At 34.3% G+C, this 220821-nt stretch carries 166 protein-coding genes, 1 tRNA gene and 2 pseudogenes (1 of these 169 cut by a window edge); 88 read left to right on the top strand and 81 right to left on the bottom strand.

Going from position 1 to position 220821, the window contains the following annotated elements:
- The first annotated feature begins 223 nt into the window (after positions 1–223).
- The 5 genes from ACFQ0R_RS11810 (at position 224) to ACFQ0R_RS11790 (ending at position 6917) form a co-directional block, all read left to right on the top strand.
- Positions 224–679, top strand: coding sequence for a MarR family winged helix-turn-helix transcriptional regulator (locus ACFQ0R_RS11810; RefSeq protein WP_379658586.1), 456 nt, complete (start codon positions 224–226; stop codon positions 677–679).
- Between the two features lie 4 nt (positions 680–683).
- Positions 684–3089 carry a 3-hydroxyacyl-CoA dehydrogenase/enoyl-CoA hydratase family protein gene (locus ACFQ0R_RS11805; protein ID WP_379658585.1) on the top strand — a complete coding sequence of 802 codons (2406 nt, stop codon included), beginning with the start codon at positions 684–686 and terminating at the stop codon, positions 3087–3089.
- Between the two features lie 43 nt (positions 3090–3132).
- Positions 3133–4320, top strand: a complete 1188-nt coding sequence (locus ACFQ0R_RS11800; RefSeq protein ID WP_379658584.1) for an acetyl-CoA C-acyltransferase — start codon at positions 3133–3135, stop codon at positions 4318–4320.
- A gap of 11 nt (positions 4321–4331) precedes the next feature.
- The gene (locus tag ACFQ0R_RS11795; RefSeq protein WP_379658583.1) at positions 4332–6140 is read left to right on the top strand and encodes an acyl-CoA dehydrogenase family protein; all 1809 of its coding nucleotides are present in this window, start codon (positions 4332–4334) and stop codon (positions 6138–6140) included.
- 66 nt (positions 6141–6206) lie between these two features.
- Positions 6207–6917: a hypothetical protein gene (locus ACFQ0R_RS11790; RefSeq protein ID WP_379658582.1), complete on the top strand. Its 711-nt coding sequence runs from the start codon at positions 6207–6209 to the stop codon at positions 6915–6917.
- A gap of 44 nt (positions 6918–6961) precedes the next feature.
- Here ACFQ0R_RS11790 and ribB read toward each other — a convergent pair whose 3' ends face one another.
- The 9 genes from ribB to ACFQ0R_RS11745 all read right to left on the bottom strand — a co-directional run bounded on the left by ribB (position 6962) and on the right by ACFQ0R_RS11745 (position 15748).
- Entirely contained in the window at positions 6962–8095 is a 1134-nt protein-coding gene (gene ribB, locus ACFQ0R_RS11785) for a 3,4-dihydroxy-2-butanone-4-phosphate synthase (protein ID WP_379658581.1), read from the bottom strand.
- Entirely contained in the window at positions 8092–9648 is a 1557-nt protein-coding gene (locus ACFQ0R_RS11780) for an LptF/LptG family permease (RefSeq protein ID WP_379658580.1), read from the bottom strand. The genes ribB and ACFQ0R_RS11780 overlap by 4 nt, the downstream gene beginning before the upstream one ends.
- A gap of 10 nt (positions 9649–9658) precedes the next feature.
- Entirely contained in the window at positions 9659–10312 is a 654-nt protein-coding gene (locus ACFQ0R_RS11775) for a LolA family protein (protein WP_379658579.1), read from the bottom strand.
- 11 nt (positions 10313–10323) lie between these two features.
- A complete protein-coding gene (locus ACFQ0R_RS11770; RefSeq protein WP_379658578.1) occupies positions 10324–12735 on the bottom strand; it encodes a DNA translocase FtsK in 2412 nt (803 codons plus the stop codon).
- A gap of 51 nt (positions 12736–12786) precedes the next feature.
- Entirely contained in the window at positions 12787–13161 is a 375-nt protein-coding gene (locus ACFQ0R_RS11765; RefSeq protein ID WP_379658577.1) for a diacylglycerol kinase family protein, read from the bottom strand.
- 96 nt (positions 13162–13257) lie between these two features.
- The gene (locus ACFQ0R_RS11760; protein WP_379658576.1) at positions 13258–13506 is read right to left on the bottom strand and encodes a DUF6952 family protein; all 249 of its coding nucleotides are present in this window, start codon (positions 13504–13506) and stop codon (positions 13258–13260) included.
- Positions 13487–13801: a thioredoxin family protein gene (locus tag ACFQ0R_RS11755; RefSeq protein WP_379658575.1), complete on the bottom strand. Its 315-nt coding sequence runs from the start codon at positions 13799–13801 to the stop codon at positions 13487–13489. The genes ACFQ0R_RS11760 and ACFQ0R_RS11755 overlap by 20 nt, the downstream gene beginning before the upstream one ends.
- A gap of 43 nt (positions 13802–13844) precedes the next feature.
- Positions 13845–14483: a peroxiredoxin gene (locus ACFQ0R_RS11750; RefSeq protein ID WP_379658574.1), complete on the bottom strand. Its 639-nt coding sequence runs from the start codon at positions 14481–14483 to the stop codon at positions 13845–13847.
- A 113-nt stretch (positions 14484–14596) separates the two neighbouring features.
- Positions 14597–15748: a trans-sulfuration enzyme family protein gene (locus ACFQ0R_RS11745; protein WP_379658573.1), complete on the bottom strand. Its 1152-nt coding sequence runs from the start codon at positions 15746–15748 to the stop codon at positions 14597–14599.
- Positions 15749–15858: 110 nt separating this feature from the next.
- On the opposite strand from ACFQ0R_RS11745, the gene ACFQ0R_RS11740 reads away from it, so the two are divergent.
- Positions 15859–16842: a hypothetical protein gene (locus tag ACFQ0R_RS11740; protein WP_379658572.1), complete on the top strand. Its 984-nt coding sequence runs from the start codon at positions 15859–15861 to the stop codon at positions 16840–16842.
- Here the strand turns inward: ACFQ0R_RS11740 and porQ are convergent, their stop codons facing one another.
- Both porQ and lon read right to left on the bottom strand, forming a co-directional pair.
- A complete protein-coding gene (gene porQ, locus ACFQ0R_RS11735) occupies positions 16843–17865 on the bottom strand; it encodes a type IX secretion system protein PorQ (RefSeq protein WP_379658571.1) in 1023 nt (340 codons plus the stop codon).
- Positions 17866–17987: 122 nt separating this feature from the next.
- Positions 17988–20435, bottom strand: coding sequence for an endopeptidase La (gene lon / locus ACFQ0R_RS11730; RefSeq protein ID WP_379658570.1), 2448 nt, complete (start codon positions 20433–20435; stop codon positions 17988–17990).
- 203 nt (positions 20436–20638) lie between these two features.
- Between lon and ACFQ0R_RS11725 the strand changes: the two genes are divergently transcribed.
- Genes ACFQ0R_RS11725 through ACFQ0R_RS11700 form a run of 6 tightly spaced genes read left to right on the top strand, consistent with a single transcriptional unit; the run spans position 20639 to position 25313 of the window.
- Complete coding sequence (locus ACFQ0R_RS11725; protein ID WP_379658569.1) at positions 20639–21181, top strand: DUF1599 domain-containing protein; 543 nt, start codon at positions 20639–20641, stop codon at positions 21179–21181.
- A gap of 45 nt (positions 21182–21226) precedes the next feature.
- Positions 21227–22321, top strand: a complete 1095-nt coding sequence (locus ACFQ0R_RS11720; protein WP_379658568.1) for a BT_3928 family protein — start codon at positions 21227–21229, stop codon at positions 22319–22321.
- 6 nt (positions 22322–22327) lie between these two features.
- Positions 22328–23395, top strand: a complete 1068-nt coding sequence (locus ACFQ0R_RS11715; RefSeq protein ID WP_379658567.1) for an ABC transporter permease — start codon at positions 22328–22330, stop codon at positions 23393–23395.
- Positions 23396–23413: 18 nt separating this feature from the next.
- Positions 23414–24166, top strand: coding sequence for a triose-phosphate isomerase (gene tpiA, locus ACFQ0R_RS11710; RefSeq protein ID WP_379658566.1), 753 nt, complete (start codon positions 23414–23416; stop codon positions 24164–24166).
- 1 nt (position 24167) lies between these two features.
- Entirely contained in the window at positions 24168–24992 is an 825-nt protein-coding gene (prmA, locus tag ACFQ0R_RS11705) for a 50S ribosomal protein L11 methyltransferase (RefSeq protein WP_379658565.1), read from the top strand.
- 45 nt (positions 24993–25037) lie between these two features.
- Positions 25038–25313: an ATP-dependent Clp protease adaptor ClpS gene (locus ACFQ0R_RS11700; protein ID WP_379658564.1), complete on the top strand. Its 276-nt coding sequence runs from the start codon at positions 25038–25040 to the stop codon at positions 25311–25313.
- A gap of 50 nt (positions 25314–25363) precedes the next feature.
- On the opposite strand, the gene ACFQ0R_RS11695 is transcribed toward ACFQ0R_RS11700, so the two are convergent.
- Positions 25364–26530 carry a DegT/DnrJ/EryC1/StrS family aminotransferase gene (locus ACFQ0R_RS11695; RefSeq protein WP_379658563.1) on the bottom strand — a complete coding sequence of 389 codons (1167 nt, stop codon included), beginning with the start codon at positions 26528–26530 and terminating at the stop codon, positions 25364–25366.
- Between the two features lie 89 nt (positions 26531–26619).
- On the opposite strand from ACFQ0R_RS11695, the gene ACFQ0R_RS11690 reads away from it, so the two are divergent.
- Positions 26620–27855, top strand: a complete 1236-nt coding sequence (locus ACFQ0R_RS11690) for a 3-deoxy-D-manno-octulosonic acid transferase (RefSeq protein ID WP_379658562.1) — start codon at positions 26620–26622, stop codon at positions 27853–27855.
- An 8-nt stretch (positions 27856–27863) separates the two neighbouring features.
- Here the strand turns inward: ACFQ0R_RS11690 and ACFQ0R_RS11685 are convergent, their stop codons facing one another.
- From ACFQ0R_RS11685 to ACFQ0R_RS11675, 3 genes are read right to left on the bottom strand one after another with little or no spacing between them, the layout of a single operon-like run.
- Positions 27864–29348 carry a BCCT family transporter gene (locus tag ACFQ0R_RS11685; RefSeq protein WP_379658561.1) on the bottom strand — a complete coding sequence of 495 codons (1485 nt, stop codon included), beginning with the start codon at positions 29346–29348 and terminating at the stop codon, positions 27864–27866.
- Between the two features lie 9 nt (positions 29349–29357).
- A complete protein-coding gene (locus ACFQ0R_RS11680) occupies positions 29358–30014 on the bottom strand; it encodes a DUF2461 domain-containing protein (RefSeq protein ID WP_379658560.1) in 657 nt (218 codons plus the stop codon).
- On the bottom strand, positions 30015–30788 hold the full coding sequence (locus ACFQ0R_RS11675; protein ID WP_379658559.1) for a LexA family transcriptional regulator: 774 nt from the start codon (positions 30786–30788) through the stop codon (positions 30015–30017).
- 112 nt (positions 30789–30900) lie between these two features.
- On the opposite strand from ACFQ0R_RS11675, the gene aroQ reads away from it, so the two are divergent.
- The 7 genes from aroQ to ACFQ0R_RS11640 all read left to right on the top strand — a co-directional run bounded on the left by aroQ (position 30901) and on the right by ACFQ0R_RS11640 (position 40067).
- A complete protein-coding gene (gene aroQ / locus ACFQ0R_RS11670; RefSeq protein WP_379658558.1) occupies positions 30901–31317 on the top strand; it encodes a type II 3-dehydroquinate dehydratase in 417 nt (138 codons plus the stop codon).
- An 11-nt stretch (positions 31318–31328) separates the two neighbouring features.
- Positions 31329–31901, top strand: a complete 573-nt coding sequence (locus ACFQ0R_RS11665) for a hypothetical protein (protein WP_379658557.1) — start codon at positions 31329–31331, stop codon at positions 31899–31901.
- Position 31902: 1 nt separating this feature from the next.
- Positions 31903–32583, top strand: coding sequence for a DUF2490 domain-containing protein (locus ACFQ0R_RS11660; RefSeq protein ID WP_379658556.1), 681 nt, complete (start codon positions 31903–31905; stop codon positions 32581–32583).
- Between the two features lie 8 nt (positions 32584–32591).
- Positions 32592–33803 carry an exonuclease subunit SbcD gene (gene sbcD / locus ACFQ0R_RS11655; protein ID WP_379658555.1) on the top strand — a complete coding sequence of 404 codons (1212 nt, stop codon included), beginning with the start codon at positions 32592–32594 and terminating at the stop codon, positions 33801–33803.
- Positions 33800–36823, top strand: coding sequence for an AAA family ATPase (locus ACFQ0R_RS11650; RefSeq protein ID WP_379658554.1), 3024 nt, complete (start codon positions 33800–33802; stop codon positions 36821–36823). Before sbcD ends, ACFQ0R_RS11650 begins: the two co-directional genes overlap by 4 nt.
- Before the next feature lie 212 nt (positions 36824–37035).
- Positions 37036–39447 carry an alpha-ketoacid dehydrogenase subunit alpha/beta gene (locus ACFQ0R_RS11645; protein ID WP_379658553.1) on the top strand — a complete coding sequence of 804 codons (2412 nt, stop codon included), beginning with the start codon at positions 37036–37038 and terminating at the stop codon, positions 39445–39447.
- Positions 39448–39590: 143 nt separating this feature from the next.
- Positions 39591–40067 carry a PAS domain-containing protein gene (locus tag ACFQ0R_RS11640; protein ID WP_379658552.1) on the top strand — a complete coding sequence of 159 codons (477 nt, stop codon included), beginning with the start codon at positions 39591–39593 and terminating at the stop codon, positions 40065–40067.
- Positions 40068–40080: 13 nt separating this feature from the next.
- Here ACFQ0R_RS11640 and ACFQ0R_RS11635 read toward each other — a convergent pair whose 3' ends face one another.
- Genes ACFQ0R_RS11635 through ACFQ0R_RS11615 form a run of 5 tightly spaced genes read right to left on the bottom strand, consistent with a single transcriptional unit; the run spans position 40081 to position 44128 of the window.
- The gene (locus ACFQ0R_RS11635) at positions 40081–41619 is read right to left on the bottom strand and encodes a PH domain-containing protein (RefSeq protein WP_379658551.1); all 1539 of its coding nucleotides are present in this window, start codon (positions 41617–41619) and stop codon (positions 40081–40083) included.
- Positions 41606–42127 carry a PH domain-containing protein gene (locus ACFQ0R_RS11630; RefSeq protein ID WP_379658550.1) on the bottom strand — a complete coding sequence of 174 codons (522 nt, stop codon included), beginning with the start codon at positions 42125–42127 and terminating at the stop codon, positions 41606–41608. Before ACFQ0R_RS11630 ends, ACFQ0R_RS11635 begins: the two co-directional genes overlap by 14 nt.
- Position 42128: 1 nt before the next feature.
- On the bottom strand, positions 42129–42710 hold the full coding sequence (locus ACFQ0R_RS11625) for an SPOR domain-containing protein (RefSeq protein WP_379658549.1): 582 nt from the start codon (positions 42708–42710) through the stop codon (positions 42129–42131).
- Positions 42711–42746: 36 nt separating this feature from the next.
- Positions 42747–43580, bottom strand: coding sequence for a 1,4-dihydroxy-2-naphthoyl-CoA synthase (locus ACFQ0R_RS11620; RefSeq protein ID WP_379658548.1), 834 nt, complete (start codon positions 43578–43580; stop codon positions 42747–42749).
- Positions 43581–43591: 11 nt separating this feature from the next.
- Entirely contained in the window at positions 43592–44128 is a 537-nt protein-coding gene (locus ACFQ0R_RS11615; RefSeq protein WP_379658547.1) for a cysteine dioxygenase, read from the bottom strand.
- Between the two features lie 69 nt (positions 44129–44197).
- On the opposite strand from ACFQ0R_RS11615, the gene ACFQ0R_RS11610 reads away from it, so the two are divergent.
- Entirely contained in the window at positions 44198–45577 is a 1380-nt protein-coding gene (locus tag ACFQ0R_RS11610) for a pyridoxal phosphate-dependent decarboxylase family protein (RefSeq protein WP_379658546.1), read from the top strand.
- Here ACFQ0R_RS11610 and ACFQ0R_RS11605 read toward each other — a convergent pair.
- Complete coding sequence (locus tag ACFQ0R_RS11605; RefSeq protein ID WP_379658545.1) at positions 45567–46061, bottom strand: YkgJ family cysteine cluster protein; 495 nt, start codon at positions 46059–46061, stop codon at positions 45567–45569. The two genes, ACFQ0R_RS11610 and ACFQ0R_RS11605, sit on opposite strands and share 11 nt — an antisense overlap.
- Before the next feature lie 23 nt (positions 46062–46084).
- On the opposite strand from ACFQ0R_RS11605, the gene ACFQ0R_RS11600 reads away from it, so the two are divergent.
- Complete coding sequence (locus ACFQ0R_RS11600; RefSeq protein ID WP_379658544.1) at positions 46085–46792, top strand: class I SAM-dependent methyltransferase; 708 nt, start codon at positions 46085–46087, stop codon at positions 46790–46792.
- Here the strand turns inward: ACFQ0R_RS11600 and ACFQ0R_RS11595 are convergent.
- From ACFQ0R_RS11595 to ACFQ0R_RS11585, 3 genes are all read right to left on the bottom strand, one after another.
- Entirely contained in the window at positions 46785–48428 is a 1644-nt protein-coding gene (locus tag ACFQ0R_RS11595) for an amidohydrolase (RefSeq protein WP_379658543.1), read from the bottom strand. The two genes, ACFQ0R_RS11600 and ACFQ0R_RS11595, sit on opposite strands and share 8 nt — an antisense overlap.
- Positions 48425–49558: a hypothetical protein gene (locus tag ACFQ0R_RS11590; RefSeq protein ID WP_379658542.1), complete on the bottom strand. Its 1134-nt coding sequence runs from the start codon at positions 49556–49558 to the stop codon at positions 48425–48427. The genes ACFQ0R_RS11595 and ACFQ0R_RS11590 overlap by 4 nt, the downstream gene beginning before the upstream one ends.
- A gap of 92 nt (positions 49559–49650) precedes the next feature.
- Complete coding sequence (locus ACFQ0R_RS11585; protein WP_379658541.1) at positions 49651–51414, bottom strand: TonB-dependent receptor; 1764 nt, start codon at positions 51412–51414, stop codon at positions 49651–49653.
- Between the two features lie 105 nt (positions 51415–51519).
- Here ACFQ0R_RS11585 and ACFQ0R_RS11580 point away from each other — a divergent pair, with 105 nt between their 5' ends.
- Positions 51520–52896 (top strand): aldehyde dehydrogenase, encoded by a 1377-nt coding sequence (locus tag ACFQ0R_RS11580; protein ID WP_379658589.1) that lies wholly within the window; start codon positions 51520–51522, stop codon positions 52894–52896.
- On the opposite strand, the gene ACFQ0R_RS11575 is transcribed toward ACFQ0R_RS11580, so the two are convergent.
- From ACFQ0R_RS11575 to ACFQ0R_RS11505, 15 genes are all read right to left on the bottom strand, one after another.
- Complete coding sequence (locus ACFQ0R_RS11575; RefSeq protein WP_379658540.1) at positions 52868–53728, bottom strand: allophanate hydrolase; 861 nt, start codon at positions 53726–53728, stop codon at positions 52868–52870. The genes ACFQ0R_RS11580 and ACFQ0R_RS11575 overlap by 29 nt on opposite strands.
- A gap of 1 nt (position 53729) precedes the next feature.
- Positions 53730–54437, bottom strand: coding sequence for a 5-oxoprolinase subunit PxpB (pxpB, locus tag ACFQ0R_RS11570; protein WP_379658539.1), 708 nt, complete (start codon positions 54435–54437; stop codon positions 53730–53732).
- Positions 54427–55176 carry a 5-oxoprolinase subunit PxpA gene (pxpA, locus tag ACFQ0R_RS11565; RefSeq protein WP_379658538.1) on the bottom strand — a complete coding sequence of 250 codons (750 nt, stop codon included), beginning with the start codon at positions 55174–55176 and terminating at the stop codon, positions 54427–54429. Before pxpA ends, pxpB begins: the two co-directional genes overlap by 11 nt.
- Positions 55177–55236: 60 nt before the next feature.
- Entirely contained in the window at positions 55237–56775 is a 1539-nt protein-coding gene (locus ACFQ0R_RS11560) for a YifB family Mg chelatase-like AAA ATPase (protein WP_379658537.1), read from the bottom strand.
- Between the two features lie 150 nt (positions 56776–56925).
- Positions 56926–58560 carry a glucose-6-phosphate isomerase gene (gene pgi, locus ACFQ0R_RS11555; protein WP_379658536.1) on the bottom strand — a complete coding sequence of 545 codons (1635 nt, stop codon included), beginning with the start codon at positions 58558–58560 and terminating at the stop codon, positions 56926–56928.
- Positions 58561–59421: an N-acetylglucosamine kinase gene (locus ACFQ0R_RS11550; RefSeq protein ID WP_379658535.1), complete on the bottom strand. Its 861-nt coding sequence runs from the start codon at positions 59419–59421 to the stop codon at positions 58561–58563. It lies immediately after the preceding gene.
- A 73-nt stretch (positions 59422–59494) separates the two neighbouring features.
- Positions 59495–60490, bottom strand: a complete 996-nt coding sequence (gap, locus tag ACFQ0R_RS11545) for a type I glyceraldehyde-3-phosphate dehydrogenase (protein WP_379658534.1) — start codon at positions 60488–60490, stop codon at positions 59495–59497.
- 28 nt (positions 60491–60518) lie between these two features.
- A complete protein-coding gene (gene pfkA, locus ACFQ0R_RS11540) occupies positions 60519–61505 on the bottom strand; it encodes a 6-phosphofructokinase (protein WP_379658533.1) in 987 nt (328 codons plus the stop codon).
- A gap of 105 nt (positions 61506–61610) precedes the next feature.
- Positions 61611–63050 (bottom strand): alpha-amylase family glycosyl hydrolase, encoded by a 1440-nt coding sequence (locus ACFQ0R_RS11535; protein WP_379658532.1) that lies wholly within the window; start codon positions 63048–63050, stop codon positions 61611–61613.
- 65 nt (positions 63051–63115) lie between these two features.
- Positions 63116–65011 (bottom strand): glycoside hydrolase family 13 protein, encoded by a 1896-nt coding sequence (locus ACFQ0R_RS11530; protein WP_379658531.1) that lies wholly within the window; start codon positions 65009–65011, stop codon positions 63116–63118.
- A 9-nt stretch (positions 65012–65020) separates the two neighbouring features.
- Entirely contained in the window at positions 65021–67129 is a 2109-nt protein-coding gene (locus ACFQ0R_RS11525; protein ID WP_379658530.1) for a glycoside hydrolase family 97 protein, read from the bottom strand.
- Positions 67130–67142: 13 nt separating this feature from the next.
- A complete protein-coding gene (locus tag ACFQ0R_RS11520; protein WP_379658529.1) occupies positions 67143–69428 on the bottom strand; it encodes a glycoside hydrolase family 65 protein in 2286 nt (761 codons plus the stop codon).
- A 15-nt stretch (positions 69429–69443) separates the two neighbouring features.
- Positions 69444–70115: a beta-phosphoglucomutase gene (gene pgmB, locus ACFQ0R_RS11515; RefSeq protein ID WP_379658528.1), complete on the bottom strand. Its 672-nt coding sequence runs from the start codon at positions 70113–70115 to the stop codon at positions 69444–69446.
- Entirely contained in the window at positions 70099–71475 is a 1377-nt protein-coding gene (locus ACFQ0R_RS11510; protein ID WP_379658527.1) for an MFS transporter, read from the bottom strand. Before ACFQ0R_RS11510 ends, pgmB begins: the two co-directional genes overlap by 17 nt.
- Before the next feature lie 108 nt (positions 71476–71583).
- The gene (locus ACFQ0R_RS11505) at positions 71584–72627 is read right to left on the bottom strand and encodes a LacI family DNA-binding transcriptional regulator (RefSeq protein ID WP_379658526.1); all 1044 of its coding nucleotides are present in this window, start codon (positions 72625–72627) and stop codon (positions 71584–71586) included.
- A 195-nt stretch (positions 72628–72822) separates the two neighbouring features.
- Between ACFQ0R_RS11505 and ACFQ0R_RS11500 the strand changes: the two genes are divergently transcribed.
- From ACFQ0R_RS11500 to ACFQ0R_RS11485, 4 genes are read left to right on the top strand one after another with little or no spacing between them, the layout of a single operon-like run.
- Positions 72823–75738, top strand: coding sequence for a SusC/RagA family TonB-linked outer membrane protein (locus ACFQ0R_RS11500; protein ID WP_379658525.1), 2916 nt, complete (start codon positions 72823–72825; stop codon positions 75736–75738).
- An 11-nt stretch (positions 75739–75749) separates the two neighbouring features.
- Positions 75750–77642 (top strand): RagB/SusD family nutrient uptake outer membrane protein, encoded by a 1893-nt coding sequence (locus tag ACFQ0R_RS11495; protein WP_379658524.1) that lies wholly within the window; start codon positions 75750–75752, stop codon positions 77640–77642.
- Positions 77629–78969, top strand: coding sequence for a SusE domain-containing protein (locus ACFQ0R_RS11490; RefSeq protein ID WP_379658523.1), 1341 nt, complete (start codon positions 77629–77631; stop codon positions 78967–78969). Before ACFQ0R_RS11495 ends, ACFQ0R_RS11490 begins: the two co-directional genes overlap by 14 nt.
- 58 nt (positions 78970–79027) lie before the next feature.
- On the top strand, positions 79028–81817 hold the full coding sequence (locus ACFQ0R_RS11485; RefSeq protein ID WP_379658522.1) for an alpha-amylase family glycosyl hydrolase: 2790 nt from the start codon (positions 79028–79030) through the stop codon (positions 81815–81817).
- Positions 81818–81931: 114 nt separating this feature from the next.
- Here the strand turns inward: ACFQ0R_RS11485 and ACFQ0R_RS11480 are convergent, their stop codons facing one another.
- The 8 genes from ACFQ0R_RS11480 to ACFQ0R_RS11445 all read right to left on the bottom strand — a co-directional run bounded on the left by ACFQ0R_RS11480 (position 81932) and on the right by ACFQ0R_RS11445 (position 95308).
- A complete protein-coding gene (locus ACFQ0R_RS11480) occupies positions 81932–83767 on the bottom strand; it encodes a CocE/NonD family hydrolase (protein ID WP_379658521.1) in 1836 nt (611 codons plus the stop codon).
- Positions 83768–84121: 354 nt separating this feature from the next.
- On the bottom strand, positions 84122–85018 hold the full coding sequence (locus tag ACFQ0R_RS11475; protein ID WP_379658520.1) for a tetratricopeptide repeat protein: 897 nt from the start codon (positions 85016–85018) through the stop codon (positions 84122–84124).
- A gap of 14 nt (positions 85019–85032) precedes the next feature.
- On the bottom strand, positions 85033–86145 hold the full coding sequence (locus tag ACFQ0R_RS11470) for a hypothetical protein (RefSeq protein ID WP_379658519.1): 1113 nt from the start codon (positions 86143–86145) through the stop codon (positions 85033–85035).
- Between the two features lie 200 nt (positions 86146–86345).
- Complete coding sequence (locus ACFQ0R_RS11465; protein ID WP_379658518.1) at positions 86346–86996, bottom strand: hypothetical protein; 651 nt, start codon at positions 86994–86996, stop codon at positions 86346–86348.
- Positions 86997–87269: 273 nt separating this feature from the next.
- On the bottom strand, positions 87270–89372 hold the full coding sequence (gene recG / locus ACFQ0R_RS11460) for an ATP-dependent DNA helicase RecG (RefSeq protein ID WP_379658517.1): 2103 nt from the start codon (positions 89370–89372) through the stop codon (positions 87270–87272).
- Positions 89373–89938: 566 nt separating this feature from the next.
- The gene (locus ACFQ0R_RS11455) at positions 89939–91231 is read right to left on the bottom strand and encodes an amidohydrolase family protein (protein WP_379658516.1); all 1293 of its coding nucleotides are present in this window, start codon (positions 91229–91231) and stop codon (positions 89939–89941) included.
- A gap of 1 nt (position 91232) precedes the next feature.
- A complete protein-coding gene (locus ACFQ0R_RS11450; RefSeq protein WP_379658515.1) occupies positions 91233–94220 on the bottom strand; it encodes an amidohydrolase family protein in 2988 nt (995 codons plus the stop codon).
- 11 nt (positions 94221–94231) lie between these two features.
- Positions 94232–95308, bottom strand: a complete 1077-nt coding sequence (locus ACFQ0R_RS11445; protein WP_379658514.1) for a DUF3810 domain-containing protein — start codon at positions 95306–95308, stop codon at positions 94232–94234.
- Positions 95309–95447: 139 nt separating this feature from the next.
- Here ACFQ0R_RS11445 and purL point away from each other — a divergent pair, with 139 nt between their 5' ends.
- The 9 genes from purL to ACFQ0R_RS11400 all read left to right on the top strand — a co-directional run bounded on the left by purL (position 95448) and on the right by ACFQ0R_RS11400 (position 108525).
- Positions 95448–99104, top strand: a complete 3657-nt coding sequence (gene purL / locus ACFQ0R_RS11440; RefSeq protein WP_379658513.1) for a phosphoribosylformylglycinamidine synthase — start codon at positions 95448–95450, stop codon at positions 99102–99104.
- 3 nt (positions 99105–99107) lie between these two features.
- Complete coding sequence (locus ACFQ0R_RS11435) at positions 99108–99608, top strand: cupin domain-containing protein (protein WP_379658512.1); 501 nt, start codon at positions 99108–99110, stop codon at positions 99606–99608.
- 10 nt (positions 99609–99618) lie between these two features.
- Positions 99619–99786 (top strand): hypothetical protein, encoded by a 168-nt coding sequence (locus tag ACFQ0R_RS11430; RefSeq protein WP_379658511.1) that lies wholly within the window; start codon positions 99619–99621, stop codon positions 99784–99786.
- A gap of 191 nt (positions 99787–99977) precedes the next feature.
- Positions 99978–101111, top strand: a complete 1134-nt coding sequence (locus ACFQ0R_RS11425; protein ID WP_379658510.1) for a hypothetical protein — start codon at positions 99978–99980, stop codon at positions 101109–101111.
- Positions 101112–101135: 24 nt separating this feature from the next.
- A complete protein-coding gene (locus tag ACFQ0R_RS11420; protein ID WP_379658509.1) occupies positions 101136–102743 on the top strand; it encodes a BCCT family transporter in 1608 nt (535 codons plus the stop codon).
- 5 nt (positions 102744–102748) lie between these two features.
- Positions 102749–103609 (top strand): universal stress protein, encoded by an 861-nt coding sequence (locus tag ACFQ0R_RS11415; protein ID WP_379658508.1) that lies wholly within the window; start codon positions 102749–102751, stop codon positions 103607–103609.
- Positions 103610–103612: 3 nt separating this feature from the next.
- Positions 103613–105325 carry a gamma-glutamyltransferase gene (ggt, locus tag ACFQ0R_RS11410; protein WP_379658507.1) on the top strand — a complete coding sequence of 571 codons (1713 nt, stop codon included), beginning with the start codon at positions 103613–103615 and terminating at the stop codon, positions 105323–105325.
- Positions 105326–105465: 140 nt separating this feature from the next.
- On the top strand, positions 105466–107241 hold the full coding sequence (locus ACFQ0R_RS11405; protein ID WP_379658506.1) for an AMP-dependent synthetase/ligase: 1776 nt from the start codon (positions 105466–105468) through the stop codon (positions 107239–107241).
- 90 nt (positions 107242–107331) lie between these two features.
- Positions 107332–108525, top strand: coding sequence for an LETM1-related biofilm-associated protein (locus ACFQ0R_RS11400; protein ID WP_379658505.1), 1194 nt, complete (start codon positions 107332–107334; stop codon positions 108523–108525).
- Positions 108526–108603: 78 nt separating this feature from the next.
- Here the strand turns inward: ACFQ0R_RS11400 and ACFQ0R_RS11395 are convergent, their stop codons facing one another.
- Genes ACFQ0R_RS11395 through ACFQ0R_RS11385 form a run of 3 tightly spaced genes read right to left on the bottom strand, consistent with a single transcriptional unit; the run spans position 108604 to position 111362 of the window.
- Positions 108604–109449 (bottom strand): GIN domain-containing protein, encoded by an 846-nt coding sequence (locus tag ACFQ0R_RS11395; protein WP_379658504.1) that lies wholly within the window; start codon positions 109447–109449, stop codon positions 108604–108606.
- Positions 109450–109453: 4 nt separating this feature from the next.
- Positions 109454–111025, bottom strand: a complete 1572-nt coding sequence (locus ACFQ0R_RS11390) for a PspC domain-containing protein (protein WP_379658503.1) — start codon at positions 111023–111025, stop codon at positions 109454–109456.
- Positions 111018–111362 (bottom strand): PadR family transcriptional regulator, encoded by a 345-nt coding sequence (locus tag ACFQ0R_RS11385; RefSeq protein ID WP_379658502.1) that lies wholly within the window; start codon positions 111360–111362, stop codon positions 111018–111020. The genes ACFQ0R_RS11390 and ACFQ0R_RS11385 overlap by 8 nt, the downstream gene beginning before the upstream one ends.
- 258 nt (positions 111363–111620) lie before the next feature.
- Between ACFQ0R_RS11385 and ACFQ0R_RS11380 the strand changes: the two genes are divergently transcribed.
- From ACFQ0R_RS11380 to ACFQ0R_RS11355, 6 genes are all read left to right on the top strand, one after another.
- Entirely contained in the window at positions 111621–112073 is a 453-nt protein-coding gene (locus ACFQ0R_RS11380; RefSeq protein ID WP_379658501.1) for a DUF4442 domain-containing protein, read from the top strand.
- Positions 112074–112191: 118 nt separating this feature from the next.
- Positions 112192–112386, top strand: coding sequence for a hypothetical protein (locus tag ACFQ0R_RS11375; RefSeq protein WP_379658500.1), 195 nt, complete (start codon positions 112192–112194; stop codon positions 112384–112386).
- 87 nt (positions 112387–112473) lie between these two features.
- A complete protein-coding gene (locus ACFQ0R_RS11370) occupies positions 112474–113001 on the top strand; it encodes an NADPH-dependent FMN reductase (RefSeq protein WP_379658499.1) in 528 nt (175 codons plus the stop codon).
- Positions 113002–113006: 5 nt separating this feature from the next.
- Positions 113007–114314 carry an anthranilate synthase component I family protein gene (locus ACFQ0R_RS11365; protein WP_379658498.1) on the top strand — a complete coding sequence of 436 codons (1308 nt, stop codon included), beginning with the start codon at positions 113007–113009 and terminating at the stop codon, positions 114312–114314.
- 32 nt (positions 114315–114346) lie between these two features.
- Positions 114347–115663: a tRNA lysidine(34) synthetase TilS gene (gene tilS / locus ACFQ0R_RS11360; RefSeq protein WP_379658497.1), complete on the top strand. Its 1317-nt coding sequence runs from the start codon at positions 114347–114349 to the stop codon at positions 115661–115663.
- Complete coding sequence (locus tag ACFQ0R_RS11355) at positions 115656–117683, top strand: protein-disulfide reductase DsbD family protein (protein ID WP_379658496.1); 2028 nt, start codon at positions 115656–115658, stop codon at positions 117681–117683. Before tilS ends, ACFQ0R_RS11355 begins: the two co-directional genes overlap by 8 nt.
- A 30-nt stretch (positions 117684–117713) precedes the next feature.
- On the opposite strand, the gene lysA is transcribed toward ACFQ0R_RS11355, so the two are convergent.
- The 4 genes from lysA to pheT form a co-directional block, all read right to left on the bottom strand.
- Positions 117714–118919: a diaminopimelate decarboxylase gene (gene lysA, locus ACFQ0R_RS11350; RefSeq protein WP_379658495.1), complete on the bottom strand. Its 1206-nt coding sequence runs from the start codon at positions 118917–118919 to the stop codon at positions 117714–117716.
- A gap of 262 nt (positions 118920–119181) precedes the next feature.
- Positions 119182–119904 (bottom strand): hypothetical protein, encoded by a 723-nt coding sequence (locus ACFQ0R_RS11345; RefSeq protein ID WP_379658494.1) that lies wholly within the window; start codon positions 119902–119904, stop codon positions 119182–119184.
- A gap of 98 nt (positions 119905–120002) precedes the next feature.
- Complete coding sequence (locus ACFQ0R_RS11340) at positions 120003–120443, bottom strand: hotdog fold thioesterase (RefSeq protein ID WP_379658493.1); 441 nt, start codon at positions 120441–120443, stop codon at positions 120003–120005.
- A gap of 69 nt (positions 120444–120512) precedes the next feature.
- Positions 120513–122939: a phenylalanine--tRNA ligase subunit beta gene (gene pheT, locus ACFQ0R_RS11335; protein ID WP_379658492.1), complete on the bottom strand. Its 2427-nt coding sequence runs from the start codon at positions 122937–122939 to the stop codon at positions 120513–120515.
- A 100-nt stretch (positions 122940–123039) separates the two neighbouring features.
- On the opposite strand from pheT, the gene ACFQ0R_RS11330 reads away from it, so the two are divergent.
- Positions 123040–124377 (top strand): M28 family peptidase, encoded by a 1338-nt coding sequence (locus ACFQ0R_RS11330; RefSeq protein ID WP_379658491.1) that lies wholly within the window; start codon positions 123040–123042, stop codon positions 124375–124377.
- A gap of 56 nt (positions 124378–124433) precedes the next feature.
- Here ACFQ0R_RS11330 and ACFQ0R_RS11325 read toward each other — a convergent pair.
- From ACFQ0R_RS11325 to nhaC, 4 genes are all read right to left on the bottom strand, one after another.
- Positions 124434–124509 (bottom strand) — tRNA-His (locus ACFQ0R_RS11325).
- 163 nt (positions 124510–124672) lie between these two features.
- A complete protein-coding gene (gene acs / locus ACFQ0R_RS11320; protein WP_379658490.1) occupies positions 124673–126676 on the bottom strand; it encodes an acetate--CoA ligase in 2004 nt (667 codons plus the stop codon).
- Between the two features lie 202 nt (positions 126677–126878).
- Entirely contained in the window at positions 126879–127595 is a 717-nt protein-coding gene (gene bshB1, locus ACFQ0R_RS11315) for a bacillithiol biosynthesis deacetylase BshB1 (RefSeq protein ID WP_379658489.1), read from the bottom strand.
- Positions 127596–127598: 3 nt separating this feature from the next.
- Positions 127599–129071, bottom strand: a complete 1473-nt coding sequence (nhaC, locus tag ACFQ0R_RS11310) for a Na+/H+ antiporter NhaC (protein WP_379658488.1) — start codon at positions 129069–129071, stop codon at positions 127599–127601.
- A 295-nt stretch (positions 129072–129366) separates the two neighbouring features.
- Between nhaC and lpdA the strand changes: the two genes are divergently transcribed.
- Together lpdA and ACFQ0R_RS11300 are read left to right on the top strand one after the other, a co-directional pair.
- Entirely contained in the window at positions 129367–130773 is a 1407-nt protein-coding gene (gene lpdA, locus ACFQ0R_RS11305; protein WP_379658487.1) for a dihydrolipoyl dehydrogenase, read from the top strand.
- 225 nt (positions 130774–130998) lie between these two features.
- A complete protein-coding gene (locus ACFQ0R_RS11300) occupies positions 130999–131700 on the top strand; it encodes a DUF429 domain-containing protein (RefSeq protein ID WP_379658486.1) in 702 nt (233 codons plus the stop codon).
- 94 nt (positions 131701–131794) lie between these two features.
- Here the strand turns inward: ACFQ0R_RS11300 and ACFQ0R_RS11295 are convergent, their stop codons facing one another.
- Positions 131795–132433, bottom strand: a complete 639-nt coding sequence (locus ACFQ0R_RS11295; protein WP_379658485.1) for a MarC family protein — start codon at positions 132431–132433, stop codon at positions 131795–131797.
- Between the two features lie 222 nt (positions 132434–132655).
- Between ACFQ0R_RS11295 and ACFQ0R_RS11290 the strand changes: the two genes are divergently transcribed.
- From ACFQ0R_RS11290 to ACFQ0R_RS11265, 6 genes are all read left to right on the top strand, one after another.
- Entirely contained in the window at positions 132656–134104 is a 1449-nt protein-coding gene (locus ACFQ0R_RS11290) for a glyceraldehyde-3-phosphate dehydrogenase (protein ID WP_379658484.1), read from the top strand.
- Between the two features lie 97 nt (positions 134105–134201).
- On the top strand, positions 134202–134816 hold the full coding sequence (locus ACFQ0R_RS11285; protein WP_379658483.1) for a hypothetical protein: 615 nt from the start codon (positions 134202–134204) through the stop codon (positions 134814–134816).
- Positions 134816–136114, top strand: coding sequence for an MFS transporter (locus ACFQ0R_RS11280; protein ID WP_379658482.1), 1299 nt, complete (start codon positions 134816–134818; stop codon positions 136112–136114). The genes ACFQ0R_RS11285 and ACFQ0R_RS11280 overlap by 1 nt, the downstream gene beginning before the upstream one ends.
- A gap of 2 nt (positions 136115–136116) precedes the next feature.
- Positions 136117–136794 (top strand): tRNA (guanosine(37)-N1)-methyltransferase TrmD, encoded by a 678-nt coding sequence (gene trmD, locus ACFQ0R_RS11275; RefSeq protein ID WP_379658481.1) that lies wholly within the window; start codon positions 136117–136119, stop codon positions 136792–136794.
- A 108-nt stretch (positions 136795–136902) separates the two neighbouring features.
- The gene (gene rplS, locus ACFQ0R_RS11270; protein WP_379658480.1) at positions 136903–137253 is read left to right on the top strand and encodes a 50S ribosomal protein L19; all 351 of its coding nucleotides are present in this window, start codon (positions 136903–136905) and stop codon (positions 137251–137253) included.
- 162 nt (positions 137254–137415) lie between these two features.
- On the top strand, positions 137416–139644 hold the full coding sequence (locus ACFQ0R_RS11265) for an NADP-dependent isocitrate dehydrogenase (protein ID WP_379658479.1): 2229 nt from the start codon (positions 137416–137418) through the stop codon (positions 139642–139644).
- A gap of 139 nt (positions 139645–139783) precedes the next feature.
- On the opposite strand, the gene ACFQ0R_RS11260 is transcribed toward ACFQ0R_RS11265, so the two are convergent.
- Positions 139784–140044, bottom strand: a complete 261-nt coding sequence (locus ACFQ0R_RS11260; RefSeq protein ID WP_379658478.1) for a type B 50S ribosomal protein L31 — start codon at positions 140042–140044, stop codon at positions 139784–139786.
- 98 nt (positions 140045–140142) lie between these two features.
- Positions 140143–141141: a tetraacyldisaccharide 4'-kinase gene (gene lpxK / locus ACFQ0R_RS11255; RefSeq protein WP_379658477.1), complete on the bottom strand. Its 999-nt coding sequence runs from the start codon at positions 141139–141141 to the stop codon at positions 140143–140145.
- 48 nt (positions 141142–141189) lie between these two features.
- Between lpxK and ACFQ0R_RS11250 the strand changes: the two genes are divergently transcribed.
- The 3 genes from ACFQ0R_RS11250 (at position 141190) to msrA (ending at position 143844) form a co-directional block, all read left to right on the top strand.
- Positions 141190–142284 (top strand): Nif3-like dinuclear metal center hexameric protein, encoded by a 1095-nt coding sequence (locus ACFQ0R_RS11250; RefSeq protein ID WP_379658476.1) that lies wholly within the window; start codon positions 141190–141192, stop codon positions 142282–142284.
- A gap of 2 nt (positions 142285–142286) precedes the next feature.
- A complete protein-coding gene (locus ACFQ0R_RS11245; protein WP_379658475.1) occupies positions 142287–143069 on the top strand; it encodes a zinc ribbon domain-containing protein in 783 nt (260 codons plus the stop codon).
- Between the two features lie 124 nt (positions 143070–143193).
- Positions 143194–143844 (top strand): peptide-methionine (S)-S-oxide reductase MsrA, encoded by a 651-nt coding sequence (gene msrA, locus ACFQ0R_RS11240; RefSeq protein ID WP_379658474.1) that lies wholly within the window; start codon positions 143194–143196, stop codon positions 143842–143844.
- A 54-nt stretch (positions 143845–143898) separates the two neighbouring features.
- Here msrA and ACFQ0R_RS11235 read toward each other — a convergent pair whose 3' ends face one another.
- From ACFQ0R_RS11235 to ACFQ0R_RS11215, 5 genes are all read right to left on the bottom strand, one after another.
- The gene (locus ACFQ0R_RS11235) at positions 143899–144732 is read right to left on the bottom strand and encodes an alpha/beta fold hydrolase (protein ID WP_379658473.1); all 834 of its coding nucleotides are present in this window, start codon (positions 144730–144732) and stop codon (positions 143899–143901) included.
- Positions 144733–144862: 130 nt separating this feature from the next.
- Positions 144863–146692: a 30S ribosomal protein S1 gene (rpsA, locus tag ACFQ0R_RS11230; RefSeq protein ID WP_379658472.1), complete on the bottom strand. Its 1830-nt coding sequence runs from the start codon at positions 146690–146692 to the stop codon at positions 144863–144865.
- A gap of 172 nt (positions 146693–146864) precedes the next feature.
- Positions 146865–147782, bottom strand: a complete 918-nt coding sequence (locus tag ACFQ0R_RS11225) for a YihY/virulence factor BrkB family protein (RefSeq protein ID WP_379658471.1) — start codon at positions 147780–147782, stop codon at positions 146865–146867.
- Between the two features lie 85 nt (positions 147783–147867).
- A complete protein-coding gene (locus tag ACFQ0R_RS11220) occupies positions 147868–148851 on the bottom strand; it encodes a hypothetical protein (protein WP_379658470.1) in 984 nt (327 codons plus the stop codon).
- A 20-nt stretch (positions 148852–148871) separates the two neighbouring features.
- Positions 148872–150044, bottom strand: a complete 1173-nt coding sequence (locus tag ACFQ0R_RS11215; protein WP_379658469.1) for a GlmU family protein — start codon at positions 150042–150044, stop codon at positions 148872–148874.
- Positions 150045–150133: 89 nt separating this feature from the next.
- On the opposite strand from ACFQ0R_RS11215, the gene panB reads away from it, so the two are divergent.
- Positions 150134–150952, top strand: coding sequence for a 3-methyl-2-oxobutanoate hydroxymethyltransferase (gene panB, locus ACFQ0R_RS11210; protein WP_379658468.1), 819 nt, complete (start codon positions 150134–150136; stop codon positions 150950–150952).
- A gap of 14 nt (positions 150953–150966) precedes the next feature.
- On the opposite strand, the gene tamL is transcribed toward panB, so the two are convergent.
- Together tamL and ACFQ0R_RS11200 are read right to left on the bottom strand one after the other, a co-directional pair.
- The gene (gene tamL / locus ACFQ0R_RS11205; RefSeq protein WP_379658467.1) at positions 150967–153240 is read right to left on the bottom strand and encodes a translocation and assembly module lipoprotein TamL; all 2274 of its coding nucleotides are present in this window, start codon (positions 153238–153240) and stop codon (positions 150967–150969) included.
- Positions 153233–158158 (bottom strand): translocation/assembly module TamB domain-containing protein, encoded by a 4926-nt coding sequence (locus ACFQ0R_RS11200; RefSeq protein ID WP_379658466.1) that lies wholly within the window; start codon positions 158156–158158, stop codon positions 153233–153235. The genes tamL and ACFQ0R_RS11200 overlap by 8 nt, the downstream gene beginning before the upstream one ends.
- Positions 158159–158524: 366 nt before the next feature.
- On the opposite strand from ACFQ0R_RS11200, the gene ACFQ0R_RS11195 reads away from it, so the two are divergent.
- On the top strand, positions 158525–160153 hold the full coding sequence (locus ACFQ0R_RS11195) for an acyl-CoA carboxylase subunit beta (protein WP_379658465.1): 1629 nt from the start codon (positions 158525–158527) through the stop codon (positions 160151–160153).
- 83 nt (positions 160154–160236) lie between these two features.
- Here ACFQ0R_RS11195 and ACFQ0R_RS11190 read toward each other — a convergent pair whose 3' ends face one another.
- Positions 160237–163047, bottom strand: coding sequence for a M16 family metallopeptidase (locus ACFQ0R_RS11190; RefSeq protein ID WP_379658464.1), 2811 nt, complete (start codon positions 163045–163047; stop codon positions 160237–160239).
- 214 nt (positions 163048–163261) lie between these two features.
- On the opposite strand from ACFQ0R_RS11190, the gene ACFQ0R_RS11185 reads away from it, so the two are divergent.
- From ACFQ0R_RS11185 to ACFQ0R_RS11150, 8 genes and pseudogenes are all read left to right on the top strand, one after another.
- Positions 163262–163936: a succinate dehydrogenase cytochrome b subunit gene (locus ACFQ0R_RS11185; protein WP_379658463.1), complete on the top strand. Its 675-nt coding sequence runs from the start codon at positions 163262–163264 to the stop codon at positions 163934–163936.
- Positions 163937–163939: 3 nt separating this feature from the next.
- Positions 163940–165859, top strand: coding sequence for a fumarate reductase/succinate dehydrogenase flavoprotein subunit (locus ACFQ0R_RS11180; RefSeq protein WP_379658462.1), 1920 nt, complete (start codon positions 163940–163942; stop codon positions 165857–165859).
- A 13-nt stretch (positions 165860–165872) separates the two neighbouring features.
- Complete coding sequence (locus tag ACFQ0R_RS11175; protein ID WP_379658461.1) at positions 165873–166616, top strand: succinate dehydrogenase/fumarate reductase iron-sulfur subunit; 744 nt, start codon at positions 165873–165875, stop codon at positions 166614–166616.
- Positions 166617–166769: 153 nt separating this feature from the next.
- Positions 166770–167459, top strand: coding sequence for an RluA family pseudouridine synthase (locus ACFQ0R_RS11170; protein ID WP_379658460.1), 690 nt, complete (start codon positions 166770–166772; stop codon positions 167457–167459).
- 39 nt (positions 167460–167498) lie between these two features.
- Positions 167499–168488 carry a D-alanine--D-alanine ligase gene (locus ACFQ0R_RS11165; protein WP_379658459.1) on the top strand — a complete coding sequence of 330 codons (990 nt, stop codon included), beginning with the start codon at positions 167499–167501 and terminating at the stop codon, positions 168486–168488.
- Between the two features lie 35 nt (positions 168489–168523).
- Positions 168524–168982 (top strand): pantetheine-phosphate adenylyltransferase, encoded by a 459-nt coding sequence (coaD, locus tag ACFQ0R_RS11160; protein ID WP_379658458.1) that lies wholly within the window; start codon positions 168524–168526, stop codon positions 168980–168982.
- A 4-nt stretch (positions 168983–168986) separates the two neighbouring features.
- Positions 168987–169520 (top strand): DsrE family protein, encoded by a 534-nt coding sequence (locus ACFQ0R_RS11155; protein WP_379658457.1) that lies wholly within the window; start codon positions 168987–168989, stop codon positions 169518–169520.
- 67 nt (positions 169521–169587) lie between these two features.
- Positions 169588–170810 (top strand): annotated as a pseudogene (locus ACFQ0R_RS11150) (amidohydrolase).
- Positions 170811–170817: 7 nt separating this feature from the next.
- Here ACFQ0R_RS11150 and ACFQ0R_RS11145 read toward each other — a convergent pair.
- Positions 170818–172881 (bottom strand): TonB-dependent receptor, encoded by a 2064-nt coding sequence (locus tag ACFQ0R_RS11145; RefSeq protein WP_379658456.1) that lies wholly within the window; start codon positions 172879–172881, stop codon positions 170818–170820.
- Between the two features lie 63 nt (positions 172882–172944).
- Here ACFQ0R_RS11145 and ACFQ0R_RS11140 point away from each other — a divergent pair, with 63 nt between their 5' ends.
- Positions 172945–174687 (top strand): M14 family metallopeptidase, encoded by a 1743-nt coding sequence (locus ACFQ0R_RS11140; RefSeq protein ID WP_379658455.1) that lies wholly within the window; start codon positions 172945–172947, stop codon positions 174685–174687.
- Here ACFQ0R_RS11140 and ACFQ0R_RS11135 read toward each other — a convergent pair.
- Positions 174655–175278: an NUDIX hydrolase gene (locus ACFQ0R_RS11135; protein WP_379658454.1), complete on the bottom strand. Its 624-nt coding sequence runs from the start codon at positions 175276–175278 to the stop codon at positions 174655–174657. The two genes, ACFQ0R_RS11140 and ACFQ0R_RS11135, sit on opposite strands and share 33 nt — an antisense overlap.
- Positions 175279–175286: 8 nt before the next feature.
- Here ACFQ0R_RS11135 and pyrE point away from each other — a divergent pair, with 8 nt between their 5' ends.
- The 5 genes from pyrE to ACFQ0R_RS11110 all read left to right on the top strand — a co-directional run bounded on the left by pyrE (position 175287) and on the right by ACFQ0R_RS11110 (position 184003).
- Positions 175287–175931 (top strand): orotate phosphoribosyltransferase, encoded by a 645-nt coding sequence (gene pyrE, locus ACFQ0R_RS11130; protein ID WP_379658453.1) that lies wholly within the window; start codon positions 175287–175289, stop codon positions 175929–175931.
- Positions 175932–175933: 2 nt separating this feature from the next.
- The gene (locus ACFQ0R_RS11125) at positions 175934–176326 is read left to right on the top strand and encodes an SRPBCC family protein (protein WP_379658452.1); all 393 of its coding nucleotides are present in this window, start codon (positions 175934–175936) and stop codon (positions 176324–176326) included.
- 115 nt (positions 176327–176441) lie between these two features.
- On the top strand, positions 176442–180416 hold the full coding sequence (locus ACFQ0R_RS11120; protein WP_379658451.1) for a PAS domain S-box protein: 3975 nt from the start codon (positions 176442–176444) through the stop codon (positions 180414–180416).
- A 137-nt stretch (positions 180417–180553) separates the two neighbouring features.
- Positions 180554–181456, top strand: a complete 903-nt coding sequence (locus ACFQ0R_RS11115; protein WP_379658450.1) for a sterol desaturase family protein — start codon at positions 180554–180556, stop codon at positions 181454–181456.
- A gap of 72 nt (positions 181457–181528) precedes the next feature.
- Entirely contained in the window at positions 181529–184003 is a 2475-nt protein-coding gene (locus ACFQ0R_RS11110) for a M14 metallopeptidase family protein (protein ID WP_379658449.1), read from the top strand.
- Between the two features lie 146 nt (positions 184004–184149).
- On the opposite strand, the gene ACFQ0R_RS11105 is transcribed toward ACFQ0R_RS11110, so the two are convergent.
- Positions 184150–184698 (bottom strand): type 1 glutamine amidotransferase domain-containing protein, encoded by a 549-nt coding sequence (locus ACFQ0R_RS11105; RefSeq protein WP_379658448.1) that lies wholly within the window; start codon positions 184696–184698, stop codon positions 184150–184152.
- A gap of 280 nt (positions 184699–184978) precedes the next feature.
- On the opposite strand from ACFQ0R_RS11105, the gene ACFQ0R_RS11100 reads away from it, so the two are divergent.
- The 8 genes from ACFQ0R_RS11100 (at position 184979) to gap (ACFQ0R_RS11065) (ending at position 197942) form a co-directional block, all read left to right on the top strand.
- Positions 184979–185620 (top strand): SDR family oxidoreductase, encoded by a 642-nt coding sequence (locus ACFQ0R_RS11100; RefSeq protein WP_379658447.1) that lies wholly within the window; start codon positions 184979–184981, stop codon positions 185618–185620.
- A 42-nt stretch (positions 185621–185662) separates the two neighbouring features.
- Positions 185663–186265: a class I SAM-dependent methyltransferase gene (locus tag ACFQ0R_RS11095; RefSeq protein ID WP_379658446.1), complete on the top strand. Its 603-nt coding sequence runs from the start codon at positions 185663–185665 to the stop codon at positions 186263–186265.
- 73 nt (positions 186266–186338) lie between these two features.
- Positions 186339–186854 carry a DUF4468 domain-containing protein gene (locus ACFQ0R_RS11090; protein WP_379658445.1) on the top strand — a complete coding sequence of 172 codons (516 nt, stop codon included), beginning with the start codon at positions 186339–186341 and terminating at the stop codon, positions 186852–186854.
- 308 nt (positions 186855–187162) lie between these two features.
- Entirely contained in the window at positions 187163–194191 is a 7029-nt protein-coding gene (locus ACFQ0R_RS11085) for a PKD-like domain-containing protein (protein ID WP_379658444.1), read from the top strand.
- The gene (locus ACFQ0R_RS11080; RefSeq protein WP_379658443.1) at positions 194188–195114 is read left to right on the top strand and encodes a PorP/SprF family type IX secretion system membrane protein; all 927 of its coding nucleotides are present in this window, start codon (positions 194188–194190) and stop codon (positions 195112–195114) included. The genes ACFQ0R_RS11085 and ACFQ0R_RS11080 overlap by 4 nt, the downstream gene beginning before the upstream one ends.
- A gap of 105 nt (positions 195115–195219) precedes the next feature.
- Complete coding sequence (gene trhA, locus ACFQ0R_RS11075; protein ID WP_379658588.1) at positions 195220–195864, top strand: PAQR family membrane homeostasis protein TrhA; 645 nt, start codon at positions 195220–195222, stop codon at positions 195862–195864.
- A gap of 177 nt (positions 195865–196041) precedes the next feature.
- Complete coding sequence (lipA, locus tag ACFQ0R_RS11070; protein WP_379658442.1) at positions 196042–196938, top strand: lipoyl synthase; 897 nt, start codon at positions 196042–196044, stop codon at positions 196936–196938.
- Between the two features lie 2 nt (positions 196939–196940).
- Entirely contained in the window at positions 196941–197942 is a 1002-nt protein-coding gene (gene gap, locus ACFQ0R_RS11065; RefSeq protein WP_379658441.1) for a type I glyceraldehyde-3-phosphate dehydrogenase, read from the top strand.
- Here the strand turns inward: gap (ACFQ0R_RS11065) and cmk are convergent.
- Positions 197939–198631, bottom strand: coding sequence for a (d)CMP kinase (gene cmk, locus ACFQ0R_RS11060; RefSeq protein ID WP_379658440.1), 693 nt, complete (start codon positions 198629–198631; stop codon positions 197939–197941). The genes gap (ACFQ0R_RS11065) and cmk overlap by 4 nt on opposite strands.
- 1 nt (position 198632) lies before the next feature.
- Positions 198633–200678 (bottom strand): HD family phosphohydrolase, encoded by a 2046-nt coding sequence (locus ACFQ0R_RS11055; protein WP_379658439.1) that lies wholly within the window; start codon positions 200676–200678, stop codon positions 198633–198635.
- A gap of 190 nt (positions 200679–200868) precedes the next feature.
- Between ACFQ0R_RS11055 and ACFQ0R_RS11050 the strand changes: the two genes are divergently transcribed.
- Both ACFQ0R_RS11050 and ACFQ0R_RS11045 read left to right on the top strand, forming a co-directional pair.
- Positions 200869–202044, top strand: a complete 1176-nt coding sequence (locus ACFQ0R_RS11050) for an acetyl-CoA C-acyltransferase (RefSeq protein ID WP_379658438.1) — start codon at positions 200869–200871, stop codon at positions 202042–202044.
- A gap of 18 nt (positions 202045–202062) precedes the next feature.
- The gene (locus tag ACFQ0R_RS11045) at positions 202063–202806 is read left to right on the top strand and encodes a C40 family peptidase (protein ID WP_379658437.1); all 744 of its coding nucleotides are present in this window, start codon (positions 202063–202065) and stop codon (positions 202804–202806) included.
- On the opposite strand, the gene ACFQ0R_RS11040 is transcribed toward ACFQ0R_RS11045, so the two are convergent.
- Complete coding sequence (locus tag ACFQ0R_RS11040) at positions 202803–206531, bottom strand: metallophosphoesterase (protein WP_379658436.1); 3729 nt, start codon at positions 206529–206531, stop codon at positions 202803–202805. The genes ACFQ0R_RS11045 and ACFQ0R_RS11040 overlap by 4 nt on opposite strands.
- Before the next feature lie 39 nt (positions 206532–206570).
- Here ACFQ0R_RS11040 and ACFQ0R_RS11035 point away from each other — a divergent pair, with 39 nt between their 5' ends.
- The 3 genes and pseudogenes from ACFQ0R_RS11035 to ACFQ0R_RS11025 all read left to right on the top strand — a co-directional run.
- Positions 206571–207752: a Pycsar system effector family protein gene (locus tag ACFQ0R_RS11035; RefSeq protein ID WP_379658435.1), complete on the top strand. Its 1182-nt coding sequence runs from the start codon at positions 206571–206573 to the stop codon at positions 207750–207752.
- A gap of 37 nt (positions 207753–207789) precedes the next feature.
- Positions 207790–208110 (top strand): DUF1523 family protein, encoded by a 321-nt coding sequence (locus ACFQ0R_RS11030; RefSeq protein ID WP_379658434.1) that lies wholly within the window; start codon positions 207790–207792, stop codon positions 208108–208110.
- A gap of 326 nt (positions 208111–208436) precedes the next feature.
- Positions 208437–208607: pseudogene (locus ACFQ0R_RS11025) on the top strand (outer membrane beta-barrel protein); the annotation flags it as partial.
- A 212-nt stretch (positions 208608–208819) separates the two neighbouring features.
- Here ACFQ0R_RS11025 and ACFQ0R_RS11020 read toward each other — a convergent pair.
- Positions 208820–211192, bottom strand: coding sequence for a GAF domain-containing protein (locus tag ACFQ0R_RS11020; RefSeq protein ID WP_379658433.1), 2373 nt, complete (start codon positions 211190–211192; stop codon positions 208820–208822).
- 147 nt (positions 211193–211339) lie between these two features.
- On the opposite strand from ACFQ0R_RS11020, the gene ACFQ0R_RS11015 reads away from it, so the two are divergent.
- The gene (locus ACFQ0R_RS11015; RefSeq protein WP_379658432.1) at positions 211340–212446 is read left to right on the top strand and encodes a redoxin domain-containing protein; all 1107 of its coding nucleotides are present in this window, start codon (positions 211340–211342) and stop codon (positions 212444–212446) included.
- A gap of 76 nt (positions 212447–212522) precedes the next feature.
- Here ACFQ0R_RS11015 and ACFQ0R_RS11010 read toward each other — a convergent pair whose 3' ends face one another.
- The gene (locus ACFQ0R_RS11010) at positions 212523–213818 is read right to left on the bottom strand and encodes an NAD(P)/FAD-dependent oxidoreductase (RefSeq protein ID WP_379658431.1); all 1296 of its coding nucleotides are present in this window, start codon (positions 213816–213818) and stop codon (positions 212523–212525) included.
- A 91-nt stretch (positions 213819–213909) separates the two neighbouring features.
- Between ACFQ0R_RS11010 and ACFQ0R_RS11005 the strand changes: the two genes are divergently transcribed.
- On the top strand, positions 213910–214404 hold the full coding sequence (locus ACFQ0R_RS11005) for an RNA polymerase sigma factor (RefSeq protein WP_379658430.1): 495 nt from the start codon (positions 213910–213912) through the stop codon (positions 214402–214404).
- 2 nt (positions 214405–214406) lie between these two features.
- On the top strand, positions 214407–215012 hold the full coding sequence (locus ACFQ0R_RS11000) for a hypothetical protein (protein ID WP_379658429.1): 606 nt from the start codon (positions 214407–214409) through the stop codon (positions 215010–215012).
- Between the two features lies 1 nt (position 215013).
- Here ACFQ0R_RS11000 and xerD read toward each other — a convergent pair whose 3' ends face one another.
- Together xerD and bcp are read right to left on the bottom strand one after the other, a co-directional pair.
- A complete protein-coding gene (gene xerD / locus ACFQ0R_RS10995; protein ID WP_379658428.1) occupies positions 215014–215910 on the bottom strand; it encodes a site-specific tyrosine recombinase XerD in 897 nt (298 codons plus the stop codon).
- Positions 215911–216033: 123 nt separating this feature from the next.
- Positions 216034–216483 carry a thioredoxin-dependent thiol peroxidase gene (gene bcp / locus ACFQ0R_RS10990; RefSeq protein ID WP_379658427.1) on the bottom strand — a complete coding sequence of 150 codons (450 nt, stop codon included), beginning with the start codon at positions 216481–216483 and terminating at the stop codon, positions 216034–216036.
- Positions 216484–216513: 30 nt separating this feature from the next.
- Between bcp and ACFQ0R_RS10985 the strand changes: the two genes are divergently transcribed.
- Positions 216514–217182, top strand: a complete 669-nt coding sequence (locus ACFQ0R_RS10985; protein WP_379658426.1) for an endonuclease III domain-containing protein — start codon at positions 216514–216516, stop codon at positions 217180–217182.
- 33 nt (positions 217183–217215) lie between these two features.
- Here the strand turns inward: ACFQ0R_RS10985 and ACFQ0R_RS10980 are convergent, their stop codons facing one another.
- Both ACFQ0R_RS10980 and ACFQ0R_RS10975 read right to left on the bottom strand, forming a co-directional pair.
- Entirely contained in the window at positions 217216–217365 is a 150-nt protein-coding gene (locus ACFQ0R_RS10980) for a hypothetical protein (RefSeq protein ID WP_379658425.1), read from the bottom strand.
- Positions 217366–217420: 55 nt separating this feature from the next.
- Entirely contained in the window at positions 217421–218008 is a 588-nt protein-coding gene (locus ACFQ0R_RS10975; RefSeq protein ID WP_379658424.1) for an RNA polymerase sigma factor, read from the bottom strand.
- Between the two features lie 214 nt (positions 218009–218222).
- On the opposite strand from ACFQ0R_RS10975, the gene uvrA reads away from it, so the two are divergent.
- Positions 218223–220821, top strand: the 5' portion of a protein-coding gene (uvrA, locus tag ACFQ0R_RS10970) for an excinuclease ABC subunit UvrA (RefSeq protein ID WP_379658423.1). The gene runs 194 nt beyond the window's last position; only the first 2599 of its 2793 coding nucleotides appear in the window; the start codon lies at positions 218223–218225; its stop codon lies off the right edge, out of view.

Here is a 220821-nt window from a genome sequence, read left to right as displayed (position 1 = left end):
GTTAACTTCCTCAATACCTCAATTAGCGGGGCGCAAAACTACAACTCTTTTCCTATTCAAACCAAACCTTTTGTCAGGTTTTTTATATCTTTTTTACCACAAAAACATAACACGCTCTCCTACTTTAGTTTAAATAGAAAAACATTTAAATTAGTTTAAATAAAATTCAATTTTACTATGCATGCATAATAAAAAATAGCTATATTTGTTACAATAGATAATTATGAAAGAGAAAACCATTGATTACGTTTTAAGATCTACCTGGATTGCTGTTGCTAAAATGTATAATGAGGAAGCGAATAAAAAAGGCAGTAGTATGGCCACTGGATTTGCCTTATTAAGTATAGATCCTGAAAAAGGCACACCTTCAACGGCTTTAGGTCCAAAAATGGGGGTCGAGTCTACAAGTCTATCAAGAACTTTAAAGGCTATGGAGGAAAAAGGATTGATTAAGAGGGAAAAAAATCCCAAAGATGGCAGAAGCGTACTTATATATCTTACTGATTTTGGTATTGAAATGAGAAAATTCTCAAAGTATGTAGTATTATCTTTTGATGAAGCTGTAAAAAACAATATTTCCAAAGAAGATTTAGATATATTTTTAAAGGTAACAGATCAAATAAATCGATTAATTTCAGAAAAAATGATTTTTAAAAGAGAACAAACTAAAATTCAATAATCATATGAAAAGAAGAATCAAAAAAGTAGCTGTAGTTGGTTCGGGTATAATGGGAAGTGGCATAGCTTGTCACTTTGCTAATATAGGAGTGGAAGTATTACTTCTTGATATAGTGCCAAAAGAACTTACAGAAGCTGAAGAAAAGCAAGGCAAAAATTTAAAAGATAGTTCAGTAAGAAATAGGATAGTGAATGAAGCTTTACAATCTTCTTTAAAATCTAACCCTTCTCCTATTTATCATAAAGATTTTGCTAAGAGAATTGAAACAGGAAATCTAGAAGATGACATTTTAAAAGTAAAAGGTGTTGATTGGATTATAGAGGTAGTCGTTGAAAGACTTGATATTAAAAAACAAGTATTTGAAAATTTAGAGAAGCATAGAACTCCAGGAACTTTAATATCATCTAATACATCAGGAATTCCTATCAAATTTATGAATGAAGGAAGATCTGAAGACTTCAGAAAACACTTCTGTGGAACGCATTTTTTCAATCCACCTAGATATTTAAAGTTGTTAGAAATCATTCCAGGACCTGACACATCTGATGAAGTCTTAGATTTTCTTAATGATTATGGAGAAAAATTCTTAGGAAAAACTACAGTTGTTGCTAAGGATACTCCTGCGTTTATTGGTAACAGAATTGGTATCTTCAGTATAATGAGTTTATTCCATATGGTTAAAGATATGGATATGACAATTGAAGAAGTTGATAAATTAACTGGGCCTGTGATAGGAAGACCTAAGTCTGCAACTTTCAGGACTGTAGATGTAGTAGGTCTTGACACGTTAGTTCATGTTGCAAATGGTCTTTATGATAATGTTCCTAAGGATGAAAGACATGAGCTATTTAAATTACCTGACTTCATCGAACACATGATGGACAAAAAATGGTTAGGAAGTAAAACTGGTCAAGGCTTCTATAAAAAAGTGAAGAAAGATGATGGTTCTAGTGAAATCAAGTCTTTGGATTTAGATTCTTTAGAATACAGAGATAAAAAATCAGCAAAATTTGATACACTTGAGAAAACCAAATCCATAGATGTCGTTGCTGATAGATTTCCAGTCTTAATAGAAGGAAAAGACAAAGCAGGTGAGTTTTATAGAAAAAACTTTGCTGCATTGTTTGCTTACGTTCAAAATAGAATTCCAGAAATTACAGACGCAATCTATAAGATAGACGATGCAATGAAAGCTGGTTTTGGTTGGCAACACGGACCATTTCAAATTTGGGACGCTATTGGTCTTGAAAAAGGTATCCAATTAATGAAAGATGAGGGATTTGAAGTTGCAGATTGGATTAAAACTTTATCAGAATCAAAAGATAAATCATTTTATAATGTGAAATCTGGTAAAACTTATTTTTATGATGTTGATAAAAAATCTCACCAAAAAATACCTGGTCAGGATGCATTTATCATTCTAGACAATATTAGAGAAAGCCATGAAGTTTTTAGTAACAAAGATTTAATTGCTGAAGATCTTGGGGATGGAATTCTAAATATTGAATTCCGAAGTAAAATGAATTCAATAGGTGGTGATGTGCTTAATGGCATAAATGCAGCCATGGATATTGCTGAAAAAGAATATGACGGTGTAGTAATTTCTAATACTGGTGATAATTTTTCCGTTGGTGCTAATATAAGTATGATTTTCATGTTTGCTGTAGAGCAGGAGTATGAAGAATTGAATGGAGCAATCAAGTATTTTCAAGATACTATGATGCGTATGCGCTATTCTTCAATTCCTACTGTAGCAGCTCCACACCAGATGGCGCTTGGAGGTGGCTGTGAATTATCAATGCATGCTGATAAAGTTGTAGCTCACGCCGAAACTTACATAGGTTTGGTTGAATTTGGTGTTGGCGTTATCCCTGGTGGTGGTGGTTCTAAAGAAATGACTCGCCGTGCTGCTATGACATTTCAAAAAGATGATGTTGAGTTGAATAGATTGAGAGAAAACTTTTTAGCTATAGGTATGGCGAAAGTTGCAAAATCCGCTCACGAAGCATATGATCTAAATATATTGGAAAGAGGTAAAGACATTGTAGTTGTAAGTAGAGATAGACAGCTTGCAATTGCTAAAGAACAAGCTAAATTGATGGCTCAAAATGGTTATAGCCAGCCTGTTAAAACAAACGACGTAAAAGTTTTAGGAAGACAAGCATTGGGTGCCTTTTTAGTAGGAACTGATCAAATGAGAGCAGGGAAATACATAAGTGAGCATGATCAAAAAATTGCTAATAAACTTGCTTACGTCATGTCTGGTGGAGATTTAACTGATGCAAATTATGTTTCTGAACAATATCTTTTAGACCTAGAACGAGAGGCATTTTTATCTCTTTGCGGAGAAAAGAAAACGCTTGAGCGCTTACAAAACATGATCAAAAAAGGTAAACCACTGAGAAATTAAGATTCAATATCGTAAGATTTAGAATTAAATAAAATTTGATAAAATGAAAACAGCATATATAGTAAAAGGATATAGAACCGCAGTAGGAAAAGCTCCTAAAGGGGTATTCCGTTTCAAGAGACCCGATGATTTGGCAGCTGAAACCATTGATTATATGATGAAGCAATTACCAGACTTTGATAAATCTAGGATTGATGATGTAATAGTTGGTAATGCTATGCCTGAGGCAGAACAAGGTTTAAACATGGGAAGATTAGTTTCTCTTATGGGGCTGAAAACTGAAGAAGTTCCTGGAGTAACAGTCAATAGATATTGCGCTTCTGGTATTGAAACCATTGCCATGGCTTCTGCTAAAATTCAAAGTGGAATGGCCGACTGTATTATTGCAGGTGGTGCTGAAAGTATGAGCTACATTCCAATGGGTGGATACAAACCAGTTCCAAATTATAAAACTGCAAAAGCCGGTAATGAAAGCTATTACTGGGGAATGGGGCTAACAGCAGAAGCTGTTGCTGAAAAATATAAGATCAACGCAAAAGATCAAAATGAGTTTGCTTATCAGTCACATCAAAAAGCTATAAAAGCACAAAATGAAAACAGGTTCCAAGATCAAATAGTTCCTATAGAAGTAGAAGATATTTTTGTTGATTCCAATGGAAAAAAACAATCAAAAACTTACACTGTAGATAAAGATCAAGGTCCAAGAGCAGATACTTCTGAAAAAGTATTAAACAAGCTTAGACCTGTGTTTGCTGAAGGTGGTAGTGTTACAGCCGGAAACTCATCACAAATGAGTGATGGTGCCGCATTTGTGATGATAATGAGTGAAGAGATGGTTAAAGAACTTAATCTTGAACCTGTAGCAAGATTGGTATCTTATGCAACCGTAGGTGTTGAGCCTAGAATTATGGGTATTGGTCCAGTAAAAGCTATACCTAAAGCCTTGAAACAGGCTAATTTGAAGTTGAATGATATTGAGCTTATTGAATTAAATGAGGCATTTGCTTCTCAATCTTTAGCTGTAGCCAGAGAACTAGATATCAATCAGGATATTCTGAATGTCAATGGTGGCGCTATAGCTCTTGGTCATCCACTTGGATGCACAGGTGCAAAACTTTCAGTTCAAATTTTTGATGAAATGAAAAAAAGGGAATTAAAAAATAAATATTCTATGGTGACTATGTGTGTTGGAACTGGACAAGGTGCCGCAGGAATTTATGAAGTATATTAAAACAGAAAAAAATGGAAACAAAAGAAAAATTAGATGACATGATCCGTGGTGGTCAATTCATCGTAAAAGAGACTAAAGCAGAAGAAGTCTTCACTCCTGAAGATTTTTCTGATGAACAAAAAATGATGAGGGACTCTGTAAAGGAGTTTGTCGATAGAGAAATATGGCCTAGAAAAGAAGAGTTCGAGAAAAAGAATTACGATTTGACTGAAGAAGTAATGCGTAAGGCTGGTCAACTTGGATTTTTAGGAGTTGCTGTACCGGAAGAGTATGATGGTTTAGGAATGGATTTCGTATCTACTATGTTGGTGTGTGATTACATCTCTGGAGCTACAGGTTCTATAGCAACAGCTTTTGGAGCTCATACAGGTATTGGCACATTACCTATCACATTATATGGTACAGAAGAACAAAAGAAAAAATACGTTCCAAAACTTGCTACAGGTGAATGGTTTGGCGCTTATTGTTTAACGGAACCTGGAGCTGGGTCGGATGCAAATTCTGGTAAAACTAAAGCTGTCCTATCAGAAGATGGATCGCATTATAAGATCACAGGACAAAAAATGTGGATCTCAAACGCAGGGTTCTGTGATATATTTATTGTATTCGCTCGTATTGAAGACGATAAAAATATCACTGGATTTATCGTTGAAAAAGACCTTGAAAATGGTATTTCTCTGGGTGATGAAGAGAAAAAGTTGGGTATTCATTCCTCTTCAACTCGACAGGTTTTCTTTAACGAAACTAAAGTTCCTGTTGAAAACTTACTAGGAGAAAGAAATGGTGGTTTCAAAATCGCCATGAATGCATTAAATGTAGGTAGAATAAAATTAGCTGCTGCTTGTCTTGATGCTCAACGTAGAGTTTTAGGATCTGCTGTGAGTTATGCTAATGACAGAGTTCAATTCGATACTCCTATTTCAAAATTTGGTGCCATCAGATCAAAACTTGCCGAAATGGCAGCGTCTGTTTATGCTGGTGAGGCCGCATCTTACAGAGCTTCAAAAAACATAGAAGACAGAATTAATTTAAGAAAAGAAAGTGGTAGCTCTCACCAGGAAGCAGAACTAAAAGGTGTTGAGGAATTTGCGATAGAATGTTCTATTCTAAAAGTTGCCGTTTCCGAAGACATTCAGAAATGTACAGACGAAGGAATTCAAATCTATGGTGGTATGGGCTTCTCAGCCGATGCACCGATGGAATCTGCCTGGAGAGATGCACGTATTTCTAGAATTTATGAAGGCACGAACGAGATAAACAGAATGCTCTCTGTTGGAATGTTAGTTAAAAAAGCGATGAAAGGGCATGTAGACTTGCTAGGACCAGCGAAAGCTGTAGCAGATGAACTTACAGGAATACCTTCGTTCGAAACTCCAGATTACACAAAGCTTCTTGCAGAAGAAAAAGCAATGCTGAAAAAACTTAAAAAAGTTTTCCTAATGGTTGCAGGAAGTGCTGCTCAGAAATATGGTGAAGAATTAGAAGATCAACAACAGCTCTTGTTAGCTTCTGCTGATATTTTAATTGAAACTTATATGGCTGAATCCGCAATTTTGAGAGCAGAAAAAAATGCTGATCGTTTTGGGGAAGAGTCTCAAAAAGTTCAAATCGCAATGGCAAAATTAAGATTATATAAAGCAGTAGATAAAATCAACGAAAAGGCTAAAGAAGGGATCATTTCTTTTGCCGAAGGTGATGAGCAAAAAATGATGTTGATGGGATTAAAGCGTTTTACTAAATATGAAAACTATCCAAACATCGTTGAATTAAGAAATATAATTGCAGACAAAATTGTTGAAGACAATAAATATGCAGTTTAATTGACTTTAAATTCATTAAATTTAAACCTGCCTTAATGGTGGGTTTTTTTTATAAATATTCTATACATGAAGTTACTTTACATATTTATAATATCATTTTTGAGTATAAATCTAGTTCACTCTCAAGAATTAAATGGAGCTTGGAAAAAAATGAGTAAAGAATCAAAAGATCAAAAAAGTATTAAGCTTTATAGTGATGCTTACTTTACAAGTTCTACATACCTTGAATCCACAGGTGAATTTATTTCAGCAAGTGGAGGCACTTATTCTCTTTCTGACTCAGATTATATAGAAAATTATGAGATTGACTCCAGATCTAGATCTGTTACAGGAACTTATTTGAATTTCGATTATGAATTAAAAAATGATACTTTAAAAATCTATGATAAAAATTCAAGAAACGAGGAAACATGGACTAGGATAGACAAAGCTGAAAAGGAGAATATAACTTGTTGGAAAATTCATCAGGCCTTTAGAGGTTCGAAATGGCTTACCATTGAAGACAAACCTAGGAAAACTCTTAAGATGCTGACCGATAATTATTATCAAATTTTAGCACTAAATAGTCAAACAGGAGAATTTTTCGGGTCTAGCGGTGGAAAATGGGAGTTTAAAGATGATAAACACCATGAGATGGTTCACTTTTTTTCTAAAAATCAAGATATAGTTGGAGACACACTTTCGTTTAAAAAAGAAACTAATAAAGGAATTTGGTATCACAATGGTAAAAATTCTAAAGGGGACTATATTCAAGAAAGGTGGAAAAAATTTAAATAATAAAAAAGCTCTTCTTTCGAAGAGCTTTTTTATTAAAAATTAAATTAATAATTGACGTAATCAATTATTTCTAATCCATATCCAATCATACCTACCCTTTTCTTTTGTTGCGAATTGGACATAAGTTTTATTTTATGTACACCTAAATCATGAAGAATTTGTGCTCCAATTCCAAAATCCTTATCATCCATAACAACTCTTGGTGCTTTTGTTATTCCTTCGCTTTGACTTTGCTTTAATTCTTTCAACCTTGAAATTAAATTGAGCCCTTGAATATCTTGATTTATAAAAACGATAGCACCTTTACCTTCAACATTTAATTGTTTGAACATATTATCTAACTTTTGATCTGCATTGGATGTTAATGTTCCTAAGATGTCATTATTGACCAAAGTTGAATTCATTCTTACTAAAACAGGCTCCTCTGTTTTCCATGTACCTTTTGTCAAAGCAATATGAACCTGATCATTTGTTGTTTGGTGATAAGCTCTTAATCTAAATTGACCAAATCTTGTATTAAGCTCAAAGTCTTCAGACTTTTCTATAAGTGAATCGTGTTGCATTCTGTATGCCACTAAATCTTCAATAGAAACTAGTTTGAGATCATGTGCTTTTGCGACTTCTACAAGCTGCGGAAGCCTAGCCATTGTTCCATCCTCATTCATGATTTCACAAATCACTCCTGCAGGTTTTAAACCTGCTAACCTAGCAAAATCAATAGAAGCTTCTGTATGTCCTGTTCTTCTCAATACACCACCTTCTTTTGCAATAAGTGGAAAAATGTGGCCAGGACGATTGAGATCATGAGGTTTAGTTTCCTCATTACATAGTGCTTCAATAGTTTTAGCACGATCGGAAGCTGAAATACCTGTTGTAACCCCATTACCTCTTAAGTCAACAGAAATGGTAAAAGCAGTTTCTAAAGGGTCCGTATTGTTACCTACCATAGTAGTAAGGTTTAAATTTTTACAGCGACCTTCTGTAAGTGGAGAACAGATTAAACCTCTCCCGTATTTAGCCATAAAATTGATCATTTCTGGAGTAACCTTTTCTGCCGCAGCCAAAAAGTCACCTTCGTTTTCTCTATCCTCATCATCCACTACTATAATTACTTTTCCAGCTCTTACATCGTCAATAGCTTCCTGTATGGAGTCTAGTTTAATCTTTCCTTCTGTCATTTTTTATTATTTCTGATATTAAAAACATTCGATTTTATCTTTTTAATCAAATTCTCAATAGGGGTCGTGATGAAATCTAAATTAACAAAACCCTGATCTGTTGTAGCTCTATAAGTAAGATACGCACTTAGTGGAAATAAAACGATCGTTGACAACCATGAACCCAGAAAAGGTGGTATGCTTCCCCCTTCAGCACTATTTCCTGCAAATAGACCAATGAAATGATAAGTTAGAAATAGAGTTATTGCAACTACCATTGGTAATCCTAGTCCTCCTTTTCTAATGATAGCACCCAGCGGAGCACCAACAAAAAACAATATCACACAAGCAAATGGTAGAGCATATTTATCATGCATTGCCATTTCAATTTTATTCAGTAAAACTTTTTTCTGTTTTAGCTGATTTTTTTTTGAGCTTATTTGAGGTATTATGCTATTTACAGAATTGGTAGCCACGTTAAAAAGCTGTTTTCTTTGTCTAAAATCGTACTCCCAGAATAAGCTATCAATTGATGAATTTGAATACAATTTCATTAATTTTTCATTATCAGTATAGGATATCTTGCTTTCGCTTTTTATCTTTTTTTCTGTGCTTTGATTAATTTTTCTTTTATCATCTTTTGTTTTTACTTCTTTACTCGAATTCAAAGTTCTCTGTGCACCACTTCTTTGTTTAATTATTCTATCGTAGCTTGATATTGTTCTATTAAAATCATTAGAAAACGAATCTAATTGAATTTTAAGCTCACTAGTATTCAACATTTTGTAAGGATGCTTTAAACTTTCATCATCAAGGTCCACGTTGTTGAATTCTGATAAATCCATATTCAATACATATTTATCAAAAGCAGATTTAACAAACGGAGACTTTAATTTTTCTTGATATGTTTTGGTAGGAACTTCATCATAATAATTACCGTCATATAAAATGAGAGATAAAACATTTGAATTTTCACCAGATTCTAGCTCACCATGGTCTGCTTTTATAACGGTATAGTTCCCTACTCTACTTTCTGATTTTTTGTGAATAATGATGTCATCTAAATTTCTACCATCGGGACCACTTTTCTTTCTAACTTTTATATTTATGTTACCCATTTCATTAAAAGCTCCTTCAACAATGGCCATAGAGGGTTTTACTTGTGCAATATTTTTACGCATGTTTAGAACTTTCCCCTCAGCGTATGGTATAACAGTATCTGCAAAATAAAATGTAACAGCTCCAAGTATCAATATAAATACTATTAAACTTCGCATTGCTCTTTGCAATGAAATCCCTGCTGATTTCATTGCAGCAAATTCATACTGCTCAGCAAAACTCCCAAATGTCATGATTGATGACAATAAAATTGTCAATGGCAATACCATTGGAATAAGATTGGGAAGTAAAAAAAATAAAAACTTCGAGATTATTTCTAAATCAATATCTTTTCCAGCAAATTCTTCAATAAATCTCCAGACAGATTGAAGAATAAAAATAAACATCAAAATAGTAAAAACCGAGATGAAGGTTTTTACAAAAGAAGATAAAATATAACGATCTAGAATTTTCAATTCAAAAAATTTAGTCTAATTCATTAATGTAATAATCTGCATATTTCGATTTCTGAAATTGAAAGTGATTTGCAGATAAAGGCTCATTGGTTTTAAATTTTGTGACTCTAAATTCTATTCTTGTATCATCTGGTTGAATTTGAATCAAATTGAAAATATGTTTAGTTTGTTTATCTATACCAAGTAAGATTTGTTTCATTTCATTATTAGAATCCATTGGTATCAACTCCACATACTGAATTTTTCTTCCTTTTACATCTTGTAATACATCCATTTTAAAACGATATCCATCCTGATAAAATGTAAGCATCTTGGAAGGTGTTATTTGTTCAGTATCGGTTTCATCATAAGAAGATATGGTAACTTCATCATCTTCTGGTACGATGGTATATATTTTTTTTCCGTCAAAAATTTGTGTTGTCCCCATAAGGTTCAACACATATTTTTCATCTTTGATGCTAACATCCCCTCGAGTTTCTTGCTGCATGTTTTGCTCTTTATTTTCGAGAGTGTAAGTGAAATCAATGACAAAGTTATTATAGGATTGAACTTTGTCCAGTACTTGTCCTACTAAGGCTTTGGCTTCATTATCATTTTGAGCATAAGAGATCTTAGTAGCCAGTATGGTTAAAAAAACCAAGCTTATGATTTTTATTGTTTTCATGATGTAGTGTTTTATGATTTTTGTTCGTTTTTTAGTAATTCTTCTAGAGCTATAAAATCTGGAACAAGAACTTGTCTTGCTTTACTTCCTTCGAAAGGGCCTACAATTCCAGCAGCTTCTAATTGATCTATAATCCTTCCAGCTCGATTGTAACCAAGCTTTAATTTTCTTTGGAGAAGAGAGGCTGAACCTTGTTGTGCTGTAATTATTACTTCTGCAGCATCTTTAAAAAGTTTATCCCTGTCTTCGATGTCATTATCAACACCTATGCCAGATTCCTCTCCAGAATACTCTGGTAGTAAGTGAGCATCTGAATAGGCTTTTTGAGAACCTATAAAATCAGTTATTTTTTCAACTTCAGGAGTATCCACAAAAGCACATTGCAACCTGATTAAATCGTTACCTTGGGTAAATAACATATCACCTCTACCTATTAGTTGGTCTGCGCCACCAGCATCTAAAATTGTTCTAGAATCAATTTTTGAAGTTACCCTAAAGGCTATTCTAGCTGGAAAGTTGGCCTTAATCATACCGGTAATCACATTTACAGAGGGTCTTTGTGTTGCAATTATCAAATGAATCCCAATAGCTCGGGCAAGCTGAGCAAGTCTAGCTATAGGAGTTTCGACTTCCTTACCAGCTGTCATGATAAGATCTGCAAATTCATCAACAACCAAAATGATATAAGGAAGGAACTTATGTCCATTTTCTGGATTTAGTTTTCTTGCCTTAAATTTTACATTATATTCTTTAATATTTCGAACCATTGCATCTTTCAACAAATCATAGCGATTATCCATCTCGATGCAAAGTGAATTCAAAGTATTTATAACTTTAGTATTATCGGTAATAATAGCCTCTTCAGTATCTGGAAGTTTAGCTAAATAATGTCTTTCAATTTTATTGAAAAGCGTCAATTCTACTTTTTTAGGATCGACTAAAACGAACTTAACTTCAGCTGGGTGCTTTTGATATAAAAGCGACGTAAGAATAACATTAAGACCAACAGACTTACCTTGTCCAGTAGCTCCTGCCATAAGTAAGTGAGGCATTTTTGCAAGGTCGACTGTGAACGTTTCATTGGATATAGTTTTACCCATAGCTATAGGAAGTTCCATTTCTGCATTTTGAAACTTATTTGAAGCCACTACAGACCTCATCGGAACTATAGAAGGATTTTGGTTTGGAACTTCAATTCCTATTGTCCCTTTACCAGGGATTGGAGCTATAATCCTTATACCTAATGCAGAAAGAGACAGTGCTATATCATCCTCAAGGTTTTTAATTTTAGAAATTCTTATTCCTGCTTCTGGAACAATTTCATAAAGAGTAACCGTTGGACCAACAGTTGCTTTTATTTGTGCGATTTCTATTTTGTAATTCTTGAGTGTATCAACAATTTTATTTTTATTTTGTTCTAACTCTTTTTGATCTATCGTAATACCGCGACCAGAATTGTAGTCTTTTAGCAACTCAATACTTGGAAATTGATAATTAGCTAGTTCTAGAGTTGGATCAAATTCACCAAAGTCTTCAACTAACTTTTTACTGAGCTGATCGGATTCTTCCTCATCTTCAGCAGTTTCAACTTCCATTTCTACATCGTCCTTATCTTCAGACTTAATGACAATCTTTTCTTTTTCAACAGTCTTTTCTTCAGAAGATTTTTCACTAAAAGAATTTTCTAACTGGACGTCTTTATCTTGATTTTTATTTTCTGTAGTAGTTGAATTATCTGAAGTCACCAGCTCAATTTCTTCATCAATTTCAGGTTCTGCTGAATTTGTTTTACGTTCAAATTTCACTTCAGACACTTCATCTTTAACATCTTGTTTCTCATTTGAAAAGGATTTAGATAAAGTATCTGGTGTTATATTCAATCTAGATACTAAATAAATGATCAACATAAAAATGAGAAGAAGTACTACTCCTAGTTTACCTATATAATCTTGTAGAAAATCATTTATTTCATAACCAACTACGCCACCCAAAATTGGATTTGAAGTCACAAAAAAACCTAAAGTTAAAGACAACCAAAGAATAATATAAAACCCCCAGAACCAAAGAGATCTCAATTTAAAGAGTTTTAAATTTAGAAATAGATAAATACCTGTTATAAAAAGCATTGCAGGAAGGCTTATCATCGCAATTCCAAAACCTTTATAAATTAGTCCATGACTTATATAAGCTCCAAATTTATTAAGCCAATTATTTGCCTGCTCGCCCCTATCCATAACATTACCCATCATGGATTGGTCTGCCTGCCAATTGAAAAAATAAGATAGAAATGATATAAAAAGACCTATAGCAAAAAGCATCAAGAAACTACCGAAAATTATTTTGGTTCGCTTAGAAGCCTTCAGGTTGAAGCTAGTCGTTTCTTGCTTTGGTTTAGTTTTATTACTTCGTTTAGTCTTGGCCATATAGATTGTAAACTGCGGAACAAAAATACAAATATTAACCGCTTTAGCTAATCAAATTATGGCAAGTAAATAAGGAATATAAATAAGGAGCAGAACTACTAATGCGAAGATACCAGAGACCAATACAGCGCCAGCAGCAATATCTTTTACTTTTCCTATATTTTCATCGTAATCCGGCTGAATATAATTTGCTAATTGTTCTATGGCAGAATTAAGTCCTTCTATACTCAACACTATAGTAATTACAATCAATTGAGCAAACCATTCTGAAGTTTTGATTTCAAAATAAAAGCCAGCGATGATGAAAATAATAGAGAACAGAGACTGAAACTTAAAACTGTCTTCGTTTTTAAGTAAATAAATTAAACCTCTCCAGGCATAAACAAGAGATTTTAAGCGCTCTTTGATAGTTTTTAGTCTAAACATTTAATGAATTCAAAGTTGAAATTTACGCTTTTTATTATTCCATAAAAAAAGGAAACTGTTTTCACAGTTTCCTTTTACAATACTAGTTGATTTTCTTTACTTATCGATAGAACCTAAAACTCGTTTAGCAAAAGTATTAGCAGCATCTTTTTCAGACATACCATCTTTTACCATTTTATCCATTTCAATAGCCCCTGCGATATTAGTAATTAGTTCTCCTACCACATCCATCTCTTCTTCTTTCACAGATCTATGTTCTGTGAAAGATTCTAAAACTTCTATGGTATGTTCAAGTTTTTGAACATCGTTATTCTTTTGAAAATGCTTAATTACTGGTAACTTCATTGACTAATTCTTTTAAAGAGTCAAACTTATTAGTTTGAACTTGGTTTTTAAATTCTCCATTTACAAAAGTTGCAAATGTTGGAAGATTGTCTACGTTCGCTAATTTTCTAGATTCAGGAAATTTTTCCGCATCTACCATTATAAACGGAATATCTTCATTCTCGCTTGCTAACTTTTTAAATTTTGGCTTCATCAATCTGCAATTTCCGCACCATGTAGCCGAATATTGAACTACAACAGTGTCGTTTTCTTTAACTGATTCTGCTAAATTATCTTGTTCTAATTCTTTAAACATAATTTTGATTTTATTGATTCAGTTTTAAATTGAAACTGAAAGTTTAATTGTTAGATAAATAAGAAGAAACTCCTTCTCTATCTGCTTTCATGCTTTCTTTTCCTTCCTCCCAGTTTGCTGGACAAACTTCACCATGTTTTTGAACATGTGTATACGCATCTATCATTCTGATAAATTCGTTTACGTTTCTTCCTAATGGCATGTGGTTAATACTTTCTTGGAATACTGTACCTTCTTCATCAATTAAATAAGTAGCTCTGTAAGATACATTATCACCATCTACAGTTAAATGGCCATCTTCATCATCATAACGTTCATTTGTGATGTCTAAAATTCCAAGTCTACTACTCAGGTTTCTATTGGAATCCGCAAGAATTGGGTAGGTTACACCTTCAATTCCACCGTTATCTTTAGAGGTATTTAACCATGCAAAATGAACTTCTGCAGTATCACAAGATGCGCCTATAACTATTGTATTTCTCTTTTCAAATTCTGGTAAAGCTTCTTGAAATGCATGTAATTCTGTTGGACATACATATGTGAAGTCTTTTGGATACCAAAATAAAACTACTTTCTTATTTTCTTTTTTTGCTTTTTCTAAAATATTGATTTGAAAAGTGTCCCCCATTTCATCCATGGCGTTTACTTTTAAATCTGGAAATTTTTTTCCTACTATTGACATATTATAATTTTTTGTTGATTAATAATTACTGTGCAAAAATACAGATAAATTTCACTTTATAATTATGAATTTTAACATCTATTCTTATACTTGGATAAGTTCTGTTTATAGTCTTATTTACTCTCAAGACTTGAAGCAAAAGCCATCTGTAAATCTCTCTTAAGATCTTTAGAATCTTCTATACCCACAGAGAATCTCACTAGATTTGACTTTATACCTTGGGATTCTCTCTCTTCTGGTGTTAATAGAGAATGAGATGTTTTTTCTGGTGAGAGAACTGTACTTTCTACTCCACCTAGACTCAAAACATTTTTTATAAGTTTCAAACTTTTGAAAAACTTTGATATATCACATTTGTCTTTTAAATCGAAAGAAAGCATCCCCCCAAAACCAGACATTTGAGATTTTGCCAATTCATGCTGTGGATGAGATTTTAGGCCAGGATAATACACTCTTTCAACATATTCTGAATCTTCTAAAAATTCAGCTAAATCTAAAGCATTTATAGACTGTTGCTTGACTCGTAGGTTGAGAGTTTTCATACTTCGTTCTAGTAACCAAACAGTTTGATCTGCTAGGCTACCGCCAAAGTTTTTGGCTTTAGAAAAAACTTTTTTCATAATCTCATGAGAAGAAGCTACTGCACCTGCTGTTATATCACTATGTCCACCAAGATATTTTGTGGCGCTATGTATGACTATATCAATACCAAGGTCTATTGGAGTTTGATTAATAGGACTTGCAAATGTATTGTCTGCCATTGTTAAAATATTATTCTCTTTAGCAAATTTAGTAACTGAAGCTATATCTGTAATTTCTAATAGAGGATTAGATGGAGTTTCGATATATATTAATTTGGTTTCTGATTTCAAATTAGATTTCAATTCGGACCAGTTATTTACATCAACAAAATCGTATTTAATTCCGTATTGTTCACACTCTTCAATAATAAAATTACGCGTTCCTCCATAAATTTGATTTTGAAGAATGACATGGTCTCCAGATTTTAAAACGCTCAACATTGCAGTTGTTATGGCTGCCATACCACTGCCAAATATTAAAGCTGACTCAGCATGTTCTAATTCCGAAATTTTTTCTGAAAGTTTTTTTTGATTCGGACTATTAAAATACCTCGGATAAATAGAAGTTTCTAAACCATCGTAAGCATAAGCTGTAGATAGATACATCGGAGAAACTGCTCCCCTATATACTTCATCTTCCACTTCTCCACTATGAACACATACTGTATTAATTCCTTTTTGCATTTCTTTTTTTATCAAATTTAATTTATTGGCATCGACTTCTAGATTCTAATGTATAAATTTTTACATGATAGATTTTTTCTATAATTTCAGAAATCATAAATTCTACTTCTATGGACTATTTTAAATTTTGCAAGGCTTCAAGTTTATTCAAAAATATTGAAGTAAACGATTTTGGTGAAAAATTTGGTGAAAATATTGTAACTATTCCAGATCTAGATTATCTTGAAACTTCAAATGCTAAATATGTGATTTTTGGAGTTCCTACGGTTAGTCATACTAAGTACAGTTTCAGTTTGAAACCTATTAAATTTGAAGCCTTATTGAAAGATTTATTGAACACTCAAAATAATCAATTTAATAAAGCTGAAGATCTAATTATTTTAGGTGAAATAAACATAAGGCCTATAGATTCAGAAATTGATATTAACAAGCAAATTTTAGAATCCAGCGAAAGAGAAATCACTGAAATTTATAATAAATTAGAAAACATCATTTTTGAATTGACCACAGCAATTTTTAAATCTGGAAAAATTCCAATAATGCTCGGAGGTAATTTGAGAAACTCCATAAGTATGGCAAAAAGCTTAAGATCATTTCTAGATAAAACAATTAATTTATTTGACTTTTCTCCAAACTCTAACTTCAATTTATCTAAAAAACACTTAACATTAAGTCCTACTAATTATTTTGATACTGACTTATTTAGAAAATATTTTGCATTTGGTCTTCACAAGAATTATATACCACAAAAAAACCTTGATCAAATGTCGACTTCTAAACAAATAGATTTCAATTTTTATGAAGATTGCTTACATCTTACCACTTTAGACAAATGTGTTAAATTCAAAAATTCTATCGATTTTTTGAATGGAAGTTTAGGATTTCGGTTAGACCTAAAATCTATTCAAGGACTTTCGTTATCATGTGAGTCATCTTCAGGATTCAGTGAAAGAGACATCAGGACATTCATAAAAGTGATAAAAAAAGAAAGGGTTGAATTTATTCACCTTTGTGGATTTGAAACCTGTAAAAAAGAAAATGTTGGAGGGATTTTAAGTTATTTAATATCAGATTTTATGAGACATGAAGAATAACTACTGAAGATCTATATTTAGTCCAAAAAAGCTTGAGCTTGCTGCTCTATTAAATTGAGCATACGAATAGCTAAACTTCAGCTTGTTAAATCTAATGCTTACACCTCCAGTAAGTCCAGAAAAAGCTCTTTGGTCTTGAATCCTCAATTCCTCACCACGCCTAAAATTGTATCCTATCTGTATACTAAAACCTCCATCTGGAAAAAGTTCTGCGCCTAAAATAGTATGTCTTAAAGTATTATTTATAAAGCCTGGATCGTCTGGAGTAATATTACCACTTAAATCTTCTTCATCTCTAGCGGTATTTCTAAATGCAATATTCCATTGCTGTAAATTTTCTAAGGTTAAGTGCCAACGAATTGGCGCCTTTTTCAATTTTTGAGAAACACCTAAAACCACTTCTAAAGGCATTGACTCTTTTATATCGTTAAAAGGTTTGAATTGAGTTCCTATATTTCTAATAACTCCAGAAACAATCAAGTCCCACTCAGGATAAATATAACTTACACCTATGTCCAATGCTCCAGCAAAAGAAGAGTATTGCTCTAGTTTGGAAGAGATCAATTTTAAATTTGCTCCTACATAAAAATCTGTCCGTTCTATTCGTCTAGCATATCCAACAGACAATGCAGCTTCTTGTCCACCAAATTCTGCCATTGAATTTCCAGATTCATCATAACCATCAAAACTTCCATAATCTATATATGTAACACCTGCTTGTATCATCTGTGTCCTTCTCCCCACGTCATAGGCATAAGAAGCTGTTCCATAATTAACATCAGAAAAGTAATTCATATAGTTTGCAGACATCTGATTGTGCATTTCAAAATTTATCAGCGCAGGATTAGACAATGCATTTGAAGGATCTGAAGAATAAGTTGTGATATTTTTTCCTCCTAAAGCTGAGATTTTTGGAGATATAGGTAAATTCAAAAATTGATAAGTATTTTGACCGCCAATTTGAGAAAAGGCTGGACAAACCATTCCCAAAATTAAAATTAGAAAAATTAATCTATGTTTCATGAAGCGTCTGTAGCAATATAAATGGAAACGTTATGCAATGTAATTTATTTTGAAAAAAAAAATCAAAAAAAAACCAGATGAATTGCTCATCTGGTTTAAAACAAAATTTAAAAATCTATACACTAAAGGATTTTTGCGTCTTTCACTTTTTGTTTTAAAAGTGCTAGTTCTAAAACCTCATGCATATCGTTTACGTAATTTATAGTAAGTCCTTTAAGATATTCTTCTTTTATTTCATCAATATCTTTTCTGTTTTCTTCACAAAGAATAAGTTCTTTTATTTTAGCACGCTTAGCAGCAAGGATTTTCTCTTTGATCCCACCTACCGGAAGTACTTTACCTCTTAAGGTAATTTCTCCAGTCATTGCTAGATTCTTTTTCACTTTACGTTGTGTAAAAAGTGATACTAAAGAAGTTAACATCGTTATTCCTGCACTTGGACCGTCTTTTGGAGTCGCTCCTTCTGGAACGTGAACATGAACATTGTATTCTGTAAAAATATCTGGATTCAGATTGAACTTTTCTGCATTGGACTTGATGTATTCCATCGCAATAGTAGCAGACTCTTTCATCACTTTACCCAAATTCCCGGTAATGCTTAGATTACCTTTCCCTTTGGATAGAATAGATTCTATAAATAAGATCTCACCGCCAACACTCGTCCAAGCTAAGCCTGTAACTACACCTGCCACTTCATTATTTTCATAAGAATTTTTAGGTCTGAATGGGCCTAAAATTTTCTCAATCTGTTCATTGGTCACCTTCACGTTATAATCTTCTTCCATAGCAATGCTTTTTGCTATGTTTCTTACCACTTTAGCGATTTTCTTTTCTAGATTACGAACTCCAGATTCTCTTGTATAACCGTCAATTATTTTTTCAAATTGTTGTTTACCTATTTTGATGTCTTCTTTCTTGATACCATGCTCTCTTATTTGTTTTGGAAGTAAATGGCGTTTGGCTATTTCTATCTTCTCTTCAACAGTATATCCATTCACTTGTATAATCTCCATTCTATCCCTAAGCGCTGGATGAATAGAAGATAGATCATTGGAAGTGGCTACAAACATCACTTTTGACAAATCATAACCTACTTCCAGAAAGTTATCGTGGAAATCATTGTTTTGTTCTGGATCCAAAACTTCTAGCAAAGCTGAAGATGGATCGCCCTGGTGACTATTACCTAGTTTATCGATTTCATCCAAAACAAAAACTGGATTATTGGTGCCTGCTTTCTTCAAACTTTGAATTATTCTACCTGGCATCGCTCCTATATAGGTTTTTCTATGGCCACGTATTTCAGCTTCATCACGCAAACCTCCTAAAGAAACTCTAGCATATTTTCTACCCAAAGCTTCAGCAATAGACTTACCTAACGATGTTTTACCAACTCCTGGAGGGCCATAAAGACAAAGAATTGGAGATTTCATGTCTTTTCTCAGCTTAAGAACTGCCAGATATTCAATTATTCTTCTTTTAACGTCCTCTAAGCCATAGTGATCTCGGTCAAGAACTTTTTGAGCTCTTTTTAAATCAAAATTATCTTCACTTGTTTTATCCCAAGGTAAATCCAAAAATAAATCCAAATAATTACGCTGAATTGAGTATTCAGCAACTTGCGAATTCATTTTCTGCAATTTGGCCAATTCTTTTTTAAAATGAGACTTTACAGAATCGTTCCAAGTTTTGGATTTAGCACGCTCACGCATTTCTTCAATTTCACCTTCAGAAGAACCACCTCCTAATTCTTCTTGGATAGTTTTCATCTGCTGATGAAGAAAATATTCTCGCTGTTGCTGGCTCATGTCGCTTTGAACCTTAGATTGAATATCATTCTTAAGCTCTAATTTTTGAAACTCAACATTCATATATTTCAAAGTAGAAAGTGCTCTATCTTTAAGGTCGCTTGTTTCTAGAAGCTTTTGCTTATCTTCTACCTCCACACTCATATTGGAGGACACAAAATTGATTAAGAATGAAGAACTCTCAATGTTCTTGATTGCAAACGAAGCTTCCGAAGGAATATTAGGACTGTCCTTAATAATTCGAAGTGATAAATCCTTTACAGAATCTATAATAGTTTTGAATTCTTCATCATCTGGTAGAGGCTTTAACTCTTCAAATTCTTCAATTTTGCATCTTAGGTAAGGTTCACTACTTACAGGCTCAGTGATCTTGAAACGCTTTTTACCTTGAATAATGACAGTAGTGTTACCATCTGGCATTTTTAATACTCTTAAAATTCTCGCAACTACTCCAACTTTATGAATATCATCATAAGCAGGATGCTCCTCATCATCGTTCTTTTGAGCTACAACACCTATTGTTTTACTGCCATTATTAGCATCATTTATTAATTTGATGGATTTATCTCTACCTGCAGTAATCGGAATAACCACACCAGGAAATAGTACAGTGTTTTTCAAAGGAAGAATTGGTAAATCGTCTGGTAGTAATTCACGATTTATCTCTTCTTCATCTTCGGAAGTCATAAGAGGTATTAGCTCTGCATCTTCATCGATATTCTCTGTTGATAAATTATCTAGATTAAATAGTCCGGATTTTGCCATAATTATTTTTTTGTCAAAATGTCAGTAATTACTGACTCAACTTTTCATTTTTTATTAAATTTCTCGAAATATCCTGATTTACAATTGAAATCAAAATTCATTTTATATAGGTTCAATTCCTATGCCACGCTAAATTACTATTATTATGTCTTTTGTTTTTGTATTCTATTATAATTAGTCGAAATTTACCCTTTTGTTAAGCTATGAACACAAACGAACAATTCGATCTTATTATAAAGGACAGTAGAGAACTTTTTCTCAAGAAAACTAAAGATTATGGCACAGCCTGGAGAATCTTAAGACTCACTTCATTAACCGATCAAATCTTTATAAAGGCCAGTAGAATTAGAAGCCTGCAGGAAAATAAGACTCAAAAAGTCGAAGAAAACGAGGATTCTGAATTTATTGGAATTATCAATTACTCGATTATGGCTTTAATTCAAATTGAACTGGGCATTTCTGAAAAAGCTGATCTTAATGCTGAAGAAGCTCTAGTTCATTACAATCTTCAAGTTGAAAAAGCTAAAACCTTGATGATGGACAAGAATCATGACTATGGTGAAGTATGGAGAAAGATGAGAGTCAGTTCGCTCACCGACCTTATTCTACAAAAACTTCTTCGCATTAAACAAATTGAAGATAATGCGGGGCAAACCTTAGTGAGCGAAGGAATCGAAGCAGGTTATCTAGATATTATTAATTACTCAGTATTTGCATTAATTCATTTAAATTTCAAAAAAGAATGAACCTGGTATTATTAAAGGTCACATGTAAACATTAAAAATAAACATATGAAATATATCGTAGGCTTTTCAAGAATATTTGTTGGTGTTTTATTCATATTCAGCGGATTTGTAAAACTAAATGACCCGATTGGGTTTTCTTATAAACTTGAAGAATATTTTGGAGAAGGCGTTCTAAATCTGGAATTTCTGGCACCTTATGCTTTAGTATTAGCTATATTCATTGTGATTTATGAATTGCTTTTAGGTTTAACCCTACTTATTGGTTATGCCCCAAAATTTACCAGATGGAGTCTACTGCTCATGATTTTGTTTTTCACATTCCTTACATTTTACTCCGCTTATTTCAATAAAGTTACCGATTGTGGATGCTTTGGAGATGCCATTCCATTAACCCCTTGGCAATCATTTGGAAAAGATATCATACTCCTTATATTGATTTTAATATTATTTTTTAATGAAAAATATCTCAAACCCATTTTTTTTAAAGCATCTTTAAAATGGATCGTTTTTGCTTCGACAATTATTTGTTTATACTTTGCGTATCATGTATTGATGCATCTCCCTACTATAGATTTTAGAGCTTATAAAATTGGAACAAATATTCCAGAAGCTATGTCTTATCCAGAAGATGCTCAAGAAGCCGTGTATAAATATGAATGGACATTTGATGTCAATGGAAGTAAAGAAATTCATGTCACTAATGGAAGTTATCCAGATGTAGCTGGAGAATTTATTGGGGTTGAAACAAAATTGATAAATGAAGGTTACATGCCACCAATACATGACTTTTCTTTTATAAAAAACGGTGAAGATTATATTGAAGAATTAATGCAGGAAGATAAACTGCTTGTTGTCGTTGCTTATAATCTTTCCAAATCTGAACGCGAAGGTTGGTCTGAAATTAAGTCGGCACTTCAAAAAGCATCAAAACAAAATTTCAAAATCATTGGACTAACAGCGTCAGGTGAAGACGCTATTTCTAAATTCAAAGAAGATTTTAATCTTGATTTTGATTTCTACTTTGCTGATGAAACTGCGATTAAAACAATTATTAGAGCAAGTCCGGGATTGGTTGTTCTTAAAAATGGTACGATTACAAATAAGCTTCATTGGAATGATACAGATGAGTTTCAAAACTAATATCAATTGCTAAAAAAAGTCTTACAAAAAACTACTTATGCCCTCTTTACCGTTCTTGGTGTTGTTACTGTAATTTTTTTTCTATTTAATGTATTGCCAGGTGATCCAGCTCAAATGATGCTTGGACAAAACGAAACTCAGGAACAACTCAAGCGACAAAAAGAGAAATACGGATTCGATAAAAGCATTGGTCAGCAGTATTTGTATTATGTCAACGATTTGTTACCAATTTCTTGGCACAGTTCAGATCAAAGAGACTTTACATATTTCGAAGAAGATAAATACAATGGAAACCAAATTTTTCCTTTATTTGAAGGTGATATTTATTTAAAAACGCCTTACCTCAGAACTTCTTTTCAGCGGCAAGATCAAAAAGTGCTTGACATCATCAAACAAACTTTGCCAAACACAGCCATTCTGGCAGTTTCGTCTATTGTGATTGCTCTTATTATTGGAATTATATTGGGAATTATTTCAGCATTACAAAAAGACACTTGGATAGATAAAAGCATTCAGGTATTAAGCACTTTTGGCATGAGTCTGCCTTCTTTTTTCTCTGCTATATTAGCTGCTTGGCTTTTTGGGTATGTTCTTAAAGAATATACAGGACTAAATATGACAGGCAATCTCTATGAGTTAGATGATTTTGGAGAAGAGAAAATATTTCACTTTAAAAATTTAATTTTACCAGCATTTGTGTTAGGAATTCGACCATTAGCAGTAGTTGTTCAGCTCATGAGAAGCTCTTTATTGGAAGTATTTCAACAGGACTACATCAGAACAGCCAGAGCAAAAGGATTAAACTCCTATTCAGTCATTATAAATCATAGTTTAAAAAACGCTTTAAACCCTGTAGTCACTGCTATATCAGGCTGGTTCGCTTCTATGCTGGCAGGAGCGGTTTTTGTAGAATACATTTTTGGTTGGAATGGTATTGGAAAAGAAATTGTAGATGCATTAAATACCTTAGATTTACCAATTATCATGGGAGCCGTGTTAACGATTGCCATTATTTTTATCATTATTAATATCTTAGTTGATATTATTTATAAATTATTAGATCCAAGAATATAAACTAAAAAAAACTAAATTATGAGAACTCAAATTGTAGCTGGAAACTGGAAAATGAATTGTAGCTTGGATGAATCTCTTCATTTGCTTAACGAATTAAAATTAAAAGATTTTTCTAAATCTAATGCTGAAGTAATTATAGCTCCTCCTTATACCAACTTGTATCCTATTCATCAAAATTTAAAAAACTCTTCAATAAAAATTTCATCTCAAAACATCAATGAGAATGAAAGTGGCGCTTTTACAGGTGAAATTTCTCCAAAAATGCTTAAAAGTGTTGGTGTTGAGTACGTTATTATTGGTCATAGTGAGCGTAGAGCTATTTATAATGAATCTGATGCTTTACTAGCTAAAAAGGTAACTGCAGCCTTGAAGCACGATTTGAAAATCATGTTTTGTGTTGGTGAGGTTTTAGAACAAAGAAAAGCTGAAAAACATTTTGATGTTGTTAAAGAACAATTGGAAAAAGGACTTTTTCACATTAGTGCATCAGAGATGAAGAATGTAGTAATCGCTTACGAACCTGTTTGGGCTATCGGAACTGGCGAAACTGCTTCACCAGAGCAAGCTCAGGAAATTCATGAACACATTCGTAAAGTTTTAGCTGAAAAATACAATCAGGATATGGCTAACCAAACTTCTATCCTTTATGGAGGAAGTGTAAAGCCTAATAATGCAAAAGAAATATTTGCTAAAAAAGACGTTGACGGTGGACTCATCGGCGGTGCTTCTTTGGATGCAGATAGCTTTGCTGAAATTGTGATGTCTTTCTAGTATGACTTATATAGAGTATAAATTTACAATTCTACCACTTCAACCTGGCAGAGATATTCTACTGGCTGAATTGAGTGAATTGCCTTTTGAAAGTTTTGAAGATTTCGACAAAGGACTTCTAGCCTATATCGATGAATCGGAAGATAGTCAAACACTAATAGAAGATATACACATTTTAAATTCAGATGAATTTGAGATTTCTTATGTCAAATCAACAATTGAACAGGTCAACTGGAATGAAGAATGGGAGAAAAACTTTCACCCCATTTATATCGATGACAGATGCACTGTTCGAGCACCTTTTCATCCTAAAACGAATTCTGAAATCGACATCATCATAGAGCCGAAAATGTCATTTGGTACGGGTCATCATGCTACGACTTATCAAATTTCTGAAATGCTTTTAAATGAAGATTGCACAGGAAAGCGGGTTTTAGACATGGGTTGTGGTACTGGAGTCCTGGGAATTCTAGCCGATATTCGCGGAGCCAAATCTGTTGATTATATAGATATTGACACCTGGTGTGTAGAAAATACCGAAGAAAATCTAAACCGCAATTATTGTAAAGGGAAAGTTATCCTTGGTGGTGCTGAAAAAATAAAGACTGAATATGACTTAATTTTAGCTAACATCAATAGAAATATTTTATTGGAAGACATGACAACTTATGCTGCTCATCTTGGTTCTGGGGGTGTGATTTACTTCAGTGGGTTTTATAAAGAAGATCTAGAACTGATTCAAAAAGAAGCACTTCGTAATGAATTGACATTTGTTAAGAATCAAATAAAAGAAAATTGGGTAGCTGCCAAATTCACAAAAAATTAGAAGTTGCTTTTAGTTTTCTCTATATATTTGTAGTAAAATTGGATTATGGGTGTTAAGGAAGAAGTCTTAGAAGAAGTAGATGTAAAGGAAAAACTGACAGATTCTCACGAAATTATTGTTTATAACGATGAAGTCAACACTTTTGACCATGTCATTGAAACGTTGATTAAAACTTGTGATCACGATGCGTTACAAGCAGAGCAATGTACATTGCTCATTCATTATAAAGGTAAATGCTCTGTCAAATCTGGAGATTTTAACGATTTAAAACCAAGATGTACCGAAATCTTAAGAGCTGGTATCAGCGCTGAAATAGTATAAAAAAAGCTCCAAATTGGAGCTTTTTCTTTTTCATTTAGTTCTTTTATTAACTAGCCTACTATTTTAATAATTTCGGAAGTAATATAGTCGATTTGTTCTTTATCCAATTCGGTGTGCATAGGCAAAGAAATCACTTCATCAACCAACTGATTGGTCACTGTAAATTCTTTTTCATCATACCGTTCGTCCTTATAAGCCTTTTGAGAGTGCAAAGGAATTGGATAATAAATGCCGTGAGGAATATTGTTTTTCTTAAAATGCTCTGCTAACTCATCACGCTTACCATTTGTAATTTTGATAGTATATTGATGAAACACATGACAATCGCAGGTATCACAAATACCATTAGAATTATCACATTTTTTGTGAGTTTCAGTTTGTGGAGTTTCAATGTGTTCAGATTTGCTTAAGGCTTCAGTGTAATGTCTGGCTGCATTTTGTCTTCTTGAACTGTAATCATCTAAATGCTTAAGTTTGATGTCTAGAACAGCAGCTTGCACACTATCTAATCTGGAATTTACACCTACCACATCATGATGGTAACGCTCGTACATGCCATGATTCACAATTCCTCTTATAGTGTGAGCTAACTTATCATCATTAGTGAAAATAGCACCGCCGTCTCCATAAGCTCCTAAATTTTTAGAAGGGAAAAATGAAGTTGCTCCTACATGTCCAATCGTTCCAGCTTTTTGTTGAGAACCATCTTTAAAAGTGTAATTAGCTCCTATCGCTTGCGCATTATCTTCGATCACAAATAAATTATGCTTTTTAGCAATTTCCATGATTTCTTCCATCTGTGCTACATGTCCAAACAAATGAACAGGCACAATTGCCTTGGTTTTAGGTGTAATTGCCTCTTCTAGTTTTTTTAAATCTATGTTGAAGGTGTCTTTGTCTACATCTATAAGTACAGGTGTCAAATTGAGAAGTGCAATCACTTCCACTGTGGCAGCAAATGTAAAATCTACAGTAATGACTTCATCCCCGGGCTGCAGACCCAACCCCATCATAGAGATCTGTAAAGCATCTGTTCCGTTGGCGCAAGGAATAGCATGCTTTACGCCCATGTATTTTTCTAAATTCTCTTGGAATTTTTTTACTGCTGGCCCATTTATGTACGAAGTTGTATTCAGAACTTCAAAAATGGACTTATCGACATCATCTTTTATCTTCTCATATTGACCCTTCAGATCAACCATTTGTAATTTTCTCATAGTCTCTTTTTTTTCTCTTGCGAAAATAAGAATATTAAGTATCTAAAGAGACAATTCATCTAAAAGCTTATTTTTGAAAAAAATACAATTTGAAATCTTTATACCAGCTAATCATAAGTAGTTTCCAGGTTCTTTTGCCAGTATTGAAGTATGCGAGTCCTAAGATGAGATTATTTGTGGAAGGGAGAACGAATTGGATAACCCAATTGAAATCTCAAGTTTCTGAAAATGATAAAGTTATCTGGTTTCATGCCGCTTCTCTTGGCGAATATGAACAAGCAGTTCCTATAATTGAGACTTTAAAACAGACACATCCTGATCATAAAATTGCGGTGAGTTTCTTCTCACCTTCAGGTTATGAGGTAAAAAAGAAAGATCCTAAATTTGATATAATCACTTATTTACCACTGGATACTAAAAAAAATGCTCAGCAGTTTCTTGACATCTTATCCCCAGAAATTGCCTTTTTTGTTAAATATGAAATCTGGCCTAATCTGATGGATGTAATACAAGATCGACAACTCAAGACTTATCTTATCTCAGGTATATTTCGTCCAGAGCAGCTTTATTTTAAGCCAATGGGGAAATTTATGGCTGAGGCTTTAAGTAAGTTTGATCATCTTTTTGTTCAAAATGAAGACTCATTGAATTTATTGACGTCTCATGGTTTTAAGAGGGCTAGCATTTCCGGAGATACACGCTACGATCGTGTCATTTCACAGTTAGCCATGAAAAATCAGTTGGATTTTATGGATGACTTTACAGCTTCAGGAGAACTTACCATGGTATTTGGAAGTACATGGCCTGAAGACTTATCGATAGCTTTGGACGCTATTAATAAAGCTCCAACTCACATTAAGTTGGTTATCGCTCCACATCAAATCAACACTACACAAATTCAGAAATTGAAAAAAAACATCACCAAGAAAGTGATTTGTTATTCTGAAATAAAGGATCAAAACCTTCAAGATTGCGAGGTTCTTATTATTGATACAATTGGTTTGCTAACAAAAATCTATAGTTATGCCAATTTGGCTTATGTTGGCGGAGGAATGGGCTTGAGCGGCCTTCATAACATCTTGGAGCCAGCGGCCTTTGGAATACCAATTATAATAGGTAAAAATTATGACAAATTTCCCGAAGCAAAGATGTTGAGACGTTTGGGAGGATTGTTTAGCGTGAATTCTAAAGAAGGATTTGAAGAATTATTCAATAAACTAGCTTCAGATGCTTCTTTTAGAGAGAAAAGTGGACAAATTTGTGGACATTTTGTAAATTCTGAAGCTGGAGCAACCCAAAAGATTTTGACATCCATTGACTTCTGAATTTAACTCTACTTGAATTTATGATTTCGAAATAAGCTCAGTGTAAATCCTATAATAAATAGGATACTAAGCAAAGCTAAGGCTAGTGAGCTAACAATGAGTAGCTTTTGAACCGCCTCTAACACATCACTGGCATCACTAAATTTTCCAATCATCAAAAAGCCTAGCGTAATTAGAAATAGCAAAATACCCCAAATCCATTTATGGTGCGATGAAGGCTTTATTTTTGTAAGGTCTGAAAACATACTCAAGACATATATGGCTGAATCGACGGAGGTGATGAGAAATCCTATCAACAAAAAAATGGCTAAAATCACTGCATAAAAACCAAGCGGAAAGTGTTTCAGGAGTACAAATGTTGCTGTAAATACATCAGTAAAAGCGGTATTTGAAACAGCTTCAGAATTGATTAACTCTATAGCCGATGTCCCAAAACTTGTAAACCATAAAAATGAGCCTAAGCTAGGAACGATAAGCACTCCTAAAATAAGTTGTCTTATACTTCTTCCTTTAGAAATTCTAGCGATAAAAATTCCAGTAAATGGTGCCCAGGCTAGCCAAAACGCCCAGTAGTAATAAGTCCAGTCTGATAAAAACGCTTCACTAAAATTGAAGTCACCCATCGCTAAACTCAGTGGGATGAAATCCTGCACTAAATTCGAAGTAGCTCGTATCAAATAAGTAAAAATCAAGGAAACATCAGTGTTAAACATTACATAAGCCAACAATAGCAGCGTAAGAAAAATATTGATGTTGGATAAATGCCTTATGCCTTTACTTAAACCTTTTATAGAAGAAAAAAGAGCCAATGAAAAGATAAATACACACAGAACCACACTCAAAATAATACCAAAATTTGAATCTGAAACGAAATTAATTCCCCCTTCCACTTGTCGAATTCCTAGTGCCACAGCGCTTACGACTCCAAAAACTGTGGTCAGGATCACCAGTAAATCTATGAGCTGAGTAACTATGGGATTTGATAGTTTTGGAATTAAATGACTCAACTGAATATTTTTATTTTTGATAAAAAGCAAGTAAGCAATGAACAATGCAAAAAGTCCGTAAAAAGCCCATGCTGTGAATCCCCAGTGATAAAAAGTCATTTCTAAACCATGAATTTCCTTTGGTCTTAAAACTTCAACCCCAGGTTGTTGCATCATGAAAATAGGTTCTTGTACAGCTCTCAAAATAATTCCTGCACCCATTCCAGTGGAATACATCATGGCAAGCCATGACAAAGTTTTATACTCTGGTTTTCCAGAACCTAACCTTTTTTTTCCAAATGTAGAGAAAGCGATCACTAATAGATAAATACAAATGAATAACCCGAGTACCAAGTAAAACTTACCAAAAATGGAGATAACCCAAATTGATGACTTATTGATAACTTGAAAAGAAACTTCAGGAAGAACAACAAAACACAATCCAATAAGCCCTAAAATAAAGAGGGAGGCTGTGATTAACTGGTTTTTGTTACGGAAAAAATTCAAGAAAAATGATTAAACAGTTACTGCTTTATTAAGGTATCTCCTAAATGGTAGCATAACTTTATAAGTTTCGATGACTTTGTCTTTAAAATCTTCAGCCAAAACGTCCTTCCTTTCAAATGACTTCATAGCGGCAAAACTTTTTAATCTCAATAATTCAATGTGCTTATGATCTTGAGAAAAGCCTTTTGGTGATGTTTTCAATTTGTCTTCATCTTCCATCAATCCTCCAAAATGCTTTTGAAAAGTTTTTGAATTGATAATTTCTTTGAATTCATCACCATTGTAATCTATGGCTTCCCGAATACTTTTGAGCAATTCAGATTTGGGCTTGTAGAACCCTCCAGCCACAAAAATTTCTTGTATTCCTAAATGGATATAAAAATCCCCTGTTTTTGGGCGTTTATCCAATCCTGCACCAAAATGATCTTTGTAGGTGGGTTTGTTGGGATGGTAAAGCAAATTGTTATTGATGCGGTTGATAGCTTTTTTGCCCGAGGATGAATAATAATTTTCATCAATTTTAGAAAGCTTGAGATCCAGATCTTCCAACCATTCCACATAATCTGCTTTTACGGTTTCGTACTGATTTCTATGTTCATCCATCCACTCTTTACTATTGTTTTTATTGAGAGTTTCAAGAAAATCAAATAAACGTTCAAAATTCATTTAATTCGGTTTTATTGAGTTGAGTTGAGTTTTCAATTCTTCCATAGACTGCTCCAATTTTTTGAGCATACTATTTTCAGAATTCTCATTGATAGAGAAAGTCAGTTTACTGGTTACTTCCCAAATTTCCTGTACTTCAGAAGCTTCTACTTCATAAGGAGGGTAGTATGAATTAGTAGAAATCAATGAAATTTTATGCGAATTTGGATGCTTATGCAATTTTTTAACCATCACAGAATCTTGTAAAACGAACACATAAACCTTATGATTCAAAGCCTGCTGAAGACTTTCCACTGATTTTCCAAGCACCCAGTCTTCAGAATGAAAGTTGGGCTCCATACTATCGCCTTCCACTTGAAAACCTCTGTAAGAGGCATTTCTAAATTGCGGGATAGGCATTTCGAAAGCTGGTAACTGATGATACCATTCAGCATCACCGATGTTTTGTGGATAACCTGCAGCTGCTTTTTGGTTGACCAGCAACATATTTTCCCTTGAATTGGTTTCGTCGACAGAGATCACCTTTGGCATAGAATTGATGTGATGTACATCCAGTTTCTTCTGAAAGCTTTCGCTATACAGCCAAAGGGGATTGACTTCAAAAATCTTTAAAAGCATCATAACCACCTGACCAGAAAGCTTTGTTTTACCTCTTTCAATATCAGAAGTAGAGGTTTTGATATTTAAAATTTCAGCAAATTCAGATTGAGTGAAATTATTTTCTTCTCGAATTTGCTTAAAACGCTGAATTTCTAGTGGTAGTTCTGATTTCATAACCATTTAAACTTAATTAGGAATAATTCCATGAAATTAAGGAAAAAATCCTAATCAAATAAAATTTATGGCATTATTTATTTTAATAAATTTGATAACTAAGATAAGCTCTATGAAAATACATGTCATCAATGGTCCTAATTTAAATATATTAGGAAAAAGAGAACCTGAAATTTACGGAAAATCAACCTTTAAAGATTATTTTACTGAACTTCAATTTGAGTTTAAAGACGTTGAATTGTCTTACTTTCAATCCAATATTGAAGGCGAATTAATTTCAGAATTGCAGGAAGCAGATGATAATGTGGATGGTATTATACTGAACGCAGCTGCTTACACCCATACATCTGTTGCGATTGGAGACGCGATCAAGGCCATATCCACACCTGTGATTGAAGTACATATTTCCAATACTCACGCCAGGGAAGACTTTAGGAAAACATCTTACGTCTCCCCCAACGCATTTGGAATTATCATAGGCTTTGGGTTGAGAAGTTACGAACTGGCTATCAGAAGTTTTTTGGATTAAAATTTTTTAAGATGAATAGACTCAAGTTATTAGTATTTACATTTTTCTTTGCGGCTGTTGGTTTTGCTCAAGAAAAAAATGAAGTTGAAAAAAGAATAAAAAAGAGTGAAGTTCACGAAGATGCGGTAGATTGGCTGAAAGATGCCTATGAAAATAAACGGAAAACCAAATGGTATTTCCAAACCGATGGAGATGAGGAAGTTTATGAAGCCAAGTTGAAGCATAAAAAACATCTCCATAGTGTAGAGTTTAATCTTGAAGGTGAAGTTCAAAATGTGGAAGTCCTTATTAAGGAAAAGGAAATAGATAAGGAAGTGCACCAAAACATAATTAATTATTTAAAGAATAATTATAACAAGTATTCATTTTTAAAAATTCAAAAAAAGTATACAGGAGAAGGAGACGATCTTGAAGATATGATTGATGAAAATGAGTTTGAAGATATTACCATCAATTATGAAATTGAGTACTACGGAAAATCGGATTCTGATGATGAATTATGGGAAGGCATATTTGACGAAAACGGTATCTTCCTGAGTAAACGAGTCGTTAAAATAAAAGCCACCGATAATTTAGATTATTAATATGAAATATTTTTTTTTCATTGCATTTGCCTTTTCAACCATAATAGCTGAAGCTCAAAACAATCGATTTATTTTTGGATTCTTCCCTGAAGCCTCCTTAAAATATAATATTTCCGAAAAATACTCCATCACTCACAAAATTGAATCTCAACATGGGGTATTTGATTCTAACCGACTCAATGATGAGCTTGAATACGAACACAGCTTAACCGATTTACAAAGTTTTTTAGGCAGAAGACTCTCCCCATTTGTAAAAGTGGATATTGGCTATCAATACAGGTTGGAAGAAGGAGAAAACACACACAGATCTATCCAGCAAGTATCTATTTTACAGAGGGAATCCTATTTTAGAATAGGACATCGTATCAGAATTGATCAGACTTTTTTTAAAGAAGAACCTCTTTTATTTAGAGCACGCTATCGGTTAAAAGGACAAATTCCACTTCAAGGTCAGGAATTAGATCCAGGTGAAAATTATTTGGCGATTTCCAACGAACTCATCTATATGATTCAAAGCAGCGAAGATGATTTGGAAAACAGATTTGCAGTTGCTTACGGATTCTACTTTGATGATAAAAACAAGTTTGAAGTCGGTCTCGATTACAGAACTGATGATTATCTAGTCGAAGACAGATTTCGACACCGCTTGTGGTTTAAATTCGGATATTATAAATCACTTTAAAATAATTCATGAAAATACTACATACGGCAGACTGGCACATAGGTAAACGCTTGCATAAAACAGATTTATCTCAAGATTTTGACTTATTTGTGAACTGGTTATGTAATTATTTAAGGGAAAACCCTGTAGATGTACTTTTGATTTCTGGTGATGTTTTTGATTTTTCAAACCCCTCCAGCGAGTCAAGAAGTCAGTACTACAAGACGCTTATTAAACTAAAGAACTTCAATCTAAAAATCATCATAACTGGGGGAAATCACGACTCTCCTAGTGTTTTGGAAGCTCCAAAGGAAATTCTGAATCAGTTGGATATTCATGTCATCGGACAAATGCCAGACCAGTTTGAAGACTGTTTGATTCCTGTTTCTTCTGAAAATGAAATCGAACTGATTATTGCAGCCATTCCTTATCTAAGAAGCAGAAATTTACAGCGACAATTTGATGCTGAAAGTTACGAAAACAAGCAGGAAGCCGTCAAAGAAAGCATCGCTTTCCATTTTCAGGAAACCGCCAAACTTGCCAAAGAAAACTATCCGAATTTACCACTGATTGCTATGGGGCATTTATTTGCCACTGGTGCCAGCCTTTCAGAAAGCGAGAGAGATATTCAAATTGGGAATTTGGCTGGTCTGGAGGCTACGCATTTTGGGAATGATTACAATTATATCGCTTTAGGACATATTCATAAGCCTCAACGTTTACAGGCGGAGACTCCGATTTTTTATAGCGGCTCCCCTATTCCACTTTCGTTTAGTGAACGCAAAAATGATAAACGCATTTTAGTTCTGGATACTGAAGCGTCTTTTGAGCCAGAGAGCATTTCGATTCCAAAATTTAGAGATTTGATTTTGATAAAAGGAACTCTGGATGAAATCAAAGTAAAATTAGAAAACATCGAAAACAAGTATCCGTTAAAAACTTTAATTGAAATTGAACTGTATGAAGCTGAATTTTCTGCGACTAAAACTTATGAACTGGAACAAGTCATTGAAGCTTTCGACAAGCAAAATTGCGACATCGTAAAGCATAAAGTCACCTTTAAAAACATGACTGAAGTTGAGCGAGGCGTTTCTACAGTAGAAAGTCAGGTTTCAGATTTCACACCAAAAGAAGTGTTTCAAAAGAAGTTGGAAGGGATAGATGAAACTGAAAATACTAAGCTGGAACTCATGTCCGCTTTTGAAGAAATTCTAGACGAATTGAATAGACCTGAAGAATGAAAATAGAACGTTTGCATTTTAAAAATATCAATTCTCTTAAAGGAGAACACGAAATCAATTTTGATGCATCACCCTTAAATTCTGGTGGATTATTTGCGATTATCGGTCCAACAGGAAGCGGAAAAAGTACACTTTTGGATGCTATTTGTTTGGCACTTTATGCACGAACACCACGAATTTCCAGTGTTACTAAAAGTAAAATTGAACAGGACGGCAGCATCCTGACCAAATACCAAACCGAAGCTTTTGCGAAAGTAAAGTTCTCATGCAATTCGGGAAGCTTTGTGGCTACCTGGTCTATTTCGTCAAAGAAAAAAGGAGGATTAAGAGAATACGACATGGATCTATGGGATGCACAAATTGAAAAATCCTTTAGTGAAAAGAAATCTGAAAATAAAGATGAAATCGAGCGACTAATCGGTTTGTCCTACGATCAATTTGTGAAGTCTGTTTTATTGTCTCAGGGTGAATTTGCCACCCTACTAAAATCTAACGAAAAAGAGCGAAGTGAGCTTTTAGAAAAAATAACCAATACTTCTATTTACAGACAAATTGGAAGAAAAGTTTTTGAAAAATATAATGCACTAAAGTCTAAAATCTCTAGTCAGAAAACCTTGATGGAAGATTTAAGGCTGAAGCTTTTAAGCGAAGAAGACCTTCATCAAAAGCAGAAAAACAAAGTCGAGCTTGAAAAACTTGAGCAAGCACAACAGCTTAAGCTTTCTCGCTATGAAAAAAACTTTGACCAACTCAAAACCAAGGAAAAGCGAGACCTGGAACTCCAAGCTGAATCCAAAAAACTTGAGCAGTACCAACGTGAATTTGAGGATTTTCAAAGGAAAAATGTTGAGAAATTAAGCAAGCACTCTAAAACTTTAGCTTTTGAAGAAGAACTGCTGGAATACAATACCCTAGCAGAAAAAAAGGAAAGTCAGGTTGAAAAAATTGGAAGTTTAGAACAAGAGCAGGCTCAACTTCAGACTCAAATTAAAGATGTGATTAGTAAAGTTCAGGAACTGCTTAAGACTGAAATCGAAGAAAATGAAATTGAGAAAGGCTTAGATGAATTGCTTGCCACCTATCAAAACCTTGAGAGCCAAAAGCAAATAAAGCTCAGTGACTATAAGTCCAAACTCGAAATTCTGAACAGAGAACTGGAAGTTTTGGATTTGAAATTCAAAACACAAACGATACCTGATTTTAGAAGTGAACTTCAGGACAAATTGAAAGTTTCACAAGAGAAAGTTGAAGGTTTTGCCATTCAGCTTGAAGACGATACAAGTTTAGATGAGAGTATCAAGGCTAAAAATCAGTTGTTGAATCAAATCAAGGACGCTAAACATGAGAAAAAATCATTAACTGAATTAGAAGAAAGGTCTGCCAAGCTGAACGATCAAATCAAGTTGGATAAAGAAGCGCTGGCTAAATTTCCAAAACTGATTTCAGAAAAAGAAACAGCTTTCGAAATCCTTGAAAAAGAGGTAAGCCATCTGGAAACTGAAAAGGAAAATCAAAACCTAAAACTAGAGGTTGAAGACCTTAGAAAGCAACTCTTAGAAAACGAGCCTTGCCCGGTTTGTGGATCCAAAAGCCATCCTTATGCGGAACATAAACCAGCACTGGATTCTGAACTGGACAAAACGCTGAAAACTAAGAAAGATGAACTTCAGATGCTTTCCAAAGCTATTGAAACTCTAAAAGCACAGCAAAATCTTAAAACAGAACGAGTTGAAGAACAGGAAGCTGAGTCTGAAAGTTTAAAGCTTAATCTTGCCCAAAGAAAAGAGGCTTTCGCTAAACACTTTGAATTTGTTCTTTCTCAACTCCAAGGAAAAACACTTGCAGATATAGAACTTTCCACAAATCGAGAGATTGAAAACCTTGAAACAACCAAACAGCTTCAGGCAGAAATTCAGGCTTTAAAAAATGCTATAAGTGTGTTGGATGAACTTCATCAGATCAAGGAAGAGGGACGCCAGTTGAAGGCTGAAATGACGGCTTTGTATGCTGGAGAAAATTTGAATGATTTGGTTTCAGAATTGAAGAAAAACTGGATCACTTTAAATTCGAATTTATCCTCAACTAGGAAATCACTAAGCAACGAGAAAGAAAACTTAAGTCGTGTTGAAAGCAAACGGCTACAACTTCAGGCGAACTTAGAGCCTAAAATAAAAGCCAGTGCATTTTCAAGTATTTCTGAAGCCTATTCATCTCGCATGAAGTCGGCAGACTACCAGGCACTAAGCCAACAGCTTAATGAATTAAGCGAACGAATACAAATTCAGAAGGAAAAACTAAAGGGAATCAAAGCTCAGATTGAAGACTTAAAATTTGAATTTTTCACCAACAAAAATGAAGCTGAGCTGGCTATAGCAGACTTATCCAAAACTTTTGAAAACACGAAAAAAGACCTGGAGGAAGTCAAAAGGCAATTGAAGAATAACAGCGACTTGCTCTCGGAACTCAAAAGGATTGAAGAAAGTATTGCAGAGGAACAACAAGCCAACAGAAAATGGGAGATCTTGAATAAATTGATTGGTGATGCTACTGGAACTGAGTTTAATAAATTTGCTCAAGACCTGAGTTTGCAGCGCTTAATCTACCTGGGAAACAAGCGTTTAAAGCACCTGAATGACCGCTACGAGCTGGATCGCTACCTTCCAAATGAAGATAAAGATCAGCTTTATGTGATCGATCATCATATGGGTGGCATGCGCCGATCTGTAAAGACCTTGTCTGGAGGAGAAACCTTTTTGATGAGTTTGGCTTTGGCACTTGGACTGTCTGACTTAGCTTCCAGAAATGTAGAAATCAATAGTTTATTTATCGACGAAGGCTTTGGAACTCTAGATCCTGAAACCCTGGATGTAACTCTGGATACACTAGAAAAACTGCAAGCTGAAAGCAATAAAACCATTGGTATCATAAGCCATGTTAGTACATTGAAAGAGCGGATACAAACTCAGATTGTTCTAGACAGAAACGCTCAAGGATACAGTCAGTTGAAAGTTATTGGCTAAAGTTTAACGCTGAAAAAATTTAAACGAATTTGATAAATTTTGAAGCTCAATCATTAATGTATCGTCAATATAAGTCCATTAAAATTGATATATATTCACAAAAATTAAATAAAACTATATTTTATTGCGAATAATTCATCCTAAGAGCTAATAACAAATTCAATTTCTCATTGAAATTTAGTATATTCGCAAGAGACCTATAAATTGATATAATGCAAGATAAAGTTCAAAAAAAAGAAGATCTTTCTTTTGATGAGTTCAAAAAGCAAGTTCTAGAAGATTATAAAATAGCAGTAACTAGTAGAGAATGTAGTTTACTAGGAAGACGTGAAGTACTTACAGGAAAAGCTAAGTTTGGAATATTTGGTGATGGAAAAGAAGTGCCACAATTGGCATGGGCTAAATCATTTAGAAATGGTGATTTCCGTTCTGGTTACTACAGAGACCAAACATTTATGATGGCAATTGGGAAGCTTACAATTGAACAATTTTTTGCTGGCCTTTATGCAAATACCAATCTTGAAGACGAACCTATGTCTGGGGGTCGCCAAATGGGCGGACATTTTATGACCCACAGTTTGAATGAGGATGGTAGTTGGAAAAATCTAACAGAACAAAAAAATTCTAGTGCAGACATCTCTCCTACTGCTGGACAGATGCCACGTTTATTAGGTCTTGCTCAAGCTTCCAAAATATATAGAAATGTTGATGGTATTGATTCTGAAAAGTTTTCTAAAAATGGAAATGAAATAGCTTGGGGAACAATTGGTAATGCAAGTACAAGTGAAGGCTTATTCTGGGAAACTTTTAATGCAGCTGGTGTTATGCAAGTTCCTATGGTCATAAACGTATGGGATGATGACTATGGTATTTCTGTTCACGCGAGACATCAAACAACAAAAGAGAATATCTCTGAAATTTTAAAAGGTTTTCAAAAAGAAAATAATACAAATGGATATGAAATTCTAGTTGTAAAAGGCTGGGATTATCCTGCACTTATTGAAACTTATGAAAAAGCAGAGAAAATCGCTAGAGAGAAGCATATTCCAGTTATGATACATGTTGTTGAAGTCACTCAGCCTCAAGGTCACTCTACATCTGGTTCTCATGAACGCTATAAAAGCGAAGATAGATTGCAATGGGAAAAAGAACACGATTGCAACACCAAGATGCGAGAGTGGATGATTTCTAATGGTTTCTCTACGGATGAAGAACTTGAGGAATTAGAAAAAAGCATTAAAAAAGAGGTTAGAGATGGAAAGAAAGCTGCGTGGACAGCTTTTGGTAAAACAGCAAAAACTGAGAATAAAACAGTAGTAAAATTACTTACGGATTTAGCAAATTCTTCTGAAAATAAAAATTTCATCTCCTCTTTGGTCAATGAATTAAAAGAAAATGATGAGCCAATTAAATCTGTTATTCTTGCCACCGCAAGAAAAGCTTTGAGATATGTAAGAGGTGAAGAATCTGATGCTAAAGCCAACTTGATCCAGTGGATTAAGAATTTCAGCCAACGCACACAACCTGATTATAGCAGCCATTTGTGGAGTGAATATGATGGTAAAGCCACCAATATAGAAGCCATAGAACCTTCTTATGCTGATGATGCTGAAAACGTAGACGCCAGAGTAATTTTGAGAGATAACTTCGATAAAATCTTTGAAACTCGTCCAGAGACGTTAATTTTTGGTGAAGATGCAGGAGAAATTGGCGATGTAAACCAAGGGCTTGAAGGTCTTCAAGAAAAATATGGCAAATTGAGAGTTGCAGATACTGGAATTCGTGAAGCTACAATTCTTGGTCAAGGTATTGGCATGTCTCTAAGAGGTTTAAGACCAATTGCAGAAATTCAATATTTAGATTATGTATTATATGCTTTGCAAATAATGAGTGATGATCTTGCTACTACAGCTTACAGAACGAAAGGAAAACAAAAATCACCGCTTATAGTAAGAACTCGTGGTCATAGACTTGAAGGTATATGGCATTCCGGTTCACCAATGGGTGGAATTTTGAATTTAATTCGTGGTGTTAATGTTTTGGTTCCTAGAAATATGACAAAGGCCGCAGGTTTTTATAACACAATGCTGGAGAGTGATGAACCTGCCTTGATTGTAGAGTGCTTAAACGGTTACAGACTAAAAGAGAAAAAGCCGAATAATCTAGGAGAGTTTAAAACACCTGTAGGTAAAGTAGAAACAATTAGAGAGGGCAACGACTTAACAATAGTTTCCTACGGTTCTACATTAAGAATTATAGAACAGGCTGCTAAAGATTTATTAGAAGTAGGCATTGATGTGGAAATAATTGATTGTCAATCATTATTACCATTTGATATTCATCATGACATTGTAAAGAGTCTAGAAAAGACAAATAGATTATTAGTTGTTGATGAAGATGTGCCAGGGGGAGCTTCAGCATTCATCTTACAACAAATATTAGATGAACAAAATGGTTATAAATATTTAGACAGCAAACCGCAAACTTTGACAGCTAAAGCTCACCGACCTGCTTATGGTACAGATGGTGATTATTTTTCAAAACCTTCAGCTGAAGATATTTACGAAAAAGCTTACAGTATTTTACGCGAATTCAAACCAGAAGATTATCCAGAATTGATGTAAACACTATCTTAATACAGATCATAAAAAACCTTAGTTGATAAAAAAGCTAAGGTTTTTTTATGTTTTATATAACGATTATAAAACCAAGCAGCTATATTATAAAATATATATTTGAAGATTAACATTCAATTAATCAACAAGTTATGAAAAGAGGACCTTTATTATCGTGGGATATTTATTCTGAATACTTTTTTAAGTTAATTAAAACCCTTAGGAAGAAGCAAGAGGTTGAAAGATTGAACAAATTTCAATCAAAATATCATTGGGATTTCCAAATTGAAGAGACCTTATTTAAAAATGAATATAAGGCCATAGTTATCACTGATAAAAATCAAAACATAATTTGGGTGAATGATGGGTTTAAGGATATGACTGGCTATAGTTTATCTTTTTTAAAAAATAAAAGCCCTAGAATACTTCAGGGAGAAAAAACTTCAAAAGAAGCACTTCAGTATATTAGGACACAAATAAGCCAAGAATGTGTCTGCGAAACTTCTATGGTCAATTATAGAAAAGATGGAAGTGAATATATGTGTGAAATAAAAATATTCCCAATTCAAAATAAAAATAATAGTGTTGAACATTATATTGCTCTAGAGAATGAATCTCTTTTAAACTAGCCTATCGTTTATATTAAATCCAACCTTTGTTAATAGATTCAACTTTAAAAATCAAATAATTGAGTAGCTGAGTAGCATCGTTGATTCTGAGGTATTCAATATTAATAGTTCCCGAAGCAGTTTCTAAGACAATGTCTGCATGCCCATTGTATTGTTGAAATATATTTCTACAGAGTCTAACGGATTGAAGTTTATGTATTTCAATTATTTTATACTTAGTATCCAAAGACCCTTTCCTAACGGAAATAAGATCTGAATTAAATCCTACATTACTCTTTTTAACTTTTAGATAGGAAAGCCAAGATAAGCCCATAAAAACCATAATTAACAACACACCACTTACCAAATTGAAATAAAGAAAATAGGCGACTGCAAAAAGTCCAATCATTATAGCTAGATTTTTATAAAAGTATCTGAAAAAAAGACGGTTTTGAGAATTTACAATCTCATAATTCTGATCGTGAAGTTCTAATTGAAATAACGATTTAAAAAGAGTTTTTAAATTCTCTTTGGACAATCCAACTAAATTAATTTTTTGTTTTTCTGTAACTTGATTCGACGCTGCTTGACTTACGTGAACACTTCGTATTTTAAATAAACTTTTCAGAGGATTGGTCCTGATTTCAAAAATCTGAGTTTTAGTCTTTTTAATGACCTTATTCATTCGCTTGAAGAGACCGTATTCAACTTCATAATTTTGTTGATTTTTAACTATCTTGAGATTAAAGTATTTAAAGACGGTGGTTAAAACCGTAATAAAAAAACCAATGATGAGAATTCCTAAAATTAAGAATGTTGCAAAAGTTATTGTCTCCGGAATCCTGTTTTTAAAATCTTCTTCTAAGTTGAGATCATAGATATTGGTGAGGAAATCCATCACAAAATTATACAAATAGGCAAAAAATGCCAATAACAATCCTACTCCTTTGAACAAATTAGAGCTTACACCTACCTTAAGAAGTGTAATAAAATCTAATTGAAATAATCTTTTTGAATCTTTTGATTCCGTGTTTACGTGATTTGAGGAGTTGATAGAAGAAACTTTTTCCTTTTCATCTATCAACTCTTCATCTCCTTCTACTTTTTTCTTTTCTTCTATAAGCTTGGCTTTGAGTGCATTTGCAAAATCCTTATCAAGAGCTTTTATTTTAATTTCTGCTAGTCCCTCCCCTGCAGTTTCAATCTCAAAACCAACAACATTTAATATTTGTTGAAAAATATTTTGTTGAAGATTGATATTTTGAATTCTTTCGAACGGAATTTCAATGTGACTTAATTTTATTACTCCTTTATCTAGATGAAATGCATCTTCTTGAATTGAGAATTTAAATTTCTTATAAGACAAATAAGAAAAAACAAATTGAAGAATAACTAATAAAGCAAGGCCTATGTAAATGTAGGTTCCATAACTTTCAAATATATTTTTTTGAAAAAATGGTATTGCTAAAAGGTAAATGTTCTGTCGAATTCGTTTAACTAAATCAGTAAAAAAGATAAGAAAAATCCCGTTGATGGATTGTAACCTTGGTATTGAGAAATCAATCTGTGTCATCCTCTACGGTTGTTTTATCAAGAACTTTGGCCTTTAGTTTTTGAGCAGTTAACTTATCTAGACCATTAATTATAAGATCTCCAGACGATGCACCAGCTGTGTAAAGTCTTAGTGTGTAAAGAGAAAATAATCTAGATAATGGACCTTGCTTGATTTCTACGTGTTGTATTCTTTTATAGGGAACAACAGTTTCTGTAAAATAAAAAAAACCTGACTGATAAATCATATCATATTGCCTTACTCCAAACTTTTTTAGAGGAAATCCTTTTTCAATTTCTATTGCCCTTATAATGAAAACAATACTCAATATTCCAAGAATAATGTAAGGTATCCATGAAGGAAACTTATCAAAGAAAAATCCTGAAATTGAAAGAGCGAACAATATTATAAATACAGAAGACTCATTGAGCCAGATAAGTTTTTTGTATCGGTGCTGAATGGGCTCTAATTCTACAGATTTAAAATTAGGCAAATCTGAAATTGGTATTTCTAAGTTTTCAAAATTCATACTAGTAATTAGATTCTACACGCTCACCGTCTTTATATTTACCTACAAAAGCATCCTTAAAGTTAAGTTGTTTTACAACATTCCGAAGCTTTTCTGCCTCTTCTTCTGTCTTAAACACTCCTAAAGTATATAGGTTGAAATCTTTGAAATTTGCATTGTCAACAACACTGTAACTGTCTGAAGATAATTTTGTATTAAATTTCTTAAATGCTCCCAGTTGAACTGCATAAAATTCATTTAATTCTAAAGGATTTGTATACTTAGAAGCCCGTGCTTCTAAATCTAAACCTTGATCTCTATAATTTTCTAAAGTAGATTTTTTTATAACTACTTCGTCATCGGAGATTTTAATTCCTTCATTAAGTCCCAAAAGACCAGGCTGAAATAAAACTGTAAAAAGAAGAGTTAAAAATAACATGCCTAAAATGACAGTTGAAGCTACAAAACTCTTTCTTTGTGATTTTAGATGCTCCTCTGTTTTATAAAGTTTTAAGAGTTCTTGATTTTTTGTTTCAAGTTTGGACTTAGCTTCAGTCTCCTTATTCACGATATCTTGAAGCTCTTTTTCAGTTAGGATTGGCATAGTTTTTTGTTATTTGTTATAATTTGAAAATCTAATTTAGGAAATCCATTTAATATTTTTGAAATTAGGTTTCCTTTTTTCTAAAAATGCATTTCTACCCTCTTTAGCTTCTTCAGTCATGTATGCTAATCGAGTAGCTTCCCCTGCAAAAACCTGTTGACCTACCATACCATCATCGGTTGCATTAAATGCAAACTTTAGCATTTTTATAGAAGTTGGAGATTTTTCTAATATTTCTTGTGCCCATTCATAAGCAGTATCCTCTAACTCATCATGAGTGATAACTGCATTTACCATTCCCATATCAAAAGCGTCTTGCGCACTATAATTTCTACCTAAAAAGAAAATTTCTCTAGCTTTTTTCTGTCCTACCATTTTAGCTAAATACGCAGAGCCATAACCTCCATCAAAACTAGTGACATCTGCATCTGTTTGCTTAAAAATCGCATGTTCTTTACTCGCTAAAGTCAGATCACAAACAACATGTAAAGAGTGCCCGCCACCAACGGCCCATCCAGGAACAACAGCGATGACAACTTTAGGCATAAATCTTATTAATCTTTGCACTTCAAGTATATTAAGTCTTGGAGTGCCATCATCATCTACATACCCTTGGTGACCCCTAGCATTTTGATCTCCTCCACTACAAAAAGCATACTTATCATCTTTTGGAGATGGACCTTCTCCGGAAAATAAAACCACTCCAATATTAGGGTCTTCTCTCGCATCCAAAAATGCTTCGAAAAGTTCGCCTACTGTTTTAGGTCGAAATGCATTTCTTACTTCTGGTCTGTTGAAAGCTATTCTTGCCACTCCTCCACTTTTCTTGTAAGTAATATCAGTATACTCTTTTACCGTTTTCCAGTTCATCTGTAGTTTTTTTAATTTGAAAGTATTTTTTTATTCTCTGAATGGTATTCTAAATCTTTAAAGACAAATTTATCCTTTTCTTCCTTATAAACCGAACATTCGTCAATTGGTCCTACGTACAAATGCAAACTCAAAGATCTACCATCATTCAAGTTATGTAAAGAGTGGTAACCAAGTGCATCATTCATATAAGACAATTTATCCTGAGTCATTTTTACATCTGCAGTTAGTTTGAGATCTCCGCTTTCCTCTATATATCTTTTTTCCCTAAGCTTTCCTTTCGCGAGGTAAACCCAACATTCTTCTCCATTATGACAATGTATAGGAGTTTGTTGACCTTCTTCCCAACACAAAAGTAAAAGCTCAAAATCGTCAGTTCTATGTACGCAGTTTCTCGTGTAGTTCTCTTCAGACCAAAATGCAAAAGGAAGCAATTCTTCATCTGATATGGATAAATTTCTTGCTATGTCAAAATAATCCTGACCTTCACATTCTGGCAAAACTTCTAAAAGTTTCTTTAAAGATTTTATGTTTTCTTTAGAGTCCATTGTTTTTAATTATTTTTATCAAATACATTTCTATCGAAGAATAGTAAATATAAATTTCAAATAAGGCTTATGCAAGCAGACCTTGAACTATTTCAGAAACTTTCTAAAAAACTTATAGCTCATGAGGAAAAAACCGGCGTCGTAAAACCTATAAAAGCTGAAAAGTTATTAAACATACTTGACCTTGATGTAAGTAATAATGGATTAAAAAGAGAAGAACTGGAATCTCTTCTAGAAGAGGTTGTATTAAGTACACCAAGAACGTCTACCAAATTATTTTTCAACCAGTTATTCGGTGGAAGGAATAACAAAGGTACACTTGGAGAATTACTTGCTGTAATGCTTAATAATAGCATGTATACTTATAAAGTTGGTGGACCACAAGTGGGTATCGAAAAAGTCATAATTTCAAAAGTTTGCCAAATGCTAAACTTTGGAAAAAATGCTGACGGTACATTCCCTCCAGGTGGATCCATGAGTAACTTTATGGCAATGCTAATGGCAAGGGATGCTTATGATAGAGATATAAAATTTAATGGTGTTTCTGAAAAGATGATCATTTACACATCTTCAGCATCTCATTATTCTATCACTAAAAATGCGATGTTTGGAGGAATAGGGATAAACCAAATTAGAAAAATTGAAGTTGACCAATTTGGTAAAATGATCCCTGAAGCTCTTCAAAATCAAATTGAAACTGATTTAAAAGCAGGCTTAAAACCTTTCTTTGTGAATGCCACTGCAGGAACAACAGTTTTGGGGTCTTTTGACGATATAAACAAAATCCATAATGTCACCAAAAATTACAGGGGTTTGTGGTTACATGTTGATGGAGCATATTGTGGCTCAGTTATTTTCAGCAAATCCTACAAACATCTTGTTGATGGTGTTGAAAAAGCTGACTCTTTTAGCTTTAATGCCCACAAAATGCTGAATGTACCTTTAAGTTGTTCAATCATAATTACAAAAGAAAAACATAATCTGAAACATAGTTTTGCTTGTGAAGCAGATTATTTATATCAAACTGATGGTGATGAGTACAATCTTGGAAAAACTTCACTACAGTGTGGAAGACGTAATGATGCTCTTAAATTTTGGACCTTATGGAAATCTGTTGGAACCGAAGGTCTTGAGCGTATGGTGGATCGTCAATTTCAATTAGCTGAAACTGCTCGCAATTATGTAAATAATCATCCAGATTACGAACTTTATTCTTATGGAGACTCTATTTCTATTTGTTTCAACTATAAAAATGTTGATCCAAAAGATTTATGTAATTCTTTATATGAAGACGGAAAATTAATGGTTGGGTATGGTGAATTTCAAGGAAAAATATTTGTTAGATTAGTAACCATCAATTCAAATAATGAAGCAGATGATATATTAAACTTTTTTAAAGTTCTTGAGGCCTATGTTGAAGAGAAAGAATCTGAACTAGTTACAATTTAATCTGTTCCATCATTTTTTCTACAATTTTGTAAGTAGCTGGACAGATTTCAACATTTTTTAAAGTAAGATTTGAAATTTGTTGAAATTTCTTGCGGTCTGTATGTGGAAATTCGGAACAAGCCTTGGGTCTTACTTTATAAATTGAACAGTAATTATCAGCACCTAAAAATGGGCAGGGAACACTTTTTAAAACATAATCATTTTCCTCATCAATTCTAAGGTAGTTATCGATAAATACGGAAGGCTTCATCCTGAAGTGCTTTGCAATTCTTTCGATATCTCTATTGGTAAACAATGGTCCAGTAGTTTTACAACAATTGGCACAGGTTAAACAGTCTATTTCTTCAAAAGTTTCATCATGCAATTTCTGCATGGTCTGATCAAGGTGTTTTGGAGGTCGTTTTTTGAGGCGCTTAAAGAAATCTTTGTGTGTTTTATGTTTATCTTTGGCAAGACTCGGCAAGTCATTTAAAAATTCTTCCATTTTACAAATATAAAATCTACAATTTGAATCCTAAGTCTTCCTCCAAAGATATATTTGGTTTAGCTTTAGAAAGCTATTACACAAATAAAGACAAAACGCCCATCAAAGTTCATAATAAAGATTTTTATGATGATGAAATTCCTGTTGAATATCTTTTCAGAAATTATGAAGAAATGCCGTTACTGGAGCAAATAGCAATTGATTTATGTGAAGGTAAAGTTTTGGATGTAGGCTGTTGCGCAGGAAGTCATAGCATAGAATTAACAGCAAGAGGACTTGAAGTTCAACCTATTGACATTTCTCCTAGAAGTATTAAAATTTGTAATAAAAGAGGTTTGAAAGAAGCTATATCATTGGATTTCTTTGAATTGGATAACAAAAAATTCGATACTATATTACTGTTGATGAATGGCATTGGTATCGCTCAATCTATCGATAATTTACCTGTCTTTTTCAAAAAATTAAAAGATTTAATGCATCAAAATAGTCAGGTTTTACTTGACTCGTCAGATTTAATTTTTTTATACGAGGATGAATTAACTGAAGAAGATAATTATTACGGTGAATTGACTTATGAAATCAGTTATAAGCAATCAATTTCAGATGCATTTCCTTGGTTATATCTTGATTTTGATTTATTAAAAAAAGAAGCCTCTAAAAGAGGCTTCTTGTGTGAGCTTATGTACAGTGATGAACATTATGGCTTTTTAGCAAAGCTTCAGCTTAGTTAAGTTGAAACACTTTTTCTCCATCAATATATGTGAATAATACCTTAGTTTTAGGAATCTTTGACTCCTCAACTTCCATAGGATCTTGATTCAAAATAACAAAATCAGCAAATTTTCCAACTTCTAAACTTCCTTTTTCGTCGTCTTCAAAATTGGAATATGCAGCCCAGATTGTCATCCCTCTCAAAGTTTCTTCTCTAGATAATTTTTCATCAGGATTAAAACCATCCTTAGGATAATTTTCAAGGTCTTTTCTAGCTACAGCAGCATAAAAAGTTAAAAATGGATTTACTTTTTCTATCGGAAAATCTGTCCCTAAAGCAACTTTACCAGCCCTTTGAAGCAAAGTTTGATAAGCGTAGGCATATTGGACTCTTTCAGCTCCTAATCTATCCTCCGCCCAGTACATGTCACTAGTTGCATGAGTTGGCTGCACAGACGGTATAATGTTCTCACCGTCATAATAGTTGAAGTCAGAATCATCCATTACTTGCGCGTGCTCTACTCTCCAGCGTCTATTTGAATCTTCTTTTAATAGCTTATCATAAGTTTTCAAAACAACATAGTTTGCAGAATCCCCAATTGCATGGGTATTCATTTGAAATTCTGAATCATGGAGACGTTCAGCAAGTGTTTGAAAATCATCAAGATCTATAATCATGCTTCCAAAATGATTTTCCAAATCTGAATAAGGTTCTTTTAAAGCTGCACCTCTAGAACCTAAAGCTCCATCTGCATAAACTTTCACAGACCTTACATTTAATCTATCTGTTTTCAAGATTCCTGACTTGAGGAATTCATTAATATTTTCTTCATTATTACTTAACATGGCATAAATTCTCATTTTGAGCTCACCACTTTTTTGCAATTCGTCTATAAGGTGAATTACATCAGAATTAAGTCCTGCATCAACCAAGCTTGTCAATCCAAGAGAAATTGCTATTTCTTCTGCAGATTGTAAAGCTTTTGTTTGAGCTTCTTTATCGATATCAGGGAAAGTTGCTCTTACAGTCGCCATAGGATTATCAATTAATATACCTGTAAGCTTTCCATTTTTCTTCTGAATTTCTCCACCAAAAATTTCAGTCGACTCGTTTATTTCTGCAATGTCAAGAGCAGATTGATTAACAATCATAGCATGGCCATCAACTCTAGTTAAAGCTACCGGAACGTCTGGAAATAATATGTCTAGTGTATCTTTTGTAGGAAACTCTTTAGTTTTCCAGTCGTTTTGATCCCAACCTCTTCCTATTATATATTTAGTTTCTGGATATTTTTTTTGAAACTCTTGAAGTCTTACGATTACTTCAGCATAACTTTGAGTACCATCAAGATCTACTCTACTCAATTTCAATCCTAAATTGTAAAGATGAGCATGAGCATCGATAAGTCCAGGAAGAACTGTTTTTCCATCAACATCTAGAACTTCTTCTGCAGAATACTTATTAGTTAATTCTGAAGAAGTCCCTACTTCGATAATTTTCCCATCAGAAATAGCAAAAGCTTCTGCGATAGAAAATTCATCGTCTACTGTGTATGCTTTTGCATTGGTGACAAGCAAGTCTGCTTGTTCTTTGGTGTTACAACTAACAACAATTAAATTCAGAATAAAAAAAAGAACTACAACTAAATATTTCATGTAAATAAATTTGCAATGGATTGATAAATTTCTTCTCTAATAGCTGCATTACCACTAGCAGCAAGTATTATGGAAACTAGTAGACCTATCATGGCATAAAGAAAATCTTTTCCAATCATAAATGTCGCTTTCTTTTTGTGCTTGTTTCCTTTTTTCTTTCGAGATAAACTTATAGCGATCTCTCTTCCTCCAATAATTCCTAAGAAGACCCAAGTGGTACTCATAGGAACCGTTGAAATAAACAGTTTATATATAAGTAAAATAACGTAAGATAAATCGATTAGTGTTGCAGCACGAATATCAGATACTCGAGTTTTTTCACTTACTACTCCTTGAATTCTATCCCCTCTTAAGTAAAAGAGTAAGCCTAATCCGAAAAAAATAGTCAATGCAAATATAGAAAACTGCATGACACTTTGTTCTCTAGGTAAGTAAACTGCGATGTTTGCTCCATCTTGCATCACCCAAGTGGCCCAAAGTGATCCACTGACAATCCATTGTACTGCAACCCAGTAATTGCTATGTTTTCTACTTTTAAAATATTTTCTAATAGTATTGTAAGATAAATACCAAACTAAAAAGGATATAACAAAAGCAAGTAAGTAACCAGACCAACTTTTGAGTATAACCGAGGTGATTCCTGAAGTATCAGCACTAAATACACTAAGTAAAAGAAATGTCGTTGATACAGGCATTTTCAATCTAGTCAGTATAAGTAGGACTAGCGGTGCAATAACTTGAAAAAAAGTGAATTTATCCGGATGTGGATAATCTGTCGAGCCGTCTGGGTTTGTAAGTCTTTGGTAGGTGACATCTCCATCAAAATAAATAAAACTAAAAGTGACTGTAGCTAAAAATATACCTCCAATAAATAGCCATAAAATCCACCATTTATTTGCTTTATTACTTTCTATAAATGTACCAAGAGATTGGATACTATCATTGGCAACGGCTGCATATGCAGCAAAAAAGAAGCCAATCCACATAGCGAGATTGGCGTTTGTTGTTGAGGTAGCGGCTATAATTATTCCAACTACTACTATTATTAAAAATGTCTTTTCCTCAGAAAGAAAATCAAGTATATTTAAGTAAGGACGATCCCGGTCGTAGCGCTTAAATTTTTTAGCCATTTGAAAGTGTTATTTCTGCATTCATTTGTCGCAAATCTACTTAAATAATGTTTTCTAATGTTTCCTTTTCGTTAAGATAATTAAGAAAATGTTTACCAGTCAAATTGATAAATCAAACCTCCTAAAATCTGTAAACCTTGTACCTCATAATTTTGCCAGCGATTATACGAATTGTTTAAAAGATTATTCGCATTAACAAATGCAGAAAGTCTTGGAATTATTTTATATTCTACGGATGCGTTCAAATCCAAATATCCATCTACAGTATTTACGCTCATATCATTAGGAACTGGCACACCATCTAGTCGAATAGCTGTACTTTCTACAGCATCTTTCCGTTCTCCAACATAAAACAGCGATGCAGAAAAACTCCAGTTTTTTGTGAAGTTGTAATTGGCATATGATTCTAATTCAACCTCAGGTAAGTTCCATGCTTCTTGACCTTGTTCTGTTGAAAAGTTAGAATACTTACCAAAAAAACCTAAAGTTAAATCACTTTCAATTTGATAAGATAAGTCGGCAGAAATAGAAAATATATCTAAATCATTATAAGTTACATCAAAAGAATTTAGATAATCAAAGTTTCTTTTGGTAGGGGCAACAGAGTTGTTTTCTAAATCTGGATTTGCTCTAAAAAAAGCAAAATCATTCGTACTAGAGTACCTTGCCTTTGCTGAAAGAGACAAGTTATCTAGCAATTTTGAAGAAAAACCTGCATAAGCATTATATTTATTATCACTGGGTTTAATTAACAGCGTTGGAGAGACAAAAGGGTTATTATTACTAAAGTTTTCAAAAGAGTTCATTTCTAAATCTCCACCAAGTCCAACATTTATTTTGATCGAATTATTGTTTAAGAAAAATTCAGCATCTACATCTGGATAAAAGAAAACTTCGCTTGAGCTTTCTTCAAAATCATTAAAGAATACTGCTTTTGCACCAAGTTTTAGACTCAAATTTTCATAATCTAAATCTATAAAAGGATTTAAGCCAGCCTGAAACTGTTGAAAATTAACTTCATTCAAATCATAGAAGGACGTATCAAAAACTCCATTCAAAATACTAAAATCGCCTTTAAGAGATAAAGTCTGGTATCTTACAGGGATCTCCAATAAGGACTCAATATTCAAAAATTGCTCAGAACTATTATAATCATCAGAAAAGTTTTGAACATTAAGCTTTGCTTCTTTAAGGATATTATCGTAAAATAAAATCTCTCCAAAAGCTTCTAACTTAGTGTAGGTTTGTAACGGTTCAATAGAATTAACCTCCTCTTGAGTCAAGCTAGATGTATAAGTTTCTGGAAGACCGTAGTAGTTAATTTCTCTATGATTCAAGTCAATTCCAGTGTTCCATTCGAAATAACGGTCTTTGGATGTCAGTTTTATATCCAGAGAAGTGTCGGAAAAATCATCATCCAAAACTACATCATCAATTCCTCCTTGAGAAGATAAATGTAAAAATCCAATATCAATGCTTCTTACATTATTTAACTCGAAATTACTGTAAAAGTCTGCTTGTATAGTAGAATAATTTCCTGCTCCAAAACGTGCATAATTTTCATAGAGCTTTTGAGGTGCAGACATTCTCACCCCAGAAGCAGTTCCTTTTGCTGGAGTAAATGTTGAAGCAACAGGAACATCAATAAATGAATAGGATACTGGTTGTCTTGTTTGTTTTATTGTATCTTTTTCACTTGGTTTTTGTTTGATTTTAAACGCATCATTAACAGTAGGTGAATACTGTTTAATAATAATCAATTTATCTGTGCTGATTGTATCTCTCTGTGCAGTCCCATTAAAACTCATGGAAATACCAAACAAAAGAAGAATAAAATACTTTTGGCTTTGATTCATTTTAATTATAATTAGTCAATACAAATAACGGTATCTTTAGAACATTAATAACTGTTTAGGAATGAATTTTATTTCATTGCTTGTCCAAATTTAATAAACATGAACATGAAGGAAAATGATATTATAGAATTACTTAAGTCACAAGACGAATTTTTGAAAACTACATCTAAAACTTCAGTTGAAAATCGCATTTCAATTTTGAAAAAATTGAAAGCTAGTATTAAAGCTCACGAACAAGGTATAGTTGATGCGATTTATAAAGATTTTCAAAAGCCAGAGTTTGAAGTGTTAACAACCGAGCTGTTTGTTGTTTACAAAGAATTAAACTTGTTTATCAAGAATTTAAAAAAATGGTCCAAGCCAAAATCAGTTTCATCTGCCTGGCTCAATTTCCCTTCTTCAGATAAAATCCACTACGTGCCCTGGGGGAAAGTTTTGGTAATCGCTCCCTGGAATTATCCATTTCAACTCGCCATAACACCAGCAATTGGTGCAATAGCCACTGGAAATACAGTTGTTCTAAAGCCTTCTGAGCACGCATCTTACACAGCAGGTGTTCTCGTTAAGATTTTTAATGAAGTTTTTGAAGATCAACAAGCAAAGATTATAACGGGTGCTGTTGAAACTGCAAAAATACTTCTTGAACAGAAATGGGATTACGTCTTTTTTACGGGTAGCGTACCTGTGGGAAGAATTGTTTCTGAGCAGATTGCGAAACATATGACACCTCATACATTAGAGCTTGGTGGTAAAAACCCGTGTATTGTTGATTCTACTGCAAAAATTGACGTAACCGCTAAAAGAATATGCTGGGGGAAATTTTTAAATGCTGGCCAGACTTGCATAGCTCCAGATTATCTTATAATTGACTCAAAAATTAAAGATGAGTTTCAGAAAAAACTTATCTCATCTCTGAAGGAGTTTTACTCTGAAACTTCATATAAAGATTACACCAGGTTGATTCATGACTCCCATTTCGAAAAACTTACAGGATTTCTCAAGGATCAAAACATTATTTATGGAGGAGAATCTGATGCTGAAACAAATTTCTTAGCACCAACTTTGGTTGATTCTCCAGATTTATCATCACCACTTATGAATGAAGAGATCTTCGGGCCTATTCTACCTCTTTACTCCTACTCCACTTTTGATGAGCTGGAAGAGATGATAACGTCTTTTGAAAAACCTTTATCGCTTTATGTCTTCAGTGAAAGAAAAGATTTTGTTAAACAAGTCAACGAAAAATTTGATTTTGGAGGCGGTGTTATAAACGACACTATTGTACATTTCGTGAATGACAAACTGCCTTTTGGAGGCGTTGGAGCAAGCGGTGTGGGCAACTATCACGGAAGAGCATCTTTTAACACATTTACAAGACAAAAACCAATTGTGAATCGTAAAACTTGGCTGGATATACCAATAAAATATCCACCATACAACCGAGTAAATTCTTTTAAATCTTTTCTGAATTTATTTCGATAAGGTTAAATTTGAATTTTGATTTTACTTTCATCTGAGATATTAAGTTTATGGCTTTTTCGGATAACTGAAGAATACGAGGATAACCTCCAGTTACTTGAGCATCTCTCATGAGAACCAACATTTTACCTTCGGGTGTATATTGAATAGTACCAGGCAAAACTGGGCCTGTTACAATCTCCTCTAGCTTATTTTCTAAACGTTCCTGGATCTCATAAGCCATTCGATTAAGTGAAGTTGAAAGTGAAAACTCAGCATTCAGTAATTGATACTGTAGAGTTTGACTTAGCTTATGAAATTCTGGACCTTTAAAAACATCTAAGAATAGATTTTTATAATAATCGATATTTAGTTTTGGACAGTCTCCCCCACTTTCTCCATCAAAAGTTTTATAGTCAATTTTGTCGTTTTTTTGAAGTTGATACTGAGTCAAAGCCTTATAAAAACTTTTACTTCCCAAAAAAGTACTCGACTCAAAGCCATCTTTTACCGAAATATATCCCCAATTTCCTTCAGTTAATTGTTTGATGGTTAATTGATCACCGCTATTAATCTTTATAATAGATTTCGTTTCAATTTTTTTATCATTCAAAAGTATTACTCCTCCCAAGACAGCTACGCAAATAAAAATAGGAGAGTCAAATTCGAGCTTCAATCCTTGTTGATAAAACTCTATACAAGCAGAATTTTCTTTATTTTCCAAAACCTGATTAGCAAATCTATAGAGATGTAAATCCATAGCTCCAGAGATAGGAATACCCTGAGGCATTCCTTCACTGCGTCCTTCATCTTGAATTGTGGCATAAAGCCCAGATTGCTTAACAATTACACTCATATTACCACTTGTTATAATTTGTTTGGGATTGAATATACTCAAATTCATCTTTTGAAATACGCTCAAATTGAATTCTATCTCCTGCTTGCAAAAAACATAATTGCTCTGAATGATTTTTATTAAATAATTGAATTGGACTCCTTCCAATAATTTGCCAGCCACCGGGAGAATCTATTGGATAAATTCCAGTTTGCTTGTCGGCAATTCCAACAGATCCAGCTAGAATTTGTCTTCGTGGTTTTGATTTTCTTCTATAAAAAAGTAAAGAATCCAAGCCTCCTAAATATGGAAATCCAGGAAGAAAACCAATAAAAAAAACAGTATAAATTACTTCTGAGTGTTTCTTGATTATTTGATCAATTGATAAGTCCAAATTTTCTGAAAGTAATTCTAAGTCCCATCCATAATCCAGATCATAACAGACTGGTATTTTTTTAATTTGTAATTTCAAATTATTACCTATATTAACATCTGAGATTTTCTCTAAAATTCTTTTTTTAACGTCATAGAAATTATTTATAGTAAATTTGTAAATAATTAATAATGAGTTATATGTATTGATTATTTGAAGTACTTGTTCATGACTATCCGTTGATAATTCTTTTTTTAAATTAAGAAGATAACTTAAAAGGTTTTGATCATTTTTTTCATCAAATTCAACAAGAATTGATGTCTCATTAATTTGAAAAATACGTGATTTATGAGTCATAATTCTCTCCTATTTTAATTCTATTTTCAATGAGTTTTGCTTTCAGAACTTCAAGAATTTTTAGTGCATTAGCTGTATCACTATGTACACAAATAGTATCAAATTCATGCTTAATTATTTCACCAGATAAAGACAAAACTTCTTGATTATGAACCATCGATAAAACTCTTTTGGAAATTAAATCTGGATCATTTAATACTGCTCCGTTTTCATCTCTAGAGACCAAACTCAAATCATTTTGATATGCTCGATCTGCAAAACCTTCCAGCCATAGTGTAATAGATTCTGGAATTTTGGAAGAGAATTTCACAAAAGGAGGAGTAAATAAAATCAGATCTAAATTTCTTTCAGCAACTACCTCTAAAATTAAATTAGTGATTGTTTGACTTTTACGCATGTCATTGTAAAGCGCTCCATGAGGTTTAATATGGTGAAGCTTCACTTCATTGGCTTTACAAGTCATCTCAACCAAGTCAATTTGTTGATGCAAGTGATTTTTTAAGTCATTCTCAGTTATGTCAATTGACTTTCGTCCAAAGTTTTCAAAATCTGGATAAGATGGATGAGCACCAATATTAACGTTATGTGTTTTAGCCAAATTTACGGCGTTTTCAACAGATTTCTTATCTCCAAAATGACCACCACAAGCAATGTTACAAGATGAAATAAGAGGCATAATATCAGCATCAAACTTACCACCTTCTCCGAGATCACAATTTATATCGATAGTTTTATTCATATCGAAATATATGGAATGATGAGAACTTTGGAAACTTTATAGACTTAATCTTAAGTGAAATCAACCTAACCAGCCATCTCGATCCAGACTTCTATACTGAATGGCTTCAGAGATATGAGCTCCCTGAATTTCTGGTGAAGCTTCAAGATCAGCAATAGTTCGTGATACTTTTAAGATTCTATCATAAGCTCTAGCAGACAAATTGAGCCGTTCCATTGCTGTTTTCAAAAGTGTTTTAGAAGATTCTTCTAGCTTACAGAATTGTTTGATATGCTTTACATTCATCTGAGCATTGTAATGTACATTTTCAAAATTTTTAAATCTATCTGTTTGAAACTCTCTCGCTTTAGTAACGCGTTTTCTAATTTCTACACTACTTTCTCCTTTACGTTCATCACTCAGTTTATCAAAAGGAACTGGGGTTACTTCTATATGGATATCTATTCTATCCAATAAAGGACCACTTATTTTTCCTAAATAGCGTTGCATTTCGGCTGGAGAAGAGGTTACAGGAGCGTCGGGATCGTTAAAATATCCTCCAGGACTTGGATTCATACTCGCAACTAACATAAAACTCGATGGATAAGTTACAGTAAATTTCGCCCTTGAAATAGTAACTTCTCTATCTTCTAGAGGCTGACGCATAACCTCTAGCACCGTACGTTTAAACTCTGGCAACTCATCCAAAAATAATATGCCATTATGGGCTAAAGAGATTTCACCTGGCTGTGGATAAGCTCCTCCACCCACTAAAGCCACATCCGAAATCGTATGATGTGGACTTCTAAACGGCCGCTCTGCCATCAGACCGACATTTTCTTTTACTCTACCCACCACCGAATGGATTTTGGTAGTCTCTAAAGCTTCATGCAAACTCATAGGCGGCAAAATACTTGGAAGACGTTTTGCCAACATGGTTTTACCTGAGCCTGGAGGACCCACCATTATAATATTATGTCCACCTGCAGCAGCAATTTCCATACATCGCTTGATGGATTCCTGACCCTTAACATCTGCAAAATCGAATTCTGGATGAGCTAAATTGTTATAAAATATTTCTCTTGTATTTATTTTGGTAGGTTCTAGAGGTTCATCTTTATCAAAAAAACTGATGACTTCACTTATACTTTCGATTCCATAAACATCAAGATTATCAACAATTGCAGCCTCCTTTGCATTTTGTTTTGGCAGAATGAATCCTTTAAAACCTTCTTGCCTGGCCTTTATAGCTATTGGCAAGGCTCCCTTTATAGGTTGTAAACTACCATCGAGAGACAATTCTCCCATGATAATGTATTTATCGATTTCATCGGATTTTATTTGATTGGAAGCTGAAAGAATACCAAGAGCTAAAGTTAAATCGTACGCAGAACCCTCTTTTCGCATATCTGCTGGAGCCATATTGACAATGATTTTCTTTCCTGGAAATTTAAAACCATTGTTTTTTAAAGCTGCCTGAATTCTAAAACTACTTTCTCGAATGGCATTATCTGGTAAGCCTACTAGATGGTAGCCAATACCTTTTTCCATATTGATTTCAATAGTAATAATTTCAGCATCAACACCAAAAACTGAACTTCCAAAAACTTTTACAAGCATAATAAATTGATTAGTGGTTAGTTAATCTAAAAATATACTTTTTCCTTTAAAGTTGATGAAAATCAAAACTTAATTCAATTGTTTGAGCATTTTAAACTAAAAACCCCGAAATAAATTCGAGGTTTTTAGTTTAAAATAATAAAATCAATGTTAAGACTTGTAATATTTCAATAATTCTGTGGTTGAAGAATCATGCTGATTCTCTATTTGGCTAGACTCGATGTCCTTCAATGTATTTTTCGCCAGTTGCTTTCCTAGCTCCACACCCCATTGATCATAACTAAATATATTCCAAATCACTCCTTGCACAAAAATTTTATGCTCATACATAGAAACCAATTTACCTAAGGATCTAGGAGTTAATTCATCTATCAAAATCGAAGTTGTAGGTTTATTTCCATCGAAGACTTTGAAAGGTAGCAATTTTTGAATCTCTTCAACACTTAAGCCATTGTTTTCAAGCTCTTTATGAACTTCCTCTTTAGATTTACCTTTCATCAAGGCTTCAGTTTGGGCAAAATAATTAGCCATCAAGATATCGTGATGTTTAGAATTGCCGTGCAGCGAATTTTTAAAACCGATAAAATCTGAAGGAATTAATTTGGTTCCCTGATGAATCAATTGAAAAAAGGCATGCTGAGAATTGGTCCCCGGCTCACCCCAAACAATAGTTCCTGTCTGATAATTCACTTTTACACCAGCTCTGTCTACACTTTTCCCGTTACTCTCCATAGAGGCTTGCTGAAGATAAGGTGCTAATTTTTGAAGATATTGAGTATAAGGAATAATAGCTTCGCTTTCTGCTCCTAGAAAATTGTTATACCAAATTCCAAGTAAAGCTAGTACAACAGGTATATTATTATCAAATTCAGAAGTTTTGAAATGTGTGTCCATGTCTTCCGCCCCATCCAATAAGTCTTGAAATTTTTTAGAGCCCAAACTCACAGCTATAGAAAGTCCAGCAGCACTCCATAATGAAAAACGACCTCCAACCCAATCGTACATTGGGAAAATATTTTCTTTAGCGATACCAAAATCTTCAACTGCAGAAATGTTTGTAGAAACAGCTACAAAATTATGTTTTACATCAGCTTTGGTAGCTGATTTCAAGAACCAATCTCTAACAGTATTTGCATTGGTCAAAGTTTCTTGAGTGGTAAACGATTTAGAAACAATCAGAAACAAAGTGGTTTCTGGATTGAGATGTTTTAAGGTTTCAGAAACGTGGTCACCATCAACATTTGAAATAAAGTGAGGTGTAATATCTTCTTGATAGTACGCTAAAGCATCTACAATCATCTGAGGCCCTAAATCTGAACCTCCTATACCAATGTTGACAACATCTGTAAATTTCTTTCCAGTATATGATTTTCGCTCACCAGAATTAACCTGATCTGAAAAAGATTTAATTTTAGTCAGCACGGACTGAACATCTTCAAAAACCTCTTTACCTTCAACTTTTGCAGAATTAGTTTTAGAAGTTCTTAAAGCGGTATGTAAAACTGATCTTCCTTCAGTTTCATTGATTTTATCACCGGCAAAATAACTTTTGATAGCATTTTTTAAATCTGCTTCACCGGCAAGATTTATCAATTGTTCGAAAACTTCTTCGTTAAGTAAGTTTTTAGAAAAATCAACTAAAAAGTCTTTATTTTGGATTGAAAACTCTTGAAAACGTTTTGAATTCGATTCAAATAAAGCGTTTAGCTTAAATTCATTTTTGGAAAGAGATTCAAGTTCTTTCCAAGATTTAAAATTAACAGGTGAAAGGGTTTGTAAAGACATCTAGTTTACTTTTAAAACGTTTTTTTTATAATGTTCTATAAGACCATCAATAGGTCTTCTTATGATGTTACCAATATCTAGGTGGTAGCGTTTAGCAACATCTCTTATGATATCTTCAGAAAAGAAGGCTATTGAACCAATAAAGTGAATAGGAACATTTTGAGCTTGCTTAAAACACATGACCCGACGTTCAATAAACTTCTCTATACCTTCATATATCAGTTTATAAAAATATCCATTTCGCTCTTCAGATGTAAAAATAAATTCAGCAAAAGAAGCTAAATACGTATTGGGATTATCTTCTTTGTAGACGTTCCTTTTGATTGTGTCGGCGTCTAAATTGTAGCGTTTAGAAAATTCACGACTCATATCATCACCCATAAATTTATAGTAATAATCTCTTATCAGCCGTTTTCCAAAGTAATTTCCACTGGCTTCATCCATTAGCACATAGCCAAGAGACTCTATTTCCATATGAACTTTTTTACCATCAAAAAAACAAGAATTAGATCCAGTTCCCAAAATGCAAACAATTCCAGGTTCTGTTGTAGCGGCAAGAGCTGCTGCCACCATATCTTCTTCCACATTAATTTCTGCATCCTTGAAAAAATCCTTCAAAATGAGTTCAAGATTTTTTACAGGTGTTGGTGTTCCACATCCTGCTCCAAAAAAGTCAACCCGAGTTACTTTCGAAATTATCTTCTTAAGATCTTCATTCTCCTCTATACGAGATTTTAAAGTTTCCGGTTTAAAAACTGCAGGATTCAAACCTTTAGTCCTCGTTTTCAACTCTACTTCTCCTTTGTCGTTTAATAGAATCCAATCGCATTTTGTCGAACCACCATCTGCTATGATAATCATATAAATAAGTTTAGATTAAAATAAAAAAAGCTTATTCCATCAGTTGAAATAAGCTTTTAAAATAGATTTGTATTTATAATTTAGCTACATGTAAAGCTAAATCTACAAGTTTAGCAGAGTAACCGTATTCGTTATCATACCAAGCTACTAACTTGAAGAAATTATCATTTAAGGCTATTCCAGCATTAGCATCAAAATTTGATGTAGCTGCTTCTGAAACAAAGTCTTGAGAAACAACCTCATCTTCATAATAAGCTAAAACACCTTTCATTGGACCATCAGCAGCAGCTTTCATAGCAGCTTTAACTTCCTCATATGTAGCAGATTTTTCAGTTCTTACAGTTAAATCTACTACAGATACGTTAGCTGTTGGCACTCTAAAAGCCATACCTGTTAATTTACCTTCTACTTCTTTGATCACCTTACCTACAGCTACAGCTGCACCAGTACTCGTTGGAATAATGTTATTGATAGCACTTCTGCCGATTCTGTAATTTTTTGCAGAAGGAGAATCTACTGTAAATTGAGTTGAAGTTGCTGCGTGAATTGTAGTCATAAGACCTTCAACAATTCCAAAGTTATCGTTGATAACTTTTGTCATGGGAGCAAGACAGTTTGTTGTACAGGATGCATTAGAAACAACCGTATCTTCTGCTTTAACATCATTTTCATTTACTCCCATCACAAACATTGGAGCAGTTTTAGATGGTGCAGAAATCACTACTTTCTTAGCACCTGCGTCTATATGTGCAGATGCATTATCTTTTTCTTTAAAGATACCTGTACAATCCATTATAACCTCAGCTCCTACTTCGTTCCATTTTAGTTGTTTAGGATCTTTCTCAGCAGTAATTCTGATTGATTTTCCGTCAACTACCAGGTTTCCATCTTTTACTTCAACAGATTTATTGAATCTTCCGTGAACTGAATCATATTTTAACATGTAAGCCAAATGATCTACGTCAAGTAAATCGTTAACACCTACTATTTCTACGTCTTTATTGTCCATTGCTATTCTAAAAGCAATTCTACCAATACGGCCAAAACCGTTAATACCTATCTTTGTCATAATTATTAAATTTTAAAATTATTCGTATTTATGTGGATACAATATCTGCAACTCTTATTAGATCTGTATCCAATATTTTTTTAATGTTGATTGCTATTTCAAATGGGACATGAACAATTTTTTTATGTTCTATACCAACCATAATATTAGATTTTCCTTCGATTAAAGCATCTACAGCACCGACACCAAGGCGACTTGCTAATACTCTATCAAAACAACTAGGAGATCCTCCTCTTTGTATATGTCCAAGAACAGTGACTTTAACTTCGTAATCAGGCAGATTTTCCTGAATAGATTCAGCAACCTTAGTAATGTTTTTGCCAATTTGATCTCCTTCAGATACCACTACGATACTTGAAGATTTTCCTGTTTTTCTACTTTTTTCTAAAGATTCTATAAGTCTATCTATACCTAGATTTTCTTCAGGAATCAAAATTTCCTCAGCTCCTGCCCCAATACCACTATTTAATGCAATATCCCCAGCATCTCTTCCCATAACTTCAATCAAAAAGAGTCTATCGTGGGAACTTGCTGTGTCTCTAATTTTATCTATAGCCTCTACAACTGTATTTAAAGCTGTATCGTAACCTATGGTATAATCAGTACCATTAATGTCATTGTCTATGGTTCCAGGTATTCCTATTATTGGTATGTCAAATTCTTTACTGAAAACGGAAGCGCCTGTGAATGTGCCATCACCACCAATGACTATTAAAGCATCAATATGTCTGGCTCGTAAATTTTTGTAAGCTTTTTCACGACCTTTTTTGTCCATAAAATCTTTAGATCGAGCCGATTTTAGAAAGGTTCCTCCCCTATTAATAGTATTTTTAACATCACGAGGGCCAAGTTCAATGAATTCATTTTCTATTAAACCTTGATAGCCTCTATATATACCATCACATTTGAGACCAGAATATGCTGCATTTCTTACTACAGCTCTTATGGCAGCATTCATTCCAGGAGAATCTCCCCCAGATGTTAATACTGCAATTTTCTTAATATCTTTTTTCATTGTTTCAAATATATTTTAAATATAAGATAATCACTAATATAGTTATGGACTAAAACGATTTCGACTGATAAACATTATTAAAATTTTATAAAAAATAGTAAAAAATTACTCACTTATCAAAATTTTATATTCCCAGGGCTTGAAATTGTGAATTTGATCGGTTTTCAATTCTAAAGGTTCTGAAGTCATATAATCTTTATATCTACCATAAAACGAAGTTTGAAATTCTTGACTTTCATCAGTAAAATTGGCTAGATAGATTAGAGTTTCTCCATTTTTTGACCTCTCAAAAGCAATAACTTTTTCATCATTGGATGTCGAGAGACGCTTATAAGAAGCTGCTTTTTTTGCTCCATGCAATGTTTTGTTAGTATTTTTAAGCTCACCTAATTTTACATGCACATCCCATAATTTACCCTTTACTTTTGGAATACTATCCTTTTCAAAAAACTTAAGTCTTTTATCCATTCCGTATTCTTGTCCGCTATAGATCAAAGGCATACCTGGTAAAGCGTAAGTGAAAGCTAACATAGTTTCAGACGCATCTCCCATTCTCTCCTCTACTGTTCCATTCCAGGAGTTTTCATCATGATTAGTAATGAAGTTCATCAAATAATCATCTTTTTGATAGGTGGTATCGATTTTTGCCATATAAGCATCCCAATCCTTTACACTCATTTCCCCTTTGGCAATTTCATTCATAAGATGATGACCTTCCCAGTTATAGCCCATATCAAAAGCTTCATAAAACAAATCTTTATCCTCACTTTCGGCTAACATAAATACTGGTTTTTCTTCTTTCAGTTTGGGTACGACATAGTTCCAAAATTCTGTAGTGACATTTCCGGCTACATCAGCTCTAAAGCCATCTATATTTTTTTCTTTCACCCAATACACCATCTCATCTTTCATGGCCGTCCAAAGAGAATCATTCTCATAATTGAGATGTGCCACATCTGTCCATCCCCAAGACTCACCAGTATCTGGATTTATCGGATCTGTTACATTGCCTTCATTATCCTTATGGTAATATTCCGGATGCTCCTCAATCCATTTATGATCCCAGCCTGTATGGTTGGCTACCCAGTCTAAAATGACATACATTCCGTTATCATGAGCGGTTTTAACCAGCTCATCAAAATCATCCATACTCCCAAATTCTGGATTGATAGCCGTGTAATCTGAAATTGCATAATAACTACCTAAGTACTTCTTCTTCTCTTCAGGATCTTCGATATCTTCTATAGATAAATCTGGAGTTGCTTTTCTATTTTTCATAGAAATTGGGTAAACTGGCATCAACCAAATCACCTTTACGCCAAGTTCTTTTAGCTCAGGAATGTCTTTTGTAAATTCATCAAAAGTTCCTTCTGGTGAATACTGTCGAATGTTCGCTTCGTAAATCACAGAAGATTCTAAGACCTCATTTGTAATAGGTTCAAAATCATCCGTAGAGTCCTTTTTATCTTCTTTTGATTTTTGATTACAAGCAGCAACCAAAAAGGATAAGCTGATTACAAGGCTTAAAAATTTAATATGTCTCATGATATTTTTAATTTATATTTAATTATTTATTGAATAAATATTACTACGAATGAGTTAGCGTTCAATTACTCTTTGGAACTATACATAGTAAATCCAGGTTTTAATTGAAGATTATTTTCCCAGCTAATATTTGAATCCTCTACTACATTATTAAATTGTTTACCACTTAAATTTAATTCTTCAAATTTGGATAAATCTACATTTTTAGATGTATCATTAGTGTTGAGAAAAACAGCAACAATTTCGTTCTCATGAATTCTGAAAACAGGATAAATACCATCAAAAGGAGCAAAATGAACCATTTCTCCTTCCAAAATAGCTTCAGACGTCTTTCTGAAGTTTAAAATCTTTTTCAAAAACGATTGAAAATCTAGCTGTTTATCAGTTAAGTTTTCTCCTGTAAAAGCATTTTGAGCATCTCCTTCCCAGCCACCAGGAAAATCAGTCCGTATCAAACCATGATCCCCGCGCTTGTCTGAATTCTCCATCAAAATTTCAGTTCCATAATAAATTTGTGGTGTTCTTGGCAGACTTAAGATAAGCCCTAAGGCCATTTTAGTTTTTCCAATATCTTTATTCAACTGAGTGAAAATTCTATCCATGTCATGGTTGTCTGGGAAGATCATAACATCCTTAGGTCTCGGATAATAAAAATCATTGGCCAAACCTTCGTAAATTTTAGTTAATCCATTTCCCCAGCCTTCGTTGCCTTCATTAAGAGCCTGCACAATTTTCATTTGCATTGGAAAATCCATGACAGAGCGTAAATTGGAATTATAACCATCGCTGTTGTTTTGGCCTTGCTGCCAATAACCTACCAACAATTGATCTGTAGTCCACTCCTCACCTACTATATTGAAATTCGGATATTCTTTCATGATTGCTCCAGCCCAGTCAGACATGAATGCTTTATTAGGATAGGGGTAGGTATCTTGACGAATACCGTGTAATCCCAGAGTTTCCACCCACCAAATGCTATTCTGAATAATATACTTGGCCAAATATGGATTTTCTTGATTCAGATCTGGCATGGTAGGTACAAACCAGCCTTTGTGCATAATTTTAGAATCCAGCTCCGATCCATACGGATCCTGATTTGTAGATCGTTTGTGATTGGAATTAGGAATATCTTTTCCTTCTTCATATAAATCTTGATAATTGAGCCAATTAGAAAATGGTAAATCATCCATCCACCAATGTCCACTACCACTATGATTGGCTATCATGTCCATAATCAAACCAATTCCTTTTTCTGAAGCTTTCTGAGAAAGTTCTTTATATAATTCTAAATCTCCAAAGCGTGGATCAACTTCATAAAAATCTGTAATCGCATAGCCGTGATAAGAAGAAGACTCCATATCATTTGTAAGCAATGGACTTGACCAGATACTGGTAAACCCCATGTCTGAGATATAATCTAAATGGTCTATGATACCTTGAATATCTCCTCCGTGTCTAGCATAATTATTATTGCGATCAACTTTGGTTTCTCTCAAGGTTTCAACCACATCATTTTTTGTGTTACCATTTGCAAAACGGTCGGGTGTGATCAAATACACCACATCTTCATGATTAAAACTAACATAATCTTTTGCTGATTTTTCTCTGGAATTTAATGAGAAGTCAAAGCTTAAATTTTTAGCTCCTTTTTTTTTGAATTTAATTTCAAAAGTTCCCGCTTTGGCTTCTTCTGAAATACTTAAGTCAATAAATAAGTAATTAGGACTGTCGGCTTGGTGGACTTCAGCTATTTGAACACCATCGTATTTCAATTTTGGCTGATACGTTGAAATATCCTCAGCATGGACCATGAGTTGAATGTTATTCATCTCCATACCAACCCACCAATTGGGTGGTTCAACTCTAAGGTCTTGAGCATTTAAGTCAACTGAAAACAAATTCAGAAGAAAAAAACAGCCAAAGACAAATTTTAAAAACGATAATTGAGGCTTAAATTTCATAATTTGATTTTATTTTTCAATAATACTTATTGCAAAACCACCACCTGCTGCAGATTTCAATTTCAAAGCTGAGTTGCTGGTTACTTTCTTGGTAGAAATTTTATAAGCCTGTGGATTTGTTTTGTAGTGAGCGTCTTTAGCATCAGCATAAATCGTGGCTTGGTAAGTTTTGCCTTTTTCCAAGAAGTCGAGATCTAGTTTGGTCTTTCTAGGGGTAGTACCATTAACATTACCCACAAACCAGCTAGAAGAATCTTTGGCTTTTCTAGCTACAGTGATATATTCTCCAGGTTCTGCTTCCAGGTAATGACTTTCATCCCAATCTAAAGCAACATCTTTTATGAATTGGAAAGCATCCATATAGCGTTTGTAATTCTCTGGTAAATCAGCAGCCATTTGTAACGGACTGTACATCGTAACATATAGTGCTAATTGATTAGCAATGGTCGAATTCACATGAGAATTGTTGTCTGGATTCAATTTACTGATGTCCATTTCAAAAATTCCAGGAGTATAATCCATAGGTCCGCCAATTAACCTTGTAAATGGTAAGATAGTCACGTGATTGGGTTTTGATCCTCCAAAAGCTTGAAACTCTGTTCCCCTTGCCGATTCATTTCCAATCAAATTAGGGTAAGTCCTACGTAGCCCTGTGGGTCTGACAGCTTCGTGTGCATTCACCATGATTTTATAATCTGCGGCCTTTTTGACTGCATATAAATAATGATTAATCGCCCACTGACCATAATGGTGTTCACCTCGTGGAATAATATCTCCCACATAACCACTTTTTACAGAAGTATAGCCGTATTTGTTCATAAATTGATATGCTGTATCCAAATGACGCTCATAATTTCTTATTGCTCCAGAAGTTTCATGATGCATCATCATTTCAATATCTTTTGACGCAGCATACTCTTGAATTTCCTTCACATCAAAATCTGGATAAGGCGTTACGAAATCAAATACGTAATCTTTAGAATGTCCAAACCAGTCTTCCCAGCCTTCGTTCCAACCTTCAACTAGCAGTGCATCAAAACCATGCTTAGAAGCAAAATCAATATATTCTTTTACGTGTTCTGTGTTGGCTGCATGTTTTTCGTTGGGTTTGGTTTTGGAATAATCAGTCTCTCCAAGTTTTACAGAAGGAAGTTCATCGGTGTAATTCCAGCTACTCTTTCCTGTAATCATTTCCCACCAAACTCCCATATATTTGATAGGTTTTATCCAAGATGTGTCTTCGATTTCATTGGGTTCATTTAAATTCAAGGTCATATTAGAAGCTAAAATATCTCTAGCATCATCGGTTACCATGATAGTTCTCCAGGGAGAAACGGCTGGCGCTTGTAAATAGCCTTTGTTTCCAATAGCATCTGGCGTTAACCAGGACTTAAAAGTCAGAGTTGATTCATCTAGATTCAAATTCATCAATGAATATTCCTTTAGCGCTGCTTCATGTAAATTGATATACAAATCATCATCGGTTTTCATCATTAAAGAGGTTTGAACTCCCGTTTTAGAAAATTGCTCCTGTGAAGCATTATCCGTTAAAGCTATATCAAATAAATCTTTAATTTCTGATAACTTAGAGGTTGTATAATCGTACTCCTGAGAATCGTAATCACCTGGAATCCAAAAAGCAGTATGATCTCCTGTCATAGCGAATTCGGTGTGTTCCTCTTTAATAACAAAATAGACCAAATTATCTTGCTGTGGAAACTCATATCTGAATCCAAGACCTTCATCGAAAAGACGAAAGCGTATGATAATATGCCTGTCTTTCTCAGGTTGATTAAGTGTCAAAGCGAGTTCGTTGTAATGATTTCTGATACTAGATTGCTCACCCCATACTGGTGACCATGTATCATCAAAAGAAGAATTTGATACATCTTTTACCTCAAATCCGTTTAATAAGGATTTATCATCATTTACCAATTCCAGGCCTAGTTTACTTTGAGCTATGACTTCCTTTCCCTTATAGCTTAAAGTATAAGTCGGAGTTCCATTTTCTGCAAGTTCAAAATTAAGCTCTAGTTTAGAATTAGGTGAGCTTAAGCTTTGACCATATGAGCTTACTGTTATTAAAATTAGCCCAACAAAGGCTAGTATATTTTTCATATCACTTCTATTTTTATTTAACTTCAACAGATTCTCCGTTGACAATAATTTGTAGTTTTTCCCCTGCCTCTAAGCTGAAATTAGTAGCCTCGTGACTAATTTTAACTTTCAAAATATGATTTCTAAAATTCACTTTGAAAGAGTAAGAAGTCCATTCTTTAGGTATTTTTGGAGCAAAGTGCAATTGGTCATTCTTCACTCTCATTCCGCCAAAACCTTCTACAATACTCATCCAGGTTCCAGCCATACTGGTAATATGACAGCCTTCTTTCACTTCTTTATTGTAATCGTCGAGATCCAATCTTGAAGTTCTTAAGTAAAATTCATAGGCCTGCTCCATTCTATCCAATAAAGCAGCTTGAATACTGTGAACACAAGGAGAAAGCGAAGATTCATGAACTGTGAATGGCTCGTAGAAATCAAAATGCTTTTCAATATCTTCTTTTTTGAAATGATGTTCAAAAAAGTAAAACCCTTGCAGCGTATCAGCTTGCTTAATATAAGGTGAGCGCAATATTCTATCCCAAGACCAATGTTGGTTGATAGGACGTAACTTTTGATCCAAATCTCCCACTTTCACCATTTCTTTATCCAAAAATCCATCTTGTTGAAGATAAACTCCGTACTCTTCAGAATAAGGGAAGTAAAGATGGTCTGCGACCTTTACCATTTTATCAATCTCAGTATTTGTCAGTTTTGTTTTTTGGATAATTCGCGCATAGTCATCTGAATATTCCTTTTCAACCTTTTTGAGGTTTTCTACAGCAAAATCGATACACCATTTGGCGATATAATTGGTATACCAGTTATTATTGACATTATTTTCATATTCGTTGGGACCAGTAACTCCAAGAATCACATACTTGTCTTTTTGCTTTGAAAATGTAGCGCGCTGCTGCCAGAATCTGGCAATAGCAATCAAGACTTCAAGTCCCATTTCCGGAATGTAAGAATAATCTCCTGTATACCGGTGATAGTTGAAAATAGCGTAAGCTATAGCTCCATTTCTGTGAATTTCTTCGAAGGTGATTTCCCATTCGTTATGAGATTCTTCACCATTCATCGTTACCATAGGATACAAAGCTGCTCCACCTGTAAATCCAAGCTTTTCAGCATTTTCAATAGCTTTGCCTAAGTGATTGTAACGATATTTCAAAAGGTTCCTAGCTACATCTTGGTCTTTGGTCGCCATATAAAAGGGAATGCAATAAGCTTCAGTATCCCAATAGGTGCTTCCGCCGTATTTTTCGCCAGTAAATCCTTTTGGACCAATGTTTAAACGATGATCCGTTCCTGTATAGGTCTGATTCAATTGAAAAATATTAAAACGTATGCCCTGTTGAGCTTTTATATCACCTTCAATGGAAATATCACTCATTTTCCAAATCTCACTCCAGGCCTGTTTTTGTGTATTCAATAGATTTTTGAAGCCTTCTGAAGTTGCTTTTTTCAAAACTGATTTCGCTGCTGAAATCAACTCAGACTTATCGTGATTTAAAGATGTTGTATAGCCTGCATATTTCTGAAGGCTTAAGGTGCTTCCTTTTGCAACATGTTCTTCAAATGAGATTGATACTTCCATCTCTTTCTGAAGTGGCTTTCCTTTGGTTTCTGATTTATTCCCATTTAGAAATAAATGTGCCTCCATATAAGTACACACGTGATACAGTGTTTTCAACGTATGGCATTCAATAAATCCTTGTTTATCGTTTACTTCTTTATGAGTGGTTTTCCAAAACTGATCCTCCCAATTAGTATCTTGGTTTGTAATACCTGAATCTAGATAGGGTATATAAGTGATTTTAGCATCTGAATTTACAGGCGTGATTTTATAATCAATCACTCCTAATTCTTCATGCACTAAGCTTAAAAATCGTTTTACTTCAACCTTAATGGTTATATCATTTTGTAAAGTGGCTTCAAAACTTCTTCCAAGCCAGCCTTCTTTCATATTGAGTTCACGCTTAAAGTTTTCAACTTTTTTACAACTAAATAAATCAAGCATTTCATCATTGATAATTACATTGATCCCAATCCAGTTGGGTGCATTAAGTACTTTAGCAAAATATTCTGGATAGCCATTTTTCCACCAACCTACTCTGGTTTTATCTGGATAATAAACACCTCCTATGTAACTTCCCTGAAAGGTTGGACCTGTATAGGTTTCTTCAAAATTGGCACGCTGACCCATTGAGCCATTTCCAATACTGAATAAGCTTTCTGAGGATTGAACGCGATCCACTTCAAAGCCATCTTCTATAATTGACCATGAGTCTGGTGTGATATAATCTTGATTCATTGCTTCTTTATTTTTTTATTTCTTGAAATTGATAAGAGTTTGTATGGTTTCTTGATTAATTTCTGAGAACCCCTCAAAATTAAAATCAGCTTCTTTTAAATTAGATTCTTCTCCTATTCCAACACTTGTCATCTCTGCAGTATTTGCAGCTTTGATTCCAGCCTGAGAATCTTCAAAAACTATGGCATCTTTCGGTTCTACTCCTAAAAGATCACAACCTTTAAGAAAGACTTCAGGATCAGGTTTAGCTTTAGAAACTTCGTTACCATCAACTATATGATCAAAGTAAGAATTAAGACCTACTTTGTTTAAGATACGTCTTGCATTTTTACTTGCTGAGCCTAATGCTACTTGATAATTATTTTCTTTTAAATACTCTAGAGTATTCAACACGCCAGGTAAAATATCCTCTTTGGACATATTATCAACATAAGACAAGTATTCTTCGTTTTTCTTAGCCATAAGGCTATTAAATTTTTCTTCTGAAATAGTTTTATTCCCCCATTTCAATATCTTCTCAAGAGAATTTATTCTTGACACCCCTTTAAGCTGTTCATTCTCTTCTTCAGAAAAAGAAATATTCAAAGATTCAGCTAGATTTTTCCAGGCTAAAAAGTGAAATTTTGCCGTATCGACGATAACTCCATCGAGATCGAATATAAAAGCCTTTTTAAATTGTGATTTCATTGTTTTCTAAATTTTTATCGTCTTCATCTTTAACTTTTACAACTAATATCGCAGCCAACAGAAAGCTAACACCTGCTGTGACCAAAGCAAAAATCGCTTGGTTTCCATAAAGATATTTTACTAATGGTCCTCCTATTAAAGCATTGATAATTTGAGGAATAACTATGAAAAAATTGAATATCCCCATATATACTCCCATTTTTTTAGGATTTATTGCTCCTGCCAAAATTGCGTAAGGCATAGCCAGTATACTAGCCCAAGCAACACCTATACCTATCATAGATAGAATAAGCCAATCTTGATTAGGCATGAAATAAACTGAAACTAAACTTACTCCTCCAATAGCTAATGCAAAAGCATGTGTGCGTTTTCTACCAATATGTTGAGCGATTTTAGGTAATGATAATGCTACAAATACGGATACAAAATTGTAAATACCAAATAAAACCCCTACCCAATCACCAGCTTCATTGTAAGCTATACTACTAGAGTCAGAAGGTGGTAAACTATAAAAATGTTGAGCGATTGCTGGAGTTGTAAATACCCACATACCAAACAAGCCAAACCATGAGAAAAATTGAACCCAACTTAACTGTTTCATGGTTTCTGGCATTTTTGCAAAATCAGAAAATATATCAATCAATTTTGATTCTTTTTCTTCAATTTGAATTTGATCAATTTTCTTGGATTTTGTTGCTTCAATAGCTTTCATTTCTTCGGGAGAATACTCCTCTGTTGTGAAAACAGTGACCAAAATAGAACCTATAAGAATTAAAGCTCCAATAATGAAGGAATAAACCAAATGATCTGGAACAGATCCCTCTGGCGCTTTGTTTGAGACTTCAAAAAAGTTACTCAAAATGTAAGGTAAAAAAGAGCCAATAACAGCACCGATTCCAATAATGACAGTTTGAACGCTAAAGCCTAAGGTTCTTTGCTCTGAAGGCAGATTATCTGCAACTAAAGCTCTGAATGGCTCCATGGCTATATTGAATGATGCGTCCATTATCATCAACATTCCTGCTCCTACCCAAAGTGCGGGTAAAAAAGCAATAAAAATATCAGCTTGAGGCATTAATATTAAACCTACTGAAGCTAAAAGAGCACCTATCAAAAAATATGGCCTCCTTCTGCCCAGCTTAGTCCATGTTTTATCACTGTAGTGACCTACAATGGGCTGTACAATAAGTCCCATAAGTGGGGCTATAATCCAGAACCAAGAGAGTTGATGTACATCTGCACCAAAATTCTGCAGAATTCGGCTTGCATTAGCATTTTGTAAAGCGAAGCCCATTTGGATACCAAGAAACCCGAAACTGAGGTTCCAAATTTCTATAATACCTAGTTTTCTTTTTTGCATATCGTTCTATTGAATATTAAAACGATAAACTTTATGTATAACAAAGCCTATCTATTGGAAGTAAAAATATAGCCTTGTTAGTTGCAAATATATTTAAATTTTTATGTTCTACAATTTTGTAGTCTCTCTATCAATGATATCAGTTTTTACTACAGTAGTTTTAAAAGGTTCTTCTTCATCGTTTGTGTTTTCCAAGCGTTCTATAAGAAGTTTTGCAGCCTCCTCACCCATTTCAAAGCCGTGTTGGCTTATTGTAGTAAGGGGTGGAAAAGCATGCTTGGAGAGAACACCATCTGTAAACCCTATAATTTGAAGATCTTCAGGAATTTTTAATCCTTTTTGACGAGCTACTTTCATAGCTGTAATTGCGTAAAGTTCATTCACAGCAAAAAGACCATCAACTTTATTATTTTCGAAATAATTATAAATCTGTTTTTCTAGAAATTCTAAATTATCATCAGAATTAAATTTATCATCAATTTTAAGAATCATATCTGTGTTGACTTCAATTCCATTTGACTTTAACGCGTTGGAATAGCCTTCTGTTCTCAATCTACCAACACTTACATAATCTTTAGTACTAATTATACCTATGTGTTTACAGCCGCTATTAATTAATTTTTGAACAGCTTTATCGGAGGTTTTGACATCATCGACTATTACTTTGTCACATTCAATTTCATCAATAACTCTGTCAAACATGACTATAGGAATACCTTGATCAATTGTTTCTGACAAGTGATGATAATCTTTCTGAGATAGAGTTTCTTTAGCTACAGAAATTATAAAGCCATCAATACTTCCATTAGCCAACATTTCTAAGTTTATTACTTCTTTTTTGAAAGACTCATTAGATAAACCTACAATTACGTTGTAACCTTTATCATTAGCGTAGTGTTCTATGCCAGATATTACGGTTGTAAAAAAATGATGAACTATTTCTGGTATTATTACACCTAGTGTTTTGGTTTTTTTGTTTTTGAGACTCAAAGCTATGTTGTTGGGTCTGTAATTGTACAGTTTTGCAAATGCTTTTACTTTCTGTTTTGTCTCTTCTCCTATTTCTTTACTATCCCTTAAAGCTTTTGAAACTGTTGATACAGATACATCAAGTTCTTTTGCAATAACTTTTAGTGTTGGTTTTTGTTTCATTATTTAAGTCTAGGTTATTTTATTTATCAAAATAAGCAATAATTGTAGAATTGGCTGTTTAATTTCTTAAAAATAAAAAGTTATCAACACGAAAACGTTATAGCTGCGAATCATTTAAGGTAGTTGGGATTTGTTTATATAATTTTAACATCGGAAGTAAAAATATAACTCATTAATAACACAAAACAATACTTTATGCGAACAATTAAACTTTTAGGTCTGTTGCTTATGCTTTTGCCTATTAGTATTTTTGCCCAAACCACTGTAAGTGGAACTGTAGTTGACAATTTAGGTATGCCAGTACCAGGTGTAAACATTGCAGTAAAAAATACTACAAAAGGAACAACAACCGATTTTGACGGGAATTACTCAATCGTTCTAGAAAACGGTGAAACCTTAACCTTCAGCTATGTGGGCTACAGGACAAAGGAGGTGATATTCAATGGTGATAATACAATCATTGATGTTTCTTTGGTTGAAGATGCTCAAGCTTTAAATGAGGTCGTTGTAATAGGTTACGGTACTGCTAGAAAAGAAGATTTAACTGGTGCCGTAGATTTAGTTACATCGGAAGACTTTAATAAAGGACCGATTAACTCTGCTCAAGAATTAATTACTGGTAAAATTGCTGGTGTTAACGTAACCTCTGCTTCTGGTTCTCCTGGTGACGGTCAGAATATCACAATTAGAGGGTTAGGCTCATTGTCATTAACGAGTGATCCTTTGTATGTAATTGATGGTGTACCAATAGATAATGGCGGTGTTGGCGGTTCTCGTAACCCACTTAATATTATTAATCCAAACGATATTGCTAGTATAACTGTCCTCAAAGATGCATCAGCTACTGCTATTTATGGATCACGTGCTGCAAATGGTGTCATTCAAATAACAACCAAAAAAGGTAAAGACACTAGTGAGTTCCGTTTTAATACATCCTTTAATAGAACAATAAGAAATACAATTAAAACCATTGATGTATTAAATGCTTCAGAATTCAGAAGTTTAGTTAGATCTGTTGGAACAGAAAATCAAATAGCAAGATTAGGAGAAGCTAATACAGACTGGCAGGATCAAATTTATTCTGACCGAGCTGTTGGTGGGGAATTAAACACGAGTGCTTTAGGTAACGCATATGGTGTACCAATGCGAGTTTCTTTAGGTTATTCTGATCAAAATGGTATTTTGAAAGGAGATAATTTTGCCAGAATAACAGGTGCTTTAAACCTAACACCTACATTTTTGGATGATAAATTAACTTTGAATTTTAATGCTAGAGGTTCTTATGTAGAAAACACATTTGCAGATCGAGGTGCTATTGGTGCAGCAGTTGCATTTGACCCAACACAACCTGTGTATGATGAAAATTCACCTTTTGGAGGTTATTATACTTGGCTGGATGGTGATCGTCAACGTGGTCTTGCAACAACAAACCCTGTTGCTTTATTAAATTTAATTGATGACACTTCTGAAGTAAGACGAATAATTACTAATTTAAAATCAGACTATAGCTTAACAGATGAGTTAACGGCTACCATAAACGTAGCTTACGATGAATCTAATAGTAATGGTAGACGTATTACATCAAGCGATATTCCTACATCAGACGCACCTGGAAGTGGACTTCAAACTGGAGCAAGAACTGAGTTTAGTCAAACTCAAACCAATAAATTGTTTGATGCTTACCTAAATTACAAAGCAACATTTGATGAAAAACATAGTGTAGATGCAACAGCTGGTTATTCTTACCAGGAATTTGAATTTGACAACTTCAGTTATGATAGTGAGAGAGAAGAACAAGGCTTAGAGTCAGAGTTTATAGATAAATCCAGAAGTGTTCTATTATCATATTTTGGTCGTTTCAATTATAATTTTAATAAAAAATATTTATTAACAGCCACTTTAAGAGCTGATGCTTCATCAAAACTAAACCCAGACGATCGTTGGGGCTATTTCCCATCATTCTCAGCAGCATGGAATTTACACAATGAAGACTTCTTAAATGAGTCTTTATTTAGTGAATTAAAGCTAAGAGCTGGTTATGGTGAGGTTGGTAACGTAAATGGACTAGGTGATTATCGCTTTTTAACGCGTTATGTTTCGAGTCAGCAAACCGCTAACTATCAGATTGGAAATAACTTTTTACAGACTTTCAGACCTGAACCTGTAAATCCAAATTTAAAATGGGAAGTGGGAACAACAATAAATGTAGGTCTTGATTATGCTATTTTAGATAACAGAATTTCTGGTTCGGTTAATGCCTACAGGCGTGAAACCAAAGATTTAATTGCATTTACTCTTGTAGATCCATTTACAAATTTCGGTAACCGAATCGATGCTAATATTGGTGATATGGTAAATAAAGGTTTAGAATTTACTTTAAATCTAAAACCAATAGATACAGATGATTTTCAATGGGATATCAACTACAATATATCGCTAAATGATAATGAAATTACGAGACTTCCAGATTTACAAAATGTTGGAGGTATAAGTGGCGGTACTGGTAACACAATTCAAATTCACCAAGAAGGTGAAACACCATTTAGCTTTTACGTTTATGAGCAAGTCTATGATGCTAATGGAAGTCCTATCGAAGGTGTTTTCGTAGATAGAAACGATGATGGAATCATCAATAATGATGATAGATATATTAAAGAAGATCCATATGCAGATGTATTCATGGGACTCAACACTAACTTAAGTTATAAGAATTGGGATTTATCTGTTCAATCTAGAGCAAGTCTTGGAAATTATGCATACGATAACGTAGCTTCGGCAAATGGTTATCAAAGACGTGCTACAGACAACCAAATTCTATCTAACTTACATTCTGATTATTTTAATACTGGTTTTGAGAATATTACAGAGCAAAACTTATTGAGCGATTACTATATTCAAGAAGCTTCATTTTTCAGAATTGATAATATAACTTTAGGTTATAGTTTTGAAACCCCATCGAAAAATACTAACTTTAGGGTATATGGATCTTTACAGAACGCTTTAATAGTTACTGATTATGACGGTATAGATCCTGAAATTTCTGGAGGAATTGATAATAATTTCTATCCAAGGCCAAGAACATTAGTGATTGGTGTTAATGTAGACTTTTAAAAAAAAAGAAAATGAAAAGAACGATTTTAAAATTTAGTTTCATTGCATTATCTGTATTGATGGTGATGTCTTGTCATGATGATCTAGACCAATTACCAATAGATCCAGATTCTGTAACAGAACAAGATGTATTTGCAAATGCAAATCAAGCAAAAGGGGCTCTTGCAAAATTATATGCAAGTTTAGCTTTAACAGGACAACAAGGTCCTGCAGGACAGCCAGATATATCTGGAATAGATGAAGGTTTTTCTCAGTACACGAGAATGTTGTATAACCTCAATGAATTAACAACAGATCATGCTGTTGTTGGCTGGGGCGATCCAGGTCTGCCAGACTTACACGGTATGTCTTGGTCTTCTAATAATGATTTTACTGAAGCCATGTATTATCGTCTAGCACAAGAAGTTTCATTTACAAATTCATTTATTAGTAATGCTACCTTACTTACAGATCCAGTTGTAGAACAGTACATTGCTGAAGCAAGATTTTTAAGAGCTTTTGCTTATTATAATTTGATGGATTTGTACGGTAGTGTACCGCTTTCAACTGAAATTTCAACTGATTTACCTGAGCAGGCAACAAGATCTGAAATATTTGATTTTGTAGAACAGGAATTACTTGATATTCAAAATACTCTTGGTAACGATGGTTCTGTAGAATACGGTCGTGTTGATGAAGTTGCTGCATGGGCATTATTGTCAAAACTATATCTAAATGCTGAAGTTTTTAAAGGTGAAGCACGTTACAATGAAGCGGTTGAATTTTCTGAGAAAGTAATTAACTCTACTTACTCAATTAATACAAATGATGCCAACGGAAACGGATCAGCTTATGATGAACTATTTTTAGCAGATAATAATGTAAATGGAGCTCAAAATGAATTTATTTTTACACTAAATTTTGATGGTTTACAATCTCAGACATTTGGAGGAACAACTTTTTTAACTCATGCATCTATTGGTGGTAATATGGATGCCCTAGAGTATGGAGTAAACTCAGGTTGGGCTGGTCTTAGAACTACTAAATCACTAGTCAATAAATTTGATAATTCTGATGAAGAATTAAATGAATCTTTCACCACATTATCAGATTGGGCAATTATTGGAGATGCTACTCCAAATGAGTGGAGTGCTCCCGATACTGACATGTATGAAGTAGAGGCTAATATTTATCAATTGTTTGTAACATTGACAGATGGCCAGATGAAATTTAGAAAAGACAATAGTTGGGATGTGAACTATGGAGGTACTGATGGTGTTCTCGAACTAAATAGTAGTACCAATATTAACGTTGATGCAGGTAGATATTTGGTAACATTAGATTTAACAAACGATACTTATTCTCTAGAATCAATTTATAATTATTTACCTGATGCAAGAGCTATGTTTTATACGGATGGTCAATCTTTAGAAATTGAAGATATTCCACCATTTGAGCAAGGATTTGCAGTTACAAAGTTTAAAAATATTGATTCTAACGGCAACCAGGGAAGTGATAATACTGGTAATTTCGTTGATACGGACTATCCAGTAATAAGACTTCCTGAAATTTATCTAAATTATGCTGAAGCGACACTTCGTGGAGGTAATGGAAATCAAGCTACTGCTATAAGTCTAATCAACGAAATTAGAGAAAGAGCTTACGGCAATACCAATGCTAATATTACAGGCTCAGATTTGACACTAGAATTTATTTTAGACGAACGATCTAGAGAACTTTATTGGGAGGGTCAGCGCAGAACTGACTTAATTAGATATAACCTTTTTACAACAGATGGCTATTTATGGCCATTTAAAGGAGATGTTCAGAATGGAGTTTCAGTACCTGAATACAGAACTTTATTTCCAATTCCTAACGATTTACTTTCAATTAATCCAAATTTAAGACAAAATGAAGGCTATTAATAAATTATCTTTTTTGAAGTTATTTTCTTTTGTCATCGCATTAAGTTTTTTAAGCTGTGATGATGAAGAATTTGTTCAAATCAATGAAAATGCAAGCACGTCTTTAGCACTTTCAACTGAATCAGTTGTGATGAGTGAAGATAATGCTAGTGAAGACATATTAACATTGTCTTGGACAGAACCAAATTATGGGTTTCAGTCTGCTCCAGATTACTCATTAGAGGTTGATCTAATGGGTAATGATTTTAGTAATGCTAGAGTTGTTGCTGTAGGTGGAAACACTTCAAAGGTTTTTACATCTGAAGAACTTAACAGCATTTTACTAAACTTAGGTGCTACACCACTTCAAGTAAACGAAGTTGAAATGAGACTACTAGTTAGTTTAAGTGATGCTCAAAAAAGCTATACTCAACCTATAGTTGTTGATGCTACACCATTTTCTTCAATATTGGATTTATCAACAAATCTTGGTATTGTAGGTAGTGCAACTCCAGGAGGTTGGGGTTCAACAAGTGAAACTCCTATTCAGGATATTCCTTTTTATTCTACTTCCGAAAATAATGTAGTCGTTGCCTACGCAACATTAAGAGAAGGTGAAATGAAATTCAGAGAGAATAACGACTGGGCTGTAAACTATGGTGATGACGGTAACGATGGTACGTTAGAGCTAAATGGCGCTAATATTCCTGTAACTGCTGGTACTTACAAAATCACCGTAAACAGAGAGACCTTAGAATGGTCTGTCGAAGAATATTCATGGGGAATTGTTGGAGGCGCAACAGTTTTCGGATGGGAAGCACCAGATGTGAAATTTGAATACAACCCTTACCAAGACAACTGGAAAGCTGCAGCAACTTTTACTGAAGGTGAAATTAAGTTTAGACAAAATGAAGAGTGGACTACTGAGTATGGCGACACAGGCCTGGATGGTACTTTAGAGTCTGGAGGAAACAATATTCCTGTTGAAGCTGGACATTATATTGTAACACTTGACTTAAACAATTTAACTTACGAATTGGAACAAACTGATTTGTGGGGGCTCGTTGGAGACGCAACTACATTTGGTTGGGATGCGCCAGATCCTGATAAGTTTTTACCAGATTTCGGTATCAATGAGGGGATGTTTTACTTAAAAGGAGTTGAGTTGAGTGCTGGTGAATTAAAAATTAGACAGAATGAAGACTGGAGTGTTAATTATGGCGATGATGGCAATGATGGTACTTTAGAGTTAGGAGGAGCTAATATTCCGATAACACCAGGAATTTATAATGTAGAGATGAACTTTACAGTTAATCCACCAACGATTGATTTTTATCCTTGGCAATAAATTTTACTAACATAAAGGTCTACTTAATTTAAGTAGGCCTTTTTTATATCCACAAACTATGAAGAAAATTTTACTTTTGGCAGTGCTCCTATTCACAACATTAGGTTTTGCACAGCAACAGAATGGAGTATTTACAGTATCTCCATCTACGTTTGAACAAAATGAAGAAATCACCATCACGGTTTCTAATGTAGATCCTGGTTTATGGGGAGTAACCGATGTCTATTTATGGGCTTGGTATAAAAATTCTAATGGTGATGAAGATATCTCTCCAACAAATGGAACCTGGGAAAATTCTGACGAAGCTCAGAAAATGACAGACAATGGCGATGGCACTTATTCTATCACCTTCACCCCTACTCAATTATATAATTCAACAGATATAGTAGAGATTGGTATGCTTATTAAGGCTAAGGATGGCACTGGAGACAAGAAAACTCAAGATCAGCTTTTTCCAGTTGGAAGTTTTCAAGTCACCTTAGATAATCCTGCAGAAACTACTACCATACTCAATTCTGGAGATATATTGACAATAAAAGCTACTGCAAGCCTTAATGCTAATTTTGAATTAATTCAAAATGGCAGTCTTATTGACACTCAAAATGGAATTACTTCGTATTCCAACAATCTTACTATTACTCAAGATTCAAATTTTGTACTGACAGCGACCGAGCCTAATTCAGGTGAAGTTTTTGAATTCAATATAAATGCAGTTCTTACACCAGATGTGACTATCGCACCAGTTCCAGCTGGAGCAAAAAATGGTATTAACTATGACAACAGTAATCCTAATGAGATTACATTAGTTTTATTTGCCCCTGAAAAAGAATTTGTCCACGTCATTGGTAATTTCAACAATAATAATTGGACCATAGACAATACTTATTTGATGAATTTTGATGATGCTACCAATCAACATTGGATCACCTTAACTGATTTTACAGTTCCCGATGATAATTTCCTATTTCAATATAGTATCGAAGCTGATATTGAAGTAGCAGACCCTTATTCTGAAGTGGTTTTAGATCCTTTTAACGACCAGTATATTGAAAATTCAACTTTTCCAAATATTCCAAGTTACCCTGAAGTAAAAACGTCTGAATTAGTAAGTTGGGTAAAAGTCAATCAAACAGATTACCAATGGCAAATTGAGAATTTCACACGTCCAGCTCAAGAGGATTTAGTGATTTACGAAATGCTAATTAGAGATTTTGATGAAAATCACAGCTTCCAAGCGGTCATCGATCGTTTAGACTATCTTGAAGATTTAGGGATCAATGCTATTGAATTAATGCCCGTAAACGAATTTGATGGTAATCTAAGTTGGGGGTATAATCCAGCTTTACACATGGCTCTAGATAAATATTACGGTTCTCCAGATGATTTTAAAGCCTTTGTAGATGCGTGTCATCAAAGGGGAATTGCAGTTATTCTAGACGTTGTTTTCAATCATGCTACAGGTCAGCATCCTTACTATAGAATGTACAATGATTGTGGTGGATGCTACAATGGACAAGCAACTGCTGAAAATCCAATATTCAATATTAGTGATCCAAATACAACTTTTAGTTTTTTCAATGATATCAATCACGAATCTCAAGCAACTGAGGATTATATGGACCAAATAAATAAATTTTGGTTAGAAGAATATAAAATCGATGGTTACAGATTTGACTTCACTAAAGGTTTTACCAATACCTCTGGTGACGGTAGTTCTTATGATCAATCTAGAATAAATAATATTACCCGAATGTATGATGACATCAGAAGTTATGATGAAAATGCATACGTCATATTAGAGCACTTCGCACCAGATTCTGAAGAAGGAGTACTTATAAATCATAGAGCTACGGGAAATGCAAATGAGCCTGGTATGCTAGTGTGGGGAAATGTTAATTTCAACTACAATCAAGCCACAATGGGTTACGATAATTCAAATTTCAACAGAGTTACAGCTAAATCGAGAGGATGGAATACACCTTCAGTCGTAGGTTATATGGAAAGTCATGATGAGGAGCGATTGATGTACAAAAATTTAGAATTTGGTAATAGTAACGGAACTTATGACATTACTGAATTAGGTACAGCACTTGACCGGTTAGAGCTTGCTGGTGCTTTTTACTTCACAGTTCCTGGTCCTAAGATGATCTGGCAGTTTGGTGAATTAGGCTATGAGTTTAGTATCAATTATTGCGAAGATGGCACTATTGATGATGGGTGTAGAACCTCATCAAAACCAATTCGTTGGGATTATCTAAATGATCAAGATAGAAAAGATCTTTACAATTTTTGGTCAAAACTAATAAGCCTTAGACAAAATAATTCAATTTTTCAGACTAGTAATTATACACTTGAAGTAGCTAACGATTATGAAAAGAAAATCTACCTAGTAGATGATAATGCTACAGGAAGCGAAACTCAATATGTCATCATCGTCGGAAACTTTGGAATCACTGATTTAACAACTCAGCCGTTTTTTCAGGAAACAGGAACCTGGTATGATGCAGTGTCAGAAACTAACATTAATGTAACTGACATTAATATGAACGTCACTTTAGATCCTGGTGAGTTTAGGATTTATTTCAATAACCAACCTTCTTTGAATACCAACGAGGTTTCTAAACTCAATTACAGTGTTTATCCTAACCCTGCAGAGAACTATTTCTCTATATCAAATAAAGTCGACACAGTTCAAATATTTGATATCAATGGAAGGTTACTGAAAGAATATAAAGGAAATTTCAATGCTAATCACCGCTTTGAGACAAACGACCTTAACACGGGATTGTATTTTATTAGATATACTAATCAAGAGCAGTCTCAAACGCAGAAGTTGTTAATCAATTAGGTTTAGTTTTTTGAATTAGTTTTAACCAAAAAGACCTCGAGCTATCGCTCGAGGTCTTTTTTTTCTTTAAAATCAGTTTGATTCTAGTCTTAAAAAAACCTATTTATAACCCTTTTATTTCTTCACCACAGGAAGTACGATTTTGGAGTCTCCATAAATCGTATGGGTGTGGGTTTCGAAATCATCTTCAGTAGCTTCAAAAATATTATCTACATACTTCTGTGGATTTCTGTCGATATAAGGAAAGAAGGTGCTCTGAACCTGTATCTGTAATTTATGCCCTTTCTCAAAAGTGTGGTTTACATCCTGTAAGGTGATATCAACGCTGGTTTTCTTACCTGGAACAAAAGGTTTTGGCTCAGAAAAACTTTCTCTGTAGCGACCTCTAAACACCTCACTTCTTACCATCATATGGTAATTACTCATCTTTAAGTGATCTTGCATCTCCTCGGAATCCTCAGCATCTGCGGGATATACGTCAATAATTTTAACGATCCAGTCGGCTGCTGTACCTGTAGTGGCTACTTCTAAGGCGGCTAGGACCTCACCAGACAACTTCATGTCTTCCTGGAGTACCTGAGTTTCATAAACCATCACATCAGGGCGACGTGCTGCAAAACGCTGATCATCTGTCATAAATTTTCTTGGGGTAAAAGTGACTTTAATGTCCTCAGTAAATGGAACTGGTTTGGTGATATCACTCACAAATTTATTTTGAAAATCTGCATTAGGCTCCATATTCAAATTCTGATTTTCACCAAGATAAAAATCAGTAGCTGTTGCATTTTCTGGTGGCCACATTTCGTATTCGTTCCACTCCATCGCTCCAGTATCATATACAGTAGCCTCAGCGGCATCAAACTCTCCTTCTCCTTTTAAAAAGTGATTGAAAAATTTTGTTTCATAATTCACTTGGAAGTTTTCAGATAAATTATCTCCAAAATAAACATTTCCAACAGCTTGTCTTTCTTTTAATCTCGCCCAGTCACCATGACTCCAGGGACCAAAAACTAAAGCATTGAAGTTATCGCTATTCTTCTCCAGACTTTTGTAAATTTCAAACGGCCCATAAAGATCTTCAGCATCAAATAATCCACCAACGGTCAATACTGCAGGCTTCACATCTTTCATATGTTGTACCAATCCACGTTCCTGCCAAAATTCATCATAATCTGGATGATCTTTCAGCTGTTGCCAAAACAGATTGTCTTCGCCATAATATTTATCCAAATTTTTCAACGGACCTACATCCAAAAAGAATTGATACGCATCCTTAGTTCCAATATCTGGCACTTCATACCAAGCTTCTGGTGTTGGACCTTCTTTATCATAACCAAACACGGCAGTTGCAATCCAATAACTCAACAAATAAGCTCCATTGTGATGAAAATCATCAAAATAAAAGTCACCAATCGGTGCCTGCGGAGAAGCCGCTTTTAAAGCGGGATGATCAGATAAAACAGACATAGCAGCATAGTGACCAGGATATGAAATCCCCCAGGTTCCTACATTTCCATTGTTGTTATCCACATTTTTCACAAGCCAGTCTATCGTATCATAAGTATCGGTCGCTTCATCAGTTTGCTTGCGTTTTTTGTTGGGAATATATCCACGCATATTCTCGTATTTACCTTCACTCATCCAGCGTCCTCGTACATCCTGATACACAATAATATTCCCCTGCTCCATCAAGAATTTATTTGGACCAATCTGTCTTCTAAACTGATCTTTACCATAAGGTCTGGAACTGTAAGGCGTCCGTTGCATGAGGATAGGGTAAGATTCTGAAGTATCTTTTGGTGTATAAATCGTCGTGTGTAATTTTACACCATCGCGCATTTCGATGTCCACTTCCTGTTTGTTGTAATTGGCTTTGACGTCATATTGAGCCATCACGCTAGAAACCACGCACAGCATAAATAAGAGCAAACCAAACTTTAAATGTCTCATATGTTTTTTTGATTTAATTCTAAGACTTAAAAATACGGTTTTGGTTTAAAACCTACTGCAATTTCTATAACTGACTTTATATTGAATTTGGTAGCGTTTATTTAAACGCCTTCAGATACATTTCTTAACGCTATACGTTTACTTAAACATCCAGCTTGGCAATAGGTCACACTAAAGTCGGCGTGGAAATGTGCGTTCTTAAAGATACCCTGTCTGCCCGACGAAGTCATTCAGAAAGAGTCAATAGACGACTGAAGAATCTCTTTTATCATGAATCATAGATTCCCTGCCTGTCCTCTGGAGAGAAAGAATCAAAGAATACATAAGTAGTCGAGATCAAGCTATGATTCAAACCTATTTTAAATCAAATTTTCTTTTTAAATCCTCAATTTGATGTTGAAAAACTTTATCAAATCTTTCAAAATAAGGTTCCTTAAATGTATAACCGCTGGCTAAAGCCTTTTCAGCTTCATGAAGTTGATTTTTAGAATTTTCTAAATCTGATTTTGAATAGTATAATTTGGCAAGCTGGTAGGAAACCTCAGCACTCGGGTATCTTTCTATTAGTTGAGAAAGATTAAAGATTGCAGCCTCATGATTCTGAAGTTCGGCCAAGCAAATAGCTTTATAAAAAACTATATAAAAATTATCCAAGGGATCAAATCCTTGTTCAATTTCGTTTTGCTGATAGGATTCAAAGACATCAATGGCCTGCTTATATTTTCCTAAACGGTATAATGCTTGACCCTTTAATAAAAGGCAAGACTCACCATGACAGCTTATGCTCAAATCATTTTGAGTTAACTCCAATATTTCATTTACAGTTTTAATTGTGTTATCATAGTCTCTATAGAAATACAAGTAATTCCAAGCGGCATAGTCTAAATTTTTTAGATGAGTTGAAGAATCATTATCAGTTTCTAAAGCAAGATTGAGCATTTTCATTGCTTTTTCGTGTTCACCAGCTTTTTTATAGGAATAAGAAAAACGTCTGATGTATTCAGAATTATCAGGATTTATCATTAACCCCAAAGTATTCAAATGCCTTTTAAAAAGAGAGGTTTGTTCAAAATTATAAGAGAAATCAACATACTCTTTTCCATAGCTTTTATCCTTTTTCATTTTTTTATAAACAGCAGAATTGGTTTTTACATGCTCAATGTTTAACTTTTGAACCATTTCTCTTTCATTATTAGCTGATTCATCGCTATCAGCTTTTGAACACGAGAAACTAATACAAATGAATATCATTAATACCCAATTTTTTAAGGACATACCTCTGTAAGTTTGTTATTTTTGATTTTTAATAAAAAAAACATTTTGGCATCTTTTGCTCCTCTGTAAGAAATCTTATCAATATTATCCCATTCTTTTAAATTGCTTACCTTATCAACAATATGTTTAATTACGAGGGGATCAAAATCAGTTGATGAATAATTTTCATCGAGTAATTCTAACCCAAAACGACCGACATGTCCATTACAATTGATTGTAAAATGTAAATTAATATAACCTTGCCCTGAAATTTTTGGCATCCCAGATTGCAAATAACCTTTTAATCGCTCTAGACCTTTACTATATCTTATATCATCTCCTACATAGTACATGCTTTGATAGTGATCGTTGCATAAACTATAACTTCGAGCATCTGAAACTAAAGGCTTAGATTCAATTTTCGAATAGATTTTAGTTTTAGTTTCAAAATCGGTGAAATAGGACAATTCCAGTTTATCCTTGTTTATATGCTTAATGTGATAAATCGGATAGGGATTGACTATTGTTGAAGGAATGATAAATAACTGGTCTTCAACTTCGTGTAATTCAAAGGAAACGGACTCTGTTTCAGAATAGATAAGTTCATCAGAATAAAAATAATCCCATCTTAAATTGAGTTTTTCATTTTGAAAAGAAATAATTTCTTCAATCTCAAATGCAGAATTAGGGGTTTTTAGGTTGCTGATTTTTGTAACGAAGTATTCCCCATTAACTCTATTTATAAAATCTATACCATCAATTTCTTCACCTTTATCAGTTTTAATATAAGAAAAGAGGTTAGAATCATTATAAAACATTATCAAATCTTCATAGAGCGTGTAAGGCTCTAAATAAATCAACTGTTCCTTATTTTCGAATAGTAAAGTGTCACCTTTACCAAGTTGACTGATGTCAAATTTAGTAAATGTTGAATCTTTTTCCCAATAGTCGTATTTATACAGTCCTTCAGAGTTTTGTAACATTACCTGATAAAAAGGTTTCTGAGTATTTAGATCACTAACAGCTGATACATAAAGCGTATCTTGCCCCGAATCTTTACTTTGAATATTGCAGGATGAAAGAAATCCTAAGTTAAGGATTAGGAATAATTTAAATTTTTTCAATACATAGGGAATTTAAAGTTTTTACCTTTTTGGATTGGTCTAAAAATGCAATAAATATAACTTAACAGAATAAAAATAAAATTTAAAATTGATTTTTTTAAAATTGTATATAACAAGCTGGTCTCCCTGAATACTATTCGAAAATCTAATTTAAATAATTTATCGTCGAATCAAAAAAGCTTCTCTGTCGGAATGATAGTTCAATCCAATTGATACAGCACCCCAAATATAGGAAAGTCAATAAAGTTTTTTAACGGATTACTCACTCCAAAACTATCTCTATTTTCAAAATTGAAATCGTCTGAATAATAATAAATGAGATTGGGTAAACGTAAATACAAACACATATTTGGTTTTACCTTCAGATTTAAACCCAAATCTGTATAAGCATTAACGTAAGAATTGGAGGCATTTTGATTGGAATCGATAAAATTTTGATTCACTCCTATCTCAATAAACACTGAAAATATGGATGTTATGTTTAAATAATGCCTTAAATAAGGCCCAATTTCAAAATGAGTAAACCTATTGGTTGTTCCACTAGCTTCGTTATCAAAACTTAAATATCCAAACCCTGCTGAAACCCCGGCAAAAAGGTTGGTAGTAAGACTGTAGTTAACCCCCAAAAGTAACTGTACTTTTATGGCGTTTTCAAACGTAGCCTCTTGCTCCAAAGTCAATGAATTATCTACTATCGCTAAATCTGCCCATGAATAGGAAAGTCCAACTTGCCCTTCCACCAACCATTTGTGTTTCCCGACTACACCTTGATATTGAGCTTGTAATGGTACAATATTTATCAAGAAAATAAGAGAAGCCCATATTAATAGAAAAAGGCTTCCACAGTTCATGTTTATGAGTTTAGTAACCAATTGGCAAATTTTGATTATCACTTATAAAATTCGATATAATTTAAGAACTTATTAAAATCAGATTATATTGTTTTAAATATAGTAACATAATAAAGTATAATTCAAAAAATAGCTAAGTCTTATAATATTTTCATAAGAGGACTCAAAACATCTCTATCAATTTCAAGCATCTGTCTTACCGCTAAGCGGATGAAAAAATAAGCTAACTTAGAAGCTGGATAACGAAAAGCTTTTAAAGAAACATGAGTAAAATCAACTAATATAATTCCAAATCGTCTGGTCCTTAAACATCGCTCTGTAAGTCACGTTGATCATTTTGTGCTCGTCCATCTGGAAGTTGGGATCGGCTTTGATGACATGGTGTGCATAGCTCCTGGCGGTTTTCAAAATCTGATTGTCTTTCACCAAATCCGCGATTTTTAAATCTAAAATACCACTTTGTTGCGTGCCCATCAGGTTACCAGGACCACGTAGTTTTAAATCCACCTCAGCGATTTCAAACCCATCGTTGGTAGCTGTCATGGTTTCCATTCTGGTTTTGCCATCGGAGCTTAATTTCTTGCCCGTGATGAGCACACAGTAGCTTTGCTCTGCCCCTCGTCCTACTCGGCCTCTCAACTGATGAAGTTGAGATAAGCCAAATCGCTCGGCGCTTTCAATAATCATCAAACTTGCATTCGGCACATTAACGCCCACTTCTATCACTGTGGTGGCCACCATGATTTGAGTTTTGCCCTGGACGAAGCGTTCCATCTCGTACGCCTTGTCTTCGGGTTTCATCTTCCCGTGAACAATGGAAATCTGATACTTTGGTTTAGGAAACTCCCGCTCTATGCTGGCGTAACCGTCCATCAAATCTTTATAATCAAAATTTGCCGACTCTTCTATCAACGGATAGACAATATACACCTGACGCCCTTTATTAATTTCATCTTTGATGAATTTAAAAACCTTTAATCGGTTGTTATCATAGCGATGAACCGTTTTAATCGACTTTCTGCCAGGAGGCAATTCGTCGATCACCGACACATCCAAATCTCCATAAAGGCTCATCGCCAAAGTTCTGGGGATAGGCGTTGCTGTCATCACCAAGACATGTGGTGGTAGCGAATTCTTTTTCCACAACTTAGCACGTTGAGCCACACCAAATCGGTGCTGCTCATCAATCACTGCCAGACCCAAATTTTTAAACTGAACCGTATCTTCTATCAAGGCGTGCGTGCCTATAAGTATATGAAGTTCGCCACTTTGAAGTCGTTCGTGCAGGATTTTTCGATCTTTCTTTTTGGTGGAACCCGTCAGCAGTTCTACCTCAACACCAATGGGTTCGCAAAGCTCAGATAAACTTTCAAAATGTTGAGTAGCCAATATTTCAGTAGGAGCCATTAAGCAAGCCTGGAAGCCATTATCAACAGCCATAAGCATTGTCATAAGCGCCACGATGGTTTTTCCAGAACCCACATCCCCTTGCAGCAATCGGTTCATTTGGGCATTGCTGCCTAAATCTTTTCGTATTTCTTTCAGGACTCGCTTTTGCGCATTGGTAAGCTCAAAGGGCAATACATTTTTGTAGAACGAATTGAAATAGTCTCCGACTTGCTCAAAAGTAAAGCCTTTGATTTTGACTTTATGAATCGCATTTTTCCTCAACAACTGCAACTGAATGTAATAGAACTCTTCAAATTTCAGTCTAAACTGAGCTTTGGACAACAACTCTGCAGATTGAGGAAAATGTATATTCCGCATGGCTTCCGTTTTGGAAAGCATTTTCAAATCGGATAAGACATTATTGGGTAAAGTTTCCTGAAAGATTTTATCCTGTTCCAACAAACTAAAAATCAACGTACTGATGACTCGATTGGAAATGCCACGCTTACTCAACTTTTCGGTGGAAGGATAAACCGGCTGAAGTTTGATTTGAGATTTAGTTTTGGCCTTCTCCAATTCTTCAATCTCAGGATGCGGCATAGAAAAACTCCCACTGAAATAATTCAGCTTACCAAAAATTACATAAGCTGTATTGATTTTCAAATTTTCAAGAATCCACTTGTGACCACGAAACCAAACCAATTCCATAGATCCTGTATCATCTTCAAATTCAGCCACCAGGCGCTTCCCTTTTTTCATTGGAACCGTTCTTACATTGGTGATTTTACCGATGATTTGAACTTCAGCAGACGTATCCTGCAGCTCAGAAATTTTATAAAATCGAGACTTATCGATATAGCGAAAAGGAAAGAACTGAAGCAGATCCTGAAACCTGTGAATACCCAACTCCGTTTTGAGCAAATCGGCCCGGCCCGGACCGACGCCTTTAAGATATTCTATAGGAGTTTGTAGGGTTTTCGTATCCATAAAACGAAAATACTATAATTTCACAGATGGAGATTTTAAAGCATGAAAAAATACCCCGAAGCAAATCCATCGGGGTATCTATTTATTAATTTATATATGCTACGTTCTTTGCGACTCTACATTTAAAAATAAGAATAAACTAAATAAATTCATTTGTCAGCTCGAGTGAACACATTTGGGTTTTGGTAAAAAATCAAATGTGTTTGTATCGAGAGCCTTATTACTAGTTTTCGATACATTTCATAATATCTGTCTTATGATTCAAAACCAAAAGGAATGTCACCTTGAGCGCAGTCGAAAGGTAGTGCAAAAACGTCTCGACTTGGCTCGACATGTCATCTGAATCGCAATGAGCTTAAGATGAAAGCATAAAAAAAGCTACTCGAAATGAGCAGCTTTTTTTAAATCGAAATATTCATTTATCAACTCGAGCCCTCTAAAATTTTGCGAATTTTATTTAATACAAAGTGACAATTTTCAGCATTGTTTTAGCATCGAGCGGAGTCGAGATGTAGGCTGTTCTCAACGCAGTTTATACTGAAGTAGTGAAGTGCTCGAACAGACAATTAGTCCTGATATTTGTTAGAATAGCGCTCATATAATTCAGTTTGATGCGTTTCCAAACTCACATCTCTTCCCTGAATATAAACTTTTGTCATTTTATTTCCTCTCATATCCAGAGCATCACCTTCACTTATAAACAGTGTAGCATCTTTACCCACTTCCAGTGAGCCAATTTGATCGTCCATGCCCAGAATTTTAGCTGTATTCAAGGTAATCATTTGTACAGCCAGTTCTTTTTCGACTCCAAAAGCAGCCGCAGTACCTGCATAAAAAGGAAGGTTTCTGGAATTCATTCGTTCCATTCGTCCACTTCCTTCAAGCGCAACCAAAACTCCGGCATCACTCAATAATTTTGGTAATTTATAAGGCAAATCGTAGTCATCATCTTCAAAATTTGGGTTGAGATGCGTACGCTGAACTAAAACGGAAATATCATTAGCGGCAAGATCCTCTGCAGCTTTATAGGAATGATATCCTCCTACAATAGTGACTCTGTCCAAATTCATTTGACGTTTAAAGCTTATGATATCTTTTATTTCTTTTTCACCATCAGAATGGATAAATAAAGCCTTCGAACCATCAAACAGTCCAGCCATAGCTTCATACTCTAAATCTCTGTCACTGGATCCTGGAACATAAGCTTTGGCATTGTTGAAGTAAGCAACTACTTCATCAATCTCGCTCGTGTAATCTTTATTCTTCTCCCAGACTCTGTCAGCATCGTACCAGTTTCCGCTTCTGCTGAAGGCCCCCGGCCAGTTCATATGAATGGCATCATCCTCTTTGATGACAGCATCTTCCCAGTTCCAGGCATCAAACTGAACAACCGATGAAGTCCCAGAAATACGACCGCCTTGTGGGGTGATTTGCCCCATCAATACACCATTAGGTCGCATGCTTTCCACAACTTTACTTTCTGCATTATAGGCAATTAAACTTCTGATATGAGGCAGCATTTTACCCAATTCATCTTCATCAACTGTTGCCGCTACAGCATCGATCTCAACCAAACCTAAAGTGGCATTAGGAGCTATAAACCCAGGATAAACGTGTTTCCCTGAGGCGTTGATTTGTTGACCTTTAGCTTCGGAAGCATCGGTGCCAACGTATGTGATTTTTCCATCTTCAAAAACGACGACAGAATTCTCAATAACTTCAGTATTTCCAATGTGAGCCGTGGCTCCAACTATAGAAATAGCTTCGGTTTGTTTTGGGGCTGGTGTTTGTTGTGCCTGGCTAGAAAAAACCAAAGCTAAAGCAACAAAACAGCTAGTTAATATTTGTTTATAATTCATCTTATTCGTGTATGTGGTTAATATCATCTAAACTGTCACAGTGTAGAAATTCTTTTTCTTTTTTCTTAATCGGCTGGGTTTTCAAACCTTTGTTTTTGACTTTCATCATTTTGTTGATTAAGAATTGTCTTTCTTTCTGAATTTGCTCTCTCATGGCTAAATCCTTTTCAATATCAAAGTAAACAACACCTTCAATAATAGTTTTCTCTGGTTTTGCATAAATCGACAATGGATCTGCATTCCAAAGTACTACGTCGGCATCCTTTCCTTCTTTGATACTTCCTACTCTATCGTCTATATGGAGCAACTTTGCAGGATTCAAGGTTACAAATTTCCAAGCCTCTTCTGCTGGAACTCCGCCGTACTTCATAGACTTAGCCGCTTCTTGGTTGAGACGTCTTATCATCTCACCGTCATCACTGTTGATAGCTACAGTAACTCCTTGATTGTGCATAATCGCAGCATTAAAAGGAATAGCATCATTCACTTCATATTTGTAAGCCCACCAGTCACTAAAGGTAGAACCACCTGCTCCATGCTCTTTCATGATGTCAGCTACTTTGTAACCTTCTAAAATATGTGTAAATGTATTTACTGTAAAGTCAAACTCTTCAGCAACTTTCATCAACATATTGATTTCGCTTTGCACATAAGAGTGACAGCTTATATAGCGCTCTCCATTAATTATCTCTAATAAAGTTTCCATTTCGTCATCATGACGATAAGGCTTACCAGATGCTTTTTTCTCTCCGTAAGCTTTAGCTTGTGAGAAATAATCTCTAAAGACCTGCTCAACCCCCATTCTGGTTTGTGGAAATCTTGAGTTTCCACCCCAGTTAGATTGTTTCACATTTTCACCTAAGGCAAATTTGATATGCTTTGGCGTATTGTCATAAATCAAATCTTCTGCATTTTCTCCCCATTTTAGTTTTAAGACTGCAGATCGCCCACCTATAGGATTGGCAGAGCCGTGTAATAATTGAATACTCGTTACACCACCTGCTAGTGATCTGTAAATACTGATGTCATCTGGATCTACAGCATCTTCCATAGTAACTTCAGCAGAAGAATTGTGTCCACCTTCATTAATCGAAGTTCCTGCAATGTGAGAGTGCTCATCGATAATACCAGCGGTTAAAAACTTACCTGTTCCGTCGATAACTTCAGCTCGTCTGTCGCTTAAGTCTTTTCCAATCTTATCTATCTTCCCATCTTTAAGTAATACATCGGTATTTTTTAAAGTGCCTTCAGCTTCTCCAGTAATAACCGTTGCATTTTTAATTAAAATACGTTCAGGTTGCGTTTGTGCAGATTCTCTTCCATAAGCTGAATTTGGATACGTCATGGAAAGCATTTCCATAGCTTTTTCCTCCTCTTTTTCATCTTCTTCTTGATCTGAAGTAGACTCAGTTTGTTTTTTAGTGGCCTTAAAAGTCGACGTGTTTCCATCTCCTAAAATGGCTTTACCACTAAAACTTGATTGAAAAGGTTCTATTTTAGACGTTAGAATCGCATACTCTTCTTTAGATTTATCAGCATCACTTAAAACCAAAGTCATCCATTCATCTTCGTAAGTTAGCTTGCTTCCCAGCTTTAAGGTGTCTTGTTTGACTTCTGCAGAAAATTTACCTGACTTATTTTTGATAGTCAGTTCGTGAGAATTTCCATTTAAGACCAAATCATATGAACCTGAGATATCAATAACATCCAAAGGCTCCAAACGGTGACGCTGACCCTGAACCCAGTTTTCGTAAATTTTAAATTCGTCTTCAAAAAGTTCTTTAGAAGTAATGATGAAGTTAGCCACTTTACCTTTTTCCAAAGTTCCAAGAAGTTCAGAAGCTCCAATGGCTTTAGCAGGTTGAGTGGTTAACCCAGCAAAAGCAGTTTGTTTATCCAATCCGCGCTCTACAGCTTTCTTTAAATTCTTTAATAATTCGTCAGGAGATTTTAACCCTTTAGAAGTGAAAGAAATATCAACGTCGTTTTCAGCAAGAATTTTAGCATTTGATGGGGCATATTGCCAATGCTTCATTTCGCCTAAAGAAAGATATTCTCTCAAAAATGGATCTTCAACATCGTATGCATCAGGAAATTTAAGCGGTAAAACGAAATGTGCGTTTATTTCCTTAAGGTCTTCTATTCTTTTGTATTCATCTCCGGAACCGATGATGGTGTATTGAACACCAAATTGATCTCCTATTTTGTCAGCTCTAAAAGCATCCAAATAATTATCTACAGAAAATAATTGTGGAAGACTCTTTTTAGCTAAATAAGCTTCAATAGCTAAATCTTTTTCTTCAATAATACCGGTTTCATAAGCTTCGGCATCATGATAAAATTGTCTCAGCAATGCTGTATATCCCATGATAGAACTTGGATATGCTTGGCGAGATTGTTTGCTTTTGCTAAATTCATAGTAAAGACCAGATTCATCTTTTAACAAGTTTTTGTTGAAATTGTCACTTTCTGCTAAAGCAAATAAAGCAGCATTTCCTCTCAAGAAACCATCAGCTATATGAGTGTTCACAGCTCCGAAGCCAGCTTTACGCATAGTTTCAGCTTTTTTCTCATCAAATTCAAAATGAGACTTAGCAGATTGCTCTGGTCTCACGTGATCATTCCAGTAATAACCTTTTCTGTTGGGGTCATATTGTGGTTGAGAAGCTCTTGGCGCACTTGAGATATCTTTAATTCCAAAATCTGAATAGACTTCTACGAAAGATGGATAAATGTGTTTGCCTTTAGCATCTACTATAACAGTGTTTTCTGGAAGCTTTACATTTTTACCAACTTCTACAATCTTTCCATCTTTAAAAAGCAAAGTCGCATTTTCAATAGTTTGAGACGGTGAGACGTGAATGATGGCAGATTTTACTGCGGAGTAATTGCTAGTCCTTGTTTTGACTCCTTTGTTTTCAGGAAAATAATCCTGAGCAAAAAGACCAAAACTCAACATGCAAAATAAAAGAAAGACTTTTTGTTTCATTGAAATTTGAATTAGTGATTAATAATTTGTTTTTGTTGGTAATAATTAACTAACAAGGCCACCACATAGCTGTAGCTTTCCATGCCTTGCGGCTGATTATTTGCTTTTAGGTAATTGCCATAAACGGTTTCCATGATTAATTCTACTGGACCAGTGTAGGCTTGCCAAAATTCTTGAACTTCTTTATAATTTTTTAAAACTCCAGAATTGAGTTCTGCGATAAGAGCTTCTGATAAAAGAGGATCTTTTTTGTACATGTCATTGAGACTATACTTCAAAGCAAAAGTTAAACCCGAATAGCGTAAAAATCGATTTTCATCTTCCATAGTGATGATTGAGGCTATAAAATTGGCTTCATTTTCCTTTGAATAACCTAGCTGATGACCAATCTCATGTGCCATTGTTGTTGGGAGTTTGTACTTCGGAATTTTATAATTGTACTGACCCTCGTTGGTAAATGGATTTACATATCCACTAAAACCACCATAAGAAAGCGGTAAGGAAAACAGTGATTTTTTAAGATTTTCAACTCGATATGGAATTTTTATATCCTGATTTACTGAATTCCTGTAGGCTTCGAAAACTAATTTCTGAAGTTGAATTTGCCTGAATTCATAATCCACTTTTAAACTATCATTACTTACTAGTTCTGAATGTAAAGAATTAGTTTTCTGTATTAAATCACAGGTGAATTCTTGTAATTCTTCTTTGGTATAATCTGTTGAAATGCCTAAAGATTGATGCAATGGAAGTCGGTAATAATTGAATCCCCAAAACAAATGAAACAAAAAGTAAATTAAGGACACAAATGCCAGAGCCTCCAAAAGTCGGGTCCGCATTCTTCTGAATTTGGTTTTAAATAGCCTAAAGACCCACATCAGCATAATAATGACAAGGATAGAATAAAATAAGTCTCCAAGCGAAAAAGGGATCCATGAGGTCAAGTAATGCTGAAGTTGTGAAATGAATAAGAAAAAACTAGTACTGTAGTAGTCTTCCACCCATGTTGGATTTTGTTTCAAAACATAGATCAGTAGCAACTGAAGGGGAAAAAATAAAGCAAGAAATTTTAATGTGATATTTTTCAAAAAGGGTTTGAATTATTTAGTAATTTCTTTACTTATAAATTTAAGAAAGATGAAATTCAAACTTAACTAATTTTTAAAAATACTCACATATTTATCGTAATTTTGAAGGCGTCAAAATACAACACAAATCCAATAAAGAATGATCATTTTCTTCAAAGCTGATTCGACGCATTACTTCGCAGTTTCCATCGATAAACTACCAGACTACGAGACCATAAAAAAATTCAAATGGGTATTTGGCGACGCCCAATTCATAGATGAAAAACAGATAGACGGTCAATTCATCGGTCCGCGACAAGTTATGATTACACCTTGGAGTACCAATGCTGTAGAGATTACTCAAAATATGGACATTGAAGGCGTTAGAAGAATTGAAGAGTTTTTTGAAGTCACTTCAGAAAAAAAGGATTTCGACAGAATGCTTTTTCAAAGCTATGATGGATTAGATCAGGAAATTTTTACCATCAATATCCAGCCGGATCCTGTTCTTGAAATCGATAACATTTCAGAATACAATCAAAAGGAAGGCCTGGCTCTTAATGAGGAGGAAGTCAGTTATTTAGAAAATCTTTCCAAAAAATTAGGTCGAAAATTAACCGATGCTGAAGTCTTTGGTTTTTCACAAGTTAACTCAGAACATTGCAGACATAAAATCTTTAATGGAACTTTCGTCATTAACGGCGAAGAGCAACCTGAATCACTTTTCAAGCTGATCCGAAAAACATCTGAAACGCATCCCAACAGCATAGTTTCTGCTTATAAAGACAATGTCGCTTTTATAAAAGGGCCTAAAGTGGAGCAGTTCGCTCCTACCCGTCCTGAAATAGCTTCAGAATATAAAAATTCAAGATTCGATTCTGTAATTTCCTTAAAAGCAGAAACGCATAACTTCCCCACCACAGTAGAACCCTTTAATGGTGCTGCAACTGGAAGTGGTGGTGAGATAAGAGACAGACTTGCTGGTGGAAAAGGCTCTTTACCTCTTGCAGGTTCTGCGGTTTATATGACATCTTACCCAAGACTTACCGATAATAAACCCTGGGAAAAAGCAGTTTCAAAACGGGAATGGCTCTACCAAAGTCCACTCGACATCCTGATCAAAGCATCTAATGGAGCTTCAGATTTTGGAAATAAATTTGGTCAACCACTTATCAACGGCTCTCTGTTCACTTTTGAGCATAAAGAGCATGACCGACTGATGGCTTACGATAAAGTCATTATGCTTGCTGGTGGCGTTGGCTACGGAAAAGCCAATCAGGCACTAAAAGACGTTCCTAAAAAAGACGATGATATCGTCATTCTTGGTGGCGATAACTACAGAATTGGTATGGGAGGGGCTGCGGTTTCTTCTGCAGATACTGGTGAATTTGAAAGCGGTATTGAACTTAATGCCGTTCAAAGGTCTAATCCTGAAATGCAAAAAAGAGCTGCTAATGCTATTCGGGCAATGGTAGAACTTGATGAAAACCCGATACGCTCAATCCACGACCACGGTGCTGGAGGCCATTTAAACTGCTTAAGCGAGCTAGTTGAAGATACTGGTGGTCATATTGATATTGATAAACTTCCTGTTGGAGATTCTACACTTTCTGCCAAAGAAATCATTGGCAACGAATCTCAAGAACGTATGGGACTTGTGATTGGAAAAAAAGACTCTGCATTTTTAGAAAAAGTAGCTTTACGGGAGCGTTCCCCTATGTATCGCGTAGGAACGGTGACTAATGATCACCAATTTATATTTAAAAATTCCAGAACACAGGAAAAACCTTTGGATCTGAAGTTAGATGATATGTTTGGAAGTTCACCAAAAACCATCATGACTGACCAAAGAGTTGAGAGAACTTATTCAAATGCTGAATATGATTCAGAAAAAATATATGATTACGTAGAACAATTACTTCAACTTGAGTCAATTGCCTGCAAAGATTGGCTTGTAAATAAAGTCGATAGATGCGTCTCCGGACGTGTGGCTGTACAACAAACTGTCGGCCCGTTGCAAGTTCCGCTAAATAATTGCGGTGTGGTTGCCTTAGACTACAACGGTAAAGAAGGTGTTGCTAATTCTATTGGCCACTCGCCTATTTCAGGCTTGATCGACCCTGTGGCTGGGGCTAAAAATTCAATTGCTGAGGCTTTAACCAACATCATTTGGGCACCTCTAGAGCAAGAACTGACATCTGTATCGCTTTCAGCAAACTGGATGTGGCCTTGTAATAATGAAGGCGAGGATGCCAGATTATATGATGCGGTGAAAGCTGTTTCAGAATTTGCTATTAATCTGGGAATCAACGTACCTACTGGTAAAGACTCCTTGTCGATGAAGCAACGTTACAAAGACCAGGAAGTGCTATCACCAGGTACGGTCATCATTTCGGCTGCTGGACATTGCAACGACATTAAAAATGTGGTTGAGCCAATGTTCCAAAAGGACGCAGGCTCCATTTATTATTTAGATTTTTCACAAGATGACTTAGAACTTGGCGGCTCAGCCTTTCTTCAGTTATTGAATAAAGTTGGAAATAAAGCTCCATCAATAAATGACGATGCTAAATTCAAAACGAAATTCAACGCCATTCAAAAGCTGATCAAGGAGCATAAAATTGCAAGCGGACATGATATTTCTTCCGGTGGATTGATAACAACTCTATTAGAATTATGCTTTGCTCATAATGATTTAGGTGCAGAATTAAATTTCAATGAATTTGAAGAGAAAGACTTGGTTAAACTCTTATTTGCAGAAAATTCTGGACTAGTTTTCCAGGCTAATGGAGATCTGACTTCAGATTTTGAAGAGCTAGACATTGAGCCATTATATCTTGGAGAAGTTAATTCAACTGGAGAATTATCTATTGCTCATGAGAGTCAAAATCTGAATTTCAACGTAGAAGCTTATAGAGAATATTGGCTCAAGACTTCTTATGAATTTGACAAGCACCAGAGTGGAGAACAAAAGGCAAAAGAACGTCACGATAACTTCAAGCATAACGGTTTAAGCTTTAAGTTTCCAGATCATTTTGATGGAAAATTAAAATCAGTAGAAGGGAAACGTATCAAAGGAGCCATCATCAGAGAAAAAGGTTCAAATTCTGAACGTGAAATGGCTAGAGCCATGCATTTAGCTGGATTTGATGTGAAAGACATCCACATGACCGACTTGATGTCTGGAGCAGAGAATCTGGAAGATGTTCAATTTATTGCTGCAGTTGGAGGCTTCTCCAATTCTGACGTTTTAGGCAGTGCTAAAGGCTGGGCCGGTGCTTTCAAATACAATGAAAACGCAAATTTAGCTTTGCGCAATTTCTTCAACAGGAAAGATACGTTGTCACTTGGAGTTTGTAATGGATGTCAACTTTTTGTTGAGTTGGGTCTAATTACACCAACACATGTAGATACACCAAAAATGCTACATAACGATTCCGGCAAGTTTGAATGCCGCTTCACAGCAGTAACAATTTCTGAAAGTAATAGCGTAATGCTTAAAAGTCTTGAAGGTTCTACTCTAGGAATATGGGCTGCACATGGTGAAGGTAAATTCCACTTGCCTATGGAAGAGAGTCAATATTTTATTCCTGGTAAATATTTTAGAGAAGAATTCCCTGTGAATCCGAATGGCTCAGATTACAATGCGGCCATGCTTTGCGATGAAACTGGAAGACATCTGGTGATGATGCCTCACCTGGAGCGATCTACCTTTTCTTGGAACTGGGCGCATTATCCTAAAGACAGAAAAACAGACGAGGTTTCCCCTTGGATTGAAGCTTTTCAAAACGCTAAGAACTGGCTAGAAAACGCATAAGTTATGTATTCAAAAGAACAACTAATTGAAAAGTTAAACTTAGAAAAACACCCAGAAGGCGGATATTTCAAAGAAACCTATAGAAGTGAGATGTCGATACCTAAATACAGTTTACCTGCTGAATTTGATTCGTATAGAAATGTAAGCACCTGCATTTACTTTATGCTGACGTCGGATGAATTTTCAGCGTTTCACAAAGTCAATCAGGATGAAGCCTGGCATTTTTATATGGGTGAAAGCATTCTACTCCATATGATTTCTCCTGGAGGTGAGTATTCCAAAATTAAAATCGGAAGTGATTTTTCTTCAGGTGAAACCCCTCAATTTGTAGTTCCTGCTCAGCACTGGTTTGCTGCTGAAGTTGAAAAAGAAAACGGATTTGCACTTGTAGGTTGTACTGTTGCTCCAGGATTCGAATATGAAGATTTTGAATTAGCTGAACGCAAACAACTTCAGAAGAAATTTCCAAATCACAGTAAAATAATTTCAAAGCTCACCAGATAAAATTTCTCCTTTGAAAACTAAGATCTGTATGGTTTGTCTTCAAGAATTTGAGATTCTCTATCGTATTCAAATTGAAAAAGGCAAAAAATGGATTTTCGCCTGCAAGTCCTGTGTTGAAAAGCATCAAAATCAACCGAATTACAAATACGGCGGAACCTGGAAAGGCAAAAGACATTAAATTTTAAGCTGAAAACTGAATTGAGCTTCAAATCAAAAAAACTATTATAAAATTTAAATTATAACTATTTATTTCATTTTGAATCAATAACTTGGAAATCTATTTATAATTGTTAGATTATAATCAGGTGATTTTTCTTAATTATTATAGGTTTGCAAACTTTCAAATAAAAATTACTAACTACTTTACAAATGAAAAGATGCTTTTTTTTAATCTTGATCCCATTTTTTGCATATACACAGGACAAACCGATTGTTGACATAGGTGGTGCATTGCGTTACAATTATCTAGTTAGTTCATGGGATTCTGACCAAAAAAATATTGGAGGAGATTTTGTCTATGATTTTATTAGAATAAATACAGAAGCTTCTTATAAAGATATCTATTTAAATGCCGAATACAGATTTTATGCTCCTGGTTTTGGAGGTGGTTTTATGAAACAAGGTTGGATTGGTTATAAAATTAATGAAAAGGAAGACATTCACCTAGGTTTAACTCAAGTCCCATTTGGAATTCAAACTTATAATTCCCATAATTGGTTTTTTAATTTGACCTATTATGTGGGTTTAGAAGACGATCATGATTTGGGTTTAAAATATATGAATATTGGGGATAAATTTGAATATCAATTGGCATTTTTTAAAGGGTCTGAGCTATACAGTCTGGGCGGTTCTAGAGAAGTAACTTCAGAACGTTACGCCTATGATATCGTCGGTAGAAATAAAGAAATAAACCAATTCAATGGTAAATTTGTTTATAAAACTGGTGAAGATTTCAAACAACGTATTGGCTTATCAGCTCAATATGGCGGACTTTATAATATAGATACTAAAGAAGTTGGTGATCATTACTCGATTGCACTTCATCATGAGGCCTTTTATAAAAGATGGAATTTAAAAACATCATTAATTACTACCAGACATAACCCAATAAATGCCGTAGGCGAAAGCAGAGAGATTGTAAAAATGGGAGCTTATGGTTTTCCCTATGATATTGCTTCAAATTTTGAAATGTATACAGCTGCTATATCATATGATTTACCTGTAGATATTGGTCCAATAAGTAATCTTCAGTTTTACAACGATTTTGGATATATGGATAAAAAAGCTGAGGGATTCAAAAATTCTGCAATGAATGTCACTGGCATGTTAGTTTCGGCTGGAGATGTTTACATTTATGTGGATTATGCTTTAGGATACAATCACTCTTGGTTTGGAGGTGATTTCACTAATGAACTCGGGGCTGGTAAACCAAATTTAGGCTGGGAAGCAAGATTCAATATCAATTTTGGATATTATTTCTTAACAGATAATTCGTCAAGGTAAATTATAAATTAAAATTAAAATTTTATGTCTCAAAAAATAACCAGAAGCGATGAGAAGAAATCAATCTTTGGTTTAGAAATCAATGGACCTGTTTTCTTTTCATCGACCATCTTAATTATTATTGGCATCGCTCTTACTCTCATATACGGTGATGCAGCTGAAGAATTTTTCAATAAAACTCAAACCCAAGTCGCTGAATTTGGAGGTTGGATCTTTGTATTGAGTGTAAATATTTTCTTGATTTTTGTTTTGTACTTAGCCTTTAGCAAGTATGGTAAAATAAGACTTGGCGGAAAAGATGCTGAGCCAGAATTCAAAACTATATCGTGGTTTTCCATGCTGTTTAGTGCTGGAATGGGTATTGGTTTACTTTTCTGGAGTGTCGCGGAGCCTGTAACTCACTTTGGCAATCCACCTACCGCCGATCCTAACTCAGCTGCCGCAGCTAAGGAAGCTATGAATTACACCTTCTTGCACTGGGGTTTCCATGCTTGGGCAATCTATGCATTAGTAGGTTTGGCGCTTGCATTTTTTACCTACTCCCGAGGTTTGCCTCTTACCATAAGAAGTGTTTTTTATCCTTTTTTAGGTGATAAAATCTACGGGGTTATCGGAGATATTATCGATATTTTTGCAGTACTAGCTACGCTTTTTGGACTTGCAACTTCATTAGGCTTTGGTGTGCAACAAGTTGCTGCTGGGCTAGAGCAGGTATTTGGTTTAAGCTCTGGAATTACAACTCAAGTTTTACTTATAGCAGGAATTACTGGTGTTGCAACTATTTCAGTTGTTTTGGGAGTAGATAAAGGAGTAAAAGTACTGAGTGAGTGGAACATCAGAATAGCTGTTATCTTACTACTTTTAGTGGTTATTTTAGGTCCAACGCTTTTTATTTTTGAAAGCTATCTGGAAAATCTTGGTAATTACTTTAGTAGCGTTGTTGAAATTTCATTGTGGAATGAAAGCTTTACAGGTGGAGACTGGCAAAATAACTGGACTTTGTTTTACTGGGGCTGGTGGATTGCTTGGTCTCCTTTTGTTGGAACTTTTATCGCCAGAGTTTCCAAAGGACGAACTATCAAAGAATTTATCCTTGGCGTACTTATAGTTCCAAGTTTACTTACATTCTTCTGGATAACTGCCTTTGGGACTTCTGCACTGGATATGATTTTGAACGGAAACGAAACCATAGCTACTGCTGTAGATAATGACGTGGCAACTGCCTTGTTCATCTTTTTTGAAGATTTTCCATTCACCGCAGTTTTAAATGTTGTAGGTATAATCCTAATAATGGGTTTCTTCATCACCTCTTCAGATTCAGGATCCTTAGTTATTGATAGCTTAACTTCTGGTGGAAAAATAGAAGCTCCTGTGGGTCAACGTATATTCTGGGCCATTACTGAAGGCACTGTAGCAGCAGTTTTACTTATTGGAGGTGGGCTTGGAGCCTTGCAAACTGCATCCATAGCCACGGGTTTACCCTTTGCTATAATTCTCCTTATAATGTGTTTTTCATTATATAGAGGTCTAAAAGATGAAGTTTTAAGACGAGAAAAATCCAAAGAAGATGACCAGAAGAAAGACTATGAGAATATTGTAAGTAATATTATCAAAAAAAGAAATAAAAAATAATCATTATGAAACCAATAAAAAAAATACTTGTAGGCTTAGATTTATCAAATATCGATCAACAGCTTATTAAATACAGCTCTTTTTTTGCAGATATTGTTGGTGTTGACAAAGTTTATTTTGTTCATAACATAAAACGCTACGAGATATCTGAAATGCTTGAAAAAGAGCTTGAAGATATCGATTTGGAAGAACTAATTACTGAGGAACTTAAGGAAACAATAGAGGATAATTTTACTTCTGAAGTTGAATGGGAAGTACTTATTTCTGATGATCCATATACTGAATCTCTTATAAGCTACATTGTCAATAAATATAGCATTGATTTATTGATCATGGGAAATAAAAATAATGAAGAAGGTTCTGGTATTCTTGCATTTAAGATGCTAAGAACAACAAGATGTCAGTTTTTATGGGTGCCAGAAAATGCTACTCACGAGATGAAAAAAGTTTGGGTAGGTACAGATTTTTCAAATTCATCTAAAAAATGCTTTGCATTTGCTGACTTTCTAAGATCCAAACATGACTTTGAACTTGAAGCTGTAAATGTGTATAGCTTGCCTATTCATTTTTCACCTTATATCAATAATTCAAAAATCAATCCTAAAATGGAAGATTATATCGATAAAAGATTTGATAATTTTCTTAGAAAAGTTGATTACTCTGGTGAATTAAAACAAAGAAAAATATTAGGTCGCGAAGCGAACGTAGCCAGTAGGCTCAAGAAAGAAGCTTACAAAAATGATGTCAATCTTTTAATGGTCGCAGACAAAGGTTCCAATACAATTTCAAACCTTACACTAGGAAGTATTACTGAAGATTTATTTAATCGAGAATTAAAAATACCATTGCTCATTATTAAGGATTGATAAATGAATCCATCCATAATTAAATTTTTAAGTCTTCTTCTAATTATTGTTGTTAGCTTTAGCTGTCAAAAAAAAGTAAGTCAAAACGACAATAAACAAACTGAAACCACCATAACAGATTCTGCGATGGTGGTTTCTGCACGTGAAGAAGCCTCCATAATTGGTCTTGACATTCTTAAAAAAGGTGGAAATGCCTTTGACGCTATGGTAGCAACAGAAATGGCATTGGCGGTTTGTTATCCTTTTGCAGGAAACCTGGGAGGAGGTGGTTTTATGGTTTACAGAACTAATGATGGAAAAACAGGAGCTTTGGACTATCGTGAAAAAGCACCGTTATCGGCTACGAAAACCATGTATCTTGACGAATCTGGTCAGCCAATTCCTCAACTAAGCAGATTAGGGAGTTTGGCCATAGGAGTTCCAGGAACGGTCGCAGGAATGTTTAAAGTCAATGAAAAATTTGGGACTTTACCTATGACAGATTTGCTTCAACCGAGTATTGATTTAGCAAAAAAAGGTTTTGTAGTGACATCAGATCAAGCAGATATGCTAAATACTCTTCAATCAACATTTTTGGAAGTGAATAAGGATTCTATTCTGTTTTCTAAACAATTTCAAAATGGTGATACCTTAAGAAATATTGCCTTGGCTGAAACTTTGGAAAGAATTGCTAATAATGGAGCTACTGAATTTTACGGAGGAAATACTGGAGAAATTTTGGTCGACTTTATTTCCAGTTATGGCGGAATCATTAGCCTAGAAGATCTGAAGCAATATGAAGCTGTATGGAGAACACCTATTGAAATCTCATACAAAGACTTAAAGGTGATTTCCATGCCTCCACCGTCTAGTGGTGGTATTGTATTAGGTCAGATTTTAAAAATGATAGAAAATTATAATTTGAAAAACTTAGGTCATAATTCTTCAAAATACATTCAATTACTTACCGAAGCTGAGCGCAGAGCTTATGCTGATAGGAGTTTTTATCTTGGTGATCCAGATTTTGTTGAAATTCCTCAAGACAGCCTTCTAAGTGACCGCTATTTAAAACAACGAATGCAGGATTTCAGTTTTGAGTCTGCGACAAATTCAGAAGAAATTGAACACGGAAAAATTATTGGTTTTGAAAGTAAAGAAACCACTCACTACTCTATTGTTGATCAATTTGGAAATGCTATTGCAGCTACAACAACTTTGAATGGTGCTTATGGTTCTAAATTATTTAGTAATGAACTCGGGATTTTCCTGAATAATGAAATGGATGATTTTAGTGCGAAACCAGGGTTTCCCAACATGTTTGGACTTATAGGAGCTGAAGCTAATTCTATTGCACCTGAAAAACGAATGTTAAGCTCTATGACTCCAACTATTGTAGAAAAAAACGGTAAATTATGGATGAGTGTTGGCACTCCTGGTGGCTCTACTATTATTACTTCTGTGTTACAAACCATTTTAAATGTTTATGAATTTGAGATGTCCATGCAAGAAGCTGTTAATGCGCCAAGGTTTCATCACCAGTGGTTGCCAGATGAAATTACATTTGAAACTGTAGGCTTTGAATCTGCTATACTAGATTCATTAAGAACAAAGAATTATAAGGTCATTCAACAAGAATCTAAGATTTTAGGAAAAGTAGATGCTATTTTGAAATTACCAAATGGTAAATTAGAAGGTGGAGCAGATTATCGGGGTGATGACGCTGCTGTAGGATTTTAAAATAAGCTTTCTAGTGCTTGATTTTTATATGTTTACAATATATTTATATTTATTAGTAATTTTTTGATGCTTTAAAAAGCGTTTTAATAGAATTTAAAAGAAATATTTTCTATTTTTCACTATTCAAAATTTAAAAAAATATGTCATCACTTAAACGCCTATTTGATTTTCCATATTATCAATTAGAAAAATACAACCTTGAAGACGCATTAGTAACCAAATATAATGGTGTCTGGAAGTCTACTTCAACCAAAGAATATATTGACCAAGTAAATAAAATAAGTAGAGGTCTGTTAAGATTGGGGGTGAAACCAAATGATAAAGTTGCTATTATTTCTACAAATAATAGAACTGAATGGAATATTATGGATATTGGTATAATGCAACTTGGAGCTCAAGATGTACCTATTTATCCGACTATTTCTGAAGAAGATTACGCTTATGTCCTAAATCACAGTGAGTCTGTGTATTGTTTTGTTTCAGACAAAGAAGTCTACGATAAAGTAATGGCCATAAAAGATGAAGTTGAATCCTTAAAAGAAGTTTTCTCTTTTGATCAAATTGATGGGGCAAAAAATTGGGCTGAAATACTAGATCTAGGTACCGATGACAGTAATCAAAGTGAAGTGCAATCTTTAATGGATCAAGTTTCCGAAAACGATCTAGCAACTTTAATTTATACTTCGGGTACAACAGGCCGGCCTAAAGGAGTTATGCTATCACATAAAAACATCGCTAGTAATGCAATCAATAGTTCTACGCGTTTACCGTTGGACAAAGGAAATGCTAAAGCTCTCAGCTTTCTTCCTGTTTGCCACGTTTATGAACGTATGCTTCAGTATATGTATCAATTTAGCGGAGTGAGCATTTATTTTGCAGAATCTATTGAAAAAATAAGTGATAATCTTAAAGAGGTTAAACCAGAAGTAATGTCTGCTGTTCCAAGACTTCTTGAAAAGGTTTACGATAAAATTATTGCAAAAGGAACTGATCTTACTGGTATTAAAAAGAAATTATTTTATTGGGCAGTAGAACTCGGCTTACAGTATGAACCTTATCAAAAAAATGGATGGTGGTATGAAACTCGCTTAAAGCTTGCTAGAAAATTAATCTTCAGTAAATGGCAGGAAGCATTAGGTGGAAATCTGCGAGTTATTGCATCAGGAAGTGCTGCATTACAGCCTAGGCTAGCCAGAGTTTTTAATGCAGCTGATATGGGAGTAATGGAAGGGTATGGTCTTACTGAAACTTCACCTGTTGTTGCCGTAAATGATATGCGTGATGGAGGTTTTAAAATTGGTACAGTTGGAAAACCTATACCCGACACTGAAGTTAAAATAGCTGATGATGGAGAAATCCTAGTAAAAGGACCTCAAGTAATGATGGGTTATTATAAGGACAAAGAAAAAACAGATGAAGTCCTTAAAGACGGTTACTTTCATACTGGTGACATTGGTGAAATTGATAATGATGGCTTTTTAAAAATAACAGACCGCAAAAAAGAAATGTTTAAAACTTCTGGAGGAAAATACATTTCTCCTCAAATCATAGAAAACGTTATGAAGCAATCTCGCTTTATAGAACAAATTATGGTTGTAGGTGAAGGTCAAAAAATGCCAGCTGCACTTATACAGTTAAATGAAGAATTTGTTAAAGAATGGGGTGAAAGAAAAAATTTGAGCCTTGGTGCTAGACTTTCTGAAATGGTGAAAAACCAAGAATTGATAGATCGGGTTCAAGAAGAAATTGATTTCTACAATCAGAAATTTGGTCAGTGGGAGAAAATTAAAAAATTTGAATTAACCCCAGACGTTTGGAGTATTGAAGACGAACAGCTTACTCCTACTATGAAGTTAAAAAGAAGAGTTATAAAAGATAAATATAAAGACCTTTACGATAAGATCTACTCAAACTAAAAGAGGAATATTTTTGAAAAGGAGTCTAATATTAGGCTCCTTTTTTATTTAATACATGTTGGAAAAATAAAATTTGATTTTCTTTGTCTTATGAATCCATCAGCTTCAGGTTGGTTATTGAAATGTTTACATAAAATCAGTGAGAGTGAATTACTTTCATTAGATGATGAACAGTTTTATAATTTATTGAGATCTACAGGTTTTATATATGGATCTAGCCAAAGTTCATTGATTCCTCTCAACAAAAACCTTAAGTACACTCAGCAAGAATTAGCAAAAATTAATTTACTAGTCGCACTGGTTTATATAGATCATAGATGTTATGGAGACCAGCCTGATCATGAAATTATAAATAGACTTATTGGATTTTATAAATCACTTCATTCTCAAAAAGAGTCTATGAAGTCGATTTTCGCGTTCAAAACTAAAGTTCTACAGGAGCTGGAAAAACTGATTCATAAGCGTGTCCAGACCAATGAAGGACTTATTCAGAAAAATTTTAGTCACCTAATCACCAATGCCTTGTTATTTACAGATGTGGTGACATACAGAAAAACCTTGATGACTTCCAAAAAACCAAGTGATTATGCCAAAAATTTGGAAGGTTTGATTATGCAAACGGTTTACTTAGCACTAAATCAAAAAACCAACAAAACAACTTATGATTCACTTATTCTGAAGCTTTTGAAAAGCTCTTTACGCTATAATTTCACTGTTTCAGAAAATGGATTAAAAGCTGAAGATATTGAGTATACCAGTATTTTGGATGCGATGGGAAGTTTATATGTTTTTGACCTGGCCTGTATGGCAGTTTACAGCGACGAAGAAATTGAAATCAATGAATTGAAGTTCATGAACAACTTGGGATCTGACTTAAAACTTTCAGTAACTCAAATCAATAGAAGCATTGAATTTCTCTTCAAATTTGTATTTGAGCACAGGCAACATATTGCCTACTTTCACTTTAGTAATCCACTAAATCATTTCTATAAAAAAAATCAAAGAGCAGTTAAACTTTTACTTACAAGAAATAAAAATCGACTTTATAAAGAAATCATCCAGAGTAAAGAGTTGGTATATCTTTTATCACAATCTACAAAGCGTGAACTGAATGCAGACGAGAAATCCAAAGTCAAAACTCAACTTTACGACATTTTCAAAAGCATTCCCTCACTAGCAATTTTCGTGCTGCCAGGCGGCAGTGTTTTGCTTCCCATCATTATAAAATTTATCCCTCAGCTCTTACCTTCTGCCTTCAATGAAAATTATGAGAAAGATGAATAATATTCCAAATACTGAGTTAGAAAAATAACAATTAATTTAACAAGCGTAATCATAAGAAATACATTTAATAGTCAGGTTTTATTTCAGTTTTATGGATCCACCAGATTTTGATTTATTCAAATCTAAACTTCCTAAAGGCTTATTATAGTAATAAACAGCTCCGCCACTACTCGTTTCTGCTTTGAGATCTTCAATTGGGTAAACAGAAATTGAAGATCCAGAAGAAGCTTTTGCAGTAACTTTTTCAGATTCAAATGCTTTTGAATTTACACTAGACCCACTTGAAGTTCTGACTTCAAATTGACGACTACTTCCCTTCAGAAAAACATCAGAGCCTGAAGATGATTCAACTTGAGTTGAAATACCATTCACATCTAAATTGGCAGAAGAACCACTCGAACTATCTACAAATAAATCATCTACATTTAGAACTAAAGTAACCTCAGAGCCGCTTGATGTTTCTAAATCTAAAGACCTTACGTTCAAATCTAAAGTTACTTCGCTCCCGCTTGAAAGATCTAAATTGATATCATCGAAATTTAATTGCTCCGGAGAACTTACTTTGGTTCCGCTAGATACTTTTAAAGACTCCAGCTTGTCAGTAAAATACAGTGTAATCTGTTTTGAATCTGCACTTGAAATTTGTTTAGATGATCCTATCACTAGGTTTCCAGCTTTATTTTCATGTTCAAGAACTTCAAAAAGATTTTCATTGGCTGACACAACCATATAGTTTGAAGAAGCAGGTTTTAGGATGATTTTCCAACCTCTTTTGAGTTCAACGTTTTTAAAAGATTCCAATACAATTTGTTCTGTGATGATTTCGCCTTTACCCTTTATTTTTTCAGGATAATCAATATTGAAAGTACAGCTATATAACAAGAAACAAAGACTAAATAATAATGAGTAAGTAATAGTTTTCATAATTTTAGTTTTGAATTGATAAAGAGTCGATTTTAATAATGCTATCCATAGGTTTCCAAGTATTTTGATCATAACCTAAATACGTGTTGTAATCTGAACGTTTAAAGTTCCTAACTCTACTAAAATCCATGAGATTTTTATCTAAATAAATAACCTGGTTCTCAGGAATATAAACTGTGACTTCTACTTTTAGATTTTGTTTCTTAAATTCTGGTTTAGTCAGAAAATAGTTGTCGAGTTTTAAAATTGAATTATCCATTTCATAGTCATAATCGATTAAAGAAGCCCTTTCTCTAGCTTTTCTTTCACTTGAACCATAACTCTTTTTTGTAACTCTTATCTTCAACTCCTCGTCATTTGATGTTCTAAAATTCACATAAACATTTGAACTATACAACTTTGAAGAATCGGAATCATCGTTTACAATTTTCTGTTGCCTGCTTTGTTTGAAATTATCATCATACAGAAGGTTTGCATTCATATTGATTTTCAAAGTATCTCCAGAGTCAAGAGCCAATGAATTCACCTCTACTACATCTGCGTCAAAACTTACTTCAAGTTCTCTTTTTATACTTAAAGTGGTAATAACGATGACGCAAAGGATCCAAATCCCTATCAAAGTGATATGAGTCAGTTTTCCAATCGATTTTAGATTTGAAAAAAGAAGTTTCAAGCTTAAAACAAGCAGATAGAAAAATGGAATTGCTCCAACCAGAAAAAATAAAACTACTTGAATCCAGTAAGGAATTCCAAGGGAGAATAATTCCATTTGATTGAAATCGCCAAGTTCGAAAATGGAAATAGTTCCAAAACTAAACAGAAAAATCATAGATCCAATCAAAACCGTTCCAGAGATAATCAACAGAATGATTCCTAAGAACTTAGATATAAAAACACCTAAAGCCCTCAGAACTTCTCCCAAACCATCAAAAAACTTCGTCACTCCAGACTTGGTTTGTTGTCCATACTTATCGTAATCTATATCTCCAACTTTATCTGCAAATTTGGAATAACTTTCTTTGACCTTACGCTCTATATTTGTCAAATTCACTGGTTCACCTTGCATGTCAAGCTTTTGAGAAGTTGTTCTTGCTGCAGGAATTACTGCCCAAAGAATAGCATAAATAGCAACCGTAGCTCCGAATGAAAATAAAGCTGAAAAAACCCAAATAAATCTGATCACAAGAAGATTGAGTCCTAAATAATGATTAAGACCCGCTGAGACCCCGCCGATATAATTTCGCTCAATATCTCTGTAAAGCTTTTTGGAAGGTCTGAATTTAGACGAAGTTGATGTAGAGTCATCCTCATCATCGATCTTATACGCCTCTGGTTCTCCCATTATGGCAACCATTTGATTTACTTGAGAAAGATTAATGACCTGCTTTTCATGTACCATTGATTCTGTAAAAAGCTCAGCAATTCTAGCTTCAATATCTTGAAGTATTTCGTCTTTGCTTTCTTCTTTAGCTAGATAACTTTCTATAGTTTTAAGATATCTATCTAGTTTAATAAACGCATCTTCATCGATGTGAAAAAATACGTTTGCTAGGTTAATGTTGATTGTCTTATTCATCGTTAGTTTGTTTTTTTGAAGTAATTTTTGTCACAGCATAACTGAGTTCTATCCATGTTTCTGAAAGTTCGCTTAAGAAATCCTTACCTTCTTCAGTAAGTCCATAGTATTTTCTTGGCGGACCTCCAGTAGACTCTTCCCATCTATAAGATAGTAGCTTTGCATTTTTAAGCCTAGTCAATAAAGGGTAAATGGTTCCCTCTACCACAAGTAACTTTGCAGACTTCAATGTGTCAAGGATTTCAGCAACATAGGCATCGTCGTGGCTAAGCACCGACAAAATGCAGTACTCTAGGACTCCCTTACGCATTTGAGCTTTAGTGTTTTCAATTTTCATAATCGCCTTTTAAATAATACATAGCAAAGATATATCTTTTAGACACTACTTTGCAATGCATAGTAATATAATTTAATATATAATTAACAACAAAGCCAATTGAAATGAAAGAGGAAAAAACACAAATCACCACTAAAAACAGAGGATTTAAGTTGCTTTTGAATGAAATAATTAAACCTTATTGATATTCAAAAATTATTTAAATATGTGAATTGAATTAAATAAATGACTAACTTTAAATTTGAAAAAAATGCTTAAATGAAGCTTACACCCTCAAAAATTAATCTTTTTTTACTTACAAAATTACCTTCTGCATGGTTATGTGGTGTTAGATTAAATACCATAGATGAAAAAAATTGTATCACGACTGTAACTCACAAATGGATCAACCAAAACCCTTTCAATAGTATGTATTTCGCAGTACAAGCAATGGCAGCAGAGTTAAGCACTGGAGCTATTGTAATGAAAGAAATAAACGAAAGTGGAGAAAAGATTTCTATGCTGGTACAGGAAAATTCTTCATCATTTCACAAGAAAGCTAAAGGAAAAATCACCTTTACTTGTGAAGATATGGATTTAGTAAAAAATAATATCAAAGAATGCCTAATTGATTCTGAAGGTAAAAAATTCTGGATGACTTCTACTGCAAGAAACGAAAAGGGTGATGTAGTTTCAGAATTTAAATTCCAATGGACAGTAAGAAAAAAATAAATTAATTATAAATATTGAATAATTAAATGATAAATATCATAAAATATACACCTAAAGATTATTATATTCACAAAAATTTTGAATGATACATTTCTACTTAATTTTAAAACTTTAAATCATGCCTAGAGCAATGTTTGAGTACACTAAAGAAATTTTGAAAAAAGTAAGTTTTGATGTTAACTTATTTTGCAAGGAATTGAAGAAAGCAACAGAACGTTTGCTTCCTTATGAACTTGATGAGCTTAAAAGCTTTATCATTAGTCTTATGCGAAAAAATCCTTCATTGAAACAATGTTTGATTTATCTAGATTAATATTAAAAATAGACTTAAAATAAATCCAGTATTTCCACTTAGAAATAGTGGATTTTTTATTTTATGTATTTTTACTAAAAAATAAAAATGTCGAAAATTATTGCCTTTACAGGATCAAATTCAGAAACATCTATAAATGACAAACTATTAAAATATGCCTTAAATTTTTTTAAAAAAAACGAAGTAAATTATATAGATCTTAAAGCTTTTGAGATTCCTATCTACTCTGAAACGCTTGAAAATTCAAAAGGGATACCGAAAGATATTCAGGAATTAAAATTGAAAATTGAAAAAGCTGATACGCTAATAGTAGCTGTAAATGAACACAATGGGGCTATGTCGGCATTTTTTAAAAATATCACAGATTGGTTGTCAAGGGCAAGTAGTAATTACCTGAAAGATAAGTCTATTTTTCTTATGTCAACCTCACCTGGTGAAGGTGGCGCTCAGTCCAGTCTGGAATATACTACAGAGAACTTTCATAAATTTGGCGGACAAGTTGTCCACCAATTTAGCTTGCCGCTTTTCAATAAAAATTTCTCTGAAGATGGATTAACTGACACATATAAAGCTCATCTACAATCCTTGATTACTAATTTAGAAAACGATTTATAACAGAATTGAGAACCATAAAACTTTTTCATAAATCTTTAGCAGGAAAAAATTTTGAGCAAAAACTTTTAGCCTGGGGACAAAAGTCTAATGAAATTATTTACCTAGATTCCAATCAAAGTGAGCACTTGTATCAAAACTATGAAGCCATTCTCGCTGTTGACGCCTTTACAGCTTTAAAATCTGATGATCTCTATGCTTTTGAAAAACTAAATGAATATCAAAGCAAGACTAAAGACTGGTTGTTTGGATATCTCAGCTATGATTTAAAAAATGATATTGAATCTATCACTTCCAAAAATGAAGATCATCTTTTATTCCCTGAGCTCTATTTTATCCAGCCAAAAAAAATATGGCTTCTTAAAGATGATATTATTGAAGCCCATTACCTTAAGATGGTAGATGACGAGATAGAAGATGATTTTAATTCTATTTTAAAAGCTGAAATTCCTAAATCTAAGTCTCAGCTACTGGAATTCTCACCAAGGTGGCAGAAGGAAGAGTACGTCTCCAAAGCAAAGCAAGTTCTCAGCCACATACAAAGAGGTGATATTTATGAAGTCAACTTTTGCCAAGAATTCTTTAGGGAACATGCCGAAATAGATCCTTATGCAACTTTCAGCAATTTAAATTTGGCTTCAAAAGCTCCATTTTCTTCTTTTTTAAAACTGGAAAATTTTTATGCGCTTTGTGCCAGTCCAGAGCGATTTCTTAGAAAAGAAAATGATAAGTTAATATCTCAGCCTATAAAAGGGACTTCAAAACGCGGAAAAGAGATAAGCGAAGATGAAAAGCTCAAGTCTGATTTAAAGAACGACCCGAAAGAAATTTCAGAAAATATCATGATTGTAGACCTAGTGAGAAATGATTTATCTAAAACCGCAACCAAAAGTACTGTAAACGTTGAGGAGCTTTGCGAAATCTATTCTTTTGAGCAAGTACATCAGATGATATCTACAATTACTTCTTTAGTAAAATCAAGCTATTCAGTTACAGAAATACTTGAATCATTATTCCCAATGGGAAGTATGACTGGAGCTCCCAAACATTCGGCTATAAAAATTGCAGAAAAATATGAGTCAACAAAACGTGGACTTTATAGTGGCGCAATTGGATATATCACACCTGAAAATGATTTTGATTTTAATGTTGTTATCCGCACCTTACTTTATAATTCCGAGACAAAGTATCTATCTTACATGGTTGGAAGCGCTCTTACATCGCTTGCCGATCCTGAACGTGAATATGAAGAGTGTCTAGTGAAAGGGAAAGCATTACAATATGTTGTTAATGCGACTACAGTTACAGAAGATTAGAGCAATAAAGAGTAATTTTGTGTTTTCTAAGTATGCTAAACTATTTTCAACAACATATAGAATCTGAGTTTCCTGAATTGGTGGAGAATCCTTTCATCATCGCCATAAGTGGTGGTGTGGATTCTGTGGTTTTGGCTCACTTGTGCTCAAATTTGAAATTAGATTTCGCTCTGGCGCATTGTAATTTTAAACTGAGAGCAGATGAAAGTGATAAAGATGCTCACTTTATTGAAGATCTTGCTAATTCGTTGGAGTGTAAGTTTTTTATCAAAGAATTCAATACTGAAGAAATTGCAGAAAATCACAAAGATTCAATCCAAGTAACCGCTAGAAACTTACGATACGAATGGTTTAGTAAATTAATAAATACTACGGATTACAACTATTTGATCACTGCTCATCACCTTAACGACAGTCTCGAAACTTTTATAATCAATCTAAGCCGATCTACTGGGATCAAAGGACTCATAGGTATTCCAAGTAAAAATAAATATATAAGAAGACCGCTTCTCAAGTTTACAAGAGATGAAATTAAAAACTTTGCTATTGAACATAATATTGAATGGAGAGAAGATCAAAGCAATAAATCATCGAAGTATCTAAGAAATAAAATCAGACATCAAGTTGTCCCTGAATTGACAAACTTAAATCCTCAATTTTTGTCCAATTTTGAATCTAGTCTCCAGAAATTACAAGATTCCAAACTTCTCATTGAAGATTATACTAATTTACTTTTTAAAAAATTAGTCGAAGAAAAAGAAGCTAGTTATGAAATTGATATTGAAAAGCTAAACAGCTTCCCAAATCAAAAAGCTATTTTATATCAATTGTTAGAGAGTTTTGGTTTTGCAGAATGGGACGATGTGTATCATTTGCTTGAAGCCCAAACCGGGAAACAAGTTAAATCTTCTACTCACTTATTAGTGAAAAATCGACAAAAATTAGTCTTGACTTCAAACTCCGGTAAGAGATTAGAACCAATTGAAATTGAAAAGGACCAAATCGATGTTGACTTAGGTGATTTTAAATTAGAATTTAATGATGTAAAAAAAATTGGAGTTTTAAATCCAAGTGTGGCTTACATAGATAAATCAAAACTTAAGTTTCCCTTAAGTCTAAGATCTGTACAAAATGGTGATTATTTTTACCCGTTTGGCATGAAGGGCAAAAAGAAGTTGAGTGATTTTTTGAAAGATGAAAAAATCAGCCCACATCTTAAATCCTCCCAACTCTTACTATGTAATGGAAATGAAGATATTATCTGGGTTTTAAATTTAAGAATAGATGAAAGATATAAAGTAGAACCTACAACTGAGGATATCCTCAAAATTGAAATTTTAAATGATTAAAACATATCTATTATTAGTTTTTTCGCTGCTTATTTCAGCTCAATCTTGGGCTCAATTTGGTTTTGAACAACAGGATAATTCAATAAACCCTTCTAGCTGGGAATCTTCAGTAGAAAAAAAATCAGATAGTATTTATACAGTCTTTATTACCGCTCAGGTAGACGAAGGCTGGCATCTCCCCTCTCAAAGAAAATTAAAAGAAGATGAAAACGGACCAATTCCTACAGAATTCAATTTTGAATATAATACTTTAGTTTTAGAAAAAATAGGTTCTACCAAAGAACCCGAAGGCATTACTAAGTTTGATGAAATCTTCAAAACAGATTTAACCTATTTTGAGAATGAAGTGATTTTTGAACAGGATTTTAAAATTAAAGCAAATGAAGGTTCACTAGATCTTGAAATCCTTTTCATGATTTGTAATGATGAAATGTGCCTACCTCAAGATCAAAAGCGGTTCAACTTTAGTATTGACAATTTTAATTTGAAAGTCTCTGAAACTGAAGCTATCGAAATAAAAAGCAAGGATAAAACTAAAACTGAAGCGTTAAAACTGAATCTAAAAGGAGAAAGTGAATTCCAAATAAACTCAGAAGAAGAGCAGGACAGTAACTTTACCATATTCCTTTTGGGCTTTGTAGGAGGACTTATTGCTTTGCTGACTCCGTGTGTTTTTCCAATGATTCCTTTAACAGTTTCATTTTTTACAAAAGGAGCAAGAACTAAGAAACTAGGACTGATTAATGCCATCATGTATGGCGTATTTATTTTTCTGATTTACTTGTTGCTAAGTGTTCCATTTCATTTACTAGACTCTGTTAATCCTGAAATTCTAAACAGCATTTCTACAAACCCAATCTTGAATGTTATCTTTTTTGTCATCTTCATTGTGTTTGCATTTTCCTTTTTCGGCTATTATGAGATAACCTTACCAAATTCCTGGAGTAGTCGACTTGATCAAAAAGCTACAAGCGTGGGAGGAATTATAGGTATCTTTTTTATGGCAATTACGCTTGCTTTGGTTTCTTTTTCATGTACTGGTCCGATTTTAGGTTCATTGCTTGGAGGTTCACTCACAGCAGATGGTGGGGCAACGATGTTGACTTTCGGGATGGGAGGATTTGGCTTGGCTTTGGCTTTGCCTTTTGCATTGTTTGCATTATTTCCAAACTGGCTCAATTCTTTGCCAAAAAGTGGTGGCTGGCTAAATACAGTGAAAGTTGTATTAGGATTTTTAGAATTGGGACTTGCTTTCAAGTTTTTATCAAATGCAGATTTAGTAGAACACTGGGGGATTTTAAAAAGAGAAGTGTTTATTGGAATTTGGATTTTAATTGGAATTGCCATGGTTTTATACCTTTTCGGAAAACTAAAATTCCCTCATGATGGGCCACTTCAGAAATTGAGCAAAGGAAGAATCTTTGTAGGAATACTCACTCTGGGTTTTGTCATTTATTTAATTCCTGGACTCACGAATAGTCCTAATGCAAACCTGAAATTTTTGAGTGGCTTTCCTCCTCCTCTGTTTTACAGTATTTATGATAAGGAAACTGAAGGGCCGCTTGGATTGAAAGCCTATAAAGACTTTGATAAAGGTTTACAAGCTGCAAAAGCTCAAAATAAACCTATTCTATTAGATTTTACTGGTTGGGCATGTGTAAACTGTAGAAAAATGGAAGAACAGGTATGGAGTGTTCCAGAAGTTTTTGAAATCATCAAAAACGATTATATACTTATCTCTCTCTACGTAGACGATAAAGCTAAACTGGAAGAAGAAAACCGATTTAATTTTGAAAGAAGTAATGGTTCTGTAAAGAAAATTAGAACCATTGGAGATAAGTGGGCAACTTTCCAAACATTGAATTTTAGAAATAACTCACAACCCTATTACGTTTTATTATCACCTGATTTAGAGATTTTAAATGAAACCATAGGTTATGAGCCATCTTCAAAAGCATATCTGGCTTGGTTGAAAAAAGGATCACAAAGCTTTGAAAACAAAAAAGATAAAACTGAATAGTTCTATCTTTTTTGTTACTGTGTTTTTATTTTATAAGACTACTTCAATCTGATTTCTTACAATATCTTCAAAAGTTTCTCTTTGTCTTATCAAGTGTACTTTACCTTTATGCCATAGAACTTCTGGAGGTCTAAATCTTGAATTATAGTTACTAGACATTGAATAACAATAAGCTCCAGCATTTTTGAAAGCTAAAATATCGCCTTCGCTTATTTCAGATATCATCTTGTTATTTGCAAACGTATCTGTTTCACAGATATAACCAACAACTGAATAAAATCTCTTATTTCGCTTGGGGTGTGAAATGTTTATTATTTCATGATTTGATCCGTAGAACATTGGACGAACCAAATGATTGAAGCCTGAATCAATTTGAGCAAACACGGTGGAAGTTGTTTGCTTTACAACATTTACTTTAGCTAAAAAGAATCCAGCTTCACTTACCAGAAATTTCCCAGGCTCAAAAGCCAGCGTTAATTCTTTTCCGTAAGATTTACAGAACTCGTTGAAACGTTTGGTAAGTTTTGTTCCCAGTTCTTCAACATTTGTTTCGATATCACCTTCATGGTAAGGAACTTTGAAGCCACTACCAAAGTCTAGAAATTCAAGGTTTTTAAATTGAGCGGCAACGTCAAATAATATTTCTGCTGCGTGAAGAAAAACACCAATGTCCAAAATATCACTTCCTGTATGCATGTGAATACCATTTATGGTCATGCCAGTATTTTCTACAATTCTAAGAACATGAGGCATCTGATGAATAGAAATACCAAATTTTGAGTCAATATGACCTACCGAAATATTGGTATTTCCCCCCGCCATAACATGTGGATTTATACGGATACAAACAGGAACTTTAGGATGTTTCGCACCAAATTGTTCAAGAATAAGTAAATTATCAATATTGATTTGTACCCCAAGTTCAACAGCTTCTTCCAATTCTTCCATTGAAACGCCATTGGGTGTAAAGATGATTTTAGCAGGATCAAATCCAGCTGTAATTCCCAACCTAACTTCTTGAATAGACACAGTATCCAACGCACTACCTAACTGGTTGAATAATCTAAGTACACTTAAGTTTGATAACGCCTTTACGGCATAGTGAAGACGCAAGTGTTTGACCTTTTTGAAAGCATCGGTAAGACGTTTATATTGATTTGTAATCTTTTCTGAATCATAAACATAAACTGGGCTACCAAATTCTTGAGTAACCTTTAAAAGGTCTGCGTGTGTCATTATTTTTTAAATTTAAAAATAGAGTGAATATCGGTTTAAGATTTTAATCCGGCTAAAATAGTAAACATAAATGAATATGGAATTATGCTATACACTTAGATTTTAAAGCACATCTCTTTGAAACCTTAGCATGTTTTCGGTGTATATACTTTTTAACTAAAGACTTTTTAAAATTGGCTTTAAAGGATTTAAAAAGAAATCCACAGAATATATTGGGAGATAATTGGCGAAGTATAAATTGAATAATAATCATGTCTATCTTTTAAGCATTGTAATATTTACTTCTCCAAATAGCAGTATTGAAATTTTTCCCTTTGGCAAATCCGTAATAAAGGGCAACACCACCTATCCATTTGAACATAAATAAAAAAAGCAAAATGAATTCTGTTCTTAGATTATCTTCGCTCATGAAAAAACCGCTTGGGACTAGAGAAGTGCAAATTAATGCACATATAAACACAAAGAACATAAAATTTTCGAAGGTTTTGAAAGGCCACATCATGATCCTACGAAAAGGACTCAAATCATTACCCCACTTGTGAATCAAGTAATAGTATTCATTTCCAATAGGAGCAAATAAAAGAGGGTCATCTGCATTCTCCAATTTAAATAATTTAGATGGAGCCATAATTTTAAATCCTTTTAAATTCGTTTCATGCTCCTCTTCTAAGGTTTTTATCTTGGAAATTGCTTCGTAAGGTAATTTACCTTTGAAATACTTTGAATCCAAAAATCTCAATCTGTAGTTGACGCAAATTTGTTCTATTTGATCAATATGAAATATTTCGCTAGATTCTAGCTTATCAAAATCAAAATCATTGGAATCTATAGAATCTCCAGAAGTTATCTTATCTAAAATCTCATCATTTTTATCATCAACATCTTTTAGAACTTCATAAACCTGTTTCAAAATATCTTCATTAGAAGTTGTTTTGAATTTAGCTTTATTCAATTGGGTTTTAAGGTTTGTTCTTGGAAACATCATATATCTTTTTCAACATTCGATATAAAAGTAACAAGTAAGTTAAGTTCAGACAATTAGAGATTGAAATTTTAACACCTATTAAGTATTAATTCAATCTCTTAAGCTTTTTGATTAAGACGAATAAAGTTGTAAACTGCGCGTCCTTCAGCAACAAGCTCATGTTCTGGATCATCTTCCAAATAACATTTCATACTCGCTACAAAAATTCTTGAACCCAGCCTTAGTGTTCTACCTTCAACTATAATCGGCTTAGCGTATGCCGGAGACAGAAAATCGACTCGTATATCTATTGTTGCCATTTTATCTTTTATTGAGCTCAAATGAGTACCTCCCACAATACCACCTACAGAGTCCATAACTGTAGTGATTATTCCACCATGCCATCTGTTCGATCTTATATCTCCAACCACTTCTGGCCTAAAAGGGACTTTTACTTTCACAAAATCCTTTTCGATGTGAAGTAGTTCTAATCCTAAAAACTTGTGGATAGGAATAACTTCTTCAATCATTTTCTTTACAAAATCATCATTTAGATCCATTACTTATTGTTTCAAAAAAAATCCCTAAGTCGCATTGCGCTTAGGGATTAAATATAAAGTTTTTATTTTCTACCTTAAAGAAGCATTGAATTTTGTTTCAAATTGAGTTTGCAATTTCTTCATCACTTTGTCTACTTGTTTGTCGGTAAGAGTTTTCTTATCATCCATAAACTTAAAGCGAAGCGCATAGCTTTTTTTCTGCTCAGGTAGTTTATCTCCCTCATAAACGTCGAATAAATCAACCTCTTTCAAGATTTTCTTATCTGTCATGAAAGCCAATTCTTTAAGTTCATCGAATTTAACTGTTTGATCTAATAACAGAGCAAAATCTCTTTGAGTCGAAGGAAATCTAGGTATTTCTTTAATTTTTAATTGCTTTCTCCCCAAACTATCAAGAACATTACTCCAGTTAATATCAGCGAAAAGTACTTCCTGTTCAATATCAAAATGCCTTAGAATACCAGTCTTTACTCTACCAAATTCTACGATAGTTTTAGAATTTAATTTACCCGTAAGACCTTCTGAAATTGATTTTGATTCAACTGATTGGTAGTCCAGATTAGATAATCCAAGCTTATCAAAGATTCTTTCAATGTAACCTTTCAATTCAAAAAAATTGGTTCTTTCTTGAGCAAGAGTCCATGATTCTTTAGTTTTTGAACCTGTTATAAAAAGGGACAAATGCTTAGTTTCAAGATATTCACCCTCAATATTTTTATATGTTTTTCCAAGTTCAAAAAACTTTAAATCTGTTTTCTTTCTGTTGATGTTATAACTCACAGATTCTAAACCTGAAAATAACATGGATTGCCTCATTACTCCTAAATCATTACTAAGAGCATTGAGTATATCTACGTTATGCTCTTCTTTCAGATCATCTGCCAATTCCACATAAGCCCTTGTTGTCAGTGAATTTGACATGATTTCATAAAATCCTTGAGACACTAATTGATCTGCTAATTTATTCTGAATTTTATAATCGTCATAAATAGAAGAGTTAGCAACAGAAACATTGAATTTGCTATCAGATTCAATATTATTATAGCCATAAACTCTTAAAATCTCTTCAATCACATCGACTTCCCGTTGAACATCTACTCTGTAGGCAGGAATAGTTAGCCCTAAGCCGCTTTCAGAAACATTATTCACTTTTATATCTAGTGATGTCAAAATAGTTTTGATTACACCTGTATCTATCTCTTGACCGATCAAATGATTGATTTTATCAAAAGTTAGAAATACTTGAAAATCTTCAATCTTCTTTGGGTAAAAATCATCTATATCACTAGAAACAACTCCACCAGCTATCTCCTGGATGAGAATAACTGCTCTCTTCAAAGCAAACTCTGTAATATTTGGATCTATTCCTCTTTCATAACGGAATGAAGCATCAGTATTTAATCCATGACGCTTTGCTGTTTTTCTTATACTTACTGGATTGAAGTATGCGCTTTCAAGAAAAATATCAGTTGTACTTTTTGTAACTCCAGACTCATTTCCTCCAAAAATACCAGCCATACAAAGTGGTTTTTTTGAATCACAAATCATAAGATCATCTTCGTGAAGCTCTCTCTCAATACCATCTAAAGTCGTAAATTTAGTACCAGACTTTAGAGTTTTTACTTCTATTTTATTGTTTTTGACTTTATCCAGGTCAAATGCATGAAGAGGTTGACCAAGTTCATGTAAAACGTAATTAGTAGCGTCAACGATATTATTTTTAGGATTTATTCCTATTGCTTTCAGTCTATTTTTTAACCAATCCGGAGAATCTTTAACCTCCAACCCAGAAATACTTACCCCACAATATCTTGGAGCCAACTCTGGTTTTTTAACTGATATTGAAACTCTTAAGCTTCTATTATCTACGTGAAAACTACTTACGGATGGTGTATCTAAAGGAATATTTATTTCATTCTGAATTAATCCAGCTCTCAAATCTCTGGCAACTCCCCAGTGACTCATGGCATCTGCTCTGTTGGGTGTGAGTCCAATTTCAAAGACTTGATCTTTCTCTACTGAAAACACTTGATTGAGCGGTGTTCCAGGTATCAGATTTTTGTCTAATACCATAATTCCTGCATGACTATTTCCAATACCGATCTCATCTTCGGCACAAATCATACCTTCACTTACTTCTCCACGTATTTTTCCTTTCTTAATTGGCCATGGCTGCCCTTTTTCATCGTAAAGAGTTGTGCCAATTGTAGCCACTGGAACATTTTGGCCTTGAGCAACGTTAGGAGCGCCGCAAACAATAGAAAGTAATTGATCCTGACCAATATTAACTTTTGTAAGATTTAAACGATCTGCATTAGGATGAGGCACACAAGACTCTACATGTCCCACAACAATGCCTTCAAGTCCACCTTTTATGGATTCAAAATCTGTAATACCTTCAACTTCAAGACCTAAATCCGTGAGTAAGACTTCGGTTTCCTCCGCTGTCCATTTTGTTTTTAGAAATTGCTTCAACCAGTTGTAAGAAATCTTCATAATATTTGTCTATAGAAGGCGCAAAGATAACAAACCCACTTAGCTCTTAAAATTTTTATTCCTTTAAAATTGTAGTAAATTGAGCCAAAAATATAATTTCATGAAAACTACACTTACAATTGCTTTTTTAACAATGACTACAGTTTTTTATGCTCAAGTAGATACTAAAATCTACGATATTGTTGATAATGTATCTGCTGAAAAACTTGAATATTATGTTCAAAATCTTGTCGATTTTGGAACTAGAAATACATTTAGTGAAACTGAAAGTGATACCCGAGGAATTGGCGCTGCTAGACGCTGGATTAAATCTGAGTTTGAAGAAATATCTTCAAATTGTAATTCTTGTCTGGATGTTTTCTTTCAGGGTGAAACCGTTACTCCAGCAGATGGAAATAGGATACCAAAAACAGCAGAAGTTCTTAATGTAGTTGCAATCCAGAAAGGAAAAAAATATCCAAATTCATACATCATTATGAGTGGCGATATCGATTCCAGAGCTTCTGATACACAGGATTTTGAAACTGATGCTCCCGGAGCTAATGATAATGCTACAGGTATGGCAGGGGCTATGGAAGCAGCTAGAGTTCTTTCTCAATATGAATTTGATCATAGTATTGTATATGTTGGTCTAAGCGGAGAAGAACAAGGATTGTACGGAGGACAATTTTTAGCTAAATACGCTAAAGAAAACGAGTGGAATATCATTGGAATTTTGAATAACGACATGATAGGTAACATTGAAGGTGTTGATGGTGTGATTGATAATAGAAGTTTTAGAATTTTCAGTGAAGCTCACAATCCAACAGAGACAGATAGAGAAAGACAAATGAAGCGCTTCTATGGTGGTGAAGTCGATGGAGCTTCCAGACAATTGGCCAGATATGTTTATGAAACTACAAGTACATATATGCCAGAAATGAATCCAATTATGATCTATCGTCTAGACCGTTTCGGACGTGGTGGTCATCACAAACCATTCAATGACTTAGGATTTCCAGGTATTAGAATTATGGAAGCTCACGAAAATTACAATCAACAACATCAAGATATAAGAATGGAAAGCGGTATTGCTTACGGAGATGTCATTGAACACGTCAATTTTGATTACGTCGAGAAATTAACCGCTGTAAATGCCATTTCAATGGCAAGTTTGGCATGGGCTCCACAAGCTCCTACTGAGGTTGCTATAGGTGGAATTGTAGAGCCTTCTGTGAAATTAAAATGGGAACAAAAAAATCCTGATGATGTGAAAGGTTACAAAATTTACTGGAGATCGACCACCTCCCCAACCTGGGATCATTTCAGATATGTAGAAAATACAAATGAAGTGACACTCGATGGCATTATCATCGATAATTTTTTCTTTGGAGTAGCAGCCGTGGATAAAGACGGCCACGAAAGTGTTGTTGTTTTTCCAAGTAAGATTATGAGATAATCCAAAGTGTGTAAAAACTAAAAAAGGTCTTATCAAATTGATAAGACCTTTTTTTTGGGTGGAAGATGGGGCTCGAACCCACGACCCCTGGTACCACAAACCAGTGCTCTAACCAACTGAGCTACATCCACCAGTTGTCTTTTAAGACGTTGCAAATTTAATATAAAAATGCATTCTACAAAACGATTTTGATAAATAACAAAAAAAATATATGATATGATTCATAACCTATTCAACTTCTTAGGATTATAAATAGACAATAAATCTTATCAAATCATTTTCAAATGAAATTGATTTATTTTTCATTCAAGAAAGGCTGAACTTTTTCCTTAATTTCTTCTACAATATCAGGATCAAGCAAAGTGGAAATATCTCCAATTTGATCACCCTCGTTCGAGGAAATTTTTCTCATGATTCTACGCATTATTTTTCCGCTTCTAGTTTTGGGCAAACCAGACACAAAATGAATACGGTCTAACTTAGCGATAGGCCCAATTTTACTTGAAATTAACTGATTGATTTCCTTGCTCAAATTTTGTTTATCTCGAGATTCCCCTTCATTTTTAAGAATTACAAATCCAGCTAAAGCATTCCCTTTAACCTTGTGAGCAAAACCTACTATGGCAGATTCCGCTACAGCGGGATGCTCATTGATGGCATCTTCTATGGGTGCTGTACCCAAGTTGTGCCCAGATACGATAATCACATCATCTACTCTACCTGTAATTCTGTAATAACCTACTTCATCCCTAAGCGCACCATCTCCCGTAAAATACAAATTTTCAAAGGCTGAAAAATAAGTATCTATATAACGTTGATGATTCCCATAAACAGTTCTAGCCATGCTTGGCCACGGATGCTTAATACAAAGTTTACCAGACACAGAGTTACCTTTTAACTCTTCTCCCTTATCATCCATTAGAGATGGCTGGATGCCTGGTAAAGGAAGCGTTGCAAAAGTAGGTTTAGTTGGAGTTACAAAAGGTATTGGTGAAATCATAATTCCGCCCGTTTCTGTTTGCCACCATGTATCTACAATTGGACATTTTCTCTTTCCAATATTTTCATAATACCAGTTCCAGGCTTCTTCATTAATAGGCTCACCCACAGTTCCTAAAACTTTTAAAGAAGATATGTCGTGCTTATCTACAAACTCAACATCCTGTTTTGCTAAAGCCCTTATAGCCGTTGGGGCTGTGTAGAACTGATTTACCTTATGTTTCTCAACTATCTCCCAAAATCTACCATAATCTGGATAAGAAGGAACACCTTCAAACATAAGCGTTGTAGCTCCATTTAATAGAGGTCCATAAACAATATAGGAGTGTCCAGTAATCCAGCCAATATCAGCAGTACACCAATACACATCATTTTCTTGGTATTGAAATACATTTTTGAACGAAAACGCCGTATAAACCATATATCCAGCTGTGGTATGTACCATGCCTTTGGGTGTTCCTGTAGAGCCTGAGGTATATAAAATAAAAAGTGTGTCCTCTGCATCCATCACTTCTGCTTCACATTTATCATCCACTTGATTCAATTCATCATGAAGCCAGATGTCTCGATCTTTGACCATCTCAATGTCTGATGAAGTTTGCTTAACTACTAATACACATTCTATTGAAGGTGTATCCCCCATAGCTTCATCTACAATACCTTTTAAATTAATGCTTTTAGAACCTCTATAAGAACCATCAGCAGTAATTAGCATCTTACATTCTGAATCATTAATTCTGGAAGATAAAGCTAAAGCTGAAAATCCTGCGAATACTACAGAGTGCACTGCTCCTATCCTGGCACAAGCTAGGGTGGCAATAGCTAGTTCAGGAATCATTGGTAAATAAATGCAAACGCGATCTCCTTTTTTAATACCGTTTTTCTTTAGCACGTTTGCCATTTTATTGACGCGCTTCGATAATTCGTTGTAGCTGATATAGAGTGTCTTTTCTTCTGGATCATTGGGTTCCCAGATAATCGCTGTTTTATTACCTCTGGTTTCCAAATGTCTATCGATAGCATTTTCAGTAATATTAAGTTGTGCTCCTTCAAACCAGGTCACCTCTGCTTTTTTGGGATTCCATTTTAAGACAGAATCCCATTTTTTTCTCCATTCAAAATTTCTCTCAGCAATGGTGTTCCAAAAATCCTCTGGATCATTTTTAGAAATCCTATAAACATCCATATATTTTGCAAGTGAATCGATATTATAATAATGCTGAGTTAACTCTTTGAGATAATTCAATTTTTCAGGGGTTATAGCCTGTTCTGAAGTATTTTGAAGTGATTCGTCATTCATTTTTACTGATTTTTTTTTGCCTTTTAGGTTAATTATCGATAAGATTTTTAAGTAACTTTCAATACATAAATTCAAATCAAGGATGATAAATTTAAGAAAAAAATCAGTCTAAAATGTTATTTCCTGGATTCCTACTTAAATAAAAACCCACTTTTCAAATCATTTGACTAGTGGGTTTTTATTTAAAATTTAGAAACTAAAATTAAATCAGATCAAATATCGAGTCTACCGCCGGATAGCGTTCTACTGTATAGCCTTCAGCATGCTCAGTATTAATGATTCGACCAAGATTTCTTGCTCTGTAAGTAATGCTATCAAAAAAATTAGAACTGGAAATTGGTGTTTCAGGTTCTTTACTCTGTGTATCATAAAACTGGGTTTTATAAGCTTTAATACACTCTATTTTCTTATCCATAAAACCAGTAATATCCACTACAATATCTGGTTTTATGTCATACCATTGTATGTAGTGGTAAACATGTTTTGGTCTCCATTCCTTTTGAGAATTACCTTCAAAAATGGTTTCTATTTTTTTCAAACCACTTAAGAAACAAGAGTCACTCACGAGTTGACTGCCTTTCCCATGATCTATGTGTCTATCGTGAATAGCATTACATAAAATAACATCAGGTCTATATTTTCTTAAGACTTTAATGATTTCAAGTTGATGGGCTGTGTTATTTGTAAAAAATCCATCACTAAATTCAAGATTCTTCCTCATGCTTACACCAAGAATTTTAGCCGCATTTTCAGCTTCTTTATCTCGAGTTTCAGCGGTTCCTCGAGTACCTAATTCCCCACGAGTTAAATCTAAAATTCCAATCTTTTTACCCTTTTTTATCTCCTTAGCTAAAGTTCCAGAACAACTCAATTCAACATCATCGGGATGAGCACCTATAGCTAATATATCTAACTTCATAATTTATTTTTTTCTCAGTTGTCTTATTTTAATATTGAATGCAGCAAAAAACAAAGTTACAAAAGGGCTCAAATAGTTAAATATAGCATAGAAAAAGTAATCAACTACCGGTACACCTAAAACTCCGCTATGATAAGCTCCACATGTATTCCATGGAACCAGAACTGAAGTTACTGTTCCAGAATCTTCCAATGTTCGGCTTAAATTTTCTGGTGCTAACCCCTTTTTTTCATAAGCTTTTGCAAACATTTTACCTGGAACCACTATAGCCAAATACTGGTCTGATGCAGTAGCATTTAATGCCAAACAACTCGTAACTGTACTAAAAAACAAGCCAAACGTAGATGTAAATAAATTCAGAAGAGCTTCACTTATGCGCTCTAAAGCTCCAATGGCATCCATTATTCCTCCAAAAACCATAGCGCAAATAATCAGCCAAATAGTTCCTAACATTCCTGCCATACCTCCAGCTGAAAATAAACCTTGTAAAATTTCATTTTCTGTAGGAATAACAATATCTACCGTAATAGCGTTCATAATCCCTTTGTAAGCAGTTTCAAAAGTAAGGGATTCTCCTCCTCCAATTAACTTCACTAAATCTGGCTGAAAAAAAAGAGCTGCGACAGCTGCCAGAAGAGTTCCTATAAGTAGGGCTATCAACGGAGGGGTTTTCTTAATGATAAGTATAATAACTAAGGCCGGGACTACAAACAACCATCCAGAAACATTAAAAGAAGCTTCAATACTATTCAGAATTTCCGATGGATTAGTTTGACCTGCTGTGTCAAGATTCAGACCTATTATGACAAAAACAATCAACGTGATGATGATTGTAGGCACGGTAGTCAGTGTCATATACCTTATGTGAGTGAATAAATCTGTCCCAGCCATTGCAGGAGCAAGGTTGGTAGTGTCACTCATTGGTGATAATTTATCTCCAAAATAACCACCGGATAATACGGCACCAGCAGTCATCGCAACAGAAATATCTAGTGCTTCTGCAATACCAATTAAAGCAATACCTACAGTGGCAGATGTCGTCCAACTGCTCCCGGTAGCAATCGAAATAATCGAACAAATAATGACACAAGCTGCGAGAAATATAGTAGGGTTTAAAATTTGTAAACCATAATAAATCATAGCTGGTATAATCCCGCTTAGTAGCCAAGTTCCAGCCAAGGCACCGACCATCAATAAAATTAAAATAGGCTCGGTTGTAGATTTTATATTCTTGGCAACATCCTCTATCATAGCTTCAAACTTAGCTCCTTTGGAAACCCCAACAATTGCTGCTACAGCAGCACCCATAAGTAATATAAATTGATTAGAACCTGATAGTGAATCGTCTCCATAAATAAAAACATTATAAGCCAGCATTCCAATAAGAGCAATCACAGGAATTAAAGCCTGCCAGATGCTTAGCCTTATTTTGTTATTGGACGGGTCTTCTTCGGTCGCGTTTACAGATTCACTCATGTCAAGAATTTAAAATCGACGTAATGTTACAATTTTGTGGCTTATTTCACAAAGCAAAGCATTAGTTTTATCCAACTCAAGCTATAATCAATTTATAACCAGACTCTTATTTCTTTAAAAAAGGCTAACTTATAAGATTGATACTATCTGAGTTTCTTAGCAAACAAATTCAAAGTAAGAAAATAACAACTAGAAATCATCCAAGAATTTAACAAGGAATTGAAGGGAATCAATTGCCCTTTATGACAGAAGGTGTAAATTTGTAATACTTTATTTAGAAATTAAAATTCATTTTATGAACACATATGATGTAGCCGTAATCGGCTCTGGACCTGGAGGCTATGTAGCAGCCATACGTTGTGCACAGCTAGGTTTAAAAACTGTTATTATTGAAAAATATACGACCAAAGGCGGAACTTGCCTTAATGTAGGTTGTATTCCTTCTAAAGCTTTACTGGACTCTTCTCACCACTATGAAGAAGCTATCAAAAATTTTGAAGAACATGGTATCGATATTTCCGGTGAAGTAAAAGTCAATCTGGAAAATATGATGAAAAGAAAGTCTAGCGTTGTAGATCAGACAACCAAAGGAATAGACTTTCTCATGGATAAAAATAATATTGAATCTTTACAGGGTGTTGGATCTTTTAAAGATAAAACTCACATTATAGTTACTGATGCTGATGGTGAAGAAACCGAAATCGAAGCTAAGCACACCATCATCGCTACAGGGAGTAAGCCTTCTAGCTTACCTTTCCTGGAAATTGACAAGGAAAGAATCATCACTTCTACCGAAATTCTTTCACTAAAGGAAATCCCCAAACACCTTATCATGATCGGGGGTGGAGTAATTGGGCTTGAGCTTGGTCAGGTTTACAAAAGACTCGGCGCAGAAGTCACCGTTATAGAATTTATGGACCGCATCATTCCGGGCATGGACAAAGACCAGAGCAAGGAGCTGATGAAGGCCATGAAAAAGCAAAAAGCTAAATTCAAACTTTCCCATAAAGTAAAATCTGTGGAGCGCAACGGCGACGAAGTCATTGTGAAAGCAGATGATAAAGACGGTAAAGAAGTAGAATTTAAAGGAGATTACTGCCTGGTTTCTGTAGGTCGACGACCTTATACAGATGGCTTAAATGCCGATAAAGCTGGCGTAGAGATCAATGATAAAGGCAAAGTAGTCGTTAATAAAAAATTACAAACCTCTACTGAAAATATTTACGCAATCGGAGATGTAATCGAAGGTGCAATGCTTGCTCACAAAGCCGAAGAAGAAGGAACTTTTGTAGCTGAAGTCATTTCAGGACAAAAACCACATATTGATTATAACTTGATCCCAAATGTGGTATACACATGGCCAGAAGTGGCTTCCGTAGGAAAAAATGAAGACCAGCTCAAAGATGAAAATATCGAATTCAATACTGGTAAATTCCCGATGCGTGCTTTGGGAAGAGCCAGAGCTAGTGGTGATGTAGACGGATTTGTAAAAATATTTTCTGACAAGAAAACCGATGAAGTTTTGGGCGTACACATGGTTGGTGCTAGAGTCGCAGACCTTATCGCCGAGGCGGTTACGGCTATGGAATTCCGTGCCAGTGCTGAGGATATCGCAAGAATGAGTCACGCTCACCCAACTTATGCTGAGGCTGTAAAAGAAGCCGCCCTTGCTGCTACAGGCGACCGTGCTTTACATATTTAAAATTATAAATTGAATTACAATCAAGTCGATATAGAAATGTATCGGCTTTTTTTATTCTGATTCTGCCTTCAAAGGAACACCGGCAAATTAGTCTTTGTTGGCTTTAAACTTCTAGATAGTTAGTTTCAACCTAACAATTAATTTAATATCCCGTTCTGAGTTGCAGAAAGGTTAAATATTTTCTAATAAAAATCGTATGTTTCGTTCAACTAGAGTAATCGAAAAATGAAAATAGCTGGAATAGATTCTTGCCCACTAGGATGGGTTGTCATTCTTCATGATTATAAAAAATTCTCATTTGAAGCAGTAAAATCAATTGATGAACTGATGGAATTACACCCAGACTTAAACAGAGTTTTTATTGATATTCCTATTGGTTTATCTTCCATAGATTTTACAAGGACCATCGAGAATAAACTAAGGAAAGAACTTGGAAATAGATCTTCTACTATATTCACTCCGGCTTCTAGAAAAGCTATTTATGCTTCAGATTATGATAAAGCCAGAGATATAAACAAAAGAGTTTTAGGAAAAAGCATTTCGATACAGAGTTATAACATTTCCAAAAAAATAAAAGAAATAGATCAATTTATGGTATATAAAACTGATGAATTGGAAATCTATGAAAGTCATCCTGAAATTTGTTTTAAGTATTTAAATGATTTAGACGTTATTCAAACAAAAAAATCTACAAAGGAAGGATTTGAAGAACGCTTTCAATTACTTAAACAGCATTATCCTCAACTTGAGAAATTATATCAAAATATTATACAAACGTTCACAAAGTCAAAAGTAAAACCAGACGATATTTTAGATGCGATGGTACTTTGTGTTTCTAACTTAAAGAGTAGTCCGTCTGGATTAAACTTTATTGAAGATGAGCATAATATTGACGAAAAAGGAATCTTTATAAAAGTTGCTTACTGACCCCTTTTAGAATACTTACAAATTAGATGTTTCAATTAGTTTCAAGGAGTGTTTTCTATAGAATATAAAAAGCTCACAATTAAACTTAACATAATTATCTACTCGCAATAATATCTTGAAAAATAGGTTTAAATCCGCTTAGGAAAAATTCTATAGCGATAACCATAATAATAAGCCCCATCAATCTCATTAAGACATTATTACCCGTCTGACCTAGGATTTTAATGATTTTACCTGCACTTAAAAGAATGGCTAATGTAATACCCATCACCAAAATAATGGAGCCAATAAGTACAGCTTGCATTTCTACAGATTGTGCATCTTCCATCATAACAATAGCATTGGTAATTGCACCAGGGCCACAGATCATTGGAATGGCCAATGGCGTAATAGAAATATCATTGACATATGTTTTGATCTCAGCTTCCTGAACTTTCACCTTACCAAGTCTGGCTTGCAGCATATCCATCCCCATTAAGAAGAAAATAATCCCTCCTACTACACGAAAGCTATTTACAGAAATTCCGAAAAATTTAAATAAAATCTGACCAGTAAAAGCAAAGATGATGATTGTTACAAAAGAAGCTAAAATAGCTTTTTTGGCAGTTGATTTCCGACTTTCCTTATCCAAATCTGAAGTCATTGTCATGAAAATTGGCATAACACCAAGCGGATTGATGATAGTAAAAAATGTAGTAAAGGATAAAATTCCAAAAGCGATCAACTCTGTCATTATTAGTTATTTATATCATTTAAGAATTCTGCAAAAGTATTTTGAATTTTATGATTTACAATACCTACCAGTAGAAATATTAACTAAGGTTTTTCATTAAAAAAATCGAATGTAAGTTTTGATTCTAAAGAAGAAAAAATCCTGTTTTATTCTTTAAAAAAAGTTCACGAAAACGTTTGAAATCTATATTTTTGCCAAAAATTTTAAAAATTCAATTTCGCAATGAATCCATCTCAAGTTTATGAAAAGGAACTTTCCTTCCAAGCCGATAGACGTCGTGCTTCAGTAAAATTTATCAGTATCGTCAATGATTTATGGTATGAAAAATCTATCGAACTCGTTTTGTTCAGAAATTCACTTATAAACAAAAATGTAGGTGAAATTTTAAAACTTCATGAATATGCTGGGAAATTCGTTGACAAACCTATATCGATCTTTGATTCAACAGAAGTTGCTGAAGGCATCAAAAACTTAAATTTACCTCCATCAAAATTAGACATTGGTAAACTTACATATGAATACCTTCAAAATGGTAATAAGAATCAAAACATAATGAGTTTCTTATCTAAGAAGCTCAAAGATTCTGAAAATTTTAATACTATAACTCCAAAAGATGTTGTGCTTTACGGCTTTGGAAGGATAGGACGCCTTATCGCGAGAGAATTGATGGCTAAAACAGGTAAAGGAAATCAATTAAGACTGAGAGCAATTGTTACCAGAGGGGAAATCACTCAGGAAGTTCTCGAAAAAAGAGCTTCTTTACTTAAAAATGATTCCATCCACGCCGACTTTAATGGGACCGTACAAACTGATTTTGAAAACTCAGCTTTGATTATAAATGATACTACGGTGAAAATGATATCTGCTAATAAGCCTGAGGACATCGATTATAACGTATATGGCATCGACAATGCATTAATAATTGATAACACAGGTGCTTTTAGAGATCAAGAAGCTTTAAGCCGACATTTAACTTCAAAAGGATCTGATAAAGTTTTATTAACAGCTCCGGGAAAAGGAATTCCAAATATAGTTCATGGTGTGAATCATAAAAATTATGATATCAAAAAAGATTCTATTTTTTCTGCAGCATCTTGTACAACAAACGCTATAACACCAATTCTTAAAGCTATAGAAGATAATTATGGTGTAGAACATGGACATTTGGAAACTATACATGCATATACCAATGATCAAAATTTGGTAGATAATATGCATAGTAAATATAGGAGAGGGCGAGCTGCTGCTCTCAATATGGTTATTACAGAAACTGGTGCAGGCAAGGCAGTCGCAAAAGCTTTACCACAATTGGAAGGTAAATTAACCTCCAATGCAATAAGAGTTCCAGTTCCAAATGGCTCTTTAGCGATACTTAATTTGAATCTGAAAACCAAAACCACTAAAGAAGAACTAAATACCAAAATAAAAGAAGCAGCCTTAAATGGCGAATTAGTAGAGCAAATTAAATATTCTATTGATAATGAGCTAGTTTCTTCAGATATTGTAGGAGTTTCAGCCCCAGCCATTTTTGATAGTCATGCAACTATTGCAGATGAGAATACAAATTCAGTAGTTCTGTATATATGGTATGATAATGAATTTGGTTATAGCCATCAAGTTATTAGGCTTGCAAAATACATATCCAATGTAAGGCGATTCACTTACTACTAGAGTAAATAGAAATCCTTAAGAAATTAAGGATTTTTATTTTTTAGAAATGGATGGTTTTAAAAGCATTTTAAATACTTTTGTATCAAATTCTTGTAGTATGAAATCTATCTATTTTATTGTCTTTGCTTTACTTTTATCTTTTTCAGGTTATTCCCAAGAAACCCAAAAAGAAGAACAGGCAGAAAATAAAACCTCTTCAATAGAAAACTTAAAAAATGTAGTTGATAAGTCAAATAACTATCAACAATATAAAGTTGTCGAAAAAGTAGAAATAAATTCTGCAATTAAAAAAGTAACAACAGAATTTGATGCTCTTACAACAGAAATTTCTAGCTTAAAAGATAGCATTCAATTTCAAGACCAACAAATAAAATCACTCAAGGAGCAGGTTTCAGATTTAGAAACAGAACTTGCAAACCTTCAAAATGAAAAAGATGAGGTTCAATTTTTGGGAATGGCACTTACAAAATCTGGATACAACACATTTGTATGGTCCATTATTGGAGTCTTGCTAGCACTTTTACTGTTCTTTATTTTCAAATTCAATAGAAGTAACCTTCTTACAAAGGAAGCAAAGCAAAATCTAAAAAATCTCGATTCTGACTTCGAAAATTATAAACGTATAGCTTTAGAAAAGCAACAAAAATTGGGAAGAGAACTTCAAGACGAAAAGAATAAAAATCAAAAACTGAATAAGGGCAATAATAAATAATGTCTAAGACAGAAGAGTTTTATGAGTTTTTGACGGAAGATACTGACGCTAGGATTTGCGAATCCATCCCTGATGATCAATGTACTCACCTCCCAAAAAACTTCTCCTTAAATATACTTAATGGTAGCCTTACCAAGCTAGCAGAAAAATTAATTAGTCCTGGCATCACTTTACCTTGGATTTTAAGCTTTCTTGGTGCTCCTGTTTTTCTTATAGGAATGCTTATTCCCGTAAAAGACGTTGGCTCGCTCCTACCACAACTTCTTGTAAGTGGGAAAATAAGAAAGAAAGAAAAAAGAAAACCTTACTGGGTTGGAGCTGGTTTAACCCAAGGAACTTGCTTACTTATTTCAGCTATTTTATTAGCATTTATGAATAATCAAATTTTCATAAGTTATGCAATAGTCTTTATGTTACTTGTTTTTAGCATAGCATCAGGAGTAGGCTCTGTAAGTTTTAAAGATGTGACTGGAAAAACTGTACCTAAAGGAGAAAGAGGTCAAATGCTAAGTTATAGATCTACTTTCGGAGGAGCTTTAGCGCTTATTGCGGGAGGTTCTTTAGTGTTCTTTTTGAAAGGAGAAGATAGTAAATGGTTATATGTTGGATTGTTTGTAACTGCCTCTTTGCTTTGGATTGCTGCATCAATTATATTTTCTAGTATAGAAGAAAAACCTGGCTCTACAGACGGAGGAAGAACACCTCTACAAGAGATCAAAACTGGTGCATCCTTATTAAAGAAAGATACATCTTACAGAAATTTTATAATTACTAGAGCATTATTAATGGCTATTCCCCTACTCGATCCATTTTTCATTTTAGTAGCAAAAGACGTTAGTAAAGAAAGCTGGAATTACTTGGGTTTAGTTATTGTAATAAGCAGCTTAGCTCAAATTGTAAGTAGCCCAATATGGGGGAGGTTGGCAGATAAATCTAGCCTTCAATTGATGAGGATCTCAGCTGGTTTATCAATATTGAGTATTCTGTATGCATTAGTTTTTATTTATTTTGAAAATGAAGCCCTCAATTTTTATTTCTTTATGCCAGTTTTATTTATAAATGGAGTAGCATATTCAGGAGCAAGATTAAGCAGGAAAACTTATATAATTGATTACGCACCAAAGGAAGACAGGCCTACATATGTTTCTGTTGCTAACACTTTGATCGGATTATTTACCATTGTGGCAGCTTCTTTTGGACTCATAGCAGAATATTTTGGATTAGCTTACCAGTTTTGGTTTTTCCTATTACTTTTGGTCGCTTGTATAATGTTGAGCTTCACCCTCAAAAAAGTTTAAAAATGCGAATTGATATCATTACAGTTGTTCCAGACTTACTAAAAAGTCCTTTTGAAGCTTCAATACTTAAAAGAGCTATTGAAAAGAATCTAGTCGAAATTCATTTTCATAACTTGAGGGATTACACAACTTTGAGCTATAAACAAATTGATGATTATCAATATGGTGGTGGAGCAGGAATGGTCATGATGATTGAGCCAATAGACAAATGCATTTCAAAACTGAAGTCTGAAAGATCTTACGATGAAGTTATTTACTTAACTCCAGATGGTGAAGTTTTAAATCAAAACATGTCAAATTCACTATCTTTAAAAGGAAATCTAATAATGCTTTGCGGTCATTATAAAGGTGTAGATCAAAGAGTAAGAGATCTTTTTATTACTAAAGAGATTTCTATTGGAGATTACGTGCTCTCAGGAGGAGAGTTAGCTGCTGCAGTATTATGTGACTCAATTATAAGATTGATTCCAGGCGTGCTTGGAAATGAAACTTCGGCACTTACTGATGCATTTCAAGACAACCTATTATCTCCACCTATATACACTAGACCATCTAATTATAAAGGTTATGAAGTTCCTGATATTTTATTAAGCGGCCATAAAAAAAAGATAGACGATTGGAGAGATGAAAAAGCACTTCAAAGAACTAAAGACCGCCGGCCAGATTTATTGGAAGAATAGTCTTTAACTCTTGTAGAATTATATTTTTTGTTTATTTTTGCAACCTCTAAATCAACCTCTGACGAAATCCGTGAATGTTGGTTTAGGTAACAGAAAAACTAAAATAAAATGAATTTAGTAAAGTTTGTTCAAGACGAATTTGTAGAAAAGAAAGATTTTCCAAAATTTTCTTCCGGTGATACAATCACAGTTTACTACGAAATTAAAGAAGGCCAAAAAACGCGTACACAGTTCTTTAAAGGTGTTGTGATACAAGTTAAAGGTTCTGGCTCTTCAAAAACATTTACCATTCGTAAAATGAGTGGTACAGTAGGAGTTGAAAAGATATTTCCTATCAACATGCCTGCTATCCAGAAAATTGAAATTAATAAAAGAGGTAGCGTTAGACGTGCTAGAATTTATTACTTCAGAAACCTTACAGGTAAAAAAGCAAGAATTAAGGAAAAGAGAACTAATTAAGTTTGTTTTTTCTAAAGTACAAAAACCTTCTATCATTTATGAAAGAAGGTTTTTTTGGTTTTAACAGGGTTATAACCAACACAACAAGGTTTTTATAACCTTAATCTTTATATTTGGGAGGTTCAATTTTATATAATTAATTCAAAAAATAAATAAAAACATATGGCAGATCATAGTACCAAAATCATTTACACAAAAACTGATGAAGCTCCTGCTCTAGCAACATATTCCTTTCTACCTATAGTTAGAAGGTTTACAGAGAGTGCAGGCATTAAAATTACTTCTAAGGATATTTCACTAGCTGCAAGAATACTTGCTAATTTTAATGATTATCTTGATGAAGATCAGAAGGTAGAAGACAACTTGGCTTATTTAGGAAAATTAGCAAAAACTCCGGAGGCCAACATTATCAAACTACCAAATATTAGCGCATCCGTCCCACAGCTGACAGCTGCTATAAAAGAATTACAAGACAAAGGTTATAAAGTTCCAAATTATCCTGAAAATCCTAAAAATGATGACGAAGAAAAAATTCAGAAAAGATACGCCAAAGTTTTAGGTAGTGCTGTTAATCCAGTACTAAGGGAAGGAAATTCCGATCGTCGTGTTGCTCAACCAGTAAAAGAATATGCTCAAGAACATCCTCACAAACTAAGAGAATGGAGCGATGATTCAAAATCACATGTTTCAGCTATGCCTAACGGTGATTTTTACGGAAGTGAAAAATCGATAGTTTTAGAAAAAAAAGACAATGTTAAAATAGTTCACTTCGATAAGGATGGAAATAGCAATGTTCTTAAAGAATCTACACCTTTGGAAAACGGTGAAGTTATAGATGCATCTGTAATGAAAGCAAAAGCTTTAAGAAAGTTCTTGGCTGAAGAAATCAAAGATGCAAAAGAGAAGGGTGTCCTTTTTTCAATTCACCTCAAGGCAACAATGATGAAGGTTTCTGACCCTGTTATCTTTGGTCATGCCGTAACTGTGTTTTTTGAAGAAGTGTTTAATAAATATGAAGCTGAGTTTAAAGAAATAGGTGTTGACCCAACCAACGGTCTTGGAGATGTTTATAACAAAATAGCACAACTTCCTGAAGAAAAGTCGAAGGCAATCCTGGATGATCTTGAAGCTATATATGAGCAGAAAGCAGATCTGGCAATGGTTGATTCTTCTAAGGGAATCACAAACTTACACGTTCCTAGTGATGTCATCATTGACGCCTCTATGCCAGCAGCCATGAAGTCTGGTGGACAAATGTGGAATAAAAATGACAAAACACAAGACATGAAAGCGGTGATTCCAGATCGAAGTTATGCTGGAATCTACCAACAGGTCATTGAATTCTGTCAAAAACACGGAGCATTTGATGTCACTACAATGGGTAATGTCTCTAATGTAGGTTTAATGGCAAAAAAAGCTGAAGAATATGGCTCTCACGACAAAACATTCATTATTCCAAAAGAAGGACGTGTGGATGTATTAAACAAAGAGGGGCATGCTTTATTATCTCATGAAGTAGAAGAAGGAGACATTTGGAGAATGTGCCAAACCAAAGACTTACCTATTAAAGACTGGGTTGGACTTGCCGTGAAAAGAGCAAAAAACACAGGGAACCCAGCTATTTTCTGGCTTGATGAAAACAGAGGCCATGATACTAATCTTATTAAGAAAGTAAATACGTATCTCAAAGATTACGATTTATCAGGATTGGATATACAAATCATGAGTCCAAAGGACGCCATGCAATACACGCTTGAAAGAGTGAAAGCTGGCAAAGACACTATTTCGGTAACTGGAAATGTATTGAGAGATTACTTAACCGACCTTTTCCCTATCTTAGAATTGGGCACAAGCGCAAAAATGCTTTCTATCGTTCCTCTCCTTGCAGGTGGTGGACTTTATGAAACTGGAGCTGGAGGATCTGCGCCAAAACACGTACAGCAATTTGTAAAAGAAGGTCATTTAAGATGGGATTCTTTAGGTGAATTTCTCGCGTTGGCTGTTTCTATAGAAGATATAGCTGATAAAACTAATAATGAAAAGGCAAAAGTTATAGCTAAAACTTTAAATACAGCTAATAGCCAGTATTTGAAGAATGACAAATCTCCATCAAGAAAAGTAAATGAAATTGACAACAGGGGTACTCATTTTTACCTGGCTCTGTATTGGGCAAAAGCTTTATCAGAACAAAATGAGAATAGTGATTTGAAATCTGAATTTGCAAAAGTAGCCAAATATCTGGAAGAAAATGAAGATAAAATAAATGAAGAGCTATTGAAAGCTCAGGGAGATCCTCAAGATATAAGTGGATATTTCTTTCCAGATGAAGATATTGTCACCAAAAGGATGCGACCAAGTTCTACTTTAAATTCCATAGTAGATGAAAAATAAGATGTAGTATTGATCTAAGTAATGAAAGCCTTGAGAATGAATTCATCTCAAGGCTTTTTTATTGCTTCAAATAAAAAAAATCAGAATATAAAAAAAGCCTTCACTGTGGAAGGCTTTATATTTAAAAAAAGTAAAAAGCTTATTTTTCCTCTTTTTTGAATTTTTTGTATTTATTTTTAAACTTATCAATACGTCCAGCGCTATCAACAAGTTTAGTTTTGCCAGTATAAAAAGGATGAGATGTTCTAGAGATCTCAAGCTTTATTAATGGATATTCATTTCCATCTACTTCAATAGTTTCTTTAGTTTGAGCAGTAGACTTAGTTAAAAATACATCATCGTTAGACATATCTTTAAATGCTACTAATCTATAATTTTCTGGATGTATTCCTTTTCTCATCGTAACGTCTTTACTAATTTATTTCAGGTTGCAAATTTAACTAAAAGATTATATTACACAAACAAAAAATTGAATTATTGATACAATATTTTAAAATTTCAAAATAACTCATCTTCCAGATATTTTCTAAGGAATTCTGGGTGATTTAAAATTTGAGTTTCAATAGGCAAATAAAACAATTGATTTGTTTTCAACTTTGATTTCAATCGCATGAAATCTTTTTGCGTAGTCAGTACCTTGGGTTTCTTTTGAAGCAGCTCTAAATCACTTTTAGAAAATTCATGATGGTCTGAGAACTGAATATGATCAAAGTTTTTATTTAATGACTTCAGGTGGCTCAATAGCGGTTTTGGATTGGCAATGCCCGTGACTAGCGTAAAATCATTAAAGTCAGCTAACTTTTCACGCTCAGTCTTACTTATAATAAAATCAGAATAAAGAATGGAAGAAAATAGAAGGTGTTGATAAGATTTTGGTTTGATCTGCTGTCTAATTCTGATTTGCTCTACTTTAGAAAGTGTGGTTGGACATTTGGTAACGATAATCAATTGAGCTCGCTTAGCGCCTGTTTGAAACTCTCTGAGGTTTCCAGTTGGCAGAATAAAATCATTAGTGTAGAGATCGCTGTAAGTCGTCAAAAGTATGGATAAACTTGGTTTCACTTTTCTATGCTGGAAAGCATCGTCCAATAAAATCAAATCAAGTTTAGGGTAGTTTTTAAGTAATTCTGAAATTCCTCGCTGTCTATTAGCATCTACAGCAACGGTTATTTCTGGAAAATTGGTTTTAAATTGAAGCGGCTCATCCCCTACTTCAGATGAATTATGATGAGGTTGAACTTCAAGAAATCCATCTGTCGTTCGTTTATAGCCACGGCTTAAAGTTGCGAGTTGATGTTTGTCTTTCAAGGTCCTCATCAGTAACTCTATCATTGGAGATTTACCAGTTCCTCCTGTACTAAGGTTACCTACGCAGATAATTGGTATAGGGTAAGATTTGGATTTAAGAATATTAGCGTTGTAGAGAAAATTACGCACAGACATGATACAGCCGTACAGGACCGAAAATGGAAATAGTAAATATCTCAAGAATTTCATGACTGCGAAATTATAATTTTTAAATTTAGGGTTTAAAACAAATCTCTGATGATTGTAAACGATTTTATTGAAGCTATTGAGGAACTTTCACCTTCTTATTATGCTGAAGATTTTGATAATACAGGCTTGCTGATAGGTGAAAAAAGTATGGAAGTGACAGGTGCATTGATAACTTTGGATGCTCTAGAATCTGTTATGGATGAAGCTATTGAAAGCAAATGCAATTTGATTATCAGCTTCCATCCTATTATTTTTTCTGGTCTCAAAAAATTGAATCGAAAAACCTATGTAGAGCGAGTGGTTCATAAAGCCATAAAACACGATATCGCTATTTATGCTATGCACACAGCTTTAGATAATGTCTCCAATGGAGTCAACGGGATGATTTGTGAAAAGCTAGGATTGAAAAACACTTCTGTACTGATACCAAAGACAAAAACCATCAAAAAGTTAACAACCTATGTCCCTAAAGCTAATGCTGAGGAAGTAAGAACTGCTTTGTTTAAAGCTGGAGGTGGAAGTATAGGTAATTATGATTTATGTAGTTTCAATGTTGAAGGCACTGGTACTTTCAATGGAAATGAAAATTCAAACCCAACTATCGGGGAACCTGGAAAAACTCAGTTTGAAGAAGAAATTCAAATCAATTTGACCTTCTCATCACATCTACAGTCCAAAATTCTGAAAGCTCTTTTCGATAACCATCCTTATGAAGAAGTAGCTTACGAGGTGGAAACATTAGAAAATAACGATCAGCATAGAGGTATCGGAATGGTCGGAGAATTGGCTACTCCTTTGGGAATTACAGAAGCCTTGTCTCTTATAAAAGAAGTTTTTAAAACCAAAGTGATTAGACATACACAGCTCAACGATAAACCGATTAAGCGCGTTGCGGTACTTGGCGGAAGCGGTACATTTGCCATAGAAAACGCTAAAGCAGCCAACGCAGACCTTTATATTACAGCCGATTTGAAATATCATGATTTCTATAAAGCTGAAGATCAGATCATTTTGGCTGACATAGGACATTATGAAAGTGAGCAGTATACAAAAGATTTAATACATGCTTATCTTACAAAAAAATTCCCTAATTTTGCACTCGTTTTATCAAATATTAATACCAATCCGATTCAATACTATTGATTATGGCAAAGAAAAAAGAGGTTACCGTAGAGCAGAAATTAAGAGCTCTATACGATTTACAACTAATAGACTCACGTATTGACGAAATAAGAAATATGCGAGGTGAACTACCTCTTGAAGTTGAAGATTTGGAAGATGAAGTCGCAGGACTTACCAAAAGAATTGAAAAGTTGGACTCTGATCTAAAGGTAACTGAAGAAAAGATAAAAGAAAAAAAACAGTTCATAGTGGATGCTGAAGCTATGATCAAGAAATACAAAAGCCAACAAGATAATGTTAGGAATAACAGAGAGTTTGACGCTTTAACCAAAGAAATCGAATTCCAAGAATTGGAAATCGAATTGGCTCAAAAACACATAAGAGAGTACAGTGCACAGATGGAGCACAAATCTGTTGTGATTGAAGAGACCAAAGGAAAGTTAGCTGAAAGACAAAATCATCTTGATCACAAGAAGTCTGAGCTTGATAATATTTTAAAAGAAACAGAGAAAGAAGAAACTGCTTTAACTGAAAAGTCAGACAAATTCAAAAAAGATATTGAAGAGCGTCTTGTAAAAGCTTACACGAGAATTCGCAACAATGTGAAGAACGGTATGGCTGTAGTCACTATAGAGCGCGGCGCTTCTGGAGGTTCTTTCTTTACAATTCCACCACAGGTTCAGGTAGAAATCGCTGCGAGGCGTAAAGTGATTATCGATGAGCATAGTGGAAGAATCCTTGTAGACCAAGAGCTTGCAAGAGAAGAAGAAGAAAAAATGGAAAAGATGTTTACTAAACTGTCGTAAACCTCCATGTCACTTAATACAAAAAAGCTCGAGGTTCTCTTCGAGCTTTTTTTGTGTTTAAAATTTAACTTGATCTTTAAAATAGTCACTTGAATTAACCCCTACTTTTGAAAATAAAAATACTATGAAATCATACCTAAGTCTACTATTCGTTTCGCTTCTGATTGTTAGTTGTGGAAAAGCTCAAAACTCAAAATCCCCAAGTGAAATCGCGTCAAACAACTTTGATGATGACAAATACGAAAGAGCCTATTTTGCCAGTGGTTGTTTTTGGTGTGTGGAGACCATCTATGAAAGCGTGAAAGGCGTAGAAGAAGTATTTTCCGGCTATTCTGGCGGACATACGATGAACCCAACTTACGAGTCTTCCAACACAGGTAAAACTGGACATGCCGAAGCTGTAGAAGTAATTTACGACCCAGAAGTGGTTTCTTTTAAAACCTTGGTTGATGTTTATTTCGGCTCACAAGATGTGACTCAACAAAATGGCCAGGGGCCAGATATTGGTTCTCAGTACCGTTCCATTATTTTTTACCAAAATGAAAAAGAAAAAGAAATCATAGAAACAAAAATGAAAAGCCTATCCAAAGACTACAATAAACCTATAGCTGCAGAAGTTATGGCCTTTGATAAATTCTGGATGGCAGAAGAGTACCATCAGGATTACAAAGTCAATAACCCAAACAATCCTTACATCAAAAATGTGTCTGTCCCTAGGTTTACTCGATTTAAAGTCAGATTTCCTGATCTGCTGAAGCCAAAATCAGAACGTTAAGCATCAAAAAAGCCGCTAGTTAGCGGCTTTTTATATTAGATTAATAAGAAGGTGTTATTTCAAAAAATCCAGTAAAATAGAATTGAATTCTTCGTGATGGGTGATCATCAGTCCATGTGGTGCACCTTTTACAACTTCAAGTTTTGAGTTTGGTATTAAATCTTTAGCTTTTTTAGCAGAAACATCAATCGGTACAATTTGATCTTCGTCGCCATGCACAATAAGTGTTGGAATATCGAACTTCTTACAGTCTTCTCTAAAATCAGTTTTTCCAAAACTATCAACACAATCCAAAGTTGCTTTTCTGGAACCTTGCAAGGCTAGATTCCAAGTGAGTTTTAGCATAGCTTTACTTATTCGTTCATCTTTGAAAGAATCATAATTATAAAAGTTTTTTCCAAAATCTTTAAAAAATTGAGGTCTGTTTTTTGAAATACCTTCTTTCATTCCTTCAAAAACGGATGCGTCTACAGCATCATTATTTTTGGTTTTCAACATATAAGGTGTTACCGAAGACACTAAAACTGCTTTGGCTATGGAAGAAGTCCCATAATTCCCTATAAATCGGGCTACTTCTCCTCCACCCATAGAAAATCCTACAAGAATTACATTTTCCAATTTAAGCGTCTCTATGATGTCATTGAGATCAGTAGCTAACGAATCGTAATCATAGCCTCCCCAAGGCTTTGAGCTTTGTCCAAAACCTCTTCTATCGTAGGAAATGACTCGATAGCCAGAATCGACTAAAACATCTACCTGGTATTCCCACATTACTCGGTTTAGTGGCCACCCATGGATTAAGATAATAGGCTGACCAGAACCATAATCGTTATAAGCCAATTTAATAGCTTTTGATTTTTCTAGAGATGTTGTATTTAATTCGTTCATAAGCGTTTTCTTTCTAAGGTAAAACAAATTGAAAAAGTTGAAATTAAATTAAAAAAAGTTTAACCTAAACTATTTTCATAAAAAAACCCTGCTTTTTCAAGCAGGGTTTCATTATCAAAAACAAATTATATTATTTATTTTCCATCTTATCCTTAAGTGCCTGCAATTCTGCATTAGCATCTCCGAAAGTCGTTTTCTTAGATTCGTCTTCAGACTTCTTAGCAGCCTTCTTAACGATCTGAGCTTCCTCCTCTCTGTGGATAGAAGTGTGTGAAGCTACAACACGTTTGAATTCTTTGTTGAATTCAATAATGAGGAATTCTGCTGCTTCACCTTTAACTAATTTTGTCCCGTCTTCTTTTTCAAGATAACGTTGAGGAACAAAAGCTGTTACATCTTCATTAAACTCAACTGTAGCACCTTTATCTACTATTTCTGAAATAGATGCAGTATGCTTAGTACCTACAGCAAATTCATCAGAATATTTATCCCATGGATTTGTTTCTGTTTGCTTGTGTCCAAGACTCAATTTACGACCTTCAACATCTAGTTCTAACACAACCACGTCAAGTTTATCTCCAACTTTACAAAATTCTGATGGATGCTTTATTTTCTTAGTCCAAGACAAATCAGAAATATAAATTAAACCATCAATACCTTCTTCAAGTTCCACAAATACTCCAAAGTTTGTAAAGTTTCTTACTTCACCAACATGTTTAGATCCTACTGGGTATTTGCTTGTAATATCTGTCCAAGGATCTGGAGTTAATTGCTTGATACCAAGAGACATTTTTCTGTCTTCTCTATCGAGAGTAAGAATTTTTGCCTCAATTTTATCACCAACATTTACGAAATCCTGAGCAGATCTTAAGTGAGTACTCCAGGACATTTCAGAAACGTGGATTAATCCTTCCACACCTTCTTCAACTTCGATAAATGCACCGTAGTCTGCGATAACTGTAACTGTACCGTTAACGACATCACCAACTTTAAGGCCTTCATCTAAAGCATCCCAAGGATGTTTGTGTAATTGTTTTAAACCTAATTGAATTCTTGTTTTATCTTCATCAAAATCAAGGATAACCACATTCAATTTTTGGTCTAGTTCTACCACTTCGTTTGGATGGTTAATTCTTGACCAAGAAAGGTCTGTAATGTGTACCAATCCATCTACTCCACCAAGGTCTACAAAGACACCATAAGAAGTAATGTTTTTCACAACACCTTCTAAGACTTGTCCTTTCTCTAATTGACCAATAATTTCTTTTTTCTGTTCTTCGATATCCGCTTCAATAAGCGCTTTGTGAGAAACAACAACGTTCTTGAATTCATGGTTAATTTTAACCACTTTGAATTCCATGTTTTTTCCAACATAAGCATCATAGTCACGAATAGGTTTCACGTCAATTTGAGAACCTGGTAAGAAAGCTTCAATGCCAAAAACATCTACGATCATTCCACCCTTGGTTCTGCATTTCACAAGACCATTTACAATAGTTCCATCTTCCTGGGCTTTGTTTACACGTTCCCAAGCACGGATAACTCTTGCTTTTCTATGAGAAAGAATAAGTTGACCTTCTGCATCTTCCTTTACATCGATCAGAACATCTACTTTATCTCCAACTTTTAGATCTGGATTGTAACGAAATTCGTTTAAAGAAATTACACCTTCACTTTTCGCATTGATGTCTATAATAGCATCTTGATCGGTAAGGTGAACTACTGTTCCGTCTACAACTTCATTATGAAGTGTATCAACGAAATTTTCCTCAACTAATTTCTCAAACTGCTCTAACTGTGCATCATCAACTTCATCAATACCTTCTTCGTACTTGTGCCAGTTGAATTCCTCTAGAAATTGCTTAGGGTTTTCTTGTTGTTCTGAAGGGGCAACTTTAGGAGTTGATTCTTCTGAACTTGCAACTGATTGTTGCTCTTTTGTTGTTTTGTCTTCAGCCATATGCTGATTTAAAATTTGTATTCTGTTCGTCCAAGAAACTCAAGCAAAACTTACAGAAGAGATTAAATTATTTAAAATCAACCCTTTAAACGTTTCTTGTATTGCATTCAAAAGGATTGCAAAAATACAGCTATTTTTTGATAATCAAAAGCTTAGTTAAAAATTTTATAGTTTACTCCTCTACTTCAACTTCTTCTACTCTTACCGCTTGCTTTTTGGGTCTAACACCTCCTCCAATATTTTTTGCTATGTAATAGGTCACTTGAGCTCCAAATAAAAAGATAACTAATGAATAATAAATCCAAACTAGTAAAATAACAAGCGATCCTGCCGCTCCATAAGTGGAACTTAAATCGTTGGTAGTCATATAGAAGCCGATAAGAAATTTACCTGCAATAAATAATAAAGCGGTAACAAGCGCTCCCATCCAGGTATCTTTCCACCTTACTTTAGCATCTGGTAAAATTTTATACATCAAAGCAAAAATGACTATCAAAATAAGTTGAGAAAGCACAATTTCTGCGATGGAAATTAACTCTAAGTTGACCTCGGGAAAAACATTATCTAGTTTACCAAAGGCGTAAGAAACTACGGCATCCAAGATGAGGGATATAATTAAAATAAAACCTATTACTAAAACTACAGAAAAACTCAAAAGTCGATCTATAGCTAATTTTAACCAGCCTCGATTAGGTTTTGGTCTAATATGCCAAATATGATTAATTCCTCTTTGAAGACTTACAAATACAGTTGTTGCACTAAAAATAAGAATGGCAATTGCAATAGTTGCTGAAAAAGTATTATCAGCATTTAGAGCAAAATTCTCTAAAATACTTTCTAAGGTTTGTCTAGATTCCTCGCCAGCCAGGCTAGTGATTTGTCCAAATAGCTCCTCTCTTATTTCAGATCTTTGGTAAATGCTGGCACCTACATTCAGAATTATAATCAAAAAAGCAGGAAGGCTAAATATGGTATAAAAGGCTGTTCCTGCAGCAAAACTCATAGACTCATTGGAGGTGAAATCCTTGATAGAATCCACCAGGATTTTTACATATTTAAATTCTAATATTGATTTGATCTTGTTTTTCATTCTTGAAAAAGTGTAAAGGCAAAAGTAATAGTCAACTTCATATTCTAAAGAGGCTTTAGTAAAATTTAATACTTACAGCCTCGAGTCAGCCTTTTATCATGTAATGCTGAATGGCTGTCAAAACATCTCGATAAGCCCAGTGACAAAGTTGATCTTCTTCCACCAGTTTTAAGCCAGCTTGTTTAAATATTTTCTGAATATCATCAAAGATTAAACTGTTGGCATTACCAAGCTCTGTCCTTAAATGATCTCGAATAGCATGACTTAATGTGCCTTCAGTAGACTGTAACTGAATGCTCTCTGCTAAAACATCTCGATTATGAATTGCTTTTGAAATGTTATTCTGAAGTGAGTAGGTAACGGTATCAAAATCAGTATGAAATACCCGTTCAGATTGAAGTGTATTGAGAAAACATTGCGCTATTCCTATAAAACAGGAGGACATGCAGACGCGTGCAAACTGTTGAAAAGGAATATGAAATACTTTATAGTGGGAGTGATTCTTAATTGAATTGATATGAAAACCAAAATCTTTGGGGATTTGAATATCTTTCAAGTTGATTGTTAAAGAAGACGTGCTTTTCAAACCAAAAATCTCCCATTTATCATCAGAAAATTCTACTGATTCTCTGGGCACAACAAAAGATGAAAGCTCTCCTGTCTTTTCGTTTTTTGCATTTAAACTAAAGTAATTCGCATGTGCTGCTCCAGTACATTTACCCCAACCGCCATTTAAAATCACAGATTTATTTTCGACTTTGAACGTTCCGCTATCTGCACCACTCCCCGCTATAACTGTCTTTGGAAGGGAAAAAATAGTTTTGGCAGTTTCAGGGTCAAAAAAGCCAGAAAACCAATTAGCTCCAGCACCTAAATTCAGAACCCAACCTAAACCTCCAAAGTGTGTCGAGGCTTCAGTGATGTGTTGACTCGCCGTTTTCAAATCCAGCTCTAAGCCACCAAAGGCTTTTGGTACAAACATCTTGAACCAATTTCTTTGAAATAATTCTTCCAGTAGATCTTCTGAAATTTGGGACCTTTTGTAGTCTTCAATAGTAATGTCTCTCATGTAATAACTTCTATATTTTTTTAATCTCTTCGGTAACTTGAAGTCGTTTCAAAGATGTGTTCCATGATCTCTCGGTCATTTTCAGTTAGGCTTAAATCTCTGCGTTTCATAACGAGTTCTGCCACTTCAAAAACTTTGCTCAACTTATATGTAATTACCCCCTGGCTTCCACCCCAGCTAAAACTTGGGACAAAATTTCGTGGAAATCCTGAACCAAAAATATTGGCACTTACTCCCACAATAGTTCCTGTATTGAACATCATATTGATACTGCATTTGGAATGATCACCCATGATAAGGCCACAAAATTGAAGTCCCGTGTCCTTGAATCGACTGGTATCATAATCCCAGAGCTTTACATTGGCATAATTATTTTTGAGATTAGATATATTGGTATCTGCACCTAAATTACACCACTCTCCAATCACAGAATTGCCTAAAAACCCATCATGACCTTTGTTTGAATAACCTAAAATCATAGAATTGCTCACTTCTCCTCCTACTTTGGAATGTGGACCAATGGTAGTTCCTGTATAAATTTTAGAGCCCATCTTTACAGTAGAATGCTCACAAAGCGCAAAAGGTCCTCGAATAGCTGAGTTTTCCATAATCTCAGCGTCTTTACCGATATAAATAGGACCGTCATTGGCATTGAGAGTTCCGTTATATAATGTGACTCCTTCTTCAATAAAAATCTGACTTCGATTAAAACATGTTACCGTTTCTGGAATAAGTTGAGATGTCCTACCTTCAGTAAGCAAAGTAAAATCATCCTCAATAGCCTTGTGATTTTTTGAAAATAAATCTGTTACACTTTTTACAAATTCCAACTTGATATCTGCTTGAACTTCTTTCAGTTTTGAAAGATCTAAGCTTTGATTCATTTTTAAACGATAAGCCAAAACGATTTCATCATGTTTTAAAACTTCATTATCATTTAAGTTTTTTATAGATTCTAAAAGTTCTTTTGAAGCTAAATATCTGGCATTGACATATAGATTTTCCTCTGTTAATTGCTCTGGATATTTTTCAGACAAATACTTCTGAGTTTTATAAGACACCTGATATTTTGAAATTTGTTGCCACTTTTCTTTCAGAGTAAGTATGCCAAGGCGTAATTCTGCTAGGGGTCTTGTAAAGGCTAATGGGAGAAACTGAGAACGTAAATGGTCATCGAAAAGGATAATAGTCATGAGAATATTTGTTTAGGTAACGAATTATTAAATCGTTTGAGCCTGAGTTTAAAAATAAGTAATTTAGCTTTTCAAATAAAACTAAAATTATGTCTGTAGCCAAAAAGCAATATAAAAGAATTACAGTAAAGTCTTTAATAGAAATGAAAACCAATTCTGAAAAGATTTCTATGCTGACTTCTTATGACTTTACAATGGCTCAGATCGTAGATCAGGCTGGAATAGATGTGATTTTGGTTGGGGACTCTGCTTCCAACGTTATGGCAGGTCATGAAACTACACTTCCTATTACTCTAGACCAAATGATTTATCATGCATCAGGAGTAATACGCGCTGTAAAAAGAGCTTTGGTTATAGTGGATTTGCCTTTTGGAAGTTACCAAAGCGACCCGAAAGAAGCATTAAGATCATCTATAAGAATAATGAAAGAAAGCGGTGCTCATGCAGTGAAACTAGAAGGTGGTAGTGAAATAAAAGATTCTATCAAGCGAATTTTGAAGGCTGGAGTTCCCGTAATGGGGCATCTAGGATTGACTCCACAGTCAATTTATAAATTCGGAACTTACACTGTAAGAGCTAAAGAAGAGTACGAAGCTCAAAAACTTAAAGAAGATGCTTCAATGCTTGAACGTATAGGATGTTTTGCTATTGTCCTGGAAAAAGTTCCAGCTAAACTAGCTGAAGAAGTGGCCAAGAGTGTTCAAATTCCTGTTATTGGGATTGGTGCTGGAGATGGTGTAGATGGTCAAGTCCTCGTATTGCATGATATGTTAGGTATGAATAAGGAGTTTAGTCCAAGATTTTTAAGACGTTATGCTGATTTAAATACAGTTATGACAGAGGCGATACAACATTATAACGATGACGTGAAAGCTAAAAAGTTCCCAAGTGAAGATGAGCAGTATTAAATTCAGTATAAAAATCAAAAAGGATACCCGATAGCGAAATTGAGAATTGGATTGAAAGAATCAAAATACCAAGTTGTTGTGGGCTCTTTAACTGCATTAGCTAAATCTAACCTGATAACGAATCCCTGAATATCTACTCTAAGCCCCAGACCTACACCGGCTCCAATTTCATTTATAAAATCTGAATTGAATTTACCACCAGGAGTAGCCTCGTTATCATTGATTAGCCAAACATTTCCTGCATCTGCAAAAAATGCTCCGTTAAGATATTCCGTAATTGGAAATCTATATTCTAGATTAGCTTCAAATTTAATATCTCCAGATTGGTCGAAAAAAGAGTTACTTCCATCTTCTGGCGAAAACGTTCCTGGCCCAAGAGACCTTATTCTAAAAGCTCTGACACTGTAAGGACCTCCAGAAAAATATTGCTTTACAAAGGGTAAAGATTCCGTAGTCCCCATAGGTCTTCCGGCTCCTGCAAAGATTCTGCCTATCAGTTTTTGTCTTTTTTGGCCCAATTTTAAATGATACCTCAAATCAACATCAGCTTTAAAATAATGTGCATATTCTAGACCTATAAATGTGTTTTGCCCCTCATCGTTTTGAGATCCCAATAAATTTAGTCCATTACCCGCCATATCGTAATTGAAACCAAAGTAAAAGCCTTCACTAGTTGTTTGATCTTTAATTTCATTATAAGTGAAGTTATAGGTAAGACCTGCTATAAACTGTTGCTCAAAACTTCTTCTCAAGAAAGGATTATCATTTAAAATCTCATCGAATTCCTCTGATGTATTTCCTAAATTAACGTATTCCAGATTTATAGGTCTTAATTGATGTGTAACGTAACTGTTTCCTTCCCATAAATAACCAAACGAAGTGGACATAGAATTCAATGTGTACAACTGTGTACGGTTGAGATAATCAAAGCCTAAACTTACTTTAGTTTTAGGTATTGCATATTCAAAACTTTCATTGAGATCGATAGGAAAAATTAATCTAGGAAATAATAAAGACGCATTTAAGCCTGTTTGAATACTGCTCAATCCTTGATCTCCTGTTTTACCAAAAAATTGCTGCTCATAGCCTCCGCTTAGTGAAAGCCTTAGTAATTCTCCTCCTTTAAATAGGTTTCTGTTGGAGTAAACAACGCTCAAATTGGGTCCTGCAAAATTATTGGATTTGGTGACGCCTTGCAATTCAAGTCTTAAAGAACGTTTATTCATTGGAGAGAGGTAAACCTCTGCATTGAGATGTCTTTTACCATTGTTGTCGGTGATAGTATCTTTTTCCTGATAATCAATGTTTACAAATTTATAAGTACTTATGGAAGATAGTCTTCTGCTAGTGTAACGTGATAGCTTTGGATTATAAGATTCTCCTGGGTTTATTAAAACATAGGGTTCTAAATGCTTTGGCTTAAAGAAAACTGAATCCTGAATAAAATTTAAGCCTTTGTAATTTACGGTATCCTTTATTCTTTCCTCATTAGAAAGAGTTCGGTTGGGATGAATATTCACCTCATCAACTATATAAGGTACCAAAGATTTTTCGGGAACTTGTTTTTTCAACCTCAAGTACAAATCAAACTTTCTACCCTCGTAAGCATTTGTATCCGCTTCAAAAATTAGGAAATCTGAATTAAAATTATAATATCCTTTCTCTTTCAGGTATTGATCTATCCGCTCGCGTTCAGAGGTTAAAAGATCAAAGTTAAAAAGGCTATTTTCTTTTATTACTGTATTTGCAAGTGATGAGTCTATCTCCTTATAAATCTGAAGTGAATCTCCAGTAGTTTTATTAAGTTGATAGGACTCAAGCTTATAAGGTTCTGATAAGTCGATAGAATACAGCACAGAGGTCGACTGATCTGATGAGTCTTTCTCTATCTTAGACATAACACTACTTCCAAAATATCCGCTGTTTTCCAAACGATTATAAAGTATATCTTCTGCTGAATCCACATTGACATTTTCAAAATAAAAGGGATCCTCACCTACTTGTTTGTCTAAAAATTTATTGATGAACCCAGGCTTTTCTCTACTAGCTTTAAAATGAAAATAAAGCCCTGGTCGCATACCTAAGAATTGTGTGTTGGTATTTCTAGAAATTGCAGATTCAAGCTTTTCCCTTAGCTTTTTATTGCCTTTACCTTTTTTATTATCTAGTTTTATTTCAGCACCAGTGTATAAAGTTTTATCTTCTGGCAAATATTTTTTAACACTACAAGCAGACAACATCAAGAGTGTAGCAAGTACATAAAAAGATAATTTTATAGAATTACTCATTTGTTTTGATTTCAGATTCTTTTTTATCCTCAGACTCACCCTTGGATTCTGTCTCTACTTCAACCTCTTTTTTTTCCAAAGATTCTCTATAAGCCTTATCCCAAAGCACTTTAAATTTATTAAATTCTCTTGTGAATATAAGCGCAATTCCACTTACGAAAACTTGTCCATCGATCACATTTTCATATTCACTTTTTCTAAATCCTCTTAATTTCCAGCGTCCATCCTCGGTAAGTAAATACTCTACACTTACATTCCCAATAACACCCTGACTCTCTCCAGCTCTTTGATCACCCTGAATGTTCACCTGGCTTCCAGCCTCAACAACAAGTCTATCATCAAATAATTTTTTTTGAGCTGAAACATCTAAATTGGTTCTTTGTTGACCTGAGCTTCCCTGATAGTCTGTATAGCTGTTCACATCAAAATTGAGAGAGATACCTGTATTACCAGTTAACTTATCTGAAAACCTATTTAGTTGATCGGACAGGGCTTGGTTGATATTGTCTCTAGCCATACTAGCAGGGCCACCCTGGCTACCGTCGCTTCCAGACTCTGGATAAAAACGGTTGAGTACCAATAGTGAAAATACTTGCTTATTTAACTGGTCATCTTGTTGATTTAACTGAGAGATTCTAGCGTACACCGAACCATTTATGGCACCTTGTCTATCTTCTGGCATATCCAATTGAAATGAAAGATCTGGTGACATAAGTTCTCCGCCTACATCCAGATAGACAAAAAATGGTAGCTGTTGTTTATATCTGTTTTGAATTACATTGTTTTCTCCCGCCGTTTGAGAAGCCATTAATGAACTAGTAGAGGTTTCTATATTATAAATTGCTCTCAAATCCAAGTCAGCATTATAGGGATTACCGCTCCATGTCACTGAACTTGATGATGCTATATTAAATTTTCGTTTAACTATATTATACAAATTAAGCTCTACACTTCCATCAGTAACGTCATATTTTCCAACAAGATTCATTTTCCCTGTTCTTGATATAGAAAACCGAAAATCTCCTCCGCCCATTATCGCCACATTATCTCCAGTTCTTTTATTAAAAATAACAGAAACCTTGGATTTTTTTTGAATACTTATATCGCTATTTAAGTCAATTCCAGTAATGACCGCATTTAGATCTTTATCATCTGTTTGAGTCAAAATATTATCGGGATTTTCTTTATTTACAAAAACCACAACACCATCTCTTTCTTCAATACTTGCACGAGATTCTGGAATAATATAGGTTAAGTCAGTTTCCTCTTTAATCGTAAGGTTTAAATCCACCTTTGGTAAATCGAGGTTCCCATTTAATTTTGCTGAGGCATCAAAGACCAACTTACCATAATATAAATCATTGTCTTTGGCTGTTGAATTCAAGAGTTGGAAATCTTTAGCTTCAAAAGATAAATCAAATTCAGGATTTATAATACTTTCAATATCAATAGATCCATTGGCTGTTAAAGTATTGTCTTGTTTATCTGCAATAGTGAAATCATCAAAGCTAACTTTATTTTTGGTCAGTTCGATTCTTTCATTTTTAAGCTGAAACAACGTGTTTAAAGTTGCCAAATTAAATTGAACCCCATCGAAAGCTAGAAATCCATTATAATTCAAATCATCTAAAGGTCCCTCGATCTCGAAATCTCCTTTCAGATTTCCGTTTGAATTTTTAATGAAATCTGTAGTAAAACTTTCTACAGTTTGCATTTCAAGTTTTCTTAGATTAATATCTAAATCAATATCGGTTTCTGAAGCATTAGTATAATAAACTCCATCTATTCCTAAATCTATACCTGCATCCTTAAGACTTAAATTGAGTTTATAAGCTTCATCTGAAGTAGCTTCTGCTTTCAGTGCTAAATTTCCTAAAGGAACTTCTGTTACTTTTAGGTCTTCTATCTTTAGATTTGAGATCAATCCATTCGAAATAAAAGGTTCTATCAAAGCCAAATTCCCGCTCAATTTGCCACTAGCCAATTTTTCATCTGGATTAAAATAACTGGTAACCGTAGACAGTTTAAAATTATCAAAGACAACCCCCAAGTGGTATTTTTCGAAATCTAAATCATTTGTAAGCCCTATTTCTTGTCCATTCCTATTGATTTTAAATTTATTCACATTGATGCTATCATTGTGATAAACAATCTCATTATCATCAGGAATTGTCCATGGAGCACCGTTCAAAATTAAAGTGTCTGAGGATACATTGAGTCTATAGAGTTCATCATCTTCAAACCTAACGGAAACAGCAGAACTGAAAAAATCTTTCTCCTCTTTGAAAGCATTTAAATTCATATCAAGCTGACTATCTGCAAATTTTCCATCAAGCTGAGTTTTTGCAACATCCAAAGGCCCTGCCAGAACATTATCTAGTACAAACTTAAATTCTGCAAATTCACCTGTTGACTCTATCTTCAGGCTCAATCCAACAATTTCATTGTCCTTATAGTTGAAGTAAGGCAACTTAAGACTAGAGGTTAATTGGTTTTCTTCTTCATTAAAATGAATAGAAGTTCTTAGAGTATCCATTCCTTTTATACCTTCTAAGAAAACTTCAGATAAGATTGGAGAATCAATAAATTTAAGATTCAAGTCGAAATTTACGGGACGGTCTGGATTATCTAGTGAAATAGAATCTTTAGCATATTTTTTAAAATGATTTTGTAATGCATTCGAAATTCCAGAAATATTATCATTGGCATTAAAGCTTCCGTTTAGGAATTGACTCGCAACCTCTGCCACAGTTTTAGTTGAATCTGTTTTTGAAATAAGATCAAAATTCCCTAAGTAATAAGGACGGTCATCATAAACTACCAAACCATCTTCTAATTGAGCATCAAGTTGGAATTTGTCTGTGTTTCCCTCAAATTGTACTTTAGCCAAAATTTTTGCTCTCAAGTCTTTGGAAGTCAACCCAAGTTCTTGAGTCCTAATCCCATCTAAATTTAATTCTAAATCTACTTTAGGTGAAACTGAATCTAATCCAATACTGGAAACAATGTCAAATTGAAGATTTTCATCGCTATAGTCGAATTTCACATCACCTTCTCCATCTTTTAGATTTCCTTTAATTTCCATGTTCGAAAAAGTATAAGCATTCCAGCGTATGCTATCAATCTTTGATGATAGCTCAGCTGTAAGCTCATAAACAAAATTCCCTTTACCCTTTGAATTCAGTTGCATACTCAATTCTCCGAGTTGTTCATTTTCAAGTAATTTTCCGAGATCTAGAGATTTGACATCAAATCCGACTTTATAATCGATTGCGTTTGTGGAGTTGAAGTACCCTTCTATCTGAATAATTCCCATCGGGCTCTTTAGCTGACTTTTAGTTGAAAAATCAGCTCCAGCTTTTTTGAAATTTCCAGTCAAGGTGACTGACTCAGGAAAAGAAATGCCTAGGTCTTTTTCTGAAACAAACTTTGATAAATCTTTTTTAATGGATTTGGCGTTCAAATTTGAGAAGTCAAAACCAAATTTATCAACATCTGTAAATTGGCTCAAACTGCCTTTTAACTGTAATCGAGTGTTTTTACCCCAGTTTAAATTGAATTTAGAAAAAGTTAATTTTTCTAAATCTCCTTTAGCTTCAAAATTTCCTTCAAAGTTGTGTTCAGTTAGATTTTGAACCTGTTCATTCTTTTTCAGTTCAGATGAAAAAATATAAGCATCTTTTATATTAACTTCAAGACTGCTCACATCAATGTCTAAAGTTGAATTTAACGGAGAATTTATAAGGTTATCCAAAGTTGCGTAATCAAGATTTAAATCAGCAAAAAGTGAACTATTGTTTAATCTTAAACTCAGGTTATTGAGAGTAGTTTCATCTGAAGCTAATCTTGTTTGCACCTGAAATTCTTTTAAAACAAGTCCACTTCCTTCTCTAAATTGAAGTTCATTGAGATCGAAGCCCAGGTTTTCGTCTTTAGAAAGTTTAAGGTTGTTCAACTTAAAATTGAAGTCTTCAAAAGACAATGCTTCTGCAGAAAAAACACCTTTTATTGGTCGCTTCCCATTTCGGTAAAATTCAATCTGTTGATTTCGAAAATCGATTTCGTCTACATTCACTTTCCATTGAGGCCAGGAAAAACCTTGATTAGGTTCAGCAATATTTTTAGTGTCTCCATCAGGCATTGAAGTCGATTCTAATTCTAACTTTACTGTGCTGTCTTTCCATATTAGCTGGTCTAGAGCAACAACTTGACTTTCAATATTGGCATCTAAGTCTAAGAAGTTAAAATCAGCGATATAAGCTTCAGATGCGATGCCATCAGGAATAGAATTATAATTGATATTAACGTTTTGAATGCTAAGAACATCGACTAAAATCCAAGGCAAAGCTCCTTCTTCCTCATTTTCAGAAGTTGATGTAAGTTTTTTCTGAGTAAATGAGATAGAGGTGTCATTTAGGTTGACTTCAGATAAATGAAACTTCATGCTTTGAAGATCAATAGATTCATTTTCCACTTCAAGATTACCAAGTATTAATTTAGAATCTATTCCGGTCACCTCATCGATATAAGACAAGTCAAAGTCTGAAAAAGAAATTTCTCCAAGTGAAAATTGAGTAGTATTTCCTGTGTTTTCTTGAGTGGGTGTTGTGCTTTCTTCAGCTGAAGCAAAAGCATCTATGATGTACTGAAAATTGAAACCTTCAACAGTGTCTTTTCTTGTTATATTAGCTTTTAAACCCTGCCATTCTACAAAATCAACTTTAATTTCGTCCCCAAATAAGAGTGGTCTAAAAGGCACGTTTGCTTCTAAATATTTAGAATACACTAGAGTGTCTTGCGATGAGTCTTCAAGATAAAGTTCTTCTAAGGTCAAGTTACCAGAAAAAGTTACGTAAAGCTTTTCAATATTAAATTTAGTATCAATTTTTTTACTTACATAATCAGTGACTTTACCCACTATAATATTCTGTCCCCAAGGACTTCTTACAAAAAGAACTAGTAAAATAAAAAATATAAATAGACCAAGGATAATTCTTAGAAATACCTTAAGTATCTTTTTATATAATGGTCGAGAAGTAGGCTGACTTTTGGTCACAGGTTCAAATAAAAATCAAATTTATAATAACATCGCTGTTATTAATGAGCAATGGCGTTTAATTTAAGTTAAATAAGGAAAATAAAGTAAAATTGTATCCGACTTCGATATTTGGTCAAGCAGGTTTAAAGTAAAGATTAAGGAAAATTAAACAAGAGTAAACGAAAACGTTTGAGATTTGTTGGTTTGGTTTTGTATTTTAGCGATTCAATTTATAGAGCTTAATTCATGGACATAAAATTCAATAAAAACGAAGATCACAACAAACTTTTAGTCTCCGACTTGAGGAGCAAATTTGCCAAAGTAAGTCTCGGCGGTGGTGAAAAAAAGATTGAGAAACACCATAGCAAAGGCAAAATGACAGCCAGAGAACGTATTGATTTCCTTCTTGACGATGCTATCGATGCTATTGAAATTGGGGCTTTTGCTGGAGATGGAATGTATGAAGAACACGGTGGTTGTCCTGGCGGTGGTGTCGTTGTAAAGATTGGAAAAGTATCTGGAAAAAAAGTTATTGTAGTTGCCAACGATGCGACTGTAAAGGCAGGAGCTTGGTTTCCTATAACAGGTAAGAAAAATCTAAGAGCTCAAGAGATTTCTATCGAGAACAAATTGCCAATTATTTATCTTGTGGATAGTGCTGGTGTTTATTTGCCAATGCAAGATGAAATCTTCCCTGATAAAGAGCATTTTGGTAGAATTTTTAGAAACAATGCAGTGATGAGTAGTATGGGAATCACTCAGATTTCTGCAGTTATGGGAAGTTGTGTTGCTGGCGGAGCTTACTTACCTATTATGAGTGACGAAGCAATGATTGTGGATAAGACAGGGAGTATCTTTCTTGCTGGGAGTTATCTTGTGAAAGCAGCTATTGGTGAAAGTGTTGATAATGAAACGCTTGGTGGAGCAACAACACATTGTGAAATAAGTGGTGTTACAGATTACAAAGCGACAGATGATAAAGATGCGTTAAGCAAAATCAAAAATATTGTTGATAAAATTGGAGAGTTTGATAAAGCTGGGTTTAATCGTAAAGAACCTAAAAAACCTAAATTAGACCCTAAAGAAATTTATGGTTTGCTTCCTGCTAAACGAAGTGACCAATATGATATGATGCCAATTATTGAGCGTCTTGTGGACAATTCAGAATTTGAAGAATATAAAAAAGGATTTGGTCAAACCATTATCACTGGTTATGCAAGAATTGATGGCTGGGCTGTTGGCATTGTTGCCAATCAAAGAAAAATTGTAAAAACTAAAGGTGGTGAAATGCAGTTTGGTGGTGTGATATATAGCGATTCAGCAGATAAGGCGACTCGATTTATCGCCAATTGTAATCAGAAGAAAATCCCATTGGTATTTGTTCAGGATGTCACTGGATTTATGGTTGGCAGCAAAAGCGAACATGGAGGTATCATTAAAGATGGAGCCAAAATGGTGAATGCAGTGAGCAATTCAGTAGTACCAAAATTTACGGTTATTATAGGAAATTCTTATGGAGCTGGAAATTATGCCATGTGTGGAAAAGCTTACGATCCAAGATTGATATTTGCCTGGCCAAGTGCAGAGTTAGCTGTGATGAGTGGAAACTCAGCTGCTAAAGTATTACTGTCTATAGAAACCTCTAGATTGAAAGCCAAAGGCGAAAAGATAACAGAAGAGAAGGAAAAAGAGCTTTACGATAAAATCAAGAACAATTACGACGAGCAAACCAGCCCTTATTATGCGGCTGCAAGATTGTGGACAGATGCTGTCATAGAGCCACTGGATACAAGGAAATGGATTTCTAACGGAATTGATGTCGCCAACCACGCCCCTATTACAAAGGATTTTAATCTGGGTGTTATACAGACCTAATCCTCTAGATTTATATAAAATAAAAATGCCTGCGAAAGTCGATTTCGCAGGCATTTTTTTGGTAAATTATTTGTATTGAAACACTATTCTTGTTCTGGCATTAGCATACCGATAACTTTATCTTTAGATAAATATTTTTTAGCTACGTTTTGAACCTCTTCAGCTGTTAAGCTTTCAATTCTCTCTTCGTATGTCATAATTCTACCCAAAGACGTATCGTAGGTGTAAGCCTGAGTAAACTGGTCTAACCAGAATTTGTTCTCTTTCATTTTCTCTTTATACTCCAGCTTTTCAGACTCCTTGAATTTATTCAGATCTTCTGCATCTGGACCATTTTCAATGATTTTGTCAAGTTCAGCTAAAGCAGATTCAGTAAGGTTTTCAGCATTTCCTGGGCCACAAGGAAAACTGATACTAAAGTTATAACTTCCATAAGGCACTTTGCTTAATCTTCCGTTTGCCCCTGCTCCATAAACACCACTTTCGCCCTCTCTTAATTCTTCTATCAAGTTGATAGTCAATACTTCCCCTACAGCATTCATTGCTAGAGCTTCTTCTGGACTATACTCAGCTTCACCGTAGAACAAGATGGTGACCTGGCTTTTAGGATCTTTACCTTTTTTTACCACTTTTTTAAGATCACCTTCTAGCATTCTGTATCCCAAATCTACAGCTTCTTCTGAAGTTTCGTTTGCTGGCAATGAAGCTATATAGGTTTCTAAATAAGATTTAAATTCATCTTCGTTGATATTTCCAACAAAGTAAAAGTGAAAGTCTCCAGCATTTTCAAAACGCTCTTGATAAATTTCGTAAGCTTTTTTATAATCAGTTTTATTCCAAGCTTCTTCGTCTGGTAAAATACCATTGAATCTTGGATTATCCTTACTTAAAAAAGTATAAAACTGTTCCTGAAAGTAAAAATTTGGCATTGATGTTAAGTTAGACATGAAAGCATTTTGTTTAGTTTTAAAACTTTCAAAAGCTTCTTCGTCATAATTTAAATCTGTAAAGTAAGCCTGAATCATTTGCATTAAGTATTTCATATCATCAGGTGTTGCACTTCCTCTCATCCCTTCGGAAATATTACTCACATAAGGAGTTACAGTAGCAGTTTTACCACTCATAAATTTACTTATTGCATTTTTGTCCATTCCAGAAAAACCAGCTTCTGTAAGGCCTCCCATCGCCCATTGTACTTCTTTATAAGTTTCATTATCTATTAAATTCGACCCACCAAAACTTATAGCTTCAAATAAAATTTGATCGTTTTTAAAATCTGTTTGCTTATATGTCACTTTAGCACCATTCGATAACGTCAGAGTTTTAGAATCTGTAGTTTCGTTAAGCTCAGTAGATGTAATTTTTCCTTTTGGTAAGGATTTTCTGATAAGGCTTTCAGCAATAGCTTCATCTTGGTAAGGAGCCAAATCCTGAGATTCTATATTGATGACTTCCAAAACCTCTTCCTTAGATGGCTTTTTAAGTCCTTCTTTTTCTGGACCCGTTAAGATAACCACGCGGTTATCTTTTTTGATATACTCATCGATTTGACTATTGATAGCTTCAACTGAAATTTCAGGAAATAGTTTCTCTGTCATTTCATAGTCCCACTCAATATTGGTCATCACACTACCACGTAAAAACTGATTTTGAAGCTGTTGAACATATCTAGCTGATTCTGTTTTATCTCTTTCTTTATATTGCCTTTCAATTCTAGTTAACATTTCTGTTTTAGCACGCTCCAATTCATTTTCTGTAAAGCCATGCATTTTAACACGCTGATTTTCTTCTACCAATACTTTTAAAGCATCCAATTGTTTGCCTTCGCCTACCATTGCAGAAGACTGGTACGCTTTTTTATCACGAGACCAGGTGCCTCCATAATATGAAAAACCATAGTTGAAAGGTGGGTTATTACTATTTCTAATCTCATCTAATCGATTATTGATCATCGTTGAAAACAAAGAAATTTCCAACTGAGATTTGTAATCTCCTATAGTCGTGTTTGGCTCTGACTCTTCGTAGTCTTTGTAGTAAACTTCCACTTGAGAAAAAGGAGCTTCTTCATCTGTTTCAACAGCTACAAAGGTTTCCTCATGATTTGGAACACCGTAGGTTTCTCTAGGCTTTGGGTTTTTAGGATTTTTGTACTTTGAAAAATGTTTCATTATCATTTTTTCAATTTGATCTACATCTATATCACCAACGGCAATTACACTCATCAAATCTGGACGATACCAATCTTCATAAAATTGGATTAAGTCTTCATGTTCAAAATTTTCAAGTACTTCTTTCTCTCCTATTGGTAGGCGTTCAGCATATCTAGAACCGTACATCAATTTGTCGATGTAGTTGGCCATCATACGCTTGTTTGCACCCAAACCGAGTCGGTATTCTTCCAAAACTACACCTCGTTCTTTATCGATTTCTTCGGGACTCAAAGTGGCATTGAATGCCCAATCTTCTAAAATCTCAAACCCTTTCTTAAGCTTTTCGTCATCATCAGACGGAATAGGTAAAAAATAAACAGTTTCATCAAAGCTTGTATAAGCATTAAGGTGCTGCCCAAATTTCACACCTATGCTTTGCAGATAATCTACAAGTTCATTTTTAGGAAATCGCTCAGTCCCATTGAAACACATATGCTCCATAAAATGAGCTAAGCCACGTTGTTTTTCAGTCTCTAAAATTGAACCTGCGTTGATAACTAACCTTAAGTCAACTTTGTCTTCTGGTTTATCGTTTTGCTTAATGTAGTAGGTTAAACCGTTTTCCAGTTTACCTTTTCTCACATCAGAATCCATAGGAATTGGATCTGAGTAATTGATTTGTTGTGCCGATAACAGCAACGGAGAAGCTATCAATAAAAGCATCAAAGATTTTAAAATATTCATAAAAAAGATTTTTGGTTTAAACTCAAAACTAAAACAAAAAATCAAAAAATCAACGAATTATTTAGTTTAATTATTTTAAATATTCAAAATCAATCCATCTTTAATTACATAAATCTTTGATTTTCGTCAGCTTTTATTCAAAATTTGATCAATGATTTTAGTAAAATTATCTTATATCTTAAGCAAAATTGTAATTTAGGTGTATCAATAAAACATGAAACTTGTGTGGTTCATTAAAAACTCAATAACCAGAAAAAACTTAATGGCTTTAACAGGTCTTTTTCTGTGTTTTTTCTTAATAATTCATTTACTCGGTAATTTTCAGTTGCTCCTTCCAAAAGAAGAGGCACAACTTCAATATAATTTGTACAGTGATTTTTTGTCTAATAATATATTAGTTAAAGTTATTTCATATCTTCTGTACGCAAGTATTTTGGTTCATACCATAGATTCAATATACTTAAGTATAAAGGCAAAAAAAGCGAAAGGTTCTTCTTACGCAAGAGATAAACGAAACAGAGCCAGCAAATGGTATTCCAGGCAAATGATGCTTTTAGGAACTATTGTTTTTGCTTTTTTGGTCATACATTTTAAGGATTTTTGGTTTCCCTATAAATTTGGCAGTATAAATAGTGATGCCAATGGAAATAGGGATTTATACTCACTTGTAGTTATCTCGTTTCAAGAATTATGGTATGTTATTTTATACGCTGTTGCGATTTTGGCTTTAGGGTTTCACTTGTTACATGGTTTTTTTAGTGCGTTCAGAACCATTGGTTTGTATAACCCTAGATATAATCGCATAATCAAAATGATAGGCGTCTTTTTTTCGGCAGCTATCACCTTGGGTTATTTTGTCATTCCTTTTTATATTTATTTAAACGCTTAAGCTATGACTAAAGAAATTCATGCAAACATTCCAGAAGGAGATTTAAAGGACAAGTGGAGTAATTATAAAGCTCATGCAAAGCTAGTAAGTCCCAACAACCGAAAAAAATTAGACATCATTGTTGTAGGAACAGGTTTAGCTGGAGCTTCTGCGGCAGCTTCTTTAGCTGAAATGGGGTATAAAATCAAAAGTTTTTGCTTTCAGGATTCGCCTAGACGTGCACATTCTGTTGCTGCTCAAGGTGGAGTGAATGCCATGAAAAATTATCAAAATGATGGAGATAGCGTTTTCAGAATGTTTTACGACACCTTGAAAGGAGGAGACTTTAGATCTCGAGAAGCAAATACTTATAGATTGGCAGAATGTTCGGCTAGTTTGATTGATCAGGCGGTCGCTCAGGGTGTTCCTTTTGGTCGAGAATACAGTGGTTATCTACGGAATAGATCATTTGGTGGTGTTCAGGTTTCTAGAACTTTTTATTCTCGTGGTCAAACTGGACAGCAGTTACTTTTAGGCTCTTATCAAGCGTTGATGAGACAAAAAGAAGAAGGAAATGTTCAGCTTTTTACACGCCATGAAATGTTAGACCTTGTTAATATTGATGGAAAAGCAAAAGGGATCATTGCAAGAAATTTAGATACAGGCGAAATTGAACGTTATGGCGCTCATGCTGTAATTTTAGCCACCGGTGGATTTGGTAAAATTTACTACTTATCAACTTTAGCCATGGGTTGTAATGCTTCAGCCATTTGGAGGGCTCACAAAAAAGGAGCTTTGATGGCAAACCCAAGTTGGACTCAGGTTCATCCTACCAGTTTACCACAAAGTGGACCTTATCAATCTAAGTTAACCTTAATGTCAGAGTCCTTACGAAATGATGGCCGAATTTGGGTTCCTAAATCAAAAGATGAACAAAGGTTACCTAGCGAAATTCCAGAAGGAGAACGAGATTATTATCTTGAGCGCAAATATCCATCTTTTGGAAATCTAGCACCGAGAGACATTGCTTCCCGAGCAGCCAAAGAACAGATTGACGCAGGCAAAGGGGTTGGCGCTTTGAAAAATGCAGCTTACCTTGACTTTTTCCATGCCATAAAAGAATATGGACAAGAATTGATCGCTGAGCGTTACGGGAACTTATTCAATATGTATCAAAAAATTACTGGAATAAATGCTTACAAAGAACCTATGAAAATTTCACCATCAGCTCACTTTTCGATGGGTGGTTTGTGGGTAGATTATGATTTGATGACAAGCATTCCAGGACTATTTGCCATTGGAGAAGCCAATTTTTCTGATCATGGCGCTAACAGATTAGGAGCTAATTCACTGCTTCAAGCCTGCGTGGACGGATATTACATTGCCCCTTACACTTTACAAAATTATTTAGCTGATCAAATTCAAGTTAAAAAAACAGATGTGAATCACCCAGCTTTTGTTGAAGCCGAAAACAAGGTTCAACAACAATTAAATCAATTTATAAATCAGAAGGGAACTAAAACAGCAGAAGAGTTTCATCGTGAATTGGGCAAAATTTTATATGATAAATGTGGTCTATCTCGTTCTGCAGAAGGTCTAAAAAGTGCCATTTCTCAAATTCAAAACCTTAGGAACGAATACAAAAAGAATTTGTTAGTCCCGGGCGATGTCGAAGACATCAATAGCGAATTGGAAAAAGCTGGAAGAGTAAGCGATTATATGGAGCTTTCAGAACTGATGTGCATTGATGCACTCAATCGAAATGAATCCTGCGGAGCACATTTTAGAGAAGAGTTTCAAACGGAAGATGGCGAAGCCAAACGAGATGATAAAAATTATGCTTACAGTGCTGCCTGGGAATGGAATGGAGATGCATCTTCTCCTATTTTGAATAAAGAGCCACTTGAGTTTGAAAATGTAAAACCTACTCAAAGAAGCTACTAATAACAGAATTGCAATGAAAATAAATCTTGAAATCTGGCGACAGAGAAATCAAAATACAAAGGGTCAATTAGAATCTTATTCTTTGGATGAAGTTGATGCAGAAATGTCGTTTCTTGAGATGCTAGATATGCTTAATCTAAAACTGGCAAAGCAAGGGGAACGCCCTATTGAATTCGATCATGATTGTCGAGAAGGTATTTGCGGACAATGTGGAGTAATGATAAATGGTATTGCACATGGACCGCTAAAAAACACAACCACCTGTCAGCTGCACATGCGTTCTTTTAAAGATGGTGATACCATTTTTGTAGAACCTTTTAAGGCAAAAGCATTTCCTGTTATTCGTGATTTGAAAGTCAATCGCTCTGCTTTAGACGAAATCATTGCAGCTGGCGGTTATATCTCTGTTAGTACAGGTCAGGCTCCAGAGGCAAATAGCATTCTTGTAACTCACGAAGAAGCTGAGTCTGCATTCGATTCTGCAGCTTGCATTGGGTGTGGAGCTTGTGTGGCAACCTGCAAGAATGCTAGCGCTGCTCTTTTCACTTCTTCAAAAATCAGTCAGTTGGTAAAGCTTCCACAAGGCAAAAAAGAAAGTAGCAAACGAACTGTCGATATGGTGAACCGCATGGAAAACTTAGGTTTTGGTCATTGTACCAATACAGAAGCCTGCCAGGTAGAATGTCCACAAGATATTTCAGTTTTGAATATTGCTCAAATGAACTATGAATACAATAAAGCAAAACTGAAAAAGTAGTTATGGCCAAACTATAAAAATAAAACTTTTGATAGTTGTAGATTTGAATTCAATTTAAAAAGTTTCATAAACACAATTTCTGAAACAGATTTTAAAGCGGAAAAACTAAATCGAGGTACAATTTATTTCAAATAAAAGAGACACTACTAACACATGCATTCCACTCCTAAAAATCTTCAAATTATTTTTGAAGACAATCATCTAATAGTTATCAATAAACGTTCAGGCGACATTGTTCAAGGCGACAAAACTGGTGATTTGCCTTTAAGTGAAATCGTCAAACTATATCTCAAGGATAAGTATAACAAACCGGGTGATGCTTATCTAGGAGTGGTTCATAGATTGGATAGACCAACGAGTGGTGTAGTAATTTTTTCCAAAACATCCAAAGCTTTATCACGATTGAACAAAGCTTTTGCGAATAGAGACACCAAAAAAACATATTGGGCGGTCGTCAAAAATAAGCCTAAGCAAAAGTCATCTAGACTTATTCATTACCTTAAAAGAAATCCGAAACAAAATAAATCTTACGCACACATCAAACCCGTTCCAGAATCCAAAGAAGCGATACTATCCTATCAGCTTATTAAATCCTTGGATAATTACCATCTCCTGGAAGTTGCTTTAGAAACAGGAAGACATCATCAAATTCGAAGTCAGCTCTCTGCCATTGGTTCACCGATAAAAGGCGATCTTAAATACGGATTTGACAGAAGTAATAAGGATGGAAGCATTCATCTTCATGCTAGAAAACTCACCATAACGCATCCTGTTCGTAAGGAGCAAATTACCTTTGAAGCTGCTGCACCAGATGATGTAATATGGAATAACTGTATGTCCTGATTCAAATCTGAAAAGTTATATTTGAACAAATTTTTAGCGATGAAAAAAAATATAGCCGTAGCCATGGGCGGTTATTCGAGTGAAGCAGATATTTCTCTCAAAAGTGGAGAAGTTGTCTATAAGCACTTATCTTCAAACCCTAATTTCAGGGTTTACAAAGCTCATATATTAAAAAAAAGTTGGTTTGTAAAAATGAATTCTGGAAAAGAATTTCCAATTGATAAATCGAACTTTTCAGTAAATATTGAAGGTGAAACTATACGTTTTGACTGCATCTTCAATACTATTCATGGAACTCCAGGCGAAGATGGATTATTTCAGGGCTACTTACAAACTTTAAAAATTCCTCAAACAGCTTGTGATTATTATCAAGCTGCTCTTACTTTCAATAAAAGAGATTGTATTTCTGTCCTCAAAGCCCACGGCATCCAAACCGCCAAAAATGTATACATCAATAAAGGTGATGAAGTAAATCCACAAGCTATTGTTGATCATGTAGGCTTACCTTGTTTTGTAAAAGCCAACAGAGCTGGAAGTAGTTATGGAATTTCAAAAGTGAAACATAGAGATGATATTTTAACGGCTTTGGAACATTCTTTTAAAGAAGACGATGAAGTAATTATAGAATCATTTCTGGATGGTAGAGAAGTAAGTGTGGGGGTCATCAATATTGATGGTGAAATAAAAGCCTTGCCTGTTACTGAAATTATTTCTGAAAATGAATTCTTTGACTTTGAAGCTAAATATCTTGGTAAATCTCAGGAAATTACCCCAGCTAATCTGAGTAGGAAACAAACTGAAAATGTCCAAAACCTGGCTGTAAAAATTTTCAGATTACTGAAATTGAAAGGCTTAACAAGATCAGAATTTATCTTTCATAATAACCAGCCCCATTTTTTGGAATGTAATGCCTGTCCAGGCCTAACCGAAGCTAGCATCCTGCCACAACAAGCTAAAGCTGCTGGAATCTCATTACAAGACTTATTTACTAATGCTGTAGAGGTTGCTCTTCAAAACTTTGAAGACTAATTCACTTTTAAGTATCTTAGAACAAATTTTTATATATGAAAAGAGCTGTTTTTCCTGGATCCTTTGATCCAATAACAATAGGACATTACGATATCATCATAAGAGGTCTTACTCTTTTTGATGAAATTATTTTAGCTATAGGAGTAAATGCAGAGAAAAAATATATGTTTAGTTTAGAAGAAAGAAAATCTTTTCTTGAAGAGACATTTAAAGATGAACCAAAAATTAAAGTGGACACTTATCATGGCCTAACTGTCGATTATTGCAAAGAAAATAATGCTGATTTCATACTTAGGGGTTTAAGAAATCCTGCTGATTTTGAATTTGAAAAAGCAATTGCTCATACCAATAGAAAATTAGAAAAAATAGAAACTGTCTTTTTACTTACATCTAGCGGTAAAAGCTATATCTCCTCCTCTATTGTAAGAGATGTCATTCGACATAATGGAGACTATTCGGGTCTTGTTCCAGAGTCTGTTGTTGTAAAATCATAAGTTCATGAAAAACACATTAATTTTTACTGCTTTATTAATTTCTGTTTTAAGTTTCTCTCAAACTTCAAAAAGTTTGGAATCTTTCGGTCCTGTTTACGCTATTGAAAATGCTGATTTTAAAACGAATTTAAACCAAGAATTCAAAGCCGTTTTTGATGTCGCTAGCATTTCAGAATCTAAAGAAAGTCCTAACCAAAAATTCGTAACCTTAGCTAGATATCTAAGGCTTCATCAAGATCCAAACTTGGAAAATAATTCTGTAAAAGCAGCTTTGGTAGTTCATGGCTCGGCTATTTTTGACTTGTTGACTCATGAGGAGTATGCGAAATATCACAAGCAAGAAACTCTTAAAAATCCTAATTATAATCTACTAAGTGTTCTATCTGAACATAATATTGATATTATTTTATGTGGGCAAACTTCAAAACATAGATCTATTGATAAAAGTAAGTTACATCCGGATGTCAAAATAGCCTTATCTGCAATGTCTGCACTTATTCAACTTCAGAATAAAGATTACAGACTCATTAATTTTTAAAAAATTAAACATGAAATATATAATTACAATCTTTGGACTAATATGCTTTACAAATACATTTTCTCAGATGAATCCTCAACTTCTTGAGGATATAAAAGCTATAGAAGATCAAGTTATAGATTGGAGACATGACTTTCATCAAAATCCTGAATTGTCCAATAGAGAGTTTGAAACTGCAGAAAAGATAGCGAAGCATTTAAAAAACTTAGGATTGGATGTAAAAACAGGAATAGCCCATACTGGAGTTGTTGCCGTTTTGAAAGGAGATAAGCCTGGAAAAGTAGTTGCTCTAAGAGCTGACATCGATGCTTTACCCGTAACTGAACGTAATGATTTACCATTCAAAAGTGAAGTAGTTACAGAGTTTTTAGGAACTGAAACAGGAGTAATGCATGCTTGTGGTCACGATACACATACGGCAATACTGATGGGTGTAGCTGAAGTCCTCACCAAAAACAAACATTTAATAAATGGAACCGTTAAATTCATTTTTCAACCTGCTGAAGAAGGTCCACCACCTGGGGAAAAAGGAGGTGCAAGCCTTATGATTGAAGAAGGAGTTTTAAAAAATCCTGATGTAGATGCCATTTTTGGTTTACATATCAACTCATCGACTCCAGTCGGAACAATCAGATATAAGCCCGGTGGTACAATGGCAGCTGTAGAGCGCTTTGTCATTGATGTAAAAGGAAAAGGCTCTCATGGTTCTGCTCCATGGACAGGCGTGGACCCTATTTTGATTTCAGCAAAAATCATTGACGGTTTACAAACCATCATTAGCCGAGAAGCAAAATTAGTAGATGAGCCCGCTGTAATTACCGTTGGTAAAATCACCGCCGGAACACGCTTCAATGTCATTCCTGAATCCGCCGAAATGATAGGAACAGTAAGAACCTTAGATCCAGATATGCGAGAAATGGTCATCAGACGTATGAATGAAATGGTTCCTGCCATTGCTAAAGCATATGGTGGCGATGCGGAAATCACTTTTCAAAATAACACAGCCATTACTTATAATGACCTGGAGTTGACTGCAAACATGGTTCCAACTCTACAAAAGCTGGCTGGTGAAGATAAAGTTGAGCTTGTAAAGGCAACTACTGGAGGTGAAGATTTCCATTTTTTCAAGAAGAAATTCCCGGCTTTTACTTTTTTCTTGGTGGTATGACTCATGGAAACACTACTCCTTATCCACACCATACTCCAGATTTTATGATAGATGATGCGGGAATGTTATTGGGAGTAAAAAGCTTGTCTCAACTTGCAATCGACTACTTAAATAAAAAGTAGTGGATACTTAAAATGTATAATTTAAAGCAAAACTTCCAAAGTAATTTCTAGGTTCGCCGGGATAGAAATACCTTGGCTCACTACCTCCAAAACCTATAGCATTGGTTACAATACTTGAAGCGTATTTTTCATTGAAAACATTATTTATTCCAAAATTTACTTTAGCTGACAATCTATCAAAAATAGGAAATCTGTATTCAACTTTCAGATTAGTAAATGCGTAAGCATCAGCAAAAACCGTGTTCGCATCGTTTACTGGAATTTCAGAAATGGCATTGGTTTGAAAGTAAAAGAAAAACTTATCAGTTATTTGTGCGTCCAATCCAAAAGTGAATTGACTTGATGGTACCCCAGTTAAATCATTTCCTGAAAACGATGCCCCTTGATCTACAAACTCATCAAATTTATAGAAATTGATACTACCGTTCACGTAGGGTTGCATTTTAAGCCATGACTTATAATTTAAGTTTGATTTGAAGGAAAACTCAATACCAGGATGAGAGGTTGAACCTGCATTGATCCCAACAAAACGATCTTCGGATACTCGCCTTGCTACAAGTAAATTTTCTACATCCATATAGTAAGCGCTGACTTCTGTAAATAATTTATCACCGAACCATTTAGCTTTATAGCCAATCTCGTAATTCCAGCCTTTTTCTGGAGCTAAATCAGTATTAAAAACACCCTCTTCAGTAAGGCTTTGTTCTACAGTCGGGACCGAGAATCCTTTGCTTACAGATGCTGAAATTTTTTGTCTTTCATTAAAAGAATAAGTACTGACTAAATTTGGCAACCAAACTTGGTCATAACTATAATCTCCTGTCTGAGAATTTTCTGGACTAGAGAATAAATCTTCAATTTCGTAAGATGTTTTATTGGTGGCCAGACCAAACTTTACATTAAAATAACTATTGAAAGTTATATTTAATGTAGCAAAACCTTCTATATATTGTCGATTTTGAGTTAAATCTGAAAGTAAACTTCCTTGAAGATAACCCTGACCATTATTTTCTTCATATCGATTTTCTGAAGTAGAAACATCAAAATTATCTCTTAGGAATTCACCTCCAATATTGAACTTTGAAGAGAAACCAAATAATTCTAAATCAATTTCAGAAGTATGTCTCAACCCAATTCCACTATTTTTTTCTTCCAGAATATCAAAAGGTCTTGGTTCAAAAGCGTCTCTTATATTTACAAAAACAGCCGTGTTTTGTTTAATGTCAGAAGTTAACTGATTAGAAAAATTTACTCCAAAAACACCTCGAGTATAAGATTCAAATCCTCTAGCCTGTCCCCATGTAAAGGCTGCTTTAGTAGGATTCTCTTCTAGATCTGTTCGATTCAGCGAGCTTGGTATATAACCTTTGAGTTGCACAACTTGGCCGACCAATTTTAACTTAGAAGAATTTGATAAATTCCATTCAGAATTTAGAAAATAAGATTCTCGCTGATAATTGCTGTTATCCCTGAAACCTCCTGAACTGAGATTGTTATAAGTCAGGTTGATTTTTTTATTCCCTTCAGCAACATTCAAAGAATAATTTTGCTTTAATAGGTCAAAGCTACCAAAGAGTAATTCCGATTCTGCATAATTTTGATCTCTTAATACAGATGTCAACTGTATAACTCCTCCAAGCCCAGCACCAAATTCTGTAGCTTGTGGTCCTTTTATGACTTTCACTTCAGAAATAGTAGTCAAATCAATATCGTGTAAAATAGAAGTTCCATTGGCTGTGGTTAATGGAATATTATTGTAATACAATTTCACTCTATTAGTTTCGTATTGTGCTCTCGCTCCTATCCCACGAATATTAATTTTAGTGGTATTAAGGCCACCTTGTTGCATGTAAACTCCGGGAATTTTATTTAAAATTGGAGTGATTGTGGTTTGATTGGACTGTAATAATTCCTCTTGTTTTAAGAAAGAAACGTTAGCTTCTCCTTGATAAGCTTTCTCAATATCAAGTGAAGTGTTGAGCTTTACTTCTTTTAATGCTGTTGTATCTTTTTGAGTTTGAGAAAAAATTATTCCCGAAATTAAAAAGAACATGATGTTAAACTGTTTCAAGTGCTTATTTTTAAAAATTCAAATGTAATCGAATTAAAAAGGTATAATTCTAAAAAAATACTAATGTTAAAATACTGGTTCATACTTCCTGTTTCAATTCTCTTTTTTGCTTGCGAATCCTCTTCAAAAAAAGATACTTCTGAAGTAACTCCCGAAAAATTTGAGATTGCCTTCGAACGCTCCAATGGAGATTCGACTTCTACTTATAAAGAAGTGATTAAGTTTTATGAATTTCTATCTGAAAAAGATGATAGAATATCTTTGGAAGAAATCTATGAAACAGATCATGGGGAACCACTTCATTTGGTAAAGTTTACTCCAAACGAACTCAAAGAAAACTCCTTGAAAATTTTAATCAACAACGGAATTCATCCTGGGGAATCTGATGGGATTGATGCTACAATGCTTCTCTTTAAAGCTTTGTCCAATAATGAATGGGTATTGCCACATGATGTTGAATTATACTCTATTCCTGTTTATAATATCGGAGGCGCTTTGAACAGAAACTCAACCTCAAGAACCAATCAGAATGGTCCAGCTGCTTACGGCTTCCGGGGAAATGCAAGAAACTTTGACTTAAATAGAGATTTTATAAAATCTGACACTAAGAATAGTAAAGCCTTCTATATTATTTTTCATCAGGTAAATCCAGATGTTTTTGTAGATACTCACGTGAGTAATGGTGCAGATTATCAATATACGCTCACACATCTTTTTACTCAGCATAACAAGCTTGGTGGTAAATTGAGTGAGCATTTGGAAAATGAGTTTATCCCTGCAGTTGAAAATGAATTGAGTGAAAAAGATTGGGAAATCACACCTTATGTGAATGTTAACAATGAAAGTCCTAAGAATGGTTTTACTCAGTTCAACGATTCACCTAGGTACTCTTCTGGCTACACCTCTTTATGGAATTCTTTAGGACTCATGATAGAAACTCATATGCTCAAACCTTATCCAAAGCGTGTGGAAGGCACTTTTGAAATGCTAAAAACACTTGTAAATGTCTCTCATAATCAGAAAGCCAAAATCCAAGAAGCTAGAGAGCAAAACTTTCAGATGTATTCTGAAGCTGATACCTATCCGCTCAACTTTCAGGTAGATACTTCAAACTATAGACGCTTCAATTTTCTTGGTTATGAGTTAGAAAATTTAACTAGCGAAATCACTAATCTACCGAGAATAAAATTCAGAAGAGATAAACCTTTTGAAGAGGAAGTGAAGTATTACAATCAATTTAAACCAACAGATTCTGTTACCATTCCTGAGGCATACATTATCCCAAAACAGTGGTTTAAAGTTATTGAATTACTGAAATGGAATAATATATCTTATAATCGTTTTTGGGGTGATACGGTAGTTGAGGTTGAGGAATATCGAATTGAAGACTTTAAAACAAGAACTTCTGCTTACGAAGGTCATTACTTGCATTCTGATACTAAAGTGAGTTCTAAAAAAGTAAAACGAATGTACTCTCGTGGAGACGTTTTGGTAAAAGCTGATCAACCTGGAATACGCTACCTTATTGAAACTTTGGAACCTATTGCGGTAGATTCGTTTTTCAATTGGAATTTCTTCGATAGCATTCTACAAAAGAAGGAAAATTTTTCTCCCTATGTTTTTGAAGATTTGGCTGTAGAAATTTTTGAAAATAATCCTAAACTGAAAGCTGAGTTTGAGGAAAAACGAAAAACTGATGCTGAATTTGCAGGAAATTGGTATGCGCAACTAGACTGGATTCACAAGCGCTCTAAACACTATGAAGCAGCTCATTTAACTTATCCTATCGTTCGGGTGCTGAACTAGATATTCCTTGGGAAACAAAAGTTTGATGTTGGCATAAGATTTCTTGAGAGCTTTTTGAGTTTTCTCGAAGTCTTTCCACTTTGCTTTTTTTATTCCTTCTGAAAGTTCTGGAATGAGGTCACCAGTGTAATCTGTTTTCATTTGATACCAGTGGGTTTCCTTGAGCTTATATTTATCATTCCGATTGATGATATGGTAAGTAGTTTGAAGAAAAGAGACAATTTCCAAACCTTCAACATGAGTTTCTTCTTCAACTTCACGAAGAGCTGTTTCTTCTATATTTTCTCCTTTTTCGGCTTTACCTTTAGGTAAATCCCATTTTTTGTTGCGGTAAATAAAAAGAATTTCATTGTTGGAATTATATACCAAACCTCCTCCAGCAATTATTACTTTTAGTTTCCTTTTGAGGTGTTTTAAAAGTTTGTGCTCTTTCTTATGATAAAGATTCAAGTAAAGAAGATCGCCAGATTCTATTTTGCGAATAAGTTGTTTTATTTTTGCCTTTTTAATTGGTATATTGGTATAATTTGAACCTATATTTTCTTGAGTGGACAATATAATTGGCACGTCATTGACGAAAACTTTATACATTTGTAATTATGATTTTAGATGAAAACAAGGCTTATAAAACAGCAGAACTTTTACTGCAAATTAACGCAATAAAATTAAATCCACAAAAGCCCTTTACATGGGCAAGTGGCATAAAGTCTCCTATTTATTGCGATAATAGAATAGTTCTCTCCTACCCCACAATCAGAAATTATATTGTTTCTGAACTTGCAAAACCTATCGAAACCCTTTTTGGAAAACCAGATGCTATTGCTGGTGTTGCTACTGGAGCCATTGGCATAGGAGCTATTATTGCGGATTATTTGGGTCTGCCGTTTGTTTATGTGAGACCTGAACCCAAAAAACACGGACGTCAAAATCAAATCGAAGGAAAGCTTAATCCCCATGCCAATGTGGTAGTGATAGAAGACCTCATAAGCACTGGAAAAAGCAGCATGAATGCCGTAAAAGCTTTGAAAGATGAAGGTCAGGCTCATGTGAAAGGCATGATGGCGATTTTCACTTATGGCTTCGAAGAATCTGAGACTTTATTTAAAGATGAATATTTAGACGTGTACACTCTTTCTAATTATAAAATTCTACTTAAAAAAGCTTATAATACCAATTACCTTAACGAAACTGAATTTGAATTACTAAAAACTTGGCGAAAAGATCCTGCCAACTGGAAACACTAACTATGTATATAGAAAGCGAAAAGAAAATTGTTGCAAAAAGTCAAAAAGAAACTTTTGAATTTTTAAAAAATGTAGAAAATTTCGAAAAATTAATGCCTGAAAGTATCGAAAAATTTGAATTGCTTTCTGAAGAAAGCTTTCTTTTTCAGCTTAAAGGAATGCCAGCTATAAAATTAAAACTTGATAAAACTGAACCAGACCATCTTGTGGTTTTAGCTGCGGCAAGTGATAAACTTCCGTTTACACTTCGAGGAAAAATAGAAGCAAAAGGAGATAAAGAATCCGAAGTACAGCTCATTTTTGAAGGCGAATTCAATAGCATGATGGCGATGATGATAAAAAATCCTATTAAAAAATTCATAACCACTTTAAGTGAAAACCTAACAATTATCTGATTTTTAATACAATAAGTTTTTATTATCCAAAAGGTGATTAATATCAATTAATCACCTTTTGTTTTTAAAAATTACTTCACTATATTAACTACCTTTAGGCTGACCAATTTACTATATGAGAAAAGATAGACTTAAGGCAATAGATAAATACAGCATCTTAGATTCTAATCAAGATCCTGGTTTTGATAGATTAGCAGAAATAGCTGCCAAAGTTTGTAATTGTTCTCAAGCTACGTTGAGTATTTTAGATAAAGATAGATTTTGGATAAAATCAAGTTTTAATTTTAATCAAGATGAAATATCTAAAGAAGATTCCTTTTGTGACATTGTTATTGAAAATCCTTCAGAAGTAGAAGTAATTTATGATGTTTCAAAATTGGATGGCAATGATAGAAAAATCAAATATCTTAAAAAACATAATATCAATTTTTACGCTGGAAAATCTATTGTAGATCCAGACGGATATTCCATTGGAACTTTATGTGTTTTCGATCCTGAAACTCAAACATTGAGCCCTTCCCAGCTACAAATCCTTAAGCAGCTTTCTGAAGAAGTAATGGATAAAATTATTGCTCACAAAGAAAGACAAGAGCTTAAAGACGTTAATAATAACATATCCCAGGGTAAAAGCCGATTCCAAACCTTACTTAATAATACAGGTGATTTAGTCTTTCTTTTAGATTCAAATTTAAACTTTATTGAATTTTATGGTAAAGAGAAAAATTTACTCTTTGAAAAAACAGACCTTACAGGAAAAAATATAGATGAGATAGAAGCTATCGACAAGATAGCTCATAAAATCAAGTTGGCAGTAAAAGCAAGTAAACTCTACCATTCCAGCATACCAATAGAATATGACCTTACAAGCGATGGCACCCAGAGATGGTTTAACATGAACGTAAATGTCATACAAAGTGAAAATGAAAGCACAGAAATTCTATGCGTCATAAGAGAGGTAAGCGATCGCAAGAAAACTGAAAGAAAACTTAAACTCATCAACAATTTATTTTATGAAGCTGAAAGCTTAGCAAAGGTTGGTGGCTGGAGGTACGATGTAAAGAAAAGAGAATTATTCTGGACACCAATTCTTAAAAAAATTGCTGAGATAGACAGTCACATTCAGCCTACTTTAGAAGAAACTTTAGCTTTTTTTAAGGATGGCAAAAGTAAGGATTTGATGACTGAAAAAATGGTTGAAAGCATAAAAAATAACACTTCTTACACTGGCGAATTTGAAATTATTACTGCAAAAAAAAGACCTCTCTGGGCTCTTGTAAATATACAGCCAGAGATAGTAGATGGAGAGTGTGTAGGAGTTTATGGCTCTTTCCAAGACATTACTGAAGTAAAAAAAACTAAAGAAAAACTAAAGCAAGAGAGAGAACGATTAAACAATATTATCAATGCCGCAAACTTGGGAACTTGGGAGTGGAATGTACAAACTGGTGAAGCCGTATTCAACTCTCGATTTGTTGAAATGTTGGGTTACACAACAAAGGAAATACCATTAGTCAATTCAATAGACGTCTGGAATAAATCAACACACCCCGAGGACTTAAAAGAAAGTAACAAGGCATTAGAAGAACACTTTAAGGGAAGAACAGTTTTTTATCAAAAAGAACTTAGACTCAAGCATAAAAATGGAAACTGGATTTGGGTTCTTGACAAAGGAAAGGTTATATCGTGGACAGATGATGGAAACCCTGAATGGATGTTTGGAACTCACCAAGATATATCAGATAAGAAAGCACTTGAAAAGGATCTCAAGCAAAATGTGCAACAGTTCAAGAATATTTTTGAACTTTCACCAGTAGGTATAGTTATTACTGAATTTACTTCTGGTAAATTCTTAGATGTCAACAAAGCAATGCAGGACATGATCGGATATACTGAAGAAGAAATTCTTGGCATGAGTATTTGGGCGATAACCCCAGAAAAGAAAACCACTTATAGAGACAGTCAAGAAATTCAGAATCTCAAAAATTTAAAGAAAACAGGCCCTGTTGAAAAAGTTTTAAAGACTAAAGCTGGTGATTTCATAACTGTAGTCATTAACGGACTTATTCACTTTGATAAAAATGGTAATAGAATTGTCATATCTACACTTCAAGATGTCACTGAGCAGAAGATTATAGAAAAGAAATTGAAAAATTCTAAAACAGAAGCCATAAAAGCGAGCCAGGCAAAGTCAGAATTTGTGGCAAATATGAGTCATGAGATAAGAACTCCCCTCAATGGAGTCATCGGCTTTTCAGATTTATTGATGAAAACTCCTTTGAATGATGTTCAGCATCAATACATGAAAACGGTGTTTCAGTCTGCAAATATTCTTTTGGATTTAATTAATGATGTATTGGATTTCTCCAAAATAGAATCCGGGAAACTCCAACTCGATACTGCTAAAACAAGTTTACTAAAGATTGCTGAAGAAGTTGTAGATCTTACAAAATACGAGGCCCATAAAAAAGGCTTAGAATTGATATTAGTAATCGATGACAAAGTACCTGATTACGTATGGATAGATGGAGTGAGAATAAAACAAATTCTCATGAATCTACTCAACAATGCTATCAAGTTCACTAATAAAGGTTTTGTAAAGCTCAAAATCTCACGTAAAAACAAAGCAAACCACCTCACTAATTTATTATTTTCTGTTGAAGACACTGGAATAGGTATAGCTAAAGAAAATCAGAAGAAAATATTCAATGCATTTATCCAAGAAGACACTTCTGTAACCAAAAAATATGGAGGTACAGGATTAGGTTTAGCAATTACAGATAAGATTTTAAATTTGATGAATAGTAAACTGAGATTGCGAAGTAAAATAAATCAAGGAAGTGAATTTTATTTTGAGATTTCTTTACGTTCTGAAAATAACATGAAAACACAAAAACAAAGTATAGAAAATCTTACGAATATTCTTGTGGTCTCATCCGTACCAGAACATTTTGAAATCATCAATAGCCATTTAAAAAATTATAATGTAAAAACTGACTATGCAAGCGATTTAGATTTTGCATCAAAAAAATTAGTAGAGTTATCTCCTCAAATTATTTTTATAAACCAAAAAGAATCAGTTAGGGAGTCTTGTAATCTCACATCTAGATTAAAGACACATATAAAATCTAAAAATGTTCGTTTCGTTCTACTCAAAAAATCGAATTCAAATGATATTACAGAAGAAATAAATTTAAAGAAGTGTTTTAAGCAAGTTTTAGTCAAACCGATAAAGAAAATTGATCTTTTGAGAATTGTAACAAATCAACAAGAGACGCAAAGTATTGAAAATCAAGATAATAATAATTTAAAAACTATAGAAGGAACTGAAGGCCTTAAGTTTTTGATTGCAGAAGATAATCTTATCAATATGGAATTGATAAAATCTTACTTGAAAAATATTTATTATAACGTAAATATCTACGAAGCGGAGGATGGTCTTAAAGCACTCAACTTATTTAAAAAATATTCGCCAGATGTAGTGTTTTCTGATATTCAAATGCCAAACATGAATGGTTATGAACTAGCAGAAGCTATCAGAAAAGAAAAAAAGGGCAGGACAACTCCTATAATTGCGATTACAGCTGGAACAGTAAAAGGAACTAAGGAAAAATGTATTGAAGCTGGCATGAATGACTACATTTCAAAACCAATATTACAAGAGTCTATTAAGAATATTATTTTGAAATATGGGCCTGAAAAAGATCAATCAGTAAAAGATTTAAACCTTAAGAAAGAGACAGAACCAAATATAGAGGGCAATAAAGAAAGTGGGTTTGATAAAACTCATCTCATGGAAATGATCGGACATAACGAAAAGTTTTTTAATGAACTCATAAAACTTGCCAATGATACTCTTAGTGAAGCTTTAGAAAATTTAGAAGAAGTGGAGAACGAAGATCAACTCAAAAAACTAGCTCATAAAGTTAAAGGTACGGCTCTCAACCTTGGTGCTAGTTCTTTATCTGATTCTGCACTCAATATAGAAAATTCTCAAATCAAAAATCAAGAAGACTTAGTAACTTACCGTAAAGAACTTTATCTTGAGATTAGCAACTTGATAGAAGCACTTCAAGTCCTTAATAAAAAGTAATCATTATATTTTTTTACGGATTACTATCAATTTTTCAGATTATTGAACGTTTTTAAATATTGAGCCAATGCACGTAAAATAAGTATAAAATTTATAGATAATTCCCTGCATTAATTATGTTTGCAAAAAAAGTATAGATGGATAAGGTTAAAATAAGTTTAGAGGATGTAGCAAACTTAGATTTTACAACAATTATATGGATTGCTGCTCCTGTGATGTTTACCCTAGTAGCTTTAGAATCTTATTTTAGTTACAGACAAAACAAAAAATTGTATGAAGGGAAAGACTTTATGGCTTCCACTTTTATTGGTGTTGTAAATATTCTTCTCAATGGAGTTATGAAATTAGGCGTTTTTGCCTTTTTCTTGTTTTTTTACAACCTTACTCCTTTTGAGATACCTATGACGTGGTGGTCTTTTGTACTTTGTTTTTTTGCTTTGGATTTTGTCAGATACTGGTCACACAGAATTGCTCATGAGCAGCGCTTCTGGTGGTCAACACACGTAGTTCATCACAACTCTGAGTACTATAACCTTTCTACTTCTTTTAGACTATCTTGGACTCAAAATTTAAAAATAATTTTCTTTTTACCAGTAATTTTGATGGGATTTCATCCAATCGTGTTTTTGGTAGTTCACCAAGTCGAAGTGTTATATCAATTCTGGATACATACAGAATATATCAAAAAATTACCTAAACCTATTGAATATATTTTCACAACTCCTTCTCACCACAGAGTTCATCATTCTAAAAATGAACAATATTTAGACAAAAATTACGGTTCAACTTTAATCATTTGGGATAGAATTTTTGGAACATTTGAACCTGAAGTTGAAAAACCAGTTTACGGAATAACGAAACCAGTTAAGACTTACAACCCATTTACACTTGTATTTCACGAATGGATAGCTCTCTTTAAAGACCTAACAAAAGCAAAATCACCAAAACATGCTTTCCAGATGGCTTTTGGGAGTCCTGTAGATTATCACAAATCTGAAATGGAAAAAATGAAAGTAAAACAAGCAGGAGTAAAGAAATAAGTAATTCAATTAAAATTGAATACACGGGGTTGTTGAGAGTTTTCTATTAAATTTACGGCAAACTCTTATCACATGAAATTCAATTTTACGCTATTATTCATTTTTTGTTTATCTGGTGTTTACCATGCTCAGGATTCTGTACAATCTCCAGAAGCATTTCAAGGCTATACCATTGGCACAGAATTTACTCGGCATCACCAGGTTGTCAATTATTTTACTCATTTAGCAAAAAAGAGCCCAAACCTTAAATTTTCTTCCTACGGTAAAACCAACGAACGCAGGACCTTAAGCTATGCTGTGGTTTCTTCCGAAGAAAACCTAAATAAGCTTGAAGAGATTAGAACCAATCATCTAAAGCAAACTGGAATCGTAAATGGCGATTCTACTTCTGATATCGCTATCGTTTGGCTGAGTTATAATGTTCACGGTAACGAAGCATCTAGCACCGAAGCGGCAATGGTAACTGCGCATGAACTAGTAACCAAACGTGGAGACATCCTAAAAAACACAGTTATTATCATTGATCCAAGTGTTAATCCAGATGGTCGTGACCGTTATGTCAATTGGTATAATCAAGTGAAAGCTACTCCCTATTCTCCGTACCAAGATGCGGTAGAGCATAACGAACCATGGCCTGGCGGCAGACCCAATCACTACCTTTTTGACTTAAATAGAGATTGGATGTGGGCAACGCAAGTGGAAACCCAACAGCGCTTAAAACTTTACAACCAATGGATGCCCCATGTGCATGTAGATTTTCATGAGCAAAGCATCAATTCACCTTATTATTTTGCACCAGCTGCAGAGCCTTTTCATAACGTCATCACAGATTTTCAAAAGGAATTCCAAACCAAAATCGGTAAACACAATGCCCAAGCTTTTGATGAAAAGTCATGGTCCTACTTCACAAGAGAACGCTTTGACTTGTTTTATCCAAGTTACGGTGACACCTACCCTACCTACAACGGTGCCATAGGAATGACTTACGAACAAGCTGGAAATGGCCGAGCTGGTCTAGGTATTAATACAGACGAAGGCTACAAACTAACACTCAAAGATCGAGTTCAGCATCATGTAATGAGCGGATTATCGACCATAGAAATTGCTTCTGATAATGCTAATGAACTCAATTCTGAATTCAAAAAATACTTTAAACATTCTCCTAATTTTGATTATTATGTGTTAGCTGGGGATGAACAAAAACTAAAGGTTTTAAGTCAACTTTTTGATAAGCATGATTACGAGTATACTGTTTCTACTGAAAACTCACTTAAAGGCAAGCATATTTACAGTAATTCTAAAACCAAGTTTGAATCTAAAAATGCTTTGGTTTTACCTGCCAATCAACCAAAAGCAAAAATGCTAAGGGTTTTATTTGAAGCTGATCCAGAATTAAGCACACCACTCACCTACGACATTACTTCTTGGAATCTTGCTTTGGCTCACGGTGTGGACGTTTACACCGTAAGCGAAAACATTATTACAAAAGCTTCAACAAATGAATTCTCAAACCAAAACATCAAAGAAAAAACTGTAGGTTATATCTCTGAGTGGAATAGCCTGGCGCATGCTAAATTCCTAGCAAAGCTTCTAAAGCATAACATCAGCGTGAGAGCAACCACAAAACCTTTTAGAATAGAAAACAGCTCTTACGAACGAGGAAGCTTGATCATCACCAAAACCAATAATCAGCAAGCTGATTTTGACTCTTTGGTGGTCGCTACGGCCAATGAATTTGAAGTTGAATTGTCAACTTCAAAAACTGGTTTTTCTAACTCAGGGACAGATTTTGGTTCGCCAGATATTAAAAAAATCCATCCACAACGTATAACTGTTTTGAGAGGAAAAGGAACCTCGTCTCTCAGTTACGGCTCACTTTGGTATTTCTTTGAACAGGAATTGAATTATCCTATCATCTCAATTTCTACAGATGATTTCAGCAGTTTAGATTTAGAAGATTACGATATCTTAGTTCTCCCTAATGGTAGTTATTCATCCCTTTTCAAGGATGAACAATTAAAATCATTATCCACATGGATAAAAAGTGGTGGAAAAATGATTGCCATGGGAAATGCCTTATCGACTTTTGAAGGTAAAAAAGGTTTTGGCTTGGACAAAGTGGAAACTGAGAAAGATAGTACAAAAGTGAATCTTATCCCCTACGCAGAAAGGGAAAAAGAACGAACCAAGGAAAATATTACGGGAGCTATTTTTAACGTAAAAATTGATAATACACATCCATTAGCTTTTGGCTATGAGGATACTTATGCTTCTCTTAAAACAAGTTCTGAAGCATATCAGCATCTTAAAAAGGGATACAATGTCGCTTACCTTGAAGGTTACTCTAAACCTTTAAGCGGTTTTGCTGGAGAAGAAGCTATGAAAAAGATTTCTAATTCTTTAGTGTTTGGAGAACAGCGACTAGGACGTGGCAGCATCATTTATATGGTAGATGACGTGATGTTCCGTTCTTTTTGGGAAAATGGAAAGCTCTTTTTTGTGAATGCCCTTTTTATGGTTAATAATAGAAGTCAGACGTTTAGATAAAATGAAATAACTTTTTTCTGAATCAATTTGAGCAACAAAAGATTCTTTTAAAAAGTTTAAAAGGCTTACAAAAAGCAAATATTTCTAAAATAAAAAAGGCTGTTTGAAATTTATCAAACAGCCTTTTACTATTATTGAAACTAAAATTAGGCGTGTTGAAGATCGTGTTTACCTTCTTTAATCTCTTCGATCATCTTAGCGTTAAAAGCCGGTAGATCGTCAGGGTTTCTTGAAGTCACTAATGCTTCATCTACTACAACTTCTTGGTCTACCCAAAGTGCTCCAGCATTTTCGAGATCTTTTTTGATGGAGTTGAAAGAAGTCAATGTCCTGCCTTTAACAACTTCAGCACTAATCAAAGTCCATGCGGCATGGCAAATTGCACCTACTGGCTTACTTTGTTTAAAAAAGTCTCTAACAAATACCAAAACATTTTCATTTCTTCTAAGCAAATCAGGGTTTATAACACCACCTGGTAATACCAAAGCATTATAGTCTTTTGCACTTACCTCGTTTATGATACGATCAACTTCTATTTCACCAGACCAATTGGCACCTTCCCAGCCTTTAATTTTTCCTTTTTCTAAACTTACTATATCTACACTAAAACCCTCTTTTTCTAGAGCCTCTTTCGGTGAGAATAATTCACTTTTTTCAAATCCATTCGTCGCTAAAATTGCTATTCTCTTTTCCATAATTTTATCTTTTAATGATTCATTGAAATATAAAATTTGATAACAAAATAGCTTACTAAGAGCATTATAAAAACATCCTGACTTAAGTTAAAGTTTATTAATATATTGAAAATGAGGACATTTTTAACTCTTATCTATTAGTTTTTTCTAAGATTAATGATTTGGAATTCAAATGAATTATTAATAGTATTTAACTTAATCCGCCTAAGATTTAATTTGATTTTAATCAAAATTAAAGTTGCATTAAATAGCTTTGAATGAATTCTTAAAAACAAACAAAATGCAAAATATATTAGTGATAGGCGCCAATGGAAAAACAGGAAGAATAATCTCAAAAATTTTAAGAGATTCTACTGATTTTAAACCATTCGCTATGATAAGAAAAGATATTCAGAAGCCTTTTTTTGAAAATCAAGGCATAGAAACCAGAATTGGAGACCTGGAAGAAGATTTTTCTGATGCCTTTAAAGGTATGGATAAAGTAATATTTGCAGCTGGATCCGGAGGTGATACAAGTGATGAGAAAACAATAGCGATAGACCAGAAAGGAGCTATAAGAGCTATAGAGTTAGCTAAAGCGAATAAACTTCAGAAGTTTGTCATGTTGAGTTCTATGGGAACAGATGCTCCAAGTCGTGTAAAAGGTTTAGAAAATTATTTAAAGGCTAAGAAAGCTGCAGATGATTTTTTAAGAGAATCCAATATGGTTTATTCAATTGTTCAGCCAGGTGCGCTTACAAATGAAAAGGGTAATCATAAAGTTGAAATTGCTCAAAAATTGAAGAAAGAGGGGGAAATCCCAAGAGAAGATGTCGCCCAGGCTTTAGTTTACGCATTGGAACTGGAACGAACAAAAAATACATCATTTGAGATGATCTCCGGGGACAATGATCTAAAAGAAGCAATGAGAAATTATATATAAATTTAACATGCCCGAAGTTAATGCCTCGGGCTTTTTTTGACTATGAAAGAATTTTGGAACGAAAGATTTGCTAAAGAAGAATATGTTTATGGCACTGAGCCAAATTCCTTTTTAAAATCTGAATTAGAAAAAATTAATATAAAAGGAAATGCTCTTTTTCCTATGGAAGGAGAAGGTAGAAATGCTTGTCATATTGCTCAAAAGGGCTGGAATGTTGATGCCTTTGATTTTTCTGAATCAGGAAAGGAAAAAGCTTTGAAGCTATGCAAACTCAATAATGTCTCTATTACTTATGAGTTGAGTAAAGTTGAAGATTATCAATTTGAGTTTGAAAAATATGATCTTGTGGCTTTAATTTATGCACATGTAGCTCCAGAAAGTAGACTAAAACTTCATAGAAATATTATCAACTCATTGAAACCTGGAGGAATTGTTATTCTAGAAGCTTTTCATCCGAAGCAGTTAAATGATCAGTATACCTCTGGTGGTCCGAAGAATAAGGATATGCTTTACGACCTAGATTCTGTCAAAAATGATTTCAAAGACTTATCTGAAATTCACAGTGAAGAGCTTGAAATTGATTTGACTGAAGGTGATTTTCATCAAGGAAAGGGTTTTGTAACCAGATTCATAGGCGTTAAATAATTATCTAATAATTTATTCTTGCTTCACTTTCAACATATATGGTTAAATTTACGTTTCTTAATATCTAAGCTTTATGGCCAAAATCTATTTTCTAGTATTAGCAGTTTTTCTCACATTAAATTCCACTAGTCAATCCAAAGATTTGCCAAAATTCGATTTTGAAAACTATTATTTTCCTAAAGCACTTGTTATTGATGTTAAAGACAAAAATCAAGTTCAGCTCAAAAATGATGTAAGAAGTTGGATCAAAAATTATTTCACAGAATCTTCACTCATAGATTCTAGCTATTCTGAAAATTCGTTTCTAATTACTGGGAAATCAATTAGACTTTTGAAAATAAAAAATCTACCAACTGACTTGAAATACGATATTAAAATCTCACTAAGAGATAACAAATATAAATTTGAAATCAAGAAGATTTATTACAAATACTACACAGAATTCCGAGAAATCTCTAATGTGAATCTTATTAAAGATGATATTATAAAAAACGACTTGCTAGAAAGTCGTTCAATTATTTCATCTTTTTTTCATGATTTGAATTCCAACCTCTTTAATACTATCACTGCAGAAAATAATGGGTGGTAATTTATTTTTTACCTAATTTTTCTACTTCTTAAATGTATTTTTTCTTTAGTTAGATAGAATGTATTATTATTGCATTAAATACTTTTAACTTGCTTTTTTAACATTTGAATCAATCATCTGATTTTTAACAAATTAAGACTCCATTTATCCTTTAGTCTAATTTGTAACTTTTTAATTTTATTAATATTGCTTTAATATATTAATAATTGTTGTTATCATTGTAGTATTAGTTCTACTAATAAAATATTAATTTTTAAGTGCTCCTTAAGAATTTATTTCATGTAGATAACTTTTGAAAACTACAGCTAATGAAAACAAAACTACTCACTTCATTTCTTATTGGATGTTCACTTTTAGTTGGGATAGCTGCATACAACTTTTCCTATAGCAATTCCATTTCTGATACTGAAATAGCTTATACAGATACTAGTGAAGACATACAGCCAAAACCTACTGAGAGAAAAAAGGCTGTCAATTCTTTTTTTGAAATTTTTACAGACCAGATAACAAATGCATTTTTGCCACCTGAATTAGACATCACAAACCCTCTTGGAGGTGCTGGTGGGTATGGTGTTGAAGATCAAAATGGTGTCATAACTTTTTTAAGATGTACTGGTGAATTGTCTAATAATGGAGTATTCAATTTTGTTGATCCAGATATAGGAACATACCCAGCAGGGACCACATTTTTAATTGACTGGGGAGATGGTGACACTAGTACAACAGTAGAATCTCACACCTATACCTCTGGTTTATACACACTTTCTTATACAGTTACATTTCCAGATGGCACTACTGGCACTAGTGAATTCAGAGTATTTGTAGGTACGCAACCCCCTGTTATTAATGTTCAATTAACAGGTAATGAAAATTGTCTACCAAACGAATACGAGTATACAATTTCTGTAGCCAACAATACTCCAGGAACCACATATACTATTTTAATAAATGATGGTTCACCAGCTATCATTCTTGAATCATCAGACTATCCTATAGGAGGTTCTATTTCAGAGACCTTTACTCATACTTTTTTAGATACATCTTGTGGAGTAAATTCCACTGTAAATGGAACACCTTTCGCCAACTCTTACTCAATCACAGCGACATCTTCTAATCCATGTAGTACCGATGGTAATTTCGTTTCCACTGGACCCATTCGTGTTTCTGAGCCAACAGAAGCGAACTTTATATTACCTGCTGAAATTGCCTGTGTGAACTCCCTTGTTAATTTTACAGATATTTCTTTTGGGGGTACCAATACAGCTTCTAGCGGATGTAATGATGATTATGGGAGGTATTGGGAGGTTACCCCAACAGCCGGAACAACAATTGCTGGAGGAGAGCTTGGCAGCGATGCAGGAAATGGAACTGATTGGTTTTCCTGGGATGATGGTAGTGAAATACTGGGAGTTATTTTTGATACACCTGGATATTATGACATCACACTTGTTACAAGAAACAACTGCGGAGAAAGTAGAATTACTCAGGAAATTTGTATCATCCCAGAAGTCATATCTGAGTTTACAATTAATGAAAATGAGGCTTGTTTTGAGGACGACTTAATTGTCTCTACAGAAAACACATCCCAGGCTGAAGGCTGTGATATAGAAACAAAATACGAATGGACCGTAACAGCTACAAATCCAGATTGTCCTCCAGATGCTCCAAGTTGGAACTTTGCTAATGGAACAGGACCTGATGATTTTGAGCCTGAATTTGAATTCAATGCACCTGGAATTTACACCATTCGTTTAGAAGTATTTGTTCAGGACATTTTACCAGGTGAAGAGTGTAGAGATGATGTTTACGAAGAGATTGTCACTATTAAAGATAAACCCAAAGTTGAACTGGAAGACCTTATTGCATGTGAAGGTGAACCTTTCACAATAGACCCTGTAGTTTACGATTGTTATACTACTATCGGAACCACTTATTCGTGGGATTTTGGAGCCTCACCCCCTGCTTCTATATCCAGTTCTAATGATCCTAATCCATTAATTTCTTACAACACTCCTGGGAATTATACTTATGAATTAACGGTAACAAATGAATGTGGATCAAACACTTACAATGGGAACATAGAAGTGTTACCACCAGTGAATGTTGATGCAAACGGACCAACCGACGTTTGTGTTGATGACAGTATTCAATTAAATGGTATTATATCTGGAGGCACAGGAATTGGCAGCTGGACAGCTAGCGTTGCCGGAGGAACTTTCACGCCTGATGCAAGTGCACTTGATCCTATTTATACTCCACCGCTTGGATATGTTGGAAACATAACTTTTAGACTATCTTCAGATAATTCAGGGACTTTATGTTCTGAAGCGCTGGATGAACATACTGTTGCAGTTATCGCTGGGCCAGAGGTAGATGCTGGTAATTATGACCCTATTTGTGTAGACAGCACTATAACACTTGATGGTAATTTTGGAGCTGCAGCATCTAGCATAACCTGGACTTCCTCTGATGGAGGCACTTTTTCAGATCCAACAAATCCTAATGCTGAGTTCACTCCTCCCCCTGGATTTACAGGAACTTTGACGCTCACCATCACAACCGATGATCCTCCGGGATCGTGCTCGGAGGCTTCAGATTCGATCGAATTAGAAATACTTCCTCTAGGGGAGGTTGACCCTCTTTCAAATCTAGAATTTTGTAGTACTGATATAACTTCTGAAATTATCTTCAGTTCTCCAAACACGTCAAATACAACAAATTTTGAATGGGAAATAGACGCCAACATTGGTTTAATACCTACGGCTGGAACTGGAAATTTACCAAGTTTTACAACAGAGAATTTAAATGCAGATCCAATAATAGCTACAGTAACTGTCACTCCAATTGTGACTTCTGGATCAACAAACTGTGAAGGTATTCCTGAAACATTTACAATTACGGTAAATCCAGCACCTCTAGTTCAAAACATCAGTGTTGACTTATGTAATGGCGATGATTTTGAAGTCATCCCAGATTCAACTGGAGGAAACTTCGTTCCAGCTGGCACCACGTATATCTGGAATAATCCAGTGAGTGATCCGCCTGGTGCAGTTGTAGGAGGCTCTGGCCAGCCAGTACCTCAAACCAGTATCTCTCAACCCATAGAAAATCTTACGACTAATGCTGCAAGTTTAATTTACACGGTGACTCCAGTTTTTGATGGTTGTGAAGGGCCACCTTTTACAATTACAGTAAATTTTGCTGAGGAGCCCGTCATACAAAACATTGACCTTGAAGTTTGTAGTGAGGGGTCTTTTTCAATCGAACCAGACCCTGATTTTATAGGTAATCAGATTCCTGGAGGAACTTCTTATACTTGGGATGAACCTTCAATAGATCCAGCAGGTTCGGTTACAGGTGCAACAGCAGAAGCTACACCTTCAAATTCTATAGATCAGCAACTTGAAAATATAACTAGCGAAACTGCAACAGTAATTTATACTGTTACTCCAAGCGTAAAAGGATGCGATGGTGAACCGTTTACAATAACTGTAGACGTTGAGCCAAAACCATTTATTGAAGACACAGATTTAAACTTATGTAGTGGAGAGAATTTTACTATAGATCCAGATGATGTAGCTCCAAATAGAGTTCCTGCGGGGACTAGATATACTTGGGGATTACCAACAGTTTCTCAACCGGGAACGATTACTGGAGCTACTGAAACTTCACTTCCTCAATCTGAAATACAACAAACATTAATCAGCAATAGCAGTGAAAATGTGACTGTTACCTATGAAGTCTTTCCCGAAAGTGGAGCATGTTCCGGAGACTCCTTTTTTATTGAAGTCGTTGTTGAACCCAGACCAATTATTGAAAATATTACAGAGAACATCTGTACAGGTGGAACCTTCTCGGTAATACCAAGTGATGTTGGAAGTAATATAGTTCCTACAAATACAACATATACCTGGACGGAGCCTGTGAGTCAACCAGCTGGAGCAATTGCAGGCGGTTCTGCCGAAACAAGTCCACAAACAGAAATAAGCCAGAATGTAACTAACATAACGGAGAATATTGCGACATTGACCTATACTGTAACTCCTCAATCTGGAAATTGTACGGGAGATCCTTTTACGGTCCAGGTCATAGTAGAGAGTTCTGGACTAATTGAAGAACAACCTGAAGCCTTGCAAACCATTTGTGAAGGTGGTCAAATCTCACCATTGGGTGTCGGTTTAGAGAGTGGGGAATCTACTTCTACTACATACCAATGGTTTAGGAATACAACACCAACCAATGCCGGAGGCACAGCAATTCCTGGTGCCACAGATTCAACTTACCTTCCACCTCCTTTTGATACTCCAGGTACTTATTATTTCTATGTAGAAATAAGTCCTGAAGGGGATGAGTGCGGAGACGTTATCAGTCAGGTCTCTGAAGTTGAAGTTTTGGAAGATCCAAGTATAGATGCACAACAGCTAAATAATCAGGATTTATGTCTAGGTGCAACCCCAGACGAATTAAATGTTGAAGTATCTGGTGGGATTGGTCAATTGAATTACCAATGGCATGTGAATGATACAAATGATACTTCGACAGGTACAGCAATTGCAAATGAGATCAATTCTAACTTTACTCCACCTACTGACGAATTAGGCACACTGTACTATTATGTAATTGTTTCTCAAAATGCTCCTGGATGTGAAACCATAAGTGAAAGCGCCAGGATAACAATAGAACCTCAACCACTAATTAATCAGCATCCTCAATCTGAAGAACTTTGCCTTGATGCAGTACCAAACCTTCTGTCTGTAAATATAAATTTTAGCTTAGGAAATCCAACCTATCAATGGTTTGAAAATGATGAAGATAGCAACGTGGGCGGAACAGCAATAGCAGGTGAAAACCAATCAACATTTTCACCTCCTACAAATGTTACTGGAGAACAGTATTACTATGTGGTTGTTAGTTTTGACAATTCAAGTTGTGGACCAATCGTATCGGATCCGGCGACATTGTCGGTTGTACCTTTCGCAGAATTAAATCCTATTGAAGATTTGGAAGTTTGTAGAGGTGATGAGGTAGGAGGAATAAATTTTACAACTACCAATCCTACAATGATTACAACTTACGAATGGACAAACTCAAATACTGAGATTGGTTTAGCAGCAAGTGGATCTGGAAACTTACCTACATTTACAGCAACAAACACAACTGGAGAAACCCAGACAGCGGTTATAACAGCTACTTCACAAAGTACCTTTGGTGGAGATCCTTGTGGTCAAAGCACAATTGAATTCACCATCACAGTTCCTTCTGAAATCATCGACAATGCAGTGATTTCAGATTTCAATGGAAATCAAACAAGCTGCTCAGATGCTAACGATGGCAGCATTCAAATAAGTCCAGAAGGCGGAATTCCAAGATCTGTTAATCAACCATATTTGTTTAATTGGTCTGGTCCTGATGGGTACAGTTCCAATCAGGAAGATATCTTCAACTTAAGAGAGGGAACCTATAATTTAGAAATTACTGATGGTTTTGGCTGTGTAAATGAGTTTACTTATGAAATTGAAGCGCCAGAAGAACTTGTGGTTATAGAGGATGCTGTTCTAAATATTCAATGTTATGGAGATTTTACAGGCAGAATTCTCATCTCTGTTACAGGCGGAACAGGTAGTTACTCTTATACCTGGCTAAAAGATGGTATGCTTGTGGCCACAACACAAGACCTGGAAGATATTGGAGCAGGTTACTATACTGTAATTATAACCGATCAAAATAACTGTACAGTCATCGAAGATTTTGAAGTCACTGAACCGACTCCAATTAAAATAGAAGTCCTTGACAAGTCTGCTATTGTTTGTACCGATGATGTCGTAATCCCTGGAAGTGAAAACATTCAAAATTTAATTGATGAATTTAATGGTTTCATCAATATTGACGTACAAGGAGGAACACCTCTGCAAACAAGTCCAAATGAGTTTACATATCAATACGAATGGAAAAATGAAGTAGATGATGTCATTTCTACAGAAAAGAATTTGACAGGCGTTGGACCCGGGGTTTATACAGTTGATGTGTATGATAACTTGAGTTGTATCGCTTCTGAAACTGTTGAATTAATAATGCCAGATCCTATTGAGATTACTGTAGATTCTGAAGATGAAACTTGCGCCTTCAATGAAGACGGAAGTATAGCTCTGGAAATTGAAGGAGGAACTGCACCGTATACTGTAGTATGGGATAATGGTCAAACTGGTGAGACTTTAACGAATCTTGAACCAGGATTATATTCAGCAGAAATAACAGATAGATTTAATTGTAAGGAAGTTGTAAGTGTTGAAATTGAAGGCGTAAACGAGTTGGAAATAAACCATAATTTTGAAAACATAAGCTGTTTTGATGCTGCTGATGGATTTATAGACGTGGAAGTTGAAGGCGGTCGATTATTTGCTAATGGTTCATATGATTACCAGTGGAGTGGCCCAGACGGATTTACAAGTTCTGTGGTAAGTCTCAATAATCTTATTCCAGGTATGTATTCTCTCGTAGTAACAGACGCGAGTAATTGTAGTGTTAATCTTGAAGTAAATATCGAAGAACCCCCTCTACTAGAGGTGAGTTTCCAAACCACCCAAGCTAATTGTTTTGGAATTGATGATGGTACTATAACGCTCTTTGTAGAAGGAGGAACCCCACCTTACACTTCCAATTTTGGCCCTGGAGATTCCACGTTCTTATTTGAAGGATTAGAACCAGGCCTTTATGAAATAGAAGTCATGGATGACAATGGATGTCTGGAGTTCTTAGAAATTGAAATAGAGCAAGATTTTGTAAATGAAATTGATCCTCCAACTGGTGAACCTTTTCAGGAGTTTTGTATTGAAGATCAACCGACTGTAAGTGATTTAGATGTACAGGGTATGGACATTAAATGGTACTTATCCCCTACCGATAATGGAGCTCTGCCAGATGATTATTTAATTACTGATAGTACAATTTTATATGCCAGAAATTTTGATGAAGATCTTAATTGCTTGAGTAGTCAAACTTTGATAGTGGAGGTAAATATCATAGAGGGTATTATTGATGTCAACAACTTCATTACTGTGAATGGAAATAATTTAAATGAAAAGCTAAATGTTGTCAACATTGGATTGTTCCCGGAAAATGAAATGAAAATCTACAATCGCTATGGTAAGTTGGTATGGGAAACTACAGGATATAATAATACAGATAATACTTTTAAAGGGGCTTCCAATGTAGGTGGAACTATAAACCAAACTAACTTTTTACCCACTGGAACTTACTTCTACATACTGAATTATAAATCGCCATGTAGAAATGACACCAAGAAAGGTTTTGTGCAAATTGATAATAACAACAGATGAAAAGCTTTCTTAAAAACATAACACTCCTATTTTGTTTGAGTCTTGGTTTTTTAGCCAAAGCTCAAACTGACGTGAAATTATCTAACTTTGTTTTTGCCCCTTTGGTGTACAATCCTGCTTATGCTGGAAGTTCTGATGGGTATAGTGCTACTGGGTTTTATACTTCTCAATTTGTTGGATTCGATGGAGCTCCGGAAACTTTAATCCTAACTGGCCATGATAGAATAGGAATCACAAATTTGGGAGCAGGATTCGATATTATGAGCGATAAAATTGGTGCCAGCAAAGAGAATCGTGTTGTTGGTAATATTGCTTATCACTTTAGGATATCTCAAAACTGGCTACTTTCAACAGGAATAAAACTTGGAGTAAATAATTATGCAATTGATTACAATTTACTATCTATTGAAGATCAAAGCGAGTTTGGTAATCCATTTGGCGATTTATCTAGAACTAGTTTAATCTTTGGAACAGGTATCTTTTTGCACAGAGAAAACTTTTTTGTAGGTGCATCAATTCCAAATTTTCTAACAACAAGCTATATAGATGACTTTAAAAATACTTTGGCAAATACAACTCCAAATTATTTTCTTACCACAGGCTACAGGTTTGAACTGGAACGTGAAGTCTATCTTCAGCCAACAGTTCTTGCAAGGCTTGCCAACGGTGCTCCATACAGCGCACTAGTCTCTTTTAATCTAGATTGGAAAGATAAAATTTTTGCAAGTGCAAATTATGAACATAATGTAACAGCAGGCGCATTTATTGGCGTTAGAATAACTGACCAGATTATGGCAGGCTACTCCTACGATACTTCTATCACAACTTTTGCTCAATACAATGGCGGAATTCATTCTTTCATGATTAACTTCAGAGCTAAAGAACGCTATAGAAGAGATCGATGCGGATGTTTCACTTACTAAAATAGTTTTATTCATATCTTTTTAAAAAATAGTCTCCATAATAATCTTCTATTAAGATTTTTTCTGCTGAAGAAAATTATCAATTAGATTTGTAGATAAGTTTGACTGCAAAGACATGCAAATCACAAAACAAGACTAGAAGAATTTTGGAATACTATCACTCATGGAGTTGGATTGTTTTTAGCTTGTATTGGAGTTGCTATACTATTTTTTACTCTTGAATATAATGATAACTATCTTACATTAGGTATTGTTCTTTATGCTTTATCTCTAGTTTTACTTTATGCGGCTTCTACTAGTTACCATTACGTTTCAGAAGGCAGATTAAAGCGAAGATTGAGAGTTCTCGATCACATTAGCATTTATTTTCTTATAGCAGGAACCTACAGTCCAATGGTACTTACACTTTTAAAAGACAGCCATGGAGAGTTGCTTTTCTATGCCGTTTGGGGAATTGCCATTGGCGGTACCTTTTTAAAACTTTTTCTTACTGGAAAATTTGAGAAACTATCACTCCTACTCTATCTGATTATGGGTTGGCTTATTGCTTTTGATATTGTAGCCGTTGTAGAGAATTTCACAAGTTTAGAATTAATTATGCTTGCTCTTGGAGGGCTATTTTATACGATAGGCATTTACTTTTATGTAAAAACTTCAATTGTTTTTAATCATGTGATTTGGCATATTTTTGTTTTACTTGGGAGTTTGAGCCATTTCTTAATGATTTATTTTTCAATAGCAAGAATATAGAGCTTGTTCTACACATTGAAGCGAACTAAGTTAAATTCAGAAGAAAAAATGTAAGTACGTTGTAAAAAATCAACCTAGGTTAAATTTGTCTTAGAGTTTATTAATTTGAAGGCAAGTGGGACACAAACCAAGGTTTAACTATTCATTATTTCATACATTTGTACAAAATTGCAAATTATGGAGACTGCAGTATTAGAAAAAAATAAAAAGACTACCGATAAAACCACGAACAGAACCGGAAAACCAAAATGGTTAAGAGTAAAATTACCAACCGGTAAGAAATATAGAGACTTAAGAAAGCTTGTAGATAAGTATGATTTACATACGATTTGTACTTCAGGCAGTTGCCCTAATATGGGGGAATGCTGGGGAGAAGGTACTGCTACATTTATGATTCTTGGTAATGTATGTACACGTTCTTGCGGATTTTGTGGTGTAAAAACTGGTAGACCTGAAGATATTGAGTGGGATGAGCCAGAAAAAGTAGCACGATCTATCAAAATCATGGGCGTTAAGCATGCCGTGGTGACATCTGTAGATAGAGATGACTTAAAGGATATGGGATCCATTATCTGGGCAGAAACAGTGAATGCCATAAGAAGAATGAACCCGACTACAACTCTAGAAACTTTGATTCCTGATTTTCAAGGGGATACAAGAAACATAGATCGTATTATTGAAGTCGCTCCAGAAGTTGTCTCTCATAATATGGAAACTGTAAGACGTTTGACAAGAGAGGTTAGAATTCAAGCTAAATATGATAGGAGTCTTGAAGTCTTAAGGTATCTTAAAGCTCAAGGAATTAAAAGAACTAAGTCTGGTATTATGCTCGGGCTTGGCGAAAAAGAAGAAGAAGTCATAGAAACTTTGAAAGACTTGAGAAGTGTAGATGTGGACGTTGTTACTATTGGTCAATATTTACAACCAAGTAAACAACACCTTCCCGTACAGGAATTTATTACTCCAGAGCTGTTCAAAAAATATGAAACGATAGGTAAAGAGCTTGGTTTTAGACACGTAGAAAGTTCTGCCCTTGTAAGATCTTCTTACAAGGCTCACAAACATCTTGAATAAGAATGAGTAAAACTATAAGAGTTGGAATAAATGGCTTTGGTCGTATCGGTCGAAGCCTTTTTCGTTTGTTATATGAACATCCACAAATTGAAGTGGTCGCTATTAACGATCTTGCAGACGCAAGGACATTATCGCATTTATTAAAATACGATAGTGTTCATGGTCAATTTCCCTTTGAAGTGTCTCACAATGAAGAAGGAATTTTGGTGGAAGGAAAATTATTTCCCTTAGTCAATATTCCAAAACTAGAGGAATTAAACTGGAGAAGATTTAATGTGGAAACGCTTGTAGAATGTACCGGTAAGTTCAAGACCAAAACAGAACTAAACAAACATTTAGAAGCTGGAGCAAAAAAAATGATTTTAAGTGTTCCACCTAGCGACGATTCTGTTAAAATGATTGTTTTAGGCGTGAATGATTGGGTATTAGAAGAAAATGATATTATGATTTCTAATGCATCCTGCACCACCAACAATGCTGCTCCAATGCTTAAAGTAATTCATGATGCTTTTGAAGTGGAACAGGCTTACATTACTACAGTTCATTCCTATACGTCAGACCAAAGCCTGCACGATAAACCTCACCGCGATTTAAGACGAGCAAGAGCAGCTTCTCAGTCTATTATCCCTACAACAACTGGTGCAGCAAAAGCATTAACAAAAATATTCCCTGACTTGAGCGACGTCATTGGCGGCTGCGGTATAAGAGTTCCAGTTCCAAATGGTTCTCTAACAGATATGACGCTAAATGTCAAAACATCTACAACTATTGAAGAAGTAAATGCTTTATTCAAAAAAGCTTCTGAAACGCACTTGAAAGGTATTCTTCAATATTCTGAAGTGCCACTAGTAAGTATTGACATTGTAGGAAATCCTTATTCCTGTGTATTTGATGCTGAAATGACCTCGGTGATTGGTGGTAATCTGATTAAACTTATTGGCTGGTACGATAACGAAAGAGGGTATAGCAATCGTTTGATTGACTTAATTTTGAAGATGAATTAAGCAGGCTCTATCTTCTCCTTAGCCAAATTCAAAATAATTTCGAACTGTTCTTCTTGTGACAATTCACTGTTATCGATTTTGATGGCGTCCTCCGACTGGATAAGTGGCGAGTTTTTTCGGTTGGAATCCACTTCATCTCTGTGCTTGACGTTTTTTAAGACCTCTTCAAAAGTAATGTCCTCTCCCTTTTCTTTAAGCTCGTTATAGCGACGCTGAGCTCTGATGTCTGCACTAGCCGTCATAAATAGTTTGAGTTCAGCTTCAGGAAACACCACACTTCCAATATCTCGGCCATCCATTACAATCCCTTTTTCTTCACCTAATTGTTTTTGAATTTCAACCAGTTTTTTTCTGACCTCATCAATTTTAGCGACAGAACTCACATGTTCTGAAACTTCCATTGCTCTAATTTCTTTCTCGACGTTTTCACCGTTTAGAATAACATCATTAGTACCCGCCTCTGGATTATATTCAAAATTGATTTCTATAGAAGATAAATTCTTAACCAGTTTTGATTCATCCACTTTACCGTTTTGAAGCCAGTTATTTCTCATAGCGAAAAGGGTTACCGCTCTATACATAGCGCCAGTGTCCACATATTTATACTCTAGTTCTTTAGCTAGTTTTTTGGCTACTGTACTTTTTCCTGTAGAAGAATGGCCGTCTATGGCAATAACGATGGACTTCATATTAATCTGGATATTCGATTCTAAGGTGATATATATTATTCAATTTAGCTTTCAAAATCTTTTTGATAGATTGAATTTCTTTGAAAGTAATATTCGCATTAATAAATTGATCTTCTTGAATTTGCTTATTTATAATTTTTTCAACAAAATCATCAATTAACTGAGTGTTAGGTTCCTTAAGCGATTTACTAGCTGCTTCTACAGAATCGCACATCATAAGAATCGCAGTTTCTTTACTAAAAGGTATTGGGCCTGGATATCTAAAGTCCTTCTTATCTGTGTCCTCTCCTTCATCCTCTTCTTTCTGTTTTGCATAGAAATAATAAACTGTGGTAGTCCCATGATGAGTCCTTATAAAATCTATTATTCTGTCTGGAAGATTTCTTCGTTTAGCAATTTCAATCCCTTCGAGTCTGTGATTAATAATCACTTCAGCACTTTCTCTCGGTGATAATTCATCATGTGGAGATACCGATGTTGTTTGATTTTCAGTAAAATAAATAGGATTTTTCATTTTACCAATATCATGGTACAAAGCTCCAACTCGTATAAGTAATGAATTAGCTCCTATTTCATTGGCAGCCGCTTCTGCAAGATTAGCCACATTCAATGAATGGTGAAAAGTACCGGGTGCAACATTTGCAAGCTCTTTCAATAATTTTGAATTGGTATCCGATAGCTCTAAAAGTGAAAGGTCAGAAATAAGTCCAAAAATCTTTTCGTATGCATAAATAAGAGGTTGAACAAATAGTAAACCTACACCACTTAATAGGAAATAGATGAAATTATTATAATTGATTTCTGCGATACTCCCCTCTTTGATCATATTGAAAGCGAAGTAAGCAAAAATGTATACTAAAGTAATCTGAACGACAGATATAAATAGATTTGCTCTTTTGTACAATTCTGAAACTGTCAAAATAGTAACTATCCCTGCTATAATTTGTAAAAACATATACTCAAAACTGTCAGGCACGATAAGACCAAGTATCAAGACAGTAATCATGTGTGTAAATAAGCCAAGTCGAGCATCAAAGAAAGCTTTGAGCGTTAATGGTAAAATACATAATGGAACTACATAGATGTAATCTTTATCAAGCCTTAGAACCAAAAGCGTCAGAAATACTAAAAACAGAATATTAAAAAATATAAAAGAAATCTTGTTGTTGTTATCATAAATATCTGGACGGTATTGTCTTATAAATAATAATAGCATCAATAATGAAAGCCCAACAAGACAAGTATAACCTGTAATAACAACCACATAAGCAGAAGACTTTAAACTTTGGGACTCATATTCATACTTAAGAGAATTCAACATTCTCAACTTCTCTCCCTCTATAATTTCTCCTTTAGCAATTATTTTACTGCCTTTTGTAACTCTACCTCTAGTATAGGATATCTGGTCAAATTTTGATTGAATTTGCTTTTGATTGAGTTCTTCATCATACTCTACATTAACTTCTAAAACCTCAAAAAATATCTCTAGTAGTTGATTTTTAAATTTAGATAAGTTAGACTCTTCAATGTTAGATATGAGATAAGGCTTAAGGTCCTCTTGAGTGAGTAAGTCTTTATATAAAACTTCCTCAACTTGTTTATTCTTAATAAGGAATACTATAGAGTAATTATTTTCCTCGCTATCTTGAATTCGTATCCCGTTTTGATACACTTCGTCAATAGTTTTAGATATAAAATCAGCAATTTTTGGAACGGCATTTACAAGCGAATCTTGTGTAGGATCAAGTTCTTCTTGCCAATTGTTCTTAACTTCCTGGGCAGTAGAAACATTATATTTAAAATAAGGTATGTGTGTTTTTTTAATTCTTGACTTCTCTGCAGCGATCTCTTCGTCAGATTTAAGAATAGCAAAATCAAAAGGAGCGTAAAGGTTTTCATATTGCCATGGCTTTCCTTTTATGATCTCATATTTGAATTGACCACCAGTAGGGAAAAAATATACTATAAGGAATACACTAATAGCTAAAAGAAAAAACTTAAAGATTATAGATTGGTTTCTGTATAGATTATCTAATAGGTTCTTCATATCTAAAGGTTGCTCAAAAATATAAAATTAAACGGTGCAAGTCTCTATCTGCATTTAATAGTTTTGGGGATAATGAATTCAAGATGAAAAACTATCTGTGTCATCACAAAAATTATTTAACGTGCAGTTTAAACTAATACGATTGAGTTTAAATTCTTAAATTCGCTCAAACAAAAAAAATTTCAAATTTATGTCTAAAGATATCGTAATAGTAAGTGCTGCAAGAACACCTATCGGTAGTTTTCTTGGAAGCTTAGCTTCAGTTCCTGCTACTAAGTTAGGAGAAATAGCTATAAAAGGAGCACTTTCAAAAATCAATCTAAAACCAGAGCTTGTCGACGAAGTCCTTATGGGAAATGTTGTACAAGCTAATAATGGTCAAGCACCAGCGAGACAGGCAGCCATGGGTGCTGGAATTCCAGACACTGTACCATGTACCACAATAAACAAGGTCTGCGCTAGCGGAATGAAAGCTGTGTCGCAAGCTGCACAAGCTATTGCTCTTGGTGATGCTGAAATTATTGTTGCTGGAGGCATGGAAAACATGAGTATGATTCCTCATTACCTTCACTTAAGAAATGGTCAGAAATTTGGGCCAGCTCAAATGGTTGATGGTTTACAACGCGATGGTCTAGTTGATGCTTATGATAATAATGCAATGGGAGTTTGTGCAGATCTTTGTGCTACAGATCATGACATTTCCAGAGAAGAACAAGACGAATTTGCTAGAGAATCCTATAGAAGAAGTGCAGCAGCATGGAAAGAGGGAAAATTTGATGATGAAGTAGTTCCTGTCGAAATTCCTCAACGTCGTGGTGAACCAGTTATCATGAAAGAAGATGAAGAGTTTAAAAACATCAAGCTTGATAAAATAAGCAAGCTCAGACCTGCTTTTAGTAAAGATGGTACTGCAACTGCAGCCAATTCTTCTACTATAAATGATGGTGCTGGCGCTGTTGTCTTGATGACTAGAGAAAAAGCTGAAGAACTTGGTCTTGAAGTCCTAGCAACGATAAAAAGTTATGCTGATGCTGCTCAAGAACCAGAACGCTTCACGACTGCCCCTGCTAAAGCTTTACCTATTGCTCTTAAAAAAGCTAATGTAACTAAAGAAGATATTGAGTATTTTGAATTTAATGAAGCTTTTTCTGTTGTTGGGATTGCAAATACAAAACTTTTAGGTTTAGACAGTAAGAAGGTCAACGTGAATGGTGGTGCTGTTTCTCTTGGTCACCCACTAGGCTGTTCTGGTGTGAGAATTATCATTACACTCATAAATATCATGAAACAAAATAATGCAAAACTTGGCGCTGCAGCTATCTGTAACGGAGGTGGTGGTGCTTCTGCTATGATTTTAGAACGCTAATTTTTTTATTCTATCAAGATGCTATACGGAATTTGTCCACTAAGTGTTGTTCCTGTGAGAGCAGAAGCTAGCGACGCTTCAGAAATGGTTACTCAATTACTTTATGGAGATCATTTTGAAATTATCGAAACACAACCCAAATGGGTCAAAATTCGTATAGCTTTTGATGGTTACGAAGGCTGGCTTGACGAAAAACAGGCTTCTGAGATTAATGAAAAAAATTTTAAAGACCTAACAAATAGAAATGATTATTCTACAGATTTGTTGAGCTTAATGACTACAGCCACAGGTCAGTTAATGCCTGTTTGTATTGGGTCTTCTATTCATTCTTCAGGATTATTAAAGCATCAATTTGACGGTGCAATCAATAAATATTATACTAAAGATCATTTAGTGGAAACTGCCATGCTTTATCTCAATTCTCCGTACTTATGGGGTGGAAAATCTCCATTTGGGATAGATTGCAGTGGGTTTTCTCAAATGGTGTACAAAATAAGTGGCATCCATTTATATAGAGATGCTTATGAACAGGCCAAGCAAGGTCAGCCTCTATCTTTTATTGAAGAAAGTGAGCCGGGAGACCTTGCTTTTTTTGATAATGAGGAAGGAAGAATCATCCACGTAGGAATTATGATGAAGGATAATTACATCATTCACGCCCATGGACAAGTTCGAATTGATAGGATAGACCATTCTGGCATTTTCAATGTAGAAAGTGGTCGTTATTCTCATAACTTGAGAGTCATAAAGAAAATTGTTTAGAACTTTGCTCCAAAGCCGAAAGAAAACCAAAATCCATCATCACTATTAAAGAAGTTGAAAGTGCCTGTGAATAAGTCGGCACCATTTATCCAAAAACCTATTCCATAATCATTTTTCCAGTTATTGGATTCTGGCACATTTGACCATACTCTTCCAACATCAAAGCCTCCAAACACTCCAAACTGTAAAGGAATCACTCTTGTTTTGACAGGATCAAAGCTATATCTCAAATCTATATTACCAACATAACTTTCTCTACCTATAAATCTATCTCTCCTATAACCTCTAAGTCCGTTTCTTGCTCCTAAAATAGCACCTTGGTAAAATTCATAATCATCATTAAATATAAGTTGAGAAGTAGCTTTGGTTCTAAGCACCCATTTCTTGTCTTTTGAAATTGAATTGTAAAATTCTAAATGTGGATTTAGAAAAACAAAATGCTGATCAGCATCTGAAGTGTTGATTGTTCCCCCAAGTTCAACTTTGAAATCCATACCACGTCTAGGATTTAGCTCATCATCAAAACTGTAGTATTGATAAGAACTTTGATAAGATACAAAGTTTTTAGAATCAAAGAACGTTGGGTTATTGCTTAGTAGCTCATCTCCAATCAAGTCAATGAAGCGTCCTTCTGTTCTTTCTACTTTATAATTCTGAAATGAAAATTTATTTTCAAAAATACTACCGTATTTGGATGCTCTGCGAAGACCTAGTTCAAACCCTAATTTTCTAATCTTTACTCTATTGAAATTTTTTATCACATCATTATCTAGATACTCAGAACTATTTCCAAAGCCAAAAAAGTTTCTAGCAAAATTTGGGCTTGTATATTCCAGAGAAGTGAAAAGGTTGTGATTGCCTAAAACATTTGCGAACTCACCTTCGTAACCAAGATCAAAACCACCTGTTGCTGTATACAAACCACCTTTTATCTTATGTCTGTAAGTAAAAGGGTTCAGCTGAAATCCATTATAGGTATATGAAGTTTGAATCCCAAAAAGTAAACCGTCATCTGGATTGAAACCAACACGAGGTAATAAAGAGGTTGAATAATTTACACTTCTGTCTTTGTCAAAAGTATTAATTGCATAATCATCAGTTCTAACAACTCTTCCTCCATCTTTAAATTCAACAGAATTTTCTAGTGACTTATGATCATAAACTCTTACTTTTTTTCCTGATTTAATGTAATAAGAATCATCGTCATGACCACCTATTAATCTAACCTTTAATTCAGTTGGATAATCCCCACTAACATTAAATGTATCTTCATCGTCTAGTCCATAAATCCATAGTTCTTTAGTAATTGATTCTGAAAACACCTTATCTACAAAAGTGTATTCACGTTCTCCCTTAATATCACGGGAAATGCGAACATGTGTTTTACCGTTTTCTTGTCTTAAAACATCTATGAAATCATCTTTATCTGTAGCAATTAACACTGAAATTTCATTCAGAATTTTATGATATTCATCCGCAAATTTATTTAGGTTTTTCAACCTTCCTTTGAATGTGGCGATTAATCGTGCTGTTTTTTCTTTTTCGATTTCTTCTGGCAGGTTTTGAAAAGCTTTTAGTATGACTTCATCAGTCAAATGTTCTTGGATATATCTGGCTTCCTTCAGCCAATCTTTCTCAGTCGCATTTCTTATGATCATCCTGTCTAACTTGAGACCAGAATTATTAAACCATCTCAAGTTTTCGATATCCTCTTCATAAGGATGATAAATTTTCGGAAAAGAACTTACAGTTCTTAAAACATCAAAAAAACCACCATCAAAGTTTGAGAAAACTTGATCTCTATCCCTTGGAACAGGTCTGAAAAATCTATCCCCATTTTCATCTTCAAACTCAGACCATCGCCACTGGTCTTCATGCCTATCCCAATCTCCGAGAAGCATATCAAGCAGTCGTGCTCTTAGGTAATTTGATTCATCTAGTTTGTATTTTTCATCTCTACGCAAACGCTCAATCATTCCCGAAGTACTCACAATATCATGATTTGGATTACCGAAGACACCTTCAGTCCCTACCCAGTTTTCTTCTGGACGCTCTTCTATCATATAAATTTCGCCACCATGAACTTGATTGAATTTACCAAGCCCTTTTTGCTTAGGAATATAAACCAATTTTGGGTTGGTATGATAGACACCAATAGCTTCTGATAAATCTGGTACGACCAGATAACCAAAAGGATGCGCAGATGTGAGAAAATCTAGAATCAATTCTTCAACTACTGTGTCATCGAATTCGTCCAATAAATTCTTGTTGGAATAAATGGTCTGTTGCAGTAATCGGATTGGATTCTTCTTAATCTGTCTGATGTTATATTGCCTACCCAAACTATCTTGTAATCTCAGCGAATTAGTCTGCATTCCTCCACCTTGTCGCATTGGCTGAAGTCCGCCAAATGCCGTATCTATATCCAAAACAGGAACTGTAATATCACGGGTGTACAAATCGCGGTAATGTTCTCCCCAGACACTTTCATAAAAACCTGTCCTATCAGACTCAAATTCATCATAGATAGAGGTCGTGAATGTTGAGGGCAATTCCTCAGTAAGTTGGTCTATATCAAAAGTTTTTCCTCTCTTATAAATCTCTTTTTGAAAAACAAGCTTTGGTTCATTTTCATCTGCTGAATAGAACTGAACCCATGAAGAGCCATCATCAAACACATCAAATACGGCAAATCCATATCCAGGATAGGCAAATTCTCCATCGCTTCCTAACTTAGCATAAGACTTTTTGGAACCAGAACCAGATACAATTTGCTTGATTAAATCATGTTCGATATATTGTAAACTGTGCTCGTGACCCGAAGCAAAAACCACTCTATTCCAACGACTGGCTATAGCTGTAATCTTATCTACCATCGACTGGTATTGGTTATTCTGAGTATCCTGAACTGAAACACCTCCCGAAACTCGAATTAAATTGGCCAAACTTGCTAAACCAGGCAAAGGAATTTTCCTTTGAGAAGGAAATAAATGTTTTGAAAACTCATAAGTTCCACCATGAACACCGTTGGTATAAAGCGGGTGATGTAGTGTGACCAGAGTAGTTTTGTTTTGATTTTTTTTCAGCTCAGTTTCAAACTCTTCGTAGAATTGGTCTAAAGTTTTTATATCGTCACAATTTCTGTTGATGAGTGGGTTTTTATCCCAATTGGCAAGAATCCACTGAGAATCCAATATAATAAGATGTACATCATCTGAAATATCCACGGATGACAATCCACATCCAGGTGTTGGCAACCAGGGTTTGTCCTGTTTCGTCAAGACTTTCTTGATTTGTTTTTCTTGATTTTCTAAAGACTGTATACCTTCAGAATACCAATCGTGATTTCCTGGAATAAAATGGACGTCACCTTCAAAAAATGTAAGATTGGAAGTTTGTCGGTCTATAATATCTTTAGCTTGATCACGGTTATCCTCTCCCTTACTTGGAAGACCTGCTGGATATATATTATCACCTAGAATTATAACCTTATCATTTTTGGTATCCAGAGATTCTGCAAAAGATTTAAAGGCCAAAATACCTGGAGGCGCATCTTCGAGTTTCTCATAACCAGTATCACCAATCAAATAGAAACGTTGAGAAATATTTTTGTCAGTAGGGTAAGACGTTGATTGAAATTTTTCTAAATTTTTATATTTAACTTCGTATGTTGCACATGCACTAAGCATAAAGCTAAATACGATGAGTACTAATTTGTTTTTCATTTAAACTAATTTAATTGGTAGTCGATAAAATTCTAGAAAATGACAAATCTCATTTCAAAAACTGAATCGTTTGTTCTTCAATTGTTCAAAGATAAGTTATCTAATATATATGTATATCACAATTTCAATCACACAAAGAGGGTTGTTGAAAGTGCAAAATACCTTGCAGAACAAAAAAATCTGAATAAAGAAGACGAACTCATACTTCTTCTCTCTGCATGGCTACATGATACAGGCTATACAGTTTCTGAAAATCAACATGAAAAAGAGAGTAAACGGATAGCAAAAGAATTCCTTGAGGGAATTAATGTTTCTCAAGATATAATCAGGTCAGTAGAAAAAACGATTGATGTCACCCAGGTAGGAAATCCTCCGAATACTGAAGTTGAGAAAATCATAAAAGATGCTGATTACTCACACTTTGCTAAAGATAATTTCAAAGAAGTAAGCGAACTCTTAAGACAAGAATTAAGTTTACGTGGGCAGGATTACAGTGCAGATGAATGGATGAATTTAAATATTGAGCTGCTTTCATTCAGACATCAATATTACACAGATTACGCAGTTAAAAACTGGAGTTCTCTTAAACAAGCAAACCTCATCAATCTTATTGAAGACAAGGAAAAAAAGAAACAAAAAAAAGAAAAGGAAAAATTAAAAGCAAAATACAAAGCACAATATAAAACTGAAAATCCTGAAAGAAGTATTCAAACTCTCTTCCGAGTAACTTTAAGAAACCATCTCAAATTAAGTGATATTGCAGATACCAAAGCCAACATTTTACTGTCGGTCAATGCTATTATCATATCTTTAGCTTTAGCCAATATTATTCCTAAGCTCGATAACCCCAGCAATGAACACCTAATGATTCCTACCTTAGTTTTGATTTGTTTTAGTGTTGCAGCTATCATACTTTCTATTTTATCCACAAGACCTAATGTGACTTCTGGTGAGTTTACCAAAGAGCAGGTTAAAAGCAGGGATGTGAATATTCTATTTTTTGGAAATTTTCACAAAATGAGTTTTGAAAATTATTTGTGGGGAGTTAAAGAAATCATGAAAGATAAAGATTATGTATATGAAGCTTTAGTCAAAGACCTTTACTTTTTGGGTAAAGTTTTAGAAAGGAAATATCGCCTTCTAAGACTGACCTATACCATATTTATGGCAGGTATCATTATCTCGGTCATTAGCTTTTTTATTGCCTTTTATATGATTTAAAGCAACTAAATTTTAATATTGTTACAAAAACTTATTCATGAAAAAAATAATCTTAGTTATTATACTGATTCTCATTTTTGGTTATCCTGTAAGTTATTACTTAAGTTCTGAAACAATCGAAACCAGAGTAAGTGATAAGGAAAGAATTACTACAGGCACTGGTGAGGATATGATAAGTAAATTTTTAGTTTACGGTGAAGATGAGGTTTTTGAAAACACTGATAGCTGGCTCTATTTTAAATTTGATAGTGCTGATGTTCAAAACGAAATAGAACTTGGAAAAATCAATAAAATAAAAGTAGCAGGCTGGAGAGTCCCTTTCTTTTCATGGTACAGAAACGTTATCAGCGTTGAATAAGTTCTTATCAATTTACAGCAACCTTAATTTCATGAATAAGCTGTTTCTACTTATATAAATTCTTTTGTTAAGCAAATTTTACTATTCCCGAGATAACATCTCTTTTGGTGTAAAAGCTGGAGTCAACTTTTGCGCATGCAAATGGAGAAGCTTCAGATTCTAGACGAGAATATGACGAAGGTAGGACTGCTTTTCATACTGGAATCGTTTCAGAAATAACACTCGGTGAGAAATTTTTAATACAAACTGATCTGCATTATTCTAAAGTTGCTGTCAGTTAATTTAATGACGATAGATCTTAAAACGGTTCGAGAGTTAATTCTGAATTAAACTTAGATTATATCACTCTTCCTATTCTTGCTAAATATTCTGTATCCAAAGGGCTTAATTTGGAAATTGGACCGCAAATTGGCTACATTCTAAAATCTGAAAGAGAAATGGAAACGTTAACTTCAGGAAATATGTTTCCGCAAACTTTAGTTATTGATAAAACGTAAACATCAAAGAGGATATAAAACAACTTTGATTTTGGAATGGCTCTTGGAACTACCTACAAATTAAATAACGGATTTTTATTTCAAGCTAGATAGTTTTAAGCTCAATTGAAGTTTTCGAAAAAAAATCGCTTGACTTCTACTGATTTAAGGAATGCAATTGTGCAACTATCTCTTGGTTATAAGTTTGAGATGGATCTAATTCAGAAAAAAAATCATTCATCCAAAGATTCAATCAAATTCTCATAAGTAATTCCTTTTTCTGGAGTGGTCCTGTTATGGTATAAAATTCCAACACGAATAGCTTTTAGACCAGAAACGCCTTGTAAATCTTCTACATTGAGAATTTCCACCTCTTCATTGAGATACTTTTTTCTTTGTAAATAAGTGATATACTTCAAATACTCGTCTTGAGTTTCTTTGTGAGAATAGATAATGGTTAATTTTCCCTTGCTGGTAACTCTTTCTTCTGAGTTCTTTACAAAAGCTTTATCGATTCTCTTTTTTACAATTTCATATCTAGCATTGTAGGAGCCATCTACATCAAAGTGCTTTTCATCCATTCTGTAGTGAATCGTAAGTGTGTTATTGAAAGCTAAAATAAGAGATCTTGAACTTAACTTGAAATTCTTAGTTTCCTGAATTTCATAAAATCGATTTTCCATCTCACACATTACGGTAATTTGCCATAACCTCAGATTTTGTAAAACAACTTCAGTAAAGTTTAGTTCTTTCACTATAGATTGACCTATATACATATTATGCTCTACTCCATCTGTCTTGTAGCGATCAAAATAATGTGGAAATAGCTTCTGAGCTTCAACTTGTTTTAAATCTATAAAACTTGCCATACAGGAGTTTACTCTGGATACAGTTTCATCAAACTCATCTCTATTTTTATGAAAAGCCTTATTTCCAGGCTTAATTTTTTCGAGATAATTATCAACCATAGATATACAAGCAGGTACATTGCTTCTAATATGCTTCAGAACAGGAAGAACATCTTCTCTCAATAATTTTTCTGTCTTCTCTTCTGTTGAAGCTGAGATTCCTTCAGATAAATAAGAAAGTGAATCTGTGATTCTATATCCTAACTGTTCATATACAGGAAGAGGCTGAATTTCAAAGGCAGAATTTACAACATCAAGGACTTTGTTGAGCTGATATATTAGATCATTTTGGATGGCAAAATTTCTTTGTGTAGATGAATCTGCTATATCAATTTGTCCAAAAAGAGGATAAACATCATGAAAATAAATCTCTTTCAATTCATTATTTGTAGTAGTCTCATATAATAATTTTTCTGCCTCTTCTTCAAACTTCCATTCTACACTTGGATGTATAGATGTATACTCACTTTGTATAATCGCTTTAATTCTATTTTGCTTCTCTTGCTCGTAATTCTCAACTGTTTCTGCTATGTAAGGTACAATATCGTCGAGCTTTGTTGCATTAATATTATTTAAGTCATTTTTAGAAAAACTTACCAGTTCAAGGATTGCAAGAAGTTTATCGTTTTTACTCACGGGTGCAAGAATAACAGACTGAATTCCTTTTGATTTTAAGTTAATGGCAAATTTATTATCAGGATTTTTTTCAGCATAAGAATCTACGTCTGTAATACTGAAGTACTTGTGTTGATCAACAATCGCTTTGTATGCACCATGACAAAAAGCCTCACGACAACCGTTATCTGATATAGAATCTAAGATAAAACTTTCAATAAAACTTGAATGACTGTGCTTAAAGGTTTCTGTTGCTTCATTAAATAATGCAAATCCAAATTCTAGTTTTGGCAATCTGAAAATAGATTTCAAAATACTAGCCATTTTTAATGAAATGGCTCTAGAATCCGACAAAATATTATTATTAAGTAAAAGTGTTTTAATTTCTGAAATACTGTTGTCTGCAGTAACATCTGTAAGATTTAAAATGGCGAAACCCTTAAAAATCCATGAATTTGGCGGAAATTTTTCTTTCCAAAAATCAATATCATTGTGCCTATTCAGAAGTTCATCAACATCTTCATCTGTGATTTGAAGAGCTTTTTCTGTAGGGATCAACTCAACGAAATCAGCATTTACAAATAATCTATAATTTCTTAGGTTTCCATCAGCATCAGGAACGTCATAATATTCTGGCCTAAAAAAGTCAATATTATAATTGTAGTAAGTGTTCAAAATTATAATGCATGCAAGGATATAATCTTTTTCAATGTTGAAATTTCTGGGTAGAAACTCAAAACCATCATATGGTACTGCATTCAATATAGACTCGAAGCGCTTTGTTTTTCTAAACATTTTATTTCGAAAAGGAACCGTCGCAACTTTGATTTCATTATGAGTCAAGATATCAGGAAAAAGATCATCTAGCAATATTTTAATTTGATTCTCGTAAGGGTTCAAATTCTCATAATCTTCAATCCCCTCAAAAAGCTCAGGGTAAGATTCAGAATAATCTAGTATGCCCTGAATATATTTTTTTGATATAGGATTACTTTCTTTTTGTAATCGCTTTTGGAAATTGTCACGAATTTTTTGAAAGCTTAACTTTATCTGAAAAGGGTAAATATCTTTATAACGATCCATAACTAAATATAAGGAATACAATACTATCTATAAAATGAAGACTGAACTTTTTACTTAAGATAGATTTATCATCTCTAGCTAATTTCTTCTGAAGTTGAAGCCAAACTCTGGTAGAGTATGTTATTTTTGCAATTAAAATCATTTAAAATGAAAATATTTTTCAGTCTTTCTTTACTAGTACTTTTAGCAAGTTGTAATTCTTCAGACCCTAAGCTTGAAGCAACAATTGAAGATGTTCCAGATGGGACCAATGTTTATCTTACCCATCTCGGTCCGCAAAACATTCCTGTTCCTTTAGATACAACTCAAGTTCAAAATGATTCTTTTGAATTTGAATTGAAAGGATCAAAGCAAGATATAAACCTCATTCAAATAGATGGTGTCAACGGTAACTTAATTTTTATCAAGGATGCTGAGAATATTAAAGTTGAAGCTAACAAAGCAAATTTGAGAGATTCTAAAATAACAGGAGGAAAACATAATCAACTTCTTGAAGATTATCTCAACTTAATTATGAGTAATGTTGAAGAAAGAAATCAATTAATAAACAAACGCAAAGAAGCAATGAATAGAGGTGATGAGGTTGCTATTCTTGATTTAGAATTAGATATGAAGACAAATCAAGAAGCCATCAAACAAGGCTCATTAGAATTCATAAAAAACAGCAATAATTCTATAGTTGGTATGATGGCTTTATCAGATATGATGAACTCCCAAGCAGCCCCTCTAAATAAGATGAAATCTCTTTATAACAACTTTGATGATGAGGTTAAAGATACACCCCTTGGAAAAATGCTTGGTCAAAATATTGCTAAAATAGGAGCTACAGATATTGGCGCTGAAGCACCAATGTTTTCTGGGCCAACACCGCAAGGAGAAGAATTATCATTGGAAGATGCTATGGGCAAAGTAACTCTTATTGACTTTTGGGCTTCTTGGTGCAGACCATGTAGAGTAGAAAATCCAAACATTGTAAGTATTTATAATGATTATAAAGATCGTGGATTTACTGTTGTTGGTGTTTCTCTAGACAAGCCCAATAGTAAAGATGCGTGGATCAAAGCCATAGAAGATGACAACCTTGAGTGGAATCATATATCAAATTTAAAATATTGGCAAGAACCAATTGCTCAAAAATATGGAGTAAAAGCTATTCCTGCTGCTTTTCTAATTGATGAAAATGGTATAATTATAGGAAAAGATTTAAGAGGCGACGATTTAAGAAAAAAAGTAGAAGAAGTCTTAGGTAACTAAAGGTTAATCGGAAATTTCAAACAAAAACGGACAATTCATTTTTGGATTGTTCGTTTTTTATTTGTTTAAAATTATTTTAATCTGGTGACTTTTCCTTGTTAGCTTTAAAAGGTCTCACGATAAGTCTAGCGGCTCTATCGTAATTAATATAACTATAAGTCCAGTTAAAAAAAGTTACTATTCTATTTCTGAAGCCTACTAGAAACCATAAATGAACAAACATCCACACAAACCAAGCAAAAGCTCCACCAAATTTAACATTATCTAGATCTACTACAGCTTTGTTTCTGCCAACAGTCGCCATAGTTCCTTTATCTAAATATTCAAAAGGTAAGAGTTTTTGTTTGTTTATAGTTCTTAATAGATTTTTGGCCAAATGCTTACCTTGTTGTATCGCTGGTTGTGCAACCATCGGGTGTCCTTTAGGGAACTCTTCACTTGTCATTAAAGCAATGTCTCCTATAGCAAATATATTTTCGTAACCCTCTATCTGATTAAAGGTGTTAACATTATAGCGATTAGCTTTATCGATTAAAGCTTCATTCTTGAGACCATCTATAGCAGCTCCAGTAACTCCTGCACTCCATATAAAAGTTTCGGTGTTGAATGATAAATCTTCATTATTGGTCTTTACTATATTATCCTCATAAGAATCCACAAAAGTGTTTAGATGAATTTCTACACCGAGTTCCTCAAGATATTTTTGAGCATTTGCAGAAGACTCGTCACTCATTGGGGGGAGAACTTTATCCAATCCTTCTATGAGATGGATATGAATCTCTTCTGGGTCAATATCTTGATAATCCTTAGGAATTACATTTCTTCTCAATTCTGCCAAAGCGCCACTTAGCTCAACACCTGTTGGTCCGGCACCCGCGATAACAAAATTCAGAAGTGACTTTCTTCTTTCTGGATCTTTAGCTATAGTTGCTTCCTCAAAATTTTCCAAAATTAAACTCCTCAAGTTCAATGCTTGAGGTACAGTTTTCATCCAAATAGCATTCTCTTCAACACTTTTATTTCCGAAAAAATTTGTTTTGGAACCTGTTGCAATGACAAGATAATCATAGGTGATTTCGCCAATATTTGTCTCTACAACTCTTTTTTTATCATATATATTTTTTACCTCAGCCATCCTGAAATAAGCGTTATTATTCCTTTTAAGTATTTTACGGATGGGATAAGCGATAGAATCTGGCTCAAGTCCGGATGTAGACACTTGATATAACAACGGTTGAAAAGTATGGTAGTTTCTTTTATCTAACATAACTACTTGAAAAGGTTTCTTCTCAAGTTTTCTTGCTAAACTTACACCTCCAAAACCTCCACCTATAATGACAACTCTTGGTAATTCTGAGATCGGTACATTCATTTTACTAATTTATGCCTTAATTCAATTAATTTGGTGTCAAATATGTAACTTTTGATAATTTTAACGACAAATGAGTTAGACTTTGTAAGTTTTGAATAGAGCATTAGAAAAAAAATTTATCAACCTTTTAGAGGAACATCAAAACATTGCTCATAAAATTTGTAGGATGTATACCTATGATGCAGATGCTCACAAAGATCTTTTCCAAGAAATAACCATTCAACTTTGGAAAGCTTATCCGAAATTTAGATCAGAGTCAAAGTTTAGCACTTGGATGTACCGTGTAGCCTTAAACACAGCTATCACTTTATATCGAAAGAAGAAAAGAGGAGTCCAAACAATGCCTTGGGAGAATTTTGATTTCAAAATCTCTGCTGAAGGTTACGATAGTACTTTGGATGACAACTTGAAACTTATGTACTCTGCTATAAAAGAACTTAATGATATTGATAAAGCCTTAGTCCTACTCTACCTAGAAGACAAGCCGTACACAGAAATTTCTGAAACTTTAGGAATTTCAGAAGTAAATGCAAGAGTAAAAATGAATAGAGTAAAGACTAAACTAAAAAAGATTTTGAATCCTTAATTATGGATGAGTTAGACCTTATTAAAAAAGATTGGCAAAAAAGGAATGAAGATTTGCCTAAATATACAAAAGATGAACTTATGCCTATGTTGCATAAAAAATCATCTTCCAGTGTGAAATGGATATTTATCATAAGCATTATAGAATTTGTATTCTGGCTGGCTATAGATGTTTTGGTCTCTTCAGAAGAGTATATGGACTCAATAGAAAATCAAGCCTTTCTATGGTTTTTAAAAGTGACCACAGTTATCAATTATATTGTCCTCTTTGGTTTCATCTACTTGTTTTGCAGAAATTATCTTCGTATAAGAGTAACAGACTCCGCTAAAAAACTGATGCGACGAATAATCAAAACCAGGGAAGCTGTTAAATATTATGTGCGCTATAATATTGTACTTTTCATCGTTATCTTTATCATTAGCGGTGGCAGAGCAATATTATTGCAAACCACTTTCAATACCCTTGAGTTTTGGATAGTTGCAGGAATCATGATTTTCATACTCCTCATTATCATTGGCTTCTTAATTCTTTTTTACAAAGTACTTTACGGTATTTTAACCAAAAGACTTTACAGAAATTATAAGATTTTAACCAAAATGGAGGTCTAAATCAAGCTCTTGGATGAAACTTTTCCAAAACAGACCTTAAGTGAGTTTTGTCTAAATGCATATAAATCTCAGTAGTTGTGATGCTTTCATGACCCAGCATTTGTTGGATAACTCTTAAGTTGGCTCCATTTTCCAAAAGATGAGTAGCAAAAGAATGTCTAAAGGTATGCGGACTAATATTCTTCTGAATATGTGACTCTTTGGCTAATTGCTTCACGATAGTAAAAATCATTGCTCTAGTTAATTGAGCGCCACGTCTGTTTAAAAATAGTATATCAGTATATTCAGATTTGACATCCTGGTGAATTCTGTCTTTGCCCTTATAAATATTAATGAATTTCTGAGTATAAGAATTAATAGGAACCAAACGCTCTTTATTTCCTTTACCCGTCACTTTTACAAAGCCTTCCTCAAAATAAAGATCTGAAATTTTTAGATTTATAAGCTCACTTACTCTTAAACCACAACCGTAAAGCGTTTCTATGATTGCTTTATTGCGCTGGCCTTGGGGATGAGATAAATCAATTACACCAATAAGTTGATCGATCTCTTCGGTAGAAAGTGTATCTGGTAATTTTCTTCCCAAACGTGGTGATTCAATAAGTTCTAATGGGTTGGTTTTTCTATAATCCTCAAAAATGAGATAATCAAAAAAACTTTTTAATCCTGAAATCAACCTAGCCTGAGATCTTTCATTCAGAAGTTTTGAAATTGTATAGATAAAACTTTGAATATCTTCTTCAGCAATATCGCTAGGAGAAATATTCTGATCAAATTCTGAAAGGTAATTAGTCAATTTTAAAATGTCTAACCGATAGTTTTGTATTGTATTATCGGCTAGACCCCTCTCTATTTTAAGATAATATGTAAAATCCTGAATTGCTTGCTCCCATTTCATCAAACCAAATTACATTAATTCTTGAGTAAATCAACTACATCAAGGTAAGTCTAAAAATATTCAAAGAAAATTACTTTAGAATTCTAAGATAACAGGTCAGGCAATTAAATTCTCAATGATGGATTAAAGAATTTGTTCGGCGTGAGCTTTAGTTTTTACTTTTGAAATAACTTCTTCTATTTTACCATCTCCATCAATAATAAAAGTTGTTCTGTGAATTCCGTCATATTCTTTTCCCATAAATTTCTTTGGCCCCCAAACACCAAAAGCTTCTATCACTTCTTTGTCTTCATCTGCAAGTAATGGAAATGGAAGTTCATATTTATTTTTAAAGTTTTGCTGACGTTTTGCCGAATCTGCACTTACACCAAGAATTTCATAGCCTTTTTCTTGAAACATTTCCCAGTTATCTCTTAAGTTACAAGCCTCGGCAGTACAACCTGGCGTGCTCGCTTTTGGATAAAAGAAAACAACTAGTTTTTTTCCTTCATAATCCTTTAGTGTATGTACGTTTCCATCTTGGTCTTTAGCTTCAAAATTTGGAGCCTTATCTCCAGCTTTTAGTGTTGTCATAATTCTTATTTTTGTTTAAAAGTACAGTAAATGAAAAAATCTGAAAAAGTAGATTTCGTTATAAATACGTTAAAGGAAATATACCCCACAATCCCAGTACCCTTAGAGCATAAAGATCCTTACACTTTGCTAATTGCTGTTTTGCTTTCGGCTCAAAGTACAGACGTAAAAGTGAATCAAATCACTCCTTTACTTTTTGAAAAAGCAGATAATCCATGGGATATGATAAAAATGAATCCAGATCAAATACGAGAAATCATTAAGCCCGTGGGGTTATCTCCCATGAAATCGAAAGGAATATATGGACTTTCACAAATTCTCATAGAAAAATATAATGGTAAAGTCCCAAATGATATGAAGGCCTTGGAAGAATTTCCAGCAGTTGGTCATAAAACAGCATCCGTAGTTTTGGCACAAGCATTTGGAGTTCCTACATTTCCAGTAGATACGCACATCCATAGATTGATGTACCGCTGGAACCTGAGCAATGGAAAAAATGTGCAGCAAACTGAAAAAGATGCTAAACGACTATTTCCCAAGGAGGTTTGGAATGACTTGCATTTACAAATCATTTGGTATGGAAGACAATATTCACCAGCTAGAGGGTGGGAACTGGATAAAGACATCATTACCAAAACTATTGGAAGAAAATCGGTAATAGAGGCTTACCACAAAAAACAGGCTTCCAAATCGAAATAGGAAAGCCTGTTTAATTTTTTAATTAATAATTACTTAATTCTGAATGCTGTCGAACTGTAATTTTTTATACCGAACAACAGTCAAAGCTTTAGAAAAATCTAAAATAGCTTTAATGGTTTTAGCTGAAGGCTTTAATGGTTTTGAAGTTGAATTAGAAACTTCATTTGTGTAAATTTTCGCCATAAATCTTGATTTAATTTACAACGAAAACGGAATTAAAATAGAATTATTGTATTTACTAATTTGTCAAAACCACCTGATGCTTTTCAATTATCTTTCTCAAATTAATTAAAGCATATCTCATTCTCCCTAATGCAGTATTGATACTGACATCTGTCTTGAGGGCTATTTCTTTGAAGCTCATTTCTTTAAAAATTCGCATTTCCAGGACTTCAAGTTGATCTTGAGGTAATTCTTTTATGAGTTCGTGGAGGTCTGTATCTATTTGGTCTTTTATGATTTGTCTTTCAGCATTCATGTCACCATCAGTCATGAAATCCAAAATATCAAAATCTCCTTTACCTTCAAATTTTGGCATTCTATTGCTCTTTCTGAAATGATCAATAACCAAATTGTGAGCAATTCTCATAACCCAAGGCAGAAACTTTCCTTCTTCGTTATACTTTCCACGCTTCAGTGTGCGTATAACTTTTATGAAAGTATCTTGAAAAATATCTTCCGCAAGGTCTTTGTCATAAACCTTAGAAAATATAAAACCAAATATTTTTTGCTGATGTCTATTGATTAAAATCGAAAGTGACTTTTCATCACCTGCTATGTATTGCTTTACCAAAAAGGCTTCGGAAGAGATTGAAGTTCTATTCATAAATCTTTTACTTAAATAAAACCGACTGTAAGTAGCGGCTTTTGTTATTAAATCATTTTAAGTAAAAGTGTTGTATAGGCTTCTTTTTATATGGCTAATATATAAATATAAGTTTATCATCTACATCTCGTTAATAATTTTAACATATTATGAATCAGTGTATAACCTAAAAATAGATAGACAAATCTTTATATTTGCGGCATTCCACACATTTATGAAACAAAAAGATTTAGATAAAGTAGACCCCAAAGAATTCATCATTATTAAGGGAGCAAAACTCCATAATTTAAAAAATATTGATGTTGTCATCCCTAGAAATAAACTTGTTGTCATCACTGGCCTTTCGGGCTCTGGAAAATCGAGCCTAGCTTTCGATACACTCTATGCCGAAGGTCAAAGACGCTATGTTGAAAGTCTTTCTGCATATGCAAGACAATTTCTTGGTCGTCTTGATAAGCCAAAAGTGGATTACATAAAAGGTATTGCACCAGCAATCGCCATTGAGCAAAAAGTAAATTCCACCAATCCACGTTCAACTGTTGGCACTTCGACCGAAATTTATGATTATTTAAAATTGCTCTATGCGAGAATTGGTAAAACCATATCTCCCATTTCTGGTAAGGAAGTCAAAAAACATACAGTAACCGATGTTGTTGATTTTATCAAGTCACAGGAAGAAAACAAAAAACTACTTCTCCTGTCACCTATTACCTTAGAAAACGAACGTACTGTTGAAGAGAAGATTAAGATACTTCAGCAGCAAGGCTTTAGTAGAATCAAAGTAGACGACAAAGTTCTAAAAATCAGTGAAGCTCAAGAACAAAAAATTTCCAAAAAAAGCAAGCTTTCCATTGTTGTTGACAGAATTGTGGTAAAAAATGATGAGGATTTCTACAACCGCTTAGCAGACTCTATTCAGAATGCTTTTTTTGAAGGAAAAGGTGAACTCAACATTGAAGATATTTCTAATAACAAAATCACCAATTTCAATAATAAATTTGAATTGGATGGCATACTATTTACTGAGCCAAATGTACATCTTTTCAGTTTCAATAATCCCTTAGGAGCTTGTCCAAAATGTGAAGGTTATGGTGATATTGTAGATATTGATGAAGCTTTAGTGATTCCTAATACTGGACTTAGTGTTTATGAAGGTGCTATCGCTCCCTGGAATGGTGATACTTTAGGCTGGTATAAAAAGGAATTTATAAAACACGCCCACAATTTCGACTTTCCTGTTCACACGCCTTACTTTGAATTGACAGAAGGTCAAAAAAACATCATTTGGAATGGCAATCAATATGTCACCGGTGTTAACGAATTCTTCGAAACAGTGAAATCTAAAGCTTATAAAATTCAGAATAGAGTTTTATTATCCAGATATCGTGGCAGAACACGCTGCCCTGAATGTAAGGGTAGGAGATTGAAAAAGGAGTCGACTTACGTGAAAATAAATGATATTGACATTACTCAACTGGTGGACTTACCCATCGATGAAGTCAGTGAGTTTTTTAAAGATCTAAAACTCAACAAACACGATGAAAAAATTGGGAAGCGTTTATTAAAAGAAGTCAATAGCAGACTTAAGTTTTTGATGGATGTAGGCTTAACTTATCTTACTTTAAATAGGAAATCCAATACACTTTCTGGTGGTGAGTCACAACGAATCAATTTGGCGACTTCACTGGGAAGCAGCTTAGTCGGCTCGATGTATATTTTGGACGAACCTTCCATTGGCCTACATTCTAAGGATAACGAAAGACTTATTGAAGTTTTGAAAGACCTTAGAGATCTCGGCAACACAGTCATTGTTGTGGAGCATGATGAAGGCATTATGAAAGCTGCAGATTACATCATCGATATTGGCCCTGAAGCTGGAACTAATGGTGGCGATCTAGTAGCCGAAGGAACTTATAAACAAATTTTAAAGGCAAATTCGCTCACTTCACAGTACCTAAACGGTAAAATGGAGATTGAAGTTCCTAAGAAAAGGCGAACCTCCAAATCTTATGTTGAACTGAAAGGCGCTCGCGAGCATAATCTTAAAAATATTTCAGTAAAAGTTCCTCTCGATTGCTTTGTTGCCATTACTGGAGTCTCTGGAAGTGGCAAAAGTACCTTGGTGAAAAAGATATTGTACCCTGCTATGATCAAACAAAATGGCGGCTATGGAACCAAAGCTGGTCAATTTGATGGCATTGATGGAAATTTTAAACATATTAAGCATATAGAATATGTAGATCAAAATCCAATTGGCAGATCTTCAAGATCCAATCCAGTCACTTATATTAAAGCTTATGACGATATCCGAAATTTATTTGCCAAACAAAAGCTTTCTAAAATCAGGAATTTCAAGCCAAAACACTTTAGTTTTAATGTGGAAGGAGGACGTTGCGATACTTGCGAAGGTGAAGGTGAGGTGACTATCGAAATGCAATTTATGGCTGATGTTCATCTGGAATGCGAGGCTTGTAACGGAAAACGTTTTAAGCAGCAGGTTTTGGATGTTGAATTTGAAGGTAAAAATATAGATGATATTCTTTCTATGACCATCGATGATGCTATGGAATTCTTTTCTTCCCACAACGAAACTAAAATCTCTAATAAACTTGAGGCTTTACAAAGCGTTGGTCTTGGTTATGTCACTTTAGGTCAGAGTTCCTCCACACTTTCTGGCGGTGAAGCTCAACGTATCAAATTAGCTTCCTTCTTAACAAAAGGAAAAAATGCTGATAAAACTTTATTCATTTTTGATGAACCCACTACTGGACTTCATTTTCATGACATCAGTAAATTATTAAAATCTTTTGAAG

The sequence above is a fragment of the Psychroflexus salinarum genome (assembly GCF_042677225.1).
GTDB lineage: Bacteria > Bacteroidota > Bacteroidia > Flavobacteriales > Flavobacteriaceae > Psychroflexus > Psychroflexus salinarum.
This window is presented reverse-complemented; position numbering and strand designations above follow the sequence as displayed.

Bases quoted from the DNA above. Each gene is read 5' to 3' on its own strand.
- ACFQ0R_RS11125 (WP_379658452.1), top strand. From the start codon at position 175,934: ATGTATATAGAAAGCGAAAAGAAAATTGTTGCAAAAAGTCAAAAAGAA.
- ACFQ0R_RS11500 (WP_379658525.1), top strand. From the start codon at position 72,823: ATGCGAACAATTAAACTTTTAGGTCTGTTGCTTATGCTTTTGCCTATT.
- ACFQ0R_RS11755 (WP_379658575.1), bottom strand. From the start codon at position 13,801: ATGTTTAAAGAATTAGAACAAGATAATTTAGCAGAATCAGTTAAAGAA.
- ACFQ0R_RS11055 (WP_379658439.1), bottom strand. From the start codon at position 200,678: ATGAAGAACCTATTAGATAATCTATACAGAAACCAATCTATAATCTTT.
- sbcD (WP_379658555.1), top strand. From the start codon at position 32,592: ATGAAAATACTACATACGGCAGACTGGCACATAGGTAAACGCTTGCAT.
- ACFQ0R_RS11330 (WP_379658491.1), top strand. From the start codon at position 123,040: ATGAAAACTACACTTACAATTGCTTTTTTAACAATGACTACAGTTTTT.
- ACFQ0R_RS11765 (WP_379658577.1), bottom strand. From the start codon at position 13,161: ATGTTTAGACTAAAAACTATCAAAGAGCGCTTAAAATCTCTTGTTTAT.
- ACFQ0R_RS11795 (WP_379658583.1), top strand. From the start codon at position 4,332: ATGGAAACAAAAGAAAAATTAGATGACATGATCCGTGGTGGTCAATTC.
- ACFQ0R_RS11105 (WP_379658448.1), bottom strand. From the start codon at position 184,698: ATGGAAAAGAGAATAGCAATTTTAGCGACGAATGGATTTGAAAAAAGT.
- ACFQ0R_RS11800 (WP_379658584.1), top strand. From the start codon at position 3,133: ATGAAAACAGCATATATAGTAAAAGGATATAGAACCGCAGTAGGAAAA.
- ACFQ0R_RS11630 (WP_379658550.1), bottom strand. From the start codon at position 42,127: ATGAATTTTGAAAACTTAGAAATACCAATTTCAGATTTGCCTAATTTT.
- ACFQ0R_RS11525 (WP_379658530.1), bottom strand. From the start codon at position 67,129: ATGAAAAATATACTAGCCTTTGTTGGGCTAATTTTAATAACAGTAAGC.
- ACFQ0R_RS11610 (WP_379658546.1), top strand. From the start codon at position 44,198: ATGCAAGCAGACCTTGAACTATTTCAGAAACTTTCTAAAAAACTTATA.
- ACFQ0R_RS11135 (WP_379658454.1), bottom strand. From the start codon at position 175,278: ATGTATAAAGTTTTCGTCAATGACGTGCCAATTATATTGTCCACTCAA.
- ACFQ0R_RS11345 (WP_379658494.1), bottom strand. From the start codon at position 119,904: ATGATGTTTCCAAGAACAAACCTTAAAACCCAATTGAATAAAGCTAAA.
- ACFQ0R_RS11520 (WP_379658529.1), bottom strand. From the start codon at position 69,428: ATGAATCAAGATTATATCACACCAGACTCATGGTCAATTATAGAAGAT.
- ACFQ0R_RS11340 (WP_379658493.1), bottom strand. From the start codon at position 120,443: ATGGATCTAAATGATGATTTTGTAAAGAAAATGATTGAAGAAGTTATT.
- ACFQ0R_RS11155 (WP_379658457.1), top strand. From the start codon at position 168,987: ATGAAAAACACATTAATTTTTACTGCTTTATTAATTTCTGTTTTAAGT.
- pgi (WP_379658536.1), bottom strand. From the start codon at position 58,560: ATGTCTTTACAAACCCTTTCACCTGTTAATTTTAAATCTTGGAAAGAA.
- ACFQ0R_RS11285 (WP_379658483.1), top strand. From the start codon at position 134,202: ATGAAATCTATCTATTTTATTGTCTTTGCTTTACTTTTATCTTTTTCA.
- panB (WP_379658468.1), top strand. From the start codon at position 150,134: ATGTCTGTAGCCAAAAAGCAATATAAAAGAATTACAGTAAAGTCTTTA.
- ACFQ0R_RS11140 (WP_379658455.1), top strand. From the start codon at position 172,945: ATGTTAAAATACTGGTTCATACTTCCTGTTTCAATTCTCTTTTTTGCT.
- ACFQ0R_RS11095 (WP_379658446.1), top strand. From the start codon at position 185,663: ATGAAAGAATTTTGGAACGAAAGATTTGCTAAAGAAGAATATGTTTAT.
- gap (WP_379658534.1), bottom strand. From the start codon at position 60,490: ATGACAAAGATAGGTATTAACGGTTTTGGCCGTATTGGTAGAATTGCT.
- ACFQ0R_RS11635 (WP_379658551.1), bottom strand. From the start codon at position 41,619: ATGACACAGATTGATTTCTCAATACCAAGGTTACAATCCATCAACGGG.
- ACFQ0R_RS11640 (WP_379658552.1), top strand. From the start codon at position 39,591: ATGAAAAGAGGACCTTTATTATCGTGGGATATTTATTCTGAATACTTT.
- ACFQ0R_RS11465 (WP_379658518.1), bottom strand. From the start codon at position 86,996: ATGAACTGTGGAAGCCTTTTTCTATTAATATGGGCTTCTCTTATTTTC.
- nhaC (WP_379658488.1), bottom strand. From the start codon at position 129,071: ATGAGTGAATCTGTAAACGCGACCGAAGAAGACCCGTCCAATAACAAA.
- ACFQ0R_RS11185 (WP_379658463.1), top strand. From the start codon at position 163,262: ATGAAACTTGTGTGGTTCATTAAAAACTCAATAACCAGAAAAAACTTA.
- ACFQ0R_RS11225 (WP_379658471.1), bottom strand. From the start codon at position 147,782: ATGAAAAACAAGATCAAATCAATATTAGAATTTAAATATGTAAAAATC.
- bcp (WP_379658427.1), bottom strand. From the start codon at position 216,483: ATGACAACACTAAAAGCTGGAGATAAGGCTCCAAATTTTGAAGCTAAA.
- ACFQ0R_RS11120 (WP_379658451.1), top strand. From the start codon at position 176,442: ATGAGAAAAGATAGACTTAAGGCAATAGATAAATACAGCATCTTAGAT.
- ACFQ0R_RS11535 (WP_379658532.1), bottom strand. From the start codon at position 63,050: ATGAGACATATTAAATTTTTAAGCCTTGTAATCAGCTTATCCTTTTTG.
- ACFQ0R_RS11585 (WP_379658541.1), bottom strand. From the start codon at position 51,414: ATGAATCAAAGCCAAAAGTATTTTATTCTTCTTTTGTTTGGTATTTCC.
- ACFQ0R_RS11115 (WP_379658450.1), top strand. From the start codon at position 180,554: ATGGATAAGGTTAAAATAAGTTTAGAGGATGTAGCAAACTTAGATTTT.
- tilS (WP_379658497.1), top strand. From the start codon at position 114,347: ATGCTAAACTATTTTCAACAACATATAGAATCTGAGTTTCCTGAATTG.
- cmk (WP_379658440.1), bottom strand. From the start codon at position 198,631: ATGAAGTCCATCGTTATTGCCATAGACGGCCATTCTTCTACAGGAAAA.
- ACFQ0R_RS11280 (WP_379658482.1), top strand. From the start codon at position 134,816: ATGTCTAAGACAGAAGAGTTTTATGAGTTTTTGACGGAAGATACTGAC.
- ACFQ0R_RS10985 (WP_379658426.1), top strand. From the start codon at position 216,514: ATGAAAAAATCTGAAAAAGTAGATTTCGTTATAAATACGTTAAAGGAA.
- ACFQ0R_RS11085 (WP_379658444.1), top strand. From the start codon at position 187,163: ATGAAAACAAAACTACTCACTTCATTTCTTATTGGATGTTCACTTTTA.
- ACFQ0R_RS11810 (WP_379658586.1), top strand. From the start codon at position 224: ATGAAAGAGAAAACCATTGATTACGTTTTAAGATCTACCTGGATTGCT.
- aroQ (WP_379658558.1), top strand. From the start codon at position 30,901: ATGAAAATACATGTCATCAATGGTCCTAATTTAAATATATTAGGAAAA.
- recG (WP_379658517.1), bottom strand. From the start codon at position 89,372: ATGGATACGAAAACCCTACAAACTCCTATAGAATATCTTAAAGGCGTC.
- ACFQ0R_RS11530 (WP_379658531.1), bottom strand. From the start codon at position 65,011: ATGAAATTTAAGCCTCAATTATCGTTTTTAAAATTTGTCTTTGGCTGT.
- rplS (WP_379658480.1), top strand. From the start codon at position 136,903: ATGAATTTAGTAAAGTTTGTTCAAGACGAATTTGTAGAAAAGAAAGAT.
- ACFQ0R_RS11050 (WP_379658438.1), top strand. From the start codon at position 200,869: ATGTCTAAAGATATCGTAATAGTAAGTGCTGCAAGAACACCTATCGGT.
- ACFQ0R_RS11700 (WP_379658564.1), top strand. From the start codon at position 25,038: ATGGGTGTTAAGGAAGAAGTCTTAGAAGAAGTAGATGTAAAGGAAAAA.
- ACFQ0R_RS10975 (WP_379658424.1), bottom strand. From the start codon at position 218,008: ATGAATAGAACTTCAATCTCTTCCGAAGCCTTTTTGGTAAAGCAATAC.
- ACFQ0R_RS11660 (WP_379658556.1), top strand. From the start codon at position 31,903: ATGAAATATTTTTTTTTCATTGCATTTGCCTTTTCAACCATAATAGCT.
- ACFQ0R_RS11100 (WP_379658447.1), top strand. From the start codon at position 184,979: ATGCAAAATATATTAGTGATAGGCGCCAATGGAAAAACAGGAAGAATA.
- ACFQ0R_RS11745 (WP_379658573.1), bottom strand. From the start codon at position 15,748: ATGCAAAAAGGAATTAATACAGTATGTGTTCATAGTGGAGAAGTGGAA.
- ACFQ0R_RS11030 (WP_379658434.1), top strand. From the start codon at position 207,790: ATGAAAAAAATAATCTTAGTTATTATACTGATTCTCATTTTTGGTTAT.
- ACFQ0R_RS11495 (WP_379658524.1), top strand. From the start codon at position 75,750: ATGAAAAGAACGATTTTAAAATTTAGTTTCATTGCATTATCTGTATTG.
- ACFQ0R_RS11720 (WP_379658568.1), top strand. From the start codon at position 21,227: ATGAAATATATCGTAGGCTTTTCAAGAATATTTGTTGGTGTTTTATTC.
- prmA (WP_379658565.1), top strand. From the start codon at position 24,168: ATGACTTATATAGAGTATAAATTTACAATTCTACCACTTCAACCTGGC.
- ACFQ0R_RS11090 (WP_379658445.1), top strand. From the start codon at position 186,339: ATGGCCAAAATCTATTTTCTAGTATTAGCAGTTTTTCTCACATTAAAT.
- ACFQ0R_RS11300 (WP_379658486.1), top strand. From the start codon at position 130,999: ATGAAAATAGCTGGAATAGATTCTTGCCCACTAGGATGGGTTGTCATT.
- xerD (WP_379658428.1), bottom strand. From the start codon at position 215,910: ATGAAATGGGAGCAAGCAATTCAGGATTTTACATATTATCTTAAAATA.
- lpdA (WP_379658487.1), top strand. From the start codon at position 129,367: ATGAACACATATGATGTAGCCGTAATCGGCTCTGGACCTGGAGGCTAT.
- ACFQ0R_RS11580 (WP_379658589.1), top strand. From the start codon at position 51,520: ATGAAGGAAAATGATATTATAGAATTACTTAAGTCACAAGACGAATTT.
- ACFQ0R_RS10980 (WP_379658425.1), bottom strand. From the start codon at position 217,365: ATGGCGAAAATTTACACAAATGAAGTTTCTAATTCAACTTCAAAACCA.
- ACFQ0R_RS11000 (WP_379658429.1), top strand. From the start codon at position 214,407: ATGGATGAGTTAGACCTTATTAAAAAAGATTGGCAAAAAAGGAATGAA.
- pyrE (WP_379658453.1), top strand. From the start codon at position 175,287: ATGATTTTAGATGAAAACAAGGCTTATAAAACAGCAGAACTTTTACTG.
- ACFQ0R_RS11400 (WP_379658505.1), top strand. From the start codon at position 107,332: ATGAATCCATCAGCTTCAGGTTGGTTATTGAAATGTTTACATAAAATC.
- ACFQ0R_RS11355 (WP_379658496.1), top strand. From the start codon at position 115,656: ATGATTAAAACATATCTATTATTAGTTTTTTCGCTGCTTATTTCAGCT.
- trmD (WP_379658481.1), top strand. From the start codon at position 136,117: ATGCGAATTGATATCATTACAGTTGTTCCAGACTTACTAAAAAGTCCT.
- ACFQ0R_RS11385 (WP_379658502.1), bottom strand. From the start codon at position 111,362: ATGAAAATTGAAAACACTAAAGCTCAAATGCGTAAGGGAGTCCTAGAG.
- ACFQ0R_RS11245 (WP_379658475.1), top strand. From the start codon at position 142,287: ATGGCAAAGAAAAAAGAGGTTACCGTAGAGCAGAAATTAAGAGCTCTA.
- ACFQ0R_RS11165 (WP_379658459.1), top strand. From the start codon at position 167,499: ATGAAAAAAAATATAGCCGTAGCCATGGGCGGTTATTCGAGTGAAGCA.
- ACFQ0R_RS11760 (WP_379658576.1), bottom strand. From the start codon at position 13,506: ATGAAGTTACCAGTAATTAAGCATTTTCAAAAGAATAACGATGTTCAA.
- ACFQ0R_RS11435 (WP_379658512.1), top strand. From the start codon at position 99,108: ATGTATTCAAAAGAACAACTAATTGAAAAGTTAAACTTAGAAAAACAC.
- lon (WP_379658570.1), bottom strand. From the start codon at position 20,435: ATGGCAAAATCCGGACTATTTAATCTAGATAATTTATCAACAGAGAAT.
- ACFQ0R_RS11195 (WP_379658465.1), top strand. From the start codon at position 158,525: ATGGACATAAAATTCAATAAAAACGAAGATCACAACAAACTTTTAGTC.
- ACFQ0R_RS11645 (WP_379658553.1), top strand. From the start codon at position 37,036: ATGCAAGATAAAGTTCAAAAAAAAGAAGATCTTTCTTTTGATGAGTTC.
- pxpA (WP_379658538.1), bottom strand. From the start codon at position 55,176: ATGAATAAAACTATCGATATAAATTGTGATCTCGGAGAAGGTGGTAAG.
- ACFQ0R_RS11595 (WP_379658543.1), bottom strand. From the start codon at position 48,428: ATGAAATATTTAGTTGTAGTTCTTTTTTTTATTCTGAATTTAATTGTT.
- acs (WP_379658490.1), bottom strand. From the start codon at position 126,676: ATGAATGACGAATCACTTCAAAATACTTCAGAACAGGCTATAACCCCT.
- ACFQ0R_RS11575 (WP_379658540.1), bottom strand. From the start codon at position 53,728: ATGAGTGTAATTGTTAAGCAATCTGGGCTTTATGCCACAATTCAAGAT.
- pgmB (WP_379658528.1), bottom strand. From the start codon at position 70,115: ATGAAATCACAATTTAAAAAGGCTTTTATATTCGATCTCGATGGAGTT.
- tamL (WP_379658467.1), bottom strand. From the start codon at position 153,240: ATGAGTAATTCTATAAAATTATCTTTTTATGTACTTGCTACACTCTTG.
- lpxK (WP_379658477.1), bottom strand. From the start codon at position 141,141: ATGAAATTCTTGAGATATTTACTATTTCCATTTTCGGTCCTGTACGGC.
- ACFQ0R_RS11620 (WP_379658548.1), bottom strand. From the start codon at position 43,580: ATGAACTGGAAAACGGTAAAAGAGTATACTGATATTACTTACAAGAAA.
- ACFQ0R_RS11420 (WP_379658509.1), top strand. From the start codon at position 101,136: ATGTCTCAAAAAATAACCAGAAGCGATGAGAAGAAATCAATCTTTGGT.
- ACFQ0R_RS11035 (WP_379658435.1), top strand. From the start codon at position 206,571: ATGACAAATCTCATTTCAAAAACTGAATCGTTTGTTCTTCAATTGTTC.
- ACFQ0R_RS11485 (WP_379658522.1), top strand. From the start codon at position 79,028: ATGAAGAAAATTTTACTTTTGGCAGTGCTCCTATTCACAACATTAGGT.
- ACFQ0R_RS11295 (WP_379658485.1), bottom strand. From the start codon at position 132,433: ATGACAGAGTTGATCGCTTTTGGAATTTTATCCTTTACTACATTTTTT.
- ACFQ0R_RS11080 (WP_379658443.1), top strand. From the start codon at position 194,188: ATGAAAAGCTTTCTTAAAAACATAACACTCCTATTTTGTTTGAGTCTT.
- ACFQ0R_RS11605 (WP_379658545.1), bottom strand. From the start codon at position 46,061: ATGGAAGAATTTTTAAATGACTTGCCGAGTCTTGCCAAAGATAAACAT.
- ACFQ0R_RS11110 (WP_379658449.1), top strand. From the start codon at position 181,529: ATGAAATTCAATTTTACGCTATTATTCATTTTTTGTTTATCTGGTGTT.
- ACFQ0R_RS11490 (WP_379658523.1), top strand. From the start codon at position 77,629: ATGAAGGCTATTAATAAATTATCTTTTTTGAAGTTATTTTCTTTTGTC.
- ACFQ0R_RS11265 (WP_379658479.1), top strand. From the start codon at position 137,416: ATGGCAGATCATAGTACCAAAATCATTTACACAAAAACTGATGAAGCT.
- ACFQ0R_RS11560 (WP_379658537.1), bottom strand. From the start codon at position 56,775: ATGCTTGTAAAAGTTTTTGGAAGTTCAGTTTTTGGTGTTGATGCTGAA.
- ACFQ0R_RS11215 (WP_379658469.1), bottom strand. From the start codon at position 150,044: ATGACTATTATCCTTTTCGATGACCATTTACGTTCTCAGTTTCTCCCA.
- ACFQ0R_RS11675 (WP_379658559.1), bottom strand. From the start codon at position 30,788: ATGAAATCAGAACTACCACTAGAAATTCAGCGTTTTAAGCAAATTCGA.
- gap (WP_379658441.1), top strand. From the start codon at position 196,941: ATGAGTAAAACTATAAGAGTTGGAATAAATGGCTTTGGTCGTATCGGT.
- ACFQ0R_RS11380 (WP_379658501.1), top strand. From the start codon at position 111,621: ATGAAGCTTACACCCTCAAAAATTAATCTTTTTTTACTTACAAAATTA.
- ACFQ0R_RS11170 (WP_379658460.1), top strand. From the start codon at position 166,770: ATGCATTCCACTCCTAAAAATCTTCAAATTATTTTTGAAGACAATCAT.
- coaD (WP_379658458.1), top strand. From the start codon at position 168,524: ATGAAAAGAGCTGTTTTTCCTGGATCCTTTGATCCAATAACAATAGGA.
- pheT (WP_379658492.1), bottom strand. From the start codon at position 122,939: ATGAAGATTTCTTACAACTGGTTGAAGCAATTTCTAAAAACAAAATGG.
- ACFQ0R_RS11455 (WP_379658516.1), bottom strand. From the start codon at position 91,231: ATGAATTATAAACAAATATTAACTAGCTGTTTTGTTGCTTTAGCTTTG.
- ACFQ0R_RS11220 (WP_379658470.1), bottom strand. From the start codon at position 148,851: ATGAGAGACATTACTATTGAAGACTACAAAAGGTCCCAAATTTCAGAA.
- ACFQ0R_RS11770 (WP_379658578.1), bottom strand. From the start codon at position 12,735: ATGGCCAAGACTAAACGAAGTAATAAAACTAAACCAAAGCAAGAAACG.
- tpiA (WP_379658566.1), top strand. From the start codon at position 23,414: ATGAGAACTCAAATTGTAGCTGGAAACTGGAAAATGAATTGTAGCTTG.
- ACFQ0R_RS11260 (WP_379658478.1), bottom strand. From the start codon at position 140,044: ATGAGAAAAGGAATACATCCAGAAAATTATAGATTAGTAGCATTTAAA.
- ACFQ0R_RS11480 (WP_379658521.1), bottom strand. From the start codon at position 83,767: ATGAGACATTTAAAGTTTGGTTTGCTCTTATTTATGCTGTGCGTGGTT.
- ACFQ0R_RS11650 (WP_379658554.1), top strand. From the start codon at position 33,800: ATGAAAATAGAACGTTTGCATTTTAAAAATATCAATTCTCTTAAAGGA.
- ACFQ0R_RS11290 (WP_379658484.1), top strand. From the start codon at position 132,656: ATGAATCCATCTCAAGTTTATGAAAAGGAACTTTCCTTCCAAGCCGAT.
- porQ (WP_379658571.1), bottom strand. From the start codon at position 17,865: ATGAAACATAGATTAATTTTTCTAATTTTAATTTTGGGAATGGTTTGT.
- ACFQ0R_RS11665 (WP_379658557.1), top strand. From the start codon at position 31,329: ATGAATAGACTCAAGTTATTAGTATTTACATTTTTCTTTGCGGCTGTT.
- ACFQ0R_RS11395 (WP_379658504.1), bottom strand. From the start codon at position 109,449: ATGAAAACTATTACTTACTCATTATTATTTAGTCTTTGTTTCTTGTTA.
- ACFQ0R_RS11190 (WP_379658464.1), bottom strand. From the start codon at position 163,047: ATGAATATTTTAAAATCTTTGATGCTTTTATTGATAGCTTCTCCGTTG.
- ACFQ0R_RS11590 (WP_379658542.1), bottom strand. From the start codon at position 49,558: ATGGCTAAAAAATTTAAGCGCTACGACCGGGATCGTCCTTACTTAAAT.
- ACFQ0R_RS11505 (WP_379658526.1), bottom strand. From the start codon at position 72,627: ATGAAACAAAAACCAACACTAAAAGTTATTGCAAAAGAACTTGATGTA.
- ACFQ0R_RS11775 (WP_379658579.1), bottom strand. From the start codon at position 10,312: ATGAAAACAATAAAAATCATAAGCTTGGTTTTTTTAACCATACTGGCT.
- ACFQ0R_RS11040 (WP_379658436.1), bottom strand. From the start codon at position 206,531: ATGAAAAACAAATTAGTACTCATCGTATTTAGCTTTATGCTTAGTGCA.
- ACFQ0R_RS11680 (WP_379658560.1), bottom strand. From the start codon at position 30,014: ATGAATTTTGAACGTTTATTTGATTTTCTTGAAACTCTCAATAAAAAC.
- ACFQ0R_RS11725 (WP_379658569.1), top strand. From the start codon at position 20,639: ATGAACACAAACGAACAATTCGATCTTATTATAAAGGACAGTAGAGAA.
- ribB (WP_379658581.1), bottom strand. From the start codon at position 8,095: ATGACAGAAGGAAAGATTAAACTAGACTCCATACAGGAAGCTATTGAC.
- lysA (WP_379658495.1), bottom strand. From the start codon at position 118,919: ATGACACACGCAGACCTTTTAAAGGTTACTCAAGAATTTGGTAGCCCA.
- ACFQ0R_RS11450 (WP_379658515.1), bottom strand. From the start codon at position 94,220: ATGAAACAAAAAGTCTTTCTTTTATTTTGCATGTTGAGTTTTGGTCTT.
- ACFQ0R_RS11405 (WP_379658506.1), top strand. From the start codon at position 105,466: ATGTCATCACTTAAACGCCTATTTGATTTTCCATATTATCAATTAGAA.
- ACFQ0R_RS11695 (WP_379658563.1), bottom strand. From the start codon at position 26,530: ATGAGAAAATTACAAATGGTTGATCTGAAGGGTCAATATGAGAAGATA.
- ACFQ0R_RS11805 (WP_379658585.1), top strand. From the start codon at position 684: ATGAAAAGAAGAATCAAAAAAGTAGCTGTAGTTGGTTCGGGTATAATG.
- msrA (WP_379658474.1), top strand. From the start codon at position 143,194: ATGAAATCATACCTAAGTCTACTATTCGTTTCGCTTCTGATTGTTAGT.
- ACFQ0R_RS11750 (WP_379658574.1), bottom strand. From the start codon at position 14,483: ATGTCAATAGTAGGAAAAAAATTTCCAGATTTAAAAGTAAACGCCATG.
- ggt (WP_379658507.1), top strand. From the start codon at position 103,613: ATGAATCCATCCATAATTAAATTTTTAAGTCTTCTTCTAATTATTGTT.
- ACFQ0R_RS11370 (WP_379658499.1), top strand. From the start codon at position 112,474: ATGTCGAAAATTATTGCCTTTACAGGATCAAATTCAGAAACATCTATA.
- lipA (WP_379658442.1), top strand. From the start codon at position 196,042: ATGGAGACTGCAGTATTAGAAAAAAATAAAAAGACTACCGATAAAACC.
- bshB1 (WP_379658489.1), bottom strand. From the start codon at position 127,595: ATGAAGTTAGATATATTAGCTATAGGTGCTCATCCCGATGATGTTGAA.
- ACFQ0R_RS11010 (WP_379658431.1), bottom strand. From the start codon at position 213,818: ATGAATGTACCGATCTCAGAATTACCAAGAGTTGTCATTATAGGTGGA.
- ACFQ0R_RS11175 (WP_379658461.1), top strand. From the start codon at position 165,873: ATGAAAATAAATCTTGAAATCTGGCGACAGAGAAATCAAAATACAAAG.
- ACFQ0R_RS11475 (WP_379658520.1), bottom strand. From the start codon at position 85,018: ATGATATTCATTTGTATTAGTTTCTCGTGTTCAAAAGCTGATAGCGAT.
- rpsA (WP_379658472.1), bottom strand. From the start codon at position 146,692: ATGGCTGAAGACAAAACAACAAAAGAGCAACAATCAGTTGCAAGTTCA.
- ACFQ0R_RS11415 (WP_379658508.1), top strand. From the start codon at position 102,749: ATGAAACCAATAAAAAAAATACTTGTAGGCTTAGATTTATCAAATATC.
- ACFQ0R_RS11425 (WP_379658510.1), top strand. From the start codon at position 99,978: ATGAAAAGATGCTTTTTTTTAATCTTGATCCCATTTTTTGCATATACA.
- ACFQ0R_RS11615 (WP_379658547.1), bottom strand. From the start codon at position 44,128: ATGGACTCTAAAGAAAACATAAAATCTTTAAAGAAACTTTTAGAAGTT.
- ACFQ0R_RS11020 (WP_379658433.1), bottom strand. From the start codon at position 211,192: ATGGATCGTTATAAAGATATTTACCCTTTTCAGATAAAGTTAAGCTTT.
- ACFQ0R_RS11180 (WP_379658462.1), top strand. From the start codon at position 163,940: ATGACTAAAGAAATTCATGCAAACATTCCAGAAGGAGATTTAAAGGAC.
- pfkA (WP_379658533.1), bottom strand. From the start codon at position 61,505: ATGAAAAAAGATATTAAGAAAATTGCAGTATTAACATCTGGGGGAGAT.
- ACFQ0R_RS11375 (WP_379658500.1), top strand. From the start codon at position 112,192: ATGCCTAGAGCAATGTTTGAGTACACTAAAGAAATTTTGAAAAAAGTA.
- ACFQ0R_RS11235 (WP_379658473.1), bottom strand. From the start codon at position 144,732: ATGAACGAATTAAATACAACATCTCTAGAAAAATCAAAAGCTATTAAA.
- ACFQ0R_RS11250 (WP_379658476.1), top strand. From the start codon at position 141,190: ATGATTGTAAACGATTTTATTGAAGCTATTGAGGAACTTTCACCTTCT.
- ACFQ0R_RS11790 (WP_379658582.1), top strand. From the start codon at position 6,207: ATGAAGTTACTTTACATATTTATAATATCATTTTTGAGTATAAATCTA.
- ACFQ0R_RS11550 (WP_379658535.1), bottom strand. From the start codon at position 59,421: ATGATTATCATAGCAGATGGTGGTTCGACAAAATGCGATTGGATTCTA.
- ACFQ0R_RS11510 (WP_379658527.1), bottom strand. From the start codon at position 71,475: ATGCAAAAAAGAAAACTAGGTATTATAGAAATTTGGAACCTCAGTTTC.
- ACFQ0R_RS11625 (WP_379658549.1), bottom strand. From the start codon at position 42,710: ATGCCAATCCTAACTGAAAAAGAGCTTCAAGATATCGTGAATAAGGAG.
- purL (WP_379658513.1), top strand. From the start codon at position 95,448: ATGATCATTTTCTTCAAAGCTGATTCGACGCATTACTTCGCAGTTTCC.
- ACFQ0R_RS11390 (WP_379658503.1), bottom strand. From the start codon at position 111,025: ATGAATAAGACAATCAACATTAACCTAGCAAACGTATTTTTTCACATC.
- ACFQ0R_RS11045 (WP_379658437.1), top strand. From the start codon at position 202,063: ATGCTATACGGAATTTGTCCACTAAGTGTTGTTCCTGTGAGAGCAGAA.
- ACFQ0R_RS11740 (WP_379658572.1), top strand. From the start codon at position 15,859: ATGGACTATTTTAAATTTTGCAAGGCTTCAAGTTTATTCAAAAATATT.
- ACFQ0R_RS11015 (WP_379658432.1), top strand. From the start codon at position 211,340: ATGAAAATATTTTTCAGTCTTTCTTTACTAGTACTTTTAGCAAGTTGT.
- pxpB (WP_379658539.1), bottom strand. From the start codon at position 54,437: ATGACTCATAAATCACGTATTTTTCAAATTAATGAGACATCAATTCTT.